217 protein-coding genes, 4 tRNA genes and 1 riboswitch (2 of these 222 running past the window's edge) are annotated in these 230,686 nt (G+C 40.6%); of the genes, 113 read left to right on the forward strand and 108 right to left on the reverse strand.

Annotation, left to right across the window (positions count from 1 at the left end; genetic code table 11):
* The 4 genes in view from ABTV71_RS09245 to ABTV71_RS09260 are tightly spaced (at most 31 nt apart) and all read right to left on the reverse strand, a layout consistent with a single transcriptional unit that may run on beyond the window.
* Window positions 1-1,087: the 5' portion of a serine hydrolase domain-containing protein gene (locus tag ABTV71_RS09245; protein WP_433903005.1), read on the reverse strand. The gene continues 356 nt to the left of window position 1, outside the view; 1,087 of the gene's 1,443 nt are visible here — the first part of the coding sequence; its start codon is at window positions 1,085-1,087; its stop codon lies off the left edge, out of view.
* Between the two features lie 31 nt (window positions 1,088-1,118).
* Window positions 1,119-1,859: a LytR/AlgR family response regulator transcription factor gene (locus ABTV71_RS09250; RefSeq protein ID WP_121121306.1), complete on the reverse strand. Its 741-nt coding sequence runs from the start codon at window positions 1,857-1,859 to the stop codon at window positions 1,119-1,121.
* The gene (locus tag ABTV71_RS09255) at window positions 1,852-2,898 is read right to left on the reverse strand and encodes a sensor histidine kinase (RefSeq protein ID WP_121121307.1); all 1,047 of its coding nucleotides are present in this window, start codon (window positions 2,896-2,898) and stop codon (window positions 1,852-1,854) included. The genes ABTV71_RS09250 and ABTV71_RS09255 overlap by 8 nt, the downstream gene beginning before the upstream one ends.
* A gap of 3 nt (window positions 2,899-2,901) precedes the next feature.
* Entirely contained in the window at window positions 2,902-3,783 is an 882-nt protein-coding gene (locus ABTV71_RS09260) for a LiaF transmembrane domain-containing protein (protein WP_121121309.1), read from the reverse strand.
* A 264-nt stretch (window positions 3,784-4,047) separates the two neighbouring features.
* Here ABTV71_RS09260 and ABTV71_RS09265 point away from each other — a divergent pair, with 264 nt between their 5' ends.
* Complete coding sequence (locus ABTV71_RS09265; RefSeq protein WP_077435530.1) at window positions 4,048-4,383, forward strand: DUF3276 family protein; 336 nt, start codon at window positions 4,048-4,050, stop codon at window positions 4,381-4,383.
* A 255-nt stretch (window positions 4,384-4,638) separates the two neighbouring features.
* On the opposite strand, the gene ABTV71_RS09270 is transcribed toward ABTV71_RS09265, so the two are convergent.
* Both ABTV71_RS09270 and ABTV71_RS09275 read right to left on the reverse strand, forming a co-directional pair.
* Window positions 4,639-5,991 (reverse strand): transposase, encoded by a 1,353-nt coding sequence (locus ABTV71_RS09270; RefSeq protein ID WP_433903006.1) that lies wholly within the window; start codon window positions 5,989-5,991, stop codon window positions 4,639-4,641.
* Between the two features lie 180 nt (window positions 5,992-6,171).
* Entirely contained in the window at window positions 6,172-6,999 is an 828-nt protein-coding gene (locus tag ABTV71_RS09275; RefSeq protein ID WP_433903007.1) for an alpha/beta fold hydrolase, read from the reverse strand.
* Between the two features lie 186 nt (window positions 7,000-7,185).
* Here ABTV71_RS09275 and ABTV71_RS09280 point away from each other — a divergent pair.
* From ABTV71_RS09280 to eno, 9 genes are all read left to right on the forward strand, one after another.
* Window positions 7,186-7,259 (forward strand) — tRNA-Arg (locus ABTV71_RS09280).
* A 31-nt stretch (window positions 7,260-7,290) separates the two neighbouring features.
* Window positions 7,291-7,364 (forward strand) — tRNA-Arg (locus tag ABTV71_RS09285).
* A 174-nt stretch (window positions 7,365-7,538) separates the two neighbouring features.
* Window positions 7,539-7,612, forward strand: a tRNA-Arg gene (locus ABTV71_RS09290).
* Window positions 7,613-7,686: 74 nt separating this feature from the next.
* The gene (locus ABTV71_RS09295) at window positions 7,687-8,256 is read left to right on the forward strand and encodes an adenylate kinase (RefSeq protein ID WP_121121313.1); all 570 of its coding nucleotides are present in this window, start codon (window positions 7,687-7,689) and stop codon (window positions 8,254-8,256) included.
* Between the two features lie 37 nt (window positions 8,257-8,293).
* The gene (obgE, locus tag ABTV71_RS09300) at window positions 8,294-9,292 is read left to right on the forward strand and encodes a GTPase ObgE (protein WP_121121315.1); all 999 of its coding nucleotides are present in this window, start codon (window positions 8,294-8,296) and stop codon (window positions 9,290-9,292) included.
* A gap of 324 nt (window positions 9,293-9,616) precedes the next feature.
* Window positions 9,617-9,970: a TM2 domain-containing protein gene (locus ABTV71_RS09305; RefSeq protein WP_433903008.1), complete on the forward strand. Its 354-nt coding sequence runs from the start codon at window positions 9,617-9,619 to the stop codon at window positions 9,968-9,970.
* Window positions 9,970-10,281 (forward strand): DUF2752 domain-containing protein, encoded by a 312-nt coding sequence (locus ABTV71_RS09310; RefSeq protein ID WP_121121319.1) that lies wholly within the window; start codon window positions 9,970-9,972, stop codon window positions 10,279-10,281. The genes ABTV71_RS09305 and ABTV71_RS09310 overlap by 1 nt, the downstream gene beginning before the upstream one ends.
* 229 nt (window positions 10,282-10,510) lie before the next feature.
* The gene (gene carA, locus ABTV71_RS09315) at window positions 10,511-11,611 is read left to right on the forward strand and encodes a glutamine-hydrolyzing carbamoyl-phosphate synthase small subunit (RefSeq protein ID WP_121121321.1); all 1,101 of its coding nucleotides are present in this window, start codon (window positions 10,511-10,513) and stop codon (window positions 11,609-11,611) included.
* A gap of 212 nt (window positions 11,612-11,823) precedes the next feature.
* Window positions 11,824-13,119, forward strand: coding sequence for a phosphopyruvate hydratase (eno, locus tag ABTV71_RS09320; protein WP_077435516.1), 1,296 nt, complete (start codon window positions 11,824-11,826; stop codon window positions 13,117-13,119).
* A 95-nt stretch (window positions 13,120-13,214) separates the two neighbouring features.
* Here eno and ABTV71_RS09325 read toward each other — a convergent pair whose 3' ends face one another.
* Genes ABTV71_RS09325 through ABTV71_RS09335 form a run of 3 tightly spaced genes read right to left on the reverse strand, consistent with a single transcriptional unit; the run spans window position 13,215 to window position 15,940 of the window.
* Window positions 13,215-14,102 carry a DUF72 domain-containing protein gene (locus ABTV71_RS09325; protein WP_121121323.1) on the reverse strand — a complete coding sequence of 296 codons (888 nt, stop codon included), beginning with the start codon at window positions 14,100-14,102 and terminating at the stop codon, window positions 13,215-13,217.
* Complete coding sequence (locus ABTV71_RS09330) at window positions 14,099-15,295, reverse strand: MFS transporter (RefSeq protein WP_121121325.1); 1,197 nt, start codon at window positions 15,293-15,295, stop codon at window positions 14,099-14,101. The genes ABTV71_RS09325 and ABTV71_RS09330 overlap by 4 nt, the downstream gene beginning before the upstream one ends.
* A 3-nt stretch (window positions 15,296-15,298) precedes the next feature.
* The gene (locus ABTV71_RS09335) at window positions 15,299-15,940 is read right to left on the reverse strand and encodes a YceH family protein (RefSeq protein ID WP_121121327.1); all 642 of its coding nucleotides are present in this window, start codon (window positions 15,938-15,940) and stop codon (window positions 15,299-15,301) included.
* Window positions 15,941-16,134: 194 nt separating this feature from the next.
* On the opposite strand from ABTV71_RS09335, the gene ABTV71_RS09340 reads away from it, so the two are divergent.
* Genes ABTV71_RS09340 through ABTV71_RS09350 form a run of 3 tightly spaced genes read left to right on the forward strand, consistent with a single transcriptional unit; the run spans window position 16,135 to window position 19,194 of the window.
* Window positions 16,135-17,040 carry a histone deacetylase family protein gene (locus tag ABTV71_RS09340; RefSeq protein ID WP_433903009.1) on the forward strand — a complete coding sequence of 302 codons (906 nt, stop codon included), beginning with the start codon at window positions 16,135-16,137 and terminating at the stop codon, window positions 17,038-17,040.
* Between the two features lie 9 nt (window positions 17,041-17,049).
* Window positions 17,050-18,108, forward strand: a complete 1,059-nt coding sequence (locus ABTV71_RS09345) for a nucleoid-associated protein (protein WP_433903010.1) — start codon at window positions 17,050-17,052, stop codon at window positions 18,106-18,108.
* Between the two features lie 6 nt (window positions 18,109-18,114).
* A complete protein-coding gene (locus tag ABTV71_RS09350; protein WP_433903011.1) occupies window positions 18,115-19,194 on the forward strand; it encodes a DUF3810 domain-containing protein in 1,080 nt (359 codons plus the stop codon).
* 85 nt (window positions 19,195-19,279) lie between these two features.
* Here ABTV71_RS09350 and ABTV71_RS09355 read toward each other — a convergent pair whose 3' ends face one another.
* Both ABTV71_RS09355 and lpxB read right to left on the reverse strand, forming a co-directional pair.
* Complete coding sequence (locus tag ABTV71_RS09355; RefSeq protein ID WP_121121332.1) at window positions 19,280-19,915, reverse strand: hypothetical protein; 636 nt, start codon at window positions 19,913-19,915, stop codon at window positions 19,280-19,282.
* A gap of 55 nt (window positions 19,916-19,970) precedes the next feature.
* On the reverse strand, window positions 19,971-21,086 hold the full coding sequence (gene lpxB / locus ABTV71_RS09360; protein ID WP_433903012.1) for a lipid-A-disaccharide synthase: 1,116 nt from the start codon (window positions 21,084-21,086) through the stop codon (window positions 19,971-19,973).
* A 279-nt stretch (window positions 21,087-21,365) separates the two neighbouring features.
* On the opposite strand from lpxB, the gene ABTV71_RS09365 reads away from it, so the two are divergent.
* Window positions 21,366-21,671, forward strand: a complete 306-nt coding sequence (locus ABTV71_RS09365) for an FtsB family cell division protein (RefSeq protein ID WP_121121336.1) — start codon at window positions 21,366-21,368, stop codon at window positions 21,669-21,671.
* Between the two features lie 118 nt (window positions 21,672-21,789).
* Here the strand turns inward: ABTV71_RS09365 and ABTV71_RS09370 are convergent, their stop codons facing one another.
* Window positions 21,790-22,503, reverse strand: a complete 714-nt coding sequence (locus tag ABTV71_RS09370; RefSeq protein ID WP_433903013.1) for a DUF4397 domain-containing protein — start codon at window positions 22,501-22,503, stop codon at window positions 21,790-21,792.
* A 458-nt stretch (window positions 22,504-22,961) separates the two neighbouring features.
* Between ABTV71_RS09370 and ABTV71_RS09375 the strand changes: the two genes are divergently transcribed.
* Window positions 22,962-23,333, forward strand: a complete 372-nt coding sequence (locus ABTV71_RS09375; RefSeq protein WP_121121342.1) for a YkvA family protein — start codon at window positions 22,962-22,964, stop codon at window positions 23,331-23,333.
* Between the two features lie 49 nt (window positions 23,334-23,382).
* Here ABTV71_RS09375 and purH read toward each other — a convergent pair whose 3' ends face one another.
* From purH to ABTV71_RS09405, 6 genes are all read right to left on the reverse strand, one after another.
* Complete coding sequence (purH, locus tag ABTV71_RS09380) at window positions 23,383-24,909, reverse strand: bifunctional phosphoribosylaminoimidazolecarboxamide formyltransferase/IMP cyclohydrolase (RefSeq protein ID WP_433903014.1); 1,527 nt, start codon at window positions 24,907-24,909, stop codon at window positions 23,383-23,385.
* 116 nt (window positions 24,910-25,025) lie between these two features.
* A complete protein-coding gene (locus ABTV71_RS09385; RefSeq protein ID WP_121121346.1) occupies window positions 25,026-25,664 on the reverse strand; it encodes a uridine kinase family protein in 639 nt (212 codons plus the stop codon).
* A 36-nt stretch (window positions 25,665-25,700) separates the two neighbouring features.
* Entirely contained in the window at window positions 25,701-26,618 is a 918-nt protein-coding gene (locus ABTV71_RS09390; RefSeq protein ID WP_433903015.1) for a LysM peptidoglycan-binding domain-containing protein, read from the reverse strand.
* An 11-nt stretch (window positions 26,619-26,629) separates the two neighbouring features.
* The gene (locus ABTV71_RS09395; protein ID WP_121121350.1) at window positions 26,630-27,385 is read right to left on the reverse strand and encodes a hypothetical protein; all 756 of its coding nucleotides are present in this window, start codon (window positions 27,383-27,385) and stop codon (window positions 26,630-26,632) included.
* A 113-nt stretch (window positions 27,386-27,498) separates the two neighbouring features.
* Window positions 27,499-29,097 (reverse strand): OmpP1/FadL family transporter, encoded by a 1,599-nt coding sequence (locus ABTV71_RS09400; RefSeq protein ID WP_121121352.1) that lies wholly within the window; start codon window positions 29,095-29,097, stop codon window positions 27,499-27,501.
* Window positions 29,098-29,170: 73 nt separating this feature from the next.
* Window positions 29,171-30,322, reverse strand: coding sequence for a hypothetical protein (locus ABTV71_RS09405; RefSeq protein ID WP_433903016.1), 1,152 nt, complete (start codon window positions 30,320-30,322; stop codon window positions 29,171-29,173).
* 178 nt (window positions 30,323-30,500) lie between these two features.
* Between ABTV71_RS09405 and proS the strand changes: the two genes are divergently transcribed.
* The 3 genes from proS (at window position 30,501) to agaR (ending at window position 33,770) form a co-directional block, all read left to right on the forward strand.
* Entirely contained in the window at window positions 30,501-31,973 is a 1,473-nt protein-coding gene (gene proS, locus ABTV71_RS09410; protein ID WP_433903017.1) for a proline--tRNA ligase, read from the forward strand.
* A gap of 12 nt (window positions 31,974-31,985) precedes the next feature.
* Window positions 31,986-32,774, forward strand: coding sequence for a GDP-L-fucose synthase (locus tag ABTV71_RS09415; RefSeq protein WP_433903018.1), 789 nt, complete (start codon window positions 31,986-31,988; stop codon window positions 32,772-32,774).
* Between the two features lie 234 nt (window positions 32,775-33,008).
* Window positions 33,009-33,770 carry a transcriptional repressor AgaR gene (gene agaR, locus ABTV71_RS09420; RefSeq protein ID WP_120258429.1) on the forward strand — a complete coding sequence of 254 codons (762 nt, stop codon included), beginning with the start codon at window positions 33,009-33,011 and terminating at the stop codon, window positions 33,768-33,770.
* A gap of 178 nt (window positions 33,771-33,948) precedes the next feature.
* On the opposite strand, the gene ABTV71_RS09425 is transcribed toward agaR, so the two are convergent.
* From ABTV71_RS09425 to rpoN, 3 genes are all read right to left on the reverse strand, one after another.
* Window positions 33,949-35,025 carry an agmatine deiminase family protein gene (locus ABTV71_RS09425; protein ID WP_433903019.1) on the reverse strand — a complete coding sequence of 359 codons (1,077 nt, stop codon included), beginning with the start codon at window positions 35,023-35,025 and terminating at the stop codon, window positions 33,949-33,951.
* A gap of 80 nt (window positions 35,026-35,105) precedes the next feature.
* Window positions 35,106-35,981, reverse strand: a complete 876-nt coding sequence (locus tag ABTV71_RS09430; protein ID WP_121121362.1) for a carbon-nitrogen hydrolase — start codon at window positions 35,979-35,981, stop codon at window positions 35,106-35,108.
* Window positions 35,982-36,064: 83 nt separating this feature from the next.
* Window positions 36,065-37,531 carry an RNA polymerase factor sigma-54 gene (gene rpoN, locus ABTV71_RS09435; RefSeq protein WP_121121364.1) on the reverse strand — a complete coding sequence of 489 codons (1,467 nt, stop codon included), beginning with the start codon at window positions 37,529-37,531 and terminating at the stop codon, window positions 36,065-36,067.
* A 378-nt stretch (window positions 37,532-37,909) separates the two neighbouring features.
* On the opposite strand from rpoN, the gene ABTV71_RS09440 reads away from it, so the two are divergent.
* Window positions 37,910-40,297 carry a penicillin-binding protein 1A gene (locus tag ABTV71_RS09440; protein WP_433903020.1) on the forward strand — a complete coding sequence of 796 codons (2,388 nt, stop codon included), beginning with the start codon at window positions 37,910-37,912 and terminating at the stop codon, window positions 40,295-40,297.
* 94 nt (window positions 40,298-40,391) lie between these two features.
* On the opposite strand, the gene ABTV71_RS09445 is transcribed toward ABTV71_RS09440, so the two are convergent.
* Window positions 40,392-40,715 carry a hypothetical protein gene (locus ABTV71_RS09445; protein ID WP_121121368.1) on the reverse strand — a complete coding sequence of 108 codons (324 nt, stop codon included), beginning with the start codon at window positions 40,713-40,715 and terminating at the stop codon, window positions 40,392-40,394.
* A gap of 101 nt (window positions 40,716-40,816) precedes the next feature.
* Between ABTV71_RS09445 and ABTV71_RS09450 the strand changes: the two genes are divergently transcribed.
* The 4 genes from ABTV71_RS09450 to infB all read left to right on the forward strand — a co-directional run bounded on the left by ABTV71_RS09450 (window position 40,817) and on the right by infB (window position 46,694).
* A complete protein-coding gene (locus ABTV71_RS09450) occupies window positions 40,817-41,593 on the forward strand; it encodes an XRE family transcriptional regulator (RefSeq protein WP_121121370.1) in 777 nt (258 codons plus the stop codon).
* Between the two features lie 139 nt (window positions 41,594-41,732).
* Window positions 41,733-42,197 carry a ribosome assembly cofactor RimP gene (gene rimP / locus ABTV71_RS09455; protein ID WP_121121372.1) on the forward strand — a complete coding sequence of 155 codons (465 nt, stop codon included), beginning with the start codon at window positions 41,733-41,735 and terminating at the stop codon, window positions 42,195-42,197.
* 5 nt (window positions 42,198-42,202) lie between these two features.
* Window positions 42,203-43,444 (forward strand): transcription termination factor NusA, encoded by a 1,242-nt coding sequence (gene nusA, locus ABTV71_RS09460; RefSeq protein ID WP_104382659.1) that lies wholly within the window; start codon window positions 42,203-42,205, stop codon window positions 43,442-43,444.
* Window positions 43,445-43,547: 103 nt separating this feature from the next.
* Entirely contained in the window at window positions 43,548-46,694 is a 3,147-nt protein-coding gene (gene infB / locus ABTV71_RS09465; RefSeq protein ID WP_121121374.1) for a translation initiation factor IF-2, read from the forward strand.
* 147 nt (window positions 46,695-46,841) lie between these two features.
* Here the strand turns inward: infB and gloA2 are convergent, their stop codons facing one another.
* The 4 genes from gloA2 to ABTV71_RS09485 all read right to left on the reverse strand — a co-directional run bounded on the left by gloA2 (window position 46,842) and on the right by ABTV71_RS09485 (window position 49,770).
* Entirely contained in the window at window positions 46,842-47,234 is a 393-nt protein-coding gene (gene gloA2, locus ABTV71_RS09470) for an SMU1112c/YaeR family gloxylase I-like metalloprotein (protein WP_121121376.1), read from the reverse strand.
* Window positions 47,231-48,292, reverse strand: a complete 1,062-nt coding sequence (locus ABTV71_RS09475) for an NADH:flavin oxidoreductase/NADH oxidase (protein ID WP_433903021.1) — start codon at window positions 48,290-48,292, stop codon at window positions 47,231-47,233. Before ABTV71_RS09475 ends, gloA2 begins: the two co-directional genes overlap by 4 nt.
* A 116-nt stretch (window positions 48,293-48,408) precedes the next feature.
* Window positions 48,409-49,125 (reverse strand): 3-ketoacyl-ACP reductase, encoded by a 717-nt coding sequence (locus tag ABTV71_RS09480; RefSeq protein ID WP_433903022.1) that lies wholly within the window; start codon window positions 49,123-49,125, stop codon window positions 48,409-48,411.
* Between the two features lie 57 nt (window positions 49,126-49,182).
* Window positions 49,183-49,770, reverse strand: a complete 588-nt coding sequence (locus tag ABTV71_RS09485) for an NUDIX domain-containing protein (RefSeq protein WP_245971241.1) — start codon at window positions 49,768-49,770, stop codon at window positions 49,183-49,185.
* A gap of 22 nt (window positions 49,771-49,792) precedes the next feature.
* On the opposite strand from ABTV71_RS09485, the gene pyrE reads away from it, so the two are divergent.
* The gene (gene pyrE, locus ABTV71_RS09490; RefSeq protein WP_077435452.1) at window positions 49,793-50,443 is read left to right on the forward strand and encodes an orotate phosphoribosyltransferase; all 651 of its coding nucleotides are present in this window, start codon (window positions 49,793-49,795) and stop codon (window positions 50,441-50,443) included.
* Between the two features lie 19 nt (window positions 50,444-50,462).
* On the forward strand, window positions 50,463-50,861 hold the full coding sequence (locus tag ABTV71_RS09495) for an SRPBCC family protein (RefSeq protein WP_121121385.1): 399 nt from the start codon (window positions 50,463-50,465) through the stop codon (window positions 50,859-50,861).
* Window positions 50,862-50,923: 62 nt separating this feature from the next.
* Here ABTV71_RS09495 and ABTV71_RS09500 read toward each other — a convergent pair whose 3' ends face one another.
* Complete coding sequence (locus tag ABTV71_RS09500; protein ID WP_121121387.1) at window positions 50,924-51,640, reverse strand: superoxide dismutase; 717 nt, start codon at window positions 51,638-51,640, stop codon at window positions 50,924-50,926.
* A gap of 177 nt (window positions 51,641-51,817) precedes the next feature.
* On the opposite strand from ABTV71_RS09500, the gene ABTV71_RS09505 reads away from it, so the two are divergent.
* Together ABTV71_RS09505 and ABTV71_RS09510 are read left to right on the forward strand one after the other, a co-directional pair.
* On the forward strand, window positions 51,818-52,864 hold the full coding sequence (locus ABTV71_RS09505) for a 2Fe-2S iron-sulfur cluster-binding protein (RefSeq protein ID WP_433903023.1): 1,047 nt from the start codon (window positions 51,818-51,820) through the stop codon (window positions 52,862-52,864).
* Between the two features lie 166 nt (window positions 52,865-53,030).
* Window positions 53,031-54,959: an acetoacetate--CoA ligase gene (locus ABTV71_RS09510; RefSeq protein ID WP_433903024.1), complete on the forward strand. Its 1,929-nt coding sequence runs from the start codon at window positions 53,031-53,033 to the stop codon at window positions 54,957-54,959.
* Window positions 54,960-55,067: 108 nt separating this feature from the next.
* Here ABTV71_RS09510 and ABTV71_RS09515 read toward each other — a convergent pair whose 3' ends face one another.
* A complete protein-coding gene (locus tag ABTV71_RS09515) occupies window positions 55,068-56,675 on the reverse strand; it encodes an acyl-CoA carboxylase subunit beta (protein ID WP_433903025.1) in 1,608 nt (535 codons plus the stop codon).
* A 152-nt stretch (window positions 56,676-56,827) separates the two neighbouring features.
* On the opposite strand from ABTV71_RS09515, the gene ABTV71_RS09520 reads away from it, so the two are divergent.
* From ABTV71_RS09520 to ABTV71_RS09530, 3 genes are read left to right on the forward strand one after another with little or no spacing between them, the layout of a single operon-like run.
* Window positions 56,828-57,973, forward strand: coding sequence for an acyl-CoA dehydrogenase family protein (locus ABTV71_RS09520; RefSeq protein WP_121121395.1), 1,146 nt, complete (start codon window positions 56,828-56,830; stop codon window positions 57,971-57,973).
* 9 nt (window positions 57,974-57,982) lie between these two features.
* Window positions 57,983-58,822 carry a hydroxymethylglutaryl-CoA lyase gene (locus tag ABTV71_RS09525; RefSeq protein WP_121121397.1) on the forward strand — a complete coding sequence of 280 codons (840 nt, stop codon included), beginning with the start codon at window positions 57,983-57,985 and terminating at the stop codon, window positions 58,820-58,822.
* A 7-nt stretch (window positions 58,823-58,829) separates the two neighbouring features.
* On the forward strand, window positions 58,830-59,606 hold the full coding sequence (locus tag ABTV71_RS09530) for an enoyl-CoA hydratase/isomerase family protein (RefSeq protein WP_433903026.1): 777 nt from the start codon (window positions 58,830-58,832) through the stop codon (window positions 59,604-59,606).
* Here ABTV71_RS09530 and ABTV71_RS09535 read toward each other — a convergent pair whose 3' ends face one another.
* Complete coding sequence (locus ABTV71_RS09535) at window positions 59,607-60,080, reverse strand: hypothetical protein (RefSeq protein ID WP_433903027.1); 474 nt, start codon at window positions 60,078-60,080, stop codon at window positions 59,607-59,609.
* Between the two features lie 725 nt (window positions 60,081-60,805).
* On the opposite strand from ABTV71_RS09535, the gene ABTV71_RS09540 reads away from it, so the two are divergent.
* Genes ABTV71_RS09540 through ABTV71_RS09555 form a run of 4 tightly spaced genes read left to right on the forward strand, consistent with a single transcriptional unit; the run spans window position 60,806 to window position 63,683 of the window.
* Window positions 60,806-61,657: an ABC transporter ATP-binding protein gene (locus ABTV71_RS09540; RefSeq protein WP_433903028.1), complete on the forward strand. Its 852-nt coding sequence runs from the start codon at window positions 60,806-60,808 to the stop codon at window positions 61,655-61,657.
* On the forward strand, window positions 61,641-62,456 hold the full coding sequence (locus ABTV71_RS09545) for a hypothetical protein (protein ID WP_433903029.1): 816 nt from the start codon (window positions 61,641-61,643) through the stop codon (window positions 62,454-62,456). The genes ABTV71_RS09540 and ABTV71_RS09545 overlap by 17 nt, the downstream gene beginning before the upstream one ends.
* Before the next feature lies 1 nt (window position 62,457).
* Window positions 62,458-62,841 (forward strand): GntR family transcriptional regulator, encoded by a 384-nt coding sequence (locus ABTV71_RS09550; RefSeq protein ID WP_121121407.1) that lies wholly within the window; start codon window positions 62,458-62,460, stop codon window positions 62,839-62,841.
* Window positions 62,838-63,683, forward strand: a complete 846-nt coding sequence (locus ABTV71_RS09555; RefSeq protein WP_433903030.1) for a hypothetical protein — start codon at window positions 62,838-62,840, stop codon at window positions 63,681-63,683. Before ABTV71_RS09550 ends, ABTV71_RS09555 begins: the two co-directional genes overlap by 4 nt.
* A gap of 79 nt (window positions 63,684-63,762) precedes the next feature.
* Here the strand turns inward: ABTV71_RS09555 and ABTV71_RS09560 are convergent, their stop codons facing one another.
* The 8 genes from ABTV71_RS09560 to ABTV71_RS09595 all read right to left on the reverse strand — a co-directional run bounded on the left by ABTV71_RS09560 (window position 63,763) and on the right by ABTV71_RS09595 (window position 71,955).
* Window positions 63,763-64,515, reverse strand: a complete 753-nt coding sequence (locus tag ABTV71_RS09560; RefSeq protein ID WP_121121411.1) for a 3-keto-disaccharide hydrolase — start codon at window positions 64,513-64,515, stop codon at window positions 63,763-63,765.
* Window positions 64,516-64,528: 13 nt separating this feature from the next.
* Window positions 64,529-65,839 (reverse strand): Gfo/Idh/MocA family protein, encoded by a 1,311-nt coding sequence (locus ABTV71_RS09565; RefSeq protein WP_433903031.1) that lies wholly within the window; start codon window positions 65,837-65,839, stop codon window positions 64,529-64,531.
* A gap of 94 nt (window positions 65,840-65,933) precedes the next feature.
* Entirely contained in the window at window positions 65,934-66,995 is a 1,062-nt protein-coding gene (locus ABTV71_RS09570) for a LacI family DNA-binding transcriptional regulator (protein WP_433903032.1), read from the reverse strand.
* Window positions 66,996-67,473: 478 nt separating this feature from the next.
* Entirely contained in the window at window positions 67,474-68,214 is a 741-nt protein-coding gene (locus ABTV71_RS09575; protein ID WP_433903033.1) for a DUF6683 family protein, read from the reverse strand.
* Window positions 68,215-68,279: 65 nt separating this feature from the next.
* Entirely contained in the window at window positions 68,280-69,251 is a 972-nt protein-coding gene (locus tag ABTV71_RS09580) for a TolB family protein (RefSeq protein WP_433903034.1), read from the reverse strand.
* A gap of 69 nt (window positions 69,252-69,320) precedes the next feature.
* On the reverse strand, window positions 69,321-70,301 hold the full coding sequence (locus ABTV71_RS09585) for a TolB family protein (RefSeq protein ID WP_433903035.1): 981 nt from the start codon (window positions 70,299-70,301) through the stop codon (window positions 69,321-69,323).
* A gap of 87 nt (window positions 70,302-70,388) precedes the next feature.
* On the reverse strand, window positions 70,389-71,048 hold the full coding sequence (locus ABTV71_RS09590) for a hypothetical protein (protein ID WP_433903036.1): 660 nt from the start codon (window positions 71,046-71,048) through the stop codon (window positions 70,389-70,391).
* Window positions 71,049-71,217: 169 nt separating this feature from the next.
* On the reverse strand, window positions 71,218-71,955 hold the full coding sequence (locus tag ABTV71_RS09595; protein WP_433903037.1) for a hypothetical protein: 738 nt from the start codon (window positions 71,953-71,955) through the stop codon (window positions 71,218-71,220).
* Between the two features lie 208 nt (window positions 71,956-72,163).
* On the opposite strand from ABTV71_RS09595, the gene ABTV71_RS09600 reads away from it, so the two are divergent.
* The 6 genes from ABTV71_RS09600 to ABTV71_RS09625 all read left to right on the forward strand — a co-directional run bounded on the left by ABTV71_RS09600 (window position 72,164) and on the right by ABTV71_RS09625 (window position 78,433).
* Window positions 72,164-74,095 (forward strand): sensor histidine kinase, encoded by a 1,932-nt coding sequence (locus tag ABTV71_RS09600; protein WP_433903038.1) that lies wholly within the window; start codon window positions 72,164-72,166, stop codon window positions 74,093-74,095.
* A complete protein-coding gene (locus ABTV71_RS09605) occupies window positions 74,085-74,732 on the forward strand; it encodes a response regulator (RefSeq protein WP_121121431.1) in 648 nt (215 codons plus the stop codon). The genes ABTV71_RS09600 and ABTV71_RS09605 overlap by 11 nt, the downstream gene beginning before the upstream one ends.
* 1,383 nt (window positions 74,733-76,115) lie before the next feature.
* The gene (locus tag ABTV71_RS09610; protein WP_121121441.1) at window positions 76,116-76,409 is read left to right on the forward strand and encodes a hypothetical protein; all 294 of its coding nucleotides are present in this window, start codon (window positions 76,116-76,118) and stop codon (window positions 76,407-76,409) included.
* Between the two features lie 52 nt (window positions 76,410-76,461).
* Entirely contained in the window at window positions 76,462-76,869 is a 408-nt protein-coding gene (locus ABTV71_RS09615; protein WP_433903039.1) for an immunity 22 family protein, read from the forward strand.
* A gap of 124 nt (window positions 76,870-76,993) precedes the next feature.
* Complete coding sequence (locus tag ABTV71_RS09620; RefSeq protein ID WP_433903040.1) at window positions 76,994-78,109, forward strand: hypothetical protein; 1,116 nt, start codon at window positions 76,994-76,996, stop codon at window positions 78,107-78,109.
* A gap of 96 nt (window positions 78,110-78,205) precedes the next feature.
* Window positions 78,206-78,433 (forward strand): DUF6965 family protein, encoded by a 228-nt coding sequence (locus ABTV71_RS09625; protein ID WP_121121447.1) that lies wholly within the window; start codon window positions 78,206-78,208, stop codon window positions 78,431-78,433.
* 24 nt (window positions 78,434-78,457) lie between these two features.
* Here ABTV71_RS09625 and ABTV71_RS09630 read toward each other — a convergent pair whose 3' ends face one another.
* The 3 genes from ABTV71_RS09630 to prmC form a co-directional block, all read right to left on the reverse strand.
* Window positions 78,458-78,838: a phage integrase SAM-like domain-containing protein gene (locus ABTV71_RS09630; RefSeq protein WP_433903041.1), complete on the reverse strand. Its 381-nt coding sequence runs from the start codon at window positions 78,836-78,838 to the stop codon at window positions 78,458-78,460.
* Window positions 78,839-78,915: 77 nt separating this feature from the next.
* Window positions 78,916-78,988 (reverse strand) — tRNA-Lys (locus tag ABTV71_RS09635).
* 117 nt (window positions 78,989-79,105) lie between these two features.
* Complete coding sequence (gene prmC, locus ABTV71_RS09640; protein ID WP_433903042.1) at window positions 79,106-79,966, reverse strand: peptide chain release factor N(5)-glutamine methyltransferase; 861 nt, start codon at window positions 79,964-79,966, stop codon at window positions 79,106-79,108.
* Between the two features lie 33 nt (window positions 79,967-79,999).
* Here prmC and ribD point away from each other — a divergent pair, with 33 nt between their 5' ends.
* Together ribD and ABTV71_RS09650 are read left to right on the forward strand one after the other, a co-directional pair.
* Window positions 80,000-81,043 carry a bifunctional diaminohydroxyphosphoribosylaminopyrimidine deaminase/5-amino-6-(5-phosphoribosylamino)uracil reductase RibD gene (gene ribD / locus ABTV71_RS09645; protein WP_433903043.1) on the forward strand — a complete coding sequence of 348 codons (1,044 nt, stop codon included), beginning with the start codon at window positions 80,000-80,002 and terminating at the stop codon, window positions 81,041-81,043.
* Between the two features lie 74 nt (window positions 81,044-81,117).
* Window positions 81,118-82,395, forward strand: a complete 1,278-nt coding sequence (locus tag ABTV71_RS09650) for a DUF2851 family protein (RefSeq protein ID WP_433903044.1) — start codon at window positions 81,118-81,120, stop codon at window positions 82,393-82,395.
* Here the strand turns inward: ABTV71_RS09650 and ABTV71_RS09655 are convergent.
* Window positions 82,392-83,060 carry an ankyrin repeat domain-containing protein gene (locus ABTV71_RS09655; RefSeq protein WP_245971243.1) on the reverse strand — a complete coding sequence of 223 codons (669 nt, stop codon included), beginning with the start codon at window positions 83,058-83,060 and terminating at the stop codon, window positions 82,392-82,394. The two genes, ABTV71_RS09650 and ABTV71_RS09655, sit on opposite strands and share 4 nt — an antisense overlap.
* A 329-nt stretch (window positions 83,061-83,389) precedes the next feature.
* On the opposite strand from ABTV71_RS09655, the gene ABTV71_RS09660 reads away from it, so the two are divergent.
* From ABTV71_RS09660 to ABTV71_RS09700, 9 genes are all read left to right on the forward strand, one after another.
* Window positions 83,390-83,959, forward strand: a complete 570-nt coding sequence (locus ABTV71_RS09660; protein ID WP_433903045.1) for a UbiX family flavin prenyltransferase — start codon at window positions 83,390-83,392, stop codon at window positions 83,957-83,959.
* Between the two features lie 215 nt (window positions 83,960-84,174).
* Window positions 84,175-85,443 (forward strand): dihydroorotase, encoded by a 1,269-nt coding sequence (locus tag ABTV71_RS09665; RefSeq protein ID WP_433903046.1) that lies wholly within the window; start codon window positions 84,175-84,177, stop codon window positions 85,441-85,443.
* Between the two features lie 3 nt (window positions 85,444-85,446).
* Window positions 85,447-86,121: a hypothetical protein gene (locus ABTV71_RS09670; protein WP_433903047.1), complete on the forward strand. Its 675-nt coding sequence runs from the start codon at window positions 85,447-85,449 to the stop codon at window positions 86,119-86,121.
* Between the two features lie 2 nt (window positions 86,122-86,123).
* Window positions 86,124-86,726 (forward strand): DUF4199 domain-containing protein, encoded by a 603-nt coding sequence (locus tag ABTV71_RS09675; RefSeq protein ID WP_121121462.1) that lies wholly within the window; start codon window positions 86,124-86,126, stop codon window positions 86,724-86,726.
* 99 nt (window positions 86,727-86,825) lie between these two features.
* Window positions 86,826-87,776, forward strand: coding sequence for a glycosyltransferase family 2 protein (locus ABTV71_RS09680; protein WP_121121559.1), 951 nt, complete (start codon window positions 86,826-86,828; stop codon window positions 87,774-87,776).
* A 5-nt stretch (window positions 87,777-87,781) separates the two neighbouring features.
* Window positions 87,782-88,909 carry a glycosyltransferase gene (locus tag ABTV71_RS09685; protein ID WP_121121464.1) on the forward strand — a complete coding sequence of 376 codons (1,128 nt, stop codon included), beginning with the start codon at window positions 87,782-87,784 and terminating at the stop codon, window positions 88,907-88,909.
* Between the two features lie 158 nt (window positions 88,910-89,067).
* Window positions 89,068-89,337, forward strand: coding sequence for a hypothetical protein (locus ABTV71_RS09690; RefSeq protein WP_245971244.1), 270 nt, complete (start codon window positions 89,068-89,070; stop codon window positions 89,335-89,337).
* Window positions 89,334-90,110, forward strand: coding sequence for an MBL fold metallo-hydrolase (locus ABTV71_RS09695; protein WP_121121468.1), 777 nt, complete (start codon window positions 89,334-89,336; stop codon window positions 90,108-90,110). Before ABTV71_RS09690 ends, ABTV71_RS09695 begins: the two co-directional genes overlap by 4 nt.
* Window positions 90,111-90,180: 70 nt before the next feature.
* Window positions 90,181-90,336, forward strand: coding sequence for a lmo0937 family membrane protein (locus tag ABTV71_RS09700; protein ID WP_104382583.1), 156 nt, complete (start codon window positions 90,181-90,183; stop codon window positions 90,334-90,336).
* Here ABTV71_RS09700 and ABTV71_RS09705 read toward each other — a convergent pair whose 3' ends face one another.
* On the reverse strand, window positions 90,337-91,029 hold the full coding sequence (locus ABTV71_RS09705; protein ID WP_433903048.1) for a 2-C-methyl-D-erythritol 4-phosphate cytidylyltransferase: 693 nt from the start codon (window positions 91,027-91,029) through the stop codon (window positions 90,337-90,339). It abuts the gene before it with no gap.
* A gap of 85 nt (window positions 91,030-91,114) precedes the next feature.
* On the reverse strand, window positions 91,115-92,164 hold the full coding sequence (gene queA / locus ABTV71_RS09710) for a tRNA preQ1(34) S-adenosylmethionine ribosyltransferase-isomerase QueA (RefSeq protein WP_121121472.1): 1,050 nt from the start codon (window positions 92,162-92,164) through the stop codon (window positions 91,115-91,117).
* Window positions 92,165-92,348: 184 nt separating this feature from the next.
* On the opposite strand from queA, the gene ABTV71_RS09715 reads away from it, so the two are divergent.
* Genes ABTV71_RS09715 through ABTV71_RS09725 form a run of 3 tightly spaced genes read left to right on the forward strand, consistent with a single transcriptional unit; the run spans window position 92,349 to window position 95,231 of the window.
* Window positions 92,349-93,593: an ABC transporter permease gene (locus ABTV71_RS09715; protein ID WP_183078594.1), complete on the forward strand. Its 1,245-nt coding sequence runs from the start codon at window positions 92,349-92,351 to the stop codon at window positions 93,591-93,593.
* A gap of 11 nt (window positions 93,594-93,604) precedes the next feature.
* Window positions 93,605-94,273, forward strand: coding sequence for a DUF2306 domain-containing protein (locus tag ABTV71_RS09720; protein ID WP_433903049.1), 669 nt, complete (start codon window positions 93,605-93,607; stop codon window positions 94,271-94,273).
* A 43-nt stretch (window positions 94,274-94,316) separates the two neighbouring features.
* On the forward strand, window positions 94,317-95,231 hold the full coding sequence (locus tag ABTV71_RS09725) for a YARHG domain-containing protein (RefSeq protein WP_433903050.1): 915 nt from the start codon (window positions 94,317-94,319) through the stop codon (window positions 95,229-95,231).
* Between the two features lie 91 nt (window positions 95,232-95,322).
* On the opposite strand, the gene hisD is transcribed toward ABTV71_RS09725, so the two are convergent.
* The gene (gene hisD / locus ABTV71_RS09730) at window positions 95,323-96,615 is read right to left on the reverse strand and encodes a histidinol dehydrogenase (RefSeq protein ID WP_433903051.1); all 1,293 of its coding nucleotides are present in this window, start codon (window positions 96,613-96,615) and stop codon (window positions 95,323-95,325) included.
* A gap of 21 nt (window positions 96,616-96,636) precedes the next feature.
* On the reverse strand, window positions 96,637-97,488 hold the full coding sequence (hisG, locus tag ABTV71_RS09735) for an ATP phosphoribosyltransferase (protein WP_121121481.1): 852 nt from the start codon (window positions 97,486-97,488) through the stop codon (window positions 96,637-96,639).
* A 468-nt stretch (window positions 97,489-97,956) separates the two neighbouring features.
* Between hisG and ABTV71_RS09740 the strand changes: the two genes are divergently transcribed.
* From ABTV71_RS09740 to ABTV71_RS09750, 3 genes are all read left to right on the forward strand, one after another.
* Entirely contained in the window at window positions 97,957-98,547 is a 591-nt protein-coding gene (locus ABTV71_RS09740; RefSeq protein ID WP_433903052.1) for a phosphatase PAP2 family protein, read from the forward strand.
* Window positions 98,548-98,575: 28 nt separating this feature from the next.
* Window positions 98,576-99,646 (forward strand): Gfo/Idh/MocA family protein, encoded by a 1,071-nt coding sequence (locus tag ABTV71_RS09745; protein WP_433903053.1) that lies wholly within the window; start codon window positions 98,576-98,578, stop codon window positions 99,644-99,646.
* A 142-nt stretch (window positions 99,647-99,788) separates the two neighbouring features.
* Entirely contained in the window at window positions 99,789-101,036 is a 1,248-nt protein-coding gene (locus tag ABTV71_RS09750; RefSeq protein WP_433903054.1) for a hypothetical protein, read from the forward strand.
* A gap of 104 nt (window positions 101,037-101,140) precedes the next feature.
* Here the strand turns inward: ABTV71_RS09750 and ABTV71_RS09755 are convergent, their stop codons facing one another.
* On the reverse strand, window positions 101,141-101,764 hold the full coding sequence (locus tag ABTV71_RS09755) for a 7-carboxy-7-deazaguanine synthase QueE (protein WP_121121488.1): 624 nt from the start codon (window positions 101,762-101,764) through the stop codon (window positions 101,141-101,143).
* Window positions 101,765-102,107: 343 nt separating this feature from the next.
* Here ABTV71_RS09755 and thrS point away from each other — a divergent pair, with 343 nt between their 5' ends.
* The 5 genes from thrS (at window position 102,108) to ABTV71_RS09780 (ending at window position 105,996) form a co-directional block, all read left to right on the forward strand.
* Entirely contained in the window at window positions 102,108-104,033 is a 1,926-nt protein-coding gene (gene thrS, locus ABTV71_RS09760; protein ID WP_121121490.1) for a threonine--tRNA ligase, read from the forward strand.
* An 11-nt stretch (window positions 104,034-104,044) separates the two neighbouring features.
* Window positions 104,045-104,605, forward strand: coding sequence for a translation initiation factor IF-3 (gene infC / locus ABTV71_RS09765; RefSeq protein ID WP_077435368.1), 561 nt, complete (start codon window positions 104,045-104,047; stop codon window positions 104,603-104,605).
* A 39-nt stretch (window positions 104,606-104,644) separates the two neighbouring features.
* On the forward strand, window positions 104,645-104,845 hold the full coding sequence (gene rpmI / locus ABTV71_RS09770; RefSeq protein WP_002993964.1) for a 50S ribosomal protein L35: 201 nt from the start codon (window positions 104,645-104,647) through the stop codon (window positions 104,843-104,845).
* A 99-nt stretch (window positions 104,846-104,944) separates the two neighbouring features.
* Entirely contained in the window at window positions 104,945-105,289 is a 345-nt protein-coding gene (gene rplT / locus ABTV71_RS09775; protein WP_046674462.1) for a 50S ribosomal protein L20, read from the forward strand.
* 257 nt (window positions 105,290-105,546) lie between these two features.
* Complete coding sequence (locus ABTV71_RS09780) at window positions 105,547-105,996, forward strand: DUF3060 domain-containing protein (protein ID WP_121121492.1); 450 nt, start codon at window positions 105,547-105,549, stop codon at window positions 105,994-105,996.
* A 17-nt stretch (window positions 105,997-106,013) separates the two neighbouring features.
* Here ABTV71_RS09780 and ABTV71_RS09785 read toward each other — a convergent pair whose 3' ends face one another.
* The 5 genes from ABTV71_RS09785 to ABTV71_RS09805 form a co-directional block, all read right to left on the reverse strand.
* Window positions 106,014-108,743 (reverse strand): DUF3857 domain-containing protein, encoded by a 2,730-nt coding sequence (locus ABTV71_RS09785; RefSeq protein ID WP_433903055.1) that lies wholly within the window; start codon window positions 108,741-108,743, stop codon window positions 106,014-106,016.
* 160 nt (window positions 108,744-108,903) lie between these two features.
* Window positions 108,904-109,839 (reverse strand): 30S ribosomal protein S6--L-glutamate ligase, encoded by a 936-nt coding sequence (rimK, locus tag ABTV71_RS09790; RefSeq protein ID WP_108632262.1) that lies wholly within the window; start codon window positions 109,837-109,839, stop codon window positions 108,904-108,906.
* Between the two features lie 59 nt (window positions 109,840-109,898).
* The gene (locus ABTV71_RS09795; protein WP_121121497.1) at window positions 109,899-110,336 is read right to left on the reverse strand and encodes an ATP-dependent zinc protease family protein; all 438 of its coding nucleotides are present in this window, start codon (window positions 110,334-110,336) and stop codon (window positions 109,899-109,901) included.
* 57 nt (window positions 110,337-110,393) lie between these two features.
* Entirely contained in the window at window positions 110,394-111,572 is a 1,179-nt protein-coding gene (locus tag ABTV71_RS09800) for an AIR synthase related protein (RefSeq protein ID WP_433903056.1), read from the reverse strand.
* Between the two features lie 53 nt (window positions 111,573-111,625).
* A complete protein-coding gene (locus ABTV71_RS09805; protein ID WP_121121501.1) occupies window positions 111,626-112,108 on the reverse strand; it encodes a DNA-deoxyinosine glycosylase in 483 nt (160 codons plus the stop codon).
* A 97-nt stretch (window positions 112,109-112,205) separates the two neighbouring features.
* On the opposite strand from ABTV71_RS09805, the gene ABTV71_RS09810 reads away from it, so the two are divergent.
* The 4 genes from ABTV71_RS09810 (at window position 112,206) to mgtE (ending at window position 115,540) form a co-directional block, all read left to right on the forward strand.
* Window positions 112,206-113,069 carry an SPFH domain-containing protein gene (locus ABTV71_RS09810; RefSeq protein WP_433903057.1) on the forward strand — a complete coding sequence of 288 codons (864 nt, stop codon included), beginning with the start codon at window positions 112,206-112,208 and terminating at the stop codon, window positions 113,067-113,069.
* Between the two features lie 10 nt (window positions 113,070-113,079).
* Window positions 113,080-113,256 (forward strand): ribbon-helix-helix domain-containing protein, encoded by a 177-nt coding sequence (locus ABTV71_RS09815; RefSeq protein ID WP_121121503.1) that lies wholly within the window; start codon window positions 113,080-113,082, stop codon window positions 113,254-113,256.
* An 86-nt stretch (window positions 113,257-113,342) separates the two neighbouring features.
* Window positions 113,343-114,053: a dipeptidase PepE gene (pepE, locus tag ABTV71_RS09820; RefSeq protein ID WP_121121505.1), complete on the forward strand. Its 711-nt coding sequence runs from the start codon at window positions 113,343-113,345 to the stop codon at window positions 114,051-114,053.
* 170 nt (window positions 114,054-114,223) lie between these two features.
* Window positions 114,224-115,540, forward strand: a complete 1,317-nt coding sequence (mgtE, locus tag ABTV71_RS09825; protein WP_121121507.1) for a magnesium transporter — start codon at window positions 114,224-114,226, stop codon at window positions 115,538-115,540.
* A gap of 69 nt (window positions 115,541-115,609) precedes the next feature.
* Here the strand turns inward: mgtE and ABTV71_RS09830 are convergent, their stop codons facing one another.
* The 6 genes from ABTV71_RS09830 to ubiE form a co-directional block, all read right to left on the reverse strand.
* Window positions 115,610-116,857 carry a chloride channel protein gene (locus ABTV71_RS09830; RefSeq protein ID WP_433903058.1) on the reverse strand — a complete coding sequence of 416 codons (1,248 nt, stop codon included), beginning with the start codon at window positions 116,855-116,857 and terminating at the stop codon, window positions 115,610-115,612.
* Window positions 116,858-116,890: 33 nt separating this feature from the next.
* Window positions 116,891-116,953: riboswitch (Fluoride riboswitch) on the reverse strand.
* A 7-nt stretch (window positions 116,954-116,960) separates the two neighbouring features.
* Window positions 116,961-117,335, reverse strand: coding sequence for a DUF423 domain-containing protein (locus tag ABTV71_RS09835; RefSeq protein ID WP_433903059.1), 375 nt, complete (start codon window positions 117,333-117,335; stop codon window positions 116,961-116,963).
* Window positions 117,336-117,344: 9 nt separating this feature from the next.
* Window positions 117,345-117,800: a GNAT family N-acetyltransferase gene (locus ABTV71_RS09840; RefSeq protein ID WP_433903060.1), complete on the reverse strand. Its 456-nt coding sequence runs from the start codon at window positions 117,798-117,800 to the stop codon at window positions 117,345-117,347.
* 97 nt (window positions 117,801-117,897) lie between these two features.
* Complete coding sequence (locus ABTV71_RS09845) at window positions 117,898-118,347, reverse strand: GatB/YqeY domain-containing protein (RefSeq protein ID WP_121121515.1); 450 nt, start codon at window positions 118,345-118,347, stop codon at window positions 117,898-117,900.
* 10 nt (window positions 118,348-118,357) lie between these two features.
* Entirely contained in the window at window positions 118,358-119,119 is a 762-nt protein-coding gene (locus ABTV71_RS09850) for an SDR family oxidoreductase (protein WP_121121517.1), read from the reverse strand.
* 80 nt (window positions 119,120-119,199) lie between these two features.
* On the reverse strand, window positions 119,200-119,940 hold the full coding sequence (gene ubiE / locus ABTV71_RS09855; protein ID WP_121121519.1) for a bifunctional demethylmenaquinone methyltransferase/2-methoxy-6-polyprenyl-1,4-benzoquinol methylase UbiE: 741 nt from the start codon (window positions 119,938-119,940) through the stop codon (window positions 119,200-119,202).
* A 414-nt stretch (window positions 119,941-120,354) separates the two neighbouring features.
* Here ubiE and dnaB point away from each other — a divergent pair, with 414 nt between their 5' ends.
* Window positions 120,355-121,968, forward strand: coding sequence for a replicative DNA helicase (gene dnaB, locus ABTV71_RS09860; RefSeq protein ID WP_121121563.1), 1,614 nt, complete (start codon window positions 120,355-120,357; stop codon window positions 121,966-121,968).
* Between the two features lie 117 nt (window positions 121,969-122,085).
* Here the strand turns inward: dnaB and ABTV71_RS09865 are convergent, their stop codons facing one another.
* Complete coding sequence (locus ABTV71_RS09865) at window positions 122,086-122,979, reverse strand: DUF3078 domain-containing protein (RefSeq protein WP_121121521.1); 894 nt, start codon at window positions 122,977-122,979, stop codon at window positions 122,086-122,088.
* 137 nt (window positions 122,980-123,116) lie between these two features.
* Here ABTV71_RS09865 and rlmH point away from each other — a divergent pair, with 137 nt between their 5' ends.
* Both rlmH and ABTV71_RS09875 read left to right on the forward strand, forming a co-directional pair.
* On the forward strand, window positions 123,117-123,590 hold the full coding sequence (rlmH, locus tag ABTV71_RS09870; RefSeq protein WP_121121523.1) for a 23S rRNA (pseudouridine(1915)-N(3))-methyltransferase RlmH: 474 nt from the start codon (window positions 123,117-123,119) through the stop codon (window positions 123,588-123,590).
* Between the two features lie 44 nt (window positions 123,591-123,634).
* Entirely contained in the window at window positions 123,635-123,763 is a 129-nt protein-coding gene (locus tag ABTV71_RS09875) for a hypothetical protein (protein ID WP_262507815.1), read from the forward strand.
* A 442-nt stretch (window positions 123,764-124,205) separates the two neighbouring features.
* Here the strand turns inward: ABTV71_RS09875 and ABTV71_RS09880 are convergent, their stop codons facing one another.
* The 4 genes from ABTV71_RS09880 to ABTV71_RS09895 all read right to left on the reverse strand — a co-directional run bounded on the left by ABTV71_RS09880 (window position 124,206) and on the right by ABTV71_RS09895 (window position 128,234).
* Window positions 124,206-125,459, reverse strand: a complete 1,254-nt coding sequence (locus tag ABTV71_RS09880) for a PQQ-dependent sugar dehydrogenase (RefSeq protein ID WP_433903061.1) — start codon at window positions 125,457-125,459, stop codon at window positions 124,206-124,208.
* A gap of 165 nt (window positions 125,460-125,624) precedes the next feature.
* Window positions 125,625-125,870 (reverse strand): hypothetical protein, encoded by a 246-nt coding sequence (locus tag ABTV71_RS09885; protein WP_121121526.1) that lies wholly within the window; start codon window positions 125,868-125,870, stop codon window positions 125,625-125,627.
* A 70-nt stretch (window positions 125,871-125,940) separates the two neighbouring features.
* Window positions 125,941-126,765 (reverse strand): glutamate racemase, encoded by an 825-nt coding sequence (gene murI / locus ABTV71_RS09890; protein ID WP_433903062.1) that lies wholly within the window; start codon window positions 126,763-126,765, stop codon window positions 125,941-125,943.
* A 53-nt stretch (window positions 126,766-126,818) separates the two neighbouring features.
* Entirely contained in the window at window positions 126,819-128,234 is a 1,416-nt protein-coding gene (locus tag ABTV71_RS09895) for a glycoside hydrolase family 125 protein (RefSeq protein WP_433903063.1), read from the reverse strand.
* 196 nt (window positions 128,235-128,430) lie between these two features.
* Here ABTV71_RS09895 and ABTV71_RS09900 point away from each other — a divergent pair, with 196 nt between their 5' ends.
* A complete protein-coding gene (locus tag ABTV71_RS09900; RefSeq protein WP_433903064.1) occupies window positions 128,431-130,104 on the forward strand; it encodes a gliding motility protein RemB in 1,674 nt (557 codons plus the stop codon).
* Window positions 130,105-130,296: 192 nt separating this feature from the next.
* Entirely contained in the window at window positions 130,297-130,716 is a 420-nt protein-coding gene (gene aroQ, locus ABTV71_RS09905; protein WP_121121532.1) for a type II 3-dehydroquinate dehydratase, read from the forward strand.
* Between the two features lie 178 nt (window positions 130,717-130,894).
* Here aroQ and ABTV71_RS09910 read toward each other — a convergent pair whose 3' ends face one another.
* From ABTV71_RS09910 to ABTV71_RS09930, 5 genes are read right to left on the reverse strand one after another with little or no spacing between them, the layout of a single operon-like run.
* Window positions 130,895-131,869 carry a bifunctional riboflavin kinase/FAD synthetase gene (locus tag ABTV71_RS09910; protein WP_121121534.1) on the reverse strand — a complete coding sequence of 325 codons (975 nt, stop codon included), beginning with the start codon at window positions 131,867-131,869 and terminating at the stop codon, window positions 130,895-130,897.
* A 55-nt stretch (window positions 131,870-131,924) separates the two neighbouring features.
* Complete coding sequence (truB, locus tag ABTV71_RS09915) at window positions 131,925-132,647, reverse strand: tRNA pseudouridine(55) synthase TruB (protein WP_433903065.1); 723 nt, start codon at window positions 132,645-132,647, stop codon at window positions 131,925-131,927.
* Between the two features lie 9 nt (window positions 132,648-132,656).
* Window positions 132,657-133,451 (reverse strand): undecaprenyl-diphosphate phosphatase, encoded by a 795-nt coding sequence (locus ABTV71_RS09920; RefSeq protein ID WP_433903066.1) that lies wholly within the window; start codon window positions 133,449-133,451, stop codon window positions 132,657-132,659.
* Window positions 133,452-133,466: 15 nt separating this feature from the next.
* Window positions 133,467-133,715 carry a DUF3098 domain-containing protein gene (locus ABTV71_RS09925; RefSeq protein WP_433903067.1) on the reverse strand — a complete coding sequence of 83 codons (249 nt, stop codon included), beginning with the start codon at window positions 133,713-133,715 and terminating at the stop codon, window positions 133,467-133,469.
* 2 nt (window positions 133,716-133,717) lie between these two features.
* Window positions 133,718-134,596, reverse strand: a complete 879-nt coding sequence (locus ABTV71_RS09930) for a cell division protein FtsX (protein ID WP_433903068.1) — start codon at window positions 134,594-134,596, stop codon at window positions 133,718-133,720.
* Window positions 134,597-134,814: 218 nt separating this feature from the next.
* On the opposite strand from ABTV71_RS09930, the gene leuS reads away from it, so the two are divergent.
* The gene (gene leuS / locus ABTV71_RS09935) at window positions 134,815-137,598 is read left to right on the forward strand and encodes a leucine--tRNA ligase (RefSeq protein WP_433903069.1); all 2,784 of its coding nucleotides are present in this window, start codon (window positions 134,815-134,817) and stop codon (window positions 137,596-137,598) included.
* A 54-nt stretch (window positions 137,599-137,652) separates the two neighbouring features.
* On the opposite strand, the gene ABTV71_RS09940 is transcribed toward leuS, so the two are convergent.
* On the reverse strand, window positions 137,653-137,934 hold the full coding sequence (locus ABTV71_RS09940) for a GNAT family N-acetyltransferase (RefSeq protein WP_120258347.1): 282 nt from the start codon (window positions 137,932-137,934) through the stop codon (window positions 137,653-137,655).
* A gap of 422 nt (window positions 137,935-138,356) precedes the next feature.
* Here ABTV71_RS09940 and ABTV71_RS09945 point away from each other — a divergent pair, with 422 nt between their 5' ends.
* Window positions 138,357-138,782, forward strand: a complete 426-nt coding sequence (locus ABTV71_RS09945; protein WP_108632237.1) for a cold-shock protein — start codon at window positions 138,357-138,359, stop codon at window positions 138,780-138,782.
* 125 nt (window positions 138,783-138,907) lie between these two features.
* Here the strand turns inward: ABTV71_RS09945 and ABTV71_RS09950 are convergent, their stop codons facing one another.
* The 3 genes from ABTV71_RS09950 to ABTV71_RS09960 form a co-directional block, all read right to left on the reverse strand.
* Window positions 138,908-139,228 (reverse strand): RNA polymerase alpha subunit C-terminal domain-containing protein, encoded by a 321-nt coding sequence (locus ABTV71_RS09950; RefSeq protein ID WP_433903070.1) that lies wholly within the window; start codon window positions 139,226-139,228, stop codon window positions 138,908-138,910.
* Between the two features lie 133 nt (window positions 139,229-139,361).
* On the reverse strand, window positions 139,362-139,808 hold the full coding sequence (locus ABTV71_RS09955; RefSeq protein ID WP_433903071.1) for a hypothetical protein: 447 nt from the start codon (window positions 139,806-139,808) through the stop codon (window positions 139,362-139,364).
* The gene (locus tag ABTV71_RS09960; protein WP_183078596.1) at window positions 139,763-139,951 is read right to left on the reverse strand and encodes a hypothetical protein; all 189 of its coding nucleotides are present in this window, start codon (window positions 139,949-139,951) and stop codon (window positions 139,763-139,765) included. Before ABTV71_RS09960 ends, ABTV71_RS09955 begins: the two co-directional genes overlap by 46 nt.
* A 58-nt stretch (window positions 139,952-140,009) precedes the next feature.
* On the opposite strand from ABTV71_RS09960, the gene ABTV71_RS09965 reads away from it, so the two are divergent.
* A complete protein-coding gene (locus tag ABTV71_RS09965) occupies window positions 140,010-140,591 on the forward strand; it encodes a TetR/AcrR family transcriptional regulator (RefSeq protein ID WP_433903072.1) in 582 nt (193 codons plus the stop codon).
* 48 nt (window positions 140,592-140,639) lie between these two features.
* Here the strand turns inward: ABTV71_RS09965 and ABTV71_RS09970 are convergent, their stop codons facing one another.
* Window positions 140,640-141,485, reverse strand: coding sequence for a metallophosphoesterase (locus ABTV71_RS09970; RefSeq protein WP_433903073.1), 846 nt, complete (start codon window positions 141,483-141,485; stop codon window positions 140,640-140,642).
* Window positions 141,482-141,991 (reverse strand): GNAT family N-acetyltransferase, encoded by a 510-nt coding sequence (locus ABTV71_RS09975; RefSeq protein ID WP_433903074.1) that lies wholly within the window; start codon window positions 141,989-141,991, stop codon window positions 141,482-141,484. The genes ABTV71_RS09970 and ABTV71_RS09975 overlap by 4 nt, the downstream gene beginning before the upstream one ends.
* A gap of 117 nt (window positions 141,992-142,108) precedes the next feature.
* On the opposite strand from ABTV71_RS09975, the gene ABTV71_RS09980 reads away from it, so the two are divergent.
* Complete coding sequence (locus ABTV71_RS09980) at window positions 142,109-142,588, forward strand: SRPBCC family protein (protein WP_433903075.1); 480 nt, start codon at window positions 142,109-142,111, stop codon at window positions 142,586-142,588.
* Between the two features lie 42 nt (window positions 142,589-142,630).
* Here ABTV71_RS09980 and ABTV71_RS09985 read toward each other — a convergent pair whose 3' ends face one another.
* Both ABTV71_RS09985 and ABTV71_RS09990 read right to left on the reverse strand, forming a co-directional pair.
* The gene (locus ABTV71_RS09985) at window positions 142,631-143,251 is read right to left on the reverse strand and encodes a hypothetical protein (RefSeq protein ID WP_433903076.1); all 621 of its coding nucleotides are present in this window, start codon (window positions 143,249-143,251) and stop codon (window positions 142,631-142,633) included.
* Window positions 143,252-143,259: 8 nt separating this feature from the next.
* Window positions 143,260-143,922: a hypothetical protein gene (locus ABTV71_RS09990; RefSeq protein ID WP_433903077.1), complete on the reverse strand. Its 663-nt coding sequence runs from the start codon at window positions 143,920-143,922 to the stop codon at window positions 143,260-143,262.
* Between the two features lie 675 nt (window positions 143,923-144,597).
* Here ABTV71_RS09990 and ABTV71_RS09995 point away from each other — a divergent pair.
* Window positions 144,598-144,825 (forward strand): hypothetical protein, encoded by a 228-nt coding sequence (locus ABTV71_RS09995; protein WP_433903078.1) that lies wholly within the window; start codon window positions 144,598-144,600, stop codon window positions 144,823-144,825.
* 623 nt (window positions 144,826-145,448) lie between these two features.
* Here the strand turns inward: ABTV71_RS09995 and ABTV71_RS10000 are convergent.
* From ABTV71_RS10000 to ABTV71_RS10010, 3 genes are all read right to left on the reverse strand, one after another.
* A complete protein-coding gene (locus ABTV71_RS10000; protein ID WP_259178104.1) occupies window positions 145,449-145,913 on the reverse strand; it encodes an RrF2 family transcriptional regulator in 465 nt (154 codons plus the stop codon).
* Window positions 145,914-146,001: 88 nt separating this feature from the next.
* Window positions 146,002-147,204, reverse strand: coding sequence for an NO-inducible flavohemoprotein (gene hmpA / locus ABTV71_RS10005; RefSeq protein ID WP_433903079.1), 1,203 nt, complete (start codon window positions 147,202-147,204; stop codon window positions 146,002-146,004).
* A gap of 258 nt (window positions 147,205-147,462) precedes the next feature.
* Window positions 147,463-148,299, reverse strand: a complete 837-nt coding sequence (locus ABTV71_RS10010) for a DUF4846 domain-containing protein (RefSeq protein ID WP_433903080.1) — start codon at window positions 148,297-148,299, stop codon at window positions 147,463-147,465.
* A gap of 162 nt (window positions 148,300-148,461) precedes the next feature.
* Between ABTV71_RS10010 and ABTV71_RS10015 the strand changes: the two genes are divergently transcribed.
* The 3 genes from ABTV71_RS10015 (at window position 148,462) to ABTV71_RS10025 (ending at window position 153,911) form a co-directional block, all read left to right on the forward strand.
* Window positions 148,462-151,884, forward strand: coding sequence for a glycosyltransferase (locus tag ABTV71_RS10015; protein ID WP_433903081.1), 3,423 nt, complete (start codon window positions 148,462-148,464; stop codon window positions 151,882-151,884).
* Window positions 151,885-151,986: 102 nt separating this feature from the next.
* Complete coding sequence (locus ABTV71_RS10020; RefSeq protein ID WP_433903082.1) at window positions 151,987-153,495, forward strand: NAD(P)H-hydrate dehydratase; 1,509 nt, start codon at window positions 151,987-151,989, stop codon at window positions 153,493-153,495.
* Window positions 153,492-153,911: a GNAT family N-acetyltransferase gene (locus tag ABTV71_RS10025; RefSeq protein WP_121121578.1), complete on the forward strand. Its 420-nt coding sequence runs from the start codon at window positions 153,492-153,494 to the stop codon at window positions 153,909-153,911. Before ABTV71_RS10020 ends, ABTV71_RS10025 begins: the two co-directional genes overlap by 4 nt.
* Window positions 153,912-154,152: 241 nt before the next feature.
* Here the strand turns inward: ABTV71_RS10025 and ABTV71_RS10030 are convergent, their stop codons facing one another.
* Complete coding sequence (locus ABTV71_RS10030; protein WP_121121580.1) at window positions 154,153-154,740, reverse strand: sugar O-acetyltransferase; 588 nt, start codon at window positions 154,738-154,740, stop codon at window positions 154,153-154,155.
* Window positions 154,741-154,958: 218 nt separating this feature from the next.
* Between ABTV71_RS10030 and ABTV71_RS10035 the strand changes: the two genes are divergently transcribed.
* Window positions 154,959-157,172 (forward strand): glycosyltransferase family 4 protein, encoded by a 2,214-nt coding sequence (locus ABTV71_RS10035; RefSeq protein ID WP_433903083.1) that lies wholly within the window; start codon window positions 154,959-154,961, stop codon window positions 157,170-157,172.
* Here ABTV71_RS10035 and ABTV71_RS10040 read toward each other — a convergent pair.
* Window positions 157,144-158,628 carry a glycoside hydrolase family 130 protein gene (locus ABTV71_RS10040; protein ID WP_433903084.1) on the reverse strand — a complete coding sequence of 495 codons (1,485 nt, stop codon included), beginning with the start codon at window positions 158,626-158,628 and terminating at the stop codon, window positions 157,144-157,146. The genes ABTV71_RS10035 and ABTV71_RS10040 overlap by 29 nt on opposite strands.
* Before the next feature lie 129 nt (window positions 158,629-158,757).
* On the opposite strand from ABTV71_RS10040, the gene ABTV71_RS10045 reads away from it, so the two are divergent.
* The 6 genes from ABTV71_RS10045 to ABTV71_RS10070 all read left to right on the forward strand — a co-directional run bounded on the left by ABTV71_RS10045 (window position 158,758) and on the right by ABTV71_RS10070 (window position 166,155).
* Window positions 158,758-160,224: an aminoacyl-histidine dipeptidase gene (locus ABTV71_RS10045; protein WP_433903085.1), complete on the forward strand. Its 1,467-nt coding sequence runs from the start codon at window positions 158,758-158,760 to the stop codon at window positions 160,222-160,224.
* Window positions 160,225-160,567: 343 nt separating this feature from the next.
* Window positions 160,568-161,896 (forward strand): gluconate:H+ symporter, encoded by a 1,329-nt coding sequence (locus ABTV71_RS10050; RefSeq protein WP_433903086.1) that lies wholly within the window; start codon window positions 160,568-160,570, stop codon window positions 161,894-161,896.
* A gap of 33 nt (window positions 161,897-161,929) precedes the next feature.
* Complete coding sequence (locus ABTV71_RS10055) at window positions 161,930-162,394, forward strand: RidA family protein (protein WP_108632217.1); 465 nt, start codon at window positions 161,930-161,932, stop codon at window positions 162,392-162,394.
* Between the two features lie 10 nt (window positions 162,395-162,404).
* Window positions 162,405-163,511 carry a D-TA family PLP-dependent enzyme gene (locus ABTV71_RS10060; protein WP_433903087.1) on the forward strand — a complete coding sequence of 369 codons (1,107 nt, stop codon included), beginning with the start codon at window positions 162,405-162,407 and terminating at the stop codon, window positions 163,509-163,511.
* A gap of 1 nt (window position 163,512) precedes the next feature.
* Window positions 163,513-164,604 carry a dipeptidase gene (locus tag ABTV71_RS10065; RefSeq protein ID WP_433903088.1) on the forward strand — a complete coding sequence of 364 codons (1,092 nt, stop codon included), beginning with the start codon at window positions 163,513-163,515 and terminating at the stop codon, window positions 164,602-164,604.
* Between the two features lie 306 nt (window positions 164,605-164,910).
* Window positions 164,911-166,155 (forward strand): MFS transporter, encoded by a 1,245-nt coding sequence (locus ABTV71_RS10070; RefSeq protein WP_433903089.1) that lies wholly within the window; start codon window positions 164,911-164,913, stop codon window positions 166,153-166,155.
* Window positions 166,156-166,283: 128 nt separating this feature from the next.
* On the opposite strand, the gene ABTV71_RS10075 is transcribed toward ABTV71_RS10070, so the two are convergent.
* Window positions 166,284-166,628, reverse strand: coding sequence for a hypothetical protein (locus ABTV71_RS10075; RefSeq protein ID WP_121121593.1), 345 nt, complete (start codon window positions 166,626-166,628; stop codon window positions 166,284-166,286).
* Window positions 166,629-166,761: 133 nt separating this feature from the next.
* Window positions 166,762-168,543 carry an ABC transporter ATP-binding protein gene (locus ABTV71_RS10080; protein WP_121121595.1) on the reverse strand — a complete coding sequence of 594 codons (1,782 nt, stop codon included), beginning with the start codon at window positions 168,541-168,543 and terminating at the stop codon, window positions 166,762-166,764.
* A 181-nt stretch (window positions 168,544-168,724) separates the two neighbouring features.
* Here ABTV71_RS10080 and ABTV71_RS10085 point away from each other — a divergent pair, with 181 nt between their 5' ends.
* From ABTV71_RS10085 to yajC, 4 genes are read left to right on the forward strand one after another with little or no spacing between them, the layout of a single operon-like run.
* The gene (locus ABTV71_RS10085) at window positions 168,725-169,804 is read left to right on the forward strand and encodes a Glu/Leu/Phe/Val family dehydrogenase (protein WP_121121597.1); all 1,080 of its coding nucleotides are present in this window, start codon (window positions 168,725-168,727) and stop codon (window positions 169,802-169,804) included.
* 60 nt (window positions 169,805-169,864) lie between these two features.
* Window positions 169,865-170,812 (forward strand): transcription antitermination factor NusB, encoded by a 948-nt coding sequence (gene nusB / locus ABTV71_RS10090; RefSeq protein ID WP_108632211.1) that lies wholly within the window; start codon window positions 169,865-169,867, stop codon window positions 170,810-170,812.
* Between the two features lie 14 nt (window positions 170,813-170,826).
* Window positions 170,827-171,288, forward strand: coding sequence for a DUF1573 domain-containing protein (locus tag ABTV71_RS10095; protein ID WP_433903090.1), 462 nt, complete (start codon window positions 170,827-170,829; stop codon window positions 171,286-171,288).
* Between the two features lie 26 nt (window positions 171,289-171,314).
* Window positions 171,315-171,635, forward strand: a complete 321-nt coding sequence (yajC, locus tag ABTV71_RS10100; RefSeq protein WP_121121602.1) for a preprotein translocase subunit YajC — start codon at window positions 171,315-171,317, stop codon at window positions 171,633-171,635.
* Between the two features lie 154 nt (window positions 171,636-171,789).
* Here the strand turns inward: yajC and ABTV71_RS10105 are convergent, their stop codons facing one another.
* On the reverse strand, window positions 171,790-172,425 hold the full coding sequence (locus ABTV71_RS10105; protein WP_433903091.1) for a hypothetical protein: 636 nt from the start codon (window positions 172,423-172,425) through the stop codon (window positions 171,790-171,792).
* A 496-nt stretch (window positions 172,426-172,921) separates the two neighbouring features.
* Between ABTV71_RS10105 and ABTV71_RS10110 the strand changes: the two genes are divergently transcribed.
* From ABTV71_RS10110 to ABTV71_RS10125, 4 genes are all read left to right on the forward strand, one after another.
* A complete protein-coding gene (locus ABTV71_RS10110; RefSeq protein WP_433903092.1) occupies window positions 172,922-173,926 on the forward strand; it encodes a BtrH N-terminal domain-containing protein in 1,005 nt (334 codons plus the stop codon).
* Between the two features lie 331 nt (window positions 173,927-174,257).
* Window positions 174,258-175,208: a CdaR family protein gene (locus tag ABTV71_RS10115; RefSeq protein ID WP_121121607.1), complete on the forward strand. Its 951-nt coding sequence runs from the start codon at window positions 174,258-174,260 to the stop codon at window positions 175,206-175,208.
* A 15-nt stretch (window positions 175,209-175,223) separates the two neighbouring features.
* Window positions 175,224-175,799 carry a dephospho-CoA kinase gene (coaE, locus tag ABTV71_RS10120; protein ID WP_433903093.1) on the forward strand — a complete coding sequence of 192 codons (576 nt, stop codon included), beginning with the start codon at window positions 175,224-175,226 and terminating at the stop codon, window positions 175,797-175,799.
* 4 nt (window positions 175,800-175,803) lie between these two features.
* Window positions 175,804-176,757, forward strand: a complete 954-nt coding sequence (locus ABTV71_RS10125) for an exonuclease (RefSeq protein ID WP_433903094.1) — start codon at window positions 175,804-175,806, stop codon at window positions 176,755-176,757.
* Window positions 176,758-176,778: 21 nt separating this feature from the next.
* Here ABTV71_RS10125 and ABTV71_RS10130 read toward each other — a convergent pair whose 3' ends face one another.
* Window positions 176,779-177,183, reverse strand: coding sequence for a hypothetical protein (locus ABTV71_RS10130; RefSeq protein ID WP_121121613.1), 405 nt, complete (start codon window positions 177,181-177,183; stop codon window positions 176,779-176,781).
* A gap of 328 nt (window positions 177,184-177,511) precedes the next feature.
* Here ABTV71_RS10130 and dinB point away from each other — a divergent pair, with 328 nt between their 5' ends.
* Window positions 177,512-178,609 (forward strand): DNA polymerase IV, encoded by a 1,098-nt coding sequence (gene dinB / locus ABTV71_RS10135; RefSeq protein WP_433903095.1) that lies wholly within the window; start codon window positions 177,512-177,514, stop codon window positions 178,607-178,609.
* Between the two features lie 137 nt (window positions 178,610-178,746).
* The gene (locus ABTV71_RS10140; protein ID WP_433903096.1) at window positions 178,747-180,873 is read left to right on the forward strand and encodes a DPP IV N-terminal domain-containing protein; all 2,127 of its coding nucleotides are present in this window, start codon (window positions 178,747-178,749) and stop codon (window positions 180,871-180,873) included.
* 99 nt (window positions 180,874-180,972) lie between these two features.
* Here the strand turns inward: ABTV71_RS10140 and ABTV71_RS10145 are convergent, their stop codons facing one another.
* The gene (locus ABTV71_RS10145; RefSeq protein WP_433903097.1) at window positions 180,973-181,725 is read right to left on the reverse strand and encodes a hypothetical protein; all 753 of its coding nucleotides are present in this window, start codon (window positions 181,723-181,725) and stop codon (window positions 180,973-180,975) included.
* Between the two features lie 429 nt (window positions 181,726-182,154).
* Between ABTV71_RS10145 and ABTV71_RS10150 the strand changes: the two genes are divergently transcribed.
* From ABTV71_RS10150 to ABTV71_RS10170, 5 genes are all read left to right on the forward strand, one after another.
* Window positions 182,155-182,961: a beta-carotene 15,15'-monooxygenase gene (locus ABTV71_RS10150; RefSeq protein WP_433903098.1), complete on the forward strand. Its 807-nt coding sequence runs from the start codon at window positions 182,155-182,157 to the stop codon at window positions 182,959-182,961.
* A gap of 15 nt (window positions 182,962-182,976) precedes the next feature.
* Window positions 182,977-184,134, forward strand: a complete 1,158-nt coding sequence (locus ABTV71_RS10155) for a 1-deoxy-D-xylulose-5-phosphate reductoisomerase (RefSeq protein WP_433903099.1) — start codon at window positions 182,977-182,979, stop codon at window positions 184,132-184,134.
* Between the two features lie 15 nt (window positions 184,135-184,149).
* Window positions 184,150-185,475, forward strand: coding sequence for an RIP metalloprotease RseP (gene rseP / locus ABTV71_RS10160; RefSeq protein ID WP_433903100.1), 1,326 nt, complete (start codon window positions 184,150-184,152; stop codon window positions 185,473-185,475).
* A 240-nt stretch (window positions 185,476-185,715) separates the two neighbouring features.
* On the forward strand, window positions 185,716-185,919 hold the full coding sequence (locus tag ABTV71_RS10165) for a YwbE family protein (RefSeq protein ID WP_121122101.1): 204 nt from the start codon (window positions 185,716-185,718) through the stop codon (window positions 185,917-185,919).
* A gap of 255 nt (window positions 185,920-186,174) precedes the next feature.
* Window positions 186,175-186,543 carry a response regulator gene (locus ABTV71_RS10170; RefSeq protein ID WP_121121626.1) on the forward strand — a complete coding sequence of 123 codons (369 nt, stop codon included), beginning with the start codon at window positions 186,175-186,177 and terminating at the stop codon, window positions 186,541-186,543.
* A 22-nt stretch (window positions 186,544-186,565) separates the two neighbouring features.
* Here the strand turns inward: ABTV71_RS10170 and ABTV71_RS10175 are convergent, their stop codons facing one another.
* The 8 genes from ABTV71_RS10175 to ABTV71_RS10210 form a co-directional block, all read right to left on the reverse strand.
* Entirely contained in the window at window positions 186,566-186,778 is a 213-nt protein-coding gene (locus ABTV71_RS10175; protein WP_121121628.1) for a DUF6965 family protein, read from the reverse strand.
* A 25-nt stretch (window positions 186,779-186,803) separates the two neighbouring features.
* Window positions 186,804-188,270, reverse strand: coding sequence for an efflux transporter outer membrane subunit (locus ABTV71_RS10180; RefSeq protein WP_433903101.1), 1,467 nt, complete (start codon window positions 188,268-188,270; stop codon window positions 186,804-186,806).
* On the reverse strand, window positions 188,267-191,422 hold the full coding sequence (locus tag ABTV71_RS10185) for an efflux RND transporter permease subunit (RefSeq protein WP_433903102.1): 3,156 nt from the start codon (window positions 191,420-191,422) through the stop codon (window positions 188,267-188,269). Before ABTV71_RS10185 ends, ABTV71_RS10180 begins: the two co-directional genes overlap by 4 nt.
* A gap of 73 nt (window positions 191,423-191,495) precedes the next feature.
* Entirely contained in the window at window positions 191,496-192,659 is a 1,164-nt protein-coding gene (locus tag ABTV71_RS10190; RefSeq protein WP_245971249.1) for an efflux RND transporter periplasmic adaptor subunit, read from the reverse strand.
* A gap of 498 nt (window positions 192,660-193,157) precedes the next feature.
* Window positions 193,158-193,982, reverse strand: coding sequence for an AMP nucleosidase (locus ABTV71_RS10195; protein ID WP_104382493.1), 825 nt, complete (start codon window positions 193,980-193,982; stop codon window positions 193,158-193,160).
* 221 nt (window positions 193,983-194,203) lie between these two features.
* Window positions 194,204-195,454 (reverse strand): ATP-dependent Clp protease ATP-binding subunit ClpX, encoded by a 1,251-nt coding sequence (clpX, locus tag ABTV71_RS10200; RefSeq protein ID WP_077435192.1) that lies wholly within the window; start codon window positions 195,452-195,454, stop codon window positions 194,204-194,206.
* A gap of 2 nt (window positions 195,455-195,456) precedes the next feature.
* Window positions 195,457-196,158 carry an ATP-dependent Clp endopeptidase proteolytic subunit ClpP gene (clpP, locus tag ABTV71_RS10205; RefSeq protein WP_121121635.1) on the reverse strand — a complete coding sequence of 234 codons (702 nt, stop codon included), beginning with the start codon at window positions 196,156-196,158 and terminating at the stop codon, window positions 195,457-195,459.
* 170 nt (window positions 196,159-196,328) lie between these two features.
* Window positions 196,329-196,790 carry a type I restriction enzyme HsdR N-terminal domain-containing protein gene (locus ABTV71_RS10210; protein ID WP_121121637.1) on the reverse strand — a complete coding sequence of 154 codons (462 nt, stop codon included), beginning with the start codon at window positions 196,788-196,790 and terminating at the stop codon, window positions 196,329-196,331.
* 188 nt (window positions 196,791-196,978) lie between these two features.
* Here ABTV71_RS10210 and holA point away from each other — a divergent pair, with 188 nt between their 5' ends.
* A complete protein-coding gene (gene holA, locus ABTV71_RS10215) occupies window positions 196,979-197,986 on the forward strand; it encodes a DNA polymerase III subunit delta (RefSeq protein ID WP_121121639.1) in 1,008 nt (335 codons plus the stop codon).
* A gap of 21 nt (window positions 197,987-198,007) precedes the next feature.
* Here holA and ABTV71_RS10220 read toward each other — a convergent pair whose 3' ends face one another.
* Window positions 198,008-199,066 carry a hypothetical protein gene (locus ABTV71_RS10220; RefSeq protein ID WP_433903103.1) on the reverse strand — a complete coding sequence of 353 codons (1,059 nt, stop codon included), beginning with the start codon at window positions 199,064-199,066 and terminating at the stop codon, window positions 198,008-198,010.
* Window positions 199,067-199,437: 371 nt separating this feature from the next.
* On the opposite strand from ABTV71_RS10220, the gene ABTV71_RS10225 reads away from it, so the two are divergent.
* The 6 genes from ABTV71_RS10225 (at window position 199,438) to ABTV71_RS10250 (ending at window position 206,216) form a co-directional block, all read left to right on the forward strand.
* Window positions 199,438-199,824, forward strand: coding sequence for a DoxX family protein (locus tag ABTV71_RS10225; protein ID WP_433903104.1), 387 nt, complete (start codon window positions 199,438-199,440; stop codon window positions 199,822-199,824).
* 326 nt (window positions 199,825-200,150) lie between these two features.
* Entirely contained in the window at window positions 200,151-200,768 is a 618-nt protein-coding gene (locus tag ABTV71_RS10230) for a TetR/AcrR family transcriptional regulator (protein ID WP_121121645.1), read from the forward strand.
* Window positions 200,758-202,068 (forward strand): TolC family protein, encoded by a 1,311-nt coding sequence (locus ABTV71_RS10235; RefSeq protein ID WP_121121647.1) that lies wholly within the window; start codon window positions 200,758-200,760, stop codon window positions 202,066-202,068. Before ABTV71_RS10230 ends, ABTV71_RS10235 begins: the two co-directional genes overlap by 11 nt.
* Before the next feature lie 14 nt (window positions 202,069-202,082).
* Entirely contained in the window at window positions 202,083-203,186 is a 1,104-nt protein-coding gene (locus tag ABTV71_RS10240) for an HlyD family secretion protein (RefSeq protein WP_165306376.1), read from the forward strand.
* A gap of 2 nt (window positions 203,187-203,188) precedes the next feature.
* Window positions 203,189-204,772, forward strand: a complete 1,584-nt coding sequence (locus tag ABTV71_RS10245) for an MDR family MFS transporter (protein WP_121121651.1) — start codon at window positions 203,189-203,191, stop codon at window positions 204,770-204,772.
* 214 nt (window positions 204,773-204,986) lie between these two features.
* Window positions 204,987-206,216 carry a sterol desaturase family protein gene (locus ABTV71_RS10250; RefSeq protein ID WP_165306378.1) on the forward strand — a complete coding sequence of 410 codons (1,230 nt, stop codon included), beginning with the start codon at window positions 204,987-204,989 and terminating at the stop codon, window positions 206,214-206,216.
* A 13-nt stretch (window positions 206,217-206,229) separates the two neighbouring features.
* Here ABTV71_RS10250 and ABTV71_RS10255 read toward each other — a convergent pair whose 3' ends face one another.
* From ABTV71_RS10255 to ABTV71_RS10265, 3 genes are read right to left on the reverse strand one after another with little or no spacing between them, the layout of a single operon-like run.
* On the reverse strand, window positions 206,230-207,423 hold the full coding sequence (locus tag ABTV71_RS10255; RefSeq protein ID WP_433903105.1) for a glycosyltransferase family 4 protein: 1,194 nt from the start codon (window positions 207,421-207,423) through the stop codon (window positions 206,230-206,232).
* A complete protein-coding gene (locus tag ABTV71_RS10260; RefSeq protein ID WP_433903106.1) occupies window positions 207,410-208,360 on the reverse strand; it encodes a lysylphosphatidylglycerol synthase transmembrane domain-containing protein in 951 nt (316 codons plus the stop codon). Before ABTV71_RS10260 ends, ABTV71_RS10255 begins: the two co-directional genes overlap by 14 nt.
* Window positions 208,361-208,395: 35 nt before the next feature.
* Entirely contained in the window at window positions 208,396-209,571 is a 1,176-nt protein-coding gene (locus ABTV71_RS10265; RefSeq protein ID WP_121121659.1) for a glycosyltransferase family 4 protein, read from the reverse strand.
* Window positions 209,572-209,774: 203 nt separating this feature from the next.
* Here ABTV71_RS10265 and ABTV71_RS10270 point away from each other — a divergent pair, with 203 nt between their 5' ends.
* The gene (locus ABTV71_RS10270; protein ID WP_433903107.1) at window positions 209,775-210,758 is read left to right on the forward strand and encodes an endonuclease/exonuclease/phosphatase family protein; all 984 of its coding nucleotides are present in this window, start codon (window positions 209,775-209,777) and stop codon (window positions 210,756-210,758) included.
* 156 nt (window positions 210,759-210,914) lie between these two features.
* Here ABTV71_RS10270 and ABTV71_RS10275 read toward each other — a convergent pair whose 3' ends face one another.
* On the reverse strand, window positions 210,915-212,540 hold the full coding sequence (locus ABTV71_RS10275) for an ABC-F family ATP-binding cassette domain-containing protein (protein ID WP_121121663.1): 1,626 nt from the start codon (window positions 212,538-212,540) through the stop codon (window positions 210,915-210,917).
* Window positions 212,541-212,808: 268 nt separating this feature from the next.
* Here ABTV71_RS10275 and ABTV71_RS10280 point away from each other — a divergent pair, with 268 nt between their 5' ends.
* The 3 genes from ABTV71_RS10280 (at window position 212,809) to ABTV71_RS10290 (ending at window position 216,958) form a co-directional block, all read left to right on the forward strand.
* Window positions 212,809-213,789, forward strand: a complete 981-nt coding sequence (locus ABTV71_RS10280) for a hypothetical protein (protein WP_433903108.1) — start codon at window positions 212,809-212,811, stop codon at window positions 213,787-213,789.
* A 619-nt stretch (window positions 213,790-214,408) separates the two neighbouring features.
* The gene (gene nhaA, locus ABTV71_RS10285; RefSeq protein ID WP_433903109.1) at window positions 214,409-215,602 is read left to right on the forward strand and encodes a Na+/H+ antiporter NhaA; all 1,194 of its coding nucleotides are present in this window, start codon (window positions 214,409-214,411) and stop codon (window positions 215,600-215,602) included.
* A 126-nt stretch (window positions 215,603-215,728) separates the two neighbouring features.
* Entirely contained in the window at window positions 215,729-216,958 is a 1,230-nt protein-coding gene (locus tag ABTV71_RS10290; protein WP_433903110.1) for a DEAD/DEAH box helicase, read from the forward strand.
* 46 nt (window positions 216,959-217,004) lie between these two features.
* Here ABTV71_RS10290 and ABTV71_RS10295 read toward each other — a convergent pair whose 3' ends face one another.
* The 7 genes from ABTV71_RS10295 to ABTV71_RS10325 all read right to left on the reverse strand — a co-directional run bounded on the left by ABTV71_RS10295 (window position 217,005) and on the right by ABTV71_RS10325 (window position 226,581).
* Window positions 217,005-217,409, reverse strand: coding sequence for a VOC family protein (locus ABTV71_RS10295; protein WP_245971251.1), 405 nt, complete (start codon window positions 217,407-217,409; stop codon window positions 217,005-217,007).
* A gap of 142 nt (window positions 217,410-217,551) precedes the next feature.
* The gene (locus ABTV71_RS10300) at window positions 217,552-218,418 is read right to left on the reverse strand and encodes a DMT family transporter (protein ID WP_433903111.1); all 867 of its coding nucleotides are present in this window, start codon (window positions 218,416-218,418) and stop codon (window positions 217,552-217,554) included.
* A 344-nt stretch (window positions 218,419-218,762) separates the two neighbouring features.
* Window positions 218,763-220,190 (reverse strand): efflux transporter outer membrane subunit, encoded by a 1,428-nt coding sequence (locus ABTV71_RS10305; RefSeq protein WP_433903112.1) that lies wholly within the window; start codon window positions 220,188-220,190, stop codon window positions 218,763-218,765.
* Between the two features lies 1 nt (window position 220,191).
* Complete coding sequence (locus tag ABTV71_RS10310; RefSeq protein ID WP_433903113.1) at window positions 220,192-223,341, reverse strand: efflux RND transporter permease subunit; 3,150 nt, start codon at window positions 223,339-223,341, stop codon at window positions 220,192-220,194.
* A gap of 35 nt (window positions 223,342-223,376) precedes the next feature.
* On the reverse strand, window positions 223,377-224,486 hold the full coding sequence (locus tag ABTV71_RS10315) for an efflux RND transporter periplasmic adaptor subunit (protein WP_433903114.1): 1,110 nt from the start codon (window positions 224,484-224,486) through the stop codon (window positions 223,377-223,379).
* Between the two features lie 230 nt (window positions 224,487-224,716).
* Window positions 224,717-225,478, reverse strand: a complete 762-nt coding sequence (locus ABTV71_RS10320) for a LytR/AlgR family response regulator transcription factor (protein ID WP_433903115.1) — start codon at window positions 225,476-225,478, stop codon at window positions 224,717-224,719.
* The gene (locus ABTV71_RS10325) at window positions 225,475-226,581 is read right to left on the reverse strand and encodes a sensor histidine kinase (RefSeq protein WP_120258270.1); all 1,107 of its coding nucleotides are present in this window, start codon (window positions 226,579-226,581) and stop codon (window positions 225,475-225,477) included. Before ABTV71_RS10325 ends, ABTV71_RS10320 begins: the two co-directional genes overlap by 4 nt.
* Before the next feature lie 256 nt (window positions 226,582-226,837).
* Here ABTV71_RS10325 and ABTV71_RS10330 point away from each other — a divergent pair, with 256 nt between their 5' ends.
* A complete protein-coding gene (locus tag ABTV71_RS10330; RefSeq protein WP_433903116.1) occupies window positions 226,838-227,596 on the forward strand; it encodes an MBL fold metallo-hydrolase in 759 nt (252 codons plus the stop codon).
* Between the two features lie 119 nt (window positions 227,597-227,715).
* On the opposite strand, the gene ABTV71_RS10335 is transcribed toward ABTV71_RS10330, so the two are convergent.
* The 3 genes from ABTV71_RS10335 to ABTV71_RS10345 form a co-directional block, all read right to left on the reverse strand.
* Complete coding sequence (locus ABTV71_RS10335; RefSeq protein ID WP_433903117.1) at window positions 227,716-228,198, reverse strand: DUF4822 domain-containing protein; 483 nt, start codon at window positions 228,196-228,198, stop codon at window positions 227,716-227,718.
* Window positions 228,199-228,525: 327 nt separating this feature from the next.
* On the reverse strand, window positions 228,526-229,953 hold the full coding sequence (locus ABTV71_RS10340; RefSeq protein WP_433903118.1) for an efflux transporter outer membrane subunit: 1,428 nt from the start codon (window positions 229,951-229,953) through the stop codon (window positions 228,526-228,528).
* 24 nt (window positions 229,954-229,977) lie between these two features.
* A protein-coding gene (locus ABTV71_RS10345) for an efflux RND transporter permease subunit (protein WP_433903119.1) crosses the window boundary here: on the reverse strand, window positions 229,978-230,686 show its 3' end. It continues 2,480 nt past the right edge of the window; the window shows 709 of its 3,189 coding nt (coding positions 2,481-3,189); its start codon lies beyond the right edge, outside the window; its stop codon occupies window positions 229,978-229,980.

The following is a 230,686-nucleotide window of genomic DNA, read 5'->3' on the forward strand; positions in this document are numbered from 1 at the left end:
CTGTTACTTCCTGCCCATTCTTATCGTATACTTTAAAAGTATCTTTTCTTTTTGGATCTAATACCTGAAAGGTATTATTCATTTCTAATGGTTTACAGATTATTTCTCGGACAATTTGATCATACGATTTTTTGTAGATGCTAGAGATGATATCCCCAAGTACAGCGTAGCCCAGATTGCTGTATTCGTATTCCTGCCCCGGTGTCTTTTGATTTTTGAAATCGGATAAATAGTTATAGAGTGCTTTTCTATCGTATGCCTTGTAAGGGTCATTTCCGCTGTATCCTTTTACTTTTTCAAAGTTGTCTGGCAGCCTCGGAAATCCAGATGTGTGATTGGCTAGCATCTGAAACGTTATTTTAGTCAGATCTTCGTTCTTTTGGAGTGTATCAGGAAGGAATAAGGATATGGGTTGATCTAACGTTATTGTGCCCTCTTCAACGAGATTGGATAATAAGATGGCTGTAAAGACTTTACTGAGCGAGCCGATTTCGTAAAGTGAGGTTGTTGTCGGTAATGTTTGATTGCCTTTTGCTGTCTCGCCGTAGAAATAGGTTTTAGACTGCCCGTTTCTAATAATGCCTATGGCAAGCGACTGCGCATTTTGTTGCTTTAGATAAGAATTTGCAACCGAGTCGATGAAAAAGTCATCTTTGTCCACGGTTTTTGGGGGAGTGACTGTCTCTAACGTTTTTTCCGGGCTGTTTTTATCTGAAGCAGGTTGATTCAGCTGGCGAAAGTGTAAGGTGTTAAACTTAAGTGTTGAATCTGTGGCAAATAATAACTCGTAAGACTGCCTGTCAAAATCCAGACGGTAGGTTGCCGCTCCTTTTTCAAAACTAGTGATTTCAGAACTTTTTACCCTACCCAAAGGGTAGATCTGCCGCAGCATCTGTGTGAATTTCGGAAGACTGTATTGCTGTTTATAGGAGTCGCTCGCTAGATTATAGGCAGAGTCTGTCATCTGGGAATTGATAAAAAATTCCAATTTGTTATAAACTCCTTTGTTGACCTGTTCCGCTTGATTTGTCTGGGCAAAGGAGTAAGAAGTGATGCCCAACAATATTGCTGTATAAAAATGTTTCATAACCATTGTTAGGCACAAATCTACGGAATGTTTAAATTCCAATCAATTGTTTTAATCGGGCATAGCCTGATTTACTGATATTGAGCTTCTCACCGGAGATCAATGCAGCGATATAAGAGTCCTTTTCGTAAGGCTCCAATTTAGCCAGCTGATCGACCTTAATGATAAACGAACGATGGATACGTACAAACTGATTTGGGTCGAGGGATTTTTCAAAAAATGCCATGGTTTTATTCTTGAGGTACATGCCATCTTTGGTGTGAATCTTAACGTAGTCATCGTAAGACTCCAAGTATTTGACTGTATCAATAGGGATTATTTTGATCTGTGTGCCTGTTTTGACAACAATACGGTCGATCTTTGTTTCGTCTTGTGCAGCGAGAACCTCGTAGTTGGGTTGAACCTTTTTCTCAGGAGCGGAATAGCTGGACCTAAATTTTTCCAACGCTTTTTTGAAACGCATAGGGGACACTGGTTTTAGCAGATAATCCAGGGCATTCTTTTCAAAAGCTTTTAACGCGTACTCATCAAATGCAGTTGTAAAAATAATGGCTGGAGGGTTGTCGACTAGTTCGAGCATTTCAAAACCGGTCAATTTTGGCATCTGTACATCCAAAAAAACCAGGTCCGGTTCATGTGTCTGGATCGCTTTAACGCCTTCAAAACCATCTCCACACTCAGCCAAAACGCTCACATCAGCTTCATTTTTTAAGTAGCCCGCAATAATGGAGCGTGCTAGGGGTTCATCATCAATGATAACGACTTTAATCATATTGAGGTATTTTTAGGGTGCTAGTAAATATATTGTCCTGAATCTGAGTTTCCAGAAGATCATTTCTGCCATATAGCAGATACAATCTACGTTGAATACTGGAAAGCCCAAATCCGGTTCCTTTTTTCGGTTTTGATTGTTCTTCTGCATCAAAAGGGTTGGTAATTTGGATGCGAAGCTGGCCCTCTTGTGAGGTGCATTTTATTTGTATGTCGACTTGATCGGTAATATTGTATAATCCATGCTTTATGGCATTTTCTACTAAAGGCTGGATGATCATTGCGGGCAATTTATTCGTAAATATTTCCTCAGAGGAGGAAATGGAAGTGTTCAGACGATGACCAAAGCGTACTTTTTCAATGTCAAGGTAGAGTTGCAGATGGTCTAGCTCTTCTTCCAGTGTAATAATCTGATTGTTTTCCTTTCTCATCGTACCCCGTAAAAAATCGGACAGTTGAAATGTCATATTACGGGCTTCATCCGGATTGGCACCAATAAGGGCAATGATCGAATTCAAGCTGTTAAATAAAAAGTGTGGCTGCAGCTGTTGCCGCAAATTATAAAGTTCTGCTTCGCGAAGCAGGTTTTCGGATTCTTGTTTCCGTTTGATATTATTAATATTATCTTCCTGAATATTCCAGACGATATTAATAATAGCGACCGAAGTGAGGATAAGGAAGTTAACTATACCGCGAAAAGGTAGCGTCAAATCCAAAAGTGTGATAAAATTTGGCTGGATAAAATAATTCATTAAAAAGCGACTCAATCCAGTACTAATGGCGGCCATAATTAAGCCTATGATCAATACCTTCCATATCTCCCGCGGTTGTGGTGTGTAGAAGTTTAGCGCAGAGGACATGCCGTAGCAGCAAAACATCATCACGGCACTATTGATCAATGAATCTTTAAACGCCAGTTGAGAATCAAATCCTGAGCGTAGCATCAGTAAATATTGTAATGCAAGATATCCGATAAATACGGATATACAAATAATGCCTATTAAACGACTTTTGATACTGAGCGTCAGCTTATTTTTCATCGATTAAGCATTTTTTATTGTTAAGTTACCCAAAATACAAGTGCCGGTGATGTAGATTTTTTTATCCGTATCCGGGTTGTAGATCGTCTGGAACCTTCGGTCATCGACAGATCCTAAGATAGAAGCCACATTGCTGAATACCGTCCAATGTGGGGGGATAATAATACGCGCACTGCCAAATAATTGAAAGGTGTCAATGACGATCGCCTGCTGGATGTCTGCTTTTGTCAAATCCAGTTCAATACTGCCAAAGACATTGGTCAAATTGCCACCTCTAAAATGTTTGGAATAGATGACTTTCTTTTGGCCTGCAAAAATCGTGTTCAGATTAAGGCTGTCTTCGAAAGACTGATGAAATGAACTGTTCTCTTTGTCGCCAAAAGCCTGCGCGTTGGGCGAGGCTTGTTGGCTTGATCCGTATTGTTCGTTAAAAGGTTTTGCTTCAGCATCCGGGGCCGTTGTGTCAGCGGGATTATCCGTGGGTATATTGACCCGTTTATCCCAATCATATGGATTTTGTGGCGGATTGGGGAAGGTAGGCGGCACCATCGGAGGTTTCCGTTTACTCATAATAAAATAAATCCCAAGCGAAATGATGATGATAGGGACGGTGACGGAACCAAAGTCAGTACGCATCATCCTTGAAATAAGGCTGGCTCCGCCGATAATTAATAGGATGATTGCCGATTTTTTCTGAAATTGGGAATTGACGCCGATAACAAGGCCGATGATGATCAATATCGTTGGCCAGCTAAATAACCAGCTCGGAAACCAGTTTCCTAGATTGAGGTTATTCAATAATAAGAATATACCTACAATGATCACAATGGCCCCCACGATATTGCGGCTGTTATTGCTGTTTGGTATGATAGGTTCTTTTTCCATAATGTTTTTACTATTTATGACTCAAAGATAGAGGCACAAATAAACTATACATATTCGCTTTAGGTAATACAACTTATATTTTCGGTAAATGTACTGATTTCGTCGGTAAAAAATATTGTTGTTTGATTTTTATCAGATGTCGGTTGAACGAATATATCATTTTTGCGGGTTATTGTCTTTTTTTTTAATATTATTTGGTGTATTAAAATGAATTATTATATATTTATCAAAGATTAAGATTACTTTAAACTTAAATAACAACCAATGGGAGATTTTGAAAACAAAGAGCGTGAAGAGGTTTTTTCAAAAAAGGTGAGAGCAGGTAAGCGAACTTATTTTTTTGATGTAAAAGCAACTCGATCGAACGATTACTACATTACTATCACAGAAAGCAAGAAGCGCTTTGAGGATGGCCAGTTTATTAAGCATAAGATTTTCTTATACAAAGAAGATTTTGAAAAATTTGCGGAAGGTTTGACGGATGTTGTAAATTACATTAAGTCTAATCAGGAAGTAATCGAAAAACGATATGAGCCTAACTTTGACGATGCATATGCCGAGGAAGCTGATGGTCGTTCAAAAGATGATTTTTCATTCTAACGTGTTATAGAATGAAATCTCAATGAAAAAAGAAATAAAGCCACTCGCGTGGCTTTTTTTATGGGGATATTCAGTAAATGTTATAAAAAATGGTGATGAGAATAATTTCGGTCACCATTTTTTGTTCTGTTATCCGGATCTTTGTAAGATTTTCCGCTGTTTTAAGCACCCCATTGCCAAAAAGCTGCTTTTTCGTTTTTTTTGGGCATAGCTGTCCCCTGAACACCCGTTCTTCCACCTATTTTCTGTGATCTTTTAAGCCGCTTTTTCCTGCTGGCCCTGCATCTTGGGGATCATCCGCACCGCATTTGCTGTATGGATGCCAAAGAATATCCACAGGATTTCCGTTTTCTTGGTCCTGGCCCGGATACGGCTGAGCGAATAATACCGTTTTTCTGTGCCAAAGCTACCTTCAAGCCGCGTAGAGCGCTCCCTGTTCAGCACGGAGCGGAGCCTGCCGCGCTCTTTTTCATCAGCTGCAGGCTTACCCTTGCGCACAAAGCTGGTGAATATGCCCCTGCTGCGGCACCAGCTCCGGTTGGCGTTGGTAGCGTAAAGCGCATCGGCAGCTACATGGCTGACACGTTTTCTCAGCAGTGACTGCTGTAGGTCTATACATTGTGGAAGCCGGTTCCCTTCATGGAAAGCATCAAAGCTCAGGTGCTCGATAAAGTTGATGCCGTCAATCTGGATGCTGTTCACTTTGGCGCCGAACTCAACCCCTTTACTTTCTTTGCCACGGACGATCGGGCGGATATAATCTTTGTCGATACTAACGATCAGACCCTTCACTTCCCGCCCGGCAAAACGTTCCCGTTGCTGATGGAGTACTTTTTTGATGATGGACAGCCGTCTGTGAAAGCGGCCAGGAAGATTGGCTGTACCAAGGGCCATGATATCCCCGCACTGACCGATGAGCTTGCCAACCAGGTGGAGCAGGCTGCGTTTCAGCACGCGCGTCTCCGATTTCCCACGCTTGCGCTTTTTGCTATAGATACGGTAACGCAGGCGCTGCTTGTCAAATTTGTTGAGCGGCATCCGCAGACCCGACAGCTTTGCCATGCTCCGCAATTGCCCCTGCAGCCATTCCGCACATTCCCATAACAGTTTGATATCCGTGGGAAAGCGAACATCACTCTCATAACAGGTCGCATCGCTCATCAATACATGGCTGTCCTTAAACCAGGCCTTCCAGTAACCGGCAAGCACCCGCTGAAGGGTGCCGATATCAAGTTTTCTGGCAAGTTCGCAGCGGATCTCGCTGACGATCTTAAAATTATCGAGCGGCTTTAACGGATTGATCCGAACACCGCAGAAAAGCTGATAATGGAGGTTGGAATTAAGCTGGGCGACCAGGTCACGGTCGGAAAGCCCCGTATAGGATTTCAGCACCATCAGCGCCACTTTCCCCGCCCCGCTAAAATAGGACCGGCGGCCAACTCGGCTTTCCCGTTGCCCCAGGCTCGCTGCCAGCTCGGAAAATGGAATACTCCGATAAAGCCGCCCTAGTTCACTCAGGTGAAAACTTGATTCGTACTGTTTGAAAATATCGTATTCGCTGAAGGCTAAAGTTGGCTGAAGTTCGCTAAGTTTTTGTATCTTTCGCATATCTTTTTGATGACCGTTACCCCGATTTTGGCCGCTAACCTTATTATTCGGGGGAATACACGAAGATAATAAAACCCCAACTATTTATTTATCAAATAGTTGGGGTTTTTCTGAATATCCCTTTATGGGCCAAGGCAGTGTGCGCTTGACTTGGATATATTCTATTGGTCCGAATGTATGTTAAAAGATGGCTAAAAAATCGTTCAACACCCTGTTGAATTTTTCGGGCTCTTCGAGATTTGGTAAATGTCCTGATTCTTCAAATTCCACGAATCTAACATCGGGAATGTTTTCAATAAGAATATTTGTCTGCTCCTCACTCATCAATTTATCATGTTTACCTTTGACCACTAGGGTCGGGATAATAATTGTTTTCAGGGAATGTGTTGTATCTGTACGGGAAGCAAGTGCGAGTTGAGTTGCACAGATACTAGCAAGTTCATTTCTACGAATGCAACTTTTGATAAGTTCGACAGCCTCCGGATTCCCCCGAATAGTTTTTTCGTAAAATACATTTTCCGTAAAACCGATCGCAAATGGTCTCCGCCCATATTTAAGTAATGCCTGTATGGAATCAAATCTTTTTTGTTTGGCCTTATTGTCGTCCGCAAGGGAGTTGGTGTCACATAAAATCAATCCGGCTAATTGCTGGCCGATCAGCTCATAGGTGCGCAGGGCAATATAGCCCCCCATGGAGATACCGCAGAGCACAACATAGTTGAGGTCGAGTTTGCGAATAAATTCAACAAGATCTTTGGCAAACACATCAACCGAAAAGAAACCATGTCCATTTGTGCTGAGGCCGTGCCCCCTGACATCGATGGCAATTCCGGTGTATTCTTCGTCAAGATCCAGCAATTGCTGTTTCCAGGTGTTCTTGTTGAAAGGGAAGCCATGGATAAATAGAACTGTTTTAGGAGCAGGGTATGATTTGCTGGGGCGGATATAATACGAGATGCTGATGTCTCCAATGCGGACTTTGCTGAGTTTTAATTCTCTTTTGCTCATGAATAATAACATTTGTCAGTGTCAGAAAAAAAAAGTTGATATTTTAAATATAATATTATCAACGAGATAAACGAAATGTTGTTTCATAAAGTTAAAAAAAGCGAGAAAATGTTTGTTAAATCCATAAATATGTCGATATTTGCATCACCAAAACGAAAAAGAATACAGATTTGTTTTGGTTGCCTAGCGCTCCTAGCTCAATTGGATAGAGCATCTGACTACGGATCAGAAGGTTAGGGGTTCGACTCCCTTGGCGCGCACTATATACAGGTTCTGTATACTAAAAAAGAGGCATTCCTAGCTCAATTGGATAGAGCGTCTGACTACGGATCAGAAGGTTAGGGGTTCGACTCCCTTGGAGTGCACAAAAAGCCAACCTTTCGGGTTGGCTTTTTTACTACAAAGAAGTTACTGTGTGTATTGATAGTTGGGGGTATGGAAACTTCTTTTTGAAAAAAAAGTTTGTAAAAAAAATGAATTCTGACTATATTTGCGTCACCAAAACAAATGGGACAGAGTTCTAAACGTAATGGTTTACTGCGCTCCTAGCTCAATTGGATAGAGCATCTGACTACGGATCAGAAGGTTAGGGGTTCGACTCCCTTGGAGCGCACGACTGAAAAGCCTAGTCATCATCTGTGATTAGGCTTTTATTTTTTAACTCGTTTTAATTTCTTAAATAAAACTATGCTAAACCTTGTAATATTTGGCCCTCCGGGTGCAGGTAAGGGAACTCAATCTGCAAAGCTTATTGAAAAATATCAATTGATTCATATTTCAACTGGTGATATTTTTAGAGCACATATTAAAGGTCAAACGCCACTTGGTCAACAAGTAAGCCAGATTATTGCTGAGGGAAATTTAGTGCCAGATTCGATTACGATAGCAATGCTGGAAGAAGAAGTGAAAAAAAATCCTGATGCAAAAGGATTTATCTTTGACGGATTCCCACGTACTGTTGCTCAAGCAGAGGCATTGGATGCTTTTTTGGAAGGTATCAATACTTCAATCTCAGTTGTAATCGCACTGGATGTAAACGAAGAAGAATTGAAAGCGCGCATTGCAAAACGTAAAGAGATTTCTGGCCGTTCGGATGATGATGCTGATAAATTGGTGAAACGCATCGATGAGTATTTTACAAAAACTGTTCATGTGTTGCCATATTATGAAGCGCAAGGTAAATTATCCAAAGTGGATGGTATTGGAGAGATTGATACAATCTTCAAAAGCCTAACGGATATTATCGATAATTATTAATTGAAATAAATACTTTTTTAGACTGTAATACATTGTAATGGCGCAAGGATCGAATTTTGTTGATTATGTGAAAGTGTGTTGTCGTTCGGGACATGGTGGGGCAGGTTCGGCTCATTTGCATCGTGACAAGCATACCGCTACAGGAGGGCCGGATGGTGGTGACGGTGGCCGAGGAGGACATATCATACTAAAAGGAACGACGAATATTTGGACATTGCTCCATCTGAAGTACCGCAAACACATCATTGCTTCTAATGGGGAGTCCGGTGGCAGTTCTTTGCGAACAGGCGCTACCGGTCGGGATGAAGTATTGGAAGTACCATTGGGTACCATTGCCAAGGATGCGGAGACCGGAGAGGTGTTGTTTGACATTACCGAAGATGGGGAGACGAAGATCTTGGTCCCGGGGGGAAAAGGTGGTTTAGGTAACTGGCATTTTAAGTCGCCTACACAACAAACACCCCGATTTGCACAACCCGGAATGCCGGGCAAAGAGCAATGGATGATTCTCGAACTAAAAGTACTGGCAGATGTCGGTTTGGTAGGTTTTCCGAATGCTGGCAAATCAACCTTATTGTCTGTCGTTTCGGCTGCAAAACCTGAAATTGCCAATTACCCATTTACCACTTTGGTACCCAATCTCGGTATGGTGAGTTACCGCGATAACCGCTCGTTTGTGATGGCGGATATTCCGGGGATCATCGAGGGGGCTTCGGAAGGCAAAGGACTCGGCTATCGTTTCTTAAGACATATTGAGCGGAATTCAGTGTTATTATTTATGGTGCCAGCTGATACCGATCGGACAATAGCCGAGGAGTATGGTATTTTGCTGAATGAGCTGACAGCTTATAATCCCGAATTGGCGGATAAACCCAAGTTGTTGGCAATCACAAAATCGGATATGCTTGATGATGAGCTTGAAAGTGAAATGGAAAGGGAACTTCCTGAAGGGCTTCCCCATATTTTCATTTCGTCTGTTGCCGGTAAAAATATTTTGCCATTGAAAGATATGATCTGGAAAGCAATCAATTCCTGATCGTAAAGAAATAGTTAAAAAAAACGCTTCATTTATGAAGCGTTTTTTTTGAAATCGCTTTTTTATTGCTCCCGTTTTTGGTCGTAGGATCGCTATCTGGTTTAAAACAATCAGACGGTTCTGAAGAAAATAAAATGCCCAGTGACGGTCGTTGTACTCACGATGGGATCCACGTCCTTTTTTAGGAAGATGGAAATATCGGTTATTCTTGCTCAGGTTAGGTTCACGAAGCTGTAAAATGGTTTCAGTACGAATGGTTATATCGCGACAAAAAGTGCGTTTTTTCAGAGATTTTTATTAATTTCATTGACAAATTAATCTAAAATGAAAGCAGAAGACGAAAAATATTGTGTGGAATGTGGCCAGGTAATTAATGTCAAAGCCGAGGTTTGTCCTCTTTGTGGCGCGAAACAGCCTATATTCTACGCGAACCAACCTTTCCAACAGGCCCGTAGCATTCAGGATGATCGCTGGCTGCCCACTTTGTTATTTTGTTTGTTTCTAGGGCCTTTCGGAGGACATCGCTTCTACCTGGGGCAGATCGGAACAGCTATTCTGCAGTTGATTACATTGGGTGGATGTGGAATCTGGTCGCTTATAGATCTGATAATGATCATTGTTGGGAAATACAAGGATAAAGATGGTCAATACATCAAAAGTCCGGTAAACAATAATTAATGGCTTGGCTTGTGCTGAAATACCTGCGATTGCATTGGATTTACACCATTGTCATAGGGTATTTTGGCACCGCTATCGCATTGTACATGCTGTCGGATATTCATATCCTCATTCCTTGTCTCTGGAGGGCAATTACCGGATATGAATGTCCCGGTTGCGGACTGACAACCGCATTTATAGCACTGTTGCGAATGCAATGGGCCTACGCCTGGTCTGCAAATCCGATGATTTTTGTACTCGTTCCTGCATTCATATCGTTGATTTTAAAAGACTTTTGGCGATTTAAAAATGTACAAACAGATCTCAGATAAAATAATTGAAAAATGTTTTTCACTTTTAATTGATATGTCGTAACTTTGTCTCCCGTGAAAATTAAAGTAGAGTCTTTATTGGTAGGTGCCTTAGGAAACGGTTTGTCAATCGTGGTAATGCATTGTTAATTCATATTTTAGCCCATTTGAGGGCTTTTTTTATATCCAATAGGGAAGGCTTTAGGATTCAGAACAGAAGAGATACACATTTTATAATATTACATCGATAATGACCAACTACAGCAAATTGCCTGCAATTTTAGTTTTAGAAGATGGTACAGTTTATCACGGTAAAGCCGCTGGTAAAATTGGTACGACTACTGGTGAAATCTGTTTTAATACAGGAACAACCGGTTATCAAGAGATTTTTACAGATCCATCTTATTTTGGACAAATCATGGTAACAACCAATGCACATATTGGTAACTATGGTATTGATGAGGATGATACCGAATCAAATCAAATTCAGATTGCGGGCTTGGTTTGTAAAAACTACAACATCAACTATAGCCGTAAAATGGCTGATGAGTCTATTCAAAGCTATTTTGAAGAAGGAAATTTGGTGGGTATTTCCGATGTGGATACACGTTCATTGGTAAGACATATCCGTGATAAAGGCGCCATGAATGCAATCATTTCTTCGGAAACGCTAGACGTTGAAGAATTAAAGAGCCAGTTGGCAAAAGTTCCTTCGATGGATGGTCTTGAGCTATCTTCGAAGGTAACGACTACTGAACCTTATTTCTTTGGAAATGAAAATGCATCTTTACGTGTTGCAGTATTGGATTTGGGTATCAAGAAAAATATCCTGCGCAATTTTGAGGCACGTGACGTTTATACAAAAGTTTTCCCAGCTAAGACAACATTTGAGGAAATGGAAAAATGGAATCCTGACGGTTACTTTATTTCAAATGGTCCCGGTGATCCTGCACCGATGGATTATGCTATTGAAACCGTAAAATCTATTTTGAATGCAAACAAGCCAATGTTTGGGATCTGTTTAGGTCATCAGATTTTAGCCTTAGCTAATGGTATCCGCACAAGCAAATTGCATAACGGACACCGTGGTATCAATCACCCGGTCAAAAATATTATCGCCAACCGTTGCGAAATTACTTCGCAAAACCATGGTTTTGGTGTTGTCGCTGAAGACATTGAAAATTCGGAAAATGTTGAGATCACGCACGTTAATTTGAACGACCAATCTATAGAAGGTATTCGCATCAAAGGGCAAAAAGCGTTCTCGGTTCAATATCACCCTGAATCATCCCCAGGTCCACACGATTCACGTTACCTGTTTGATGATTTCGTTGCAATGATCAAAAACTAAGCAAATATAGTATAGCATAAAAACCCTCCCTATCGCGGAGGGTTTTTTATGCTATATTGTGGCACCAATTATTCAGATTGGTCATATTTTATTCACAATTAATGACGGATTAAATACATTTTTTGTTATATTTGGTTGTGAAAAATGTCTGTAGATAAGAGTGTGTCTTATTTACACTAAGTAATGAAAATAAATTATAGTCTAATAAAGAGATGAGTTTAATTATCGATGTTCATGCGCGTCAAATTTTGGATTCGCGCGGTAACCCTACAATTGAAGTAGATGTTACTACACAAAATGGTTTTGTTGGTCGTGCAGCTGTTCCTTCAGGTGCTTCAACAGGTGTTCACGAAGCAGTAGAATTGCGTGATGGCGACAAGTCAAAATACTTGGGTAAAGGTGTTTTGAAAGCTGTTGAAAATGTAAATACCAAAATAGCGAAAGCTTTGGAAGGCGTAGATGTTTTCGAGCAAAATGCCATCGATAAAATCATGATTGATTTAGACGGTAGTGAAAACAAAGGTAATTTAGGTGCAAACGCTATCCTTGGTGTTTCTTTGGCGGTAGCAAAAGCAGCTGCACAGGAGTCACGTCAACCTTTGTACCGTTATATTGGCGGTGTTAATGCGAATACGTTGCCTATTCCAATGATGAACATCATCAATGGCGGATCTCACTCCGATGCGCCTATCGCATTCCAGGAGTTCATGATTATGCCAGTAGGTGCTCCTTCTTTTTCTGAAGCATTGCGTTGGGGCACAGAAGTATTCCATACATTAAAGAAAATCTTACACGATAGAGGTCTTTCTACAGCAGTAGGAGATGAAGGTGGATTTGCACCAACATTTGAGGGAACAGAAGATGCAATCGAAACCGTATTGAAAGCGATTGAAATCGCAGGTTACAAACCAGGTCAAGACATCTGTTTGGCATTGGATTGTGCTTCTTCTGAATTCTACAAAGATGGTAAATATGACTATGCTAAATTTGAAGGTGATAAAGGTGCGGTACGCTCTAGCGAAGAACAAGCAAGCTATTTAGCGGAATTAACAGCGAAATACCCAATTATCTCTATCGAAGATGGTATGGCTGAAGATGACTGGGCTGGTTGGAAAACATTGACTGACAAAATTGGCGATCACGTTCAATTGGTAGGTGATGATCTTTTCGTAACAAATACAAAACGTCTTCAACAAGGTATCGATACCCATACTGCAAACTCTATTTTGGTCAAAGTAAACCAAATCGGTTCATTGACTGAAACGATCAACGCGGTGACTTTAGCGCAGAATTCTGGTTACACTTCAGTAATGTCTCACCGCTCAGGTGAAACTGAGGATGCAACGATTGCCGACTTGGCAGTTGCGTTGAACTGTGGTCAAATCAAAACTGGTTCAGCTTCTCGTTCTGACCGTATGGCTAAATACAATCAGTTGTTGCGTATCGAAGAAGAATTGGGTGGTAATGCTCGCTTCATCGGCAAAAACTTTAAATATGCAAAAAAATAGGTTTACCCTATCCTGCTAATCAAATAAGGCCTAATCTGTAGATTAGGCCTTATTTTTTTGGAATAGTTTTATTCTAGAAAGAAGGAGGATACCCGTTAAAATAAGGTATTACCAGTTGCTTTATTTGGATACTTAAGATTCAAATCAAATGTTTCGTTCATTTTCTTAATAAAGTGGGTGGCCAGCAGGGGTGACTCAATTTCAACATTCTGATGGATAAAGAAATACAGTTTCTGCAATCCATTATCCCGCCAGCATTTTATTATTTCTATCCACTTGTCCAGACGCGCATAATCCGAAGCATGGTTAGCACCGACATAACGGATAAAGGCGACAGGCGTAGTCAGGCGCATATGCAACATATCTCTTCTGCCGGCCGTATCGACCAATACATTGGTCACTCCGGTCTCCTCCAATAACGTATAGAGTTCTTTTGTTACTTCAGGTTTAGAAAACCAGTCTTTATTTCGGACTTCCAATGCTAATGGGACATCCTTCGGCCAGTCATGTAAGAATAGTTTTAAGCGGGCCATGTCTTTTGGATTGTAGTTGTCATGCATCTGCAGAAATACCATGCCTAACTTTTCGTCAAATTGGACAACGGCATCCGTAAATAGTTTTACCTTATCCGTCGCATTCAGCAATCGGCTGAAATGACTGATGGACTGTGGGACTTTTGGGAAGAACTTAAAGTCTGCAGGTGTTTTCTGTTTCCAGGTTTCCACCTGTTCTCGGCTGGGTGAGTTGTAAAATGTCGCGTTCAGTTCGATACTGTTAAACTGATTTGCATAGTAGACAAGTTCGTCTTTTGTCCCCTTTGGATAAAAGCCCTTTAAATCTTGTTTGTTCCATTTTGCGCAGCCAACATACACTTCAAATGGTTCGTCGTTTTTGAAATGCTGCAAAAGGGTTAAGGTCTCTTTTGGAGTAGGTGGTAGGGTGAAATCTACCTCTTCGGGATGATCTACTTGGCCAAATTTCATATTGGTTTTTTTCTTAATTTGTGATCAAATAATACATGTGCTAGCAAAGCCGATAGCGTATACAGGGTTCCGACGGTTATTACACCGGGCCATTGGAAATGTTGCCATGCCTGTGCTGCAAAAAAGGTGCCTGTTGAACCGCCAATAAAATAGCTGACCATATATACAGTGTTAAGGCGGTTGTTGGCGCCGAGATTCAGGGCGTAAAAATCACTCTGGTTTAGGATATGCATGGATTGCAGTCCAAGATCAATAAGAATAACCCCAATGATTAACCCCCAATAGTAATTTCCGAATAACGCAAAGAGCAGCCAGCTAAATACCATTAATAAGATGGCATATAGGATAATTTTAGCGGTACCTATGAATACGGTCGCCCGATTGACAAAAGCTGCAGCAAGAGCGCCACAGGCGCCGACGAGGCCAAATGCTCCAGCAGTAGCCGGTCCGTCAAAAAAAGGGGGACCTTCGATGTGGAAAACCAAAGTCGTAAAGAAGGCTGAAAATGCGCCAAATCCCATGGCACCGCGAAATGCCGCCAGTTGTAGTACCGGTTGATTTCTGGCGAAGTTCCATACGGAAACCATCAATTCTTTATAGGTACCCCTAAAGTTCGGAGCTACCTCAGGTAGCTTTATGGCGATAGCCAATGCCGTGACTACCATGACCACCGTAGCGATCCAGTACATTTCGCGCCACCCAAAGTAAGAACCGACAAAGCCACTTACCACACGCGATAATAAAATGCCGATCAACAGTCCGGACATCACCATGCCGATCGCAGCTCCCTGTTTCTCTTTGGAGGCAAGCTCTGCTGCCATAGGTACAAAAACTTGTGGTATTACCGATGTGAAACCGATCAAAAAGCTGAAGATTAGGATAGAAACAATGGAATGGGAGAGGGCCATTCCGGCCAAAGAAAGAATAATAAAAATAAAATCAATCAAGATCATTTTCTTTCTTTTGAACATATCCCCCAACGGGACAATCAGCAATAGGCCGCAGGCATAGCCGATTTGTGTCAGCATGGCCGAATTACTTACGGTAGCTTCACCAACACCCAGATCCTTTGCAATCAGTCCCAATAAGGGCTGATTGTAATAGTTATTGGCAACAACCAGGCCAGTGGCGATTGTCATCAGCCATAAGGTGGCCTGGGATAATGCTGTTTTGGAGTCAGTACTTGGGGTCATCAGTTAATGTAATTCGTCCCACAAATCCTGAAATTTTTGCTTTAAGGCAGCGACTTCCTGTTCGAGTTGTCCTATACGTTCCAAAAGCGCCTGATCTGCGACAGCGGTATGTGAGCTGCTGGCATGTTCAAAAGCTTCCACATTTACCTCGCCAAGTAGGTGAATATACCGTACCTCTTTATGACCAGCTTGTTTTGGCAGTGATTTTAGGTAGCCTTCTTGCGACAGCTTTTCCAATTGTTCAGTAATTTCACGCAATGATTCGAATTCGTAGAGCCTGCCGGCACTTGAATTAATTTCACCTGCAGTTAGTGGTCCGCGGAGCAGCAATAGGCAAATAATAGCCAGTTCGGATGGTACTAGCGGAAATTGTATGGCAAAGTTGTGTTTATACTTGGTTACCCTGGACCCACCACCGATAACGGTTGAAATCAATCCTCTCTTTTTCAGGATGTCCAGTGTATTGACGATGTCTTCTTCGCTATATTGCACGACAGGCTTGCGAGAAGTTTTTTGATTGCAAGCAGCCTGTAAGCTGTTGATCGTCATGGGATAATATTCAGGGGTCACCTTTGATTTTTCAATCAAGGAGCCTAGGACACGCTGTTCCATTGCAGACAATTGAGGCAAATTAGTCGTTTCCATGTTATTTTTAATGTATCTATTATAATCGAATATAAGTTAAATGTCAAACGGCGCCCGACATCAACTTGAAGATTTGTTCTTATCCAAAGATGCCCTTTTTCCCATAGAACTCCAAAATATCCGATTGATATTGTTGGAGAAAATGGGATTGCTTTAGTTTTTCTTATCTTCGCATCAATAAAATAAGATTTAAAGTGCTTAAGATAGCTTTTCATCCCGAATTTATCCATCCGGTCAAAGAAGGACATCGTTTTCCGATGTTAAAGTACGAGTTGATCCCGCTGCAGTTAAAGCATGAAGGATTGGTCAATGAAACTAATTTTTTCAGACCTGAGCTGGCAAGTTTTGAGACCTGTTGTCTGGTACATGATCCAGCCTATGTGGCAAAACTGTTTGATTTGAGCCTGGATCCAAAAATGGTGCGCAGGATTGGATTCCCCTTAAGTAAGCGTTTGGTAGACCGCGAACGCTATATTCTGGACGGAACAGTTCAGGCTGCAGGATATGCCTTGAAATATGGGGTGGCTTTTACCATTGCAGGTGGAACCCACCATGCTGGCTATGATTTTGGTGAAGGCTTTTGCCTGATGAACGATCAAGCCACCGCCGCAGGTTATCTACTAAAATATAAGCGGGCAAATCGAATCCTTATTATTGATCTGGATGTGCATCAGGGGAATGGGACAGCGCATATCTTTGAGGGGCATCAACAGGTGTTTACCTTTTCAATGCATGGCGAGAAGAACTATCCCTTTATCAAGCAGCCTTCTCACTTGGATATCGGACTCGCTGAAAATATAACAGATAGAGAATATTTGGAGATCCTGAATGAGCATCTGCAGGAATTATTTGAGCGTATCCGGCCTGATTTTGTTTTTTATCAGGCAGGTGTAGATATACTGGGGACCGATAAACTAGGAAAATTGAATTTAAGTCCAGCTACCTGTGCACGAAGGGATGAACTCGTACTGGGCTTATGTCATCAGTTGCATATCCCTGTTCAGGTAAGTATGGGCGGGGGATATTCGCACCAGATCAAAGATATTGTCAATGCACATTGCCAAACATTTAAAATAGCAATAGATTTATATCATTTATAAAATAAGAATATGTTTTTTCATCAAGACGCAACTTTTGAAGCACTATCCATACACCGTGTGGGAAACAAAGCACAAGACGAATTTTATATCCTGTCAGACGAACCAGTGTCCCTTGAAGGCGATGAAGTATTGCCCGGACTTTTGATGCAGTATTTTATGAGTCCCTTTGCTAAAGTGAACGAAGTATATCGTCTTTATCATCCCAATGAAGAACTGGATCTGAACGAGGTGTTCTATTTTGTTCGCCAGTACTTTAAAGAGCAGTTACCCTTTCACGATTTTTCGCAGCAGATTTCGAAACACCTGTATGAGGTGTCCAACCACCCCAAGATTAAAGCAGGGGAGGTGTATGTGGTAGCGTTAAAAAATGTACAGATTGAAGGCGAGGAACACAATGCTATTGGTATATTTAAATCGGAAAACAAAGAGACTTACCTAAAGGTATATCCCGAACAAGGGGCTTTTACCTTGGAATATGAGCAGGAGGCAATCAACATCAATAAGTTGGACAAAGGATGCATTATCATCAATGTTGAGGAAGAGGAAGGTTATAAAGTTCTTGTATTGGATCAAACCAACAGACAGCAGGAAGCGGTATATTGGAAGGACGAATTCCTGAAACTGCGTGTGCGTAATGACAATTTCAATCAGACAGGTAACTACCTAAAAGTCTATAAGAATTTTGTTCAGGAGAAACTCGATGAAACGTTTGAACTGGAGAAGGCCGATAAGATTGATCTGATGAATAAATCAATGAACTACTTTAAGGAAAAGGAGACTTTTGTTCAGGAGGAATTTGAAGAGGAAGTATTGGGAAATCCCCAGGCGATAGCCCTGTTTCAGGATTATAAAGCTGGTTTTGAAGATGAGTTCGATTCGCCCTTCCAGTCGAGTTTTGAAATAGCGGACAAGGCGGTTAAAAAAATGGAATCTTCTTACAAATCGGTGCTCAAATTAGATAAGAACTTTCATATTTATGTGCACGGAAAACGGGAATACCTTGAAAAAGGATTTGATGAAGATAAAGGGATGAACTATTATAAGGTCTATTTCGAAAACGAAAGCTAATACCCCATGATGAAGCGTGATAAAATAGCTGTTTTTATTTTTGGATCATTCATCAGTCTGCTATGCGTTTTATCGTTGATCGAAAGCCGTAGTTTATGGATCGAGGAATTTTATGCACGGGGATTTTATCGGTTTTATGGTCATATCCCAAAGTTTATTTTTGGCTATATTCCCTTTAGCATAGGGGATATTTTTTATGCCTTCACGGTTATTGTTCTGCTCTATTGGCTGGTTAAACTTATACGCAAGCTATGGTGTAAAAAATGGTCGGATGCTTGCCGTGCCTTTTTATTTATCGTAAACCTATTTCTTGGGCTCTATATTTTCTTTTATATCTCCTGGGGGTTGAATTATTATCGGAAGCCAATCAGTGTGAATGCAAAACTGCAAGTTGACAGCCTGAGGCTCGCGGACTATCTCATGGTACTCGATGAATACCTGGATAGTACAAATGCTTTGCGGGAACAGGTAGATCCAGCACAGTGGGGCCAAAGAAAAGATCATATGCGGAAAGATCTGGCGACCTGGGTGAAAAAAGATACCACATTTTCTTCTTTTTTGTCAAGTAGTCAGATCAACGCCAAATCTCCCTTAAATAGTGTGGTTGTTTCATATTTTGGTGTTTCAGGTTATTTCAATCCGTTTACACACGAAGCACAGGTCAACTATGCCATGCCAGCCTTATCTTTTCCGTTTACTTATGTACATGAGCTCGCCCACCAACAGGGGGTAGGTTTTGAAGATGAAGCAAATTTTATTGCTTTTGTTCGACTGCAGCATCATCCACAGTCTTTTTATCGTTATTCAGCCTATTTGCAGACAAGCCTTTATATGCTCGGAGAATTACGGGGCATGTATCCAGATCTTTCGAAGGAATATCAAACAAGACTGAATAAGCTGGTGTTGGCGGATGTGGCAGCGGAGCGCCTATTTTGGAGTGATTATACGGGCTGGATTAACGACCTGATGGGTTTGTTTTACAATCAATACCTGACACATAACAATCAAAAAGAGGGAATTGCAAGATATGATCGCATGACAAGGTTGGTGTTAGCCTATGAACTAAAAAAGAGAGGTTGTCATTGAAGTTTACCAAAAAAAGAATAGTTATAAAAAAAACAGCATCAATCTTAAGGTTGATGCTGTTTTTATATAGTCCCTTTCGCCTGTCCTATTGAGTCGAAATCAGTTCAAAGGAACCTTCCGTGCCTGCACTACCGGAATAAATTTGTCCCTGTGGCAATCCTCTGAGACCAGTTGGTGCCGTTTTGATCCGGTCATAAATGTTTCTCAAGTCTGTGTTTGCATTGACAGCCCTACCCCCCGCTACCACATCGGCATAGATATAATTTGGCGACTTTTTATCTGTTGCCTGTGGTTTTATACTTCCTGTTGCCAAGGTGACTTTCACTTTGCCTCCATTACCATTGGGGAATGTTTTGGTTCCATTAAATGCATCATCGCCTTTGGCAATAATATACAGTGAACCCAATTTTTGAAAATTGACATGAATATCAAAATTAGCGCCGTTATTCTTACCATCGGTCCCATAGAAAGTTGCTTTGTTTCCGATCTCCGCATAACCAATGGTGATTTTGACATTTTTCTTTCCGTAAAAAGAGAGGGTGGAATTATCTTTCATGACCAATGTATCAATATGGATAACTGCGGTGGAATCTTTGCTGTCAATATTTTTCTTGGCTTTTTTTCCAATTTCAAGTTTGGAGAAATGCTGTGTTTCCTGCGCTTTACCAATAAAGGTCAATGCGAAGCAAAAAAGAAAGCCCAAAATAAGTTTCGATTTCATACGCTTTAATTATGTATAACTAATTAATAGTTTGACAATTGAAAGCCAAAAGAGTTTAATTTTTACCGAGATATTTTACAATTAATTTAGCTGTTTTCTCCGAGGCGCCGGGTGAACCAAGTTTCTCGGCCAAGATCTCGTAATTTTCCATCACGCTAGCCCGATGCGCTTTGTTGTTTATGAGTTCGCCAACTTCATAAGAGATATCATAGGCTGTACAATCATCCTGGATAAGTTCGCGTACGGACAGAAAATTATTGATCAGATTGACCAGGGAGATGAACTTTATTTTTACCACAAGCTTCGCTATCCAGACAGATATCGGATTAGCTTTGTAAACCACAACCTGCGGAACTTTCAATATACCTGTTTCCAGGGTTGCTGTGCCACTAGTGACTACGGCAGCTTCCGCATTATTGAGAATATCATAAGTTTGATTGAAAATAACCGGTATATCAATACCCTTTAAAAATTGTTTGTAGTAAGCTTCGTTAAAATTTGGAGCACCAGCAATGACAAACTGATGAACAGGAAAAAAATAGGGGAGTTCGGCCATAATGGGCAAAAGTTTGATGATCTCCATCTCGCGGCTGCCCGGTAATAAGGCAATAAGCGGTTTGTCCGTAAAGCCATTTTCTTCCCTGAATCTCGGATTAAATGGGTAGGTTGAAATTGCATCTAACAAGGGATTACCTACGTAATCGACCGGCATACGCCATTTTTTATAGAAATCCACTTCAAAAGGAAGAATACAGAACATGTGATCAACAATTTTTTTGATCTTTTTGACGCGGCCCTGATTCCATGCCCATACTTTTGGTGAAATATAGTAACATGTTTTGATCCCATGTTTTTTTGCAAATTCAGCGATTTTTAGATTGAAGCCTGGGAAATCGATGAGGATGACGGTATCAGGCTTTTTCTCCAGAAGGTCACTTTTGACGGCTTTCAAATTTTTGGATATCTTGCCCAGATTTTTCAAAACTTCCACAAAACCCATAAAAGCCATTGCCGAGGTATGTATCAATGCTTTTTCTCCCGCCGCTTCCTGCATTAAATCTCCGCCTATAATGTTGAAGGTCGCGTCGGGATCTTCATTTTTAAGCGCTTTGATCAGATTGGCACCATGTAGGTCGCCTGATGTTTCACCAGCAATAAGATAGTATTTCATAGAAAAGTGATTATGTATTGGCACCGTTTTCATCGGTAAAAATGAATCCATTGCGCCCAGTTTGTTATTTAATGCTCATACGGAGGAAACAGTCTATCTTTTATCTGTATTTCGCCTTCCATTTGGGCTATTTAATAGCATGTCGTTTTGACTTGTTAAAGATAATATTATTCTAAAGATATGATGAATTTGAGGGCATTATTCCATATCTTTAATTAACGAAGTTTAACTTCGGAAGAAAATATCGGTAGTCTGAAAGCTAAATAGTATTTTTGTCCTATGCAACGATTATGGTCTTTAATAAGAAATAAGTATTTATTAGCCACTTTGGCTTTTTTGGTGTGGATGTTGTTTTTCGATAGAAATGATTTTGCTACGCAATATAGCTATCAAAAACAAAAGGCTAATTTGGAAACTGAACGCTCCTTTTACCTGAAAGAGAACGCAGCCATTATAAAGACGATTAACGATATCCGGTCCAATCCACAGGAGGTACAGCGTATCGCTCGGGAGAAGTATAAAATGAAGAAGGAGAATGAAGATATCTATGTCGTCTCTAAAATTACGCCCAAGGAAAACCCATAAGAGTTATTTTTAGGTTGAGAAAATTAACCAAGTTTAGTCATCCATCTTTTTACAAAATAAAGAAAGACCATCATAGAAATACGATGGTCTTTTTTCAGTATATAGAAATGGGGTATTTTTAATTTGCCGCTTGGGCTACTAGACCAAGGTATAGTGGCTTTTTCTCGTCATTGGCTTTACCGATCAATATCAATGAATAATAGTAATTTTCTACCAGTTTGATATCCTTGCGCGTTGCTATCGTTTTTCCGGCTTTATCTTTGGCAATAACAGTATAGGTGCCACTTTTTTGTGCGATAAAACCTTGATGGGCAGTCGCTGAATTTTGGGTTTCTTTTGCCCGATTCGTCCATTCTGTTGGAGAGGTCTCACTGCCGATTTGCAGGGTTACCTGATCTGTTCCCTCCGCAAGATTAAAGAAACGTAAACCGGATTCCGTGTTTTTGATTTCTTTGTTGATTTTGTCAGTTGTAATCACCTGGACTGGCTTCTCTTTGTTGCCATAAACAAATGAGGTGTATATGGTGCTGTCTTTGATCGTAACTGTTGTATCAACAAGGACATTGTTATATTCTGCTGAAACGGCTATTTTTCTAGCTCCAGTGAATAGGCCAACTATTGGGCTATAGCTTTTAAATTCCAAAGGGTAATTTAGATTTTGTAAAGGCCCCCCATCGGCGTAATAGATGACCGCATTAGCGTCACTGTAGCCATTGACCATTGTAAAGAGAGCCGCTGGAATTCGTTGGTCATCGTCATCTTTCAAACAACTGGATAGCAAGAATGTCGCTACTGCGATGGCAATAAAATTAAATAATCTATAGTTTTTCATAACCGTGTAATATTAAAATCTATTTTTTTGTATATAACACATTGCGCTTGTGTTGTCTATTATACGGTGATGACATACACTTTGCTACAGTTGGCTGTAAAAATAATAAAATTGTGGTTTATTATTAATAGCATGGCGATCTCAGGCAATACTTTTCTTCTCCAGGAGGAGAGAGTAGGGCTGGAAAAGTTGGATATTGTCTTTGCAGTCTGTTTAACACATTCGGAAATTCTTTGGCAATCTTTCGGAGGTTCTTCGGGACTGATTTGACTTGGCGCTGATTGTTACAGGGCTGTTATTTGTTTCGTTGTCGGAGCTATGGCGAAGAATAGGTGAACCATTCCCGAAGCGCTGTCGAACATTGTTTGTGCTTGAGAGGACTTTGACCCGCGTTTAGTTCTTTTCTTGTAAAAAAGGCACAGGCTTTGTTAAATAAAAAATATTGATAATTTTGGGTTATGAACAGTAGAATCAAAAAGATTGCAACAGGTATGTTTGAGCGCTTTAGACATCGTAAAATTACGGAAGCAGAGTTGTCTCAGGCGGAATCTAAGGCAAAAAATTTAGGAAGCTATGTTGGCGATTTTAAATTACTGATCGCGATGTGCAAGGATGCAATTGTAGGTAAATTTAAAATGAACAGCTGGAATCTATCCATTATTATCGGGACGATTATTTATGTAGTTTCCCCAGTAGATGCTATTCCGGATTTTATTGCTGTAGGTGGCTGGTTGGATGATGTTGCTATTGTTGCCTATGCCATCCGAAAACTTTCAGAAGAAATAGAACGGTATAAAATAGAGCGGTTGGGCTGGCAGGTTAACAAATAAAAAAGCTACTTTTAAAAGTAGCTTTTTTTATGAAACGGTTAGATCGTTATTAATGCTTGAAATGTCTTACACCAGTAGTGACCATTGCAATGCCTTTTTCATTGGCCATATCAATGGACAATTGATCTTTGATAGAACCACCTGGTTGCAATACGGCAGCAATACCTGCGTTTGATGCGATCTCTACACAGTCCGGGAAAGGGAAGAAAGCATCTGATGCCATTGCACAGCCGTTTAAGTCAAAACCAAATGAAGCTGCTTTTTCAATTGCTTGCTTTAAGGCATCAACACGTGATGTTTGTCCAACACCTGATGCGAACAAGGTGTCATTTTTGGCAAAAACAATGGTATTTGATTTTGTATGTTTTACAATTTTATTGGCAAAATATAAATCTTCCAATTGCTGAGCAGTAGGTTTCACTGTTGTTACAGTGACCATTTGTTCAGGTCCTTCAATAGTATTGTCCTTATCTTGAAGAATGACACCATTCAATAAAGTTTTGAATTGTTGAGCAGGTAATTTTACATCTTTACGGGCTAAGATAATTCTATTTTTCTTCGCCGTAAGGATGGCAATTGCTTCTTCAGAATAAGCAGGTGCGATTAAGACCTCGAAGAACAGGTTATTGATCTCTGTTGCTGTTGCGCCATCTACTTCACCGTTAGTAATCAAAACCCCGCCAAAGGCTGAAACAGGATCACAAGCCAAAGCATCGATCCATGCTTGCTTGATTGTTGGGCGAGAGGCCACACCACAAGCGTTTGTATGTTTTAGGATGGCAAATGTAGGTTCCTTAAACTCGTCAATTAAAGCAACAGCAGCATCCACATCAACAAGATTGTTGTAGGAAAGCTCTTTTCCATTTAATTTGTCGAACATATTATCCAAATCGCCAAAGAAAACACCTTTTTGATGCGGGTTTTCACCGTATCTCAATACCTGAGCTTTCTGCTCGGATTGTTTAAAAACTTCAATTGGATTCTCTTGATTGAAATAATTGAAGATTGCTGTATCATAATGGGATGATGTATTGAAGGCACGTTTTGCAAATTCTTTTCGTTGCTCCAAAGATGTATTACCTTCTTGGTTGGCTAGGATCTCTTCAAGCGCTTTATAATCATTTTTGGAAGAAATGATCACAACATCATTAAAGTTTTTCGCTGCTGCACGAATCAATGAGATTCCACCGATATCGATTTTTTCGATGATATCTTGCTCGGGAGCTCCGGAAGCAACAGTTTCTTCAAATGGATACAAATCTACGATAACCAAATCGATCTCTGGTATTTCATACTGAGCAAGTTGCTGTTGGTCCGATTCAAGCGGACGGCGTGCTAAAATTCCACCAAACACCTTTGGGTGTAAGGTCTTAACACGGCCTCCTAAAATCGAAGGGTAGCTGGTCAGGTCTTCAACGGGAACGACAGCTATACCTAAATCTTTTATAAATGTTTCTGTCCCTCCAGTGGAATAGAATGTAACACCGTATTTGTTTAATAATTCAACTAAAGGAGCTAGGCCGTCTTTATAATAGACTGAAACCAAAGCATTTTTAATCTTTACAGGATGGTTCATTATGATGGATTTGTTTCGTGGCGCAAAGATAAGAATTTAAAGTCTTGATGTCAATAAATCAAGCACTTTTAAATAAAGACGGGCGTACGTCCTCATAAGCCCGTCTTTATTGTATATTATACTAAATTGAGTTTGGCCTTCAATTCTTCAGAAATCTGATTGGTAATTTCCCAAATCGGTTCAGGTTCGTCAGTATTGTTAAATATAACCTGATCACAAGAATCCTGAAATGGTAATAAATACTCATTGTATGAAGGAAGAACATGGTTTACCCATTTGTACATGACGTCGTCTTCAAAATAGCCACGTTCGACTAAATCACGATGTAGCCTTCTACGGAGTGCAATATCCTGATCTGCACTCAGGAAGATCTTGTGGTTAATAAGCGCGTTGATTTCTGTATAATAGAAAATGAATAACCCTTCGATAATCAGTATGGGGGCTGGCTTGATCTCTAATATTTTTGGAGTTAGTGAAGGATTATTAAAAGTATACTCCTCTTTATAAATCGTTTCCCCATTAAAGAGTGCTTTGATATCGGTATAGAAAGCTTCTCTGTCTATGGACGTTGGGATATCAAAATTATAGAGTCTATTTTCCTCTTGTGTCTTTGTATTGGCAGGGATATAATAGTCATCTTGAGAAATCAAGGTGGCTTCATCGGTTTTAAAATGTTTCAAAAAACTATTCAAAAAAAATGTTTTTCCAGAACCACTACTTCCGGCAATCCCTATGACATACGGTTTGTTATTCATTCTTGTTTCGCGCTGCAGGAGCTATTTTTATTTTAATTAATTTTCTAAAGGTAATCCGTAGGCGATTTCTACCTGAAAACGTTTATCCAGTGCACCGATACTTGCCGCTGCGGACTTTGATAACACGACAATGGCATTTTGGTTTTCAGCATTATCATTAAATTTTCCAACGACTTTCGCATAGGTGACGCTTTTTGTCATGGGGTTGGTGATTTTCAAGATCGTTCCGACGGGCGCACTCTTGTGAAGTGCGAGGTTACTTGTTCCTTGGGTAGACAAACCATCAATCCATACGCCAATCCCCCGCTCGGATTTTTCGCGTATCCCGTAACGGTTTGTTGAAATTTGATTTTCTTCTTTATTGTCATCGTTTGTGGAATCGGGTGCAATAATTTCGATTCCTTTAGGTTCAACCAATTTTGGTCTTTCTGGCGGCAGTGGCTGATTCGGAATCATTAATTTCATTCCACCGCTTATGATGTTGTTTTTGAGATTATTGGCTTTTTTGATATCCTCAACAGTAATACTAAACCTCTTGGATATAGCATATAACGTTTCTTTTTCACCAACAATATATTCTGTGAAACCCTGTTGTGGATTACGCGGATTCTGCTGTGCAGTGTTACCTGAGGGTTTATTTACCAGAGGAGCAGGTTTTCGTCCAGTGGGTACTTTAACAATCTGTCCGAGGCTTAATGTGCCATTACCATTTATCTGCGTGAGCTGACCTACCGTTGTTTTGTACTTCTTGCTGAGCTGATAATAATTGTCTCCTTTTTCGATCTTGAAAAGGACAAATTCTTCGCCATTGATTATCTCGGTACCTACGGAGTCAGGAACCGCATTTACATGTAATGAAGTGAGGTTTCTCGCTTCAACTTGTTGGATAGATAGCATTGAAATCGATAAGATGACTACCTTTTTATATGTATTTAATTCGAATAATAGTTTCATATATTTTGCAATTATACTAAATACGAAACAAACTCCCGTTTATTGTCTGTCAAAAGGAATATTTGTTTGTTAACAAGAAAATAGATGTTGAAAAACTTTAATGGTAACTGATCGACTGCAATTACAGTGTCAATTAACCGCTCTTTCGTTGATCGCACTATCCGGATTTGATAGTGATTAGCTGTGTTTTTTTCATAGAAAGCCCAAATAAAATAGTCATCCAATGCACTTATCCAAATTTCGCCATCGACGGTGAAATCTGTCAAAAATTGGGGAATTTGACCATTGTAAATTACTGGGTAGACTATTTGGCTGTTAAAAGGTTTAAATGATTTCTCTTTTTTGTTTTCAATGGAAATTGTTTTTAAATCTAAAAACAACTGCATTCCTTGTTCGATCATTTTGGGACGAAGCAGTATTCCTCCATTGACCATTTCAACAAAAAGATAATTAAACCAGGTTTCTTGTTGATTTGGCTGATAACAGTCAATGATCTGTACACCTGCATCAATGGGTGAATTACTGGAAATCTTTTTTAAAATAAGCTTCTGACATTGAATTCCTGTAAGCACCCATTCTTTGCTTATCGCCTGGAAGTCTTGAAGTACATAGTTTCCTTCGAAAGTAACGACATTGAAATAGGGGAGTGTGTCTGATGGATTCCTGGTCTCCACAGCGATCAACCTACTTTCAGCATCGATTTCGATCCGCCAGATGGGATAGGTAAATACGGCATTGAATGCTTTTGATATTGTCTGATCTGTCATGTGATTTTCAACCAAGAGGACAAATTTACTAAAAGCTTTTAAATTATGGTTGCCGGGATTGTAATAAATAAAAAACGTCCAGGCTAGCCTGGACGTTTTTAGAGAAGAATCTCCTAGAATTTGGAACCTATTGTCAAGACAACATTGGTCCGTTGATTTTTTATATCGGCTACTGGACTTGTGTTTCCAAAGTACTGTTCATCAATAAGGTAAGGGCTTTCTTTATAATTAACGGCATTATAGGCTCCGGTCAGATCAATATACATACCGCGGCCGAGTTTTGCACCGATACCCAAAGATGCAGTATAATTTGTATAATCTGCATTTTTGTACGGATTGCCACTATAATTGAAACCGGCTCTACCACTAAAAACATTATCAAATAAAACTTCACCACCGATGCGCGCATTAAAAGCTCCTTGATAGTTGTTTTTGATGTTTTGGTTCATTTCCTGTTCCAAAGCTTTATTATATGCGCCGGGATCTTTAAATCGGATGGCACCAAAATCAACCCATTCTACATCCGCAGTAATTAATCCTCTGGAGAATACCTGACTGGCACCTAAGGAGAGCTTGTACGGTGTGTTCATATTGTACTCTAGATAGCTATGCCCTGCATCATCACTGGTACGGTATTCTTTAAAGGACTTATCTTCATTCGGTTTAAAATAACGGAATTCGGAATTGCTATAAGACTCATCTCGAATGCTCATGAATGTCGGAGACTTCGCTGTAAAGCCCATACTAAAGGTCGGTGTGAATTTATAGATTACACCTAACTTGAAATCCACTCCTGTACCATCTGTCACTTGTGCATAATCATCATACAATTCATAGTCCTTGTCCAGCATCTCACGTTTTTTAGCATATGCTGCCTCTGGTTTTAAATATTCAGAGTCTTTATTGATTTTTGTCAGTTGGTCAGCAGTCATCGTTTGGCCGTATTCCGTAAACCAGCTTGAGTTGTCGTAACTAAAAGCAGTAAAACCTAATGCAGCTCCCAAGTATAATTTGTTGCTATAGTTGGCACCAAAAGATAATACAGATTCTGATTTACTTCCCTTTTCTAAGATGGAATTGATTTGATTAAAACCACCTTTTCCATCATAGTTTCCGCCAACGGTAAGGGGTATGTATGCTCCGGCGTTCTTGGGGTCAACGTCAAATAGTAAGGAGTTATTATAGACCTCCTGTCCCCAGCCTTTCATTCCGCCAGGCGACGATAATCTATCCGAATAGGCATCAGTAATTGAACTTGTATTATTGATCCCTCTATACTCTAACAGGTTGTTATAAACATAATTTCGGTTATAGGCTATACCAACATTGAAATTCAGCCAGCCTTGCTCCAGGTTTCCGCCATTTCGGTAAGTAGGTAAATGAAAGACGATACCGGCATTGTCCAAGTTGAAATTATTTTTGCTGCTATTGGAGTTTTGTCCGAAATAATCTGTTTTATTTTTATTGTTAAGGTATCTGCCTGTTACGGAGATATCGGATTGATTGAAGTAACCTAAGCCAGCCGGGTTTCCGGTAATTGAGCTAATATCACCACCTAATGCGGTAGATGCGTTTCCCATTGCTTTGAAGCGAGCAGTACCGCCATTGTCCCCTTGGGAAAACAAAAGTACATCTTTCGTATATTGTGCTTGGGCAGTTCCCGCTGCACCTAGTAAAAATGCAGTTCCAAAAAGTAATTTTTTGATTGTCATAAGCTAAAATATCGTCTATAATAAGCAGTAGCACACATGATTATGTATGCTACTGTAATTTGTTTTTTTATTGCTAGCGTGTACGTCCACCGCTGGATCTTGAGCTTCCGCCACCACCAGAGAAGCCGCCGCCGGATCTTGAACTTCCTCCGGAGAAGCCGCCACTTGAGCGTGATGAACCGCTATCATAACTTCTTGTTGGTGGAGTATAGGATGGTCTGGAAGTTGAACTCGGATTGTTTGAGCGTGTTTCCATCGAACGGCTCATTGGACGGGAAACTTCACCTGAGTTTGTACGTGTTCTGGAAGTTCCACTGGAACTTCGCATGCTTGGGTATGTTCCATTTGTTCTGTCTGAGCTCCGTGTTCTGCCTCCATCGGGATAGCCACTTCTCGTAGAGATGCCATCTGAAGTTCTTGTTCTGCCGCCTGTTCTATCATAAGAAGAACTACGTGAGATAGAACCGTCAGAATTCCTTGTCCTACCGCCGCTTGTTCGGCCATTAGAAACTGCCGTAATACGTCCCCTGGAATCCCGAGCTACGCCAGTACGATCATAAGTTCCTGAAGTTCTGGTACGGGAAGATGAAGTACGCACATTGTAATTGTCTCTATAGGATGATCGCGAAGAAGCATAACGTGGTCTTGAGTTACCCCAATAGCCACCGCCCCAATAACCATTGCCATACCAGCCAGAACCCCAGTATCCGCCGCCATACCAGCCACCCCAAGGGTAATAGCCGCCATACCAAGGAGATCCCCAGCCCCAGCCAGATCCCCAGCCCCAGCCTAAACCGATAGACCACGAAGAACCCCAGCCGGAACCCCAGCCCCAACCTAAACCGAAGGAAGGACCATATCCATACATCCCGCCGAATCCATAACCATACCATGGATCGAAGAATGGATCAAAATAGGTCATCCCTGGAGAGGCATAATAGAACCTGTTTATCCGATTGGCATATTCAAGATCTTCATAGGAGTCATTGTTGTAATCCTGGTCTGAATATTCGTCATCATAATAACCGCCCTGAGCTTGTCCTCCTTGTTGAACCTGATCTGCATCTGTGTAATAGTAATCCGGACTTTGATAGACTTTTTGTCTAGCCTGTCCATTATTGCCATAGACATCGTCGCTATAGATTTGCCTACTCGTACCGCAGGAACCTAACATAAATGCTCCTGTCATGGCAAGTGCTCCGATAAATAATCTATTTTTTTTCATAATATCCTAAATCGTTATTTTCGATTATACAGCCTTATTTACTATCTTAGACGCAAATTTCTCGACGGGGTTTAATCGAAGTAATCAAAAATACAAATATTTTTTATTGAACGCTTTTTGTATTGGAAATACAGACGAGATTTAACGTAATAATGTTACAATAATTTATCAATTTCATATGAGTAAAGGAATAACAAGTCGTGCAGAAGATTATTCGCAATGGTACAATGAACTTGTGATCAAAGCTGATCTGGCTGAAAATTCAGCTGTACGAGGCTGTATGGTGATTAAACCATACGGGTATGCTATCTGGGAAAGAATGCAAGCAATCTTAGACAAGAGATTTAAAGAAACAGGCCATAGCAATGCTTACTTCCCTTTATTCATTCCCAAGTCGTTTTTTTCTAAGGAAGCTGCCCATGTGGAAGGTTTTGCCACTGAATGTGCTGTGGTCACTCACTATAGATTAAAAAACGATGGTACAGGTAAGATTGTGGTTGATGAGGATGCAAAGCTGGAAGAAGAGCTGATTGTACGTCCGACTTCTGAAACGATTATATGGAATACCTACCGTGGCTGGATCGAATCGTATAGGGATCTGCCAATTTTGGTTAACCAATGGGCAAACGTGGTCCGTTGGGAAATGCGTACGCGTCTGTTCTTGCGTACGGCCGAGTTTTTATGGCAAGAAGGGCATACTGCGCATGCAACCAGCGAAGAGGCTATTGCCGAAACAGAACGTATGCTCGATGTCTATGCAGAATTTGCTGAAAATATTCTTGCTGTACCGGTTGTACGTGGCCGCAAAACCGAAAACGAACGCTTTGCCGGTGCTTTGGATACCTATTGTATCGAGGCTTTAATGCAAGATGGTAAGGCTTTACAGGCGGGGACATCGCATTTCCTTGGACAGAATTTTGCCAAAGCTTTTGATGTAAAATTCACGTCCAAAGAGGGGAAATTGGAACATGTATGGGCAACATCATGGGGCGTTTCTACCCGTTTGATGGGAGCCTTGATTATGGCGCACTCAGACGATCAAGGCTTGGTATTGCCTCCGAAATTGGCGCCAATTCAGGTTGTTATTGTTCCCATTTTCAAAACTGAAGAAGAAAAAGCGCAGATTGATGCATTCGTAAATCAGTTAACAAATGAACTGAAGGTAAAGGATATCTCCGTGAAATACGATGATCGCGATACGCAGCGCCCGGGCTTTAAATTTGCGGAATGGGAATTGAAAGGTGTGCCGGTGCGTGTTGCCGTTGGCGCAAGAGATATGCAAAATGGAACTGTAGAACTGGCCCGTCGTGACACGCAAACAAAAGAAACGGTAGCGCAAGAAGGATTGGCGGGAAATATCGAACAGCTGTTGCAGGCAATACAGGAAAATATTTACCAAAAAGCATTGGATTTTAGAGCGTCCCATTTTACCGAGGTAAATTCTTATGATGAGTTTAAAGAAGTGCTGGAAGGTAAAGGTGGATTTATCTCTTGTCATTGGGATGGAACCATAGAAACAGAAAAACGTGTGAAAGAGGAAACAAAGGCGACAATCCGTTGTATTCCTTTGGATGCCAAAGAGGAGCAAGGTGTTTGTATCTTTACGGGCAAGCCTTCTAGCAGACGCGTTTTATTTGCAAAAGCTTATTAATCTTTTGATCATATGCGGATACTTATTTTAGGATGCGGCTGGCTGGCAGAATCGTTTGCCATGGATATGAAACATCAAGGACATGAGGTCTGGGCAAGTACCACACAATATGAAAAATACCATCGGCTTAAAACTGATGGTATTTTTTCGTTTATTGCTGACTTTGATAAGGGTAGTGTGTTGCCTGATGTATTTCTTCCGGACCAGTTCGACTTTGTTTTAAATAGTATTCCCGCCAGCAAAAAAAATAGTCTTTCTGGTTTAGGAACTCGTTTTTCGAATGTTAAAGGATTTCTTGAAGATATCCAATGGACCAAACAGGTGTTTTTAAGTTCCGTTGGAATTTATCCGGATAAAGATGTTGTCTATAGTGAATTGGATTCAGCTGGAATAGAATTTTCCGAAAAACTTCTTTTGGCTGAACAGCTGATGTTACAACTGCCTAACACTTATGTATATCGACTTGGAGGCCTATTTGGTAAAAATCGCATTTTTGCTAAATACTTTGCCAATCGTATCTGCACAACAGGTGAACAGCCGGCCAATTTTGTTCATCTCGATGATGTTGTGCAGTTGATTATGTTGGCTTCTATTAAGGACCTAAATCATCGTGTTTACAATGTTGTTGCACCGATGCACCCCAAGAAAAAAGATGTGATCCTAGCCTCTGCACAAAAGTATGGTTTCGATCTGCCATTGCAATTTGACCAAGGGGATCATTTTCAAAAAATAGTCTGTGGAAGCCTGCTTCAAAAGGAACTGGATTACCATTTTATTTGGCCCAATCCCTTGGAATTTTGAATTTGTCGAAATCAAAAACTTTATCTTTTTAGAATAAAGTATAATTTGCTTTATAGAGAGTATAAATAATTAAATAATTTCATTATTTTAACGTCAGTTCTGCTAGGGAAATTTGTATAGCATATCTGACCGCTAAAATCAAGCATTGGTTTTAGTTGATATGTTGTATTTTCTAATGTATCTGTATGGATAAACAACTGGTAGATTTAATATTTTAGCGCATATAAAAGAACCATGACAAACGTAGAGCGACATCAATATATTTTAAAACAATTAAAAGAGGTAGGTATAGTCCAGGTGATTGACCTTTGTGAGGAACTGGGCGTATCTTCTGTTACCATCCGAAAGGATCTTACACTTTTGGAGGAAAGTGGTCTGCTTTTTCGGACCCATGGCGGAGCAACACAATACAATCCTTATACAACGGACCGGACAGTATTTGAAAAAGAGAAACTTCGCTCGGATGACAAAAGCAGAATCGGTAAGAAGGCTGCTGAGATGATTGAGGAAAATGATTCGATTATTATTGCGTCCGGAACAACCATGCAATCGTTGGCCAGGCAGATTGTGCCTAAGGGAAACATCACCGTGGTCACTTCAGCGCTGAATGTTGCCATGGAGCTAATTAAATACCCATCAGTAGAAATTATGCAGATGGGAGGTACATTACGCAAAACTTCTACTTCAGTCACTGGAAAATATGCTGAAAATTTACTGCATGATTTTTATTGTAGTAAATTGTTTTTAGGGGTGGACGGAATAGACCTGGAGTATGGTGTGTCAACATCCAGTGCGCAAGAAGCTCAATTGAACCGTATCATGATCGATACAGCTCAAAAGGTCGTTGTGCTCGCTGATTCGTCCAAATTTGGAAGACGTAGTTTTGGGCGAATTTGTGGCTTCGAAAAAATCGATATTTTGATTACAGATGATAAAGTGAGTGCCGGATTTGTGGAATCGTTAGAGAAGTCCGGTGTGCATGTCGTGGTTGTTTAGTTTCCTGTTTTGGTCGCTTCGGGTCGTTGCGATAAGTTAATGTGGAGCGGTTGTCGCGAGTAAACAGCCAACCTTGTTATAGAAATATCTAATTTGATAGTGCTTGTGAGCAGATACTATAAACAGAAAGGCTTCTTAACCGATTAAGAAGCCTTTCTGTTTATAGTATAATTTACCTTTAGCAGAGCGCGGGTTCTTGCTGACTCAAGCAATGAAAACTACCCAGTCCCCAGATAATGTCTACTGAATTAATTCCGATAACTTTCCGTGTCGGAAAGCACTCCTGAATAATATCCAATGCTCTTTGGTCATTAGGATCGTTGAAAATTGGAACAACGACAACATCATTTGCAATATAAAAATTTGCGTATGATGCCGGAAGTCTGGTGTCCTCATAAATCACGGCTGCTGGCATCGGTAGTTCAACAATATTAAGTGATTCTCCGTTTAATAATCTGAAGGAACGAAGTGTTTCTAGATTTTCCTGGAGGATGGCATAATTTTCATCTTCCGGATTTTCTTCCACAACAGTTAAAACAGTGTTTTCATTCACAAAACGTGTAATGTCGTCAATATGGCCATCTGTATCATCTCCAATGATTCCGTCGCCTAGCCATAATACCTGATCTTGTCCATAGAATTCTTTGAGGTAAGTCTCAATCTGCTCTTTCGTATAATCAGGGTTTCTGTTTTCATTGAGCAGACATGCTGTTGTTGTCATCACTGTTCCGGCTCCGTTGAATTCGACAGAACCACCCTCCATGACGATATTCGGTGTGAATAAAGGAAGGCCAAACTCTTTAGCTATCCGTGTAGGAACGACATCATCCAGATCGAAAGGTGGATACTTGCCACCCCAGGCGTTATAGCCCCAGTCAACAACTGCTTTTGTGCCTGAATTTTGATTGATCAGGAAAGCGGGACCATGATCTCTACACCAAGCGTCATTGGTCGGGTTGAAATAAAATTCAATATTGCTAAAATCGGCCGTTACTTTTTTCAATTCTGCGATGGCGAATGCCTTCATATCTTCGTCAGCAACATTGATTCTAACTTTCTGTCCAGCAGCAACAGCTTTAATAAACTCGCAATAGGGCTGGTATATGGTATCAATTTTTCCGGGCCAAGATTCCTCTTTATGAGGCCAGCTCAACCACAAAGCTTCTTGTTTTGCCCATTCTGCGGGAAACGAAAAACCTTGTTTTTTTGGGGAATTATCAAAATATGCCTGTGCGAAAGTGCTTTCTTGTTCCATGCTTTAAAATGTAAAAAGCCATTTTAATCTGCTCTTCTTTTTATGAATTACAAAATTAAAATGGCCAATATGATTTGCTATTAGTCTTCGTCAATAAAACGTTTGGTGATCGGGGAATAGGTTTCTATTCTGCGGTCACGTAGAAAAGGCCAGTGTTTTCTAAAATAATCAGATTCACTCAGGTCCAGTTCAACGACTTCAATTTCTTCTTTATCGTGAGAAGCGAGGTATAACAGTTTACCTTGTCCATTTGCCACAAAGCTACCGCCCCAGAATTTCATGGCGCCATCCTGCTCAAATCCGACACGGTTGACAGATACCACTGGTACACCATTTGCTACTGCATGAGAGCGTTGAATGGTTTGCCAAGCATTGTATTGATCTTTGTTGGTTTCTTCGTCCTGATCTGTTGCCCAGCCGATTGCCGTTGGGTAAAATAAAATTTCGGCACCCATTAATGCGGTGATCCTTGATGCTTCTGGATACCATTGGTCCCAACAGATTAATATACCTATTTTACCAAATTTTGTTTTGAATACTTTATAACCTAGATCACCGGGTGTGAAATAGAATTTTTCATAAAATGCAGGATCATCCGGGATATGCATTTTACGGTATTTGCCTAAATAGGAGCCATCAGCATCTAATACGGCAGTGGTATTATGATAAAGACCTTCCGCTCTTTTTTCAAATAATGATGCGATAATAACGACCCCTGCTTCTTTCGCAACAGCAGACAGGGCATCTGTAGATGGGCCTGGGATAGATTCGGCCAGTGCGAAATTGTCATAATCTTCTACATCGCAGAAATATAAAGAGGTAAAGAGTTCTTGCAGACACACAATTTGCGCACCTTTTGCAGCGGCTTCTTTTACTTTAGCGATAGCTTTTTCGAGATTCTCTTGTTTGCTTGCGGTACAGCTCATCTGTACAACTCCAACTTTTACTTTGCTCATTCCTTCATGCTTATTTAATTCGAGCACAAAGATACTATTCTTAATTTAGATTTGATTGTCACCCGAAAAACAAAAAAGAGCTCTTAGAGCTCTTTTCGTAATCTTGCGACAGGTATGTTTAATGCTTCCCGGTATTTTGCCACGGTCCGGCGTGCGATATTGTAACCCTTCTCTTTAAGAATTTCGGTTAATTTCTCATCGGCCAATGGTTTGCGCTTATTCTCTTTGGCAATACACTCTTCCAGTATTTTTTTGACTTCTTTATTCGAAACTTCCTCACCGGAATCAGTTTGGATTGCCTCCGAGAAAAACGATTTTAACAAGAATGTTCCAAATTCAGTTTGTACATATTTTGAATTTGCCACACGGGAGACGGTAGAGATATCCATGTCGATTTTATCGGCGATATCCTTTAGTATCATCGGTTTCAATTTGCGGTCATCACCGCTAAGAAAATAGTCGTATTGATATTCCATGATGGCATTCATGGTTTTTAGCAAGGTTTGTTGGCGTTGTTTGATTGCATCAATGAACCATTTGGCCGAATCAAGTTTTTGTTTGACAAACTGTACCGCTTCCTTCATTTTTTTGTCTTTTTGATCGGATTTTTCGTAATGCTCAAACATGTGCTGATAGTCACGACTTATGCGGAGTTCGGGGGCATTACGTCCATTCAGAGTCAAATGAAGGATGCCATCGTTGTTGCTGATATGAAAATCGGGAATGATATGAAGTTGTTTGCCTGCCACTGCTCCTGAATCACCCGGTTTCGGGTTAAGCTTTAGAATTTCATTCACCACATTTTTCAAGTCTTCAGACGAGACTCCCAGTGACTTTTCGAGCTTATCATAATGTTTTTTTGTGAATTCATCCAAATAATTGGCAACGACTTTAATTGCCAGTTTTATTGTAGGGTTGCTGATGTCTTTTTTTTGCAGCTGAATCAAAAGACATTCCTGGAGATCTCTGGCACCAATCCCTGCAGGTTCAAAATCCTGGATTACTTTTAGCATATCCAATACCTCATGCTCTTCGGTCATTACATTTTGACCAAAAGCCAGGTCATCTACTAAATTTATGATCGGACGTCGTAGGTAACCATCGTCGTCCAGACTTCCGATAATTTGTTGGCCGATTAGAAAATGCTTATCGTCCAAAGCCAGAAGGTCTAGCTGTTGTTGCAGTTGTTCGTAGAAAGAGTGCTGGATGGCAACTGGCATTTCTTTTCTGTCTTCGTCGTCATCACCGTAGTCATACCCATTTCCATAATCTTTGTAATCATCCTCTTGTATATAGTCCTCCAAACTGAAATCATCTGAATCGAAACCTTCTTCGTTATCAAAACTGTCATCAGGATCTTTATCCGGATATTCTTCGATTGGATCGGTCATGTTAGTCAAGCTACCATCTTCTAATGCAGGATTTTCTTCTAATTCTTCTTTTATTCTGGCATCTAATGAAACTGTTGGTACCTGCAACAATTTAATAAATTGAATTTGTTGTGGCGACAGTTTTTGTAATAGCTTTTGTTGTAATGTCTGTTTTAACATGCTAATAGTTGACTAGTTTACATCTAAATTTAAGCAAATATCATTATTATTTTAAAATAAAATAGATAATATGTTAAAAGTAGGTATAATATTTGCGGACATGTCAGCTAACTTATTGATCTCAACAAAGTCCTTCCTCAACTTTTTTTACATTTTTAATTCTCCATAATGAGCAAAACAAGGCTGGTGAAATGTATTTTTGCCTATTGACCTTGTTTGAATAAATGCTTATTTTTTATTGTTAAAAAATGTAAATAGTTAATTAGGGAGATGTATTTAGTTGTATATTTAGCCCCTGAAACACGTATAGGCGCATATTGAGCAAGGGTAAAACCTTTTGCTGATTCAATATGTTGAATATAAGATAAATTTCCATTTATGTTTAGACGTATAAAGAATCGGGTTCTTCGTTATCTCGTTATTGCAATATATTTCGTTATTGTTTTGGTCTGTGCCATACAACTTAATTTTTTGTGGCTGTTTGGCTATTCCCCCACAAAAAAAGATATCATTATGCCCAGCCTCAATATTTCTACTGAGCTGTACACCGCTGATAGCGTATTGATCGGTCGGTATTTCGATGAAGATAGGAATCCGGTTCCTTTTGACAGTATTCCTAAAACTGTTATTAATGCATTGATCGCAACAGAGGATGTACGTTTTTATTCGCACAATGGTGTTGACTTTTTGGGGCTCGGTTCAGGTATTGTCTCTACTTTAAAAGGAGATAAGCGCGGTGCAAGTACGATTACACAGCAGCTGGCCAAGAATCTTTACCGCACGCGTTACAATAAAGCCGGAGGGCTGTTGACACGTTTGCCTGTTGCCGGACTGGTCATTACCAAATTTAAGGAGTGGATGACGGCTTATAAGCTTGAGCAGCGGTATAGTAAAAACCAGATATTGGAAATGTATCTGAATACTGTTTCTTTTAGTAATAATGCCTATGGTATAGAAACGGCCGCAAAACGTTATTTTTCAAAAGGAGCCAATCAGCTGAATCAAAATGAAGCAGCGGTGTTGATCGGTATGCTGAAGGGGACAACCCTGTATAATCCGATCAGAAATCCTGAGAAGGCATTTGATCGAAAAAATACCGTATTGAGTCAAATGCATAAGAGTGGCTTTCTGACGAAAGCAGCTTATGATGCATTAGTTAAAGAGAAGATTGTTTTGAATGCGAATAATAAGGACGTGAATGCTGGTGGGGATTCTTATTTGCGTACCGCTGTGGCCAAATGGCTGGAAAAATGGTCCGAGGAAAATAATTACGATATCTATACGGATGGTTTAAAAATATATACAACGATCAATTCAAAACTTCAGAAACATGCTGAGGAAGCTGTGGCTAAACAGATGGCTGAGTTGCAGCAGCGCTTAAATAATACCTGGGATGGTCAGGAGCCCTGGCGTGATCTTTCTGGGAAAGTAATCCCGAACTTTTTGGAGAATTTGGCAAAGAAGACTCCTTATTATGCATTTCTGAGTAAGAAATATGCCAATAGTCCGGACAGCATTAATTACTTTCTGAATAAAAAGAAAAAAATGGAAGTCTATAACTGGAGGGATAATGGTAAGATTGAAAAAGAGATGTCCACGATGGATTCTTTAAAATATTATGCCATGATGTTGAATGCCGGGATGATGTCAATGGATCCCTATTCGGGTGAAATTAAGGCCTGGGTAGGTGGTATAGACCATCAATATTTTAAATATGATCATGTGATGCAGGCGAAACGACAAGCAGGTTCCACATTTAAACCTTTTGTTTATCTGGCTGCCCTGGAGTCTGGGATGTCACCTTGTGACAAGATTACCGATAAGCCTGTTACCATAAAGATTGACAAGGGGGATTCTATAGAAGTGTGGGAACCGAAAAATGCAGATTGGAATTTTTCATATCGTGAAATGTCGTTGCGTCATGCGATGGCCAGGTCTATTAACTCGGTTACAGTTCAGCTGACCGATATGGTTACTCCGGCGAAAGTTGTGGATGCGGCGCAGCGTTGTGGTATCGTGAGCAAGCTCAATCCGGTAGCATCTGTTGGACTGGGGCCTAATGATGTATCGGTCTTTGAAATGGTTAACGGTTACTCGACGATGATGAATCATGGCGAGCGTGTCACACCGGTACTGGTTTCTAAAATTGAAGACCATGACGGGAATGTTATCGCTACCTTTCAGGCAGAACGCAAACAAGTTGTCGATAAGCAAGATGCCTGGTTGATGACTTATATGTTGCGTGGGGGGATGGAAGAGCCCAGAGGTACGTCGCAGGGATTGTGGGAGTGGGATCTTTTTGATAAAGAGAATCAAATTGGTGGTAAGACCGGGACATCTTCCGAATATGTTGACGGCTGGTATATGGGGGTGACGAAGGATCTGGTTACCGGAATCTGGGTTGGATGTGATGAAAGAAGCATACACTTCAAGAATTCGCATACTGGAGAAGGTTCCCGAACGGCTTTGCCGATATTCGGTGTGTTTTTGGAATCCGTCTATAAAGATAAGCAATTGGGGTATACACAAGGGAAATTCCCTGAACCTACGGTCGAAATCACAAAGTCGTATAAATGTGAGACACCGCGTTATAGTGATCCGGAGCCTGAGCAAAGTGATTCAACAAGTGTTGACGAGCAGACAGATGAAGGATTTATTGGGCCTGAAGAAGAGTCTACGGAGGGTGCTACCGAGCAAAATAACAATGGTGGTAGTGTCGGTGAAAACACAGGGGCGTTGGAGAATACCTCATCAACCTCAATTTAGTAAAAGCGTTTATCCTCTTTTGGATCTATAACAGCATAACAAATAACAAGCTGCCTAATGAAAATTGGGCGGCTTTTTTTTCTATTATCTATTGTTAGGCCGCGTAATTACTGTTTCTCTTGGTGTAAGCCTGCTGTTGCTGTGGGAAGAGGTTGTTCCAGTTTGGGTTATTCTTGCGAATAATTCTCTCGATTTGTAGGTGTGTGAAATTTTGCAACTCGTTCATTCTCTTTTTAGCGCATGCCAGTTTTGAAAAAGCTTCGGAATAGATGATTCTGTTTAAGCTGCTCCCCTGTTGAAAGGTGAAACTATTAGCTTGCTGGAGCTCTACGACAGTGCTGAGCATATTGGAAGTAAAGTCGATTTCAAAGTATCTTCTGTTGTTGTCAGTTAATATATATACAATAAAATTGCTCATAATGCTAAATTATTTGGATGTTTAAATTTTATTTACTAATTTTATTGGCACAATATTACTAATAAATTTAGTTTTTGCAAAATATTTTTTGAAAAAATAATATGTCAAATATTTCATCCAACTTGAAATTCCTTCGAAAAGGAAAGAAAATTACGCAGCAGCAATTTGCTGATATCATGGAGATTAAAAGAGCTTCTGTCGGTGCTTATGAAGAAGATCGGGCAGAGCCCAAATATGAATTGCTAAAAAAAATTGCCGAGTTTTATGGGTTAACCATGGATGAATTGGCGAATGATGTGATTGATGAGAAGTGGAAGCCGGTGCCCAAAAGCAATGCTTCTAATCTCAGGGTATTGAGTGTAACTGTTGATGGCAGTGATCGCGAAAACATTGAGCTTGTGCCGGTTAAGGCGAGCGCGGGCTATTTAAATGGGTATGGCGATCCTGAGTATGTGGCTGAGCTTCCGAAGTTTTCGCTTCCGATGTTCGGACAGGGGACTTTTCGGGCATTTGAGATCAAAGGAGATTCGATGCTGCCTCTGCCATCGGGATCCATTATTGTCGCTGAATATGTCGAAAATTGGCATGATATAAAGCCCGGTCATACCTATGTGGTCGTATCGCGCGAGGAGGGGGTCGTTTATAAGCGTATCGCTTTTAAATTTAAGGAGGATAAAGGCTTAAAGCTTGTTTCCGATAATAAAACATATGAACCTTACTGGGTGGAGACTCCTGATATTCTTGAAGTTTGGAAAGCGAAGGCTTTTATTAGCACACAACTGCCGGAGCCAACACCTGAGCCGACGATGGAAACATTGACCAGTATGATGGCGCAGATGCAAAAAACAATTAATGCAGTTGTTGACAATTCGAAATAATAGAAAAAATACTTTCGCAGTTGTTTGGGGATTTGTTTTTTATTTTATAAAATACTATATTTGCATATCTGAAAGGAAGGGGGCTCGTATTGCCCCCTTTTTTTAATACAATTAATTTAGCATTCTAGGCAGTAGAACAATGCAAGATGTAGAAAAAAGAGTCATTGAACTCATAGAAGAAAAAATAGCAGATCGCGAGGATTTGTTTATTGTTAGTGTAAAGATGCGCCCAAATAAGATCTTGGAAATTCTCCTGGATGGGGATAACGGGGTTAATATTGATGACTGTGCACAGGTGAGCCGTCATGTTGGTTTTCATTTAGAGGAAGAAAATGTCATCGATAATGCTTATCGTCTGGAGGTTTCGTCACCGGGCATAGATTCTAATTTTGTCAATAACCGGCAATACCAAAAAAATATAGGCCGTACCGTGCAGATTAAACTGGACGATAACACCAAAATTGAAGGAACATTGTTGACTGTTGATGAGACCAAGATCAGCATTCTTCAAAAAGTAAAAGAAAAAGGTAAAAAAGCGCAAGAGGTGGAAAAAGAACTTCCTTTTGATCAAATAAAAGCAACAAAAGTGGTAATTTCATTTTAAAAATAATGAGTAACAGCAACATCAATCTAATAGACTCTTTTCAGGAGTTTAAAGAGTTTAAGAATATCGACAGACCTACGGTCATTACAGTATTGGAAGAGGTTTTTCGTAGCATGATCCGTCGTCGTTTCGGTACGGATGAAAATGTGGATGTTATCGTAAATCCAGATAACGGAGATTTGGAGATTTGGAGAACGCGTGTCGTTGTTGAAGATGAATTTTCTGAGGATGATGATCTTGAAATCGAGTTGGCGGAAGCAAGAAAACACGATGAGGACCTGGAAGTAGGCGATGATTTTATCGAGCAGATCACTTTGGAAAGCTTTGGACGCCGTGCTATTTTGGCAGCCCGCCAAACGCTTGTTTCTAAAGTATTGGAACTTGAGAAGGATGAAGTATTCAAGAAATATAAAGATAGAGAAGGGGAGTTGGTTATTGGTGAGGTTTATCAGATCTGGAAAAAAGAGATTTTGGTATTGGATGAGGATGGTAATGAATTGATCTTACCGAAGTCGGAACAGATCCCTGCTGATTATTTCAAAAAAGGTGATGGTATTCGTGCAGTAGTCCATAAAGTGGATATGATGAACAACAATCCGAAAATCATTATCTCACGTACGGCACCTGCGTTTCTACAACGTTTATTTGAACTTGAGGTTCCGGAGATCTTTGATGGTCTGATTACCATCAAGAAAATTGTCCGTGAACCGGGGGAACGTGCTAAAGTGGCTGTAGAGTCTTACGATGATCGTATTGATCCAGTTGGAGCATGTGTGGGTATGAAAGGATCACGTATTCATGGTATCGTTCGCGAATTGCGTAATGAGAACATTGATGTGATTAATTTCACGACAAACCATTCCTTATATATCGCCCGTGCACTGAGCCCTGCCCGGATCAGCTCGATTAAGATCGACGAGGAAAATAAAACTGCTGCTGTATACTTAAAATCGGATCAGGTATCCCTGGCAATCGGACGTGGTGGACACAACATTAAACTGGCTGGTAAGCTGACCGGTTACGAGATTGATGTTTACCGTGAGAATGATGAATTTGATGAGGATGTGGATATCGAGGAATTCAGCGACGAAATTGAGAGCTGGGTTATCGATGAGTTGAAACGTGTTGGTTTAGACTCTGCAAAATCTGTTTTATCACTTAGTGAAGAAGAGTTGGTTAGACGTACCGACCTGGAAGAAGATACCATTCGTGATATCGTACGTATATTGCAGGCTGAATTTGAATAAAATTCAGCTTGTTAAATTTTTTCCATCTAACATTCGGAATAAATTGTTTATGGATGGAAAAAAACATATTTTTGTAATTATATTAAAATAGTTTATATTATAGATGACTGAAGGAAAAGGAACAAACTTGCTTAAAGCAGCAAAGGAACTCAACATCGGGATACATACTGCCGTCGAATGTTTAGTGAAAAAAGGATATGATGTAGAAGCAAAGCCTAACACTAAATTGAGCGGAGAGATGTATGGTGTGCTGTTAAAAGAGTTTCAGGGAGACAAATCACTGAAAGATGAAGCTAAACAAATTGTTATTGGCAAAATTCGTCGTGAGGAGTCGCCGTCCGCTTCTCCTAAAGATTCATCTAAAAATGAGGATTTTGAAGAACATGAAGAGCCGAAAGAGATTTTGGTTAAGAATACCATAGAAATCCCATCTGCCAAAGAAGCCGCTCCTGCCAAACCGGAGGAACCTGTTCATCAAGGGGGTATGAAAGTGGTCGGCAAAATAGATCTTGATGCCCTAAATAGAGGGGGAAACAAGATAAAAAAAGAAGAACCTTCCAAACAGGAACCTAAAGTGACGAATGAGGCACCAACAGAGACTAAGGTTGCGGAGAAAGCCGTAGAGCAGAAAGAAGCTGAAGTCAAAGAGCCTGTTATCGAAGCAAAAAAAGAAGAACCAAAGGTTGTTGAGCAAAAAACCGAAGTCGTTGCACCTAAGGTAGAAACTCCCAAACCTGAAGTAGATAAAACTGAAGTAAAAGCAACTCCGGTTGTAGAGACAAAAACCGAACCTGTGAAGGTAGAAGAAAAGAAAAAAGACGAAACAGCACCTAAAGCTGCTGTACCAGTAACTCCAAAAGTGGAGCCTGTGAAAAAAGAAGGCGATGATATTATTTCTGCGCGTGCAGAAAGGTTGACTGGTCCAAAAGTAATTGGTAAGATTGAATTACCATCTGCTAGACCTTCCCACAAGCCTGTGGCATCCTCTTCAAATGCTGGAAACAACAATGAGAAACGTAAGCGTAAGCGCACGAATCCAAACGGTCCAGTAAATCCGAATGCGGGACAAGGTCAGGGGCATAACAATCAGAACCGTGGTCCTCGCGATGGAAACAACAACCACAATCGTGACCAACAAGGTAACCGAGCTGGTAATCAAGGGAACAACAATAATCCGAACAATCGTCCGGGACAAAACAATCAGCATCCAGGTAGACCGGGGCAGGGTGGGAACAACCAGCACCAAGGTAGACCGGGACAAGGTGGCGCAAGACCACAACATGGTCGTTTTGACAATAGAGGAAAAGGAAGACCTGTTGAAAATAAGGAGGAACCTTCTGAAAAGGAAATCCAAGATCAAATCAAAGCTACACTTGCCCGTTTAAGCGGTGCGGGTAAATCTGGTAAATTTGCGCAACGTGCGAAATTAAGACGCCAGAAACGTGATGATGTTGCACAACATGCAGAAGAAGCTGCAATGGAGCAGGAATTGATGGCGAAGGTATTGCGCGTTACCGAATTTGTTACGGCGAATGAGCTGGCGAATTTAATGGACGTTCAGGTCACGCAGATCATTGCTACTTGTATGAGTTTAGGCATGTTTGTGTCGATCAACCAACGTCTGGATGCAGAGACTTTGACTATTGTGGCGGATGAATTTGGCTATCAGGTTGAATTTATTAAACCTGAAGATGAGGAAACTGCGGAATTGGAAGAACCGGATACTGAGGCGAATCTGGTGCCTAGAGCTCCGATCGTAACGGTAATGGGACACGTTGACCACGGTAAGACTTCTTTGCTGGATTATATCCGTAAAGCAAACGTGACTTCGGGTGAGGCCGGTGGTATCACACAACATATCGGTGCTTATGCGGTGAAGTTAGATGATAATCGTAAGATCACATTTTTGGATACACCGGGTCACGAAGCCTTTACGGCAATGCGTGCACGTGGTGCGAAAGTAACAGATATCGTTATTATCGTTATTGCGGCGGACGACGCAGTCATGCCGCAAACAAAAGAGGCGATCAATCACGCGCAAGCAGCTGGAGTACCGATTGTATTTGCATTTACAAAAGTAGACAAACCGGGAGCGAATCCGGACCGTATCCGTGAGCAGCTTTCTGCAATGAATATCTTGGTTGAAGATTGGGGAGGTAAATTCCAAGCGCAAGAGATCTCCGCAAAAACCGGAGAAAATGTTGATCTTCTTTTGGAAAAAGTTCTTTTGGAAGCTGAAATGTTGGATTTGAAAGCTGATCCGAAAAAACGTGCAGTCGGTTCGGTGATCGAAGCAGCTTTGGACAAAGGCCGTGGTATCGTGACTACAGTATTGATCCAAGGAGGTACCCTTCGCGTCGGAGATCCGATTTTGGCGGGTTCACACTCTGGTAAGGTCAAAGCCTTAACCAATGAAAGAGGTGAACGTGTTAAAGAAGCAGGTCCTTCAGTGCCGGTACAGATATTAGGTATGGCCGGAGCGCCTACAGCTGGGGATAAGCTTTATGTTCTTGAAAGTGAATCCGAGGCTAGAACGGTAGCAAACAAACGTCTTCAGTTACAACGTGAGCAAGGTATGCGTGCAACGAAACATATTACCTTGGATGAGATCGGTCGTCGTTTGGCTATCGGTAACTTTAAGGAACTTAATATTATTGTTAAAGGTGACGTGGACGGTTCGATTGAAGCATTATCGGATTCATTATTGAAATTATCAACGGATGAAATTCAGGTAAATATTATCCATAAATCGGTGGGTGCGATCTCCGAATCAGATGTATTGTTGGCATCTGCTTCTGATGCGATCATTATCGGTTTCCAAGTACGTCCAACACAAAATGCACGTAAATTAGCTGAGAATGAGCAAATCGACGTTCGTTTGTACTCTATCATCTATGATGCAATCGAAGAGATCAAATCTGCGATGGAAGGTATGTTGGCACCGAAATTTGAAGAGAAAATTGTTGCTGAGGTTGAAATCAGAGAAACATTTAAAATCTCTAAAGTGGGTACCATTGCCGGATGTATGGTTAGAGAAGGTAAGATCAATAGAAATAATGATATCCGCATAATCAGAGACGGTGTCGTTATCCATACAGGTCGATTGGCATCCCTGAAACGTTTTAAAGACGATGTGAAAGAGGTTGCACAAGGTTACGAGTGTGGTCTGAACATTGACCGTTTCAACGACATCCAAGTGGGTGATATCGTAGAGGCTTACGAACAAGTAGAAGTAAAACGTAAATTGTAATTTTCGATTTACGACATAATAAAAAAAGCGTTGATGAAAATCAACGCTTTTTTATTTTAAAGTGTTTCTGTTTTTCCGGTGGTCGGAAAGAGCCTTCAGTTGATTTTCATAGCTCTTGGTACTTATAAAAATATGAAGGTTTTGTTTCTAACGCTCGTATAGCTCTATCGGAAGCTGATCGGGGTCGGCAAAAAAAGTGAACCTTTTTTGTGTTAGTTCGTCGATCCTTATCCCTTCATGTAGGATACCTGCCTGTTCTAATTTATGTATTTCCGTATCCAGATTATCGACTTCAAAAGCGAGATGCCTTAAACCTGCAGCTTCAGGAAAACTCGGTCTAGTAGGGGGAGAGGGAAAGGAAAATAGTTCAATGATGTATGTTTCGTTGAGTTTTAAATCTAATTTGTATGAATCCCGCTCTACCCGATAATGTTCCTGCCAGATTTCAAGGCCGAGGACCTCAGTATAGAATTTTTTCGACCGCTGATAATCGCTACATATGATCGCAATATGGTGTATTTTGTTTAAGCTTAATTTCATTTTGCTCTTTCGTATTGTTTTGGCCAGGGGATGTCCACGGATAATTCTTTTGCAAAGTGTAAAGGAAGATGTGGATCATCTAAAAAACTCCGAGCAATCATAATTAAATCCGCCTGATCTTTCTCAATAATATCGGCGGCCTGAGTCGCTGTTTTAATAATGCCGACAGTAGCAGTTTTGCTTCCGGTTTTTTCTTTGATCGCTACAGCAAAAGGAAGTTGATAAGCGGGGCCGACATCAATTTTTTGATGTGAAACAGCTCCACCACTTGATACGTCGATGATATCTATACCCTGTTCTACCAAGAGCTTTGACAGCGCAATGGATTGATCAAGGTCCCAACCGTTCGGGGCCCAGTCTGTCGCTGAAATACGTACCCATAAACTTTGTGTTGTTATTTCTTGTTTTACCCTTTTGATGATCTCCAGCAAGAAACGGATTCTATTTTCAAATGTACCACCAAATTGGTCTATTCGTAAGTTGCACAAAGGAGAGAGAAATTGATGGATGAGGTAACCGTGTGCTGCGTGGAGCTCGATGATTTCGTAACCAGCTTGAATAGCTCTTTTGGTAGCTTGTCCAAACTGTTCGATGATTTCTTCGATCTCATTTGTTTTAAGCTCTTTGGGGGCGTAATCTGTCGGATAGAAAGCCAGTGCCGATGGAGCGACGGTCTGCCATCCTAGGGCTTCTGAGGGGGCAAATTGACCACGGCCAAGCCAAGGCTTGTTACTGCTGGCTTTTCGGCCAGCATGCGCGATTTGAATACCGGGGAGAGCACCGTTTGCTTTGATAAAGGCAGTTATTTCTTTCAATTTGTCAATATGCCGGTCATCCCATATCCCGAGGTCTCCATAGCTGATTCTACCTTCGGGTGCGACGGCTGTTGCTTCCTGTATGACTGCTGCTGCACCTCCAATGGCAAATTGACCGAGGTGGACAAGATGCCAGTTGTTTGCAAAACCATCTTCAGCAGAATATTGGCACATAGGGGAAACGACTAAGCGATTTTTCAGGTTTAAGGAACCGATGTTTATCGATGAAAATAGTTTACTCATAATTTCTTGTTTATATTAAACGGGTGTAGTGAGCTCCTGTCTGAGAATGGTGTTGATAGATCATAAATAATTCTATTGCGGGCCTTAAGCGTTGTTAAAGGCTCGCAATAGTGGTTTTATGGATTTGTAGACCATAAAGAGGCTGATTTTAACATCGCTCTTCTAGGCAATTTTAAATTTGCGATAATTAGTTCCGCGAAATCTTCCGGTTGCAATACCTTTTCAGGGTCCCCGTCCGTGAGGCCAAGATCCTTCGACATATCTGAAGCGATGGTACTCGGCATCAGGGTGCATACCCGGATGTTGTTTTTACGTACTTCACGCATCAAGGAATCAGCAAATCCGATAACGCCAAATTTTGAAGCGCTATAGGCCGATGTGGTAGCCGCGCCATTCAGTCCAGCCGTAGAAGATACCATGACAATGTCACCCTGATTTTTTTCAATAAGTTGTGGCAGGATAGCCTTTGTAACAAAATAGGTCCCCAGCAGGTTAACGTTGACAATCGCTGTCCAGTCATTAACGTCCATGTCCATCACTGAAGAAAAGGAAGATATACCCGCATTGTTAATTAAAATATCAAAATAGCCAAAGGTTTCATTGAGATTTTTAACTTCCTGTTGCACGGCAGTGTTGTCAGCCACGTCAAATACTGCGTAGGTAACCTCCGTCCCTAATTCAGCCAGTTCGGCAACGGTCTGTTTCAATGCAGTTTCGTTTCTGCCCGTAATCGCTACGTGGACGCCTTCTTTAGCCAATGCTACAGCAATGGCCTTGCCCAATCCTTTGGCCCCACCTGTAACTAAAGCCCTTTTTCCTGTTATATTTTCCATACGATAAAAATAAGAATGATCTCCCGGATTACTGTCAGATGAACCTCAAAAGACAGTCTATTTAAGCTTTTTGATGAGGTTTTCTATAATGGGATAGGTATTTGCCCGTACTTCATCAAATTGGTCCACGTGACGCCATTCTGCTTTTGTAATATCTTCGGCTGTTTGCGGGATCAATTTCGGAACCTTATTAACGCCCATTTCATACCAGTTTGTTGCCTTTAATACAAACTCGCCGTTGCGTAAATAGTAGGTATGGTATGATGTGGTAATCTTCTTGCCTAAATAATTTATTTTAATACCACATTCTTCTTCTACTTCACGTACGGCGGCTTCTTTCATCTTTTCATTATCTTCAACCTTACCTTTGGGGAGATCCCATTTGCCCAAGCGGTAAATAAAAAGATAATCTCCATCACCATTTTTGACCAGCCCGCCAGCTGCTTTGATGATTTTAAGCTTGCTTTTTAAATTTTGAAATACGGTCTCGAAATCCTTGTTGACGTAGAGATAGGTCTTTGGAACTTTATCAATTTCAGATTGTTTGAAAAGTTTTTGAAGTTCAATGTCTTGAATACTAATTGTTTGCGTGTTTTCGGTTTTCGAAGGAACAAAATCTGCTAAAATTAGCACGGTTTCGTTCATATAAATTTTATAAATTTGCGCCATGAATAATTTAAATGAGGTTGAACAAAAAGTTGCTGAATCCTTATTGCAAATTAAAGCAATAAAATTGCAACCTAAAAGTCCTTTTACTTGGGCGTCGGGTTGGAAGTCTCCAATTTACTGTGATAACCGTATCACTTTATCTCATCCAGCAATACGTACGTATATTCGTCAGAAGCTTTCTAAGCTTATTCAAGAAGAGTTTGGATCAGTAGATATGATTTCTGGAGTTGCTACGGCAGGTATTCCACAAGGGGTGCTGGTAGCGCAGGATTTAGGCCTGCCGTTTTCTTATGTTAGAAGCTCAGCGAAAGATCACGGCCGTCAAAATATGATTGAAGGCGAGGTCGTTAGTGGTCAACGTGTCGTTGTGGTTGAAGATTTAATTTCAACAGGTAAAAGTAGCCTGATCGCTGTTAAAGCATTGCGCGAAGCAGGTTGCAATGTTGTTGGATTGGTTTCCATATTTACGTATGGATTGCAACAGGCGACAGATAATTTTGCAGATGCAAAATGTCCTTATTTCAGTCTATGTAACTACGACGCGCTAATTCAGGTTGCAGCCGAAAATAGCTACGTATTGGAAGAGGATGTTGAAATTTTGAAAAAGTGGCGATTGAATCCTGCGGGATGGGGTGAAAACTTTCAATAAAGATCAATAATTTACCGTTATGACTACCATTCAGAATACCACAGAAATCAACAGGAATGTAGGCGAAGTATTTGCTTTTTTGACTGATCTTAACAATCACGAACAGTTAATGCCTGAAAATATTTATAATTGGTCTTCAACAACAGACGAAGCCCGATTTACCATTCAAAATATGGCGAAATTGGCGTTAAAGGTTGAAGAGCGGATAGTCAATCAATTGATTAAGCTCGTTCCATCCGAAAAGGCACCATTTGAGGTTACCTTACGCTGGGAACTGCAGGCCGTATCGGATACGGTGACGAAAGCGAGCTTTGTGATTGATGCCGATTTAAATATGATGATGAAAATGATCGCTACAGGTCCGCTTCAAAAGCTGATCGATTTTCAGGTAAACAAACTGAAAGCAGTGCTGGGATAGTAGGTGTTGTGACGGATTATAACATAAAAAAAGCTCGATCGTTAGATCGAGCTTTTTTTATGTTATGCTATTCGCTCATTTACTTTTTTCCAGTTGACAACGTTCCACCAATTTTTGATATAGTCTGCCCTTTTGTTTTGGTAATGTAAGTAATAAGCATGCTCCCAAACGTCGAGACCCAAAACGGGGATACCTTTTACTTCCGCGACATCCATTAATGGATTATCCTGATTTGGCGTAGACGTTATTTTCAGGTTTCCTGAATCGTCGAGGATCAGCCAAGCCCATCCCGATCCAAAACGGGTGGTTGCCGCAGCGGCAAATTGCTCTTTGAATTTGTCAATTGAACCGAAAGTCTTATTGATCATCGCCAGCAGTTTTTCCGAAGGCTGGCTTGCTTTGTCGGACAGGCTTTCCCAAAAGAAATTGTGATTCCAGGCACCTCCCGCATTATTTCTGGCTTTTGCGGAATATTTGGATATGTTAGCTAAAAGTTGCTCTTCTGAAGTTTCTTTGATGGATTCAGCAACAATGGCCTCGTTGACGGCGTTGATATAGGCCATATGGTGCTTTGTATAATGGATTTCCATCGTCAGGGCATCAATATTGGGCTCCAAAGCGGCATAACTGAAAGGTAACTTGACTTGAGAAAACTTTAAAGCAGCGGCATTTAATTCAGTTTCTTTCGCGGAAGCAATATCTTGTAATATTGATCCAGATACAGCAATACCTAATGTGGCTTTTGCTGCATTTTGAAGGAAGTTTCTGCGTGTTTGCATATAATCTTAATATGATAAGTTTTAATATAAATATAACGTGAAATTCTACAATTATTGTACGAGAATTGTCTGTCAATTGTAATACAACAAAATTGTTATATAGCGCATCCCTAAAAAGCCGCTTTCGAATCCTTTTTTTCATTTGTGTAAGCCAAAATTCGACAGTATATTTGGCTTATGTACGCATTACGAATAGCAAAGATAATTCCTCAGCCCAATAATAATATTACTTTTCAGCTGGAATCTACTGACGGTGGCTATCCTCCTTATAAAGCTGGTCAATTTATTACGCTTTCTTTTATGTTTGGTGATCGGGAAGTGCGTCGTTCTTATTCTTTTAATAGTTCCCCAGATTATAATGAGCCGCTAAGCATCACCGTAAAACGTGTGGAGAATGGCGAAATTTCGAGGTTACTTCATCACACGATAAGCGAAGGGGATATTGTTCAAGCCATGGAGCCACAGGGATTATTTATCTATGAGCCCGAACAATATAAAGTAAGGACTTTATTTCTATTTGCCGCCGGTATTGGTATAACGCCTTTGTATTCGATTCTTAAAACGGCACTTCTTGTTGAAGAGAAATCTAAGGTCGTTTTGGTATATAGCAATCGATCTGCTGATCAGGCACCCTTTCGGGAGGAATTGGAGGAATGGGCCAAGCGATTCCCAGATCGTTTAACGATCGTCTGGATTTATTCCAACAGTAAATATCTGATGAAGGCCCGTCTGAACAGGGATTATATTCTTTCCATTGTCAAGGATCATCTCGTTGGGCCAAAAGAGGATGCATTATGCTATACCTGCGGGCCGGTTATTTATATGGATTTATGCCGTTTCACACTTTTGGGAATGGGCTTTGATACTAATCAGATAAAAAGAGAAACGTTTTTATTACCTGAAAATGAAGAAGATGATGACGACGAAACTGAAAAGGTAATCGATACGACGTCTTATCAGATCAAGTTACATTTTCAGGACGAAACCTATGCGCTTGAGATTCCTTACAATAAGTCCATTTTGGACGTAGGACTTGAGCATAAGATCAAACTGCCTTATTCCTGCAGGTCTGGTATGTGCAGCACTTGTATTGCTCAATGTTCCAAAGGAAAAGTGAGAATGGATTACAATGAAGTGCTAACAGACCGAGAAATGGAGAATGGACGTATCTTGCTGTGTACCGGTCACCCGCTGGAGGACGGAACCGAGATCGAGGTGCTTTAAAGGAGGATGTTTGCCTCGTTTATTTGATGAACTACGGATATTTCAGAATAATATTTCAATAAAGTAATTGATGTTGTTTATTTGTTCTGTTTGAGTCCCAATAAAAATTGCATTTCAGAGCAAATTTAGTTAAGTTTGGATATAACCGTTTTTATATCCAACTATTATGGGAAAATTACTCTGGAGCCCGACAGAAGAGCAGCAATCTCAATCGGAGATCAATAGATTCAAACAGTATGTCGAACAGCGATATCAATTATCCTTTGCGTCTTATCACGAGCTCTGGAAATGGTCAACTGCGCATATTGCTGACTTTTGGGAGAGTGTTGCAACTTATTTTAAGATAGAATTTCGTTCAGATTTTACGCATATATTAACTTATCCCGCGGACAGAGCTAGTTTTATCGGGACGAAATGGTTCAGTGGAGCGACGTTAAGCTACGCGGAGCATGTGTTTCGCCGTGCCACAGATACCCGGCCCGCTCTTGTTTTCCAGTCGGAACAAGATTCTCGACGTGAAGTCTCCTGGGAAGAGTTGAGGGGAATGGTGCTCAGATTACAGGTGTATTTAAAAAATCAGGGGGTCTCGAAAGGGGATCGCGTGGCAGGCGTGCTGGTTAACGGGGTTGAAGCTATAGCTTTATTTTTGGCTACGAATTCAATTGGAGCAATCTGGTCCTGTTGTTCCCCTGACTTTGGTGAGGCAAGTATTCAAGATCGTTTTGAGCAAATCGAGCCAAAGGTGCTTTTTGCAAATGCGGAGTACACTTATAATGGACGGGTCTTTGAGAAAGAAGAAAGTGTAAGAAAGCTCGCGGAACGTTTGCCCTCTCTGAAGACCTGTGTTTTTATTCATGATAAAAACTGGCAAATGATCATGAATTCTACCATCCCCCAGGGTGAACTTCAGTTTACAGCCGTGGCTTTTGAAGATCCCATATGGATCTTGTATTCTTCGGGAACGACAGGAAAACCTAAAGCGATCACACATGGCGCCGGAGGGATGCTGTTAGAACACATGAAAGCCTTAGGGTTGCATCAGAATGTGCAGGAGGGAGAGCGGTTTATGTGGTATACGACAACAGGCTGGATGATGTGGAATTATGCACTTTCGGCACTATTAATGGGCAATACCTTGTGTATATATGACGGAGCAACCAACTTCCCGGATAAACTGAGCCTGTGGAGGTTTGCAAAAGAAACAGGCGTTGATCATTTTGGTGTGGGCGCTGCTTATTTAATTTCTTGTCAGGATCAGGATCTAAAAGCATTGGAGTATATGCCGAAAACAATTGGATCGACCGGTTCTCCATTACCACCAGCTATTTTTGAATGGATTCATCAGCAATTTCCGGAAACTCAGATTATTTCGTTGAGTGGTGGTACGGATGTCTGCAGTGCTTTTCTTTCAGGATGCACCTTGCTTGATGTGCATGCCGGTGAAATACAGTGCCGTACCTTAGGATCCAAAATAGAAGCTTTTAACGCAGATGGAATCGCTGTCTATGAAGAGGTGGGGGAGCTGGTTATTTTAGAGCCGATGCCTTGTATGCCGATTTACTTCTGGAATGATGCGGGCAATCAAAAATATTATGATAGTTACTTCGATAAGTATGCCGGTATCTGGAGCCATGGTGACTGGATTCAGATAACGAAGAATGACGGAATAATTATGTATGGTCGCTCTGATGCTACCCTTAATCGTGGCGGCGTACGTATCGGGACTGCTGAAATCTATAATGTATTGAATGCAACAGATGAGGTGCAGGATAGTTTGGTCATTTGTGTCGATCACGAAAATGGCTCTTCTGATATGTTACTTTTTGTTCAGCTAAAAAGCGGGACCTTAACGGATGAACTGAAGGATAAAATCAAAAAATCTCTTCGAAGGGAATACAGTCCCAGGCATGTGCCCGATCAAATTTTTCAGGTTTCCGACGTCCCCTATACCTGGAGCGGGAAAAAGCTGGAACTGCCAATAAAAAAGATTTTCTCAGGTATTCCTACCGAGCGGGCAGTTTCAAAAGATGTCATGCGTAATCCTGAGGCTGTGAATGGATTTGAAATAATTAGCAAAACATGGAATACGTTGTAATGAATAAAAGATTGGCCATACATCTTTTCACCCCTCCGCGGTCACCGATCGTGGAGGGGGTTGTGTTGTTGGGATAAACCTTTTAGGGAGTCTATTGGTCGAATATTCCTAAACCTGAATTACACCAACGTTGTACCGCTCGATTATAGGTTTTTCATTGGCGGCCTCTATACCCATGCTGATTACCTTTCGGGTTTCCTGCGGGGCGATAATGCCATCCACCCAGAGCCTGGCAGCGGCGTAATAGGGACTTAATTGTTCGTTATATCGGTCTTCAATGGATTTGAGAAGGATATTTTTTTCCTCTTCATTGATTTCTTTCCCTTTGGCTTTTAATGCTGATTCTTGAATTTGAAATAATGTTTTACCAGCCGCATTGCCACTCATGACGGCCATTTGGGCCGTTGGCCAGGCATAGATCAAGCGTGGGTCATAGGCCTTTCCGCACATAGCGTAATTTCCTGCACCATAGCTATTGCCTACTATAAAAGTAAATTTTGGCACAACGGAATTTGCCATCGCGTTAACCATTTTAGCGCCATCTTTAATAATTCCACCTTGTTCGGATCGGCTACCCACCATAAATCCAGTGACATCCTGAAAGAAAACAAGGGGTATATTTTGCTGGTTGCAATTCATAATAAAGCGTGCAGCTTTGTCTGCTGAGTCACTATAAATAACACCGCCCATTTGCATTTCCATCGCATTACCGGGTTTCTTCGCTTTGATAATCTCCCGTTGGTTGGCGACAATACCTACTGCCCAGCCGTCTATACGTGCAAGCGCACATACAATTGTTTTCCCATAATCGGGTTTATACTCCTCCAGTGTATCCGCATCAACAATTGCTTCGAGAATATCTTGCATCCGATAGGGTTTGGTACGGTCTTCCGGAAGAATTTCAATTATTTTTTCCGGATCTGTTTTTGGCGGATGGCTTTCTTTCCGATTGAAGTTTGCTTTTGCATGACCACCGATTTTATCGATCACATTTTTAATGGCCGTTAGGCAACTTTTGTCGTCAGGGAACTTATTGTCTGTAACACCCGATATTTCGGAATGCGTAGAAGCTCCTCCAAGTGTTTCCGCATCTACGGTCTCACCAATAGCCGATTTAACCAGATAAGGGCCAGCTAAGAAGACGGATCCTGTGCCTTCGACGATAAATGCGTAGTCTGACATGATGGGTAAATAGGCCCCTCCAGCTACACAGCTTCCCATAATCGCGGCGATCTGGGGGATGCCCATGGCCGACATACGTGCATTATTGCGGAATATACGGCCAAAGTGTTCTTTATCGGGAAAAATCTCATCTTGCATCGGGAGGAAGACACCTGCAGAATCCACCAGATAGATAATCGGAAGATTATTTTCCATAGCGATTTCCTGTGCGCGAAGATTTTTCTTGGCTGAGATGGGAAACCAAGCTCCGGCTTTGACGGTCGCATCGTTTGAGACGATAACACAAAGTTTGGATTTAACGTAGCCTATCACGGCAGCACAGCCAGCATTGGTACATCCCCCATGCTCAACATACATGCCTTCTCCGGCAAACATGCCAATCTCTAGATACTCACGGTCAGCATCCAGCAAGTAAGTTATTCTTTCCCAAGCCGACAGTTTACCTTTTTCTTTTAGTTTTTTGATTTTATCGATGCCACCACCGAGCTTTAGATTTTCTCTTTTTTGGTGAAGTAATGCGAGCAGCTCCTTCATAGTTTATAATTCTGGTTTAAAAGCGATGTAATTAAGAATTTCTTATTTTTAGATAAATTTAAAATAAAATTTTAGAATATTTGCAATTTTATTCCTAATTATTTTGATATATTTGAATTGTATTACCGATTGTAAATTTAATATTCATGCTTATGTTTATTGAAAATAAACAACAAATGGATATGATCAGACAAAGTGCACGTGATTTTGCACAGCATCATATCAAACCTTATGTGATGGAATGGGACGAAGCCCAAATATTTCCAATAGAAGTTTTTAAAAAATTAGGTGAACATGGTTTCATGGGTGTTATTGTTCCCGAGGAATACGGAGGTTCGGGCTTGGGGTACCAGGAGTATATTACTGTGCTGGATGAAATCTCCAAGGTTTGTGGATCGATCGGACTTTCGGTTGCGGCACATAACTCCTTGTGTACCAATCATATTTTGAGCTTTGCCAATGAAGAACAGAAGCGACGTTATCTTCCAAAGCTGGCCACAGCAGAATGGATCGGTGCCTGGGGACTTACAGAAACGGGGTCCGGCTCGGATGCCGGTGGTATGACCACCTTTGCTGAGCGGGATGGGGATTATTACCTGTTGAATGGTTCAAAGAATTTTATTACGCACGCCATTAGCTCGAGTGTTGCCGTTGTGATTGCACGTACGGGGGAAAAGGGCGATAAAAAGGGGATGTCTGCATTTATCGTTGAAAAAGATACTCCTGGCTTTACAGCAGGAAAAAAGGAGAATAAATTAGGGATGCGTGCTTCAGAAACGGCATGTCTGTTTTTTGACAACTGTAGAATACACCGTGATCAGCTGATTGGTGAGGAGGGACAAGGATTTGTACAGGCATTGAAACTTTTAGACGGCGGTAGAATTTCTATTGCGGCGCTTTCTCTGGGTATTGCCCGGGGGGCCTATGAATGTGCATTAAAATATGCACATGAAAGAGAGCAGTTTGGAAAGAAGATTTACGATTTTCAGGCCGTTTCATTTGCCTTGGCGGATATGGCTACCCAGGTGGAGGCCAGTGAACTACTGACACGCCAGGCTGGTTATCTCAAAGATCATGGCGAGCGTGTGTCTAAGATCGGTGCAATGGCCAAATTATATGCTTCAGAGGCTGCAGTAAGCGTTTCCAATGAATCTGTGCAGATTTTTGGCGGGTATGGTTTTACGAAAGATTATCCCGCAGAGAAGTTCTTTCGCGATGCCAAACTGTGTACAATAGGAGAGGGGACTTCCAGCATTCAAAAGATGGTGATTGCCCGGGAAATTGAAAAAGACAGCTAATTATTCAGTATGGAAGATCAGGTAGTATTGGTTGATTGTCCGCGGGATGCTATACAGGGGCTGCATCATTTTATTGCAACGGATAAAAAAGTTAAACATATCAATAGGTTGATAGAAAGCGGCTTATTTGATGTGATTGATTTTGGTTCGTTTGTTTCTCCGAAGGCAGTACCGCAGTTGGCTGACACGAAAGATGTGCTGGCGGGTGTCGTAAAAGATGATCGCGTAAAGTTATTGGCAATAGTCGCCAACCTGAGGGGTGTCCAGGATGCCGTTCAGGAGGAAAAAATAGATTTGATAGGTTACCCGTTTTCGATATCAGAAACCTTTCAGTTGCGGAATACGAATAGAGGTCTGGAAGAATCTTATCGGCAATTGAAGGAAATGAAGGCATTGGCTGATGCCTATGGCAAGGTTCTGGTCGTCTACATCAGTATGGCGTTTGGCAATCCGTATAATGATCCCTGGTCTGCGGTACTGGTTGAGGAATGGATTGATAAGCTCATGCAGCTTGGCATCACGGAATTCTCCTTGGCGGATACAACTTCTGAGGCGAATGCGGCACAGATTACCGATCTCTTTGGTCTTGTTCGGACACGATATCCGCAGTTAGCCGTTGGTGCACATTTTCACGCAAAACGGGAAGACAGTCTTGCGAAGGTTCGTGCTGCTTATGATGCCGGTTGCCGTAAGTTTGAAGGAGCCTTATTAGGGTATGGCGGATGCCCTTTTGCCAAAGACGACCTGGTTGGAAATATCCCTTCTGAAATTTTACTGGATCTTTTCGGTCGAGGTAGCTTGACCGAAAGGGCGCGCTTAGAAGACAGTTTCAGACAAATGATCTTGTAGAAAAATCATGAAAAAATTAAATTTCATAAAGATACGTCGCGAACAGCATGTATTTATATTGATCCTTGCCCGACCAGAGAAAAGGAATGCCTTTAGTCCAACAATGGTCAGTGAGATTGCCTACGCCCTGGAAATCGCTAACAGTGATCCGGAGGTTCGTTTGATACAGGTCGAAGCTGAGGGACCGGTATTTTGCGCAGGGATGGACTTAAAAGCTTTCGAAGATCCGACGGTTGATATTGGAAATCCCGGTATTCCAAAAGTAGAAAAGTCGCTGGCCGAATTGTTTGCACAGCTAAATAAACCATCCGTATGTGTGGTTCGGGGTGACGTTATTGCAGGCGGATTTTTGATAGCACTTTCCTGTACGTATTTGTTTGCTACGTCAGATGTACGGTTTGCACTGCCTGAAGTGAAGATTGGGCTTTTTCCATTTCAGGTGCTGGCTTTGCTGCTAGAATATATGCCCGAAAGGAGAGCAATGGATCTTTGTATCCGTGGAGGATCTTTCTCCGCCGCGGAAGCCCTGGAAAAGGAGCTGCTGTATGCCGTTTTACAACCGGGGGAAACTGAATTGGAAGCATTGAAAGACGCTATTATAGCGAATGCCCCCTTAGCTATTTCAAGGGGTTTTGAGGCGCTTCGTTACTTGAAAAAAAATCCGCAGGCGGATAATTATGCCTTTCTGCTGGATGAGCTCGCCAAGCTTCGCGAGACAGCCGATTTCCAGGAAGGGATGGTAGCAATGCGCGATAAACGAAAAGGGCATTGGAAGAATCGCTAATCAAAACGAACGAAAGCTCGGTCTGCTGGTCAACGGGGAAAATTCCCAGGGAATAGAACTCAGGGCAATCAGTAAAGCAAGGCCAAACCAGATTAATAGTATTTTAAAACGTCGATCATCCGTATCGGCGTTTTTGCTTTTTAGACTACCGATGAGTAGAAATATGCCAGCGAGAATCATCATACTGCTATGCTCCATTCCAAAAAAACGAATCTGTCGTAAGTGTACGGCTGTGTTAAAATGAGTCAGAAAATACTGTGTGATCGGACTTAATATGTAGAGTATGATACCCAATAATGCCTGTGTATAAAATGTGAAAATAACCGCATTTTTCAGGAAGTTATCAGTAGGGGTGAAGCTATGCTTATTCTTTTTTTTATAAGCAAATCGTAGTAAACTGCTTATAAAAATTATCAAAATAATCCATCGCCAGGTGGAATGCAGTGCCAAAATGAAGGGGTAAATCGAAGTCATCACATGACAAAGATGCGTATAAAATAAAAAAATCACATCAGTAGTGTGAATTTAGACGCGGTAAAAGACCGATCTGAAGGAATAAAGTGGGTGTCAGGCGTTAACATTGGTCGAAGAAATAGGGGGTATGTTTGATAAATATATGGTGATTTTTATGTTTATATAATTTTTTTATCGTTTTGATTTTTAGTTTGTTAAATTTATAATATCTCACCTGTTAACTTAAGGTTAATGCCATTTTTAAGCTGATAAATGTGTTTTTTGTATTTGCAAATTGAACTGTTCGACTACAAATTTCTATTGAGGAGTTCAAATTGAAATTAGGGAGACAAGGTTGAGGTGCTCGTGGCTGTTTTAAGTGTTTTTTAAGCGTTTTACGCTATTTTTATTATATATATGGGTATTTTGTCGAAAAAAGTACGAAGGCTTCCTACGGGGCTAATATGAGTTTTTTTTCGATTGAATGCACTTTAGGTTGGAAGCCGAATCAGGTGCCTTTACATTTTTTTCATTATGAATTTCGCAATGTTAATGTTTAATGTGTTATTATTCAAAATTTTAAATTGTTTTATGTGAAGTGTTTGTTTTTTTTTTAGTGAAGTTGAGGGTATAGGGAATACGTCATTGATCATTTAAATCTGGACAGTCGTTATTTTTTTTAATAATTTTTGGAAATATGGAAAACAAGTATCTATATTAGTGTATTAATTAAATAATACAGTAGTATGATTACTATCCAAAATCTAAATTTCAGTTATAGTAAATCCAGACCACTCTTTCTCCATATGGACCTCACATTGGAGCAGGGGCATATTTACGGATTACTTGGAAAGAATGGGGCGGGCAAGTCTACTTTGCTTAAGAACATGGCCGGTCTGGTGTTTCCTGTTTCTGGGCATGTCGAGGTCTTGGGGCATAACCCAAATCGACGCGAACCTTCGCTGTTGCGGGAGGTCAGTTTTATTCCCGAGGAGTTTTATTTACCCGCGGTAAAGTCGGAGCAATTTTTAAAAGCCAATGCAGGTTTTTATCCAAATTTTGACCGAGAATATTTTTATCGCCTGATCAATGAGTTTGAAATTCCGGTGGAGCAAAAATTGGCGGAGATGAGCTATGGCCAGAAGAAAAAATACATTATTTCCTTCGGTTTGGCTTCCAATACGAAAATCATTATCATGGATGAGCCTACAAATGGTCTGGATATTCCCTCTAAAGCGCAATTTCGTAAAATTATGGCTTCGGCTATTACAGACGACCGTTGTGTAATTATCTCGACCCATCAGGTGCGTGATCTGGATAATTTGATTGATGCGGTCATTTTGCTTGATGAGCATAAGGTTGCGTTGAATGCACCTATTAACCTGATTACCGATAAGCTCTGTTTCAAAAAGATGAAAGAGCTGTCTTTTGATGTGCTCCATGCGGAAGAAGCGCTTGGAGGTTTCAATGCGATTCTTCCAAATACACTGGGGGGGGATTCCAAACTGGATCTTGAGTTGCTGTTCAATGCCGTATTGTTGCAGAAGGAAAAAATTACAAATCTTATTAAAGTCGATGAATATGTCAAACCTATTTAATACAGCCCGTTTTTTTGCGCTGATCCGCAGGCAATGGATCGGTTTTGGACGAATTTATCTGATGTCAATAGGAGTGATAGCAGGTATTATATTTTGTTTTTATGCGTTCAATATCGGTTCAAATTATAGTGATATAAAAAATGAATCTGTCCAAGTTTATTCGGTGTTGAACTTTAGATCACCGTTGTTTTGTGTTTTAGGGATATTTTTTGCGACTGTAATTTCGAGTAGCTATTTTGCCGATCTCGGAAGTAAGACAAAAGCAATTTTTGAATTGATGATACCGGCCTCCCGACTGGAAAAATTTCTGGTGGGGATTTTCTATACGGTGGTCGTTAGCATCAGTTCTTACTTATTGATCTATTACCTGATCGATTTGGCCTTTGTCTCTTATTTACGTGGCTTTGGCCCTGCCATAAGAACCGAGGTAAATTCCCTTGGTGAGCAGGTCACAGTGGAATTTTGGCCATATTATTTTAGTGTGGATTACCCAAGAGGAGTTTTTTATTTATGTTTTTTACCATTCTTGTTGAATGCGGTATTTTTACTGGGGGGTATTGTCTTTAAGAGTTATCAATATATCAAAACGGCAATTTCACTTGTTGTTTACTGTGTGATCTGGATGTCTTTCTTTGTGTACCTGATGAAAAAGCAAACGGAGCACACTGTGCCGCATATGGATGATAGCTATTGGTCAGATGTTTATCACATTTTTGGTTTAATCACAGTTGCGGGAATAGTGCTCACATTGATATTCTGGGGGCTTGCCTTTTTAAGGCTAAAAGAGAAGGAGATTTAATATGGAATTTAGTGCCAACAAAGCAATTTATCTACAAATTGCAGAATATGTATGTGATCATATTTTAATGGAGACCTGGAAAACGAATGGTAAAGTACCATCTGTGCGGGAATTAGCCGTTCAGCTGGAAGTCAATCCTAATACGGTTATGCGGACATATGATCTACTGCAGCAGCAGGAGATTATCGCAAATAAACGCGGGATCGGTTTCTTCCTGACCGAAGATTCTGTCAAAAAGGTTAAATCCTACCGGAAGACCATTTTTTTGGAAGAGGATCTTCCGCCTTTCTTTCGGAATATCTATTTATTGGAAATTGGTCTAAGTGAATTGGAGCAACGTTACAGACAGTTTGTTGAACAGAATTTTAATCAAAATGAATCATGAAATTAAGTACTAAATTATTGATAGGACTCGCAATAATCCTTTTTGCCGTTCCAACATTGGTAGCCTCTTATATTGTTCAAACCAATCGGGTAGATGAAAATGTTTATCATGCGGAGATGGACAAAGAAGTGTCAAATGCAGCTGCAAAGGATGTTTATTTTCGATCCTTTCCGGTGGGGAAATTCGACAAGCTTCAGCTACTCGGTTCGGATGCGAGGGGGATAAATCTGTATCTGGTAAAAAGCGATAAGTTTTTGATAAAGATCAATAAGAGCCAAGCTGATTTTGTAAAGTCAAAGGTGGATGGAGACGGTTTCCTTACCCTGGATTTTTTGGAAGGCGGTGATCGATATTACAAATCTGTTTATGTTTTTGCGCCGGATCTGAGCTTATTAAAATTGAAAAATGCCGGTGTGAATGAATTCTCGGCGAAGCTGGATAAAATTACCATTGTCGGTGATAGCATTGAAAGTCTTTCATTAAGTGGCGGAGCGGCTATAAATACACTTAATTTGATTTTGACAAACTCGCATATAGAAGATTTTGGATACCGCGACGACAAAAATACGGCGCCTGTCAATCATTTGTTTGTGGATGCGACGAATACGATGTTGGGATTGCCGCGTGTTGATTACAAGACAGCTCATATTCTTGCTAAGAATTCGGAGATCTATTTCAATAGAAAGGGGGACAAATCCAAAGTTGATGTGTTGGATATCAAGACGGAAGGGGCATCTTCTGTTCGGCTGGATAGCTTGCAGTGGAATACATTGCAAGGAAATCTATCAAACGACACGAAAATAGATTTGCCCGTACATGCGCTACGGGGTCTGATCAAATAGCAAGATTTTCTAATTTTGTTATGGGTAAAAAAAGGTCAACATCGCAGCATAGGCTATGTTGACCTTTTTTTATTAATGATTATGGGGTGATGCCCGGTACAACCTGCTGATCACTTGTGACACCGGGGGGCAGTTCGATGAGTTTGAAATTACGGAAGTGAATCTCTGATCCTTCAGATTCAAGACAGAGGTAGCCCTTTTTTATACTTGAATTACGTAGGCCATTGACGAATTTTCCATTGACCGCCAATTTGATGGTGCCATCAATACATACGATGGTGTATTTGTTCCATTCGCCTTTGCCCTTAGCTCTATTTTCAATGGACTTGCTGCGCGTTCCTCTGGGATTGTCCGGAACAGTTGTGACACCGCCTACACCAAAAAGCTCGCCGTGTACATAGGCGATCGGTGCCTGTTTTCCATCCATAAGGTTTTGATTTACCCAGTCTAATTCGAGCATTTGTACTTCGACGCCTCCGGGAAGTCTACCCGACGGGTCGGGGTTGGCGTCTGACCAGACAAAAATTCCTGAGTTGCCGCCCGCATACTGATGGTTCCATTCAACCTCAATCATAAAATTTTCATACTGCTTTGTGGAGCGTACAATACCTATTGGTTTTCCTTTGCAGATGAGCAGATTTTTCTTGATAAGCCAAGTGTCCCGATCCGTATTGACATTGATCCAATGTATTGTTTTTGAGTTTTTCTTATTTGCTATCCAATCTTCCCAGTGGATTTCCTGACCAAAATCGAATAAGGTTTTGGTTTGCGCTATGAGGCTACTATTATTAAGCAATAACGTGCTGAAAATAGTATAAATGAGTCTTTTCATCAGGTTTTAACACTTAACTAAATTTCGTCTTGCCCGGTATGGCAATTGGCGGACCATCGACATCGAGTTCCCAATTATAGGAAGCTAATTCAGGGCCAAGGTTTTCTTTTGAATTCATGACTTGGTCAAATGTCAAATTTTGACCTGTATAGCCGGCCATTCGGGCCCATATCGCCAAGAGGGTGCTATTGCTCATCCATTCGCCATCATTGATTGGTTTGTTACTTCGTATTGACGCAAACAGCTCATCATGTTGTGTCTGGTACATGTTGTTTTTTGTGCCGGTGTAGTCCCAGTCTATTTTTCCGGATATGGTATGCTTTCCGCCGATCACGACTTCAGCGATTCCCTCGGTTCCGAGCATACTTACCGAGTTTCTTGGAGTGGTTCCAGCTTGTTGTCGACAGAAGTGCGTTCCGATTGCCCCATTTGCATATTTAAATTCAATGGCAAAATGATCATAGATATTTCCATACTTTGGATCTATGCGGACTTGCCGGCCTCCTGTACCCATTGCAGAGATGGGCATGACATCGCCCATGGCCCAAGACATCATGTCTAGACTATGTACCGCCTGCTCGACAATAAAATCACCCGAAAGCCAGTTGTAATAAAACCAATTTCTCATTTGCTGCGTCATTTTATTCCATTCCGGGTGAGGCTCGATATAAGTTGCTTCACCGCCGTACCGAAATGTGCTGACTGATTTTACCTGGCCTATCGCTCCCTCCACTACTTTGGTAAATGTAGCCCGGTTCGGGAGGTCGTAACGGAAGCAAAAACCAGAGACAAGCGATAAGTTTAATTCTTTAGCTTTTTTTACCGACTGTTGTACGCTGTGTAATCCGGGGATATCGACCGCCATCGGTTTTTCACAGAAGATATGTTTTTTTGCTTGAACGGCAGCTTTTAAATGAAGTGGTCTAAATGCCGGGGGCGAGGTTAGCAGTACGACATCCACATCACTATTGATGACTTTTTCATATGCGTCAAATCCCAGAAATTTGTTTCCTTTGTCTATTTTTACTTGTTTCGGACGGACTTCCATTAAAGCGGCGTAAGATTCATCCATGCGATCCTGAAAAACATCTGCCATTGCAGTAATCTGGCAGTTCGGGTCGGCCTGTAAAGCTTGTATGGCTGCACCGGTACCCCTGCCGCCGCAACCTATTAATCCTACTTTAATAACCTGATCTTTGGATTGATCCGTAAAAGATAACAGGGTAGAGGTCGGTAGTGAAGTTCCGAGCGCAATAATACCGGATTTTTTCAGGAAGGACCTTCGTGAATTGTATTCTGGGTGGTTATCTGAATGAAGTGACATTTTTATATTTTATGGTTATGATAAATATAATTATAATAAGATAAAGTGTTTGTCACAAGACTGTTTTATGCTATCGGTGTAAAAACTTTGTTATTTATTCCCGGGATGCAGAGGTTGATTTTCGGTGTTCTATTTGACAGTCCAAAAAATAAGTCTCAAACTCAAAATAATTTTTTTTGTTTTTCTTCTTTAGCATTTCCAATAAAAGTTCTACTGATTTATCGGCCATGAGACGAGTGGGCTGAGTAATCGTTGTCAAAGAAGGGTTTAGGCTATTCGCAAAGGGCGTGTTGCTGAATCCGATTAAATTCATATTTTCAGGAATCTTTACCTTAAGCTTATTTAAAATATGTAAGACCTTCAACGATAGCGTGTCGGTGGTGGATAGAAGTGCGTCTGGAGGGAATGGGCTGCTTAATAAAGCGCTTATTTTTCGTTCGAGTTCCTCATCAATATTATCTTTAGGGCTTGAATAAGATATTTCAACAATATTATCTTCGTTGTAGGGAATCGAGCTGTTAAAAAGGGCATCTTTGTAGCCTTTAATTCGAGTGGCATTTCCGCCGATATCTTTACAGAGTAACAGAATAATGTTTTTGCGACCGTTTTTTATCATTTCCGCCGTAGCCTGATAAATCACTTTGTTGTTCTGTATACCGATCTTAAAGGTATCAAGCTGGTGATTTATTCGGTCAAATATAATGATCGGACATATTTGGTCCATGATGTACATTAACAACGATAGGCTGGAATCATTTTTTACAGGTGAAATAATGATGCCGTCAATATTATTCTGCACGCAGAGTTCCAATGCTTCTTTTTCCTTTTTCTCGTCGTTGAAGGTCTGTAATAAAATTAATTGGTAATTTGTTTGCGATAAGATAAGTGAGATTTCTTCATAAAAATCAAAGAAGAATGAGCTGGAAATAAAAGGGACAATAATAGCCAAGGTATTCGAACGTCCTGTTTTCAGGCTTTTGGCAGAAAAGTTTGGTATATAGTTAATCTTTTTGGTGTAAGTTAGAATCATTTTTTTTGTTTCCGCACTGATTTCATGACTATCGTTAAGCGCCTTGGAAATGGTGCCCGGTGAAAGGTTTAATTGCTTTCCAATCTCTTTTAAGGTGACTCTTTTCATGTTCTCTTTCCTCTCCATTTCTTATAATCGTTCCCGCTCCATTCACAAGGGAATAGAGATCGAAGTGTTTTTATACATGCTGCTTAGCAGGTTTAATTGTATTCAGATGATGAATTATTAAACTATAAAGATAAGATAAAAAAATATTTGTAGGGTAATTCAAATCCGGGGAATAAAAAAATTAGTTACAAATTCGTTGCTCACAATAATTAGGAATCTCAAAGAATTGGTAAAACAAGACTTCCATACCACTGAAGTAATGACCGGATACAAATATTCGGCATCCAGCCACAAAAATTAGCTATATAATTGGATCGAGATTTGAAAAAAGTACTTAAAAAAAATTTTGGTTGGAAATCTCCAAAGGAATTAGTTCATTTGGAGATTTATTTGTTATAAAGCGTTCATAGAAGCAATATTGGGCAAGGAAGTCAAGCTTGGAAAACGCCCGATTCTGCTAACGGCCTTTTTGAGGTCCAATTAGAGAAATAGTAAACTATTTTTCTATAAGCCCATTATTGTTGAAGGTATATTTCGTAAGATCTATACCTGATACCCTGATCACAGCCTGCCTGATATTTTGCCGCGTTGCGGTTAAAGAAGCTGTATCTCCGTTTTTCAATTGCTCCTGGCATGCGTATGTAAAAAATATAGCCATATAAGAAAGTATCTCTGATATCTCCTGTTTTTGGTCATTGCTGAATTTTGCCAAATTGCTATTACTACCCATAGCGCTATGTATCTGCTTTCTTAAAAGCTCAATTCCTTGGCGGTAATTTCCGATCTCCTTACCACTGGTTGCCTGCCAGGAAAGTAAAATGAAGGCGGTGAATACGTCTGGTACATTGTACCTGTTGAATCCAAATGGCCTGAGAATGCTTTCAAACTGCGCCATAAAATTTGCATTCCGTATTGTTTCGGCGGCAGACTTTGCTTTAATCTTATTGCCATTTGCGGCAATTGTTCCGATCAGTTCCAGCACTTGATCATGGACCTTTGCTGAGGACACAAAATTCAGATCTGAACTGGCAGTTCTGGAGGGCCTGCTCTTACCTGAATTTTCCCCGCTGCCGGATTTCATTCCGCGCTCAATGGCGCTTTTTGTTGTCAGGAACATAGCGTTATTAAAAGCGCCCTGGTACATTAATCCGGGATTGCCTATCTGTCCCCATGCTTTATTTCCGGCAAACAGGCCAAAAATAAGCGCCATAATTATAGCTTTACTTATATTTTTCATATCAAATCTAAAATAAACTTTACTTCAAAATTACTTCTGTGCAAGCGGAAGATGCCAAAAGCTGCTTAGCGCCATAGCATCGTTCCGTTACAGATCTCATTACGGTCCACTCCCTGCAGCCTGAGCTGGATAACATGATCGTCAACCCCTTGGTCTACATTATATTGCTGGCCGTCTGCCGGTATAATTGCCATTGCCCAGACGCCATCACTGAACACGCCGCTACCGGGCGAGCCGGTTGATTCAATAAAGCGGGTGCCTATCAACAGATATTTTCCATCCGGCGAAAAAACTGGATAGGTTTCTTCATCTGTACTCGTTGTCACCTGCTTTTTATTGCTGCCATCGGCATTCATCATCCAGATATGATTGCCGCTGGCATATGCAATCCGGGTACCATCCGGGCTGGGCTGCGGAGCTCCCCATTTGGACAGGTTGATATCTGCGATAACACTGGCGTTTGTATAAGCCGTATTGGTCCGGCAGAGTTTGTTGCCCACCATGAAAAGGAGTGTATTGTCCGGCATCCAGGCCATAATATTCTGCCGTATTTTTTCTCCACCATAGCTCAGCAAATGGTTTTCGACGCGGCCTTCAAGGTTCATGATCACGATGCCATCATGATATGTCGGCACTACTGCGATCTTAGATCTATTCGGCGAAAATTTAGGCGAGGCATAATCTCCCTCTGTGGGATAGTACCTGAATTGTCCCGTTACCTGTCCGTCACTTATATTGCTTATCGTAATAAGATTGGCGTCCCAATCGGTATCACCGGTATTGGCAGAGGTAATCGTCTTTTGCCCGTCCATACTCACGTCCCAGTCATGACGGTCATAGTCCTCGGGTAAAAGCAGTCCCTTTGTTTTTGTCGCCAGGTCAATATAACGCACCCCTTCTGTTGGTGAGCTATAGTAAATGCGTCCCTTACCCCAAGAGCTATTACCTCTGTCAGGTCCGGAACTGTCATCCTTCTTGCAGCCGGCAAGCAGAACTGTTAGCAGGAAGAAATAACTAAAAAAAGATAGCTTTTTCATAGTTTATAGTTTTAAACGTCATTATTATATTGTTACCATACCGCATCATGCTTAAAGTATTGCTATTATCTATCGCCAGACAAAATCGCCGACAATGGTGATCCCAAGCCCTCTTGAATCCGGAGCTCCTTTGACGGCAGGGTGTATCACGCGGTTATCTTCACCTGGCCCTACTTTGTAAACCTGACCATCGGCGGGGATGGCACATAGATGAAAGGCAGTAGTACCGCTGCCAGGCGCCCCGGCCCTTGAATTGGCCTTCATCGCTATATACTTGCTGTCTGGGGAAAAGCAGGGAGACTCCTCTCTTTGATTACTTTCGGAAACCTGGTGGAAATCGCTGCCATCGGCATTCATCAGCCAGATATGGTTACCGGCAGGTAAGACGATTTTCTTGCCATCCGGACTTGCTGTTGCATGACCTCTCCAATCGTCAAACGGAATGTCCCGCACCTTCGTGGCCCGGTTAAAATCTGCTGAGGTGCGCCATAGGCCACCGTCCTTTTTAAATAGAATCGTTCCGCCGGGTTCCCAGTAGATAGGGTCAAGGTATTCAAATTCATGGGTACTTCCGTATCCGGAAATATTGTGCAGGACATTGCCGTTCATGTCCAGGATTACCAGACCATCCCGCAATGTAGGCCTTAATGCTAACAGATTTCCATCAGGAGAGATATGAGGTAAGCCACCATTGTTATCATTTGGTTCGTAAAATATCTCCTTGATTGTTGATCCATTACTGGCATTAAAGATAATATACCTAGTATCAAATGTCGCAGCCTTAACCTGTTTGACACCTTTGGTTCCATCCCAGCTGATGTCCCAGCCGGAACCGTTGGACCAGTTCCCGATAACACCCGATAGGACACCGGTGCCCATATCAAGGCGGGTAATGCCTTCTGTTCCCTGTTTAATGAAAATAGCTCCTATACCATAATTACGGTCGTTGCCGTTATTGCCACCGTCCGGGCCAGGACCATCACTTTTACTGCAGGAAATAAACCCACATAATGCAGAAATTGCAAGTATTATTAAGCTAACCTTTTTCATATTGCTTATTTATCGTTGATAAATTTTGTGAATAATAAGTGCCGGTACTTTCTTATTAACTGGATCAGACGAAATTACCGAGATGGTTTACTGTAGACTGGCTATCTTAAAATGGTTAACTTCAACAATGGAGAAACGGTTGGCATAAAGCCCGGCTCTGTTAATCGTAGCTATACCTGTTGCAGCCATGCTATACACTTCCTGGTCATTGACATGAAAATACACTTTGCCATCTTTGAGCAGTACTTTTAAGGTATTATACCCACTTATGTTTATATTAGCACCAGCTGACCAATCAACAATTTCTTCCCAAGGATCGGAACTTTTTGAATTGTATCTGGTAATCTTCCACTCTCCACTCTGGGATATAACCAGAGCATAGAACGATAGATCTGTACCGTCCTTTCGGAAATTCCATATTAATCCCCCATGTCCATATCGGTTGTCCGAAAAATAAGTAGGCTTCACGCTTACCTCAACATACATGGAGCCACTGCTGGGAGCGAAATCTTCCGATACCCTACTGGTAATAGCCATTGTCGCAGAACCTTTAAGAACATATACGCCATTTTCATAACCATAATAGGTGTCCCCGGCCGAGTAACCGACACCCCATTTCTCATCGTTTTTACTGAAATCGGTTTCATACAGTACCGTTTCTCCTAGCCTGACATCATCTTTCTTACATGATACCAGGATAAATAGCAGAAGTGCCGGGCTTGTTATTAAATTATATGTCTTTGTCATAGTCAGATTTGTAATAAGTAATTATCAACTATTGGTCCTTCAGTATTTAAGACTTGTAATTATAGTGAATGATATCTTTACACCTGTTTTAACTCACAAGCAGGAAATGAATAACAGCTTGGACAATCGATGGAAACTCTGTGCCTTCTCAAGCGCAGTTAGTTTATCATTATAGCTTTTTTGTTAAACCGTTTTTTGAGAGGGTCATACTGCGCAAATCCAGCTGATTTTTTCGGAGGAAACGGTTGTGAACCATATCCGAGTACGCACGCGCTTCTTTGATCATCCCTTCTTTTTTTGCTGAATTATAGGACTCGTTTGCGAGAATAAGATCGTAGATCATATATTCGGCAGCTTCCTGTTTTTGTTCGTTGCTCCATCCGGCGACGTCCAGGGTTAAGGTCACCTGTTCGCGTACTGCCTGTATCTTATCTGCACCGGGATCGGCAGCCTTGTTGGCAATGCGCCACATCCCCAGGATATAAGCCGCAAAAGCATCCGCATAATTATGCTGCACATCCAGCCCTAAACTTTTGAGGTATGTTACATACCGGGGAAATGGTTTATCCAGCTTAAAGGCCTTTTCAAGGCTGCTTCCAACCTGATGATTTTTCTGTTTGATAGTATTGATGATGTCCTGCTGTACGGTCTGTGATGTTGTTACCGAAGGGCCGAACAAAAACGCAGCATTATTTACAGACGACTTTGCTTTGGTACCCGCTTTTTTTGTCCTACTTCCTGCTTTGCCATACGCTATATCGTTCATGATATTCTGATTGACAAAGGACTGGATTGTGTTATTGTACATCAGGTTATTCTGCGCGATCATCATGGTAGCGCCCGGATCATACTGAGCAAATGCGGGTCCGGAAAGAAAGATAATAAGCAGTTGAAGTATCTGTTTCATAGCATAAAAAATTTTATGACCGTTGTAACCGCGTAAGTGTCAGGTTTTGAAAGCATATGTTAAGAGCTACCATAAACTATTGGGAACTTAACGCTATCCAAAATTATTCTCCTTTTTTCCTTGAGGCAATACTCCCAAAGGAGTATTTTTATCTGCCCGGCAATTATTCCGGGCAATTATTGTTATTATTACTTTAAATTATTAGGCGATGAAAGGTTTACTGTTGATCTGTATGGCGGGTTTGCTTTGCATATGCAATGTTCTGGCACAGCCTTATCAGCATCGGGCCGACAGCCTGAAAAAGCTGCTGGAAGCTGCTATGTCTGATACAGCCCGCAGCGACCTTATGGGAAGCATTGCCATAGCATATGCGCGGATGGGCAAATTCGATACCGCCCATGAATTTGCAGGTAAAGCGCTGGCGTTTGCGAGAAAACAATCTTATCCCTATTATGAGGCACAGGCCCGCTATAGTCTCGGGAATATATATATGCTGTCGTTTTCTATGGATAACGCTATCATTCAGTACGATCTGGCCAGAAATTTACTCGGGCATGACGGGAACGCTGCATCCAGGGCACTTTACCTTCGTACCACTATTAACCTGGCCCAGGCATGGTTCAATAAAAGCTACCATGAAAAAGGAGCCTCATTGCTGATTGAGATTTTACCGGAGCTTGAAAAAGGAGCCGATAAAGAAGCATACGCAGCCAGCCTGCATAATCTCTCCGCTGCATTTATTACCCTTCGGCAATATCCTCAAGCTTACCCTTACCAGCTTAAAGATATTGAACTTGCTGAACAGACCGATGCAGGGGCTGGCAGCAAAGCAGAATCTTATCTCAATGCAGCGCTGCTGATGTATTATATGGACAGCCTAAGCAGTCTCAGTAATTACCTCCGTAAAGCGGATCAGCAATTAAGAATTTTGGGAAAAGACCGCCTATGGACAAGGTTTTACAGTTACGAGGCTTTGTCTTATCTTCTGCAGAAGCAACAAGGGAAGGCAAGCAAGGCTATTGAGCGGGCTTTCAGTAATCTTACTGCTTTCCCGGACCGGGAAACTGAATATGACGCATATGAATCCAGGAAAACAGTTGAAGCGGCACAGGGCAATTACAAAGCTGCACTGGTATCCGCACAGGTAATTGAAAAAATGGCAAGGGAAGATGAGCTGCCTGAATATTCACTTCCTGCTTTAAAGGATATAGCGACTTATGCCAATCTGGCCGGTAACACTGAATTGGCTTATATTTATTTAAATAAATATACCTTGTTTAAGGACAGCATAGATAAGCAACAAACCGCGTTTAAAATAAATGAGCTCGAGCTCAGATACCAGACTGCACAGAAGGAGCGTCATATTGCCGACCTGCAGGCAAAATCTGAAATGCAAAAACTTCTGTTATGCTTCCTTGCAGCGTTATCTTTACTATCGCTGTTGTTTTTCCTGTACCGCTCCCGGCAAAAAAAGAAGCTGGCACGGCAACAACTGCAGACATTACAGCAACAGAGGCATGTGGAGGTGGCGCAAGCCCTGATTGCTGGCGAAGAACGCGAACGCGGCCGGTTGGCACGGGATCTTCATGATGGCCTTGGTGGCATGCTGGCTGCTATCAAGCTTAACCTTTCACAGCTTGTTTCAAAAAAACGGCAATTGGAAAAGGGCGATCTGGACCACACTATTGACCGGCTGGGACATTCTGTAAATGAATTAAGGCGCATCTCGAGGAATATGATGCCGGAGTCCCTGTTACAATCGGGGCTTGCAGTAGCATTGAAAGATCTTTGTGATGAAGCTATGCTTCCGGGACTTAAGATCATTTTTAAAGCTTTTGATCTTGAAGAAAATTTCTCTGCTCAGGTTAAGGTTATGATTTACCGTATCGTTCAGGAGCTTGTTTACAATGCCGTAAAACATGCCGATGCCTCAAAAATTATGGTGCAGTGCAGCCAGTCGGACCAATATTTCTTTATTACTGTGGAGGATAACGGCCAGGGTTTTTCGATTGATAGTATCCCCAAACACAGCCGTGGGTTGAAAAATGTTCAAAGCCGTGTGGATCTGTTGAACGGAAAAATAGAAATAGACAGCTCAGGTGGAGGTACTAATATTAATATAGAATTATATGTGGGATAATAGCAGAAAGGTCCGGGTGATCATCGTTGATGACCATCCGCTGGTTATCGAAGGAATTAAAAATGTCATTCAGGGAAATGATGGGCTGGAATTGGTGGGGCAGTTTGGTTCTGCAAAGGCGCTATCGGATTCTTTGGAGATGGGCGGGGTTGATCTAGTATTACTGGATATTACACTACCCGACGGAAACGGAATAAGTATTTGTAAGGAACTAAAGAAATCTTATCCGGACCTTGTCATAATTGCTCTCAGTAACCTGAGTGAACGGAGCATCATCAAGCAAATGCTGCAAAGTGGTGCCAGCGGTTATCTGCTAAAGACAGCAGATCCATGCGATATATTAAACTGTATGCAGGATGCGCTGGATGGAAAGATTGTCCTGAGCAGTGAGTTGAAAGTGAATTTTGATATGGTAGTGCTTAACGAGCCGGAGGAAATTCCGGAGCTCACCATAAGGGAGAAACAGATACTTCAATTATTGGCAGCAGGTAGGACATCTGCAGAAATAGCAACGGAGTTGTTTATCAGCCCGCTCACAGTCAAAACCCACCGGGCCACACTATTGCACAAGTTTGAAACAGGAAATATTCTTACTGCTGTTAATAAAGCAAGAGAAAGCGGTATACTACCGAAGTAATTTTACTGGAACTATATTATCGCCATGCGTATCTCGTTTATCGGTTAAGTATTCGAATTCTCCATTCATTCTTTTAAGATCAAAAGCAACGGATATACGCTGATCATTAGTATAAATGATATCAAAAACAAGTTATCCTTGAGGATATTTGGTCAAATGCCAAGGACGATTGATCAAATGCCAAGGACGATTGATCAAATGCTAAGGACGATTGATCAAATGCTGAGGACGATTGATCAAATGCTGAGGACGATTGATCAAATGCTGAGGACGATTGATCAAATGCTGAGGACGATTGATCAAATGCTAAGGACGATCGCTCGAATGCTGAGGATGATTGATCAAATGCTAAGGACGATCGCTCGAATGCTGAGGACGATCGATCAAATGCCAAGGACGTTTGGTGAAATGTTGAGGACGTTTGGTGAAATGCTGAGGACGTTTGGTGAAATGCTGAGGACATTTGGTGAAATGTTGAGGAGAGATGAACAAATGCTAAGGACGTTTTGTTCATCTCTCCTTAGCAACGGTAAGTGTTTGCTTACCATTAAAATAGCCTTTTAATTGGGTGTAGGCCTAGATTTTCTTCTGATTTTGGTTATTAGGTGTCAAAATCGGCAACAAAAAGTACCGTTCTGCCCAAAAGTTGGCCGAATATACCCCCATGTTTATAAATCTCATTTTGTAGATTTGAGCCCGTTTAAACAAGAAAAGCCAATCTTGCAATTAGCTTTTCCTCTGTGATCCTGTTGAGATTAGCTCTGTCCCACAGTTCCTGTGCACATCCCTTAATAAGGGCATTAAGACTTTAAATGAACCGTGCATCTGCATAAAAAATAAACCACAAATATCGGATCATTTTATATCCAATACACAGCTTTTGTACATGATCCACCGAATCCTGAACCCTTTAAATAAGAAAAGCTAATCTTGCGATTAGCTTTTTCTCTGTGATCCCGCTGGGACTCGAACCCATAAGGGTAATGCGTTAATTTATAATATCTTGTATAAAGTCTATCAAATGAGGGGTCCTGAAAGGGGTACCATTTTTTTTGACCTGATTTGTACTGATTTAAAGAACTTATTTGTGCAAAAAAATCAAAATCCGCAAAAATCTTCATCATGCTTAATTTATTTATGTAATATTATATAAAATCGAGCATTGATTTTATTTGGACACTCAGCGTAAAAGACCGAATTTATGCCTTCTGTGAAGTTTTAATCTTTTTAATAACTTCAAAATTCATTAGATTTACCCTGATGTTATGGTAGACACAATTATAAACTTTATTAAAAAAAAGTCTCATGAACCAGTGGAAAAGGGTATCTTTTTTGTCCGTTATTATAACATGTCTGCAGTCGTGCAACTCATCCAGGACTGACATGAAAAAAATAGATTATTTATGGAATAAAATTACCACTGCTACCAACTCTGAGGATGAGCTTATCGAAGTGGAAAAACTATTCGATATGCTCACTGACAAGCATATCTCTTTTGAGATATCCGGAACGGATTCCTCCGGAAGGGTCATTGATCTCCAAGCAGCTGATGATATTAAAATAGAAACCTCCAGGCCGGTTATAATGAAGTTTTACATAACTGAAGATTCTGTAATGGTCAAGAATAACTGGATTCCCAAACGCTGGAATAACGTTTATTATTTTTATAATGAATAGTTTATACGAGAAAAAATGAATAACTAAACAAATAAAAAGGTCTATGTCTAGAATGTCAAAAGCCCATATATGGGTTGGGTTTACGAGAAAAAAACAAAGCGAGTTTGACAAATATTTTGATCAGTCAAAGGCTTTTCTTTTCGATTCGACTGGCAAAGAAAAAAATCCTTCCGAAGTAGAGCTAAGCCAGTTTAGTAAAGATTTGAAAAAGGAGTACAGTTTCAATGAAGATTTTCTTTTCATTTATTATGCAGGCGAAGCACCGCTGGAAATTGGCGAATTATTGGCGGAAATGGAAGACATTAGCTCACCGGAAATCGTTAAAGAAGCATGTATTGCAACAGGAATTACGGAAGCTAATGCCTTTTTTTTCTATACAGATACCAATATGAAGGTAAACGAACCTGAAAAGAAATTCAATGATCTTACCTACATTGGTTTTTTTGATACAACTTTCTGATGCCCCATTTAATCAAATATTATATTGGAACGCATGAGAATATCCGATCCGAATTTTGAAAAGTCACCAGCGGGAATCTGGCCTCTTTTGCAAAATCCATAAGCGCTTAGAAAAATAACCACAAATGCAGATAGTAAATACAATAGATCTGAAGCGTAAAATTTCAAAATCTTTAATCAACGCAAGTGGCAGTACAGCCCTTGTGTTATTTGATAACTCTCGTGAATTTGCAATTATTAATATTGTAGACGACCAATTAATTCTATCTTACTACCAGCAATTTGATTTTGTTATTTTGGATGCCTGTTTTTCTACAGAAGACTACGTTTGGTTTGCTTTAAATGGTACAAGGAATATTGAATGGAATATTAATACGAAAACTGTTTCACGAACATGCGGGGACGTGGCACAAAACAATTTGGCGCCACACTTAAGAGGCTACTCTTGCATCAAGGCTATTGCTTCAAAAAACCTTTTGATCGCGGCAAACGCTGGCTCATCCCAAATTGAATTTTATCATCTGAATTCTCTAGTCAGGCTGGATAATACCGATGCTTTATGTGAGGTGTATACGAAGAACATAGTTGTTCATCCGAGTGAGCAAATAATTGCAGCACAAATAACAGAATCAGAAGATACCGGAAGTATACGTTTTTTCGAAATTAAGGATAACTCCGTAAAGCTTTACCGGAAATATATAGCCACATTATTTGCTCCAAGCGCATGTAGTTTTTCTGAGAGTGGCGAGGAATTTGTCACGACGGGCGGTTTTCCACCTTTTAGTTACCAGGTTAATAAATTCCCTTCGCTGGATTTTATTAGCGAATTTACGGACGATGAAGGCTTAAATATTCCTGAACCCTGGGGTAATACCAGGGGTATAACTTATAATAATGATTTTTTGATATCGTCATCCACACTGATCGTACCGTATTATAATGGCTATATAAATTGTATTGATCAGAGAACAGGAAAAATTATTGAATCGATCAAATGCTGCGGTTCACTTTGTAACTCATTAACAAGATCGCAGGATGCTAACCTATTATTATGTTCGGCAATAGGGGGAGAGATTGTTTTACTTAGAAATAGCAATTTGAAATTTAATATTGTTTCGAGTGAGACAGCATTTGAAGAAGCTGACACTACAACAAATTTGCAATTACCGTTGGTTGAGATGGAAGATCGTACTTCTCCTTTGAACGATCCATTACCAATAACAGAAGGCATAGCTCGATAAGAATCTTTCATAAGTATTTCTGAATTAGCAAATGACACTTGGCGTGCTTTTTCTCTGAGATATGGGTTAATAAGTGATCTAATCAAAATTAATTTTATGACTTTACAAGAATGGAAAAGTGAAGTTTCACGACTCGAAACCTTCTTTAAAGAACCGCCTATTTTAATAAAGGAATATCAAAACGGATATTCTGTAATTCATGACATCCCCAGGTTTATAGAATTCCATCTTGCTTCTGCAGGAGCCAATGCCGGCAATCTCTGGTTTGAGCGGTATATTAAGCGACTGCAAGAATTGGAAGAGGCCATCAGAAATCAAATTTAATTCCTCGGGCTATCTGTTGCTTTTCTAATATAAGATAAGTACATTGTTTTTTACACCCCTTACTTCTCCCAATCGATTTAATGAGATTTTTTTTCTTTGTATAGCATTAATCTGGTCAAATTCGAGAGGCTCTATTTCCTTTTCATTGCCATAGCATACAAAGGCTTTTATTGGGTTGTTTGTGATATAATTGTGATTTGCACAATTCTCAAGTATCTGCTTTAGTTTTTTTACATACCCTTTTGCAGTGACATCGCTGATTGGCTTTTCCAATTCAAGAGTCATGTAATCGAAGAATTTTTCAGCGAAGGAATACTTGATATTCTCCAGAGCAAAGTCTTCAGTTTTATATTGGAATTTGAGAAAGGCTTTTATCTTTTTTTCAGCTGAGCGCCAATGTTTCAAGGTTTCATAGGATTATTTGTAGAAACCATTGATTTTCAGGGTGAAAAGAAAAAAGGCGCTAAAATTAACGCCTTTTGTGATCCCGCTGGGATTCGAACCCAGGACCCATACATTAAAAGTGTATTGCTCTACCAGCTGAGCTACGGAATCCTTTCTGTTTTTGAAAGTGATGCAAAGGTAGAATTTCTTTCGATATGCTCCAAATAATTGGTTCTAAAATTTGGTTAACCGATGTTAACTGTCTAGTAAATAAAAAGATTATTTTTTCTAGATACTTTTCTTTGCATGGATTATCCGGTTGGCACCATTGATATCGTTGATGAGCTGTACTTGCCGGAAGCCCTTTTTCTCGATGAGATCCTTGGTTTCCGGTCCCAAATATTGATTAATTTCAAAATAAAGGTCTCCGTTTGGTGTCAAATGTTTTAAGGCAAAGGATGAAATGACATCATAAAAGATCAGCGGTGCACTCTCCTCAACGAATAAAGCGAGTTCTGGTTCATACGCCAATACATTTTGCTGCATTTGCTGTTTTTCATTTGGTGTGATGTAAGGCGGGTTCGAAACGATAATATCGTATTGCTGATCTGAAAAAACGTAATCCCATTCTAAAATATCAGCATTGATGAAATGAACGGGTTCTCCCAAACTTTGCGCATTTTTTCTGGCGATATGGATCGCTTCTTTAGAGATGTCTACCGTGGTTACCTGCGCCTGATTTAAGTATTTTGACAAAATAATTGGGATGCAACCTGAACCGGTGCCGACATCAATAACCTTTAGATGAGATGAGGTCGCATGTGTTTTTATAATAAGATCAACGAGTTCCTCCGTCTCCTGTCTCGGGATCAGGACCGATTCATTCACCTCGAAAAGCTCGCCGTAAAAATCTGCTTTATTTAAAATATATTGGATTGGTCTGCTTTTTTTGAGATCCTGAAGAATTCTCCGGAAACGAAGAGCATCGTTTTCACAGACGATATCATCCTTTTTAAAAGGATATGTTATTCTTTTTATACCCAATAATTCTTCGACTACAAGTAGAAATATGGATTTTATTTCGTCACTGCCATATATGGACTTTAATTCATGTTGAAACGATAATTCGAAATCTTGAAGTATTCTCATGCTTCAAAGGTACGATTTTCATAGATTTGCATTATGAATATGCACAGGCAATATATGCAACGCTGCTTGGATCTCGCTCAGCTAGGAGCAGGGTCTGTAAGTCCAAACCCCATGGTGGGTGCAGTTATCGTTCATGATGACAAAATTATAGGAGAGGGGTACACTTCTCCTTACGGAGGTCCCCATGCTGAAGTTAATGCTGTAAGTCAGGTGCTGGAGCGGTATGGTGATACGGCAAAGGAATTACTGGCTGCAAGTACATTTTATGTGAGTCTTGAGCCTTGTGCACACTATGGTAAAACACCTCCCTGCGCCAATATGATCGCCGATTTAAAACCATCGAAGGTTTTTGTCGCTTGTCTGGATCCCTATGCGAAAGTCAATGGTAAAGGTGTTGAAATATTGAGAGCGGCAGGTATTGAGATTGAAATTGGGCTTTTGGAGAAGGAAGCAATCTGGCTCAATCGCCGTTTTTTTACACGAATCGGCCAACACCGACCGTATGTTATTTTAAAATGGGCACAATCTAAAGATGGATTGATAGGTCAGCAGGATAAGCAGGTGTGGATCAGTAATACCGCAAGCCGGCAACTGGCCCATCGTTGGCGCGCCGAAGAGGATGCAATTTTAGTCGGAACCCATACTGCTCAACTGGATAATCCGAGTTTGACTGTTAGGCATTGGAAAGGTAAAAATCCAATCCGTGTGTTGATAGATCGGGATCTGACCATTTCTCCTGAAAATAATATTTTTGATGAAAAAGCCGATACCATTGTGTTTAACGCAAAAAAAACAGATTGGCAAGGACATATTAAATATATTGAACTTGAAAATTATGGTCTGTATTTACCACAAAGTATCCTTTATCAATTGTACCTGATGGATGTGCAGTCCATTATCATTGAAGGGGGAGCGAAGACCTTGCAAACATTTATTGATGCTGGTCTTTGGGATGAAGCGCGCGTGTTTCAATCGGAGAGAGAATTGCATAGCGGTGTTTCCGCCCCAAAGTTGAATGGACGGATTTCGGAAAAACGGATGATCTCCAATGACTTGCTGATGGTTTATGTGAAATAGCAGATAAAATTGTATATTTAAGAAATTACAGATCATAGCCGGTTAGTTTAATTTCTTAGTATACACTTATGGTGATGACAGAAAACTTAATGCAGTTTATCTGGAAACTACGGCTATTCAATACAATAGGATTGCGGTCCACGGACGGAGAGCCGTTGATTTTGATGAACTTTGGTCAGCATAACCTGAATGCAGGACCAGATTTTTTAATGTCTCATATCTTACTTGGAGACAAAGAATGGTATGGAAATATTGAACTCCATGTTCGTTCATCGGATTGGGATAGGCACCATCATCGGGATGATGCAGCTTATAATAATGTTATACTTCATGTTGTCTGGGTAAATGATAAAGTCATATACCGGTGTGATGGGAGTGTTATCCCAACAATGTTGCTTTCGGTGTACGTCAATCAGCATTTGCTTGATAAGTATTCGACAATGATGAATACGACAAACTGGATTCCTTGTCAGTCGCAGCTAAGTTCAGTTGATGTACTAAAAAAGACAATGTGGTTGGGCGCTTTATCTTATGAGCGGCTGGAGATGAAAGTTCAAACGATCTTTAGTCTATTGGCTGATAATGACAATGATTGGGAAAAGGTATTTTGGATCTGGATATGTAGGTGTATGGGATTGAAAGTGAATGCAGAGGCATTTCATGAACTCGGAGAAAAACTACCTATATCGTTATTGAAAAAGTATCGTTCGGATACCTTGAAGATCGAAGCAATTTTTTTTGGAGTAGCTGGTTTCTTGTCCGGTAATGCGCATGATGAACATGTTAAGTTGCTCTATAATGAGTTTGTTTATCAACAGGTTGCTCATGGAATGGAGGTCATGAGCGCTGTGTGGAAAAAGTTGCGGATGCGACCTTATAATTTTCCTGAACTTCGGATAGCACAGTTGGTCGCCTTATTTACGGATAAGTCATTAAGTTTTTCAATGATCTTAGATCTGGAAAATTTAGAGGATGCACGTTCATTGTTTCGTATTGAACAGTTAAGTGAGTACTGGAAATCTCGTGTTTTACCGAAAGGTAAGGGGTGCACAGCGCATTCTGGAAGAATAGGGGCAGATACCATTGATATTCTCATTGTTAATGTTGTGGTGTTATTTCTTTTCGCTTATGGCAAATATTATGGGATAGAGCGGTATATTGACAAGGCCATTGATTTTTTGGAAACGCTTCCTGTTGAGAAAAACGCGATCATAAAGCGGTTTGGAGAATTTGACTGGCATGCCGAAAATGCGGCCCAAAGCCAGGCGATATTGCAATTGAAGAAAATGTACTGCGATAAGAGACAGTGCCTTCATTGTCGGATTGGTGCCGAAATTTTGCGAAGTGGTTAATTCGCGAGTATTTCGGCGATTTCCTTATATCCTTTTTCCAAAGCGAAGTCCGCTGGGCTGAATCCTGCGAGGTTGAAAATTTTTGTATCGGCACCAAATTCGAGCAAGGTAACAATGAAGTCAATATTCCCGTGTTGCGCAGCAAAATGTAAAGCAGTCTCACCTGTAGCCTGAATCGCATTGACATCGGCATCGGCTTCAATGAGCATTTTGCCGATTTCCTCATTATTATTTGAAGCTGCAATATGCAGGGGGTAGCAGAGTTGTTCGTTTCTGCTGGCTATATTAGGATTTACCTTTTTGGACAACAATAGACGGACAATGTCAACTCTGTTGAAATAAGTTGCCAGTAACAAAGGTGTAAAACCATGGGAAGACCACTCATTGACGACCGATGGAGCCTGTTGGATAATCGCCTCCACATAGGCTGTTAATCCCGCTGCACAGGCCTCATGGATGGTCATTGTTTTGGTATGTTGAAGAAGTATCCGGATAATTTGCGGTTTATTGTAGTAACATGCCAATAACAACGGTGAAATTCCATGACTGGTCGTCTCTTGTAATAATTCAGGGTTTCCAATCAATAGCAGATCAATGTCGTGACTTTTGCCTTCTTCAATATATTGTTCTAAAACAGAAAGGTTCATTTTCAAATGTAATTGCATAACTCTCCTACTAAAATAGGTTTTATTAATGAAAATAACTGTTTGAGTAACGAATTTATTTGCGAAATCAAGCTGTCATAAAATCCTTAAAAATTGTAAGGGATATAAATCGGGGCAATAATTTGGATGGGATCAGGGCTAAAAGAGGTGTTTTTTTAAAATTTATATACACAAATGTGTAGTAATTCATTTAATATTTTTGAAAATTAAAAAGTAGATGTACTTTTGTTAAGCCCCTCCCAAGGGCATGTTTTTCATAGGTAGATGTAGGGTCGAGTGTTTCTCACTTCGACCCTTTTTTTATAGCTTTGTTTTTATATTTAAAAGAAATGTCCAAAAGAAAGATTGTTGTTGCTATTACAGGAGCGAGCGGCTCTATATATGCGAAGTTACTGCTGGAAAAACTGAATTCGCTAAAATCTCAGCTAGCTGAGGTGGGTATTGTGATGTCAAATAATGCGAAGGATGTATGGCGGGCTGAATTGGGGGATGAGAGTTACCAGGACGTGCCTTTCAAATTCTACGATAAAAATGATTTTTTTGCCCCTTTTGCATCGGGTTCAGCGCGTTTTGATACCATGATTGTCTGTCCTTGTTCTATGGGGACCTTGTCCAGAATAGCCTATGGGATTTCTTCAGATCTTACTACCCGTGCGGCGGATGTTATGTTAAAGGAAAGAAGGAAGCTTATTTTAGTTACACGTGAGACACCATTAAGTATTATTCATATTCAGAATATGAAACTGGTTACCGAAGCAGGCGGAATCATTTGTCCGGCTTCTCCGTCTTTCTATAGCTTACCAAAAACTTTGGAGGGGTTGGCGGAGACAGTGGTCGATCGGATTTTGAGTTTAGCCGGATTTGATTTTAAGCATTATCAATGGGGAGAAAATTCCTAATGAATGTTCACTGAAATCTATTTTTAGTGTTCTATAATAAAATTGTATTTTGTAACTTTGTTTCTCGAAATGAAGCAATCAAAAGCATCACGCGAAAAATCTGTTTATGGCTATACAATTTATAGTGATAAATTCGTTTTTTGTTTGTTGCTAAAGAACACGCTACAAGCTTCAACATACAATTTGCATCCTATTAATTTCAATCACATTCATATATGAAAAGCTTATTGATTACTTCTGTTAAAGTAATTTTACCGGGTAACGAATATCATCAGCAGACTGTTGATGTACTTATCGAAAAAGGAAAGATTGCACAGATTGGAAACACCATCAAAGTAGCTGATAAAACCGTAGAGACCATCGATGGAACGGGTAAGATTTTATCGCCTGGATTTTTCGATTTACATGCCAATTTTGGGGAACCGGGTTTAGAGACCAAAGAAGATATCCGGACGGGAACGGCTGCTGCTGCTGCCGGCGGTTTCACTGCCGTGGCCGTAATGCCCAATACCGAGCCTGCCATCCAAAGCCGGTCCGAGGTGGCACTTGTGGTCAATGCTGCAAAAGGAAATATTGTGGATATACATCCCATTGGCGCAATTAGTAAGAAGCGGGAAGGTAAGGAAATGGCCGAACTCTATGATATGAAACAGAATGGTGCTGTTGCTTTCAGTGATGGAAATAGGGGGGTGCAACAAGCTGGGCTGATGAGTAGGGCTTTGTTGTATGCAAAAGGATTTGAAGGACTGATTTTTTCGCATGCCGAAGATGAGTCCATGGCGGGTGGCAATAAAATGAATGAGGGTACAATGAGCACTTATTTGGGAATGAAAGGAATTCCCAATCTTGCAGAATCCTTGATGGTTTCCCGTGATCTATATCTCGCGGAATATACGGAAGCCCCGATCCACTTTGCGTCGATCAGTACGCCCGAAGCCGTAGATCTAATTAAAAAAGCGAAAGCGAAAGGCCTTCGGGTTACTTGTGACGTGGCAGCACATCAATTGGTATTTACAGATGAGGATATTATCAGTTTTGACAGTAACTATAAAGTGAGCCCGCCATTAAGAACCAAAGCCGATGCGAAAGCGCTGATAAAAGGTTTAAAGGATGGTGTCATAGACGCAGTGGTTTCACAGCATACCCCACAGGAAATAGAATTTAAAAATGTGGAATTTCATATTGCAAAAAATGGTATTATAGGATTGCAAACTGTATTACCTTTGTTAATTCGTGCCGGATTAAACGAGGAGCAAATTGTACATAGCCTAGCGGTTAGACCAAGACAAATTCTGGGCCTGGCTGTCCCGCAAATTAAAGCAGGAGCTATGGCGAACCTAGTGTTATTTGACCCTGCAAAATCCTGGAATTTCGATGAAAAGACAAATAAATCCAAATCAAAAAATTCCCCATTATTCGGACAGACACTAAAAGGGGCTGTCGAATTGGTCATCAATAATAATCAAATCATTAAAAACGATTAAACCATGGAAGCAAACATAAAAGCTGCTGTTGAAGCAGGTATTTTAAATTATGGAAAAGTTGACGGGATTGAAACGGCCCCAGAATTTCTGACGAAAGTCATTCAAGTATTCAATACTGAAGCTACCTATCTGGAGAAATTGGAACTTCTGGATCAGTCTTTTGACGATTATCCGTTGTTTGATGAACTTCGTGAAGTCTATGTTGACTTACTATTGATGAATTTCTTTTCTAATGATGTGCTCAAGCTGGAAGATGACTACCTGGATTCTGAAGAATGGGAAGCTATTGAAGACGAGACCATAGATCGTGGAACTGAATTATTGAATATTTTTCTATATTTAGGTGAGTGTAAAGATGACGAGATTGAACCCGAACTGGATGATTTCTTAAAAGAGTTTTTATTGGTTGATGAAGATGAGTTTCAGGATGAACATGAAATCTATGAGGATATCATTGCGAATCAGATTCTAGTGGATAGCCCGTATGCAGAAATTGCCAAAGTCGCTAAGGGAGTTAATCCTCGAAGCGAAGTATATGAATTGTTTTATCCGGTAATGAGTTTCTTTAGTGAGTTGAAACCAAGTGATCAACAGTTTGAAGAATACGCTGCGGTATCAAACAATAAAGCATTTGATTTGGCTCTTTATAAGGTTCTTAGTACTTATTATAATAACTAATTATGACAGATTCAATTAACCCCAGTAATGCCGGATTTGACGCGGTAATTGACAAGAAAAAGAGTATTATCTATGGCGTCATTCTGGGCGTTATTTCTTTTGTTCTTGGTCTGATCGTCTTGTTCGTTGTTAAGGATCTGACTTCCTTCTGGGGAGTTATGTCTATGTCATTTATTGTCAATACGGGTATATTTGTTATTATATCTGCATTGTTTTCCTTTTCTCTTAGAAAAGCCAATGGAGGTTATTGGAGTTTTTCCATCGCACTTAAATCCATTTTTATGATGTTGGCTATTTCGACAATTATTTCAACAATCGGAACACAGGTTTATGTTAATTTTGTCAATCCTACACTGCAGGAACAGGTTGTGACGCACACCATTAATGTGACCATTGAGTATATGGAAAAGAATAATGTTCCTGATGAAGTCATTGATTCGAAAATTGCCGAATTGGAAAAGCAGGTGGACGAGATCGGAAAGATAACCTTGGGTCAGATCTTTAAAGGTTTGGCCATTACATTGTTGTTTCAATTTGTGTTTGCATTGCTATTGTCTGCGCTTTCAAAAAAAGAAAAACCAGTATTCGCTCAGCCTGTCAAGTAGATTTTTATAAAATAAAATATAGTGCATAAGGTATTGCTGAGAAAAGTAATACCTTTGTTTGTATTAAAATAGTACATTTTTAGCATGATTAACATTCACATGGATATTTCTGTTGTTGTCCCATTATTTAATGAAGAAGAATCTTTGCCCGAATTGACGGCCTGGATCGACCGGGTTATGACGGCTAATCACTTCTCTTACGAAATAATTTTGGTCGATGATGGGAGCAAGGATAATTCTTGGAAGATCATTGAAGAATTGAAAGCACAAAATGGCAATATTTCAGCCATTAAATTCAGACGTAACTATGGTAAATCCGCTGCTTTAAATGTTGGATTTGCAGCAGCCCAGGGCGATGTGGTCATCACTATGGATGCAGATTTGCAGGATAGCCCCGATGAAATTCCGGAGTTATACGACCGAATTATGAATAAGGGTGCCGATCTGGTCTCGGGTTGGAAACAAAAGCGTTACGATCCATTGACAAAGACAATTCCGACCAAACTATTCAATGGGGTGACCAGATCCATGTCAGGTATTCATAATCTACATGATTTTAACTGCGGTCTCAAAGCTTATAAGAAGGAAGTGATTAAGAATATCGAAGTCTACGGAGAAATGCACCGCTATATTCCCGTTATTGCAAAATGGGCCGGATTTACGAATATTCAGGAACAAATTGTTCAACATTATCCACGTAAATACGGTACAACAAAATTTGGACCGGGACGCTTTGTTAAAGGATTTTTAGACTTGCTGTCAATATTCTTTGTCGGAAAATTTTCCAAACGGCCGATGCATTTTTTTGGCGTTATGGGGGTTATAAGTTTCCTTGCAGGTTTATTTATTTCAATCTATTTGATCTGCCACAAATTGATGAGTATAGCTAATGGAACACCCTTTAGGGATATAACCGATCAGCCATTATTTTTCTTTGCGCTGACGGCGATTATTTTAGGTACCCAATTGTTTTTGACAGGATTTTTGGCCGAGCTGGTTTCGAGAAGTAGTTCGGACCGGAACGAGTATCAAATCGAAAAAGTCATTTAATTTCTATGCGCATTGTGATTCTGGGGTCCGCATACCCTTTAAGGGGAGGAGGGATCGCATCTTTTAACGAACGACTGGCATCTCACTTTCAAGAATTGGGGCATGAGGTGGATATTTACTCATTCACGTTACAATATCCCAATTTTCTGTTTCCGGGCAAATCCCAATTCTCCGATGAACCGGCGCCACCCGGTCTGAATATTAAAACGAAAGTTAATTCGATCAACCCTTTGAACTGGTTTAGGATAGGAAGGGAACTGCGGGAGGCTCGATATGATCTACTTATCGTCCGTTTTTGGATGCCGTTTTTTGGTCCCTGCTTAGGTACAATTCAACGGCAGGTGCGAAAAAATAAATACACCAAGATCGTCTGTATTGCGGATAACATTATTCCGCATGAGCAGCGTTTTGGAGATAAATTTTTGATCCGCTATTTTTTGAAATCTGTGGATGCCTGTGTCACCATGAGCAAAAGTGTACTGGCTGACTTAAAGATGTTGAGTCCGCGGATGCCAGCTGTTTATACACCTCATCCTTTATATGATAATTATGGTCTTCACATGAGTAAAGCTGAATCCCGCAAGTTGCTCAATATTCAACAGGGGGACCGTGTTATTCTATTTTTTGGGTTTATTCGACAATATAAGGGTCTGGATCTATTACTGGAAGCCTTAGCGGATGCCCGGGTCCGGGAACTAAATATCAAATTGTTATTGGCAGGGGAGTTTTACGGAGACCCGACACCTTATTTGGCACTTATCAAAAAATATCATTTGAAGGATGTGATTTACATGCATACTGATTTTATTCCCAATCAGGAGGTTGGTCGGTATTTCTCGGCTGCTGACTGTGTTGTGTTGCCTTATCGAACTGCAACACAAAGTGGAATTACGCAGGTTGCCTATCACTTTGATTTACCCATGATTGTAAGCAATGTAGGCGGTTTGCCTGAACTGGTACAGGACGGCAGCGTAGGTTATGTAGTTGAGCCCAATGTGAGCAGTATCGTCAATGGAATCGTATCTTTCTATCACTACGATAAGGAAGCTCAATTCCGGACAAACATATTAGACGAAAAGAAAAAATATAGCTGGGACACCTTTGGGAACGAGCTTCTTAAACTAGTTGATTGATACCTGAAAATAACGAAAATATCCCCTGCTATAGCGGTTTTTGAAATCACATTTCAAACACCTGACAAATGTGTGTAAGTGAATTTATTTGTATATAAAGGCAAATTTATCTAAGTTTGGAATACTGAGAAAAAAACTAAAAAGAAGGAGAGATTTTGTTGCCGTTTACACAGAGTAGTTTAACAAAGATAGAGGAGTTTTTTAAAGAGCAGGGCTTTAAAGTAAGGTATGAAAAAGGTTCATTCCGCACTGGTGCCTGCATGTTGCAGGCGACAAAGGTTGTAGTCGTGAATAAGTTTTCTAATCTGGAGATAAAAATCCAGTCCTTATGGAATATTTTATTGGAGGTGGAAATTGATTCAGAGGTTATTTCTGAAAAACTTTCCCCGATTTATGAAGAGGTATTGAAATCAAAGACAATAGTTTGAGAATTACATTTTTAGGAACCGGAACATCACAAGGGGTACCCGTTATTGCGTGCCAATGTCAGGTCTGTCAATCTCAGGACAAATATGATAAGCGATTACGTTCTTCTATTCTTATTGAATATAATGATCATACGCTTGTGGTCGATACCGGCCCTGATTTTCGTTATCAGATGTTGCGTGAAAAAGTACTGCATCTGGATGCCGTATTGATGACACACCCGCACAAAGATCATATAGCTGGGCTGGATGATGTACGGGCGTTTAATTATCAGCAGCATTCTTCTATTGCTATTTATGGGACAGAAGCTCTTCATGAAGCCCTAAAACGTGAATTTTACTACGCCTTTACTGAAATTAAATATCCCGGAGCACCGCGATTGGATTTGGAAGAAATAAAAGCAGGGGAGCCATTATTTCTATTTGGAAAAGAGATTATGCCTTTCGAGGTATTGCATTATAAAATGCCTGTGCTTGGATTTAGGATAGATGATTTTGCCTACATTACCGATGCGAAATTTATCTCTGAAGAAACCAGGAAGCTACTGAAAGGTGTGAAAATTCTGGTCGTTAATGCACTGCAAAAGGAATCCCATATTTCCCATCTAACCCTGCAGGAGGCGATAACATTTGCAGAGGATATTAATGCCGATAAGACCTATTTTACACATATTGGGCATCGAATGGGCTTACATAAGGAGGTGTCGGAAGAACTACCACCCAATATATACCTCGCTTACGATCGTTTGCAGATCAATCTTGACGAATCCATTTAATATAAAACTTTAGTGCATTTCTTATTGTTATACCTATATAAAACAGAATAAGGTATTAAATTATAAAGAAATGGGAAACTTACTGTACATCATCGCCGTTATTTTAGTGATCATCTGGGCGATTAGTTTTTTTGGAGGTTATGCAGCCGGAAATAACATTATCCACATCCTTTTGGTCATTGCAATTATTGTCGTGCTGTTGCGCGTCATTCGGGGTAACGCATAATCAATTCACTTTAATCAGGTTCAAATAAAATTGGGCAATTTGTAGATCTTGTGGATAGGTGATTTTAATATTTTTAGCATCGCCCTCAACAATAGCAATGCGATTGCCCAGTTTTTCAACCACTGAGGCATCATCCGTAAATAAAGGATCCTCTTTTTGGCAGTAAGCTCGTGTTAGCAATTCAGCCTGGAATACCTGAGGGGTCTGTACCAGCCAAACCTGATTTCGATCAACAGCATTATTTGATGTGCTGTTGCCGGCCCGGACTGATTCAATACTTTTTTGCGCTAAGACAATGGCTTGATGTTCGTATGCCCCCCGGAATGCCCGGGCAATTAAAGAGCTGGAGACAATGGGACGGGCACCATCATGAACGGCAATATAATCATTTGCTGCTAATTCGAAATTTTTCTGGATATATCCAAGGCCATTTTTTACACTCGCGAAACGGGTATCACCGCCGAAAGCCAAATGAACTGGCGTACGATAATGCTGTTTTAGACATAAATCTGTCCAGAATTGCTCCATTTCTTTGCTGATGACCAAGATAATCTCCGAAATCACTGGTGACTGATGAAAATGGTCGATGGTATGCATAATCACCGGTACACCGTTTAAATCTAGAAACTGTTTCGGCAAGTCGCTGTTCATACGACTCCCGGTTCCGGCGGCAACGATAATGACAAAATTCATAGACAGATATTGCGTGTTTTTATTTAAAAAAACGTGGATAGTTTACAAGCTACCCACGTTTCAAGATATTTTTTAATCTACTTGATTAGATGATCAACATCGCATCGCCGTAGCTGTAGAATCTGTATTTTTCTTTTACAGCAACCTCATAGGCATTCATTACGTTCTCATATCCCGCGAATGCTGCGATCATTACCAATAACGTAGATTCCGGTGTATGGAAATTGGTAATCATTGAATTTGCAATGCTGAAATCGTAAGGAGGATAGATAAACTTACTTGTCCAATCTGAAGCAGCCTTTAAGTGATGATCTGCGGACACAGAGGATTCAATCGCACGCATGGATGTCGTTCCAACAGCACATACGCGACGTTTATTGTCAATTGCTCTGTTCACTACTTTTGCAGCTTCATCCGTAATAATAAATTGCTCCGAATCCATTTTATGTTTAGTCAAATCTTCCACTTCAACAGTACGGAATGTGCCAAGACCCACATGTAATGTGACTTCGGCGAAATCCACACCTTTAAGTTCCAAACGCTTCATTAATTCACGGGAAAAGTGAAGACCGGCTGTAGGTGCTGCAACGGCGCCTTCATTTTTGGCATAAATAGTTTGGTAACGGAATTTGTCCTCTGGAGTTGCTTTACGCTTGATATATTTAGGAAGTGGCGTTTCACCCAAAATTTCGATGTTGCGACGGAATTCTTCGTCGGTGCCCTCGAATAGGAATCTGATTGTACGTCCGCGTGAAGTCGTATTGTCAACAACCTCGGCGACCAATAAGTCATCCTCGCCGAAATACAATTTGTTGCCGACACGGATTTTACGTGCGGGATCAACCAATACATCCCAAAGACGAAGCTCGTTGTTCAATTCGCGTAACAAGAAAACTTCAATCGTAGCTCCAGTTTTTTCTTTATTACCATATAGGCGCGCTGGAAAAACTTTTGTATTGTTTAATATCATGACGTCTTTATCGTCAAAATAGTCCAATACATCTTTGAAAATTTTGTGTTCAATTTTACCAGTATCCCGATGTAAGACCATCAAACGCGATTCGTCACGATTTTCAGAAGGTTCAGAAGCAAGTAATGATTCTGGTAAGTTGAATTTAAATTGAGATAACTTCATCTTTAATGATATATATATTAATGTCTGCCTTTCAGTGCATTACAGTGCACTAAATACTAGGTTGCAAAAAGCATACAAAGTTATAACTTTTTTGGGGATCAAAAGGCCTTATTTCTAATTTATGCATATATTTTTATTGATTTTGACATTAAATCAAAACTATATTGTATTTTAGAATACAATTATGTTATTCCTTCGATTGATATTGGAAAGTTGTCAGTTTGCGTTTTCGGCATTAAAGGACAACCGTACACGTACCTTGCTTTCCTTGCTGGGCGTGACTATCGGTATTTTTACCATTATAGGTGTGTTTTCAGCGGTAGATACCTTACGAAATAATATTGAGGAATCTGTCAAGAAGATCGGCAGTAAGACGCTTTATATCGAAAAATGGCCCTGGGATGGAGGTCCCAATTATCCCTGGTGGAAATATTTGAATAGGCCCGAACCTACCTATAATAATTACCAAGATTTAAGAAGTCGTATGACAACAGCCGAGTATATGGCATATATGATCAATATCGGTAATACGACGATTAAATATAAGAACAATTCGGCCCAAGGTTCTTCTGTCAATGCTGCTACCTATGAAAATCTATATATCCAGAACTTAAATATTGTTGACGGTCGATACTTTGCCGAAAGTGAATCCAGAAGTGGAGCCCTTGTTACGGTATTAGGAGCCAACATCGCGGAGGGCCTTTTTCCAAATCAGGAGCCCGTAGGGAAGTATATCAGTATGTTGGGCAGGAAGATTCAGGTTATCGGCGTGTTAAAAAAAGAAGGTAATGGTGTATTAATCAATACATCGCCTGATGATACGGCTTTTATTCCTTTTGAATTGGCCCGTAATCTTGTCAATTATGATAATTTCTCGCCGAGTATAGCCATGGTGATCAAGTCGAATTATACCTTGGCGGAGGCGGAAAGTGAGGCAAAAACATTGATGCGTTCGATCCGTCGCATTGCCCCGCAACGTGAAGAAAACTTTTCCATTAACCAGACAACGATGATTACGGGCGCTTTGGATCAGCTTTTTGGTATCATCAATCTTGCTGGGTTTTCCATTGGTATTTTTTCTATTTTAGTTGGTGGTTTTGGTATCGCGAATATCATGTTTGTCAGCGTTAAGGAACGAACACATATTATTGGAATCCAAAAAGCATTGGGAGCTAAAAACTTCTTCATCTTATCGCAGTTTCTCATTGAGTCTATCGTGCTTTGTTTACTAGGGGGCGGGATTGGTCTTGTCGTTGTCTATTTTCTGGCTTTTATCGTTCAATTGGCTACTGGTGTGGCCATTGTCGTCAGCTTAAAGATGGTGATTCTTACGGTTTCTCTTTCGACGTTTATTGGCCTAATATCAGGGATAGTTCCGGCTTTAATGGCCTCCCGGTTGGATCCTGTCGAAGCAATTCGAAGTAAATAAATAAACTCGTCATGAAAAAAAAAGCCCAAATTTCGATATTGAATGGATTTTGGATTTTGATTTTTGCTTACAGCTGTACGTTGATGGCGGAAATTACTTGGCGCTACCACAGTTTTGCATTAGATGCAAATTTTCTAATGATCAAACAAACTGAAATTGAGGAGCTTTGGTGGTATAAGTATGCTTTTTATACCCATGTCTGTACAGCAATCCTTGCTTTGCCCGCTGGTTTTACTCAATTTAATTTAGGCTTACTGAAGAAGCGCCCCCGATTACATCGGACGATCGGCTATATGTATGTCGTCAGTATTTTGGGATTTGCAGCACCTTCTGGTGCCTTGATTGGCTCTGTCGCCAACGGTGGGGTATTTGCAATCATTTCATTTGAGTTGCTCGCACTGGGATGGTTCTATTTTACATGGCAGGCAGTGCGCCTGGCAGTTCAGAGGAAAATTAATCTTCACCATGATTTTATGCTGCGGAGCTTTGCCCTGACCTGTTCAGCAATTACATTGCGCTTTTGGAAGGTGATTCTGGTCTATCTCTTTCATCCAAATCCGATGGATCTTTATCAGATTATTGCCTGGTTGGGCTGGGTTCCTAATTTATTACTTGTAGAGTTTATTATTTATCGAAAAAATCATAATTTACGAAACCATTATGGTCTACAAGGCTTATAAATGGCATGAACTCATTTTTTTTAATAAAACAAATTATAACAAAATGAAAAGGAATATTTATTTATTGTTAGCGCTTTCTGCCCTGATCGGTTGTAAGGATAGAACAAATAAGAAGGCCGTTGAGCCCAAAGCAAAAGATTCCGTTTTTATCGAGCGTGAAGCGCATCAGGAGCTTTATGGCAATTGGGTGGGCGATTTTGTGATTGATGAAAATTTACTTGAAGATGGAGCGGGCCTTCCAAATACAGATTATAATCCAAAAATAAACTTGACCATAAAAAAAATTACAGATAAAGGGAATGTTTTTGGGCAGAATGTGGTCAAAGGGAATCTACGTTCGTTGACAGGGAAACTTGAGGGCGAGGGGAATGCCATTCAGCTACTGTTAGATGAACCCGGGGACAAAAAATCAGATGGTCGTTTTGAAATAAAACTGAGAGATGATACATTGATCGGTAGCTGGGTGGCCTATGATCAGAGCGTGAAGATTAAAAAAAGAAATTTCAAGTTATTAAAGAAACAATTTGCCTATAATCCCAATCTGATGTTAAATAATCAAGATGAAGAATATGGAACTTTGGTCGATTGGATCAATTCGAAAAAGAAAGAAGCGACAGATCAAGACGGTGATTCGACTTATACCTATGTGATGGAATATTATCGTTCTGCATCCCCGGCAGTATTCAGTATAAATGCCTCTAAACAAAAATTGGCTGAGAAAGACTTGAAAAATTTAAAAAAATTAGATCTGGAGATTATCCGAAATACGATTTTTGCCCGGCATGGTTATGCTTTTACTAAACCTTCTATTCGTCAGTTCTTTGATCCGGTAGATTGGTACGTGCCGGTTTCGAAAGATGTCAGCGCGGATCTGAGTCCGTTGGAAAAAGATAATATTGCTCTTCTCATGAGATTTGAGAAGTATGCGACAGATAATTATGACACATTCGGAAGGTAATTTTTCGCTGGATTTTGTCTTGGATTGAGGCACATAAAAAAGGGGCTGTACTTGTGTACAGCCCTTTTTTATGTGCTTTCAGTTTCGCTAATTATACCTGTTTGTTCCGAATGGAAATGGCATTTTTATGTGCTTGTAATCCTTCGAGCTCGGCAAGTATTTCGACCGTAGATCCGATTTGTTGAAGTCCGGTCTCATTGATGTGCTGAAATGTTATTTTTTTAACAAAAGAATCCACGGAAACTCCAGAATAGGATCGGGCATATCCAGAAGTTGGCAACGTATGGTTTGTGCCTGATGCGTAATCACCGGCGCTTTCTGGGGTAAGGTGTCCTAAGAAGACCGAACCTGCATTGCTGATATGACGTGTCAGGGATTCCCATTGATCCGTTTCAAGGATAAGGTGCTCCGGAGCATATTCATTTGAAAACTGAATGGCCTCCTGGAGGTTACCAACTGTGACAGCATAGGAATTTTCGATTGCTCTTGAGGCAAGTTCCTTGCGGGGCAATACAGTTAATTGTATCTCGAGTTGCGTATTGACGGCATCTACTATAGCCGTGGAAGTCGCAACTAATACGGCCTGACTGTCTGCTCCGTGCTCTGCTTGCGCGAGAAGATCCGCCGCTACAAATGCAGGGTTGGCAGATTCGTCAGCGATGACAAGCACCTCAGATGGACCGGCAGGCATATCTATGCTAACATTCGTTAATCCTTGTATGATTGACTTTGCCTTGGTGACAAATTGATTGCCCGGACCAAAGATTTTGTCGACTTTCGGAATAGATTGCGTACCGAACGCCATGGCTGCTACCGCCTGTGCGCCACCAACAAGGTAGATCCGCTTAATATTGAGCAACTTCAAACAATAAGCGACAAATCCATTAATCTTTCCATTGGATTGTGGCGGTGAACAAACCACGATTTCCTTACATCCCGCGATGCGGGCCGGGATACCCAGCATCAATAATGTGCTCGGCAATACTGCGGAACCCCCGGGGATATACAGGCCTACTTTTTCAATCGGACGTATTTCCCGCCAGCATTTTACGCCCGGCATTGTCTCGACGGTGCGTTCTCTTTTAAGCTGCGTGCTATGGAACCGGTGGATATTCTGGAATGCGATTTCCAAAGCGCGCTGTTGGTCGCGCTGTATTGTTGCCGCTAGGTCATCTATGTCATCTGCATCCAAAAAGAGTTTGTTAAGCTGTACTTTGTCAAATTTTTCGGCATACTCACGGAGTACAGTGTCACCTTGTATGCGTACCTGCTGAATAATATCCTGGACGACATCCTGAATTGCGTTGTTCGGGTCTGTATTCCGGGTAGCCAGCTGTTGCCGTTCCTCTTCTTTTAAAGAGTGGTAATCATATTTTTTTAACATGGTCGTCAGAATCGTTCAAGTTTAAAGAATGATTTTTTCGATCGGCATCACAACGATACCCTGTGCACCTTCAGCTTTTAATTTGTTGATCTTATCCCAAAAATCATCCTCCGTAATAACGGTGTGCACGGCTACCCAGCCTTCTTCAGCCAATGGAACTACGGTTGGACTTTTTACACCATGTAGTAGTGAAGTGATTGCGGGAAGGTTTTTCTTCTCTACATTCAATACCACATATTTGGTTTCCTTGGCAAGCAGAACTGATTCAATGCGTTGAACTAGTTCGGCCAGGATTTCGTTTCCTTCGAGTCCTTTTCGTCCCACTAAAATTGCTTCCGAATTTTTGACATCTGCAAAAGGTTTTAAACCATTACTTTTCAATGTTCCGCCTGTGGAAACAATATCACATATTGCGTCGCTAAGCCCCAGACCGGGTGAAATTTCAACAGATCCGGATATCAATCGTATATCTGCGTTGATTTTGTAATCGTCAAGAAAATTTTTGAGAATATTGGGATAAGAGGTGGCGATTGCTTTGCCGTTAAGGTCTTTGATGTCCTGAATGGAACTATCTTTCGGTATCGCTAGTTTTAAGGTGCATTTTCCGAAGCCAAGGCGTTTAATATATTCTACTTTTGATTCGGTTTCATCAATGATATTTTCACCTACAATACCAAGGTCAGCTATTCCTTGTTCGACATAACCCGGAATATCATCATCTCTGAGAAATAATATTTCCAGGGGGAAGTTGCCCACAGTAGTAATTAAGGAACTTTTGTAGTTTTCGAAATCTAAACCACAGTTTTTCAGTAATTGAACAGATTTTTCGTTTAACCTACCCGATTTTTGGATAGCAATTTTAAGATTTTTCAACGCTTTATAAATGTTAGCAGTAAATTATTAATAATAAGAAATCAAACAAGAGGGAAGGTATTCTACGTAAGAACACATTAAATTAACATATCGCCGCTATGGCGATGATGCAAATGAAAATGATGTACGTAGGTATAGACCATGTTTGTATTAATAACTGATAGCAAATTTATAGTAAATTAATGGGAAATACAAAAATATCATTTTAAAAAGTTTAAAGATCCGGGCTGTGACGGTTTAAATCGCTAAAATTTATGCCTGTTTTCTATAAAGTTTGAAACATAGACTGATAACTCTTAGAAAATTCCTTATTTTTAACAAATGAAGTCTTTTTAAGTTTCCATTGCCTATCGGCCGATCTGGGTAAGGGAGCGTAAGCATCCGCGGTATGACGACTTCAATAGTTATAGTGCCATGCATAGTTTTATTGTGTTAAATGAAGTAAAGTATAATAAAGAATCTGTATAGATGAAAAGAATAGCATTTATTTTAGTAAGCTGGATGACCTGTCTGTCCGGTTTTATCCTGGCTCAGGAAAAGCCAGCTTCTACATTAGATATCCGTATTTTGGAGTCTATTGCCGAAACAAGGACCGAGCCTCAGACACAGACTTTTAAAGTGCTTTCTGATATCAATAACTATGTGCAGGTGGCTGTACCCGTAGGCTTATTAGTTGCAGGAGCTGTTAATAACGACAAAGCCATGCGTCAAAACGCACTTTACGTAGCGAGTAGTACCGCTGTAACGGCATTAGTTAATGTGGGAATAAAACATTTGATCAAACGGAGCCGACCATTTAAAAAATATCCAAACTTTATATCTGTTCGCACAGCCAGTGGCTATTCTTTCCCTTCCGGGCACACGTCATCAGCATTTGCGACAGCTTCCGCATTATCCCGCGCCTATTCAAAATGGTATGTTGTAGCTCCTTCATTACTCTGGGCTTCTAGTGTTGGCTATTCCAGAATGTATTTGGGGGTACATTATCCTACGGATGTGCTGGCTGGTGCGGTGCTGGGTGCAGGCTCTGCTTATGCATTGGATGGATTAAGAAAATAAAATAGAAATTTGTTTAAACGAATAATTGATGCAAGTTATTAGAATATTGGTGGTGGGCTGTGGTAATATGGGGGCTTCTCATGCCAAAGCTTATCATGATCTAGAAGGGTTTGAAATCGTTGGTCTGGTTGCTAGAGGAGATAGCAAAAGTAAACTTAATGCGGAATTAGATTCCGAATATCCGTTGTTTGAATCCTACGAGTCCGCATTGGAACAAACAAAACCCGATGCTGTCTGTATTGCGACTTATCCGGATACCCATAGGGACTACGCGATTAAGGCTTTCGAATCAGGCGCTCATGTTTTCATTGAGAAGCCCTTGGCGGAGGATGTAACCTCAGCTGAAGAAGTCGTGAATGCTGCCATAAAATATGGTAAAAAACTGGTGGTGGGATATATTCTGCGTTACCACCCTTCGTGGATTAAGTTTATAGAGGTCGCAAAGACTTTGGGAAAACCTTTGGTCATGCGGATGAACCTCAATCAACAAAGCCATGGTTACATGTGGAATGTTCATCGCAATCTGATGTCAAGTCTGAGTCCAATTGTTGACTGTGGTGTTCACTACATTGATGTGATGTGTCAGATGGCGGGTGTTAAACCGGTACGTGTTTCGGCGATAGGTGCCCGACTTACTGACGATATTCCGGCGTGGAACTATAATTATGGTCAGCTCCAGTTGCATTTTGAGGACGGCTCTGTCGGTTGGTATGAAGCGGGATGGGGCCCTATGGTGAGCCAAAATGCATTTTTTGTAAAAGACGTTTTCGGCCCAAGGGGATCGGTGTCTATTGTTGCAGACAAAGCTAGTGACGAAGGCAAATCGGATTCGGTCGCAGCGCATACACAAACAGAGCGTTTGAGAGTTCATTATGCGGATTTAGATGCGGATAATGAATTTACCAAAGAAGATGAATGGATAAACTTGTCTGATGAACCCGATCATCAGGAATTGTGTAACAGGGAGCAACGCTTCTTTCGGCAGGCGATCATAGCGGATCTTGACCTGTCTTCTTCCATGGAAGACGCGATCAATAGTTTACGCATCGCGCTCGCTTGCGATGAAGCTGTGAAAACCAGGCAAACGGTATTATTATAGTTTTCATTTCATCAAGGTGTATTTCTTTTTTATCCCCTTTTGCAAAAAATAGCGGAATAAAAAACAAATAAATAAAAAATATATAGGAAGGATAGGCTTTTTGGTCTATCTTTTGTTATTTAGCTACATATTTATCATTCTTATGCAGAATTTATTCAAAGTAGCGTTGTTGTTTGGCTTATCCATCCCTATAGTACATGGGCAGGATAAGCAATGGCAGATGGAGTTGGTGTTTAAAGGGGAGATTTCTCCTGAAAAATTTGAAAATGAGATTCCTGAATTTGCGAAAGAGTTTTATGAGCCTTTTTTAAAAGGAAAGATGGCTTATAAGAATGTTGAGATCTTAGCCGACGCCGATTATTCTTCTGCTGTGATTAATCAAAAGGAACATGCTATTTTGAATAGAAAATTGGCAAAGACATATTCTTTTTCGGCAGGTGACGATATTGTCACGGCGGAATCTTATCACCCACCCTATAAAGTTGTGAGCAATAGATTGAAAGAATCCGAAGGTCCTTATGTATGGATGCAAGATCTAGGTGAGATTGAAAATGTAGCTGGAGTGACCTGTAAAAAAGCAAAATTATTCATCAAAAATCAAGCAGATTCGGCTGAAGCCATCGTTTGGTATTCGGAAGCGGTACCAACCTATTATATGACCGCTTTTTCGTTTGTCAATGATCTTCCGGGGGCTGTGCTAAAATTGTCGTTAGGTGCAAATGCTGATCTAGGTTTCGAGACAACTAAAGTGGCTAACGTGTCCGGTACAAAAAATTTCCGATTGCCTCAGGATGTTAAAGTTGTTGATATTTCTGGTGATGGCCCTTTAGAGGGAGACGGAGATGTAAGTTTATTTGAAGATACTTTTCCATTGGACAAGTCGCTTAAATGGATCATGGTGAAAGATAAGGAAACGAACGATGAATATTATGGGATAAAGAGCACAGCGGGGCAGGAAGTGCTGCCATGTTCGCTTTTTTCCCTGGCTTATTTTAATGATCAGACCGCCATCGTTTCAGATAAGGATAACTACTTTTGGTTGCTGGATAAAAAGGGTAACAAAGTAAATAAAGACGGGTTCGATTGGCTCACTCCGGCGACGGAAAGATTGGCTATTTTTCAGAAAGATGGAAATTTTGGACTCGTTACGCAAGAAGGAAAGGTTTTACTGGATAAAAAGGAGAACATAAGCAAGTTTTTAAATAATTATTTGATGTTCTCGGAAGATGGGAAAATAGGTTTGTTGGATGAGAATGGGAAAATTATTATTAATCCTAGTTTATTATTCTTAGATGTAGATAGTACCGGTAATGTTTTGGTGAGGGATAAAGAAGGGGAGGAGACCAAAACACTTGAACTTGATACGTTTATAAAGGAATATGTAAAGTGATTTAGATTTTGTTGAATAGAATACTAAGTATAAGTTAACATAAAAAAAGCATTCAACCGAAGTAGATTGAGTGCTTTTTTGCTTTGATTATTTTTATATTCTGGTTACGGAATATTTAGAAATTTGTGTGTCTGTAGGGAGATATCCCATTTTGGATTTTCCTTGACATAGTCAATAATGGACGGGGTCATTTCTTTGGATTTGGACCATTCCGGCTGAAGGTATAATCTGCAATTTGGTCCAACTAATTGAGCATATTCTTCTCCCCAGGCAAAATCACTTTTATTGAAAACGATCACTTTGAGCTCACCTGCAGCATCGAGCACATCTTTTCTTGGGGCCTTGAATTTTTTTGGAGACAGGCAGATCCAATCCCATTCTCCACTTAGCGGATATGCTCCGGATGTTTCGATAAAAGTTTTTATTCCGGCAGCATGCAGACCCTTAGTGAGGTAATCCAAATTATAGATCAGCGGCTCTCCACCTGTAATAACAACTGTTTTAGCGGGATATTTCTTGGCATTTTCAATAATTGAATCTGCCGCTGTAAGCGGATGGATAGATGCATCCCAGCTTTCTTTTACATCGCACCAATGGCAGCCCACATCACAACCACCCAATCTGATGAAATAAGCAGCAGTCCCGGTGTGGTAACCTTCCCCTTGGATGGTGTAGAACTCTTCCATCAAAGGTAATCGTGTTCCGTCTTCTGGTACTTGATTCGACATAGTTAAAATTTGAGTCTGCAAAAGTAGTAAATATTAATGACATGCTCAATTTAAACTGTTGTTTTCAGTGGAATTCATGTCATTTTTATAGGGTTGAAAATTGAGCGGTGATTTTGGTGTATTTTGTGGAAGCGCTGCTTTTTGTTTTCTTTTCTGAGTCCGGTGTTACCAGACGGAGGATTGCTGAAAAATGGACAAGAGATCATAAAAAAACTGTTTATTACCAGAAATTTTGCTAAATTTGTTTCACAATTTATTTATTGAAAACATAAGTGTAATAACATAATTGTACATGTTGTTTTGTGTTTTCTATTTTTTAACAATATAAAGATCATAGTTGTAAATGATTAAAATTACACTACCTGATGGTTCCGTTAGGGAATATCAAAAAGGAATCACTGCAGCAGAAATTGCTTTGTCAATTTCTGAAGGGCTAGCGAGAAATGTTCTTGCTGCTGAGGTGAACGGTGAAGTATGGGATTCTGCCCGTGCTATTGAAGAAGATGCTAGCGTGAAGTTGTTGACCTGGAATGATACAAAAGGAAAATCTACTTTTTGGCATTCTTCGGCTCACTTACTAGCTGAGGCGCTGGAAACATTGTATCCGGGAATTAAATTCGGTATTGGACCGGCAATCGAAACGGGTTTTTACTACGATGTTGATTTTGGTGATCGCGAATTTTCTTCGGATGACTTTAAGGCTATCGAGGACAAAATGTTAGAACTCGCCAAACGCAAAGAAACCTTTGAACGTAAAGCCGTTTCTAAATCGGATGCTTTAGCCTATTTTACCGAAAAAGGGGATGAGTATAAGCTGGATCTGATTAAGGATCTGGAAGATGGAAAGATTACTTTTTATACCCAAGGTGAGTTTACTGATTTATGTCGTGGACCACATATTCCGAATACTGGATTTATCAAAGCCATAAAACTGACCAATGTTGCCGGTGCATATTGGCGGGGTGATGAATCCCGGAAACAGTTAACACGTATTTATGGTGTAACTTTTCCGAAAGCATCGGAGCTTGCCGAATATTTAAAATTCATTGAAGAAGCAAAGAAACGCGACCACCGCAAATTAGGTAAAGAGCTGGAGCTTTTTGCATTTTCTGAAAAGGTGGGTGCTGGATTGCCTTTATGGTTGCCAAAAGGAGCTGCATTACGTCAAAAACTGATTGATTTCTTGCAAAAAGCACAGTTGAAATCGGGGTATGAGCCTGTCGTAACGCCACATATCGGACATAAACAACTGTATGTGACTTCTGGTCACTATGAGAAATATGGTGCGGATTCCTTTCAGCCGATCAAAACACCTATCGAAGGTGAAGAGTTTTTGTTGAAACCGATGAACTGTCCACATCACTGTGAGATCTATAAGGTAAAGCCGCGTTCGTATAAAGATTTACCGGTTCGTTTTGCCGAATTTGGTACAGTATATCGTTATGAGCAATCGGGTGAGTTGCATGGGTTAACACGTGTACGTGGATTTACACAAGATGATGCGCACTTGTTTTGCCGCCCGGATCAGGTAAAAGATGAGTTTAAGAAAGTAATCGATCTGGTTCTTTATGTATTTGGTGCTTTAGGATTTAATGACTACACTGCACAGGTGTCGTTGCGTGATCCTGAAAACCGTACTAAATATATCGGTACCGATGAAAATTGGGCTTTAGCTGAATCTGCGATTATTGAGGCTGCCGAAGAAAAAGGCTTACCAACTGTCGTTGAATATGGTGAAGCTGCTTTCTATGGTCCGAAACTTGATTTCATGGTGAAAGATGCGTTGGGACGTAAATGGCAGTTAGGTACTATTCAGGTGGACTATAACTTACCGGAACGTTTTGAATTAGAGTATACTGGCAGTGATAATATGAAACATCGCCCAGTAATGATTCACCGTGCCCCATTTGGATCGTTGGAACGTTTTGTAGCCGTATTGATCGAACACTGTGCGGGACAATTTCCGTTATGGCTTGCGCCTGAGCAATTTATCGTCTTGCCAGTGTCAGAAAAATACGAAGAATATGCGCAAAATGTTTTGAATTCGCTAAATAATTCCGATATTCGCGGACTGATAGACTTACGTGACGAGAAGGTGGGCAGAAAAATCAGAGACGCCGAGGTGAAAAAGCTTCCTTATATGTTGATTGTAGGGGAAAAAGAGGTGGAAAATGGCACAGTTTCTGTACGTAAACATGGCTCAGTAGAATTAGGAACTATGACTGCTGACGAATTTAGAGATATATTAATTAAGGAAATAACCGTTTAATTTTTAAACATTTGGCATTAAAAAGACCCGGTGGTCCAAGACCACCAATGAGAAAGAAAGAACCAGATCACCGCATTAATGAGCTAATCAAGGTACCTGAAGTACGTTTGGTAGGAGATAATGTGGAACAAGGAGTTTACCCTACACGCAAAGCGTTAGAGTTGGCTGATGAGTTGGAACTTGATTTAGTGGAGATTTCGCCAAATGCTGTACCGCCGGTTTGTAAGATTATCGACTACAGTAAGTTTGTTTACGAACAGAAGAAGAAACAAAAGGAAATCAAAGCTAATGCGAAACAGACTGTTATCAAAGAAATTCGTTTCGGACCTAACTCTGGTGAACATGATTTTGATTTCAAATTGAAACATGCGATTAAGTTTCTTGAAAGTGGTGAAAAAGTACGTGCGTACGTACACTTCAAAGGCCGTGCTATCGTACACAAAGATCAAGGTGAGATCTTGTTGTTACGCTTCGCTCAGGCACTGGAAGATTACGGTAAAGTAGAGCTTTTACCAAAATTAGAAGGGAAACGTATGTTTTTAACAGTAGCTCCAAAGGCTCCTAAAAAATAATAAGAATTCTAACAGATTGATATAAAATTTATAAGTATTATGCCAAAAGTTAAAACCAATTCCAGCGCAAAGAAACGTTTCAAATTGACTGGAACAGGTAAAATTGCAAGAAAAAACGCTTTCAAAAGCCATATCTTGACAAAAAAGAGCACAAAACGTAAACGTAACTTAACACAAACAAGTTATGTATCTGATGGCGATATGGGCAACGTTAAACGTATGCTTGCTATCGGTAAATAAGTTTTATTCGATTTTATTTAATAATAATTTTTTAACCGGGTACAGGGTCGTAAGTTCATTGAAATACATGGCACCTTTTACCAAACTAATTTTAAAAATATGCCACGTTCGGTTAACGCAGTAGCTTCAAGAAGAAGACGCAAAAAAATCCTAGGCCTTGCAAAAGGTTACTTTGGATCACGTAGCAAAGTTTATACTATTGCTAAAAATACAGTAGAAAAAGGTTTACAATACGCTTACCGCGATCGTAAAACCAAAAAACGCGAGTTTAGAGCTTTATGGATTCAACGTATCAACGCTGGAGCTCGTCAACACGGAATTTCTTATTCCCAATTGATCGGTAAATTAAACGCTAAAAACATTGGTTTGAACCGTAAGGTTTTAGCTGATTTAGCTTTAAATAACCCAGAAGCTTTCAAAGCAGTTGTAGACGCAGTAAAATAGAGTTTTTAATCCGCTGTCAATTTGTTAGAGATATTAAAGGAGCCCAAAAGGCTCCTTTTTTTGTTGTCAGCCGTTTGGACGCTGTCTGTTTTTTGGGACGATATCCGCCAGTCTATATAAAGCAATTGCCCGGATTCTATGCTTGAAAGACATCGTCTATCTCGTTGTCAGCTGAAATGATTAAACGTTAGCTCCTAATTGGCTTTTTTTGTTTGATTAGGTTTGATTTTTGCACAGTGATTTATAAACATACAATTATGAAAATAAGAACGATCGCATTTGGATTTTCACTCCTTTTATTGGGCGGGATGGTAATGGCTAAAGGGCCTGGATCTCGCACTTCGTTAAACACTGTTTTCGATCAACAAGGAAAAGTTATTTCAATTGAGGGGGTAGGGAATACCCGTACCATCGAGGCTAAAGGTGGTGAGACAATTCAAATTGAAGGTGCTGATAACAAGGTAGTGATACATGGGAATGTCGGCAAATTAATTATTGAAGGCAAAGGGAATACTGTGACAGGTCATGATGTATCAACGGTGACAATAGAGGGTGCGGACAATATGGTTAATATTGGCTCTCTCGAAACCGTTCAAATTGAAGGTATCAAAAATCACGTTCACTACAAGTCAACTAAGAACAAATCCGGAAAAGCAAAAGTCTCTACTGAAGGTGCTGACAATATGGTTATGAAGGTGGAAAAATAGTATAGCTATGTGTTGTCTTAATGGTCTTCGGGATGTGCAGGATCTATTTTGTTATCCGGAGAATTAAATTCCGCTGCTGTATCGTCCGAATTTTGTTTCGATATAGGATACGGCTTTAGAAAATCTTGATCAAAGGGATGTGTTGTCGCAGCCCTTTGAATACTGTCATCATTCTGATATGTCCGAAGACAGGTACCTTTGATGCGATCAGAGTTATACACATAGCTTCCCCAAATGCAAAAAAAGAAAATCGCTTTTATAGTATCTTTGTAGTGTACGAGGGGACCATCTGTTTTATCTAAATAACTTTTAAACATAAAATAGGATGCAATTCCATCAATAGTACAGAATATGGCCATAAATAGTGCAACCATAAAGAAAGTCTGTGCGAAAATGTCCCTTTTCTTGATCAGTAAGATACAGCTATAAATCAAACCAGCCAGTATCAATACATTACCGATTATTTCCGATAGCAACAGAATTTTGTATAAAATGGGCGAAACACCTTCTAACTGATCTGCCGCTTGCCAAGTATTTAAATTAAAAAAGGACTGTTGAAAGAAAAATATGCCTGATAGGGTCAATATATTTATAAATAGTACGATAAGCAGTACGATCATCCACCCACCGATTTGATCGTGATAAATTTCATCATAGGGTTTGATGAAAAAAGGTTTGCTCTTATTGTACTTTTTAACAATATACCAGATGATGACTGGCACCAGGACAATGAATAGGATCAGGGTGAACCAATTTATCTCCTTTGCTGATGTCGGTGTACCCAGGTTAGTTATCCCATCTGTTACATATCCGTCCGCGTCCAGATAAAAACCATTGAAAAAGATATTCTCACGATCGGCAAAATCTGTATAATACTGTTGCAGGTCTTTTTGTTCAACATAAGGTTCGTGAAAACCTAAGGTATAAGCAATCTTGATACTATCTGGCTTTATTTCCAATGTCTTTCCGAATACATAGGCGTTACGGTCAAAATAGCTATTGTCTTTATGACTGCCAAATGTATTCTTTCCTTTGTTAACGACACCGATCTCATATTCGATATCCATAGGGAACGGAAGGCCTAGTGGGGCAATACGATCCTCCATAATTTCGGGTAGCTTGTCGTTTATATTCGTGCCCAGCAAGGAAATATACTTTTTGGAAGATCCGTTTTCTGCTTTTCCGATGTTTTTAATTTTGTATTTTTCGGTGATCTCCACGCGATTGTTCTCAATATCATCTTTGAATTGTATATGGCCAATTTTATTGATTTTGGGATAGGTTTTCGCATAATACTCCAAGTATTGCTTCTGTATATCGTTTTTGGCACTACCTTGAAAATAAGTACGCATATTGTCCGCCTCATTTCCGAAATAGACTGTTTTAACATCAAGGGTAGCTTCGAATTTGCCTTCCAGCGTCAACGTTTCCTTGACTTTAATATTTCCCACAATATGCTGCGGTACATCGGCAAGCTTTCCGTTTCCCAGGGTCGAGAGCACTTTTCCATAAGCGGGGAAATATCTGTTTTTGATATCTCCGCCCTGATTGGTTATGGTCGGATCAATATATTGGTAACGTCCTCCGATATTAACTTCAACAACCATGTGGTTGAAAGCATAAGGCGAGGGGAGCTCTTCCTGCAGTCCTCGGTCTTTATAAGTATTGGCTAATACCAGTCCTGCGTCGATGTTCTTATTTTTGAGTATTGTTGCCAGCAGCATGGATTTATCCTTACAATCGCCATAGCGCTGCGAAAATACTTTTTCCGGAACATTCGCCCGGTGTGAATATTCTCCCATCTCAATACCCATATAACGTATTTCGTTTTGTACAAAGTCACAGGCCTTTTTTAGGTAGTTATAGGGCTGCCCATTTGACTCTTTCCATAGTTGATTGACGAAAGTTTGAAGTGTACTTGAAGGGACTATCTGTGGTATGGGATTAATCCTCCGGTTCCATTGGTCAACGTCCTGCCAGGTATTGAATTCTGAACATTGGATATATTTTAAGGGGCTGTACCAGGCCGGACTATAGTTTTCGAATTGAACTGTTTTGTTCTCAGTGAGCTCCCAAAAGAAATTTGTTGCATTTCCCAGGGATTGTTGCTGTACTTCAGGTGCACCGTTAAAACTTTTGAATTGAAGTTTGCGACCGTTTGGTACAATGTAATTGAGATGGACCAAACCAGTAGGTTCATATCCCTGTAAGTAATAGGTGTCGAAAAATTTATGTTCAAATACGGGATTTGTACCTATAATTGAATAGGCAAATACGATCTTATCGTCTTTACGCAAATCTTCCAGGACATAATGGGCCATCTGGCTTCCATTGTAGATAGACCTCGAAAGCTCTGTTTCGGATGCAAGGAGATTGAATTTTGCCTGTGGCAGCAAGTCAATATTTTTCCCGTTACGAATGATCTTCAATTCATGTAATTGAAGTTTTTGGAAATGCGGATCAAAGGTTACCTGAACCTGTCCCAGGTTTTCGATCCCACTTTGATCAAACAATACTTTTATGTCCCTATAATATTTTGTTTGTGCAGCTAAGTTTATTTGATTTTCGATTAACTCATAGTAATATCCATCGCTAATATCATCCAGATTTGGCTTTATGGCTTTTTTTGTAATGGGTCGGAGCCAAGTTGGCGACGCTGTTTTTTGAATGGGCGTTTGACTAAAAGACCAGGAAAATGCAGCCAGTACGAGTACGAAAGCTAATAGAAGATGGCTAAATCTTTTCATTAATTCATAATTTAGCCTAAGATAAGTAAAATTTGGACTCAACGGTAGCTGAATTTAGGAAGTATTGGGAAATATTTATTTCATTGAATCTAGCGTCTTTAAAAATTAAAAGGGTTGTCAATAGCCATTGACAACCCTTTTAATTTTTTGTTCGGTAATTTTATAATTTGCTCTCTCTCTTTTTCTTCTTCTTTACCACTTTCGGCATTTGTGCTTGTTTCAATTCATATTGTCTTTCGATGTATTGGATGATTTCAGAAGCAATATCCTTTTTTGTGGCCTTTTCTATGCCTTCCAATCCGGGGGAAGAATTTACTTCGAGAACTAACGGGCCCCGGTCCGAGGGAATCATATCCACGCCACATACAGTAAGTCCCAATTGTGCGGCGGCAGCAATAGCGGTTTCTCTTTCTGCCTTGCTTAGGCGTATTACCTGCGCTGTTCCACCCCGGTGTATGTTTGACCGAAATTCACCTTCTTTAGCCGTACGTTTCATCGCCCCGACAACTTTGCCGTCGACTACAAAAGCTCTGATGTCGGAACCTTTCGACTCTTTGATAAACTCTTGGATCAAAATATTGTTTCCGAGGCCGTAGAAAGCCTCTATAACAGATGATGCCGCTTTCTTAGTTTCTGCCAAAACAACACCAATCCCTTGTGTACCTTCCAATAGTTTAATCACCAAAGGGGCTCCACCTACCATACTGATCAGATCGTCAACATCGGACGCCGTACGTGCAAAGCCCGTAATCGGAAGGCCGATACCAGCACCTGACAAGATCTGCAGACATCTCAATTTATCTCTGGACCTGGTAATGGCTTGACTTGGATTTGCAGAAATTACATCCATCACCTCAAATTGTCTGACAATAGCCGAACCATAAAAGGTGACGGAAGCGCCTATTCGGGGAATAATCGCGTCAATACCACTGAGATCCTGTCCTTTGTAATGAATACTGGGTTTATCTTGTTGAATGCCAACGTAACACTTACTATGGTCTATGACAACACATTCGTGCCCCCTTTGTTGTGCAGCTTCTACGAGACGACGAGTTGAGTATAAACTCTTTACTGTCGATAATACGGCAATTTTCACGGTTTGTATATTGAATATATTTTTGTGCTAAGATAACAAAATAGCTTTGCTATTTGTTTTTATTTTGACGGGGACTTCAAGGAGAGGTTTTCTTTGGAAACATCAACCAAAAATCTTCGGTAGAGAAAATTCTTTCCTAAAAGCATTGGGTAAGTCATTTTGGAGCGATTTCGAAATGAAATCTTGATACTGAAAACCTGGTCGTAAAGTTTTGCTGTAGTTCGGATATAATAACGCTTTTCCTCCTGACCAAATGAACTCTTGACCAGTTTTGATTTGTAAAGCTTTAATTTTAAAACGTTGGTTTCTTCTGTTTCGAAATTGGTAATGAGTTCGCAATGGATCCAGTCCTGACCATCTTCATTGACGATTTTATAGGAGTTACAGTGCAAAACGGAGGAAGCTGCGCCGGTATCGACTTTTGCTTCTATGCCAAATATTCCTAATTCAGGTAAATCCAGGGTCTCTTTCCAGCCCACGAGAAGTTTTTCTTTCATTGATACCAAAAGGAATAATGCACCAATCTTTATCAAATAGACTGGTGCATACTTGTTTTATTCGTAAATAAATTCTCCAAAAGGAGATGTAATCGTTACTTTTTTAGAAGCGGCATCTTCTACACGGCCGATAATTTGTGCCGGAATTCCGAATGATTCCGAAATGGCAATGATATCCGCGGCAATAGCTTCAGGTACATACAATTCCATCCGGTGCCCCATATTGAATACTTTGTACATTTCCTTCCAGTCAGTATTGGATTCTTTCTGTATCAATTCAAAGAGCGGTGGAATTGGGAAAAGATTGTCTTTAATGACGTGTACATTGTCCACAAAGTGCAACACTTTAGTCTGCGCTCCACCTGAACAATGCACCATTCCGTCAATCTGAGAACGGTACTTATCTAAAATATTTTTGATGACAGGAGCGTAGGTACGTGTGGGTGAAAGGACGAGTTTCCCCGCGGTAACTGTTTCGCCTGTTTCCACTGTGATGCCATTGGTTAAATCCTGACTCCCCGCAAAAACAAGGTCGTAAGGGACAGCCGGATCGTAAGCCTCCGGATATTTTTCCGCTACTTTTTTGTTAAAGACGTCATGACGTGCTGAGGTTAAGCCATTGGAGCCCATACCGCCATTATAGGCTTTTTCATAACTTGCTTTTCCATTGGACGCCAAGCCTACGATTACGTTACCCCCTTTAATCCGGTGATTTGAAATCACATCCTCCCGTTTCATCCGGCATGTAACTGTACTATCGACTATAATTGTGCGTACCAGATCACCAACGTCAGCAGTTTCGCCCCCGGTAGAATAAATACCGATACCCAAATCACGAAGTTCAGCCAATATTTCTTCTGTACCATTGATGATTTCTGCAATAACTTCTCCGGGAATAAGATTTTTGTTTCTTCCGATTGTCGAAGAAAGTAGAATATTATCGATCGCTCCAACACAGAGTAAATCGTCTATATTCATAATGATAGCGTCTTGTGCAATACCTTTCCAAACCGAAATATCTCCAGTTTCTTTCCAATAGACATAGGCTAGAGAAGACTTGGTACCGGCACCATCAGCATGCATGATATTGCACCAGTCCTGATCTCCACCCAAAATATCGGGAATGATTTTACAGAATGCTTTGGGAAACAGACCCTTGTCGATATTTTTTATCGCATTGTGCACATCCTCTTTTCCAGCGGATACACCTCGTTGATTGTATTTTAAATCTGACATCTTAGCGCAAAAATAAGCAATAGCGCTGAATTAACGAACCTTATTTATGTAATTTAATCACTTATGATCGTACGCCAATGCGTGACGAGTTGTTCGAAGTTTGTTTTTGCATTTGCGGGACTGGTACTGGGGAGGCATAGGTAGCGGATGTTCTCTTTTTCGTCAAAATACTTCGTATATAATTTATACGCTTTTTGCCCATTAAAGACTACGAGTTTGATCCCCGGATTTGCCTCCAGGAGTGCGATAATTGGATTGGGGCTTTCATCTTTGATGGCTAAATCCATACTGCCCGGACGGGATGCTTCCGCACATACATCCCATAAACCAATACCATTGTCAAGTAGTAGGTTCACTCTGTCAACATAACTCGTCGTATCGGGATTGTTATATAAATGTCTAATCACTTTCCAGAAACGATTTTGTGGATGTGCATAATATTCATTTTGCTCCAATGATCTGTCACCCGGTAAAGATCCGAGGATAAGCGTTTTGGTATTGGCATTCACAAGTGGTAAAAAGGACCTTTTGAGCATAATCAAAAATAGTAATAAAAATTTTGGCTTTGGAATAAGAATTATTTTTTGCTATATTTATGATATTAAAATGATATCAAATATATATTAACAAATTATGGAGAAATTGATTAAACCTATGTCGGGCTATTTAGCCTTATTAATTGCGGTAGCTTCTTTTATAGCTGCTATATTTTCATTTGCCAACGTTGATGAAAGTTCGCTTTATGTTGTACTTGGCGTCATCCTGATGATCGGAACATTTTTTATCCTAAAGGGATTAATGATTATTAATCCAAATCATTCACGTGTTTTAAATTTCTTTGGTCGATATGTGGGTACTGTAAAAGAGAACGGGTTGTTTTTTGTCAATCCGCTGTATTCTACAATCAAGATCAGTTTACGTTCGGATAATCTCCAGGGGCAGACATTAAAGGTAAACGATAAGATGGGAAATCCGATTGAGATCGGAGCTGTTATCGTATGGCAGGTAGGGGATACCTATAAAGCTGCTTATGATGTCAGTAATTATATGTCCTATGTGCGTACGCAGAGTGAAGCAGCGGTACGGCATCTGGCGGGAAGTTTTCCTTATGATAACCTGGAGGATGAGGGAGCGGAGATCACTTTGCGTGAAGGCGGGGATACGGTGAATCATATCCTTGAGCAGGAACTCGCCGATCGTCTTGCACCTGCAGGGGTGATTATTAAAGAGGCGAGAATCAGCCATCTGGCTTATGCATCCGAAATTGCCGGTGCGATGCTACAACGACAACAAGCTGCTGCCATTGTTGCTGCGCGTTCAAAGATCGTGGATGGTGCTGTAGGTATGGTTGAAATGGCACTAAAGAAACTGTCCGAAAAAGATATTGTTGAACTGGACAACGAGAAAAAAGCGGCTATGGTGAGCAATCTAATGGTGGTACTTTGTGGAGAAAAAGCCGCGACACCAATTGTAAATACCGGTACTTTGTACCAATAAACTGAATGAAATGGCAGATAAAAAGAACTTTATGTTGCGGCTTGATGATCAAATGTATAAAGCATTGGAAAAATGGGCTGCAGATGAGTTTAGGAGTGTTAACGGGCAGATCGAATATCTTTTACATAAAGCGCTGCAAGAAAATAGAAGATTGAGTTCGGAGAAAAAGTCTGCTGATAAAAAATAAAGAATCAGAAAGTAAAAATGTACCTTTGGCTTCGCTTCAAACGAAGTAAAAGGTACATTTTTTTATATAATTTTAAGAAGTAACATATGGTGATCAATCCAATCTATAAATTATTGGTCGTAAGCACAAGTACTGTCCATGGCAGCGGATTTCTCGATTACATTAAAGAAGATTTTGTGAAATTTATCGCTTCCGATGAGTTGCTGTTTATTCCCTTTGCCAGACCATCCGGAATATCTTTTGATGCGTATACGGCCAAAGTTCAGGATGCTTTGGATGATCAAAATATAAAAGTTACCGGATTGCATGAGTTTCAGAACAAGAAAAAGGCCATTCAGGAAGCAAAAGCAATCTTTGTCGGTGGCGGTAATACATTCTTGTTATTGAAGACATTGTATGATTTGGATCTTGTACATCAATTGCGCGTACAGGTAAGCAAAGGAACTCCTTATGTAGGTACTTCCGCCGGATCTAATTTGACCGGATTGACCATTGGTACAACAAACGATATGCCTATTGTTTATCCGCCGAGTTTTGACGCGTTGGGATTTCTACCTTTTAATATTAATCCACATTTTCTGGATCCGGACATGAATTCGACCCATAAAGGAGAAACACGGGAAACCCGTATCCAGGAATTTCATCAATTTAATTCACAACCCGTAATCGGACTTCGGGAAGGTAGTTGGTTAAAAGTAAATCAAGGAGAAATAAAATTGGAAGGGTCGTTGACAGCCCGATTATTCAGACCGGAAAGGGAAGCTGTGGAACTTGCTCCCGGATTAATAAATTTTTAAGATTTTGTAAAATCTGCACGGTTTTCGTAGCCTAACATTAAATCCAAAGCGGTCAGCAGCCTATTTTAGATAGAATGGTACCTTTCCGTCTTAAAAAATACTTTTGTAGATGATTGGATATCATACAAAATAAGCTACTTTTGCGCTAAATCCATTAAAATATTCTTCCAATGGAACAAAATTCAGCATTGCACCCAGCCGATATTGCGGAAGAAATATCGCGTCTAATTAAAGGTGAGCAACACCAACATTTTATGGACTATCCTTTAGAGGATAGATTGGAAATCTTTTCATTTTTGGAAGTAGATGTCCAATACACATTGATTAAATCAATGACCGAGCAGGAATTGTCCGAATTGTTGAATAACCTGAAGCCGGATACACGAAACGAGTTGCTTTCTGAGCTACCTGATGATCTGATCAAATATTTAATCAATCTCTTAAACGAACGTGAAAAGCAGATGGCACTGGAGCTGATCGGATATAAAGAGGATAGTATCGCCCGATTAATGACACCAATGTACGTGCAGGTACGCCCTTATTATACGGTGGATGATGTTTTTCGGCATATTAAAGTTTTTGGAAGAAAAGCCGAGACGCTGAATTTCATCTATGTTGTTGACGAAAAAAATGTCTTAATTGATGATTTGAAGATTGGCCAATTACTACTGTCTGATGGTTCCACAAAGATTTCGGATCTCATTGACTATAATTTTGCAGCAATTAAAGCCTCAACTCCCATGGAGGAGGCCTTCGAAATCTTCCAGAAATACGACCGAAGTGCCTTACCTATTGTTACTGAAGCCGGGGTATTGGTTGGGATTGTGACATTTGATGATGTGCTGGACCGGATCGAAGACCGTGATACAGAAGATATCCAACGATTTGGAGGGATGGAAGAGCTGGATCTGGCTTATACAAAGACGCCATTACTTCAGTTAGTACAAAAACGGGCCGGATGGCTTATTATATTATTTTTCAGTGAGATGCTTACCGCTTCTGCCATGGGTTTCTTTGAAGGGGAGTTGGAGAAGGCGGTTGTATTGGCGCTGTTTGTTCCCTTGATTATTTCCAGTGGTGGAAATTCGGGCTCGCAGGCTGCGTCACTTATTATTCGTGCCATGGCCTTGGGTGAATTGAAACTCAAGGATTGGTGGTATGTCATGAAAAGAGAAGTTTCTTCGGGATTGATTTTGGGCAGTATATTAGGTGCCATTGGTTTTCTTAGGATATTGGCCTGGCATTTTCTTGGTTTATATGACTATGGTCCTTATTGGATTGCCATAGGTCTTACAGTAGCAGTGTCTTTGGTGTTTATCGTGTTGTGGGGAACGCTGTCTGGTTCATTTATTCCATTTATCTTGCGTCGATTTGGATTGGATCCAGCCACGGCATCAGCGCCCTTCGTAGCAACGTTAGTGGACGTTTCGGGATTGATTATTTATTTTACCGTTGCAGCATTCTTCTTGCAAGGTAAATTGTTGTAAGCCTTTCAAAAAAATATAGAAAAAAGCATAAAGCCACAGCTTGGTTTTATGCTTTTTTTATGGACTGAATTACAAATTCAATTTTCGATACAATTTTTCTTTAATTCCACCTTTCTGGGCAACATAAATTCCTTTTTTTCCGGAGAATATAAATGCGGCTATACAAGCAATTGCTATAAAAACAACAGGCTGGAAGCCGAAAAGTTCATAGCCCATAATAATGCAAGCTAAGGGTGTATTTGTAGCGCCAGAGAATACGGCAACAAAGCCCATCGCAGCCAATAATCCAAGCGGGAGTGGGATAAAGCCGCTGAGTGCACTGCCAAGAGTAGCCCCAATAAAAAATAATGGGGTCACTTCCCCGCCTTTAAAACCGGCAGAAAGGGTAAAAGTGGTTAAGACCAATTTGATTAAGAAATCATAATAATCCGAGGGATTATTGAAAGCCTCCTGAATCATTGGAATACCCAAGCCGATATATTTTGTGCTTTTTAGCAATACCACCGTAATCACGATGATGATACCGCCGATAATAGGTCTGAGTAGAGGAGATTTGATCTTTTTAAATTGAGCACTGAAGAAGTCTCCGGTAAGGGTGAACAACCAGGCTGCCAAGCCAAATAAAATTCCAGCAATCAAACTAAACCCAATATTGCTTAAAGAAAGCGCAGGGATCATTTCATGTATTGGGTAATGTGTGTGCGGTACATGCCATAATTGACAGCTAAAATTTGCGATATAGGCTGTGAGAAAGCAGGGGAGCAACCCAAAATATCTTTTTTTGCCAATAAGCAGGACTTCAAGGCCAAATACGGCTCCGGCAAGCGGGGTGCCAAAGACGGCCGCAAAACCTGCTGTAATACCGAGAGATATCAGGATACGACGTTCGGTTTTGTCGAAATTAAACCAACGGTTGAGTTGGTCGGCTATTGCTCCGCCAATCTGGACCGCCGTTCCCTCACGTCCGGCTGATCCCCCAAACAGATGGGTGAGCAAAGTTCCGAATAGCACAAGAGGTGCCATAACGAGCGGTATCCGGCGCTGCGGATAAAGGTATTCTTCAATCAGCAGGTTGTTCCCTTTACCAGAGGGATTACCCCAGCGCTGATAGGATAAGGCAATGATCAGCCCCGCAAGAGGTAATCCGTAGATGATCCAGGAATTGTTTTCTCTATATGCGGTAACCCAATTCAGCGAAAAAAGAAAGAATGCGCAGATTGAACCAACGCAAAAGCCTACCATACAGCAGGTAATCAGCCATTTGGAAATAAAATGAAACTTGTTACGCGGTGTTTGATTTGAAATTTTTATAGCCATAAGCCTACTTATATAAAATTTGTTGTTTTTATACTAAAAGTAGACGTCATCAGCTTATTAAGGCGGTTCAAGGCAGACATCATTGCCACTATGTGTTGCAAAGTTATACAAAACGAATGATAATTGCAATCCAGCCCATTATCATGAGTAATCCTCCTAAAGGAGTGATAGGACCAAGAAACTTCAGATTTTTTTTCCAATACTCTGCAAAGGAAAGAAAATAAATACTTCCTGAAAACAATAATGTACCCGAGGTAATAAGGTAATAGGCTACCCGTTCGGACTGATAGTCAAAGGATAGGTTTAGTCCGAGAACCAATAGGGTGATGGCTGCATACATTTGATATCTAACACCTACCTCGAACGAATCCAGCTTTTCAGCCGATAGAATTTTTTTGAATGCATGTGCGCCAAATGCACCTAATATAATGGCCAAAGTGCCCAATAATGCAGCGGTAATGATTACAATGTGATTCATAAATATAATTTATTTAAGAACTGATTTAGTCATGTCTATGTGGAGAATCCCGTAGTCAGGATAAGGTTCGGAATTTTGTTCAAACCCTAATTTCTCATAGAATGACTTTAAGTGAAATTGGGCACCGATTTGAATATCCTGCGGTCCGAACGCTTCTAGAGTAGCCTCGATGGATTTACGCATCAGCAGTTGGCTTAAGCCTGTTCCTCGCGCCTCTTTCACAACAATTACACGCCCTATGGAAGCTTGTGGGTATGAAATTCCAGGCGGAACCAAACGGGTATATGCGACAATTTCCCCATCCTTTTCCGCCCAAAGATGTAGGCAGACATAATCTTTATCATCCAGTTCGGGATATAAACACGCTTGTTCCAGTACAAAAACCTCCGTACGCATTTTCAAAAGGCGGTACAATTCCCGGTTCGTCAGTTCGTCAAAATTCTTAAGTTTCCAATTATAATCCATGATGGTTAATGAAGAGGGGCAAGTCAAGTTACCGACCCTATCAATAGCAGCGACTGGTGGGGTCGGTAACCCGATTGATGTTATCTTAATGGGGTGATTATGCCAATAGGCTTTTTACGACCTCAGAGATTGTCTTCCCGTCGGCTTGCCCGGCTAATTTTTGATTGGCAGCACCCATTACTTTTCCCATTTCCTTAATGGATGACGCGCCGGTCTCTGCGATGATTGCTTTGATAACAGATTCTACTTCCTCTTTGCTCATTTGTTTAGGAAGGTAAGCTTCGATCACTTTTTCTTCTTCCACCTCAATTTGATAAAGATCTTCACGGTTTTGATTCTTATAGATTTCAGCTGATTCACGGCGTTGTTTTACCAGTTTTTGTAAAACTTTGATTTCAGCTTCCTGATTTAGCTCTTCAGTATGGCCTTTTTCAGTTTTAGCAAGAAGAATAGCCGCTTTAATGGCACGTAATCCACGCAATGTTGCTGTGTCTTTTGCGATCATTGCCGCTTTAATGTCTTGATTTATTTGTGTTTCTAATGACATGATGTTTTAATTATTTTCGATTGACAATCGTGCCCGTAGCCTGAGCCGTGGGCATTATTAATAGATCGTTGATATTCACATGCGCTGGTCTGGTGATGACAAAAAGTATTGTTTCAGCGATGTCGGTTCCGGTCAGGGGCTGCACGCCTGCATAGACATTTTTTGCCCGTTCCTTGTCGCCATGAAAACGCACTTCGGAGAACTCTGTCTCGACCATACCGGGATCAATGGAACTCACTTTTATGCCCTTGGAAAGCAGGTCGATACGCATTGCTTTTGTTAATGCGTCGACGGCATGTTTTGTCGCGCAGTATACATTCCCATTCGGATAAACCTCTTTTCCGGCTATAGATCCTAAATTGACAATATGTGCCCCATTTTCAGTATCCATTAGTGGGATAGCTGCTTTGCTCACATAAAGCAAGCCCTTGACGTTGGTATCGATCATTCTGTCCCAGTCACCGATATCGCCGTCCTGAATAGGATCCAGTCCTTGACTAAGTCCGGCATTATTAATCAACACATGGATTTTTTTCCATTCATAGGGCAAACCATCTATTTGATTCTGGACCTGTTCTGAATCTCTGACGTCTAATTCAAAGGTATGAATTTTGATATCGGGATAGGTTGAGCTCAGTTTTTCCTTCAATTCATCCAAACGATTTAGTCTGCGGGCACAAAGTAAAAGATTGTAGCCTTCCTTCGCCAATACTTCAGCACAGGCCTGGCCAATACCTGAACTTGCTCCTGTGATGAAAACTGTCTTTCTCATATATGTTACTGGTTGAAATATTAAAACTCGATATTAACCGTCTTTTAATGCTAAATTGTAGCCGAGGAATCGTTACTGACTTATTTTGTAGCGATATAAATTGTACAGATACCGAACGTCTGGGGTTTTACAATCGTTTGGTCAAAGCCAGCCTTTTTATTTATAGCAACAAATTTCTGTCCATCGGGAAACTGAGCAACAGATTCCGGTAAATATTCGTAAGCACTGGCATCTTTTGAAAAGAATTTTCCAATAGTCGGTGTTACATATTTGAAGTAAAAATTATAGAGTTGTTTTATTGGGAATTTTTTTGGATTTGAAAACTCCAAAATAACGGCTTTACCGCCCGGTTTCAATACTCGGTAGATATCAGACAGTCCTTTTTCTAAGTTCTCAAAATTACGGACACCAAATGCAACGGTTACGGCGTCAAAAGTATTGTCATCAAATTTAAGCCTCTCCGAATCACCTAATTGTACTTCAAATTGATTTTCCAACCCTTTGTTTGCGATTTTCTTTTTAGCGACATCAAGCATACCCTGCGAGATATCAACCCCAATGATTTTTTTTGGATTCAATATTTTAATGGACTCCAATGCAAAATCCCCTGTTCCGGTTGCAACATCCAGCATCAGTTGAGGTTTGATGGATTTTAGGGCATTGATGGCTTTCTTGCGCCATATGATATCAATCCCCAGAGACATGAAGTGGTTTAAGAAATCGTAGGAATGGGAAATATTGTTGAACATATCCGCGACCTGTTTTTTCTTGCCATCGTTGGCGTCTTTATAGGGCTTTAATGTTGAAGAGTCGTGCGTCATTTTACAAATATACAATATAAGTATATTTTTAATGCTTAAAATGGGATTTGTTTTTCGATTTAAAGCGGAGATTTTTCCTGTCTGGTCAAGGAGATGTTATGACAGTCTTTAACGGGAAATAAATGCTATCATCTTGAATTTAGGGAATTTTGGTTATTCACGATGGTTTAAGTTATCAACATTTTTTAATGTATTGATTTTGAAGGTGTGTTTTTTATTTTCAACATGTTTTCCACAGGTTGTGTTAATAAGTGGAGTGGTAAAACTGTGTCCTTCAAAGCGTTTTGACAGTTGATGGCTGAACAACTAAATCTGCTGTTTGTAATTCATCATCGTGGTGAATTTTATTTTTTATACATTTGTTATCCCATCTTAAATTTAAGAGCTGGGAAGCTATATTTCGGATATAATATCATGATGAACGAGAGCAATTTTGAGGCGAATAATACGGATAATAACAAAAGAGGTAATTATGGTGAGCGCCGTACCAAATTAAACAACATGGTAAGCGGCTTAGGGAAGCTACCGCCACAGGCAGTAGATCTTGAAGAAGCTGTTTTGGGCGCATTGATGCTTGAGAAAAATGCACTGAGCGAGATTATTGATATTTTAAAACCTGAGTCTTTCTATAAGGAATCGCATCAGAAGATTTTTGAAGCGATATTTGGTTTGTTCCAAAAGACCTCGCCGATTGATATTTTGACGGTTACATCCGAGTTACGGAGAATGGGCGCGCTGGAAATGGTTGGCGGAGCTTATTATATTACGCAACTGACCGACAGGGTAGTTTCAGCAGCTAATATTGAATACCATGCACGGATTATTTCTCAAAAATATATTCAAAGGGAACTGATCAAAGTTTCGACTGAAATTATCAATAGCTCTTACGACGAGACCTCCGATATTTTCGATCTCCTGGACCATGCCGAAAAGAGCTTGTTTGATATTGCACAAAATAACTTGAGAAGAGATTCCCGCAAGATGGACGATATTATGCGTGAAGCCATTTCGAATCTTGAGATGTTACGTGATCGCACGGACGGTCTGACCGGTGTGCCGTCAGGTCTAACCGCGCTTGATCGTATGACTTCTGGCTGGCAGCCTTCGGATCTGGTGATTATTGCTGCACGTCCAGCGATGGGTAAAACGGCATTTGTATTGTCTGTCGCACGAAATGCGGCGGTAGAACACGGTAAAGCTGTTGCGGTATTTTCGCTGGAGATGTCATCGGTTCAGTTGGTTAATCGTCTGATCGCTGGGGAAACTGAAATTGAACAGGAAAAACTAAAAAAAGGTAACCTGGCAGATCACGAATGGCAGCAATTGCACTCTCGTATCGGGCGACTGACAGACGCTCCGATTATCATTGATGATACGCCTGCGCTGAACGTATTTGAATTTAGGGCAAAATGCCGTCGTCTAAAAGCACAATATGATATTCAAATGGTAATTGTCGATTATTTGCAATTGATGCACGGTAAAGCAGAAGGCAAAGGCGGAGGAAACCGGGAACAAGAAATCGGTAGTATTTCCCGTGCGCTGAAATCTGTCGCAAAAGAGTTGAATATTCCAGTTTTGGCCTTGTCGCAATTGAGTCGTGCAGTGGAATCCAGACCTGGAAATAGTAAACGGCCAATGTTATCCGATTTGCGTGAGTCGGGGTCTATTGAGCAGGATGCCGATATGGTACTTTTCTTATACAGGCCAGAATATTATGGTTTGACAGAAGATGAGGAAGGACGTCCGACGGCAGGTGTGGGTGAAGTTATTATTGCCAAGCACCGTAATGGTGAAACAGGGATCGTGCCGCTTCGTTTCGTTGGTAAATTTGTTAAATTTGTCGATCTTGAAGATGAGTTTTCCGGAATGGGTGGGGGAGATGGTTTTGGTGATGCGCCAGACACATTCTCTGTATCTGCATTGAATCCTTCTCCAAATTTTGGTGATGACTTTGGTGGAGCGGGCTTTAGTGGTGGCATTACCATGCCTTCACGGATGAACGATATGCCTGACGATGCACCATTTTAATAGGTAATTTTACACGAGTATCCATAAATGAGAAAGCCGAAATAGTACATTTCGGCTTTTTTTAGTTCTATTCAATGCATTTTTGTTCTTTTTTCGATGTGGAATTGATTATTGCAACTAAAATTTATAGGTTACTCCAGCTCCAACAATTTGTCTGATCTGCAATGCCGAGTTTCTTTTTCCGACTTCTTTTCCTTCTTCAATAATCGGAATGGCGGTGTTGTCGTCATAGATCATTTGTACGCCGGCGTTTACGGTAATAAACTTATTGACCTTCATGAATAGATTTGCGGTGTAGTCTATGTCAACATTCTGCGGCTTGTCCAGGTAATTTGAATAGAGTTTTAAAATATTTTCAAAGGAAACATTCTCCATCAGGTTTACTTTGTAGTATGCGTCAAAAGAGGCACCGAACTCGGTTCTCACTTTTTTACCCGGATCCAGACCATATCGTGTCGAAAGAAGCGTGTCGCTGACGAACACGAATCTTACTGCTGCTGGGGACAGATTGAACCTCAGGTTATCGGATTTTTTGTAGGCAAAACCGGGTCCAAAGCTTAAATATGCCGGTGCCAGAAATCTTGATATACGTTCTTTCGGAGTTTTTGTATAATCAAATCCATCGGCAAACTGCGTATTAAAATTCAAGAAAAAAGTATATAACCAATGTTGCGAGGCTTGATGGCCCAGTAAGCTGTTCAATACCAATCTATCATCATTTTTACGCCAATCCGATTCTTTTTGAAAAGTTAGTCCGTAGGCCGCTAAAACTTTATTATCCCAAGACCATTTATCTTTTTTATAATTGAAATCATAATTTAGGGTGAGATTTCCGGAAAATGAATTGACACCACCTGCAGCCCAATTGGAGAATGAACTCTGGTTAATCAAAAAGGTATTTTCACCTTTGATCGTCCATATTTTACTGGTGTCTGGAAGAGCTTGCTGACTATAACTTCGAAAGCCAAATAAACATACTGCAATAAGAAAGATCGATTTAATTTTTTTCATACTAAAAAGTTGGGTTTTGTGCATTATTGCGAAAATAATTGTTCTATAACTAAACGAATAATATTGTTTATTGTTTTATAGCTTTTTGTTTACGAATATTTTAAATAAAATTGGAACTTTGGAACTTATTAGATACTATGAAAATAACCTTGCTTTGTATTGGAAAAACGGATGATAAATACTTGATCGAAGGAATCGACAAATACATCAAAAGACTAAAGTTCTATGTAAACTTTACTATCACGGTAATACCGGATATTAAAAATAGCAAAAGTCTCTCTGAGGAGCAGCAAAAGGACAAGGAAGCTGGATTGATTTTAAAACAATTGCAGCCGCAGGATATGGTCATTTTACTGGATGAATTTGGCAAGGAGTTCCGTTCCTTGGATTTTTCCGCATATTTGGAGAAAATGATGGTCAATAGTGTACAGCATATGGTGTTTATTATCGGTGGTCCTTATGGTTTTGATCAAAAAATCTATGATCGTGCAAATTCCAAAATGTCTTTGTCAAAGATGACTTTTTCGCATCAAATGATCCGTTTGTTCTTTACGGAACAGCTTTATCGGGCTTTTTCTATTATGAAAGGCGAACCTTATCATCATGAATAATATGGAAAAAAGTCCGTAACTTCATCATTAATAAAAACAGACTTATGAATTTGCCGAACAAACGTGATTATCACTATAAAAGTGATGAAGGAGAGAAAAATAGCCAATTGAATAAATACATTATGATAGCATGTATCGTTATTGTTATTTTATTGGCAATTTACTTTGCATAATTTGATATCCTCTAATTACGGTAGGAGTAAAAGAATAAATCTCTTACTTAATATCCGTATGGAGGATATCAGCAGATGATTTTAATAAATTTGATTGAAATGTTTAGAGAAGAACGCCTAATTTTTTGGAGAAGGTTGGCCAGTTTTGCGCGTTCTTTTTGGTTCGGTGTTGTTTACAAAACCCCAGTTGGTCACATAGAACGATAAGGGGTTAATTTCTAATAATTTTTTCATTTTTTCTTTTTTTACCATATAATATTTTATTGTTTCGACTAAATATTGTCAATAATCACGCCAAACTTTAGCTTTATGCCAAATTGCCTTTCGTGATCTGATCAGCTGATATCGATATCTGATAAAATAAAATTGGAAGAATAGGAGAGGAGAGGGCGCAAAAGCTTAATAAGTAGCCCCACATTGGGACTACTTATCTTTATTAAATTTACTTTTTGTCTATTTTATATAATCTGCCGAGATCAGTAATGGCATATAATGCACCATCCTTTCCTTGCGTAATATCTCTGAATCGTTGCCCTTCACTGCCGAGCAAGCGCTCTTCGCCAACCACTTTATTGTCTTTTAAGATAATCCGGGCGATATGGGTACTGCTCAGACCGCAAATAAAAAGATTATTCTTCCATTCGGGGATGTTCTGTCCGGTATAAAATGTAATTCCGCTTGGGGAGAGGACAGGGTCCCAATAATAAACAGGTTGCTCAAGCCCATTTTTTTGCTGTATACCTGCGCCAACTTTATCGCCCTTATATTCTATTCCATAGGTAATGGTAGGCCAACCATAATTTTTACCAGCTTGTATCTTATTGAGTTCATCTCCGCCGCGAGGGCCAAATTCAGTTTCCCATAAATCGCCGGTTTCAGGATGAAACGCAAGTCCCTGCGGATTACGGTGTCCATAGCTGTATATCTCTGGCCGTGCATTTGCTTTTCCTATAAATGGATTGCCAGGTGCGGGTTGTCCATCTTTTGTAATGCGTAAAATCTTACCCAAAGCCGTATTCAAATCCTGAGCAAGTGGTCTGGTGACCAGATCAGAACGTTCGCCCGTACTAAAAATAATGTTTCCTTCTTTATCAAATACGATCCGTCCACCATAGTGCAGGTTGCCTTTATGTGCTGGAGTTGCCTGATAGATAACCTTCGCGTCCTCGAATGATTTCTCGTCAGCAGAAAGCTTACCTTTGGCAACAGCCGTTAATGTTCCTGCAGGCGTATTGTCCGAAAATACCCAATATACCATTCGGTTTGTCGTAAAATCCGGATCGAGTCCCAATCCGAGCAATCCGCCCTGGCCGCTGCTATTCACCGCAGGAAGACCTTTAATTGGCTCGCTTAATTTCCCGTCGGCGGCTGCGATACGCATATCACCTTCTTTTTCTGTGATCAATAATCTACCATCCGGTAGCGCTGCAATGCCCCAGGGGGACTTTAATCCTTCGGCAATAACTTTGCCTTCAAAGGCGGAGGTTGTTTTAGCTCCTGCGATTCTGGTTTGCCCGGCAAAAGCAGGTTTGTAATCCGTATTTGCTTTTTGCGTTTCTACTGGAGGATAGCTTGTTGTATCCGTACCCGGATTTGATGTGCTATCTGAACCGGAATTTGAATTTGCATGATTGGAATTACAGGCAGTCAGGCCTAGTGATATCGTTAAAAGGCTTATTGTCAGTTTGGTTTTCATTGTTGATGACTTATTTTTTTGTCTTATTGTTCAGTTGAAGATATTAAAAATTAATGAAATGCTTTCTGATATCATGTAATAAATTTATCGACATTTATCACAATATCATTAAAAATGAGAAAGATAAAAACTTCGCCCGTTCCGTTAACTGTGTCGGTGTCTAGCCTAAGGCATATTCAAACAGTGTGTCAATATCTTTTGCAGCTCATTTTCTTTGTTGACAAAATAATCGCTCACTTCTAATGTTGCACTGGTGCTTAAATTGTAGATGCATACAGGAACATAGTTTGGCTGAGCAGAAGTCTCAAAAGTTTTAAAATAGTCCGCGCTTTCCTGGAAAGTTGAAAACTCTTTGGATTCACAATGTTGTGTTTCCTGATTATATGCGATGGTTATAAAATTCTTTTTCATTGTACGCTACTTTATCAGGAATAACGAAAAGTAAACGGCAATAGTTTTAAAAATTCATCGCTTTTTATTTTTAAACGCTGATATGGCTTGCATCCACCTCTTTCCCAAAAAATATTTTTGCTTTGGTTTCAAAATCCCTGGGGTCATCCGTAGTGTAGAAGGCCAATTGACTGTTTTTGGAACAGCACGCCTCTATTTCGACATGTCGGTGCAGATAATCCTGTAGGCTGTTGGCAACAATCGGCCCTTGGGAAATAATATTGACATTTTTTGGGACATATTTCTCGATGACAGGCAATAGTAGTGGATAATGTGTACATGCTAAAACAATGGTGTCAATTTGATCACATTGCTGCAATAGCTCATGGATATCCTTTTGAACAAAATAGTGTGCTCCTTCCGTGTTAATTTCGTTGTTTTCAACCAAAGGAACCCAAAAAGGACAGTCGTGTTGAAATACTTCAATTTCCGGATTGAACTTATGGATCTCTATTTTATAGGATTCTGATTTTACAGTTCCTGTTGTGGCAAGGATACCGATTTTATTTGTCTTCGTATAATTATGGATGATTTCTGTTGTTGGCCTGATGACGCCAAGAACTTTTTTCCCCGGTGGAAGATCGTTTTGCTGGATTGTTCGTAACGCCTTCGCCGAAGCAGTATTACAGGCTAAAATAACGAGATTGCAGCCTAGATCAAATAGTTTAAATACACATTGTTTGGTGTAGGTATATACGGTCTCAAACGAGCGCGTACCGTAGGGGACACGTGCATTGTCGCCTAAATAAATATAGTCATATTGGGGCAAAAGCTGTTGAATTTCCTTGAATACCGACAAGCCGCCATAGCCGGAGTCGAAAATTCCAATAGGACCAGAAGTCAGAGTATTATCCATAACGCAATGCTATAAGTACATCCACTTATAACATTGCGTTATAAGATTCAGTTTTACTGAAGCAAAGATGGTTTCTCTTTATATATTTTCCAAATTAATTCGCCAAATAATGTATTGGTCCAGGCAAACCAATGTCTGGTGAATTTTTTTGGATCGTTTTTATGGAAGGATTCATGCATAAATCCTGTTCCGCCGTGTGTACTCACCAACGTTTTGATACAGTTGCGGATCTCCTCATCATTTGTTGACGTCTGTGCGCGCATAATAATGGACATCGGCCAAATCATGTCACGCCCAATGTGCGGGCCACCAATGCCTTCGGCTGCGGTACCTTTAAAGAAGAAGGGGTTCTTTTCAGACAGCACAAAATTACGTGTGCGCTGATAGACTTCATCATGGATGTCGACGGCGCCTAAATAAGGCAGAGCCAATAAACTGGGGATATTGGCATCATCCATCATTAAGTGACTTGAATAACCGTCTACTTCAAAAGCATAGATCTTTCCCAGTGTCGGGTGATCGATAATTCCATATTTATTTACGGCTGCTTCTACTTCCTTGGCGAGCGCTTCCATTTTTGATGCAAGTGACTGCTCGTTTTTAACCTTTTTAAGAATTTCAGCAGCTTGTCTCAAGCTAACAATAGCAAATAAGTTGGAAGGAATCAAAAACGAGAAAATAGTTGAATCATCCGAAGGTCTAAAGCTTGAACAGATCAAACCCACGGGGTTGACGGGATATCCATAGCCATCAACCTGTAAGGTGTCAGATCCTCTGGATGTTGTCCGTTCAAATTTATAAGGGCCTAAATTATCTTTACGTTGCTGTTCAACAAAAGTCTGATAAATTTTATGTTGTGCTTCCAACCATTCTTCGTTAAATGGGCTGCTGTCATTTGTTTCTTTCCAATAATGATAAGCCAGTCGAATCGGATAACATAGCGAGTCGATTTCCCACTTCCTTTCATGGATTCCGGGTTTCATGCTGGTATGGTCACTAAACCATTCTCCCTTTTTAGTTGGATCATTGTAAAAAGCATTGGCATAGGGATCGATGTTAATGCATTTACTCTGTTTTTGAATTAAACCAACGATTAGATCCTGTAATTTTTTATCTTTTTTCATGAAAGGAAGATAGGGCCACACCTGAGCACTGCTGTCACGAAGCCACATGGCGTCAATATCCCCTGTGATGACATAGGTATAGTTTCTTCCATTCTGAACATAAGGGAATACTGTGGTGTCCAATGTATTCGGAAAGCAATTATTAAATAACCAAGCTAACTCCTTATTTTTTGTATTTTTTTGAAATTCTGCGATTGCATCTTCGACTACTTTGCTGGAAAAAAGTCGTTTTTCTTTAGGCGTACGCACGGTAGGAAAAGAATGTTCCTGAGCAAAAGAAAATTTGCTTGCAAATGCGCCTGCTGTCAATAAGGTTGCGTTTTGGATAAATGTTCTGCGTTTCATGCTTATTAGGGCTGATTTTTTGTTATACAAGGTTATTTACTAAGATGCAAGATATAAATATTTTTGAATATAACGAACAGCAAATACGATTTAGCATTATAATATTGACTTCAAATGTGAATAAAGTCATTTTTATTCGGTTAATTTGCAGTTAGGAATGCATTTTGCTAGAAGAAATAATCTTTGAAATAATTTTATGGGGCTTAATATATCAAAAAAAAGTAATTTACTTCGAATTGTGCTGGCTGGCATCGGGGTAAGTGCCTCCTTCGCAGGGTTTGGGCAAATTAAAAGTCAGCCTTATTCGTATCATTTCTATCAGAAAATGAACGATGTTGTGTATTCTACAGAGACGAGAATGCACACAACAGCTAAACCATTTGTCATCAAAGATTCTTTGTTACTGGCCAAATTTGACTCGATACAATCCAATAAACCGGTTTCTTCGTCAAATTGGTTCATGCGGAAAATCTTTAATGAACATCTGGTTCAAGTAGAAAAAGACGATTATACGTTCTATGCCGACTTTTTGCCAGATATGTATATCGGAAAAGATATGCAGGGTGACAAACGTCGGACATGGATGAACGGAAGGGGATTTCAGGTAGGACTGAATGTGGGAAGTAAATTCACATTTAACTCATCTGCATTTGAAAGCCAAGCGGTTTTTCCAAAATATCTGGACGATTATATCGTGGCTAATAAAGTAATTCCCGGTCAGGGAAATACCAAATTTCAGTCGAAAAATAAAATGGACTGGATGTATGCGACCGCAAGCATGACCTACGATGCCCACAAATATATCCAAGCGACCATCGCTTACGACAAGAATTTTATTGGAGACGGATATCGTTCGATGTTGCTTTCTGACTTTTCATCTAATTATGCGCATCTGAAACTGACCGGTACGATCGGGAATGTACAGTATACTTCCATCTGGGCTTATATGAATGATCCAACGCATCCGAGACAGGATTTAACTGGAACATTCCCCATGGAGGGGCAAAATAACACACGTCTTGGAGATGGAAAAAAATGGGGAGCTTTTCAATATTTGGACTGGAATGTGACCAATAAATTATCCGTTGGTTTCTTTCAGTCTGTCGTTTGGGCAGCACAAGATGAGGGCGGAAAAAGAGGATTTGATTTCAGTTATTTGAGTCCGATTATTTTTATACGTCCTGTCGAGAGCAATAACCGCTCATCGCCAGATAAAATGTTTTTAGGGGCTACTTCAAAATATAAATTGCCTTATAACCTGACTGTTTATGGTCAGTTTCTATTGGGTGAATTTACGGCAAAGGAATTTTTTGCGGGCAACGGCTATGCACATAACAAATGGGGAGCGCAGTTGGGGCTAAGAGGCTACGACATGTTTGGAGTCAAAAACCTAAACTTCCTTGCGGAGTACAATACCGCTAGGCCGTATACCTATGCACACTTTAAATCTTATTCCAATTATAGCAACAACGCAGAACCATTGGCACACCCTAAAGGAGCAAACTTTAGAGAGCTTGTTGGTTTGGTAAACTATGCCTGGGACAGATGGGACTTTTCTTTACAAGGAATGTATACACAAAATGGATTGGATCTGCCTGACGGAACTAATATGGGCGGAGATATCTTTCAGTCCTACCGGACTATTCCAAATATGTATGGAAACCATATCGCGCAAGGGATCAAGAATAATATCTATTATGCGGATGCGAAAGCAGCGTATGTACTCAATCCTAAGTATAATCTTCGTTTAGAACTGGGGTATATGCAACGCTACGCGAAAGCACAATATGAAACACCTGTCGTGAATAAATCGGGCGTGGTAACATTTGGACTTCGTTCGAGCTTTAGAGCAATTTATAATGATTTATAGGAAGTTTTTATATATTTGAAGCACATTAAGCTTATGAAAACATCATGATTATTCAAGCCTTATATGGAATGTATAATTATGATGTTTCTTGTTTAATAGAACTGTTTTATAGCCTTTGAAGTCTCTGCTACATCTACCAAAGGTAGCCGGCATGGACCGAATCGCTAATATTGTCTAAATTATTAAATACGGATGAAAAAAATCCTTGTGTTAAATGGCCCAAATTTAAATCTATTGGGTGTTAGGGAAAAGTCAATCTATGGAAGTCAGGATTTCCTGAGTTATTTCGAGGAATTGAAAAAACGCTTTTCAACGATTCAACTGGAATATTTTCAGAGCAATTCCGAAGGGATATTAATTGATAAAATTCATGAGGTTGGCTTTGAGTACGATGGAATCGTAATGAATGCTGGCGCATATACGCATACCTCTGTTGCTATTGGTGATGCTATTGCTGCCGTTCAGACACCGGTCATTGAAGTTCACATCAGTAATGTACATCAACGGGAGGAATTTCGTCATCACTCTTTCTTGGCTAAAAATTGTAGGGGAGTGATTTGTGGTTTCGGATTGGATAGTTACCGGCTTGGCATCGAAGCCCTGTTAATTTAAAAACTTATTGATAAAGCTTAGTTTAGTTCTCGTCAGCAATGCTGTAGGTATCATGAAACGCGTTGAAAATTAGCTTGGCTACTTCTGAAAAAAAGTATTTTAGTACAATCAGAATGTGACGGGTAATTAATAAAAAAAGAAAAGCGGGAATTCCCGCTTTTCTTTTTTTAAAGGTATATTATGCAATAAGATTTCTTATTTCTATTTCATCTGCTTTGATTTGCGCTTTCATTTCCTCCAGTGAGTCAAAACGTTCATCGTGGCGGATAAAGTGAAGGAATTTGACGCGTAGTGTTTTGCCATAAATATCCTGATCAAAATCAAATAGACTGATTTCAATCGCACGATTCATTCCGTCAACCGTAGGCCTTGTGCCAATATATCCCATACCTTTAGCAATTGAAACAGGATTCTCTTCTTTATACTCCCCTGTAGTGATGTTTTGGATATGATTGTATATATAGACCTCAACGGCATAAATACCGTAGGCAGGGATGAGTTTATGAGGTTCGTGCACCTGTAGATTGGCTGTCGGAAATCCAATGGTACGCCCGATTTGATCCCCTCGGATCACAGTTCCTGTCAATTCAAAAGGATAACCTAAATATAGGTTGGCCGTTTTGATATCACCTTTAATGAGTGCTTCACGCACTCGGGTGGAAGAGACGGCAATATCATTGATATCCTGTTCTGGGATTTCGTCCACACTATAATCAAATATCGAAGCAAATTGTTCCAAATCGCCTAGTGAGCCTTTGCGATCTTTTCCAAAATGATGGTCATATCCGATAACAATCTTTTTAGTACCCAATTTTCCTACAAGCACATTGCTGATATATTCTTCAGGAGTCTGGTTGGAAAAATCACGGGAGAAAGGGATAATGATCAGGTGGTCAATACCAACTTTGCTCAATTGACTTACTTTCTCTTCAATATCATTTATTAAACGTAAGCTGTCATCATCCGGATTAATAATCAATCGGGGATGGGGGAAAAAAGTGAGCAATATGGTTTCGCCGTTAATTTTTTGTGCCGCCTCTTTTAAGTGGACCAATATTTTTTGATGCCCAATATGGACACCGTCAAAAGTACCAATGGTAACTACTGCATTTTCAACGGGGGAGAAATCTTCTAAACTTCTGTAGATTTTCATTTATAGGATTTTTTGCAAAAATAAGATAAAGAATCAATAAAAAGTGCCGATAGGGTTATTTAATGATTTCTTTATGACGTTTTATTTCGGCGATAAGCTGTTCGAGGTTCCAGGCATTTTCGACACGATAATCACCACTTTTGGTTCGTCTTAATGAACTTAAATGTGATCCACTCTGTAATACTTTTCCAAAGTCGTACGCCAATGATCGGATATATGTACCTTTTGAACAGGAAATACGAAAATATACGTTGGGAAGTTCAATCTTCTCAATTTCAAAGCTATTGATCCGTACCTGCCGGGATTTTATTTCAACATCTTCACCGCGGCGTGCTTTTTCATAAACACGTTCCCCATTGATCTTTATGGCAGAGTGTGCTGGAGGAAATTGTTGGATATCACCCACAAATGATTTTGCAGCATCTAATATCATTTGTTCGTTAATATGTGTGATCGGGAATGTCTCGTCAATTTCGGTTTCCAGGTCGTAGGAAGGGGTAGTACCTCCCAGTGTAATTGTGCCTGTATATTCTTTGTCTTCAGCCTGATAGATGTCGATCTTTTTTGTCAATTTACCCGTGCAGACAATCAATAATCCTGTTGCCAAAGGATCCAGTGTGCCCGCATGGCCAACTTTTAATTTTAATGGTTTTAAAGAGTTTCTGACTTTACCCACAACGTCGAAACTTGTCCATGTCAAAGGTTTATCAATCAACAACATTTCGCCTTCAGCAAAATTAAACTCTGCTGAGTTTTCACCAACCTCTCTGTTTTCCATGAAAAAATTTTAGATAATTTGTAAACTATGCCCCGAAAGCAATAATACCAGTATAATAACGCCAATCACTATTCTGTACCATCCAAAGGCCTTAAATCCATGCTTTGTTAAAAATCCAATAAATGATTTGATGGCAATAATTGCCACAACAAAGCCGATGAGGTTACCAACAATAAGCAGGTTGAGTTCTTCACCTGTAAATGTATTCCCTTCTTTGAAAAACTTCAGGAGTTTAACAGCTGAAGCGCCAAACATCATCGGCAAAGCCAGAAAGAATGAAAATTCTGCTGCAGCCTTACGTGTCAATTTTTCGGCCATACCACCGATGATGGTACTCGCGGACCGGGATGTGCCGGGAATCAGAGCCAGACATTGGTATACACCGATCATAAAGGCCTGCTTGTAAGTGACGTTGTCCGAATCTTCAACAGTAGGTTTATTAAACCATTTGTCAACAAAAAGTAGGACAACTCCGCCGATTACCAGCATAATAGCAACCATCAGCGGGCTTTCCAAAAGTGAATCGATGAAATCATTGAAGAGTAATCCCAGCACCGAGGCTGGAATAGCCGCAATCACCAATTTGTAGTAAAATGAAAGTGATTTGAAAAATCGTTTATAATATAGCACAAGAACCGATAATATCGTTCCCAGCTGAATGACAATAGTAAATAATTTAACAAATGCTGAGGGTTGAATACCCATAAGAGCGGTTGCAATAATCATATGACCTGTGGAGGAGACAGGCAAAAACTCCGTTAATCCTTCGATGATAGCAAGGATGATAGCTTCAATAATAGACATCTGTTTTTAATAAGATTATTCTTCTTCAGTTTTCGTTGTTTTGGGGCGATAAAGGATCGCGACAAAGCCTAAGGCAAAGCCAAGGACAACAACAATAGGGGCTAATGTAATTTTGGTAAAACTATAAATATCAGTTTCACCTGACATTAGCGCGAAGCCAATGACTACTATAACCAGACTAGCTATAAAAAGCTGATAATTTATTTTGGAAAATACGAAAGAACCTTTGTTTACAGATTCTGTAGATTTCTTAATTTGAGCCATTTTTATCTATATAAATCGTTAGATTGAGCTTTTAAATATTTCGTCACAGCAAAGTAGGTGCTGAGGCCTGAGATTAAAATTCCGATGAAGATAACCCCTAAAAAGATGATTGCAAACTCAAACCAGTTGCGCAGAAATACCAATTCAGGTATCTGTTGTTGCGCAAATTTGAGCGTCAATATCAACAATAAAATCGCGATCAGTGAACCAAGTAGTCCATGAATAATACCATAAGTGATAAAAGGTTTGCGAATAAAGTTCTTGGTCGCACCGATTAACTGCATGCTTTTAATTAAGAAACGCTGCGAGTAAATGGCTAGTCGTATTGTATTGTTGATTAAGGCAACGGCAATAATTAAGAGAATAACAGCAAAGGCTAACACAATCATACCGATGATACGTACATTTTTATTGACCATATCAATTAACGATTCTTGATAAACCACCTCCTTTATTCTATTATTTTTAGAGATTTTTTCAATGAATGTCTTGATGCTATCCGTATTGGCGTAATTTTCCTTCATATAAACATCCAATGACGGCAATAATGGATTATGTCCGAGGTACTGCACAAAATCTTCACCGAGATCTTCTTTCAGGTTTTTGGCAGCGATTTCTTTGCTGATGTATACTGAACGAAGTACATAAGGATCTTTTTCAAGATCTTTTTGTAAGGAGAGCACGTCACCCTCACTGGTGCCATCGTTTACAATGACATTCAGGACAATGTTTTCTTTAACGTACTTTGAAAGATTTTTAGCGTGCACCAATAATAAGCCCAACATACCTGTCACCAAGAGCACCAGCGCGATGCTGATCACTGTGGAAACATAGACAGACTTTGTTTTTCTTTTTTGTGTGCTTAATTCGTATTCTGACATAATAAGCAAAAATTTATTTGCGAAAGTAACTATTTGAGCGGAAGATTTCGAATTTATCTTGTAATTACTTTGATAAAAATCAATTCGAATTTTGTTTTCTACCTATGTTTAAATAACTTTTCAATACTAGAATTTATTGTTCAAACTACAAAACTTTTATCACATTTCAGTATTAAAATCGTAATTTCGCAAGTCATAAAAATTCCTTACGAACAAAAATGGAGTATAATCACAAATCATTAGAGAAAAAGTGGCAAAAGTTTTGGGCGGATCATCAAACCTATAAAACATCAGATGCACACCAGAAGCCAAAATACTATGTATTGGATATGTTTCCTTATCCATCTGGGGCGGGACTACATGTTGGTCATCCTCTGGGATACATTGCTTCGGACATCTTTTCAAGATATAAACGATTAAAGGGCTTCAATGTACTACATCCAATGGGGTATGATTCCTTTGGACTTCCTGCAGAACAATATGCGATTCAAACGGGTCAACACCCTGCTGTTACTACCGAAGCAAATATCAATCGTTACCGCGAGCAGATGGACAATATCGGTTTCTCTTATGACTGGAGTAGAGAAGTCCGTACTTCTGAACCTGAATATTATAAATGGACGCAGTGGATTTTTATGAAATCATTCGATTCTTGGTATAATAAAGAAACGGATAAAGCGGAATCCATTGATACATTGATCGCGAAATTTTCTACAAGCGGTTCTACAACTGTTCAGGCAGTCTCTGACGAAGATGTATTAGCATTCACTGCGGAGGAATGGAAATCTTTTGATGAAGAAACACAACAGCGTGAGTTGTTAAAGTATCGCATTGCTTATCTGCGTGAGAGCACAGTCAACTGGTGCGCTGCTTTAGGGACAGTATTGGCTAATGATGAGGTGATTAACGGCGTGTCCGAGCGCGGCGGATATCCTGTAGAGCAAAAGAAGATGATGCAATGGTCAATGCGTATCACCGCCTATGCCGATCGTCTGTTAAAAGGTTTGGACAGCATTGATTGGCCAGAGCCGTTGGTAGAAATGCAACGTAACTGGATCGGGAAATCTGTCGGTGCCTCGGTCAAATTCCCAGTTCCACAGTTGGACACCGCAATTGAAGTCTTTACAACTCGTGTGGATACTATTTTCGGTGTTTCATTTGTCGTTTTGGCACCTGAACATGAATTGGTCGCAGCGTTGACGACAGCCGAACAAAAAGCTGAAGTTGAAGCTTATATTGAGAAGACATCAAAAAAATCTGAACTAGATCGTATGGCCGATACCAAGACAGTATCGGGAGCCTTTACAGGTTCATTTGCAAAACACCCTATTTCAGGCCGCGATGTGCAGATCTGGATTGCAGATTATGTTTTGGCAGGATATGGCACAGGGGCGGTTATGGCCGTACCTAGTGGCGATCAACGTGATTATGTTTTTGCCAAGCATTTTAATTTAGAGATTATTCCGATTTCGGATACACAGCAGATTGAAGAAGAGGCTGATCCGAATAAGGATGGAAAATACATCAATTCTGATTTTATCAACGGCATGACCTACCAGGAGGCTGTGCCTGCGCTGATTGCAAAGCTGGAAGAATTGAAATTAGGTAAAGCAAAGATCAACTTCCGCATGCGCGACGCAATTTTTGGTCGTCAACGTTATTGGGGTGAACCTGTACCGGTCTACTTTAAAAATGGTCTTCCGTACCTTATTAAGGAAGAAGAACTACCTCTTTTATTACCTGAGGTCGATAAGTACTTGCCGACAGAGTCCGGAGAACCTCCCTTAGGACGTGCGAAGAACTGGAAATATGAGGATCAATATGAATATGAGTTGAGTACAATGCCGGGATGGGCAGGTTCTTCATGGTACTGGTTCAGATATATGGATCCAAAAAATGAGGGCAACTTTGCTTCCAAAGAAGCCGTTGACTACTGGAAAGCCGTTGATTTATACATCGGTGGTTCTGAACATGCCACAGGGCACTTGTTATATTCACGTTTTTGGAATAAGTTTTTAAAAGATCTTGGCTATCATAATGAGGAAGAACCATTCCGAAAATTGATCAATCAGGGTATGATTCAGGGACGTTCAAATTTTGTCTACCGTGTACTTGACGAAGAGGGCAGAGGAACCAATCAATTTGTTTCCTATGGCTTGAGAAATGAGTACAATACAATTCCTTTGCACGTAGATGTCAATATCGTGTCGAATGACGTATTGGATCTCGAAAAATTCAAAAACTTCAGACCTGATTTTGCGAATGCTGAATTTGTCTTGGAAAACGGTAAATACATTTGTGGTAGCGAGGTGGAGAAAATGTCTAAGTCGAAATTCAATGTCGTTAATCCGGATGATATCATTGAGACTTATGGTGCTGATACGCTACGTCTTTACGAAATGTTTCTGGGGCCGTTGGAGCAAGCCAAACCATGGAATACCAATGGTATCGAAGGTGTCTACAAGTTTCTTAAGAAAGTATGGCGTCTGTTTCACGATGCCGAAGGTAATTTTAATGTATCAGATGAAGAACCTTCAAAATCTGAGTTCAAAGCTTTACATAAGATTATTAAGAAAGTGGAAGATGATATCGAGCGTTTCTCGTTCAACACGTCTGTTTCCGCCTTTATGATCTGTGTAAATGAACTAACCGATTTGAAATGCAATAAGCGCGAGATATTGGAACAACTTGTTATTGTTCTCCAGTCTTATGCACCGCATATTACGGAGGAATTGTGGAACTTATTGGGGCATGAGGCAGGTACACTTTCTCAGGCAACTTATCCTACGTTCAAACCGGAATATCTAGTCGAGTCTGAATTTGCATATCCGGTCTCTTTCAATGGTAAGATGAAGTTCAATCTATCACTTGCATTGGATTTGGATCAACAAACCGTTGAAGAAACGATCAAGGCACATGCGGATGTGCAAAGGCATCTGGACGGCAAGCCCATTAAAAAGATTATTTTTGTAAAAGGAAAAATAATCAATATTGTAGTTTAGTCATACCGCTATCAAGCATAAAAGCCATTTTGTCCCAGTGATAAAATGGCTTTTTTAGGCTAATACGTCCTGAAAGGCAATTGTTTTATCAAAAATTGATTTAGCGTACGGGCAATTCGGGACAATCTTGGCATCGTTTTTCCGGGCATAATCTACTGCTTCAAGTACGAGTTTTTTACCGACACTCATTCCTTTATATTCGTCATAGACCTCGGTATGGTCTATGGAAAACTCGTACTCACTCTGCCAGGTATATTCCAAAATCCCAGCCTCATTATTTTCCACTTCGGCGATGAAATTACCTCTGTCGTCTCTTTCGATATTTTTTACTTCCATAGTGTTTTTTTTCAAAATAACGTCCAAAAGATATTTTTGTTTTATCAAAGTTTTCAATTTTTACTTTGCCAGGTATACAATATGTGACTATCTACGAGCCTTGTCATTTTTTGAAATTCAGTGAGACGGCGACCGGATGCTGTGTGCGGCCTGTTGTTTTGTTACTAAACGGTGTTGCTACATTTAAGCATAAAAGAATGGTGTCTGTATGCTGGCCTCTACTGAATGTATTAAAAGGAATAAAAATGAATATCTTTTCCTTCGTGAATCTTAGAAGAATTAGGCGATCGACTATCTGATTTCTCCTATTTTTTTGTACCTTTGCAATTATCTCCTTAGAACACCTCGCATTTTTATCTTTTTCAACAAAGCTCTAAAGGTCCGAAACCTCCTCGGGAACATTTTATTTTAATCCATATTGAATGAGCAAAAGCCAAATTACATTTAACAAAAAAGAACGAGAAAAAAAGAAACTACTCAAAAAACAGCAAAAAATTGAGAAAAAAGAATTCAATAAAACAAACAACGACAAAGGAAAATCTTTGGAAGAATTGTTTGCTTATGTTGATGAACACGGGAACATCTCAGACAGACCTGCGATAAAATTGAAAGAAGGAGAGAGTCCAAGCATGACTTCAAACCATCATGATGAGTACTCTTTCGGAAAAGTTGTCCATTACAATGCAGAGTCCAATTATGGATTCATTAGAGACAATGATACCCAGCAATCTATCTATTTCAATGACCGTCTTGTCGGACAGAAATTGAACCTGAATCAGAAAGTGAAGTTTAAATTCAAAAGTGCTAAACAAGGCGCTCAGGTCACTGAAGTTTTGATCGAGTACTAGTAAAGGAAGATTCCGCTTGTGTTAAAAGCGTTGAATAATAAAGCCCTCAAGTACTTCTAAGTAGCGAGAAACTATATGGAAGCCAATCGAGGGCTTATTTTTTTGTTATCAACTGACAGCATAGCCTACTCCTTAAATTTTAATCCCTTTTCCATTAAAGCCTGACTTAACAGGGGCAAAGATGCCTTTCCAAGGCCATGGAGCTTCAGTAGGTCTTTCACTGAGTACTGAGCTAGCTTTTCAAGTTGATCTACACCATGGTTTGACAGTGCATTTCTAGCAGGGCTACTCAAAAGAGCTAGAAAACCATCTTCAGGTTTCTTTTCCTTTTCGCATATTGGACATGTTGGGCAATCTGTACTCTTATAGAAGCTGTGCCCTTTACTACATGTTCTTTTGGTTTTGATTCTTGTCATGTGGCCTACATCTGCTAAATTAATCATCATATCAACACTATTATTCAATTATAGTTTTATTGAAAGTCTGTTTACCAATAAGATCTTCTAGGGGACTTTGGGCGTGAGCTTTTCTGAGCGTATATTTTATATTCTTCCAGAACGTGTTTTTATTAGCTGTGGTTTAATTTTGTTTGCAAATCACATGATTGGTTCCATCGGAACTTTTTTTTATATAACGTGGCTGATGGAATAAAAAGTAAAATAGTCCTCCCATAAAATAGGCAATGACGTCATAGGGATCCCCCGTATTGTAGTCTGTGTAGCTAGGCATCAGGTACTCAAACAAGAGTGATACGATAGCCGATATCAACCAGATCTGGTATAATGGGTATCCATGCGGTTTTCCTTTATTGAATAGAAAGCTTCCCGTAATAGATGCGACATGGACAATAATAGGGACAAAGACAAGGTCCGTAAGCCAGTTGTTTAAAAATGGAATAGGAAAATGCTGTAGCCGTGTAAATCGAATAAAGAACCAGCATAACCAATAGAAAATAAATATACCGTCAAAAAGATTCTTTACTAATGCGCAAAGGAAATGGCGATCAACATAGCTATTGCTCCGCATACCATCAACGTTAAAAACATAAAAAAAGCTGTCTGTTTGCCGAATTTTTTCCAGGGGCTATCATTTGGATGGGTCGGAATAAGCGTCTGTTTTAGATCTAGATATTGATTTTTTAGCCAACTTTCTTTCTTTTCGTCTTTCATATTATCTTAATTTATCATTCATGACACAAAATTAGAGCAATTGTTCTAATTTTGTGTCATGAATACGAAAGAAAAAATTGTAGCGGCAGCGCTAGGGGTATATAATCGGGATGGGATACGTACTGTTACGACACGGCAGATTGCGCAGGAAATGGGTATTAGTGCTGGCAATCTCCATTATCACTTCAAACATACAGAAGATATTATCTTTACTATTTTTGAGGAGCTGCAACGCGACTATGACGAAATGGTGGTTTTATTTGATCAGAAAGATGCCACATTTCAGGAGTTATTGCAGGAATTTACGGAGGGCTCTTATCTGTTGATCAATAAGTATAAGTTTATTTTTGCCAATTTCGTCGAGATCTGTACTTGGATACCTGCTATTGGGGATGCCTACCGGACTCTTGTTGCACGACGTGAGGAGCAGTTCATTTCCCTCTTTGAGCACTACTCCAAATTGGGAATGTTTAGACAGGATATACCAATAGCCATTCTGAAGGGCTTTGTACGTCAGATTTTTATTATATCAGATTTCTGGTATTCGAGTTTTGCGGTATTGGGCGGTCGATTTGAATCGGATGCCTTGGAAGACTATCGACAAACGATAGAAGTGGCATTCTATCCATACCTTATTTAATTCCATATGCTGTTTATTGAAGCATTAAACATGACCGTATCTCCGATTTTAGTCCTTTGTTAAAGTGAAAATGGTTATTTCAGGTCGTGCATTAAAGCGGACGGGGATACTATGACCGAGGCCTCTGTTGATGTAGAGGGTTCGGTTTTCAGGAAGTTTTTTAATACCCTGATCGTAGTTTTTGTTCGAGACGGGGATAATGGGTGAACCCCAGAATGGGATCCGCACTTGCCCGGCATGTGTATGGCCTGATAAAATCCAGCCTTCATAGCCATTCCATACATCCAGATCAGCAACATCGGGGTTGTGGCAGAGGACAAGGCTCGCTTGGTTACGGTTGTAGTTCTGCATAGTTTTTACAGGGTCAAAGTTTGTTCCCCAATAGTCGTCCATACCATAGAGCTGTAGGCCATTTATATTCACACTTTCGTTTCTTAAAACAGTAATATGATACTTTTTTAGCAGTGTAGTGATTGAATCCGCTGCAGTACTGTCTTTAAAGGCTCTTCCATAATCATGATTTCCCAAGATGGCCAATGTCTGTAGTTTTCCTTTTGGGGCTAATTGCATGACTTCGTCGAGATCAGCGAGTGGGAGGGCATTGTGGACCAATCGGACAAAATCGCCTGTGTAAACAATAATGTCCGGATGTGTTATACCAACTTTCGCGAAATTTTTTTTGATAAAATCTTTACTGACATAGTCACCGATGTGGATATCCGAAATCTGAACGAGCGTTTTCCCTTCAAGATTGCCGGGAAGGTTTTTTATGGGGAGTTTTAGCTGATCAAATTTGACCCAGTGTGGTTCGATCTGCCAGGCATAATAACCGAGCAGAGCAGCGATCAAGGTTAGCGTAATAAAGGCTCTTTTAAAAAAACGTTTCTTCTTCATTGTGTTTTGGCTAGCCAGTTCGATTTGGTGATTTGCATATTCAGGCCCTTCCAGGTTTCGTTGCCGATTGACGTTTCAGTTGTGGCGCCTTCATTGATCTGAAACCCTACACCCTCATAACATCTTATTGCACTCGTGTTCCAGTCATAAACGTTTAAATCCGCTTGATCGTAAGTGTTATCAACAAAGAGCAGTTTCAGCATTGCATTGATGGTTTTCTTGCCATAGCCCTTATTGCGTTCGGTATTGTCAGCAATCAATATGCGGGATAATCGTGGTATACTTCTTTCAAAGTTCAATTCACAATGCCCGATAACGTTGTTTGTTTCTGTACTCACAATTTTATAGGGACGGCGTTTGGGATCGTCAATATACTTTTTTAATTGTTCGTCAGTCACTGGAAATGAAAAATATGGACCTGCGAACTGCAGGAGTTCTTCTGGAGATCTGATCCAGGATTTGAAGCGGTCAAAGTCAGCTTCTTCAAATGGAAGCAATGTGATCATAGCCTTCTTGTTATTGATATTCGATTGGAGGGTTAAATTAGATAATTGTTATGCTCTTTCCTAAGAAATTCGTGTTTTTTACGAAATTTGTTCCGAATTCACCGATAGCAAGATTTTATGCCAACACTTGTATTAGACACCACTGTAAATGCACCAATAGAGATAGTTTTTGATCTGGCCCGCAGTATAGACTTACATATGTATTCCACTGGGAAGACAAACGAGAAGGCGATCGCTGGTGTGACCAGTGGATTGATCGAAGCCGGACAGACCGTTCAGTGGCGGGCAAAACATCTGGGTGTATATCAAACGTTGACAGTGCGGATCACAAAAATGGAAAAACCCTATTTTTTTGAAGATAAAATGATACAGGGGGCATTTCAGTCGATGGATCATCAGCATCTTTTCGAAGAGCAGGCTGATGGTACGGTGCTGATGCGGGATGTGTTTAATTTTAAGGCGCCCCTGGGTACTTTGGGGCGGTTTGCCGAATGGTCTTTCCTTACAAGTTATATGAGACGATTTCTTGAAGAGCGGAACCATATCATCAAGCTGGTTGCTGAATCAGGAGATTATAGCCGTTATCTCGAAGGGTAGGGTGGAGGATTGCTTTTTACATGTAGCTTGTGTGTGAGGTGTTTAACGGTTTCTCGCAATGATGCTGAGGTTCGGGTTTTCTTCTAAAAGCTGTTCCTGTAGAAAATCGAATGCACCTCTTTGGTTCATTGTCACCTGATGAATCTTGGAGAATTCATTGTAAAAATAGATGCGAAAACTATTCGGGCCACGGTGGTTCTGTATAATCTTGGTCTCTATACGGTGAATCTGACTGATCGAAATTTTTTTACTTCCAAAAAAAGGAAAAAATATAAGTTCATGCTCCTGAAAAAGGTACGGCGCAATAGTTGCATAGATGCGGACAAGTCTTCGGGTGTACCGCTGATAAATATCAAGGTCACGGCTATTGAGACCTCGTAGGGCAATAATAAATTTCTGATTTTTGGCGTAAACGAACCAACTGAGTCCGCCGAATAGTCCGCCGAAATAGACGAACAATGTACTCAAGAGCGGGAGCGACTTGTAAAAAAATGTCAGTTTATCTGAAGCAGCTGTCCACTTATCCAAAAAAATATAGAAGAAGAAGCCATAGCAAAGAAGAAACATCGCTATAAATAGTCCGATACCTGCATTGCGGACTTTGCAGATTTTCCTTATCTCCGTTTGTAAAAATGAACTGTTGGTGGACGAATAACTTTCCATATAATAAATTAATAGTGTGTATGCTTGTCTTTTGTTCTCAAATATGAGGGTATCTGGTTCCGTGCGATGATCGTTAGATTTGGATTTTCCTCCAGCAGCTGTTTCTGTAGAAAATCGAACGCAGCTATCTGGTGCATTGTTGTCTGATAGATTTTTGTAGCATCGTTATAAAAATAGACGTGGTAGCTGTATGTGTCGCGATAATTATGAACACATTTTGTTTCTATGCGTTTGATCTGATTGACTGGAATCTTTTTACATCCAAAAAGAGGAAAGAATATAAGTTCATTTTTACAGAAAATGTAGGGCGCAATGGCTGCATATCGCTGAGCAAGTATGCTTGTGTACTTTCGGTAGATGCCTAAGTCGTGGCTGTCGAGATGCTGTAGCACGCTAATATATTTCTGGTTTTTGATAGACAAGGCCCAACTTAATCCAATAAATAGTAGGGTAGGGAATAGAAATATTGTGTAAAGAGATATGGTGGGGCTATGGTAAACAGTCTGCTTGTCTGTGCTAGCCAGCCACCTGTCCGAAAAAACATATAACCAGACAGCAAAGCAGACAAGAAAAAGTACCATAAAAACTGCGATAGCATTGTTGCGGGCCTTTCTTATTTTTTTGATCTCGATCTGTATAAATAAACTGTCTTCAGCAGAATAATTATGCATATAATGAATTATGTAGTACAGCAAAGATAACAAGAAGTAAGATTGTTTGAATGTTTCTGTGTTTAAAGTTTCTGCTGTAGTTTTCACTTTTGTTTGGACTTTACGATTTGGATTGTATTTTGTAGATGTGATTTTTTTGTTTATTTAGATGGTGTTATTTTGTTGAAGGATAGTTTGTTTTGTCTTTTTAATTATTTCCTGGCTGTTTTTTCATGTGGTAAATCTAGTGGTGCTGCACATGAAGCGCTTGTGCTACTTATAAAATATCGTTAGCGTAATGGAGGTAACGCAAGCTGGTGGGGAGCTGCTGATGATCGTTTGCTCCGTGCTAGATGGATTATGCCCATTTTTTAAGGTTTTTAAGATATCTTTTGGTTTGAGCTATGTCTTGCTGCTCTTGCTGTCTGTAAATGGCTCATGTCGCTTAAAAATGTGGTTAAATAAAGGGCGGCTTTGATGCATGCTGACGGATAGCTGCTAATGAACGTTTGCTCTGTGCTAGCTGATTGGAGTATACCCGTTTTTTAAGGTTTTTAAGACATCTTTTAGCTTGAGCCATGTCTGGCTGCTCTTGTTGCCTGCAAAGGGCTTGTATCGCTTAAAAATGTGGTTAAATAAAGGGTGGCTGTGACGCATGCTGGCTGATAGCTGCTAGTGATCGTTTATTCCCTTCGTTTGGAAGTTGGAAAGGTGTTTTGTCTGAAGCAAGCAAGCAAGCAAGCAAGCAAGCAAGCAAGCAAGCAAGCAAGCAAGCAAGCAAGCAAGCAAGCAAGCAAGCAAGCAAGCAAGCAAGCAAGCAAGCAAGCAGAGTGTAACAGAAATATACAGCATTTGAAGAATGATATTTTTAGATTGAATGGATGCAGGGAAGGCTGTTGTATTGAAGAAAAAAGGTGTGGATAGAATTTTATCCACACCTTTTTTAGTTGAAAACCCTAGTTTTTTCTGTGTTTTCTATATTATTTTTTTATTTATGTGAATTTTGTAAAGTATTCTATTTTAAATAATAATATAATTTATTTTGATAAATTTGGTGGCAAGGAGTGAAAACTCTGGTAGAAGACAATTTTGACCAATAATGCGCATGGCCTATGTGGTTTTAACCCATAAGAAATGTGCTTTTAAACCCTGCTATTTTAGCATTTTTTCGCAAAAAGACCTACTCATCCACGGACTTATTCTTGATTAATGTATCGTTTACAGCTATTTAATGCAGACGGTATTGGGGTAGGTAATGGTGTGAAGGAATTCTTTATAGCTGTTCTTTTTCGGGAGAGACGGCATCAGTACCTGCTGTTATAGCTACAAGAGATAGGGTACTGGTTTATTGGTGTTTTTATTTTGTTTAAGTTGTTTTATTTCAATATAATTATGAGGTTTATTTGTTTTTTTTGTTCATAATAGAAAATCTCAATAGAGATAGCAATTGAAAGACTGCAGCAACAATTGGAATCCTGGGAAGGCATCCATAATAGGGCGAAAAATATGTTATTTTGGACCTATATCGTCCACTTTTGAGTGGCGCTTTAGTTGTCCTGGTCTGGCGTAATTTTGGATTTTGTCAGCAGTATTTTTCCTTTAATGAGGTCATCGTTGAATTGGCCGACAGTCGTTTTTTGAAGCATCTCCGATAGGCTATTGCGAATACTTTTAAACTCATGATGTAGCGGACAGGGATATTGTTCGGAGCAGAACTCCAGCCCCATTCCGCAACCCACAAAAAGGTTCTCCCCATCAATTGCTTTAACCACATCTGATAAAGGGGTAGACATATCGGATGCATCCAGATAGAACCCGCCACCAGGCCCTTTCATGGAACGAATAATACCGGCGCGGCTTAAATTTTGCAAGATTTTTCCGAGAAAGGCCTCAGGAGAATGGATATTTTCGGCGATTTCCTTTATGCCGACACGTTTGTTTTCTTGTGAACTCTGTGCGATAAAAAAAACTGCCCGAAGACCATATTCACATGTTTTGGAAAAAATACCCATAATCTATTCTTGCTTTTTCACAAAGGTACAAAATCAAGAATAGCCATCCGCAATCCATGGAAAATTTACGGATGGCTATCACTGCTGCCTAGTTGAGCTGTAGGGAGGCTGGTCCAAACTCTTCAAAATGAATATGCTCGGTTTGGATACCTTGGTCAGTCAGATATTGAAAGTGTTTTTCTATAAAACCCGAGGGGCCGCACAAGTAGTAATTGGCATTTTGTGGCAGATGATCTGGATGGATTTTAGCCAGATCTACCCAGCCCGGGAGATTACCACTGTTGCTTTCCTGGAGTTCATCGTAAAACGAGAAGCATCTGATATGCTCATGTTGTACCTCAAGTGTCCTGAGTCTGTCTTTAAATGCGTGTAAATCGCTATTTCTACAGCCATGAATCCATGTCACTGGATTTTGTCCCTTTGTCTTGATAAGCTGTTCCAGCATGGCCATCAACGGAGTCTGGCCGACTCCGCCACTGATAAACACATGCGGATGCCCGTTCTCAATCAGGTTGAAGGAGCCCGTAGGTGCTGTCAATTCCAGCTGTTTTCCCTCCTGAAAGTATTGGTGTAAGTAGTTGCTGACCATGCCTTCGGGTTTTCCCATGGGAGTTTCTTTTTTAACAGAGATACGAAGGTACTCACCATTACTGGCGTCAGATAGGCTGTATTGCCGCGGCTGGTAGAGGTGAAGCTCAGGTAGATACACACGTACACTTACATATTGGCCGGCAGTATGTTTTGGAAGTTGACCGCCATCAGTCGGTGCTAAATAAATCGATTGGATTTCTTCGGTCTCCGAAACGATTTTAACGATGTTAAAAGGTTTCCAACCTGTCCAGCCACCTTCGTTTTGGATCATTTGGTCGTACATCTCCTTTTCGATACCGATCATCAGGTCGGCCAATTGAAAGTAGGCAACTTTCCATGCCTCAATAAGCTCATCTGTAGCAGCATCGCCCAATACCTCCTGGATGGAAGCCAATAGGTGCTTGCCAACAATCTGATAATGTTCAGGACGAATATTGAGACTACTGTGTTTTTGTCCGATGTGTTTGACAGCGGGTAATAGTACACTGGGATTATCAATATGCTCCGCATACGCCAATACAGCGGTGGCCAATGCCGTTTGCTGTTTTGCATTTTGCTGATTCCCCATATTGAATATATGCCTGAGCTCAGGATTGTGTGTAAACATGCGTTTGTAAAAATGACTGGTTAACGCAACACCGTGCTCCTTCAAAACAGGTATAGTGCCTTTGATTAAATCTTTCTGTGTTTCGGTAATCATAATAAAATATTTAAATACCTTTTTGTCTTTTATTTTGATAAAAAAAAGGAATGAAATGTGATTTTACCTCTTTTAGAGGCTGTTAATACTCCTTGATAGGGTACATTTGCAAATGACTATCGTAAGCAAAAATAGTAAAATTAAATAAAAGACAAAAATATCTTTTATTTAATTTACCCAAAAAATCATATAACTACGTAGACTGTAATTCGGTTATATTGTTCAAGAATTGCCGAAAGTATTTTCAGGATGATGACACTATTTCCAGGTTTTCAGGTTACGGGCATAAAAAGTCCATTCTGGGGTATTGATCACATTTTTGTCAATATCGTACCAAGGGCTTAACGCTGCATTGTTCCAATTGTTCAATAGCTGTATTTCCTGCGCAGGCATATAGCTTTGGGCGAGTAGTACAATTGTTTTGCCTTCCTTATTTTTAGCAAGGTCAACGACGATAATCGCATGGCCAATGGGGGAGCCTTTCTGTACGAAAGTGTCACCGATTTTGACAGTTGTGGACGATTTTACATTAGGAAGCTCATCGTGCAAGGAAGCCGTGTTGGCATAGGCAAAAATATACTCCATATACTTCCAATATTTTGGATACGAATAGTCTCCTTTGGCATAATCTGTATAGGTGCGTGGTTTGCCATCGGAGAGAAAATTGAAGCTAATGTCCTGATATCTCTTTTGCTGGTAGAGGTAATCTGCCCGTAATCGCATGACCGCGTCGGCGCATTGGTGCAGATCGCGTTTGCCGATATCGAGTTTTATAACGCTATTATAGATATTGTTTCGGGGCTTAATTTTTCCGTTATAATAACGTACCTCATGATCAATGGGGTATAATGGAAGGTTTTCGAGAAAACTACCGAAATCTTTTGACGTGTAGCTGAGTCTTTCAAAACCTGCAGGCAATAAGATTCTTGATTTGACAGTCATTCCCTTTGGATCAATAAATTGTCTCCCGTCAGGATTGCTGGTCTCCACAGTTAGGTCTTTGGATTTCGGTTGGGATACTGCTGAATTAGACTGTCCGCAGCCGATAAGAGCTTGTAAGGAAAGGATGGATAATAGCAGGTATGTTGTTGTCATATCAGAGTTTTTAAGTCAGTGTTACCGATCTTACTAAGATAGTCAAAATTCGGCAGAGTGTCCAGGTTGAGGAGTCTTGTGAAATTAAGGAATTTTTAAGCTGAGGATGAATGTTTTGGATCATTTTCTGATGTAGCTTAGCCAAATTAATCGCAATATTTTATGTCAGAAAAACAGATTTTTCAGACGTCGAGCAAAAAGCGTTGGTACGCTTTTTCATGGATGAGCAGGGCACTAGTCATTGGAATGATCGTAGCCATCATATGTGTTGTCTATACCCTGGGCAAGATCCAGGTACCTCCATTTCCAACAATCAATACAAATGCACCTTTGACGGCAAAGTCTACCGCAAAGTTGAAAAACTCGAAACAGTTTAAGGAGTTTACAGTCGTCAGATCGGAACTTGAAAAGATCAAACGCGACCGGGAGCTGAAACATATGAAGCATCTTGGCAATAAAAATAGGATTAACATCGGCTTTTATGTGAGTTCCTGGTCCAATGAGGTTCGTCAGCAATCTTTGTCAGACCTCAGGCGAAACATAGGACATCTAGATATGGTGGCCATAGAGTCCTTTTTTACGGTGCCCGGTCAGGATACCATTGTCGATAAAGCCGATACCGCTGCCCTGAATGCGATCCATCAATATAAACGGAAAGCAATTGCCCAAATTTCCAATTTCAGCGGCAATGACTTTGACGGACAGACTGTACGGACAATACTGTCAGATCCAGCAAAACAGCAACGCTTTATTGATGATATTTTAATCAAAATAAAGCGGAATGGTTTTTCAGGCATCAATATCGACTTTGAAAACCTTCAACTGGATGACCGTAAACCTTTAAACGATTTTATGGCGCGAATCTATCAGGTTTTTCATAGCGAAGGTTTGCTAGTGTCACAGGATATTTCACCCGAAAATAATGATTATGACCCTATTTCGCTTCAAAAATACAATGATTACATCATTTTAATGGCCTATGATCAGCATACTATCGAGAGCAATGCCGGCGCGATTTCCCACCAGGCTTGGGTCGAAAAGAACCTGGATGAGCTGTGCAGTAAGGTGGATGCAGATAAAGTGATTTTGGCGTTGGCCTGTTATGGATACGATTGGCCAGCTGGAAAAGTGGGCAAGACGCTGACCTATGACAATGCGGTTATCCTGGCACATAATTACAATGCGAACATTCGGTTCGATCGGGAGTCAGCGAATCTTAATTTTAGTTACAGGGATGGCAACGGCATGCGCCATGATGTCTATTTCACAGATGCTGCAACCTACTTTAATTTGATCCGTAAAGCTGACGATTGGGGATTGGCTGGTATAGCACTTTGGCGGTTGGGAAGTGAAGATGCCCGTTTATGGTCCTTTATCTCGAGATCTTTGGATCATGATCATTTGGCCAGGGAGCCTTTTGATTTTGAAAAAATAAGCAAAATCAAGGTCGGGGGGATACAATATATCGGTGATGGTGAGATTCTGGATTTGGTGAATAGCCCCGAGCCCGGATTGGTAAAATTTGCATACAATCCGGCTAATGGTTTGATTGAGGATCAACAGTATGTTAAGACGCCGAGTAATTATGTGATTAAGCGTTTTGGCGAAAGGGACAACACCGTCGTATTAACTTTTGATGATGGCCCCGATCCTACATATACTCCCGAGGTTTTGGATATTTTAAAAAGAGAGCATGTTCCGGCAGCATTTTTTCTTGTGGGGGTTATGGCCGAAAAAAATATGGATCTGGTACGTAAAGAGTATCAGCAGGGGCATGAGCTTGGGAACCATACTTTTTTCCATCCCGATATGTCAACAATAGGTCCCAATCGGGTCAAATTTGAGTTAAATGCAACCCGGAAGATCATAGAATGTATTACCGGGCATAGCACGATTCTGTTCCGTGCACCGTTTAATGCTGATGCCGAACCGCAGACTGTCGCTGAAATTCTTCCGGTCGCCCAGAGCCGAAAGGAAAACTATATTAATGTTGGTGAGTATATTGATCCCAATGACTGGCTTCCCGGTCGTACTGCGGATGAAATTTATAATGAAGTTGTAAAACAACGTGACAATGGTAATATTATCCTGCTGCATGATGCTGGCGGTAATCGGGAGGCTACTATTGAGGCACTACCCCGTATTATTCATTATTTCAAAGCGCATGGTTATAAATTTGCGACGATCGGAGACCTTATGGGCAAGAAACGCGATGAGTTAATGCCGCCCGTGCAAAATGCATCGGATTCGGGGTTCAGCGGATCATCCAATCGGCTTTTTTTAGGCACACTGTTTTACGGAAATATCTTTCTTAACCTGATTTTCTCAATAGCGATTGTATTGGCAATCTTTCGTACAGTCATGATAGCCTATCTGGCTATACGACAAAAAAGAAAAAATAGGAGGGAACAATCGGAATTGATATCGGATTCCCAGGAAAAGGTCAGTATTATTATCCCTGCCTATAACGAGGAGGTGACCGTTTTGGCGACAATCAAAAGCCTGCTTCATCTCGATTACCCAGCCTATGAACTGATTTTTGTCGATGACGGATCCAAAGATAAAACCTTCGAAATTGTGAGTAAGGTCTATGGCGACCACCCAAAGGTCAGGTTGTTTACAAAACTCAACGGCGGTAAAGCCTCGGCGCTCAATTATGGTATCCAACAGTCCGATGCGGCTTTTGTAATCTGTATAGATGCAGATACGCAGTTGAAGACTGACGCTTTGCGGATGTTGATGAAGTATTTCAATAAAGATCAGGTTGCTGCGGTTGCCGGTAGTGTGAAAGTTGGTAATGTACACAATATGCTGACCCATTGGCAATCTATCGAATATATTACTTCCCAGAATATGGATAGAAGGGCTTTTGATCTGCTCAATATGATTTCGGTCGTTCCCGGCGCAATCGGTGCTTTTCGGCGGTCCGTCATTTTGGAAGTCGGTGGGTTTACAACAGATACATTGGCCGAAGATTGTGATCTGACCATGCGTATACTGAAGGCTGGTTATACCGTACGCAACTCCGCAGAGGCTGTTGCATTCACCGAAGCACCCGATACGGTAAAAATGCTTTTCAAGCAACGCTTCCGTTGGAGTTTCGGCGTGCTGCAGAGCTTCTGGAAAAATAAAGATACCTTGTTAAATCCCAAATACGGCTATTTCGGTATGGTCGGTATGCCCAATATCTTGATTTTTCAGATTATCCTGCCCTTATTTGCGCCATTGGCAGATTTATTTATGCTGTTTTCTTTGGTTAGCGGCTTGTTTTCGCTGAGCGAAGTCAATGGAATCAGCTGGACAGGGTTAGCCGGTTTGCTCTCCCTGCATAATGGTTTTGGTCAGGTCATGTTTTATTATTTTTTATTTGTATTCGTGGATATTTTCTTTGCTGGGATTGCTTTTCGGATGGAAGGTGAGAGAATGAAAAATTTGATCTACCTGTTTCCGCAGCGTTTTTTCTGGCGACAACTGATGTATTTTGTGCTATTCAAATCGGTCAGAAAAGCCATTAAAGGTGAGTTGAATACCTGGGGTACATTGAAGCGAACTGGGGGAGTGCGGGAGGTAACGGTTAGCCAATAGCGGCTATATCTTGGTGGTAACCCATTTTCTAAGTAATTTAGATCAGAGAATCTGTTTTTATCGTCAGGCAGGTCATGATTCGTTAAAAAAAGGAAAATAAGAATGAAAATACTTTCGGCATCCCAGATGAGCTGGGTAGATAAACAAACAATGCATGATAAGGGGATCAGTAGCCTTGACTTGATGGAGCAGGCAGCGACCGCTGTTTTTGAAGCAATCAAGCAGCAGTATCCAAGATTGGAACAGCATTCCTTTTGTATTTTTTGTGGTAAAGGCAATAATGGTGGCGATGGATTGGTACTGGCCAGGCTTCTGGATCAACAGCAAGCTGAGGTCCGCGTCTATTTAATTGATACGCCGGATTATTCGGCAGATAACTTAGCAAACCAAAATCGCTTGCCTGCTCATCTTATCCGAAAAATTAGTACCAAAACTCAGATTCATATTCCTGGAGAGGCAATTGTGTTAGATTGTCTATTTGGTTACGGATTGAAATACCCGTTGAATGAAGACTGGCGGAATCTCATCGCAGCCATTAATGGCTTTAGTGGACCTGTTTATGCAATAGATATACCTTCAGGTCTTTTAAGTGACGAAACTACACCCAAAGATTCACCCGTGGTGGAGGCAGATCTGGTGTATACGTTTCAGTCCCCTAAATTGGCTCTGTTAATGCCTGAGAATAGATTTCGGGTCAAAGCGTTTCATGTATTGGATATTGGGCTGAGCCCAACGGCCTTTGATCAGGTTGATACTGCTTTTCACTATGTCGATTCAGCTTTGCTCAGGTCGTTCTATCGGAAACGAAATAAATTTGATCACAAAGGAACCTTCGGACATAGTCTGATCGTCGGTGGGAGTAGGGGCAAGATGGGCGCTGTACAATTGGCCTTAAAGGCTGCTTTGCGCGCGGGCTGTGGTTTAGCTTCTGCTTATATACCATCCTGTGGCTATACAAGTATCCAGACCGCCGTCCCCGAAACTATGGTAATTACTGATCCCGACGACGATCTGATTACACAGTTTCCCGATGTGCATAGTTTTCAATCCATCGGTATCGGCATTGGTATGGGGACAGCCCAATCTACGATTGATGCTTTTAAGATGTTTATCGCGCAGGGTCTTGATACCCCCTTGGTATTAGATGCTGACGCATTGAATATCTTGGCGCAACAACCCGAACTATGGCAGTTCGTTCCGAAACAAAGTATATTGACTCCACATCCTAAAGAATTAAGTCGATTACTGGGGGCTTGGCAGAATGACTTTCAAAAGATGGATAAGGTGAAGGCTTTTGCAGCACAATACCAGTTGTACGTTTTGATCAAAGGGGCCAACAGTGCGCTGGTAACACCTGAGGGAGTAATTTATTTCAATAGTACCGGCAATGTCGGAATGGCTACGGGTGGCAGCGGAGATATCTTGACTGGGATATTGACGGCTTTGATCGGTCAGGGCTATTCTTCCCGGGAAGCACTGATTATGGGAGTATACCTTCATGGAAGGGCAGCCGATATTGCGGTACCGTCAATTGGCGTTTATTCCTTATTGCCTTCAGACATTATTAGTTATCTTCCAGCAGCTTTTTTAGAACTCGAAATACAGCGATGACAGATTGGTATATCGAACAGGTATTTGCGGCCCGCACCTGGAAGCTCCGAAAGGAAGTATTCAGTGCCAAAGGGCAACTGTCAGAGGTCATGCTTGACGGAGATTTTGAAGCCTCGCATTTTGCGGCTTACAATGGCGATGAAGTTGTGGGGGTACTTACTTTGCAGCGCTCGGAAGAGGACTATGAAATTCTTTATTTTGCCGTTCACCCCGATTTTAGAAAACAGGGAGCAGGTAGTGCGTTACTTCGTTATGCGCTACAATTTGTTAAAATAGTTGAAGGTCGTAGTCTCTTTGTTCGGACGACTTCGCAGCAGCAGCATTTTTGGATACAAAATGCATTTGTTCTAATGAAAGAATCAGGTATGCCAGACCGGTTCATATACAATATAAAAGAGGATATTATATCTCCGTGAGATGCATGAATGGGGAATTCCTGTCACGATTGGGCTAGTTCTTGAACTCTCCTTCGTGTTGAATAATAGACTGAGTGGGCATAAAACCAGATTTTTTGAATTGCCTTAGGTTTTTATTGTTTGCGGTGGCATGAGACAATAAGGCAAGTCATGTCTGTTGCGTATGGCGAAGTATGTAAAAACAACGTTCATCAGGTACATGATGCCCTTGTTTTGATAGTAAATGACATCTTTATGCTGTCTAAATGCTTGCATAATCAATACGGTCTGCGGCTGTAATCGGCCGGATGACGCGACATGGATTTCCTGCCGCAATGACATCAGCAGGGATATCTTTTGTAACCACAGAACCTGAGCCAATCACCGAATTTCTTCCGATACGTACTCCGGGGTTAACAACGACCTGCCCGCCGATCCATACATTATCTTCAATGACAATGGGGGCCGAAAATTCCCAGCCCTGATTTCTTGTTTCAAAATAAATCGGATGACCTGCGGTAAAAAGACTGACGTTTGGCCCGAACAGTACATTTGCACCAATTGTCACGGGTGCACCGTCCAAAATGGTGCAGTTGTAATTGCTGTAAAAGTTCTCACCAATGGAGATGTTATAGCCATAATCGCAACGGAATGGTGGTTCCAGAAAGAAACGGCTACCTGTTGTTTTAAATAGCTTTTGAATGATCTGCTTTCTGAATTTGATCTGTTTGGGTTCGGAGTCATTGAAACGTTTGAGCTCTTCTTTTGCAAATTGCCTTTCTTTAAATAGTTGTCCATCCGTATCGATATAGGGTATGCCCGCAATCATTTTCTCCTTGGGTGATTTCATTCAGTCAATATTTTTGATCTGGCGCAAATATACGGGAAGTTTTTTAGGCACTACATGGACAGTTAAAATTAAACTGTCGTTTATGGGCTGAATTTATTCTTTCTGGATGAAATAATATATTCTTTACAAACAATTTGCTGCTGAGAAGCATTTAGATAATGGAACACACAGAATGCTATTGCCTTCACGGAAGGCTTTTATTCAAAACAATCATTTCAATGAAAATCGCTTATATCAGTACCTATTTACCCAAAGAATGCGGTATCGCAACCTTCACTTCGGATCTGCTGCATGCAGTGGCCCTACACAATCAGGATCTGACCCAGCACGTTATTGCCGTTGCTGATCGAGATTATCTTTATCCAAGTGAAGTGGTTTTTACTATTGACCAGTACCATCAGCTTTCCTACATCGAAGCTGCCAACTACATCAACGACAATGGTTACGACTGCGTCGTACTTGAACACGAATATGGTATTTTCGGAGGAAATAGCGGTATGTATATTCTTTCGCTCATTAATGCGCTTCATATTCCGCTGTTGGTAAATTTTCATACCATTCTGGAGAAACCGAATGTTGACGAGAAAGCGATTTTGATAGAATTGGTTAAACGTGCTTCCATCGTTGTTGTCATGAGCAATTACGCGATTACATTGTTGAAATCCGTCTATCGTGTCAATACCGCGAAAGTGAGGCTCATCCACCATGGGGTACCCGAATTTTGCCTTAGTCAGGAAGAAGCTAAAGCGCAGATAGGGCTTTCAGGCAAAAAGATTTTATTGACTTTCGGATTCATAGGACGGAATAAGGGAATTGAAACCGTGATTGAGTCTCTTGCCGAGGTGGTTAAAGACGAACCTGATCTTTTGTATTTGATCGTTGGGAAGACGCACCCCAATGTACTGGCCCATTCCGGAGAAGAATACCGTGATTATCTCAAGAGCTTGATAGACACATATAAGTTGGGAGAACATGTGCAATTTGTCAATTCTTTTGTCAGCCAGTCGGACCTTGTTACCTACCTGTCGGCCTGTGATGTGTATGTGACTCCTTATGTCAACGAAGCGCAAATCACAAGCGGAACACTATCCTATGCCATAGGGGCGGGGGCTGCAGTGGTGTCTACGCCCTATTGGCATGCCAAAGAGCTGTTGGCTGATGGCCGTGGCGTACTGGTAGAGTTTAAAAATCCTGCCCAGATGGCGAGGACTTTGACAGCATTATTTAGCAATCAGGAATACCGTATGACCCTGCGCGACAACGCCCGAAACTTTGGTAAGGAGATGACCTGGCGAAATATCGGGCTTCGCTATACCCGGCTTTTGGATAAAGTGGTGCCTTCACAGGATGGTTTCAAAGAAAATGTCACATTTTCTAAAGATGAAATGCCTAAGTTCAGCTGGAAACATATTGATCGCTTGACCAATCAGGTCGGTATTTTGCAGCATGCGACCTATTCATTGCCTAATTATAAAGAGGGGTATTGCTTGGATGATAATGCGCGTGCACTACTGGTTACTTTATTGGCACAGCGTGACTTTTCAGACAAAAAACTAGACCGTCGTATCTCCACTTATCTGAGTTACATCTACTATCATCAGCGACAAGACGGGCTGTTTCATAATTTCATGAGCTTTCAGCATAATTTTCTCGATGAAGTCGGATCAGAGGATTCTTTTGGCCGAACGATCTGGGCTTTAGGTGTACTGCTCCGGGAAACAAAGCTGACAAGCTATTATCAGTTGGGGCATGAACTGTTTTTTAGATCCGTGCCAAATTTTCGTCAGCTGCGGTCCAATCGTGCCATTGCCTATACCATACTCGGTATCGCCGAGTATTTGCATCATCAGTCGAATGACGAAGTCATGATCGAATTGATGCGAGAACTGGTCAGTAAGTTGATACGGGAATATGAGGCAAGTTCGGATGACAATTGGCAATGGTTTGAGGCGGTACTGGCCTATGATAATGCTATTTTGCCTTATGCTTTACTGACAGCCTATCCATTTCTTAACGATGAGGCCGTTAAACAATTGGGCTTATCGACCCTGACATTTCTGGAGAGCATTACCGTTCAGAATGGCGCTCTTTCGCTGGTCGGAAATCAGGACTGGGCAAAACAGGGGAAACACATCAGCAAATTCGGTCAGCAGCCGCTTGATGTCACGGCAATGGTGTTTATGTACCGCGAAGCATTTCGTCTGACCAACAAAAAGGTCTATTTTGCCCGTATGATCGCTTCGTTCCGCTGGTTTTTAGGCGAGAATGACTTAAAACTCGGACTTTACGATGAAGAAACCAAAGGCTGCTGCGATGGCCTTGAATCTTATGGAATCAATAGAAACCAGGGCGCCGAAAGCATCCTCTGTTTCTATCTTGCCTATATTATCGTTTACGGTGCTTTTATTGATAGCGCTCAGGATTCAAAATAGCAAGCAGCAAGTCCTCCAGATTGATCGTCGCATAGGTGGATGCATAGTCAGACATCGCGTAGGGCAAAATCAGCTGTTCATTGTGAACCAGTGCACCACAGGAATAAATGACATTAGGGACGTAGCCTTCACGCTCCTCGTCATTGGGAGTCATCAAAGGACTGTGAAGACGGCCTATTTCCACATGCGGGTTGTCCAGGTCCAGTAAGGCTGCGCCGAGGACATACTCGCGCATCGGGCCGACCGCATGTGTCAGGATCAGCCAGCCGTACTTGGTCTCTATCGGTGATCCGCAATTGCCTATCTGCACATATTCGTAGGCATATTCAGGTTGCTGGATCCTAATCGCCGTTTCCTGCCAGATATTGATGTTATTGGAATAGGCGATATAGTTGTTTTCACCATCAATACGGCACAGCATCGCATACCTGCCGTTGATTTTTCGGGGGAAGAGTGCCGCCCCTTTATTGGCAATCTCCCCATAGATCGGTTTTACCTTGAAATGGTAGAAATCTTTGGTGGTCAAAAGCTTGGGGAGTATGCTGAATCCGTCGTACGCTGTGTAGGTCGCATAGTAGATGCTTTCTCCTTTTTCATCCTTAAACTGTACAAAACGGGCGTCCTCGATGCCTCTTTTCTCTGTATCCGCAATCGGGAAGATGACCCGTTCAGAAATGGAGGTGTCCAGTGAAAATGTCATTTCATAATGGGATGAGGCCAGCCATAGTGCCTGTTGTAAAAAGGTGATGTTTTCGAGATTTTCTTCGCTATCCCGTCTGACCTCATCAATATAGCGTTTGAGTTCTTCATAGGTAAAGGTAGGGGTTAATTTTTGCTCAAGTTTCGTTTTCACCTCTGTGGGTTCAGCATGGAGCTCATTCATCTTTTTTAAGAATGATTCCTTATGGTAACGATGGTTTTTGACCTGAATTGGTTTGTCCAACAAATTACCGATATAATCTATATGGATATTATTGTCCAGGTCAAGGGTGCCGGCACGAAAAACAATCGAAGATACATGGCCTTCACCTGTGGCCCTAAAGCTCAGTATCACACGTTTTTCACCTTTAAAGAGTTCGGTCTGATCTGGGTGCTCTACGATGGAGGGATTAAAAAGAGCTGCCGATTCAATGGAGTACTCCATCGTAAAATATGAACCGATCAAAAGCTTGTCCAATTGGCTGAGTTTATCTTTCGGAAAAGAAACTTTCTCCAGTAAATGGCTGACACGTTCAAAATTACGTTCAAAAATGTTGATAATGCTACGATGTCTTTTTGTGTAGCTCCGGAGAACCTGACCAAAAACCTCTTTGCGCTCGGATTCGCTCAGCTCTAGCGTGCGTTTAATGATTTTGATCGTACGTTCATCGCCCAGGAAAAAGAATCTTGCCAGTACTCTTTTCTTGTCCGGTTTGAAATAAATGTTTTTTCGCTCTACTTTTACGGGTTTGTACATGTCGGTGTTTTTGATGTTTTACACTGTTGTAAGAACTATCAACAAATGGTTTTTGTTTTTATAAGCATCGGTTAAAGCGAGCATATATTGTAAAAATGGAGTAACTTTGCCCGATACAAATTTTTAGATATGGCTGAAAATAGTTTAGATACATTAGAACCAAAAGCAATTTGGCAAAATTTTGCTGCCCTGAACACTGTTCCGCGGGCCTCGAAAAAAGAGGAACGTGTCATTTCGTTCATGGTAGATTTTGGAAAATCACTGGGATTGGCGACCAGCGTGGACGAAATAGGGAATGTGCTGATCAAGAAACCTGCAAGTGCGGGAATGGAAGATCGCAAAACTGTGGTGTTGCAATCGCACTTGGATATGGTCCACCAAAAGAATAACGATACCATTTTTGACTTTGACAATGAGGGTATTAAAATGTATGTCGATGGTGACTGGGTAAAAGCCGAAGGAACTACTTTGGGAGCGGATAATGGGCTGGGGGTGGCTACGATCATGTCTATTTTAGAGTCTACAACAATTGTTCATCCAGCGATTGAAGCTTTGTTTACCATTGATGAAGAGACTGGAATGACTGGGGCTTTGGGATTAAAAGGTGGTGTGTTGTCAGGCGAGATCCTATTGAACCTTGATACTGAAAATGACAATGAGATCGACATTGGTTGTGCTGGCGGTATTGATGTTACGGCAACACAATCCTATATCGCAGAAGCCTGTCCTTCAGACGCCATATCTTTTGAACTTACGGTAAAAGGATTGCATGGCGGACATTCAGGTATGGATATCCATAAGGGCTTTGCGAATGCCAATAAAGTGATGAACCGTCTTTTGTTTAAGGCCAATGAACGCTATGGATTACGTATTGCATCGTTATTGGGCGGCAGCCTTCGCAATGCGATCCCAAGAGAAAGCGTGGCCAAAGTTGTCATAAATAAAGACAAATCGCCGGCATTCATTGCAGAACTGACACAATTGGCGCAGGACATCAAATTTGAATTTGCAACGACCGAACCCCTAATGGAAATCATAGTGCAGCCAAGTGATGCAGTTCATACGACAGTTGTTCCTGTTCGCGTACAGGAGAATTTAATCAATTGCGTATATGCGGCATTGAATGGTGTCTATCGGGTGAGTGCAGATTTTGAGGATCTTGTTGAAACTTCCAACAATATAGCTAAAGTTGAGGTGGGGGATGGGCAGATGGCTATTAAATGTTTGACCCGTTCTTCGGTTGAAACGTCCAAGTTTGATCTAGCCTATTCATTGCAGGCAGCCTTTGAATTAGGAGGCTTTGATGTGGCATTCTCCGGAAATTATCCGGGATGGGCACCCAATCCAAATTCTGAAATTTTAGAGGTGCTTAAATCCATTTATACAAAACAACACGGGGAGGCTCCAGAAGTTGTGGCCTGTCACGCTGGATTGGAATGTGGTATATTGGGAACCAATTATCCCGGTATGGATATGATTTCTTTTGGTCCAACGATATTGGGGGCGCACTCACCGGCAGAACGCGCTTCCATATCTTCTGTTCAGAAATATTGGAGCTTTGTGCTCGAAATATTAAGAGAGATTCCACGTAAGTAAGCCGCTGCTCTACTTCGCAGCAAGAGCAGCGTATACTAACAATATACCAGCCCCCAAAGTTTAGCCAATTTTGGGGGTATTTTTATGCTGTTTATTTCCCATTCGCTTTTAGGTTGCTTATTTCATTATCCGAAAAAGGTTAATAACAACAGGATGTACGCATCTAAAAGAATCAAACAAACTTACCACGTATATTATCGTCATATATCGTGGGATTTTCAATTATTTTTCACTTTCCTTGTAGAAAACGAAAAATAATTGTATTTTCAGGATGAAAAAATGATTTACTAGACCAAAATTTTATTAAACCTCTCTATTGAGGGGTGGACCTAATATTGATATAATGACCATAATCCTCATTGTAATCAGCATTTGTTTGCTCATTCTATGCATTACTTATTTTAAGATTAATGCGTTTCTTTCGTTTTTATTGGTTTCTATTCTCAGCGGACTGTGTTTGGGTATTGCACCGGATCAGCTGGTAGGTACTGTTGAAAAAGGAATCGCGGGCGTTATGGGGAGCCTGACCTTGATTATCGTGCTGGGCGCCATGTTGGGCAAGATCGTCGCCGAAAGTGGCGCTGCTGAAATCATCGCTGTGCAGATGGTTCGGCTGATGGGGGAGAAGTACTTGCAGTGGGGCCTAATGCTGACCGGTTTTGTTGTTGGGATTCCGTTGTTTTACGGGGTTGGTTTCGTGCTGCTGGTACCGCTGATTTTTTCGATTTCTTATCGATACAAGCTTCCGGCCGTATATATTGGGCTGCCCATGCTGGCCGCATTATCGGTTACCCATGGATTTATTCCTCCCCATCCATCACCAGTTGCGCTGGTCGCACTTTTTCATGCGGATATGGGGCTGACATTGATTTATGGTCTTTTGATCACTTTTCCGGCGATTGTATTAGGAGGACCTATTTTCGGCCGACGCCTGCGGAATATGCTCCCGAGTCAAGAATCAATCTTCCAGCAGGAAAAAACAGTCGATCAACAGGTGTACAAGCAGCCTGCGGTTGGTACCAGTTTGGTCGTTGCCTTGCTACCCGTTCTATTGATTATCTTATTTACCCTTATACCTTATATATACCATACCGATGATGCCAACGTACAGCGCTGGTTGAAATTTATCGGCAGCACAACAGTGGTCATGGTCATTGCAATCGCTTTGGCCACCTACTTACTGGGATCGAAACTTGGCCGTTCCATGGTCAAAGTCATGTCGATCTATGAGTCAGCAGTCAAGGATATTGCGATGATCTTATTGATTATTGCCGGATCTGGAGTTTTCAAACAGGTCATGGAGGATAGTGGTGTGAGCCTTTTGTTGGCCAATACCTTACAGCAACTTCCTATTTCACCCTTGCTATTAGCATGGTTAATTACTGCTGTCATCAGAGGTTGTGTGGGGTCAGCAACAGTTGCCGCACTGACAGCTGCTGGAGTTTTATTACCCATTGTTACAGCAGGCAAGGTTGACCCCAATCTGATGGTATTGGCAATCGGGGCTGGAAGTCTCATGTTTTCCCATGTCAATGATGCGGGCTTCTGGCTGTTTAAGGAGTATTTTGGCCTGAGCGTCAAGGACACTTTATTCTCCTGGTCGATTATGGAAGCCATTGTTTCCATCGTCGGACTGGTTGCTGTTTTGCTATTGCAAATAATTTTATATTAGCTATTATATTTTTAAACTTTAAAATCATTCACGATGTACAACGCAGATGAACAATTTGAGAAATTAGGTTTGACATTACCTCCGGCACCAGCACCTAAAGGTGTATATAAACCCTACGTTATCGATGGCAAGTATCTTTATCTTTCTGGACATGGGCCGGTACAGGATGACGCTTCGCTGATTATCGGACGGATTGGTAGCGATATCAGCCCCGAGGATGGAAAACTTGCGGCTAGACAAGTGGGATTGACCATGTTATCGACAATCAAAACTAATTTGGGCTCGTTGAATAAAATTAAGCGAGTTATTAAGGTATTGGGTATGGTCAACTGTACCTCCGATTTTCTGTATCATCCCGGGGTAATCAATGGCTGTAGTGAGTTGTTTGCTGCGGTATGGGGCGAGGAAAATGGAATCGGTACACGTAGTGCGGTCGGATTTGGCTCCCTACCAGATAATATTCCTGTTGAGATAGAAGCACTATTTGAGTTATATTAACCGGTGGATCATGGAAAATTGGTATCGGGTACAAAATGTGGATCAGATAGATTCCCCGGCACTGCTGGTATATCCTGATCGTATTGTTCGGAATATAGAAAGGGCACTGAAATTTGTTAATGTGGATGCTGGCCGTTTACGGCCACACATCAAAACCAACAAATGTAGGGAGGTCTGTCAGTTATTGTTGGACAGCGGGATCAGCAAATTCAAATGTGCGACTATCGCTGAAGCCGAACTTCTTGGTATGGTCGGAGCGAAGGACGTTTTATTGGCTTATCAGCCAGTGGGACCAAAGATTGACCGTTTGCTGCATTTGATCGAAGCATTTCCCAATACAGATTATGCCTGTCTGGTAGACAATGCCGATTCAGCGCATGAGCTATCAGCGCGAGGACTGCAAAATGGCAGGCCTCTTGCAATTTACATCGATGTTAATGTTGGTATGGGGCGTACCGGGGCTTCTATCGCCCAAATGGAGCGTCTTGTGCTTGATATTCAGTTACTGGATGGCATTCATTTGATGGGGGTACATGGCTATGATGGACATATTCATGATAAGGATCACCAAGTTCGTGAACAACAAAGTCAGCAGGCATATCGTGTACTCGAAATGGCTTATCTGATGGCGCAGGGTTCTACTTCTACACCGTTGACAAAGGTGATCGGTGGATCACCCAGTTTTCCGTTCCATGCCGAACGTGACGATGTGGAATGCAGTCCCGGCACCTTTGTGTTCTGGGATTTTGGTTATGCCGAAAATTATGCCGAACAGGACTTTCTGGTAGCTGCTGTATTGCTGACACGTGTTGTTTCCATCGTGGATCATAAGCATCTGTGTCTGGATCTGGGTTACAAGTCTGTGGCAAGTGAATCGCCGCAGCCCCGTGTCAAATTTTTTGATCAGCGGATCGGAACGATCAAAATGCAGAGTGAGGAGCACCTTGTTGTTGAGGTGCGGGACAGTACCGATTTTAAGATTGGCGATGAGCTGTATTGTGTGCCACGGCACATCTGTCCGACAGTCGCTTGTTATGACGAAGTGCAGGTAATTGATAAAGGAACCGCTGATCAGGTCTGGAAGGTGCTTGCACGAGGTAAAAAGATAAATTATTGATATGTACGAATTTGAAATGCCTTTTGTGGTTGATGCTCACTTAGACTTGAGCATGAATGCCATGGAGTGGAATAGAGATCTCCGGCTACCCATTCAGGAATTGAACCGAAGGGAGCAAGGGATGGAAGATAAGCCCGACCGGGCAAAAGCTACGGTTACTTTTGAAGAGCTACGCAAAGGAAATATCGGTATCGTTGTAGCCACGCAGATTGCACGGTTTGTCCGTCCGGACAGCACTTTGCCGGGGTGGTACTCAGCAGAGCAGGCCTGGGCGCAGACACAGGGGCAATTGGCTTGGTACAAGACCATGGAGGCTGACGGACACATGAAAATGATCAAAACAAAGAGCGATTTGGAGCAGCATCGTGCTGTGTGGTCCAAGGTAACTGATCATTCAATTAAACCCATCGGTTATCTGCTGAGCCTAGAGGGTGCCGATTCTTTGGTGGATATCAGTCATGTGGAAGTTGCCTACAATTATGGTTTGCGGGCGATCGGCCCGGCACATTATGGGCCAGGGAGATATGCCAATGGAACCGATTCCTCCGGTAAACTGAATGCGAAAGGTGTACAGTTATTGCAGGAAATGGAACGATTGGGGATGATCTTGGATGCAACACATCTTAATGACGATGCTTTTTGGGATGCGATGGGACGATACAATGGCGCAATCTGGGCCAGCCACAACAATTGTCGGAAGTTTGTGGATCACAACCGACAGTTTAGCGATGAGATGATCAAGATTCTGGTGGAGAAGGGAGCCGTTATCGGCGTTGCTTTAGATGCCTGGATGATGGTGCCCAACTGGGTACGTGGTATATCTGATCCCAAATCTACCAATTGTTCGATGGAAATCATGGCCGATAATATCGACCATATCTGTCAATTGGCGGGCAATGTCAATCATGTCGGGGTAGGGAGTGATTTGGATGGAGCCTTTGGTCGGGAACAGTGTCCTTACGATCTGGAGACCATTGCTGATATCCAAAAGGTTTTTGGAATATTGAAACGACGCGGCTACGGCAACGCTGATCTTGAAAAAATCGCCAGCCAGAACTGGTTGAATTTTATGCGGGATGCCTTACCGGAATAACGGAAAGTCTTATCAGAATAGCAGAAAATCCTCCTTGGGTAATAGCAGTTCATGATATCAATGGTTTTGTTGAGATGCTTAGCATACTATAGTTATCTTCAATGACGATTAAGGTCATGATCGTTAAAAACTCAGATTTAGACCTTTAGGGGGTAGTAGTCTTCTGGAAAGTCACTTCAAGGTTAGGCCTATAGGGCAGATAAAATCAGATTACAGTAAGCAGATCGTTACAAAAGGGCCCGCTTACCCAATAGATATGTCTTCGAAATAAATGATATATTCGTACAGAAACAATTCTAAACCGTTATGACGCTTACCTTACGCCTCCAGTTATCCCTGATGATGTTTTTGGAATATTTTATCAAAGGAGCCTGGTTTGTTACTTTAGGTACCTACCTGATCAAGTCGCTAAATGCATCAGGAATGGAGGTAGCCAATATATTTTCTACGCAGTCCCTAGGTGCGGTATTTGCTCCTTTTTTTGTTGGTTTTGTCGCAGACCGTTATTTTAATGCAGAACGTGTGCTCTCAGCTTTACATCTGCTGGGTGCGGCGTTGCTCTATGGGTTGTCTCAGGCGCCAGATGCCAGCCGTTTTTATCCCTACGTCTTTGTTTATTTTATGGCCTATATGTCGTCACTTTCCCTTTCCAACGGTATTGCTTTTCGACATATCGCGGATGCTAAAAAGTATTTTCCGGGAGTCCGGGTATGGGGAACAATCGGCTGGATCTGTTCAGGTCTTGTGATCAGCTATCTATTCCGCTGGGATAGTCCCGGGGCAATAAGCCGGGGAGCATTGCACAATACCTTTATTATGGGCGCTGTCTGTTCTGTGCTTTTGGCGCTATTCAGCTTGTTCCTTCCTAAAACTCCACCACAGATAAGGGTAAAAGATGAAAAATTTGATTTTGGAAAAGCTATCGGGCTGGATGCACTGGGGCTGTTAAAACAAAAGAGTTTCTTAATCTTTTTTGTTACGGCCATCGTGATCTGTATTCCAATTTCGTTTTATTACCAAAATGCCAACCCCTTTTTGGTCAATGTCGGTATGGCAAATCCAACCGCAAAAATGGCATTGGGGCAGTTTTCAGAAGCGATCTGTTTGCTGTTGATTCCATTTTTCTTTAGACGTTTGGGCTATAAGAAAATGATTTTATTGGGCATTGCCGCATGGGCATTGCGGTATCTGTTCTTTGCTTTTGGGGATGGACAGGAAAAAGCCTTTTTGCTTATCCTAGGTATTGTTTTGCATGGAATATGTTATGATTTTATGTTTGTCGTCGGACAGATCTATACCGATCGGATTGCTGGTGAAAAATATAAAGCTTCGGCACAGGGGCTGATCACGATTGCCATGTATGGAGTAGGGATGCTGATCGGGTTCTGGGTTGCCGGTGGAGTTTCAGATTATCTCAAAGTGGCTTATGCCGAACAATTCTGGGAATACCTATGGTTTATACCGGCTGGAATTTCATTTTTCTGTCTGCTCCTGTTCGCTGTTTTTTTCAAAGAAGAAAAAATGGTACAGACAGCAGGAGATATAAAGTGATCTGGCAAAGTAATAAAAAGGCTGCTCAAAAGTTTAATTGGCCTTCAAAAGTATTTATCTTGCTTTTGAAGTTCATTCCAGTTTTTTGAACAGCCTTTTTTCTGAAATAGGGGCTAAATAAGATCTGATTAAACCATATCAAACCATTGCTGATATTTTTCGCCAATAAGAGGAAGGGCTTTTTTCTCGCCCGAGAATGCCGCAATTAAACCCAATATAAGAGCGATAAGCAAGATTATACCGACAACATTCATCATTATTCCACCGATACCTGGGATAAAGCGCAATAGACCTAATGCCATTCCTGTAACGGTAATACCGATACTCTGTCTGATGTGGAACTGACCTAAAGAAGTCTTTTCCTTATTGTTCATGATGATGGCTGCAATCAGACCGATGAGGGTTAAATAGGAAATAATAGCAACTGTTTTGCCTTCGTTTGATGATGTGCTCTGCACTGAGTTTCTCTCCATGATACTTATACGATAAAGTGTGATGTAAATGTATAAGGCAAATGTAAAAGAGAAAATCCCTGTTTTCTTTAGCTGAATTCAGGGATATTTAATTTTGTGCAGTATTTACTGTCATTATTTAGGGCAGTTGTGACTATCCTTCGACGCTTTCCAGCAATTGTTTTTCGTGAAGTTCAAAATATTCACCTCTTTTCTCCATTAATTCAAGGTGAGTGCCCTGCTCGACAATCTGACCTTGATCCATGACAAGAATATGGTCCGCATTTTTGATGGTCGAAATCCGGTGGGCAATGAAAATACAGGTTTTACCCTTCATGATACGGCTTAATGAGCGTAATATGGTTTCTTCGGTTTTGGTATCAACAGCAGATAAGCAATCGTCAAAGATCAATATATTGGGTTCTTTTACCAACGCTCTGGCAATGGATACACGTTGTTTTTGACCACCCGATAGGGTGATACCGCGTTCTCCAACAGCAGTTTCAAAACCATCTTCGAAAGCGATAATATTATCATAGACAGCAGCGTCTTTAGCGGCTTGTTCGATCTGTTCCTGCGTGAAATGATCCAGACCGAAACCAATGTTATTGGCAATTGTATCTGAAAATAAGAATACATCCTGAGGGACAAAGCCAATTTGCTGACGTAGATTTTTGAAGTTGAGATCCTTTAATGCAATACCATCGTATTGGATATTACCTTTGTCTATATCATACATGCGTAGCAGTAGGTTGGCCAGCGTAGATTTTCCGGAACCAGTTTTTCCGATGATAGCCAGTGTTTTTCCGATAGGTACCTGAAATGATATATTTTTAATGGCCTGAATGCCTGTTTCGGGATAGGTGAACGAGATATTTTCTACCTTGATTTCACCTACGATTTCTTTATCTATTTTCCCATTGGCAATTGGCGATTGGGTTTCAAGGAACTCATTGATCCGTTTTTGTGATGCCGCGGCACGTTGTACCAGTGAGGTCACCCACGCTAAAGACATGGCCGGAAAGGTCAATTGATTGACATAGATAATAAATTCAGCAATGTTTCCGGCTGTGACCGTTCCCTTGGCAACTTCAATCCCGCCGATATAGATGGTGATGACAGTACTGAGACCGATCAGCAATAAGATAAGCGGAAAGAAAACTGCCTGTACCTTAACCAGATCCAGCGCTGTGTTGCGGTAGACTGTACTTTCCTTTTCAAAGGCCTGCATTTTGTTCTGCTCCCGGGTATAAGTCTTGATGACACGGATACCGGCAAAGGTTTCCTGAACAAAAGAAGAGAGGTTTGCCAGCTGTTTTTGTATTTTTAAGCTGCGCTTATTGATAATTTTATTGACAAAGAGAATGATGACTGATAACACAGGTATCGGTGCCAATGCATAAGTAGCCAATCTTCCATTAACGCTATACATGGCATAAATAACCATAATAGACAGGACCACGGTATTAATGGCATACATAATGGCCGGTCCTAGATAGTTCCGCACCTGATTGACATCCTCTGTCGCGCGGCTCATTAGATCACCGGTATTATTTTTACGGAAAAATCCGAAATTCAGCTCCTGATAATGATTGTATATTTCATTTTTAAGATCATATTCGATATAACGGGAAGTCAGAATAATGGTCTGCCGCATAAAGAATAGGAAAATGCCCCTTAGCAGAGAAAGCAGCAGGACAACAAATCCAAAGAATAGCAGGCTCGTGCCAAATACTTTGTAAATAAGTTCCTGCCTGTCAAAACCATCGAACAGCCGGTAGAGGTAAATATTTTCTTGTACCAAGTCAAACGCTTCACGAATCACTTTAGCGGGGAGCACCCCAAAGTAATTGGAAATGATGACAAAAATCACCCCTGGAACCAGTTTCCAGCGGTATTTATAAAAGTACTTATTTAAGTAGGCGAGATCCTTCATATTATGGATACAAAAATAGGACTAATTCGTCAACTCTGCTTTATATTTCGATGAAATTACTGTCATTGGGAAATCAAATGTTAAGTCTTGGATAAAAAAAGATATTATGCACAACGAATAATTTTCCTACTTTTGCATCAAGTACCTTAAAAAATTAAAACAAATTAGAGTAGTACATTTTATGTCAACATCTCAAAATTCTATTTTTGAATTGATGAGCCAGTCTGGCCATCAAAACTTATTTTTCTGTAATGATGAATTAGTGGGCTTAAAAGCTATTGTTGCGATCCATGATACCACATTGGGTCCGGCAATAGGAGGGGTTCGTATGTTGCCATACGAAACGACAGAAGAAGCTATTGAGGATGCTTTACGTTTATCTAAGGCCATTACCTATAAATCCGCGATCACCGGATTGAACTTAGGTGGTGGAAGTGCTGTTATTATCGGTAATAGCCGTTTGGACAAATCTGAGGTTTTATTGCGCCGTTTGGGCCAATTTATTGAGGGATTGAACGGTAATTTCATTGCTTCTTTGGATGTGGGTACAACACAGCGTGATTTAGAATATATTTATACAGAAACAGAACATGTTGCCGGTTTGCCAAAAGCGATTCACGGCAGTGGGGTTGGAGATACATCAATTTTTGCAGCTCAAGGTGTTTATTTCGGTATTAAAGCCTGTTTGAAAGAATTGTATGGATCGGAGAATGTGGCAGGCAAAAAAGTTATTGTACACGGGGTAGGTAGTGTCGGAGAGCGATTGATCGCGATGTTACGTGAGGAAAATGCACGAGTGTATGTGAGCGACATTACAGAGGAGAAAATGCTTAAGGTGGCGGCGAAATACAAAGCCGAACCGATCCCATACAACGAAGTCTTCGATCATGAGTTTGATGTCTATTCACCTTGTGCATTGGGCGGTACGGTAAATCCGGAATCGGCGCAAAAAATGCAATGTAAAATAATTGCCGGTTCGGCAAATAATCAGCTGAAAGATGAGGTAACCACAAGTACAATTCTTCATGAGCGCGGTATCTTGTATGCACCGGACTATTTAATCAATGCAGGTGCGTTGATCAGCTGTTATTCAGAAATTCAGAATTATGGGGTGGATCACACGGAATTTGTGATCAAAAACATATATAATGCGACTAGGGACGTGTTGAAAAAATCGAAAGAGGAGAATATCTCTACTTTTGAAGCGGCCAATCGCATTGCGGAGAAGCGTATCCAAGATATTAAAAAAATCAAGAGATAGTCTTCTTCCCAAAATCGTTCTTATTTATTAGTTTATAAAAAATCGTTCTTTAAAATTACTATGTTAAACAGGAGACACCTGAGGGTAAAAGTAGTGCAAACGCTTTATGCGTACAGTCTTACAGAAGACAAAGACATCAAAACATTTGAAAAAGCACTATTAAAAAATGTGGATGAGGTCTACGAGATGTATATCTGGACACTAAATCTATTGGATGAGGTATCCGATTATGTATTGATAGACGCAGAAGGCAGAGCCAACAAGTTTTTGCCGACTGAAAAAGACTTGTCCTTAACGACCAAGTTGAGTACAAATACTTTTATTGAGTCATTGAGACAAAATCCGCAATATGCCGAGGGAGTCAAAAAATATAAGATTTCATGGAGCTTTGACCCGGAGATCGTGCGTACGGTATTTTTGCAGTTAAAGGATTCTGAGGCTTATTTGGAATATTTGCAGCAGGAGGACCGTTCGATCGGTACGGAAAAAGATATCATTAAGCATATCTTTAAAAAGATCATTTTGAAATCACCGGTTATCGAGCAGGTTTTTGAGGAGAAATTTATCAACTGGCCTGTCGATAAAGAAGTGTTGCAAGCATTGATCGCGAAAACTTTTAAGAACTTCAGTTCGGAGGATCCACGTAAAAACAAGCTTGCTGAAATCACCCAAAACTGGAACGATGACAGCGATTATGTGATTGCCTTGTTGGGTAAGACAATCCGCAATACAAATGAGTATCAGAAACTGATCTCTGATAAGACAAAGAATTGGGAATCAGATCGTATTGCGCTGATGGATACCTTATTGATGCGCATGGCAATATGCGAATTGGTGAATTTTCCATCTATTCCTGTGAAAGTGACAATAAATGAGTATATTGAAATTTCAAAGGTATTCAGTACTTTGAAAAGTAATACATTTATTAATGGTATCTTAGATAAAATATTAAGCGACTTGAACCAACAGGGAAGAATCCAGAAGGCAGGTCGTGGTTTAAGGGATTAAAGATCAATCAACAAATGAAAAACTTTAGTAAATATTCAGTCTTAGCTTTGGCATCGGCCCTTTTCTTTTCTTGTGGAAATGCACAAAAAGGACAAGCAGAAACGGCTAACACAGGAACTGAGGCGGTAGCCACAGACAGTCTTTCTAAAGCTGCTGCGCAATTGGGTAAAGTAGAATTTGCTGAATCGGCTTTCGATTTTGGCCAGATCAAAGAAGGTGCAGAAGTAAAGCACACGTTCGTATTGAAGAATACGGGTGATGCGCCGGTTATTTTGTCCAAAGTGACGGCTTCATGTGGCTGTACACAACCTGAGTTTTCAAAAAGTCCTATTTTACCGGGAGGAACATCGGATATCCAGGTGACTTTCAAGAGTGAGGGACAGGTGGGTAAGCAGCAAAAGATTATCACGGTCCAATCGAATGCTTCCAATAGTATGACGACCGTCCAGTTAAAGGGTGAAGTATTAGCGAAATAACACATTATTAAACGATATAATAACAGATGAATACAGTATTATTACAAGCAGCAGGTGGCAGTAACATGATGAGTTTTTTACCAATGGTTTTGATCATTGTGGTATTTTATTTCTTCATGATCAGACCACAGATGAAGAAGCAAAAAGACCATAAGAAATATATTGAAGAATTGGGCGTAAACGCTAAAGTTGTTACTACTGCGGGCATCCACGGACGCATCGTAGAGGTATCTGACACTACTTTCTTGGTCGATGTAGGTTCAGGCGTAAGAATCCGTTTTGACAAGTCTGCCATTGCTTTAGATGCTTCAAAAGCTGCGAACGCAACTGAAAAAAGCGCTTCTTAAGCGTCTTTATCGAAAAAATAGCAAAGCCAGTCTCCAAAAGGGTCTGGCTTTATTTATTTAAAGGATTTTTTCCGATTGCAGCTTTTCGATTCCACCGTTGTACGGGAGCCTCTATGCTATCCTTCGTTTGTCGTGAGCCTTTAGACTGTCTACTTTATATAACTCCACAGTAAGTGGAATTTGAAAAGCCGCCATTCAGCGTATCCCATATGCAGACGTAAACGTGATAGTCACAGCTTTTTGTACTTATTTCATCAAATTGTAATGAACAGCTACCCTGATTTACCTCTGCAATGGAAGTTTTCAAATGAGATTCACCATATAAACCAATCAATGCCAGATTGATTTTGTAGAAGCTACCCTCATATTGCGCATCAGGTGTCCATTTGAGAGCGATTACACTACCGTGAAGGCTAACCTGACAGTTTGATAATGGCCTAAGCTGTCCTGCAAATACAACTAGCTTTTCAGGGTTAATGAAAGGATCATTCTCCGAATCCAGTTCCATGGCTTCCTTAAAAATATGGCGTTGGGCCAATTGGAACGCTCCTATGCGGCTTCCTTTTTCTGCCAAAAACTTGTAACCAAAGTCTAGTATCGGCCGATTGTCTCCGGCAAATCGTCCGGCAACTTTCTGTTTTTTTCTATTCAGGAGTTCTGACTCGCTTGGAGGGGAAGTGCGTTTTCTTTTCGGCCCGCGGACCACATTTTGACCATTTAACATATAAGCACTGACAGAGCCAAATTTTCCGGTAATTGGACCATTAGGCCCATTTTGTAAGATTGCCATAGTCTTTGTTTTTATTGTTTATAATTGCTGGTATCTAGCTTATTACCAAATTAATACCAAATTCGAAATTAAAAGTGAAGTAACACGATTTTTACAGTGTATTAATAAGGGGTTAATAGGGATCTATCCCTGTAATACCCCTGTTAACCCCCTGTAAACCCCCTGTATAAACCCTATTAATGGCGAATTTGGTAATAAGCAAATATTATCTTTGTACCTAGCATAATGAAGAGCATTACCATAGATACTATGACGTTAAAAACTGATTTCAGCTTTAGAATTTATCAACCGAGGTAAAATTGAAAGCGTTACTAGTGATAATAATTTTTTTGTAACTTAAAGGCTCGTGTCATCAATTATGAAAATAAATATTGACAGTCGGAATGAGGGGCTGAAAATATTGACGGTCCTTGTTGTATTGATGGTGTTTTCAAATCTATAACTACTGACATAGTGATGTCAATTCAGACAGTTAATTTTAAGCAAAAGAAACATCATGAACAATCTAAAACTGTTTGACGGACAACATTGTGAAACTACAGCTACTGGAACTTTACTGCGGCAGCTTGGAATTGAACTTTCTGAACCCATGCTTTTTGGACTCGGGGAGGGGCTTAGTTTTATCTATTGGAATATGAAAACAATGGATTTCCCTTTTTTGGGTGGACGTATCAAGACTGATCTGTTGACAAAGAATCTCTGTAAAAACCTCAATCTCGAGCTTTCTGTAAGGGAAACCACCTCAAAAACAAAGGCCTGGCAGCAGGTCAAACAGCTTTTGGATGAGGGGCAAATCGTTGGGCTCAAACTTGATGCCTACTACCTTGAGTATTTCTCTAATCCGTTCCATTTCGCTGGGCACTATGTTGCGATTTACGACTATGACGATCAAAGCGCTTTTTTGGTCGATACCAGGCAACAGGGGGGGAAGGTCAAAACCTCACTCGAAAGTCTGGCTTTGGCGAGAGCTGAGAAGGGGCCAATGGCATCGAATAACTTATACTATACAATACAGCGAATGAGTGAAAACTTTGACTTAAAAAAAGCTGTCATTACCGCTATTATCAACAATGCAAACGAATACCTGAATCCGCCCATCACAAATATTTCTTACAAGGGGATTTTGAAAACGGGTCAGGAGCTTATAAAATGGTTTAATAGAAGTAGGGATGTAGCCACGGAATTTAAAATGGCTGCCAATCTGATGGAAAAAGCCGGCACAGGCGGTGCACTGTTCCGAAATTTGTATCGCGATTTTCTAAAAGAAAGTTATGACCTGCTCCAGATTGAGCAACTCCATGAAGTACATCAAGAATTTATGGAAATCGCTTTGTTATGGAAATCCGTTTCAGACTTATTTCATCAAATCAGTGAGACAGCTCGGATTGAATACATACAGCAAGCTTCGGAAATACTCAAAATTCTAGCTGATAAAGAGAAAAAGGCGATGGAGCGGTTGGGGACCTTATATGAATGCCCAAATAATCATGTGTTTTCGTAAAGAAATAGTTTTTAACGAAGTTTAATACGATGTATAGTAGCAAAGAAAATGCCTCGCGGTCTTTTAGTGAATCTGAGATCGCTTTGTTGAAAGAAGGCCTTAGCCGTACATATTAAGAACAATTTGAAATGGCTACGCGCCTTTACAAAATTCAGCAAACGCTTAAAAAGGCTAAAATTTTACATAAACCCTTTCTTCAAAAATAGTCTATGGATTTGTCTGATGAAGAGATATTGAACTTTTTAAAGTTACTTAAGGGAAAGGTTGCTTCCAATCCAAGTTTTTATCCCACCAAGAACTGATTTTTACGCAAATTGATTAAGTTTGTAACATGGCAAACGCAGTTCGATTAAATAAGACCCAACGACGCAAGATCAACATCTTTGTGCGTTGTGTTGCAATTTCGTTGCTGGCTTGGTTGTTGTTTTCAATTTCCAACCAATATACGGTATCTGTCAAGGCTGCGATAGAATATGTCAATCTGCCCGAAAAACGAGCTTTTCACCCCCAACAATCGGATACGGTTAAAGTAAAGCTCGAGATGACGGGATGGCAATTCCTGTTTTCGAAAGCGGCACTGAAAACACCCAAAGTGCAGGTGGACCTCAGCTCGCTGAAAACAAAAGATTGGATCGTATTCTCTAATCAGCTGGGATTTATCAACCGCCAGTTTCCACATGAACAACGTGTGGTGTCGGTGAGCCCTGATACCTTGTTTTTCGATTTCTCAAAACAAACACAGCGCAAGGTTCCTGTAAAGCCATTGTCCAATATCTTATTTAAAAAGGGCTATGGTGTTATCGCTGATACTAAGGTCACCCCTGCATACGTGACCATAACAGGGCCATACGAAGATGTTTCTACCATTGAATATTGGGATACAGATACTGTTCGTGGGAAAGAAGTGGAAACTGATGTGCGCACAGTGGCCAATCTCGCACGCAATCAAAAGGGAAATATCAATGTTTATCCCACATCCGTGGAGGTACTGATGCCCGTAGGGGAGCTGACGGAGAAGGTTATCGAACTGCCTGTAAAGGTTGAAAATGGACAGCGTTATAGTTCCGTAAGGCCCAATCCCAGTAAAGTGGTGATCACGGTACTGATGTCGGTCAAGGATTATAACAATTATACATCCCGTGATTTTGAGGCGGTGGTGGATCTGGCAGACTGGGAAAAGAATGAGGTGCAATACCTGCCAATCCTGCTGACCAAGGTGCCGGATTACTGTAAGATTATCAGTGTCGTGCCGCAAAATGTGGACTTCTTTGTACGAAAATAGGGAATAAAAATGGGGATGAAAATAGGAATAACAGGCGGAATAGGTTCCGGAAAGACTTTTATCTGCAAGCTCTTTGAAGCTTTGGGGATACCAGTTTATAACGCGGATGAGGAAGCCAAAAGGTTGATGAATACCGATATACGGATCAAGGAAAAACTTATTGCGCAGTTTGGTGAGGCAACTTACAAGGATGGGCTGCTGGACCGGGCATTCCTGGCCGATATGGTCTTTTCGGATAAGGATAAACTGGAACTGTTAAATAGCATTGTACACCCGATTGTCATCCAGGAAGCGAAAGACTGGGCCGAGCGGCAGACTACACGTTATTCACTCAAAGAAGCTGCGCTCCTTTTTGAAAGTGGCTCATACAAAGAACTGGATTATACCATATTGGTTACTGCGCCAATGGATATTCGCATACAGCGTGTCATCGAGCGGGATGGCGCAACGGAACAACAGGTACGCGAACGTATTAACAAACAATTGTCTGACGAGGAAAAACTGCAGCTTGCGGACTTCGTCATCGTTAACGATGGAATCACTCCACTACTACCGCAAGTGTGGACATTGCATCAAAAATTTCTAAAATAAATATATGTCTATCATATTGTCTGACTTTCTGGTCAGAAAACCGGAAGGGTATTATTGCCGTTATGGCGACTTTTTTATCGATGCGGGTAGCCCCGTAACACATAATGTGGTATCTCATGCCCATGGCGACCACGCCAGTTCAGGACATGATTATGTCTATTGTACTAATGGAACGGCATTGTTTATGAGCTATCGTTATAAGCAGAACCGTAAGGATTCCTATCAGGTCAAATTGTTCAACGGCACTTTTAAAATCGGTCCGGTGGAAATTACCTTTTTAGCAGCTGGCCATATATTAGGATCGGCGCAAATCTTAATGGAATATCAGGGGGTACGCTATTTGTATACCGGCGACTACAAATTGCAGGCTGATGAGACCTGTGAACCTATCGAAGTGCAGCAGGCTGATGTATTGATTACCGAAAGTACTTTCGCAAATCCTGAAGTTATCCATCCGGATCCCATTCAGGAGATCAAGAAACTGGAGGGGCATGCGAGCAATATTCTATTGGGAACTTACGTGCTTGGTAAAGCGCAACGGGTGACGGATCTAATCAATAGGTACTGCCCAGAAAGAAGGGTATTGGTCCACAGTGGAATATTGCCTTATCATCGCCTATATGATGAGCATGGGTTTAAAAAAATGATCTATGAGCCTTATAACCGCAGAGAAATGAAACAGGGTGAACAGAATAAGGTTTATCTGGTGCCACCCATGACCTTCAACAGCTATTTTAGGGCTACAAAAGTATTGCGTGCCTTCGCCTCTGGATGGAAGCGGCTACAGGCACAGAATGATATCGAATTGTATATATCGGATCATGTGGACTGGAACGATATCTTGCATTATATTAAGCTTGTGGCTCCACGGGAGGTGTGGACATTGCATGGTGATGGCACGATACTCAAAAGCTATTTTGGCGAACAGTTAATTGTAAGAGATGTGCACTCAGCATAAAGGAGGGTATACCCTCCTTTATTATTTCATATTGATAATCTTGTCAACAACGTATACCGTATTGCCACGCCAGGGCAATACCCCATGATATTCTTTGTATTGAAGATCGAAATATTTACCGCTATTGAGCTCAAGCTGGCGAAATATAGAATCATCTTCAATAGAAAATTCGAATTGGTTGCTGGCAATTCCGCCAGTCTTGACACTACCAAATCCTTCCTGAATCAGCTTTCCCTCATAGGTCTTAAATATATTGCCTTTTTTGACAGCAAAATTTAGATAACCTGATTTTACGCCTTCACCAAAGACGTAATAGTATTTCCAGTAACCATAAGACCCAAAGCCTACTAACAAAAAGAGCAACAGAATAAATAGAAATTTCTTAAATCCTGATTTAGTCTTTTTTTGTTCCGGTAAATTTTCCATAATTTTTTACGCTAGTTTTTACTGTATTATTTTCTTTTCATTTTATTCAAATATGTTTTGGCGCAAAGCTGCCCATGTCCATCATACACAAGAACTCGGCCAATTATAGCGGGTTGAAAAGTATCATTGCTAATGAGAGCAGGGGCAGCATGAGGAGTGGTCAGCGCGGAGCGCATGATCTGCCTCTAAAGGGTGAAAAAGTACCGGCAATAATACCAGTGGGTCTGATTCAGAAATTAACTGCCTGAGAATTGGTTTGATGAACTAATTATGTTAGTATTTTGTCGTGGTTTATAGTGATTCTTGCTAATTTTTGTAAATTTGGATAATGGATTCACCCCAAACATACCGCAAAATTATCCATCTGGATATGGATGCTTTTTATGCATCTGTGGATCAGCGGGATTTTCCGGAATACCGGGGGAAGGCTATCGCGGTAGGTGGTTCGCCTGATGGGCGGGGGGTAGTGGCTACGGCCAGCTATGAAGCACGGAAATTTGGTGTCAAATCAGCCATGAGCTCCCGCAAAGCACTGCAGCTCTGTCCGGAGATCATATTTACACGGCCACGATTTGATGTGTATAAACAGGTTTCCTATCAGATCAGGGAAATCTTTCAGCGGTATACTGACTTGATTGAACCCTTGTCGCTGGATGAGGCCTTTCTGGATGTAACGATGGACAAACAGGGCATTGGTTCAGCCATTGACATCGCCAAAGCGATCAAATCTGCAATCAAAGAAGAGCTTAATCTGACTGTCTCCGCCGGGGTTTCGGTCAATAAATTTGTCGCCAAGATTGCCTCCGATATGGATAAACCCAATGGCTTGACATTTATAGGGCCTTCAAAGATTCTGAAATTTATGGAATCCTTACCGGTAGAGAAATTCTTTGGTGTAGGTAAGGTGACCGCCAAGAAAATGCACGAGCTGGGTTTATTTACAGGGATGGATCTCAAAAAACAGCGCGAAGACGATCTGGTGCGTTGGTTTGGTAAGACCGGGCATTTTTTTTACCGTATTGTTCGTGGCATAGACGACCGGCCGGTCACACCCAATCGGAGCAGTAAATCGGTCGGAATAGAGGATACATTCGACGCAGATATTGAAACTTTTGAGGAACTGAATGCCATTCTTCAGAGACTGAGTAAACAGCTTTGGGAGCGCATCGGAAAAAAGGAAATATCAGGCAGGACATTAACCCTGAAACTTAAGTATGCTGATTTCGTACAGTTGACACGAAGCCTTACACTGGATACAAGTTTTGATTCCGAAGAGAAAATCTATGCGACAGCTCATAGTCTGTTGAGTAAGATTGCTTTAGCCAATAAGGTGAGGCTGCTTGGAGTTTCAATTTCTAATTTCGTCGAAGAGACCGATTTTCCAAAAGAAGGTGTGCAGCTTGCTCTTTTTGAAAATTGTCGGTAGGCTGTAAAATCCTCCCCATTTCAAGAATGGTCATCTGATAGGTATCGGGTGAATAAGCTTGTTACAGGTAAAATCGTTGTTATTTATCGCAATTCTTTATCTTAGCTGAAATAATTAATAAACATATCCAAGAATTAATGAATACAGTATCAAGAGTGCTCTTAGGTGCATCTATTGTGTTTTTTGTGCATGATCTGACTTTTGCGCAGAAAAAATTGGATTTTGCGCAATCCTGGGGACAGAAACAATCTTTAACCGTGCGCACAAATCAATATCCAGGCTGGGCGGATGGGGCTGCTTATCTCGAAAATGACGTCAACGATAGCCGGCTCTATCAGGTCGATGTCAAATCGGGAAAGAGAAGTATCTATACTATTCCAGCAAAAGAGGGAACTGTGGTCTATGTTGAGAATAATGATATTTTTATCAGAAATGGCTCTGGAACAGCGAAAAAACTGACCAATTCACCCGAGATTGCCGAACAGAATCCAACCTTATCGCCAGATGGTCAATATGTGGCCTTCACACGCAGAAGTAACTTGTATAGTGTGGAAGTAAATACTGGAAAAGAAACACAATATACCAACGATGGTACTGATGTCATCTACAACGGCTGGTCTTCATGGGTTTACTACGAGGAAATTTTGGGTCGTTCGACAAATTATAAAGCTTTTTGGTGGTCTCCGGATAGCAAAAAAATCGCTTTTATGCGTTTTGATGATACCAAAGTACCCATGTTTCCGATATATTCATCCAAAGGACAGCATGGTTATCTCGAAGAGACCCGTTATCCGAAAGCGGGTGATCCGAATCCTGAAGTCAAAGTGGGTATCGTGCAGCTGAACGGTGGTAAGGTAACTTGGGCGGATTTCAATGAAAAGGATGATCAGTATTTCGGGCAGCCATATTGGGCTTTTGATAGTAAAAATATCATGGTGCAATGGATGAACAGGGATCAGAACAACCTGAAATTCTATCAGGTGGATCCAAATACTGGTTCGAAAAAAGAGATTTATGATGAACGTCAAGCTTCTTGGATCAACCTGGATCATGACGAGCGTATTACTTACCTTGCCGACAACAGATATTACATTTTAAAATCGGATAAAACGGGCTGGGCACATTATTACCTGTATAAGTTGGATGGCACTTTAGTAAATCCGATTACATCCGGCGATTGGCAGGTGACTGAAATCAAACGAGTAGACGAGAAAAATAAGGTGCTTTATTTTACTGCACGTAAAGAAAATTCAGCCCGTTTTGATCTGTACCGTGTAGATTACTCCGGTAAAAATCTCAAACGTTTGACCTTTGGTGAATATTCACATGATGTCAATGTATCGCCTGATGGCAAGTATTTTATCACCCGATATTCTAACGTGAGCACACCGGACCGTTTTGCTTTAGTGGACAATCAGGGTAAAGTGGTCCGTCAATTGGCAGATAGCAAAGCTGCGGACTTTAGTTCGTACACTTACGGTAAAACGGAGTATTTACATATTAAGTCGGATGACGGTCTATTTGATTTACCACTGACGATCACTTATCCTACGGATTTTGACAAATCGAAAACTTACCCTGTTGTTTTCAGTATCTATGGTGGTCCGGATGCGGGTACTGTGAAGGATACCTGGAAAGGCACGGGCAATCAGTATTGGGCGAATGAAGGTGTTATCCAGGTTTCGGCGGATCACAGGGCTTCTGGTCACTTCGGTAAACAGGGCGTAGCTTACATGCACCGTAATCTGGGACATTGGGAAATTATTGATTATTCTACTATCGTAAAATGGTTGAAATCTCAGTCTTGGGTAGCTAAAAACAAAGTATTGATCACAGGCCATAGCTACGGTGGTTATATGACCTGTCTGGCGATGACTAAAGCTGCTGATGTATTTGACTTTGGTATTGCTGGTGCTCCGGTAACGTCTTGGGAGTTGTACGATACCCATTATACCGAGCGTTGGATGGATACACCTCAAGATAATCCTGAAGGTTATAAAGCTGGGTCGGTCTTGACTTATGCAAACAATTACAAAGGCGTACTGCGTATCATGCATGGCGATATGGATGATAATGTCCATCTGCAGAATACAACGCAACTGGTTGATAAATTAACAGATAGAAGTGTACCTTTTGAATTGATGATCTATCCGGGCAGCCGTCATGGATTTGACCGTACAAAAAGTAAATATGACTTTAATGAGCGTGCACGTTTCTACTATCAATATCTATTGGAGAAACCTCTTCCAAAAGAGTTTAAGTAGATTGCTGGGTTCCGGTATTTGAGCCCGGAAAGTCTCAGGATATCTATGTGATTACAGAAAAACACGCGGTTCAGCTAAATCGCGTGTTTTTTTGTTTAGTTAGTTGATTCTGTTAAATAAGTGTTCCGGGATCTCCCATTTGATGGGGTTTACCTCTTTGACCGGATCGTAACTCAAAATCTCAGGGTATTCATTTCGCTCGAGCCTATCAACAATATTTTCCAAAATGGCCCTTATTTCCGGCCAATCTTCAGCATATAATGCCAAGGTCGAGTACCTTTCAAGCAGCCAATAAACCATAAGCGCAATTGCTTTGTCACAATATTTATGTCCGATTACACATTGATATACGTCGAATTCGCGATGTTTTAATAAGGCTGCAATGTTGTACAATTCAACAGTGCTGTCACTCCGGATGATCTGATTGATCAGATGTTCTCCAAACCAGCTATGTACTTCCTTTTCTTCTAAATAAACATAAGGTTCCTCTCCGTGACTTGCTTGCAAAACAACATTCGGTATTTTAGGAGCTTGTGCAATTTTTTCAGCGGGATCGTAGCTGATAGCTGTTTTGAGATAAAACTCTTTCTCAAAATTATTTATAACCGTTTTTATAATGCCAAAGTTTTCGTCAGTTCCTTTCCTTGTTTTCCAGCTTCGACGAATAGCTTCAAAAGGATAGTTATTCCAGAAGATCATAAGGGCGGTGGCCTCACTACAAAATGGGCTCTCAACGATCCATTGTTGGATGTAGAAAAAACATTGTGTCGCTAATTTATGAAGTTCATAGGGGGTGGATAACAACTGGAATTCTTCAAATTCCATGTGGCGATAAGGATCTTCTGTTTCCATTCTTGTTGGGTGTATCTTATAGTGATTTTGCTTTAACTTATTTTCGGCTGTTTGCTTGTTTCGGGCAACAGCATGATTTGGTAGATCACATCATCTCGCTGAAGCGATAAATGATTTTGTCAGGATCTTCTAAAATAGGAAAAAATCCTGGATATTAATTGAGAGCTCGGGCAGCCTAGAGTTTTTGTGAATAAGGGGGATGATGGCAATGGGAACGCAGGGACAGGCAATTAACATATGGTAGCTTTTATTGCCCTTATTAGGGAGAGATTTTACAGGGATGGAAAATAACTGAGCATACGAAGGCCAGTAAAAATACTTGGGTTGAATAGGATGTTAAAAAACTTAAAAAATGTCAATTTTATGGGGGTGTAAATTGTTGAAAATTAAAAATAATGGCATCTTTGTAAAAGTTTATTCAAAGAAAAAATGATTCAATTCCTAAAGGAAAGTACTTTTGCCGTAAATGAAGTTTTTAATAGGTCGTTGGAGCTCCTGAAAAAGCATTACTTTTCGGTTGCTGGCTTGTGTTTTTTACTGTTTGTAACCTCTGGTTTATCTAATTTTTTGGCCACGACGATCAGTGATTTTAATGTGGTGCTGAGTGGTTTTATGGCCTTCTTTTTTATGGTAATGTATTTTGGACTGAATCTTACTTTGTTTAAATATATCCTTAATCTCATAGATGGTAACGAGGATAAAAAATTGATCCATTGCATACCAAGTTCAAAAGAATTAGCTTATTTTTTCGGCGCAATGCTGAGTATCATGGTGATGTCTATTGCGTTATTGATGCTATTGGGGGCAGTGTCGCTTCCATTTTTATATTTATTTGAAAATGGTGAAAATCGCGCAGAAATCATGGGTAAATTCACCGTCTATGTGGTTTTTGTAGCTGCAATATTGACTTTTATTTTGATTATTCGTGTTGCATTTTACCCTTTCTTTATCATTGATAAACATGCGGGCACCTTTAAGTCACTACGCTTTAGTTTTGCGTTGACCAAAGGAAATGTATTCAAATTATTATTGATCCTGGCGGTATTTGCTTTTTTTCAATTATTGCAGATGTATTTTAATTATTTAGAATATTACATAATTTTTATTATTTTGAACATTGTGAGCTCATTCTTAGTGGTACCTTTGGCCTGTATTGTTGTCTCGGTTGCTTACCGGGAAATGATGTCGGACTACCACGGTGGAGAGGATCCGAAGATTTTGAATAATATATTTTAATAAAGAGAGAAGGTTTTGAGTAAAAAAGGAATTGCCATTTTAGGGGCAACGGGTAGTGTCGGTACACAAGCCTTGGATGTTATTAGAGCCTTTTCGGATAAGTTTGAGGCAGTTGTTCTGACTTGCGGCAGCAATGGCGAATTATTGATCAAACAAGCCTTAGAGTTTAAACCAAAATCGGTCGTTGTGACCGATCCGATCCAATACAAAAAAGTTAAAGAAGCCTTAGCATCTCAGGAGACAGCTGTATTATACGGTGAAGAGGGCCTGATCGAAGCGGTACAATATGCCGAAATCGCTATTGTTTTAAATGCGATTGTTGGTTCTGCAGGATTAAAACCTACGGTAACGGCCATCCGATCTGGGAAAGATATTGCCCTGGCCAATAAGGAGACCCTTGTGGTCGCAGGGGAGCTGATCATGGCCCTGGTCAAAGAATATGGTGTCCATATGTTGCCTGTAGATTCCGAACATTCGGCAATCTTTCAATGTCTGGTCGGTGAGGAGCAAAACCCCATTGAAAAAATTTATGTGACGGCATCTGGTGGTCCTTTTCGTGGAAGAAATCGGGACGAGCTGCTGCAGGTAACGAAAGCACAGGCCTTAAAACATCCCAATTGGTCTATGGGAGCAAAAATTACGATAGATTCCGCTTCATTGATGAATAAGGGATTGGAAGTAATCGAAGCAAAATGGCTTTTCGATCTTGCCATTGATCAGGTGGATGTTATCGTACATCCTCAGTCAATCGTGCACTCCCTGGTCCAATTCAAAGATGGTTCCATGAAAGCACAAATGGGGGTACCGGATATGAAGTTGCCTATTCAATACGCATTGACTTATCCTGCCCGATTTGAAAATAATTTCGAACGGTTCAATTTTATGGACTATCCAACGCTTCATTTTGAAAAAGCGGACATGGAAACGTTTCGTAACTTGGCACTGGCTTACGCAACTCTTCGTGCCGGCGGAAATAAATCCTGTATACTGAACGCCGCTAATGAGGTCGTTGTAGGCGCTTTTTTAGACGATAAAATTGGTTTTCTGGAAATGAGCGATGTAATCGAACGTACCTTGGATAAAGTGGAATTTATAGCCAATCCGACACTTGAAGACTATTTGGAAACTGATCGGTTGGCGCGGTTAATAACAAAAGAAATAATCAAAGATTAAATATAGAAAGCATACATGGGTGTTTTAATTATGGTCGGACAAGTGATTTTAGGCTTGTCAATTTTAATCGTTCTACATGAGTTAGGACATTTTTTAGCAGCACGTGCATTTGGCATTAAAGTGGAGAAATTCTATTTGTTCTTTGATGCATGGGGAGTGAAGTTGTTCAAATTCAATTATAAAGGCTGTGAGTATGGTATAGGCTGGTTGCCTTTGGGTGGCTATGTAAAAATTGCCGGTATGATTGACGAGTCAATGGATACAGAACAATTGAAGGGCGAGCCACAACCTTGGGAATTCCGCTCCAAACCGGCATGGCAACGTCTGATTGTGATGTTGGGCGGTATTATTGTCAATATTGTTGTAGGTGTTCTTGTCTTTTGGATGTTGACCTTCAAAATGGGCAATACAGATGTCAAAATGGATCAATTGGTAAATGGTATCGTACCGGGATCTATCGGTGAATCTATCGGTCTGAAGGCCGGTGATAAGGTAGTCGCAATAGATGGGCAACGCGTTGAAAATTACTCCGAGTTAATCAGTTCGAAAGTATTGATGGGGGGGGTGGCTCTCACGGTAGAACGTGATGGCGCGACAACAGAAATCAAGGTTCCGGCAGACCTATTGAATACCTTGTCCGATAAAAAGGGGGAAAAGTTTATTGAGCCTCGTTTTAAAACAACAAGTGTCGCACAGGTGGCTCCGGGATCGGTGGCAAGCAAAATGGGCTTCATTAAAGGAGATAGTATTGTTGCCCTAAATGAGACTCCGGTACCTTTCTTTGATCAATTTAGAACGTTAGTTAAAGCAAATATCAATAAGTCTGTTGTCATTAAAGTAATCCGTTCAGGAGCGGAGGTTTCTCTACAAGGAAATGTACCTGCGGATGCCATGTTAGGTATCAGTGTCAACCATGACAATTCGATTAAGTCGTTTACAACGCATTATACCCTTATGGAGGCTTTTCCGATCGGTGCTAAGAAAGCATTTACAGTGATTACAGATAATGCCAAAGGATTCGGTAAAATTTTCAAAGGCGAAGTCCGTGCTGATAAAGCACTGTCCGGGCCTATCGGTATTGCCACATTGTTTGGTACCGAAGTGGACTGGATCCGTTTCTGGTCTTTGGTCGGGATGCTTTCAATGGCTCTTGCATTTATGAATTTATTGCCTATTCCGGCATTGGATGGTGGTCACGTGCTGTTTTTACTGATCGAAATGATACAGGGGAAACCACTGAGTGAAAAATTTCTTGAAAAAGCACAAATGGTCGGATTCTTTATTCTTTTGGGCCTGATGGTGTTCATTTTCGGAAATGATATTTTTAAGTTGTTCAAATAGATTAAAAGACGTGTAGCTGTGATGGAACACCATCATTAAGATGGTATTCCGAGCGATTTCGTTGTAATAAGCCAAGATACATTAGTCGCTGACGTATATTGCTGAAAATAAAAAATATAGGCCATGATGATCACTTCGAGGCCCCCCGGCTTATATAGGGGAGGAAAAAAAATAAATAATTCAACAAAAATAGGGGAGTTTTCTTTTGGAAAACTCCTTTTTTATTTCTTACATTTGACCATGGACGGAAGAAATAGAGCGGACGTAAAACCAGGAATGCTGGTCAATATTATTTTGAAAAAAGACCAACGCAGCGGCAATCTCACAGAAGGCATTGTAAAGGATTTACTGACATCCTCATCTTATCATTCAAGAGGGATAAAAGTAAGACTGACGGACGGCCAGGTGGGGCGAGTGGCTGAAATTATAGCGGATGACTTTTAATGGTATCATGTTGTCGTGAAATTAAATCTTCGACTAATCCAAATGAGTTAGACTTATTGTCTAATCAACATTTTACTACCTAATGATGTTCTTATTATTCGAGCTAATTGAATTTAATGGAAGAGCTGTTGTGCACTTTTTTTATAAGATTTGCATATTAACATAATTTTTACTAACTTCTTACCAAATTTTTTATTTTTATCACATATTTATAGAATTTTATTATATTAATTAGTTGAATGACATCTTTTTCGAATGGATACCAAAAGCAAATGTAAGATTGTCTACGCAGATGATGCGATGATCCATCATGTCATGATGAAGGCAATGGCCCAATCCCATTCATTGGAAATAATTTATTGCGCTGCTAATGGTAGAGATCTGATCGAGTATTTGACTGAACATAAAAACGCGCTCCCTGAGGTATGTATATTGGATCTGCACATGCCCATCTTAAATGGAATTGAAACTGCGAAGATAGTCAGGGAAAAGTTCCCCACCATTCGTATTTTTGGCCTTACTTCGAGCAGTGATGAGAGTGAACGCCTTGAAATGCTGGCGGGGGGAGCGGAGCAGATCTTTTCGAAGGAGGAGATGTCCGTATTGTTGAAGCAACTTAGCTAAAAAATAAAAAGCCTAACATTCGTTAGGCTTTTTCGCTATTTTCCAGTGCTTCTTTAAACTTTAAGAGCCTGACCCATGAAGGGCATTTGCTCAGGTCTTTTTTCCATAATCCAACATGGATAAAACTTGTGCTGATAAATCGCTCCACATCAAATACTTGCATATCTTGTTGTATTTCCAGTGATTTGGGCAAGTCCCGCGACCGAAAATATTCTTGTAATTCCTCTGGTGTCATGAGACAAAAATAGAGTTTTAAATCATTATCTCCAACCACCACCTAAAGATCGGTAAAGATCTAAGAATCCATCCAGATGTTGCTGGCGCAATTCGACGAGATCTAAGTCGCTATCCAGGGCATTGCTTTGGGCGGTGATGACTTCCAGGTACGTTGCATATCCGCTTTTGAAGAGTAAGTTTGCATTTTTTACAGCAAGATGTGCATTGTCCACTCTTTTTCTTGCTAGTTCAAGCTGTTCCCGTTGCTTGTCTACTGTTACTACAGCATTGGAGACTTCGGCAACGGCTTCAACCACTTTCTGTTGGAACTGGATTTCGGCCTTATCCCGTTCCAGTTTCGCAACTTCATATTGTGTTTTTAATGTTTTGTTCTTGAATATAGGTGTGGTCAGATTGCCGGTGATACCACCTAATAAGGCTCCGGGAATATTGAACCAGTTTCGGGGAAGCATCGCATTTACACCGAATACACCGCCTATATTGAACGAAGGATAGCGCATAGCCTGCTGAATATTGGCGTTCGCATTGGCGGCCATCAGCTGAAACTCGGAGGAGCGGATATCCGGTCGATTTCGTATGATTTCGACAGGTGAACCTAAGGATATCTCTTTGCTTTCCGCAAAGAGATGTTCGTATGAAGTCCCGCGCTTGATGCTGTCGGGTAGTTTTCCCGTTAATGTCTGAAGGGCATTCTCCTGAATAACAATCTGCTTTTCCAATTCTGGTACCAGTGAGGCTGCTAGCAGACGCTGGGACTCTGTTTGCTGGATAGCAAGTGCAGTGATCTCTCCAGCGGTGTATTGGAGCTTGATCATGCGCAATGTGCTGTCGTTCAGCTGAACATTACGTTTGGCTACTTCGATCTTAGCATCTAACATCAGCAGGTTGAAATAGCCTTTGGCGACAGACGTAATGATATTGGTCTGAATCGCATTTTTGGCTTCTTGTGTGTCCAGATACTCAGCTAAAAGCTGCTCTTGTTTGCTGCTGATCTTTTTCCAGATATCTATTTCCCAGCTGAAATTGATGTCAGAGCCAAACTGGGATTGGTAGACAAACCTATTTTCGGGCGCTTTTTCACCTTTGCGGTCATAATACTTTGTCAAGGGGCCACTTCCAAAATCTTTCGATCGCCAGGTACGGCTTCCATTGGCTATGGTGGCACCTACACTTGGTAAATAATTTGATTTATTCTGTGCTAGAAGGTTGTTGGAGATCTGCAGATTCAGCAGTGCTGTTTTCATCTCAAAATTGTTAGCAAGCGCTGAATCGATCAGCATCTTGAGTGTGGGATCATGGAAAAAGGATTTCCAATGGATCAGCCCCATACTTGAGATATCTCCAAAAAAATCCAATGTATCGCCACGGAAGGTACTGGGTAGTTGTAATTTGGGCTGAACATAATCTTTACCGATTTTACAGGCATTCATCGAAATTAGTAGCCCCGTAGCTAGACATAGCGCTGAAATGTATTTTTTTATGTTCTTCATTCTTCTTCTTCTTTAGCGAGTTTATTCTGTAATTTTTCATCCAGACCTTTGAAAACCACAAATAGTACCGGAATAATAAAGATGCCGAAGGCAACACCAAATAACATTCCCCCTGCAGCACTGAAGCTAATGGAGTGATTACCAATGGCCGATGGGCCAACCGTCCACATCAGCGGAACCAGACCCGCTACAAATGCGAGACTGGTCATCAGGATCGGTCTCAACCGCAGTTTCGACCCACTGATCGCTGCTTCCACGATACTTTTTCCATTTTTGCGTTCCTGAACGGCAAATTCTACAATGAGGATTGCGTTTTTAGCCAGCAGACCGATCAGCATGATCAAACCAACCTGTACATAGATGTTATTCTGTAAGCCGACAAGATTGATCACTGAATAAACACCGATCAGGCCAACAGGTATGGACAGCAAAACCGCCCAGGGCAGGATATAGCTTTCATACTGTGCCGAAAGCAAAAAGTAAACAAATAAGATACTCAAAACAAAGATCAGAATGGTCTGAGAGCCGGATTGGCTCTCTTCGTAACTCATTCCCGTCCATTCAAAGCCATAATTTCCGGGTAACTTTTCGTCCGCCAGCTTTTGGATGGCCTGCATGGCATCGTCGGTACTAAAGCCTTCGGCCGGTGTGATATTGACCGCAATGGCGTTGTATAAATTGTAACGGGTAATAGTTTCAGGACCGACGGTTTTTTCTAATGTCAAAATGGTATTGATGGGTACCATCTCGCCCTTATTGTTCCGTACGAAAATTGAATTGAAAGACTCCGGATCTTTCCGGAAATCAAAATCGGACTGTACGTATACGCGGTATTGCCGGCCAAAGCGATTGAAGTCACTGGCCTGTACACGCGCAAAGTATGAACGGATCGTAGACATCAGATCTTTGATCTCAACACCGAGTGATTTCGCTTTTACGGCATCAATGTTTACCTCATATTGTGGGAAATTGGATTTGAAACTGGTGTAGGCACTACGGATTTCAGGACGCGTATTCAGCTGACTGATAAAGGTATCGGCAATGGTGTTAAAATCTCTGACGTCTCCTCCCATACGGTCTTGAAGAACCATTTCAATACCCGCAAAATCACCAAATCCCTGTACTGTTGGTCTCGGGAATACTGTAAATGTAGCCTCATTTATCTGTGCCAAGTCGTTTCTTATGGTATCCATAAAAGCATTGATATCTTTAATGTGCTTACGTTTGGCATGCGGTTTAAGGATAATGTAACCTGCGGCAAAGGCAGGGCTTGAACTACCGTCCAGTGCATTGAAGCCAGATACAGTGGTCATGCCTTCGATATCTTTTCTCTTTTTCAATATACTGTCAGCACGACGGAGTACTTCTGTCGTACGGCTTAACGAAGCCCCGGGAGGCAGGGCGATGTTATAGGTGATAAAACCGTCATCTTCGGTCGGAATAAAACTCTTCGGTGTTCTGATCATCAAAGTTACACCGATCGCAGTAACCAATATCAGGCCTATCCAAGCTATTTTTTTATGATTGATCAACAACTGTACAATGGTTACGTATCGGGCCGTCAGACGATCAAAAGACGTATTGAATGCTTTAAAGAAACGATCTTTGAACTGGTTGATTCTTGACTTGTGCTCGTCTTCTTGTTGATGCTTTGGTACCTTTAGTAATAGCGCGCATAGGGCAGGACTCAATGTCAGTGCATTCAGCGCCGAAATCAAGATCGCTGTTGCCAGCGTGTACGCAAATTGTCGGTAAAAGATACCCGCAGGTCCTTCCATAAAACCGACCGGTAAAAATACTGCCGCCATGACCATAGTAATTGAGAGGATTGCGCCCGTAATTTCTGACATGGTCGACAATGTTGCAGCTTTGGGTTTTAGTCCCGTACTGTGCATCTTTTCATGGATAGCTTCAACAACAACGATTGCATCATCCACGACAATACCGATAGCCAGCACCAAGGCAAACATCGTCAATACATTGAGCGAGAAACCAAAGAGCTGTAGGAAAAAGAAAGTACCGATCAAAGAGACAGGTATGGCAATCGCCGGAATTAAGGTGGATCTAAAATCTTGTAAAAATATAAAAACAATGATAAAAACCAGGATAAAGGCTTCGAAGAGAGTATGTTCAACCTGATTGATGGATTCATCAATCTGGTCACGCACGGAATAAGTCACCTCATAATGTAATCCTTTTGGGAATGTCTTGGCTTGTTCTTCGAGCACTTTTCGAACGGCTATGTCGATATCGTGGGCATTGGAACCACTGGTTTGCGTCAGATTAAGGGTTAATCCAGGGTGACCGTTGACCTTATTGTCGCTACTGAGATTGGTGGCGCCAAATTCTACCCGCGCTACATCCTTGAGGTAGAGGACCGACCCGTCGTTGTTTGTCTTGATGACGATACTTTGAAATTCTTCGGGTGTCGTAAAACGTCCTTTATGCCGAATGACGGTTTCAAATGCCTCGTCGGAAGTCTCCCCAAATTTACCGGGAGCAATCTCAAAGTTTTGATCTTTGATGGCATCCATAATGTCCTGGGGAACCAGGTTATATAGGGCCAGCTTCTCCGGGTTCAGCCAGAGCCGCATGGCATAATCCCTTGCACCGAGCCGGGATACCTGTGCGACACCGTCTACACGTAATAGGGGCCGCATCAGATTGATCTGCGCGTAGGCCTGCAGAAAGGTCTCGTCATAGGCTTTATCCTGATGATCTGAATAGAGGTTGATGGTCATGATGACACCCGTCTGACGAGGCATAACGGTAATCCCAGCCTCGTTTACTTCAGCAGGAATGGAACTGATGGCTTTGGAGATACGGGTCTGCACATTGACAGAGGCAATATCCGGATTGGTTCCGGTCTTAAAATAGACAGAAACGCTTCCCGAACCGGAATTGGAGGCGGACGACTTAATATAGGTCATATCTTCGACGCCATTAATAGCCTCTTCAATGGGAAGCAGTACACTTTTCGCCACGGTCTCCGCATTGGCACCTGGATAACTCAGTGATACGAGGACACTCGGCGGTGCGATTTCGGGAAATCGGGAGACAGGGAGCAATTTTAATCCCACCAAGCCCAATATGACTAAAATAATAGAAATGACTGTCGCTAAGACAGGTCTATTTATAAAGGTTTTTAACATATATAAGAATTTTAGACATACCTCAGGCAGACCTGAAAAAGGATTGCCGTAAATACGTAAAAACGTGCGCTAATTATTTTTGTGGAATAGGGGCTACGGTTGAGCCATCTGTTAGTTTATCAAATCCGCTGGTAATAACACGGTCGTTTTCCTTGAGACCGGAGTACACAATGTAATTGCCCTTACTTTTACCGGAAAGCTGGATATTGCGGCGTTGCGCTTTATTATTTTGATCCAATATGTAAACAAAGGTTTTATCCTGCAATTCATTGATCGCAATCTGCGGAATCTGGAGTACATCTTTTTTTACTTCGGCAATTTTTAATGTACCGCTGCTTCCCGAACGTAGGATGTTATCCCGGTTCTGAAAAGTCGCACGTAAAGAGATCGCCCCTGTAGTTCTGTTGATCTGTCCATTGACAGCGTCAACAACTCCTTTGATAGGATATTCTTCGCCATCAGCGAGAACGAGTGTAACCTGGGGAAATACCAGTTTTTGGTTTTGGTTGTATTTCTTACCTTCAATGCTGTCTTTTTTTGCCTGTGCCTTTGAAAAGTAAAGGAAGTCGGATTCATTCATGGAGAAATAAACATAGACTTCCTGGATATCGGAAAGGTAGGTGAGGGGTTCCTTGTCACCTTTGGAAACCAAATTACCGATACGTTTTGGAATACGTCCGATATAACCGCTTACAGGAGCGGTGATAATGGTGAAGTCTTTGCTGATCTGTGCCGAACGTACAGCAGCAATGGCCTGATCTAGGGTGGCCTTGGCGACCTGATAGTCAGATTTTGCGGAGGCCAGCTTTACCTCTGAAATGACATCATTTTGAACCAATGGTTTCAAACGGTCCACTTCGAGTTGTGCATTTTTAAGTTTGGCCCGTGCAACCTGCTCCGTTGCGACCATATTGTTTAGGTTTTCTTGATAAGTAGAAGGGTCTACTTTGAATAGTTTTTGTCCTTTTTGCACAAAAGAACCTTCGTCAACATAGATTTCCTGCAGTAAACCTTCAACCTGGGGTCTCACTTCAACATTCACTTTTCCTTCAATGGTACCTAAATAATCCTTGATTGTGGTAGCATCTGACTTGACAACAGTATAAACTGGTAGTGCTACAGGCTTTTCTCTGTTATTATTTTCTTTAGAAGAACTTGAAGAACAACTTACCTGGGTGGTTAAGACCGAACAAATCAATAAGGAGACGCTGAAAATAGATAATGTTTTTTTCTTCACAATGCTTGATTAAATTTATGATATATGTGCTATTTGTAATATTACTATTACAAGTTATAACGCCAAATAGTTTAATTATTGTGCAAATTAACATTTGTTAACGTTTCAATTTATAGTTAATAACAGGTCAGTTAATAATCAAATATGCTGTTTATTAGTTTTAAGTTGCTGTTTTTCAGAGAGTATTGGTTAGCGGTATAACTAATATATTGCGAACGGTAAATTGATCTTGCTACTGATCATTCAACATTTACGGAAGGGATTCGGATGATTGGCTATTAAAAGAAATGGTAGATTTTTAATGAATACAAACATGCTTCGGAGGCGATTAATCTGGCTGTGTGAAGCCCATATTGAAAATAATGAGCCCGATATCGAGCTCATTATTTTTAATCATCAATTTTTATTCTTTTCCGATTTTCAGGATGTTTTTGGAGACCGAACTCCTTATCCTTTGGGAGAATCTATTTGAAGTCAATTTTCTTTCTATTGAAACGCTTAAAATTTAAGGTGTTTCACAGTCAGTCCGTTATTAATAAGCTGTTTCAGGGCATCAATACCTATACTGATATGTGCCTCGACATACTTAGCTGTAACCGTGACGTCGCTGACAGAAGTTTTGACTCCTTCCGGAACCATCGGCTGGTCAGAAACCAACAGTAAAGCGCCTGTTGGAATTTTGTTGGCAAAACCGACGCTAAATATTGTTGCTGTTTCCATATCGACACACATGGCGCGGATAGATTTGAGGTATTTTTTGAACGCTTTGTCATGCTCCCAGACTCTTCTATTGGTGGTGTATACGGTTCCTGTCCAATAGTCGCGTTGATGATCACGGATTGTTGTGGATATCGCTTTCTGCATGGCGAAGGCCGGTAGCGAGGGCACTTCGGGTGGAAAGTAATCGTTCGATGTTCCTTCACCACGGATAGCCGCAATCGGGAGGATCAGTTCGCCTACTGGGATTTTCTTTTTGATACCGCCGGTTTTGCCTAAAAATAGAACGGCCTTAGGGGCAATGGCGGATAACAGATCCATGATCGTTGCGGCCATTGGGCTGCCCATCCCGAAGTTGATAATGGTGATGCCGCCAGCAGTGACAGATTGCATGGGTTTGTCCTCGCCATAGATCGGAGCGTTGTCATGCATTTCCGAAAACAGGTGGATATATTTTGAAAAATTTGTCAATAGGATATATTCTCCAAACTCTTCCAGCGGTCTTCCGGTATAACGCGGAAGCCAGTTGTTTACGATTTCTTCTTTGGTTTTTAAACCTGGGGTTATCGGGCTATTTACCGTATTTTTTGTACTTTTCTTTGTCATAGTCATCAAATTTTTATTTCACGAATCTCTTATCTGTCTGTCAACATTCCGTTATGGCTATGTTATTATTGTAATATAAGATTTTTAATTCTTTTTTTATTATGCTTTAGCTTGTTTAAGCGCTTTTTATTCACGGATTTCAATATGGATAGGGGCGTTATTAAATTCAGTGACGAGGTTAAATAGTAAAAAAAAAATCCCGTTCAGCGAACGGGATTTTTTTAAGCGACTTTAAGCTTTTTCAGATCGGATTTTTCGAATTTTTTCTTCGCATAGTCCAAGGTGATCTCCAAACTTTTCTGTCCCGTTTGTTCTTTCGTTGACGGCATTTCAAACATGGCATCCAGCATGATCGCTTCGCAGATACTTCGCAGCCCCCGGGCCCCAAGTTTAAATTCATCCGCTTTATCTACAATAAAAGTATATACTTCGGGATCAAATTTCAGTTCAACACCTTCGTACTCAAATAACTTTTTGTATTGTTTGACCAATGCATTTTTTGGTTCTGTCAAAATACTTAACAAGGTTTCCTTATCCAATGGGTTTAAGTAGGTCAGAACTGGAAGACGGCCGATTAACTCTGGAATCAATCCAAAGTTTTTGAGATCCTGAGGCGTGATATACTTGTATAGATTGTTCAAGTCGATTTCCTCTTCATCTTCATTCATCTTATAACCCACCGTTTGTGTGCGCAGACGGTTTGCAATTTTCTTTTGGATTCCGTCGAATGCACCACCACAGATAAATAGAATGTTACTGGTATTTACAGCGATCATTTTTTGATCTGGATGTTTGCGGCCACCTTGAGGTGGTACATTGACCACCGTACCTTCTAAAATCTTTAATAACGCCTGTTGAACGCCTTCACCTGAGACATCTCTTGTGATGGAAGGGTTGTCGCTCTTACGTGCGATTTTATCAATTTCATCGATATAGATGATACCACGTTCTGCTGATGCAACATCATAATCGGCCGCCTGAAGCAAGCGCGTTAAAATACTTTCCACGTCTTCTCCTACGTATCCAGCTTCAGTTAGTACAGTGGCATCAACAATACAGAAAGGTACGTTCAATATTTTGGCAACGGTCTTTGCCAATAATGTTTTACCTGTACCCGTTTCACCAACGATAATCAAATTGGATTTTTCGATTTCTATTTCATCTTTATCCACTTTTTGATTCAAACGCTTATAGTGATTATAAACAGCTACTGAAATTACTTTCTTTGCGTCATCTTGACCGATTACATACTGATCCAGGTGAGTTTTGATCTCTTGGGGACGTATTAATTTTAATGCGGTCTGTAATGTTTTGCTTTTACGTTGTTTTAATTCTTCTGCCAAAATCTCTCCTGCCTGTTGGATACATCTGTCACAGATGTGTGCTCCATTTCCAGCAATGAGCATCTGAGCTTCATTTTTGCTTATCCCACAAAACGAACAATGAATGTCTCTATCGTTATTCTTCGCCATCGTTATTTAATAATCTCCTTCTTAGGAAGTAAAATCTCATCAATCATACCAAATTCTTTGGCCTCGTTGGCTCTCATCCAGTAGTCACGATCAGAAGATTTTTCCACCCACTCATAGGTTTGTCCGGAGTGTTCTGAAATAATGGTATATAATTCTTCTTTTAATTTTAACATTTCACGTAAATTGATCTCCATATCTGCAGCAACCCCCTGCGCACCGCCAGATGGTTGGTGAATCATTACACGTGAGTGACGTAAAGCTGCGCGTTTTCCTTTTGCTCCTGCTACAAGTAGGACAGCGCCCATAGATGCTGCAATACCAGTACAGATTGTCGCCACGTCCGGGGTGATGTACTGCATGGTATCGTAGATACCCAGACCTGCGTAAACACTTCCTCCGGGTGAATTGATGTAGATCTGGATGTCACGCTGTGCGTCAGTAGACTGTAAAAACAACAATTGTGCCTGGATAATATTTGCAACCTGGTCATCTATACCGCTTCCCAAAAATATAATACGATCCATCATCAAACGTGAAAACACATCCATCTGCGCAACGTTCAGTTGACGCTCCTCAACGATGTACGGCGTAAGATTGGTCGGAATGCTAGCTTCTGTGCGGGCAATAAAACTGTCAACATGTTGACTTCCAATTCGGTGATGCTTTACTGCATATTTTCTGAATTCGTTTTTATCTATATTCATCTTTTTATTTTTTCTATTCTGTAGGACTAATATAAAACTATATTTTAAAAATCAAATAAAGTGAAAAGATGTTTTACATCTACTTTACATTTTTTTGATACGGCCTCTTTCAGCAAAGAAAGGCATTTTATTAATAGGGCTTATGCTTTATCCATTTCACTTAGAAGTCCTTAGCCGATTTCAGCATAATCTGGAAGCTCTTCTATAAATTGATACGACTCGTTATCAAAGTCAACTTTGCAATAATAATGATTTATGCCATTGCTCACCAGTAAGTATGGGATACGATGCACCGAATTATAATTGGCGATCTGTGCGAATACTTTTTGTGTGATCTTGATATGTGGTGCTTTGAATTCGGCCAAAACCACCTTATGTCCTTTACTGTTATAAATCAATAAATCACTCCGTCGCCGAAGACTGTTTAGTTTTAACCCGCCCTCAATATTCATCAGTGACTTGGGATAATTTTTGATCAATGCCAAATAATTTATCCAATGTTGCCTGACCCATTCCTCCGGCGTCAATACCAGCTCTTTTTTTCGCAACTCATCAAAAATATAAACCGCATTATTCTTTTTGGATATCTTAGCTTTGAATGGTGGCAAATTGAGCGGTGTCGGTGAAAACATACACAAATATACTAAAATTTTAGCAAAAAAAGGGAAATCATAAGATCCCCCAAGCGTTTTTTTTGTCTTTATAATTGCTTCTTCTAATCAATTGGTTAGGTCTCTTTTACCGAATTAGCTCAAATGCCGGATGAATTCTGGCCGGTTTACTGCTGCAGATTTGGCGGTAAAATCGTAATTTCGCTTATATGAACATAAATCCGATCTTATCCGATATCAAGAACAGATCTTTTAAGCCGGTCTATCTGCTACAGGGGGAGGAAAGTTATTTTATTGATACCATCGCAGATACACTGGAATCGACAGTGCTGAATGAGGCACAAAAAGGCTTTGATCAATCTGTTTTTTACGGCAAGGATATCGATATTTCCACAGTGGTTAATGCCGCCAAACGATATCCTATGATGAGCGATTATCAGGTGATCATTGTAAAGGAAGCCCAGGAACTCAAATGGAAATCGGATACAGAGGAGCTGTTGACTAAATATCTGGAACATCTGACACCAACAACTATCTTGGTATTTTGCTATAAGCATGGCAAATTTGACAAGCGAAAAAAAATATACAAGGTGTTTGAGAAGGCTGGATTGGTGATCGATGCCGCTAAATTATACGATGATAAAGTTGCGCCTTGGATCGGCGGATATCTTAAAGATGCCGGCTGGCGAATACATCCACAGGCAGCGGGTTTAATCGCGGATTATCTCGGGAATGATCTGGCCAAGGTATCCAATGAATTGGATAAACTGATGCTGAATGTTCCGAAAAGTCAGGAGATCAGCGTAGATGATGTGGAACGTAACATTGGTATTTCGAAAGACTTCAATGTATTTGAGCTCAACACCGCGCTCGCAAAGCGCAACGCCTTGAAGGCTTATCAGATTGTGGATTATTTTGTGGCAAACCCAAAGAATAACCCGCTGGTGATGGTGGTCGGGCAGGTGGCTACTTATTTCACCAAAATACTAAAATACCATTACCTCATTGATAAATCCATTGCCGCGAAGGAATTGGGGGTGCATCCATTTTTCTTGAAAGAGTATGAACTGGCTGCCCGAAATTATAACCGCCGGAAAACTTTTGATGTACTGAATGTCCTCAAAGAGACTGACCTGAAATCAAAGGGCGTCAATGTGCCTAGCAATTTCAATAGTGAGGAGATTCTCAAAGAAATGGTTTATAGGATCTTAAGTTAGGGGATGGCAAGTTCTTCAAGACTAATGTGTGCTCAGAAATTTGACGACCCGTTGTGGAATTTTTGCCTGCAGACCACGTTTATTCATCAGTGCAACGTAGGTGCGGTAATCCTTGACAGCTTGCTTGAAAGAAGATTGCCCTCTTTTGAAAAACACATCACCACGGTTTAAATAGGCAACCTCACGCTCAGGAAAACGCTCAATTACTTTATCTAAAAAAATTTGTGCCGCGTCCAGCTGATTCGCCTGCTCCAGAAAATAACCGATCTCATTGGCCGAAAGGACATTTTTACCATGAATCGGGTTTGTATTGTCAGGCTGGTCCTCGTCCAAGCCGTTTTCCATAAAATACTTTGCTGTATGCTCGTTAAAAACTCTAGGTAGCAGAAATAGGCTATTTTTAGGTATTTCTTTTAACGAGCGAAGGAGAGCAGCATAGTCTCCGGGCTTGTAGCTCAGACCAATCCGTTGATTGCTTACTACTGTGGAATCATAAGATAAGGACTCAGCATTGTAGTCGTCTAGATACACCTTGATGTTTTTAGAATAGGTCATATATTCTCTGCTGCATGTACCTTCGTCATCCGATCCGGAATTATCTCGTTCAGCCAGTTGCCAGCGTTTAGTTGCTGGTCTATAGACAAAACAATAACCCTCATTTTGACCATGCGCGTTCGGCCCCCATGAAATTGAGATGCTTACCGTATCGCGGCTGGTATTTACATCATAATAACTCATATTATTGCACGATGCACAAAAGAAAGCATTGTCATTTTTGAAGGACAGCTGATAGTCATTTCCTTTTCTCGCGTAAAATGCCAATCCGACCCTAATGTAATCTTCAGCTCCAAAGCTCTTATAAAATTCATGCTTGAAATTAAGTGTATCAGCTTTTCTGTAAGCAACAAAAACTCCTGCAGGTGTTTTGCTCGTGTTTAGCTGGCTTAACTGTACCGTGTCTGTATTGAAGTACGCAGCGAAATTGTCCGCTGAAACTGCGCCTATTAGCCTCACATGCCGGGGTTGTGCTGCTGAAAGCAGCGTTAGGCTCACAAATAGTGTAAAAAGATAAATTTTCAATCGAATACTGTTTTATGTTGAATACTGGTAGTGCTCTATGTGATTGGCATTTCAATCCGCTGTATGCTTATAAAACACTTGGGAATAGAAATTACTCGAATTTACATTAATCTGGGAAAAAAAATAAAAAATATTTCGTAGTCAAATAACTACATGTATATTTGTAGTCAAATAGCTACATGTAGTCTTGATATTTATGGATTGACGGCCTGGGGTTTAATTTCGTGATATGCAGCATAACAAGCGGCTAGTGGAGCAGTGTTATTCGCAAAATTATTGGACGTAGAATCCGATGTGAATAGTCCATATCATATTGGGGTCAAAGTCGACCACCAGGATATTGGTTTGGCCAATTTTAAATAATATATATAATGATGAAAAAGAGAGATAAAATAATTTATTGGGTCGCAACGGCATGGTTGTCTTTGGGATTGACGTCTACCAATATCATACAGGTCTTTAGCATCCAAACTGAGGGAGCTGGTGGCGGACAAAATGTAGATCATTTGGGCTATCCACACTATATACTACCGCTGCTTGGTCTCTGGAAGATTTTGGCTGTCATAGCGCTACTGTCACCAAAGAGACCGCTGTTGAAGGAATGGGCTTATGCTGGTATTTTCTTTACGGCAACTGGAGCATTGTATTCCCATCTTATGGTAGGGGATACTTTTGGTTTAATGGCTCCAGCATTGCTTTACCTGGTTCTAATTGCGGTATCCTGGTATTTTAGGCCTGCCGAAAAAAAACTTAGATAGCCTTTAGCCTGATCTGTCGTCCGTTTTGTTTGATGGATGCGTTGGGCGACCAGTTAATCGGATTTTTTGTGCTGTAACGGGGCAAAAACCATTTAAAGACCCTTTAAATGGTTTTTTTTGTATACGGTATATCTTTTTGTAATCAATTTATTATAATTTTTTAGCTTTTTGTGCAACATATACTGCTGTATTTTTTGACATAAATTTAATAATTAAACACTTGTTTAAATTAAACGTTTGTTTAACTTTGTCCCGCATTTAACAAAAGACAATTTTACCTGTTGGATAAACAGGTAGAATTAGCTATAAAAAGTTAAGGGTTTTACATGGAATTTAACGATAAACAAATAGATATCCTCCTTGCAGCTGAGCGACTTTTTGCGACAAAAGGTTTTGATGGAACGTCCGTGCGCGATATCGCACATGAAGCAAATGTTAATGTGGCTATGATCAACTATTATTTTGGGTCGAAAGATAAGTTGCTGGATACCTTTTTTGAATGGCGCGTTCCAGATTTCATGATCAACGTGGATGAACTCTCAGTAGTCGGCAACGCGCTTGACAAAATTGACGTGATGGTCGACAGGTATGTTAAATCGATGAGCTCTCATCGGAAACTCTATCGTGTTATTGCAATTGAAAGTACCTTAAAACAGCGGATGCTGATTTCGGATGCTTTCAAAAAATTAAAAATTCACAATTTGGAGGTCATTGCATCCATTATTAATGGAGGTATAGCGGACGGGGTATTCAAAGCGGGCAATGACCCTATTTTGATTCATTCGATGATGATGGGGACGTTTATGAACTTTCAGATGAATCAGGTCTTTTTACAGGATCAATTAGGAATAGCCGATGACGAAGGTTATGGCCACTATATAGAAACAACGTTAACAGAATTCATACAGAAAACAATTAAAGCTTTATTGACATATGAAAAATAAGTTGGCCAATTTAAGTGCTTTATTGCTTTTAAGTCCTTTGGGTTTGCTTGCACAAGACAACAAGCACCTGACTTTGGAAGAAATAATTCACATGGCTGCAAACCAAAGTGTGGAAGCGAAAACTGCCGATACCAAAATATTGGGAAGACAGCTCGAGGTCGAAAGTGCCAAATCGAAACAGCTTCCTGATGCAAAATTGAGTGGGCAATATATGGCGATGACCACGCCGAATGTTAATCTAAAGTTGGCACTGGGTGACGGAGGCTCTGCACCGGATATCGCTGCAAATCAATTGTGGTTGGGACAGGCTTCTGTGAGTATGCCAATCTATACAGGTGGACGGATCAAAGGGGGAATTGATATTGCAAAAGATGTGTTAAAAGCCGAGGAATGGAACGCCGTTGCTAGTAAAGAACAATTGGCTATGCGCGCTGTGAATCTCTATCTGAGTTTATATAAGGCGCAGCAAACCAATTTGTTGATTGCTGAAAATATCAAGCAGTCTGAGCAACGGGTTTCAGATTTCAAAGCGATGTTGGACAATGGTTTGATCGCGCGAAACGACCTGCTAAAGGCGGAATTGCAGCTATCAAACTATCAGGTATCGCTTCAGGAAGCGCAGAAAAATATTAAGGTGCTCAATTATCAACTGGCTAATTTTCTGAAAATTGACGAAGATACACAGTTGGATCAGATCAATTTAGGTGAAGTGAACGGGCTAGATTTAGGTTTGAAGGCCTCTTATGAAACTGCCAAGACCGTACGTTCTGATGTGAAGTCCATGGAGTCTCAGCGCTTGGTTGCGGAGGATCAGTTGAAAGTGACAAAAGCGGCTACATTGCCAACAGTTTCGGCAACCGCTGGTTATAATGCTTTTGGTTTACAGAAAGTCGTTACGGTAACGAACGCTGCCATGGTAGGTGTTGGAATATCTTATGATATAGGTTCTTTATATAAGAATAAGAGAGAGGTGAATGTCGTTAAGAACCGGATCAAGCAAATTGATGAGAACCTAGAACTGCTCAATGACCGGGTAAAAGTTCAGGTGCAACAGGCGAATGAAAGCTATATGCTGGCACAAAAACAAGATGTGGTGTACCGTCAGGCCTTAGATCAGGCCGTTGAAAATTACCGTATCACAAAAGATAAGTATGATAACGGAATTGCGGATACGGATGATTTATTGACGGCTGATGTTCAACAGCTTCAGAGCAAAATAAATCTGGCAATCAGCAAAGCAAATACAATTGAAAAATACTATGACTTACTGTTGGCAAATGGGTCATTAAATATTAAATAGCAATTAATCTAGACATGGAAAATACAGTAGAAAACGCACCTGAAAAAAAAGGTACAAATAAAAAATTCACAATTATTTTGGCCGCTTTGGTCATCTTCGGTGGGGCTTACGGCGGTTATAAATATTTGCACGGTCAAGCGCATGAGACCACTGACGACGCGCAGGTTGAGAAGAATATGAGTCCTATTATCCCGCGTGTGGGGGGATTTATTTCCAAGGTTTACGTCAAGGACAATGATTTGGTGAAAAAAGGGGATACTTTGTTTACGATTGAGAGCCAAGATTATCAGGTTCGTGTAGACGAAGCAGAAGCTGCATTGGCTGCTGCGGAAAGTAGCTTTGATGTATCAAAGGCGGATGTTTCGGCATCTTCTGCTAATGTAGCGATCTCAGACGCAACGATTCAATCAAATTTAGGAAGCATTGAGGCAGCACGTATCCGTGCGAAACAAGCGAACAACGACTATATCCGTTACCAAAATCTATATAATAATCAGTCTATCACGAAACAGCAATATGAGCAGGCTTTAACGACTAAATTAGAAGCGGATAAACAAGTGGAAATCTTACAACAACAACGCAATGCAAGCGCTTCACAACGGAATGCCATCGTAAGTAAGACTACCGTAGCTTCTAAACAGACGTCTGTTGCTGAGGCGAATATAAAAAGGGCGAAGGCGCAATTAGAGGCTGCAAAATTAAATCTGTCTTATACTGCTGTGCTAGCCTCTGTTGATGGTCAGGTATCGAATATCAAGGTGCAGCCCGGTCAGATGATCAACCCGGGGCAATCTTTATTTTATATTGTTGATAATATTGAAACTTGGGTGGTTGCGAATTTCAAAGAGACACAATTGCAAAAAATGAAACCCGGTCAAAAAGTAGGTATTAAGGTAGATGCTTATCCAAATATTGAATTTGAAGGTGAGGTCAATTCCTTTTCTCCGGCGACTGGGTCACGTTTCTCATTATTACCTCCGGACAATGCAACTGGTAACTTTGTAAAAACAGTACAACGCCTACCGGTAAAAATCAAATTGACAAAAGATAATAAAGCTGAAAATGTTGCTTTGCTCAGACCGGGCATGAATGCTGACGTAGATGTGCATGTTCAATAACTATGGAAAATTTAAATCAACAAGATAGTCTGGTTGAATATGGTTTTAGACGCGTAGTCATCACGATTACAGCCGTGCTCTGTGCCTTGCTGGAAATCGTGGACACCACGATCGTGAATGTAGCCTTAAATGATATGAAAGGATCGTTGGGGGCAACATTGACAGACGTGGCCTGGGTTATTACGGCTTATGCCATTGCTAACGTAATTGTTATTCCGATGACGAGTTGGTTGTCCCAACAGTTTGGTCGACGTAATTACTTTGCGGCGTCAATTATCATATTTACAGTATCTTCATTTTTGTGTGGTAACGCGACCAATATCTGGGAGCTTGTCGCATTTCGCTTTCTGCAAGGAATGGGCGGTGGAGCCTTGTTGGTGACTGCTCAGACCATCATCACAGAAAGCTATCCCAAAGAAAAACGTAGTATGGCACAGGCGATCTACGGTATGGGGGTGATCATTGGACCGACATTAGGTCCGCCTCTGGGGGGGTATATCATAGATAACTTCTCCTGGCCTTATATTTTTTACATCAATGTACCATTGGGAATTATAGCTACTTTGCTGACCTTGTCCTTTGTGCGTAGTCCGAAATATAGCCAAAAGCAATCGGCAAAAGAGGTGGATTGGTTTGGTGTGATCTTTTTAATTATGTTTATTGGTTCACTTCAGTTCGTACTGGAACATGGTCAACAGGATGATTGGTTTGATGACCCATTAATCTTAGGTCTGTCCATATTATCTGTATTCGGACTATTGTTCTTTATCTGGCGGGAGCTGGTATATGACAAACCTATTGTTAACCTGAGGGTATTGCGTGATAAGAATTTACAGGTAGGGGTGGTAATGAGTTTTATCCTTGGTTTCGGCTTATTTGGATCGACCTTTATTATCCCGATTTATACGCAATCGATATTGGGTTGGACGGCAACGGATGCAGGTCTATTGCTATTGCCAAGTTCGATTATGACTGGGATCATGATGCCATTTATTGGTAAAATGATCCAGAATGGTGTTCCGCAGAAGTATATGGTTGCTGTTGGATTGAGCATCTTCTTTGGGTTTTGTTTTTGGATGTATAGTCTAATGACAAACGATACAGGATCTGAACATATGTTTTGGCCGCTTATCCTTCGTGGGGTAGGTTTGGGGTTGCTATTTGTTCCTGTAATGACTTTATCCCTGTCTACCCTTCATGGTAAATCCATCGGTGAGGGAGCGGCATTTACGGGTATGATGCGTCAGCTGGGTGGTTCATTTGGTATTGCACTGATCACAACTTTTATCGCGCGTGACTCTCAAAAGCACCGTGTTGACTTAGTTTCCAATCTGGATCCGAGTAAGTTTGAGGTACAACAACGTGTACAGCAGCTGCAGATGAGCTTTCAGGCGAAAGGCTTTGCTTCAAATGAGGCATTGGCCAAAGCGCATCAAATACTGGACATGAATGTCATGAAGCAGGCAACTGTACTGTCTTACATGGATGTATTCCTCTATTTGGGGGTTGTATTTTTGATCTGTGTACCTTTTGTACTGATGATCAAACAGGGCAAGACGCAGATCGATATGTCCAGTGTGCACTAACCGCTGTGTGGACCAGAAACCATCGACGCAAAATTTTATATCGTTTTATTGGCCCTCAAAAGGAATTTCACTTTTTGGGGGCTTTTTTATTTCCAGAAAGGCATAAAATAAAAACCTGATTTGAAATTGATTGTTAAATAATAAAATATTTTTTAAGATTATACGTCTATAAACTAGTCGTTACAAAGAAGTTATTAGTTCAAAAGAAGGCCGCATGTATACAGGAAGACTTAATTTTTTAGCTTTTATTATCCCTTTGTTTTTAGTGCTGATGTTATGTGAATATTGGTATAGTCTGAAGAAACAAAAGCGATATTATACATTTGATGAATCAATCTCTAATCTAAACGTTGGCATTGTTGAGCGTATGTGCGATATGTTTTCTGTTAGCCTGTTCTATTTTTTTTTCGCGTGGGTCTACCAGAACTTTGCGATTTTCCATATCGAAGCCAACCTTTGGACTTGGATCATACTTTTTCTATTTACGGATTTTTTGTGGTATTGGTATCATCGATATAGTCATGAGATCAACCTGCTGTGGGCGGCGCATGTGGTCCACCATCAAAGCGAAGATTATAATTTTACTGTTGCTGCAAGGATTACCATATTTCAGGCGGTATTTCGCTCCTTGTTCTGGGCTTTTATTCCGCTTTTGGGTTTTCCGCCTTTTATGATGACCACAATCCTATTGGTGCATGGAGTATATCCGTTTTTCTCCCATACCCAAACGGTGGGTAATCTGGGGATTTTTGAAAAAATACTTGTCACTCCATCACATCACCGTGTACATCATAGCAGTAACGAGATTTATCTGGACAAGAACTATGGTGATATTTTGATCATCTGGGATAAAATGTTCGGAACTTTTATTGCTGAACAAAGAGCGGAGCCTTGCGTCTATGGATTGACCAAACCAATTCATCGGTATACTTTTCTTTGGCAGCATTTTCACTATCTCTTTGAAATAGGGCTGTCGTTTAAGCGTGCGGTGGGATTTAAAAACAAAATGCGTACGATATTTGGTCGCCCTGATGATATACAACCTGAAATTCGGGAGGAACTGGAGCAGAAGATCTTTGCGGGAACCAAGACTCGGGTTCATGGAAAAAATCTGAGCCGATATATTTTCTTCCAATCCATATCCACGATGGGACTTCTGTTTTTCTTTTTGCTTTACGGCAACTACCAAAATAGTGTACAGCTGTTGGTGGGCGGTCTCTTTATCCTGTGTAGTGTCATTTGTGTTGGTGGCTTGCTGGAGCATGAAAAATGGGTTTTTCCTCTCGAAATGCTGCGGTTATTTCTGGTTTTGCTATTTATAACAATTACTTTTTTTTCGTTTCCGGCACTCCTTGTTCTCTTTACAATTGCGATGATGCAGCTCATCTTTTATAGACCGGTAAAATATCATTACGAACGAATTCTTCATTTGTCGAAGCACTAAACCTATTCTTTTTTTAAAGGGTTTGGCACAGTTCGACGAAGGTCTGACCGTAATTTCTGGCCATGATGTCCCAGCTGAACTCTTTGCTCGTATTGCATTTGAATTTCTGCCCCAGTTTTTCATAATGATCTGGATGGTCTAAAATGGACTGTAACTGCGTTATCCATGCATGAGCGTCCCGGCTAGCAAGCAGAAGTCCATTGTGATTATGTGTAATGGCGCTAGTAATCCCTTCCAGTTCGGCGGCGACAACGATGGTGCCTGCAGCAGATGCTTCCAGACAGACCAATCCGAAACCTTCCATATCCCCCGGTACCTGGATATTGGGCATCAGAAAAGCTTGGGCTCCTGCGAGCAGCTGCTTTAATTGAGCAATGGAAACTTTTCCCAGATGCTGGATTTGTTCCGGATATGCCTTCAATAATTTGCGCATATTCTGTTGATCTGTTGGATATCCAAGAAATAGGGTAAACAGATGATAAAGTTTGTTGGGCAATAAGTTGAGTAAACGTTCCGTCGGCGTAGGGTTATGATCAAACGGCCCTATCATAACAAGTTTAAAATTACCCTGAACTGCAGGAATGACATGTTCCATAAGCCACGAAAACCCTTTGCGTCTTACAGGCCTTCCTAAGGTGATAAAATAAGGCAGAGGCGTAGCATTTCCGCTTAAGTTACGATACTCAGTTCCGATAAAATCCAGGCCATTTTCCGGTGTTACAGCAGTGCTGGGAAGGGCCGGATCCACACCGTTTGGGATGACCAAGATTCTGGAGGCATCAATTCCACGTGATTGAGCGGCTTGGGCAGTTGCCTGACTCACTGTTATAATCCGGTCAAATACATTGAAGCGGGGGATTATCCGACGTTGAAAATAAGGAAATGGAAAAACGACATCAAGGCCATGAAGGGTGACGACTCTTTTGAGATGGCCATATCCCTTATGAAAAGATGCCAAAGCAGCAATTAATCCGTCATTAAAATGAATGAGCTTAATGCGGGGGTTGTCGCTGATTTTCGATACGATACGTCGGTTCAAATGAAAGAAAAAAGTCAGAATGGATTCTTTATTATCATAAACGATTGTATGTACTTTTAGATAGAGTGCCACATTATTAATGAGCTCAAAGCTCTGTTTTTCCATTCCGCCGACCGCGGGCGGATATTTGTGGCTAACAAATAAGATTTCTATTTCAGACGGTAGCATGTAGATTTTTTCTTTTGATACAGAGATAAAATATTACTCCAATTGCGGTCCAGAGTAGCTGACGGCCACGGCGCAGGAGGGAAACACTTAGCCAGATGCTTCCACCTGAAATTCCGATCATGCTAAGTAGTATTTTGTTTGAGATTTCTTCAACGCCAAGTTGCCCCGGAATAAATGCACCTGCACTTTTAAATATAATTACACTCATATCCAGGATTAACCCATGGATTAGTTTGACATCAACAGTCATAAATTTTAAGATCAGGTAGAATTCAAGGCTTCCAATTAACCAATGTAATGCAAACAGCAAATAGGAATACCAAAATACCTTATTTTGCTGCTGGTAGAAGTCTTTTGTGCTCCAAAGTAACTTCTGGATCTGATTTTTCGCTTTCAATAGAAGTGATGTATCGACTACTTGTGCTGGTGGTGCTTTGCTGGATATGAGCCAATAGAATATAAAAATGACAAACAATATTAGTATCGCACAGACGGCATAGACCGCAGGTCCTGTAGATCGGATAACTTCTTTTTTTAGCGGAGAAAACATCAACCAGATCATTGCAAGTAAGAAAAGGTTTAATTGTGATAGTATGGCCGTGATACGGGAGATGGTGACAGCATTTAGCCCTTGCTGTAATGGGATATCATAACGGGTTAGCAATTGGGCTTTAAGCAGATCTCCGCCGATGATGCTGGTGGGATTGAAGAGTCCGACTGTTTCACCGATTTGACGCACTGCAAAAAGCTCGATCAGGTTGATCTTTTTTTTCGAGGCTCCCAGACAAACCCACCAAGCCAGTGTTCCGAAGAAGTAGGCTACAAAAGTTGTCAATACGATAATGATAAAGCGATAACCAATAGTTGACAGTTCTCTTTTCAAGGCGGAAAGATCGCTGGGGGTTAGGAAAATTACCATGGAAATTAGGATCAACATGAGAAAGACGGCTTTGATTAACCGAGGGAATGTTGTTAATTTGCCCATGCGAGGTCTGTGTCCTGTGTTTTATCGGCCAGTAATTCGATGTCGTCAAAGTATTGTTGGGATAGCCGTGACCAGTCTAATTGGCCGACATAAGAAAGTCCCGCTGTAATCAAGCTTCTTCTTAGCGCTGCGTCAGACAGGATTTTCTTTACATAGTATACATATCCGGCCGCATTTTCGGGCTGGCATTTAAATCCACTTACACCATGCTGAATCAGCGATGCTGAACCACCGCCATCTGCTATCACACAAGGCAGACCCGAAGCCAATGCTTCGACAACAACGTTGCCGTAAGTTTCTGAAACCGAAGGAAAGACAAAGACATCTGCTGATGCGTACAGTATGGCAAGTTCCTGATGTGTCTTTTTTCCCAGAAAAATAGCATCGGGCATTTCCTGCATTGCAGTTGACTTTGCGGTTCCTTCGCCGACTACAATAAAATTATAGTCCAGTTTTTGAGCTTGTATTTGCTGGTAAATGTCAATCAGGGTTTTGATATTTTTCTCCCAAACGATCCGGCTTACAAATAGCACGGTTGGTTTTCCATTTTTGGTCAGTTGTTGGATGTAACTCATATTCTTTTTCGTAGGTGTAAATAGCTGCGTATCAATGCCTCTTTGCCAGAGCTTCAATCCGTCCTGTTGAAGGCCGATCTGCTGGAGTTCAGCTAAGATAGATTTTGTCGGAACATAGATGATGTCACATTTGTTGTAGAAATTATTCATTGCACGTTTCATCCATTGTTCTGTGGGCTTGACCAGAGGCAATATATTTTTGAAATAATATGCGATGTAGGAGATGAAATGTGTGTGGTATATGGTTAATACGGGTATATTTCTACGTTTGGCATAATTCAATGCAAAGAAGCCCAGCAGCGAGGGGGTTGCGATATGAATGATGTCCGGTGCAAATTCATCCAATGCCAGTTCGAGCTTTTTTTTGATGAGCTGCGGAATAGCCAGACAATAATCATCATTGACAGGTATTTTAAATGTGGGAACTTTGTAAGAAAGAAAGTCCCGGAATTGTGTGGGACCGCCACCGTAAATAAAGAAATAACTGAAATTTTGTTGGTCAATACGATTTATGAGCTGAAACATTGTGCGAGATGCACCGTCGAAATCTTCAACGAGTATTTCTGTAAAAAAGGCTACCTTTCTCATTTTATTTTAATTAGGGGTTTCATAAAAATATTTGAAAAGCGTAACTCAAAAGCTATTTAGATATTAATCTTTTATCATTAAAGTGTTTGTAAATTGTTAATTATTAATAATTTGTCAATAATTTTTATAAATAAAATTAATTTTAGAGTATAGTTGACCTAATGTTGCAATGGTATTTTTGGGACGAACAAATTATTCAGTCCATGTTATTAGATTTATTGTTCGAAAGGAAAACTAGACTCAAAGGTCTCCGAAAGGTTCTGATTTTAGCTGTTTGTGCTTCGGCGGGCGTCATGTTGGGCTTCAAATTGAAGCCTAAGGAAGTGAGGCCCATGAATTTCGTTTATGTCGATATGCCAAACGCACGGGAAGGACGGCTTAGTTTATTGACCTATAACATCGCTGGTCTTCCAGAATTGATTTCAAGTGCCGAGACCGAAAGGGCTTCGAGCATTACCTCGATCGGTGAATTAATAAATTCTTTTGATATTGTCAATGTGCAGGAGGATTTTAATTATAATAAGTTTTTGTACAGTAGAAACAGGCATAGCTATCGAACTGAAAATATGGGCGGTGTACCTTTCGGCGATGGATTGAGCACACTGTCAAAATATCCTATACAGGATTTTGAACGGGTGAGCTGGAAGGACTGTAATGGATCGGATTGTTTGACTCCTAAAGGATTTTCGTATGCAAGAATCCAGCTGGCGAAAGAGGTTTTTATTGATGTTTACAATGTGCATGCGACAGCTCAAGATGATCCCGATGCAACGGTGGCCCGCCAGAAGAATTTGAATCAACTGAAAAATTATATTCGAAAGCATTCCGCAGGGCAAGCTTTGTTGATCATGGGCGATTTTAATGCTCATTATGCGTACACCTTGGATAATATTGTTTCTTTTCAGAGTGAGTTAGCGCTGGTGGACGCTTGGGTAAATTTGAAAAATAACGGTGAAATACCCTCGCATAAACAAGACTTTACAGCTCGGGCTGCATTGGATTTAACGGATGATTGTGAAGGAATTGATAAGATCTATTACCGTAATAATAACCGTATTGTTTTTGAAGCAAAGGACTATCAAGTTCAAAAGCATCTTTTTCAAAACAAGGCGGGACAAGATTTATCTGACCATTGTGCCGTATCGTTACAGTTGGGATGGCGCATGATTATCCCCTTCGATCAGTAGACTTTCTCAATTCTTTCATATCAATCGCGATTAGCACTGAGCCCCTTCAGTGCTTTTTTGTGTTTGGGTATTTTCGACGGTCCAAACAGGGCTATCTATAAATAAAAAGCCCCATAAATAAGTTATGGAGCCTTTATAAAATTGGGATAAATTATCTTATTTATACATCTCTTCGCGTTGTGCTTTTACCACATCGCTGTTGATGTATTCATCGTAAGTCATTAATTTGTCGATAATTCCTTTCGGAGTCAATTCAATGATCCTGTTTGCCACAGTTTCAGTCAATTCGTGGTCACGGGAGGTGAACAGCATTGACCCTTTAAAGTCTGACATTCCATTGTTCAATGCGGTGATTGACTCTAAGTCCAAGTGGTTGGTCGGCTCATCAAAAATTAAGAAGTTGGCTCCCTGTAGCATCATTCTTGAGAACATACAACGCATTTTTTCACCCCCGGAAAGTACTGAAACTTTCTTCATCACCTCTTCACCAGAGAATAACATTTTCCCCAAGAATCCACGTAGAAACTGTTCATCCGCTTCAGGGTTGGTTGTATAGTCTCTTAACCAATCGACCAAATTTTCATTTTTACCTTCGAAAAAAGCTGCATTTTCAATTGGCATATCCGCTGGAGTGATGGTAACCCCCCATTTAAATTCGCCACCGAAATCAGTATCTCTACCGGTGATAATATCGTAAAATGCTGTAGTGACTAAAGAGTTGGGACCTAATACCGCAATTTTATCACCTTTATTGATCATAAATGTGATATCCTTGAAGAATACTTCACCATTAACGGTTTTGCTCAAACCTTCTACCTGTAATGTTTGGTCTCCCGGTTCGCGGTTCATGGTATTGAACATGATTGCCGGATATTTACGGTTGGAAGGTTTGATCTCATCAATATTGATCTTATCCAACGCTTTTTTACGTGATGTAGCTTGTTTTGATTTGGATGCATTGGCTGAGAAACGACGGATAAATTCCTGTAGTTCTTTAACCTTGTCTTCCATCTTTTTATTTTGGTCTGCACGCTGTTTTAATGCCAGTTGAGAAGATTCGTACCAGAATGAGTAGTTACCTGTATAAATAGTCATTTTACCAAAGTCTATATCTACGGTATGCGTACATACAGCATCCAGGAAGTGACGGTCGTGGGACACTACAAGTACAATTGCTTCATAAGAAGCTAAAAAGTCTTCTAACCATGCAATTGTATTGATGTCCAAGTCATTGGTAGGCTCATCGAGAATCAAGATATCTGGATTACCGAATAATGCCTGTGCCAATAAGACACGTACTTTTTGATTACCATCAATTTCAGAGACTAACTTATAGTGAAGCTCTTCTTTAATGCCCAAGCTGCTCAATAAGGTAGCTGCATTGGATTCTGCATTCCAGCCATCCATTTCTGCGAAAAGACTTTCAAGTTCGCCTGCACGTTCGCCATCTGCATCAGAAAAGTCTTCTTTCATATAAATGGCATCTTTTTCTTTCATGATTTTGTAAAGATCTTGATTACCCATCATGACAGTTTCTAATACCGTATATTCGTCGAAAGCATAGTGATCCTGACTCAATACAGACATGCGTTCGCCGGGAGTAAATGCCACCGAGCCCGTAGAAGGGTCAACTTCGCCAGAAATAATTTTTAAGAAAGTAGATTTACCAGCTCCGTTGGCACCAATAATACCGTAACAGTTGCCAGGTGTGAATTTTAAATTGACATCTTCGAATAGTACACGTTTACCATAACGAAGGGAGAGATTTGACACATTAATCATGCGGCAAAGATACGTTTTAATCTTGTATTTTTTAACTATTTCCAAACATCAGTTCCTGATATAATCGCCTCGGTTTTAGCTTTTGTAAAAGCTGGATTTTCATGTGAATAGCGTCTAACTGTCGAAAATGCAAAATGCAGACATTGGACCTACGGTAGAGTAGAGAACATGGTTAAAAAAATGTGCCAGATTAATAAATTATGAATTCGGTGCTATACCTATAAATTGGCTTCTTTTTTGTTGCTCTAGCGTTGAAATGAAATCAATTATGAAAAGAAATAGCATTCCGTATGCTTTAGTAGTCGTTTTTGCCTTTTTGCTGAATTTGCAGGGAGCCCATGCACAGTTTGGTGGACTGCTTGATAAGGCGAGCAAGGCCGTAGCTTCCAAAGGGAGCAAAATGTTGGGATTGGACAAGCTTTTAAAGGAACCTGATGCGATAAGCACAAGTTTTGAAGATGTGAATCGAAAAGGTGAACAGATGCCCGATTTTCAAAATACAGCCGCCTATAAACCCTTGGAAAATTTAACCAAAAATGGTCAGGACGGCTATCTACTCGAAGCAGGTCATTTTGAAATGACCAACAAAAGTTACTGTCTGAAGGCGGGTACCTATGCCCCGTCCAAGGGTGATGGCTATATGTACGCCCCTACGCTTGGGAAAAAAAGGGAGGTTGTTATCGCGATCTTAAAAAGTGCGGAAAGACATCCTGAAGTTTCACAATCGTCGATACAGATGTTATTGTGGACTATTATTGCCAAGGCCAAATTTATAGACTATGCTGGTGAGGTCAAGGAGACAGCATTGAAGTTATTGAGCCCAGAACAGTTGTTGTTATTGGAAGGCGGGGCACTAGGTATATTACCGTTTGATGTTGTGCAAAAAGCGAAAGATCAGATGCCACCTGCTGTGCAAACTATATTTGAAGCAGAGAATAATATCAGGCAGCTGGTTTCTTCTGGCAACTATTCTTATGCCGAATTTGAAAAGTATGCGATTATGGCCGGTATGGCCGAACCTCGTACTGATGTCCCTAGTGGTATCTGGACACTTCATCCCGATGGTTATTACGTCCGATATTTTCCTAGCGGTTACTCCATGACCAAAGTACAGATATATGTACCGGAGGAACTGATCACAAAATTGAAAGGCAAAAAGTTGATTTACGACGCGACAGATGATATTGCTTGCCCTGCGAATACAGGATCACAACGTTTAGCGCAAACTAATGAGCCGATTAAACACTAGGTATGATGTGGGTAAAAGAGAAAATGGATGTATTTAGATAGAAACAATAAGGGAGATCAAACGATCTCCCTTATTCATTAAATTTCCTCTTTTGCCTCCTATATAATATAAAAATGATGACAATAATAGCTACGATCCCTAAAATAATATAATGGGAGCCTGATTGTTGTTGATGTTGGGTTGTATCCTCTGTCGTCTGCGCATATATAAAATTTGCTACGAAAAGAAGCACCATGAAAATCCACTTCTTGCACATAATAAACGGTTTATTAACTATAGTAGCAAGCTAACTATTTTTTGCAATAAAGACAAATAAATTTTACAAAAATGACAATATCAAAAGGTAGTTTGCGGTGGCTGTGTATAATGTACTGATTTTTATGGAGATGTCGGGTTTTAAGGCTATGTTTAAAGTTAAAATATCTCCATTATTGGAAGAGATTGTGTCGAAATGCCCTGTTTGGTAATGAACGATTAAAAAATATTCTTTTTTTTGTGTTATAATGGGACAGATTCATGTAATCTGGCTCTTAGGTGGAAATACTAAGGCCAGAGGTCGGATTAATGGGCGTAAAGTTGTATATTGTGAACCTTTTGAGCATTTAAAGATATTAATGTCATGTCAAAACTTATTAATTTAACTGTCTTCAGAGAATTTTTGAAATCTAGCTTTGCTGGTGGGATTATTCTTTTTTCCTGTGTAATCTTGGCGTTGATCGTGGCCAATACGTCGGTATATGGATCGGTTATGGACTTTCTGCTTCGAGAAGTAGGATTTGAAACCGACGGTATCCAGCTGAAATATTCCTGGTTGTTGTGGCTCAACGATGGACTAATGGCTATTTTCTTTTTATTGGTGGGATTGGAGATAAAAAGAGAAATTGTAGAGGGGGAGTTATCTTCTCCTAGTAAAGCTGTTCTTCCTATTTTAGCTGCCGTGGGTGGGGCGTTATTGCCTGCGGTAATCTATTTTATCATCAATAAAGATGCTGCCGACACGGCGCACGGTTGGGGAATTCCCATGGCGACGGACATTGCGTTTGCGCTTGCCGTAATCACACTTCTGGGAAATAAAGCTCCGGCTAGCCTCAAGATTTTTCTGGCGGCTTTAGCCATTGTGGACGACTTGCTTGCGATCTTAGTTATCGCTTTGTTCTATAGCAACGGGATTCATGCAACATATCTATTTATTGCGCTGGGCATATTTGTTTTTTTAGTTGTCCTCAATAAACTTGGGGTAAAAGCGCTGTGGGCTTATCTCATTCCGGGGCTTTTTATTTGGTATTTTATTCATCATTCTGGCATACATGCGACTATTGCGGGGGTGTTGGTAGCAATGACTTTACCCACTACGCCTGATGAAAAAGAGTCTCCGCTGGAAAAGCTTGAGCATTTATTGACTAAACCCGTGAATTTTATTATTATCCCTTTGTTTGCGTTTGCAAATACATTAATTCCAATTCATGCAGAGATGATTGGCGGTTTAACTTCAAAATTGGGACTGGGTATTATTGTGGGATTGATTGCCGGAAAATCAGTTGGTATATTTTTAATTTGTTTTATCGCAAAAAAATTGAAAATAGCACAGCTTCCGGATGGTGCAAGCTGGGTACAGATTTTCGGTGTAGGTTTATTGGGTGGAATTGGTTTTACCATGTCTATCTTCATATCTATCTTATCATTTGATGACGCCTTCTTGATCGAAGAAGCAAAATTCGCGGTGCTTATTGCTTCGCTTTGCGCCGGAATATTAGGATATACGATATTGAGATTAGCGGGTAATTTCAAAAACAATCGGGATAGTGTAGGCTAAAAATGGCATGGATTTAACATGCTGTCAGCAGGTTTATTGTCGGTATAGTTCTTAGGCGAGTAAAAGCTGACCTCATATATAGATTAGTTTTAGTAACTTAGCACATATTTAACAAAATAATAAAAATTGAGATTTACTGAATTTGGTTTTGTTCCGGAATTGGAAGAGGGCTTAGAAAGCATGATGTTTGAAGAGGCTACGCCTATTCAAGAGCAGACAATTCCCGTCATAAAGGAAGGAAGCGATATGATTGCCTGTGCACAGACGGGCACAGGGAAAACGGCGGCATATATGTTACCAATTTTAGATGCAGTCGCCAGAGATGCTAAAGAATACATACGTGCGATTATACTTGTTCCGACAAGGGAACTGGCATTGCAAATAGATCAACAGATCATGGGTATGTCCTATTATACCGGGGCAACTTCCATCTCGATCTACGGAGGCGGTGACGGTATGGGCTACGAGCAGCAGAAACGTGCTATCCGGGAGGGGGTTAATATTATTGTCGCTACCCCTGGTCGACTAATTAGTCACCTTACCTCAATGAAAGTCGATTTAACTCATCTGACGCATTTTGTGCTGGATGAAGCGGACAGTATGCTGGATATGGGGTTTCAGGATGATATATTACGTATTGTCAGCTATTTGCCAAAGAAAAAGCAAATGTTGCTTTTTTCCGCGACGATGCCCCTCAAAATCCGAAATTTTGCGAGAAAGATTCTTTTTAAACCCGTTGAGGTCAATATCGCCATTTCAAAACCTTCGGAAGGTATAGATCAGCGTGCTTATCTTGTATATGATAAACAAAAGATGGATCTATTGAAAATTATCTTACAGGATGTTAATTATGTCTCTGTCATCATTTTTGCCTCACAAAAAACTACAGTTAAATTATTGGCGCAAGAATTGCAAAAACAGGGAATAGACGCAGAAGGCTTCCATTCTGATCTCGAACAGGCGAAGCGTGAAGATATCATGAGCAGATTTAGATCACGGCAGGTGAGGGTGCTCGTTGGGACGGATGTGATTTCGCGCGGTATCGATATCGTAGGTATCAGCCTGGTTGTAAACTATGATGTTCCGCCGGATCCTGAGGATTATGTACACCGTATCGGCCGTACAGCGAGGGCTGCAACAACAGGGACTGCCATAACTTTTGTAAATGACAAAGATCAGCAACGTTTTTCTCAGATTGAAAATCTGATTGGTTATCCTGTCGAACAGATCGCTTTACCGGAGGGCTTTGAGGCTGGACCTGAATATAATCCTACTAAGAAAAGCGGCAATTCGCAAAATAGAAGACGTTCCAATAAGAACAGAAATAAAAATTATCAGAAACAAAAAAGGGCTTAATTTATTAAGCCCCTTGTATTTTATGCTATTCGATTGTCTGATCGATTTATTCTGTCGCCCATACAGCCAGCTCATAGCCGTCGGGGTCTTTAAATTGAAATCTTTTGCCACCGGGAAAGCTAAAGATATCTTTGACAATTACACCCCCGGCCTGGGTGACTTTGTCACGCGTAGCGACCAAATCATTCGAGTAAAGAACGACTAAAATACTGCCGTTTATCGGTTTCCCAACTGTAAAACCTCCATCCACATATTTTCCGTCAAAGGCTGTATACTCAGGACCGTAATCTGTAAAGCTCCAGCCAAAACTTGCTGAATAGAATTTTTTAGCTCTTTCAAGATCGCTCGATATAAATTCGAGATATTGAATTTGCTCATGGATAAGTTTGTTATCTGAAGAAGAATTGCTCATAATATTGTCTAAGTGATGTTCATTTTTTTGAAAGCTCACCTGACTTTCTTATTTCAAGTGAGCTTTCGATATAATGTAAATATAAGACTTTGCCTGAACAAATTTTTGGGCATATCTCATGAATCTGTTGTTAATTAGTAGTAGACTGCCTCATATTCTTTGTGTTATATCGAAATATAGATTATTCTTTTTTTCTGCCGAGGAGTGCCTGGGTGAACACAGAGAGCATAACCAATGAAAGCCCGAGGTAGAATGATAGATTGAGTTCTTTGGATTCATGAAAGAAAAAAAATGCAATTAAGATAGCATATACAGGTTCGAGGTTAAGGCTTAAATTGAGCGTAAACGCAGAAATTCTCTTTAAAATTTCTGTGAAAGCGATGTATACGGCAACGGTACAAAATAGGGACAAAACGAGGAGGTATAACATATCCGTTGAACTCGGGATAAAAGAGGACATGGGATAATAATAAAGATAGCCTGGAAGGAGCAGGCCCAGACCGACAGTCCCGCCGATCATTTGATAATAATTGATAATAATGCTATTGTATCGTTTGACCAAACGTTCATTATAAACCGCATAAATCGAAGCGAATGCTGGTGAAATGATTCCCAAGATAATACCCAATTGATGCGTTGTATCGAAATGGAATATCAATACTATACCAAAAAGTGTAAATCCACTCAGGAGAAACTCCGAACGTTTAAAACTTGTTCTGTTTATCATTGGGCCGAAGATTGCGGTAAAGAAACTAGCCATGCAGTAACAGACTACGCCAATGGAAATATTGGAATATTTGATACTTGCATAAAAAAGTAACCAGGAGGCTGTAATTAAAAGTCCATTTTTTGCGATAGTGAATTTTTCAGCTATGCTGATCTGATGTGGAATTTTAAACCATTTTAAAATTAAAAATAGAAAAATAGCAGAGAAAAATACCCGATACCAGGTTAGCATACCTTCATTGAGACTGATGACCTTGCCCAATACGCCCGATATACCTAAACATACCACAGCAAGATGTAGTATGAAATATGAATGTTTCATAAGATGTTGTCTTCCAGATCCATCTTAAAAAAGACAGATGCGATTGTTATAAAATGTGATTGTGAATTTAAGGCATGAGCAATTAGCCGATTATTCGGTGCCATGCTTTAATAATATTTTAGCAAATATTAAACGATTGGAGGAGGAAGACAGCTTGTTCTGTTCATAACATTCTATTTCTTATCCGAAGATAAGAAAATTTAATGGTTTAATTTCGATGATTGTAAAATAACAAGGATCCATTCGGGTGATTGTATTTGTAGTGACGGTATCAGCCAAAAACGGGGGCTAATTTTCATTAGCCCCCGTTGATTAAACTTTCTGAAGAAAACCTTATGCTTGACCTAATACTGTTCGGTATCGTTAACTCCTCCCAATGCGCGGTAAAGATCCACCACTGCGTTGAGTTTTTCCCGCTTTATGCTAATCTGTTCTAGATCATTTTGTAAAGCATTGTTTTGTGCGGTTATGACTTCCAGATAATTTGCCATGCCACTTTTGTAGAGTAGGGCAGCGTCTGAAGTCGCCTTGGCTAATGAATTGGATTTAGCTTCAATCAGCTGAAGTCTCTGATCGCTATGCTTTATTTTTGCTAAAGCATCCGATACCTCCGAAACTGCTAGCATAACAGACTGTTTAAACTGTACCGCCAATTTTTCACGTTCGATTATCGAAATCTCATAGTTTGTCTTCAGCGCACCTTTTTGAAAGATCGGTTGGGTGATGTTTCCTGCTATTGTTTTCACAATGGACCCCGGCAGATCAAACCAGCGATTGAATTGAAATGAGTTTGTTCCGATCGAAGGGGTCAAACTGATTGAAGGATACATCGCTGCTTTGGCCAGCCCTATTCTACTGTTCGCTGCAACTACGGCATACTCGGCCGCTTTGACATCGGGTCTTCGGCTAAGCAGTTCGGCTGGAACTCCCGTTACCAATGTCCCATCGACAATAGTTGCGTCAAGACCTTTGGAACGCAGAATTTTATCGGGAAAATCACCGCATAGTATACTTATGGCATTTTCTTCAATAGCGATATTCTGGTCAGCTAGTGGAATCAGCAATTCTGCCGTTTTCTTTTGTGCTTCGGCCTGTTCTACCGCTAGAGAACTCACCAGTGAGGAATTGTATTGTAGACGGATCATACTCAATGTACTGTCACTAAGTTGTACATTTTTCTGGGCAATCTTTAACTGTTCGTCCAACGCGATCAGGTTGTAATAAGATTGGATAACCTGAACAATAATGCGCGTCTTTAACGCTGATAAATTTTCCTTTTGTCCAAAGAAATTTGCTAATGCTTCTTCTTTCTGCATCTTTGCCTTTCCCCAGATGTCTGCTTCCCAAGAAAGTCGGAGTGTAGCGTTGTAATCATCCATATAAGGGGTTCCAATAAATTGATCGCTAAGGGAACCGTTAAGGGAATTAGTGGATAACCAGGTCCTATTCGCGCCCAAGTTTAGATCAAGTGTTGGTAAAAGGCCCTTTTTTGATTGTTTATAAGCCAGTTCCAGCTGTTGCATACTCAAAAGTGCGACACTAACATCCGTGTTTTTGATGAGCGCTTTTTCAATGAGTGCAGTTAAATTGGGATCTTTCACAAACTTCCGCCACGATAATGCCAATGTATCCGAGGTCAGGACAATTTCGTTATTTCTGAAATTTTCAGGTAGGTCCAAATCTTGACGTGTATATTTTTTGCCGACACTGCACGAAGCGAGCAGTAGGGAAGTACCTGCTAAAAAAATAATATAGTGATGAAATTTTTTCATTTTAATCGTTTGTCTTTTTCACGAGTTTTTTACTTGAGACCTTCTCCTGTAAATATTGAAATACCAGATACAATAACGGTATAACGATCACACCGAGGATGACCCCGCTTAACATACCCATTGCTGCTCCCGTACTAATGGAGTGGTTACCTGTCGCTGTTCCCCCAGTAGCAAACATCAAAGGAACCATACCTGCGATAAAGGCTAATGAGGTCATTAAAATTGGGCGAAGGCGTGCTTTGGCCCCCTCCAAAGCAGAATCAATGAGTGAAGAACCAGCCCGTCTACGCTGCAACGCAAACTCAACAATCAGAATCGCATTCTTGGCCAAAAGACCAATGAGCATAATCAATCCGACTTGAACGTATATATTATTGTCCAGAGCGATAGCACGTGTTCCTAAGAACGACCCGATGATCCCGGTCGGAATCGATAACAGGACTGCCAACGGCAATAGATAGCTTTCATACTGTGCGGAAAGTAAGAAATAGACGAACAATAAGCTCAATGTCAAAATGATCATTGTCTGATTACCAGAAGATTTTTCTTCCAAACTAAGCCCTGTCCATTCGAAACTATAGTCTCCAGGTAATTTGTTCAGCACATTTTTCTCCAGGGTTTCCATAATAGCGCCATTACTGATACCTGGGTTACTGACAACGTTAATGGTAAGCGAGTTGTACAAGTTGTAACGTGTCACAGATTCCGGTCCGTAGACTTTGCGAAGTGTAACCAATGTATTTACCGGTAGCATTTCCCCTTTATTATTCTTGACAAATATTTCATTGAACGCGTCCTTATCCGTTCTAAAAATTCCGTCTGCTTTTACAGCGATACGATAAAATTTACCAAAACGATTGAAATTCAGGGATTGGTCGCCGGCAAAATAGGTCTGAACAGACGAAAGCATTTCACTGACATCTACACCAAGCTGAGCCGCTTTATCTTCGTCAACTTCCAATTCCATTTGTGGATAATCTGCTCTGAACATGGTGTAGGCAAATTGTACACCTGGTTGTTGCATAATCTTTGCAATAACAGAATCGGACATTGCTTTAAGCTCTACCGGAGACTTTCCAGCTCGGTCTTGTAGTACAAGTTCAGCACCGTTCATCATACCATAACCATCGACAGGAGGGGAGCGGAAAGCCATTGCATTACCTTCTTTAACAGTAGTTAGCTTTTGAGAAATCACCTGATGAATCTGATCAATATCATTCATTTCGCCACGTTTCTTCTTATCCTTTAGACGGATGAATCCTGTTGCATAAGCCGCACTGGAGTTGTTGCCAATCATATTGAAACCAGTGATACTCGTGTGGCTTTCAATAGAAGGTAAGTCAGCCAATAGTTTTTCTATTTTTTCTACAGCTTTTGTTGTTCGATCGAGACCGGTACCTGGAGGCATTTCCAAACTGTACACGACAAAGTTATCATCTTCCATAGGAACGAAGCTTCTTGACGTACTGGTCATGAGATATCCCGCAGCAGCTATTGTAGCGATAATTAATACGGCCGCTAGCCATTTTTTCTTAACAAGATATTTCAGAGAGCCGACGTATCTATTAGTCATGTTTTCAAAACCAGCATTAAAGGCTTTGAAAAACCGTTGTGAGAATCCTGTTTTTAGAACTTGCCCATCATGATTTTCAGCATGTGTATTTTTCAGCAACAAGGCACAAAGAGCTGGCGTCAACGTCAATGCATTTATTGCTGAAATTACAATGGCGATAACCAGTGTATAAGCGAATTGTTTGTAAAACATTCCCGATGAACCGGTCATAAAGCCGATCGGAATAAATACGGCACACATAACCAGGGTAATCGAGATAACCGCACCGGTTATTTCACTCATGGCACTGTGTGTGGCCTCGTTACCGGTCATGGTCGATGTTTCCATCTTGCCATGGACGGCTTCGACGACGACAATGGCGTCATCGACCACAATACCGATGGCCAATACCAAGGCAAAAAGGGTCAATATATTGATCGTAAACCCAAACACCAGTAGGAAAAAGAATGTCCCTACGATGGCCACTGGTACTGCGATCGCCGGAATAATGGTCGATCGGATATCCTGCAAGAATAAGAAAACAACCAAAAAGACCAAAATGAACGCTTCAATTAATGTCGAACGCACCTGCGCGGTACTTTCATCCAGACGCTCCTTGGTACTGATCAGCTTAAAAATCTTGATGCCGGGAGGAAATGAGCGTTGCGCTATTTCGATCTGTTTATCGATACCTATTTCAATTTCGTTGGCATTGGAACCAGAAGTCTGGAAAATACCAATTGTAACTGTGTTCAATCCATTATTTTGCGAATTACCGCTATAGCTGATCGAACCAAATTCGATTCGGGCAACATCTTTCAGCCTGACGATCTGAACATCATTATTTTTAACAATAATGTTTTCATACTGTTCCGGAAGATTCTTTTTCCCTTTATATCGAATCACATATTCCAATGGTGCCTTTGATTCTTCACCTAGTTTTCCGGGTGCGGACTCCAGACTTTGCTTGGAAATGGCAGCGATGACTTCTTGGGGTACAAGCCCATAACTTGCCATTTTCTGAGGATTCAGCCAAACGCGCATGGAGTAGTCCTTGGAGCCAAATACCATGGCCTGGCCCACACCGGGAACACGTTTGATCTGTGGGATCAGGTTAATGTTGACATAGTTCTGCAGGAAAAGTTCATCATATTTTTTGTTATCTTCCGTATAGATATTAAAAATCATGATCATACTATTCTGTTGTTTGGAAGTCGTCAATCCCATCCGTACAACTTCTTGTGGAAGGATCGGTGTTGCCTGTTGCACCCTGTTCTGTACGTTTACAGCTGCTTGATCCGGATTTACACCAGCCTTAAAAACAATACGTACGGAGAATGTACCATCGTTACTTGCTGTTGAGGTAATGTATTCCATGTCCTCAACGCCATTGATCTGCTCTTCCAGTGGTGTGACAACTGACCGTAATACGGTCTCACTATTACCACCGGGGTAACTTCCCGTAACCTGAACCGTAGGGGGAGCGATATCGGGAAACCGTGTCTGCGGTAGTCTCAAAAGACCAATGATCCCGAGTATGACAAATATGATAGATATAACAGTAGCCAAAACTGGCCTGTCAATAAATTTCTTCAGCATTTTATTTTAATTTTAGATAAATCTAATACAGGCTTTTATTTTTTAGTAGGTTGAACCTGCATTCCGTCATTAAGCATATCAATTCGATTCATTACGATTTTTTCGCCCGCTGTCAGGCCTGATTTGAGTAGATACTCATTGGCCGTATTTCCGGCAATTTCGATCTGCTTCATGGCAATTTTGTTTTTGTCTCCGATGACATAAACAAAATAGCGGTCCTGGATATCTTTAACAGCCGCCATGGGAACTAACAATACATTGTCATGAACCTTTTTTAGGACAACTTTGGCTGAACCGCCAGAACGAAGTATCTTGTCTGGGTTGGCGAAAACGGCCTTTAGTGTCATACTACCAGTCGTTCTATCGATATTACCACTGGCCATTTCTACTTTTCCAGGGTGATTATAGGCTGTGCCGTCGGCTAGAATCAATGTTGCTTGTTGATTGCTTGATTTCGTATTATGATCCTTCATAAAGCTGATAAAATCAGCCTCGCTCAACGAAAAATAAACGTTCACGGTATTGATTTCAGACAATGTTGTTAATGGCATTGCGTCTGCAGCCGTAATCAGGTTTCCGATACGATTTGGGATCCGCCCGATATATCCGCTTACTGGAGCATTTATTAAGGTAAATCGTGCATTGATTTGCGAGGAGCCTAAGGCCGCTTGTGCCTGTGCAACCTGAGCTTTTGCAGCAGCGTAATTCGCTTCTGCAGTTTTAAGCTGAAGGTCGGTATACACTTTACCTTCTACGAGTGGTTTGATTTTTTCAATTTCCAGTTTCGCATTTTGTTCTGCGGACAGCGCTGCCTGATAAGCTGCCCTGCTGTTATTAACTTGTTCATTATATACATCTGCTTTTATTTTGAAAAGGGCTTGGCCTTTTGTGACGTAATCCCCCTCCTTCACATAGATCTGCTCCAGATAACCTGTTACTTGAGCTTTTACGTCAACATTGACCGTACCCTCTAACGTGCCGGGATATTTTTTTTCTGTTTCCGCCTGTGCGGGGGATAATTCGATAAAGTCAACAGTAACTGCCTGCTCTTGCGGTTGTTCTTGGCTGCCTCCACAGGACGATAATAGTGTAGCTGCTGTAATAAATGTAAGGATAGGTTTTAAAGTCATCGTTCTTAGTGCCATTTTATCATTTTATTTAAAGCAAAAGAAAGAATTCTTTTAAGGGATATAATAAGGAAATCTACCGAGACGTAACAATTGCTTACTGAAACGTAGCTATAATGCGCTGAATTTTGATATTATTTAATCAAAACAGGTCTTTTTTGTCGTTTTCCTTAGAAAGACGCTATCTAAACACCTGACGGCACTTCGTTGATTGTACCCAGAAATTTCGAGATAAGAACTACTTTATACTAATAGTCCAACCAGTTTTTTAGGAGCTGGGCTTTTTCCCGACTGACAAGGATTTCGACATCTTCGCTATGTTTGATTTCGATTTTAAGTTTGCCATTAAAATGATTATGTAATCTCTTTATTGCATCTATATGCACTATAAATTGTCTATTGGCACGGAAAAAAACTTTGGGATTTAATTGTTGCTCCAGTTCTTCTAAGGTTTGTGGTACAATTTCGACCGTGCCACATTTCAGCTTGGCATGTGTTAATTTAAACTCTGAATAAAAATACTGAATGTCTTCTACCAGTATTGTTTTATAACCATCCTTGTAGGGTAGGAGAAATCTGGTTCTGAAATCTTTTGGATAAATAAAATCCAATAGGCCTTGGATCGGATCCTGACTCATCTGTTGAAGTTGAAGACTGTCTAATTTGACCAATGCGTTTTCTAATTCTTTTTTTTCTACAGGTTTTAGGAGATAGTCTATACTGTTGAATTTAAAGGCTCTGACGGCATATTCATCAAAGGCTGTCGTAAAGATAATGGGGCAGTCAATTTTAATGCTTTCCAGGATCTCGAAACTTAGACCATCAGAAAGACGGATATCCATCATGACCAAATCCGGAGACTCATTACTTTGAAACCAAGTGATGCTGTCGGCAATATTATCCAAGACATCGAGTATCTGTATTGATGGCTTTATTTCCTTCAATAGTCGTTTTAGACGATCAGCATTCAATTTTTCATCTTCAATAATCAATACGTTGGTTATACTCATGAGTTTTGTTCTATAAGTGGTAGATTAACTTTGAATGTCTTTCCATTGTTCAAGATCTCTGGTTGCAGATTTGACAATAGATCATATCTTTTAATGATATTCGAAATACCTATTCCCGATGACTCTGATACATTTTCTATTGGTATCAAAATATTTTCGACAACTAACTGGTTATGTGCATTGGTGTATACCTTAATTTTTAACGAACGTTTTTTATTGGTTTGATTGTGCTTTAGTGCATTTTCGACCAAAAGCTGTAAGGTGAGTGGCGGTAGTTGATAATTGGATTTTGCAGGATCTACATTTATTTCAAAATGAACTCCTTCTCCAAATCTATTTTTTATTAAGAAAATATAGGAATCTAAGAAATTGAGTTCCTCTTCAAGAGAAATAACATCTTTTTTTGAATTCACCAATAGGTAACGGTATATTTTGGAGAAATTTTCAGCATATTCATAACCAAGTTGCTGATCCTCTAAAATTATTTCGGATAATACGCTCAAATTGTTGAAAACGAAATGCGGATCAATCTGTAGCTTCAGTGATTGAAGTTCTGTTTCGAGAATAACTTGCCCGAGTTTGGCGGCACGTATAGATTCATTCTTCCAGTTGTTGATCAGATGGATACCAATGTTAATCCCCATAATCATTAAAGCGATCATAACACTGATGGAGATATTTTGTATGGCGCCTCTTTTTTCTTCTAAGGATGTTGCAATGGTGAGGTTTTGCAGCTCATAATAATAACGGGAAATAATGTAAACTAGTAATAAATTGATAAGAAGAACCACGATGAGGTTAATGACGGTTTCAATCAGAAGCCTTTCTGTTGGATTGTCTTTCCATGTTAAGATACGATCCAATTTATTATGGACAATAATACTGAACTCTGAAATAAGGAAACTGTAAATAATGGTAAAGGTCCATTCTCCCAATATTTCAAACATATTTCGCTGAAAATAGCCATTCCAGCAACTAGAAAATGGATCTATAATATAGGCAACAAGATAGATGAGAAAAAAAGACAGTAGGGTAAATAATAACCTTTTCTTGTTTGTACTGATTAGATTTTTCTCATTTTTATAGATAGTCTTATCCTGCATTCGTTTTACTTGTATATAGCTATTAAATCACCACAAATTTCGCAATTCGTTTAAGGATTGAATCACAAATTTATTCTGAAACGTACAAAGAGCAAGCTGAAATATCACTTTGGTATACCCCAGCCGTATATTTTATAAATCATCGTATCCCGCTCACGTTATATTAATATACTAAATTCGATTTGTTTTTACAATCAGATAATAATATTTAACCTGGTAATTTATTAAATTGTTCGGTGTAAAATTAATGTATATTATGGTTGAGTTATTTCACTTAAATTGTGTTCGGATTGTTTCGCAGGTGAACGACAATGTGTGCGGGCATTGCCTGTTAATTAAGGATGGAGACAGATTGGTTTTAATTGATACGGGTATTGGCTTGTTGGATACCCGTTATCCGATGGAACGGATAGGTAAAGAACTTGTGGAAATGGTTGGTTACCGTTTTAATGAGGAGCTGACAGCTATCCGTCAGATTGAAAAATTAGGATTTGATCCATCTTCTGTCACCGATTGTGTGATATCCCATTTAGATAATGATCATATAGGAGGACTGGCTGATTTTCCAAATGCCACTGTTCACGTTGGAAAAGAAGAGTATGAAAGCTATCTGGCCGGTAACCCGCGTTATTTGGAAATACCATTGTCGCATCAGCCGATAATCAAAACTTATGCAAAAGATGATCTTCAATGGTGTGGTCTTGAAGTTAGAAAACTGGCGATTGATGTTCAGGTTCCACTGTATCTGGTACCTCTCTTTGGTCATACATTAGGGCACTGTGGAGTTGCTATAGGATCTGAAGTCAAATTGCTCTATGTCGCTGATGCGTATTACATGAAAGTAGAACTTACTGACCAAACGCATCCTGTGAATATTTTGGCCGAAAGTAGAGCCGAAGATAATCATCAGCGCTTAGAATCGCTGGACAAAATCCGTCGCTTTATAGCCCTAAATCCTGGCGTTAAAGTATTCGGTTATCATGATATTACCGAGTTCGACGATTTCACCGAGTGATATAGTAATAAGTTGGAAGGTGGAGAGCTGTCCGCTTGAAAAAAAGGATTGACAATGTTTCTTTTGTCAATCCTTATGGTTTAAGTGGAGTTACGTCTCCATGTAATCAAAAAAGCTGATTATTTTGGTTCTTTGTGGGTTGTCGGTGTATGGACAATATCGAAATAAACGGCTTTATTGTCGTTGTTCGGATAGATGCGGTACGTAAATTCCTGTTTTGTCAATACCGTAATATCAACCACACGTGTGAAAAGTGTTTCTCCCGCAGCATTTTTAGCAACGATAGTCCGTGTTTTCCCATCTGCTGAAACAGACCAGTCTCCATGCATTTTGGGAGAGTCATCCAGATTGAACATGGTAAAGGTACCATTGGATTTGAAGTAGGCAAAACCTACGAAATTTGAGACATTGGCATCTGTCAATACCACATTTTCACCTTTGTTATTTTTGGCGTTTGTTGTCTCCCAAGCGGTACTAGCTAATACCTCGCTTGGTGTAAGCTGAGGCTCTAGTGTAACTTCATCATCCTTACTACAGCTGGCTATCAGTAAAGTACAAATGGCAATATAACATACCAATGCAATCTTTTTTAAATCTTTCATAATCATTAAATTTATTGTTTCACAAAAGTAATTGCATGGTTGTGATTGCATTTGTCCCTTTTATTCCAAGGTTTGAAGGATTTATAACAACTACAGAGACAGCCAAGATTTTCTAAAAAGGAGGCTATTGTATTGTTTTGATGCTTAAGGGGAGCTTAGTAAGAGTAAGAGTAAGAGTAAGAGTAGGAGTAGGAGTAGAAAAGTCTGAACTTTGAGGAAGCCGGAATAGGTCAAAGATGTTGCTACCAAAAATAAGGCAGGAGACCCTCGCGGTCCCCTGCCTCCCAGATATGTGATATAAAATTAGAAAAATTGCACCTTCGAAAATTAGTTATTGTTCCAGCCTCCACCTAAAGAGCGATAGAGATCTACTACAGCTGAAAGTTCGGCTTTTTTGACTTGCGCGAGCTCTAGTTCACTCTGCAATATATTGCTTTGTGCGGTGATTACTTCCAAGTAAGTAGCCATACCCGTCTCAAACAGTAGGTTCGCATGTTTTGTAGCCTCTTTCAAACGGTTGGTTCGATCCAAAGTAATCTGTTGTTTTTCTTTTAGTTTTTGAATCGAGATTAAAGCATCGGAAACTTCGCCAGCCGCAGCAATGACCTTTTGTTTGAAAATCATAACATTTTTTTCTTGTTCTATACGAGCAAGTTCATATTGTGTTTTCAACTCTCTACGCTGAAAAATAGGCTGTGTAATACTTCCTGTAATAGCACCAAATAACGAGCCTGGCAAATTAAACCAGTTACTGGCTTTGAAAGCATTGACTCCAGCCTCAGCACTTATGACCAAGGATGGGTACATTCTCGCTTTAGCGGATTTTTGATAGGCCTGAGAAGCTGTGACAGCAAGTTCAGCCTGCTTAACATCCGGACGGTGGCTTAGTAAGTCTGCCGGTATTCCTGTTGCCAAATCTTCTGGAAAACGAACATTGACCAATTGTTCCTGTGTTTTGATTTCTGCAGGGAGTTTACCACTAAGGATCTGAATTGCATTCTCCTGGAGGCGAATCTGCTGCTCGAAATCAGGGATAAGCGCGGCTGCAGACAAACGTTGTGCGTCAACTTGTTCTAAGGCAAGTAATGTAATATCACCAACTTCGTATTGTTGTTTAACGATGCGGAGGGTCGTGTCGCTTAACTGTAAATTTTGCTGTGCGATATCCCGCAATTGGTAAAGCATCAAAAGTTGATAATAGCCTTGCGCTACTTGGGCAATCAATTGTGTTTGTATGACTTTTTTCGCCTCTTCCGTCTGCAAGTACGATGCTAAGGCAGCGGCGTTCTGGTTTTTGATTTTTCCCCATAGGTCAGCCTCCCAAGATACACCCACTGAAGCCGTATAGTCTTCAACATGGTGCTGTTTTAGAAATTGGCCCAAACTTAATCCGTTCATACTGTTATTGGAGGGGTTGGTGCTGTTTCCCCTGATCTGCAACTGTGCTGAAGGAAGATAATTTGCTTTTGCCTGCCTTAAGCTCAGTTGAGATGCCTCTATATTTTTAAGAGCCAATTGCATATCCAGGTTATGTTGGATAGCACTGTCGATCAAGCTTTGTAAAATCCGATCTTTAAAAAAGTCGCGCCAAGGAATAGAACCAATATTGTTTTCTTGTGGCGCTTTCCCCTGATCACGATATTGCTCGGGCAGATTTGGCGCAAGGTTTTTATTGCTGACCAATTTATCTGTTTTACAAGACCACGCTGCAAAAGATAAGATGAAAACCGTCAATAGCTTTGCTTTTCTATTCATATATTTCGATGTTGTCATTGTTCACTAATTATTTGTATGTACAGGAATTTCCAAAGAAATGGATTCATTTTCTCGTTGTTTTTCCCTTGGTGTGCTACTTACTTTCTCCTGTATAAATTGAAAAACAATAAAGAGGATAGGAATAATAAACAGTCCTAATACAACGCCACTGAGCATTCCACCGGCAGCTGCGATACTGATTGAGTGGTTACCCTGCGCAGAGGGGCCTACTGCGGTCATCATAGGAATCATACCCACAATAAACGCTAGGGAGGTCATGATAATAGGACGCAGACGTAGGCGTGCTGCTTTAAGCGCCGCGCTAGGTATTGAGAGTCCCTGTTTCCGCCCCTGGATAGCGAATTCGACAATTAAAATTGCATTCTTTGCCAACAAACCAATTAACATGACCAAAGCTACCTGAACGTAAATATTATTTGCCGTATCGGTGAAACTAATTGCTGCAAAGACACCGAATATCCCTGTTGGAATAGAGAGTATAACCGCTAATGGGATAATATAACTTTCATATTGTGCCGCAAGCAGGAAGTAAACAAAGATCAAACAAAGAATAAAAATAAGGGTCGACTGACCTCCCGAAACAATTTCTTCTTTGGTCATACCCGAAAATTCATAGGTAAATCCAGTAGGCAAATGCTGTTTCGCAACTTCTTCGACCGCACGGATCGCATCCCCTGAACTATAGCCGGGTTTTGGGATCGCATTGATTCCG

Origin of the sequence: Sphingobacterium puteale (assembly GCF_050986225.1) — a bacterium.
Classification (GTDB): Bacteria; Bacteroidota; Bacteroidia; order Sphingobacteriales; family Sphingobacteriaceae; genus Sphingobacterium; species Sphingobacterium puteale.

Excerpts from the sequence above, each read along its gene's own strand:
- ABTV71_RS09550 (WP_121121407.1), top strand. The coding sequence starts at position 62,458 with ATGGAATTTAGTGCCAACAAAGCAATTTATCTACAAATTGCAGAATAT.
- ABTV71_RS09900 (WP_433903064.1), top strand. The coding sequence starts at position 128,431 with ATGGGGCTTAATATATCAAAAAAAAGTAATTTACTTCGAATTGTGCTG.
- ABTV71_RS09310 (WP_121121319.1), top strand. The coding sequence starts at position 9,970 with ATGGCTTGGCTTGTGCTGAAATACCTGCGATTGCATTGGATTTACACC.
- ABTV71_RS09835 (WP_433903059.1), bottom strand. The coding sequence starts at position 117,335 with ATGAATCACATTGTAATCATTACCGCTGCATTATTGGGCACTTTGGCC.
- ABTV71_RS09720 (WP_433903049.1), top strand. The coding sequence starts at position 93,605 with ATGAAAAAAAAAGCCCAAATTTCGATATTGAATGGATTTTGGATTTTG.
- ABTV71_RS10030 (WP_121121580.1), bottom strand. The coding sequence starts at position 154,740 with ATGAAATCACCCAAGGAGAAAATGATTGCGGGCATACCCTATATCGAT.
- ABTV71_RS10340 (WP_433903118.1), bottom strand. The coding sequence starts at position 229,953 with ATGAATAGAAAAGCAAAGCTATTGACGGTTTTCATCTTATCTTTTGCA.
- ABTV71_RS09390 (WP_433903015.1), bottom strand. The coding sequence starts at position 26,618 with ATGAAACTATTATTCGAATTAAATACATATAAAAAGGTAGTCATCTTA.
- ABTV71_RS10130 (WP_121121613.1), bottom strand. The coding sequence starts at position 177,183 with ATGGAAAATTTACCGGAACAAAAAAAGACTAAATCAGGATTTAAGAAA.
- ABTV71_RS10060 (WP_433903087.1), top strand. The coding sequence starts at position 162,405 with ATGGAAAATTGGTATCGGGTACAAAATGTGGATCAGATAGATTCCCCG.
- ABTV71_RS09940 (WP_120258347.1), bottom strand. The coding sequence starts at position 137,934 with ATGGAAGTAAAAAATATCGAAAGAGACGACAGAGGTAATTTCATCGCC.
- ABTV71_RS10280 (WP_433903108.1), top strand. The coding sequence starts at position 212,809 with ATGAAAAGAAATAGCATTCCGTATGCTTTAGTAGTCGTTTTTGCCTTT.
- infB (WP_121121374.1), top strand. The coding sequence starts at position 43,548 with ATGACTGAAGGAAAAGGAACAAACTTGCTTAAAGCAGCAAAGGAACTC.
- pepE (WP_121121505.1), top strand. The coding sequence starts at position 113,343 with ATGGTGATCAATCCAATCTATAAATTATTGGTCGTAAGCACAAGTACT.
- ABTV71_RS09430 (WP_121121362.1), bottom strand. The coding sequence starts at position 35,981 with ATGAGCAAAGTAAAAGTTGGAGTTGTACAGATGAGCTGTACCGCAAGC.
- ABTV71_RS09985 (WP_433903076.1), bottom strand. The coding sequence starts at position 143,251 with ATGGAAAGTTATTCGTCCACCAACAGTTCATTTTTACAAACGGAGATA.
- ABTV71_RS09755 (WP_121121488.1), bottom strand. The coding sequence starts at position 101,764 with ATGTCGAATCAAGTACCAGAAGACGGAACACGATTACCTTTGATGGAA.
- ABTV71_RS09540 (WP_433903028.1), top strand. The coding sequence starts at position 60,806 with ATGATTACTATCCAAAATCTAAATTTCAGTTATAGTAAATCCAGACCA.
- ubiE (WP_121121519.1), bottom strand. The coding sequence starts at position 119,940 with ATGACGCACGACTCTTCAACATTAAAGCCCTATAAAGACGCCAACGAT.
- ABTV71_RS09930 (WP_433903068.1), bottom strand. The coding sequence starts at position 134,596 with ATGTCAGAATACGAATTAAGCACACAAAAAAGAAAAACAAAGTCTGTC.
- ABTV71_RS09475 (WP_433903021.1), bottom strand. The coding sequence starts at position 48,292 with ATGAGTAAACTATTTTCATCGATAAACATCGGTTCCTTAAACCTGAAA.
- ABTV71_RS10095 (WP_433903090.1), top strand. The coding sequence starts at position 170,827 with ATGAAAAACTTTAGTAAATATTCAGTCTTAGCTTTGGCATCGGCCCTT.
- ABTV71_RS10000 (WP_259178104.1), bottom strand. The coding sequence starts at position 145,913 with ATGGGTATTTTTTCCAAAACATGTGAATATGGTCTTCGGGCAGTTTTT.
- ABTV71_RS09260 (WP_121121309.1), bottom strand. The coding sequence starts at position 3,783 with ATGGAAAAAGAACCTATCATACCAAACAGCAATAACAGCCGCAATATC.
- ABTV71_RS09510 (WP_433903024.1), top strand. The coding sequence starts at position 53,031 with ATGGGAAAATTACTCTGGAGCCCGACAGAAGAGCAGCAATCTCAATCG.
- ABTV71_RS09335 (WP_121121327.1), bottom strand. The coding sequence starts at position 15,940 with ATGGAAACGACTAATTTGCCTCAATTGTCTGCAATGGAACAGCGTGTC.
- ABTV71_RS10010 (WP_433903080.1), bottom strand. The coding sequence starts at position 148,299 with ATGACAACAACATACCTGCTATTATCCATCCTTTCCTTACAAGCTCTT.
- ABTV71_RS10070 (WP_433903089.1), top strand. The coding sequence starts at position 164,911 with ATGACGCTTACCTTACGCCTCCAGTTATCCCTGATGATGTTTTTGGAA.
- ABTV71_RS10020 (WP_433903082.1), top strand. The coding sequence starts at position 151,987 with ATGAAAATACTTTCGGCATCCCAGATGAGCTGGGTAGATAAACAAACA.
- ABTV71_RS09500 (WP_121121387.1), bottom strand. The coding sequence starts at position 51,640 with ATGCAAACACGCAGAAACTTCCTTCAAAATGCAGCAAAAGCCACATTA.
- eno (WP_077435516.1), top strand. The coding sequence starts at position 11,824 with ATGAGTTTAATTATCGATGTTCATGCGCGTCAAATTTTGGATTCGCGC.
- ABTV71_RS09450 (WP_121121370.1), top strand. The coding sequence starts at position 40,817 with ATGTCAAATATTTCATCCAACTTGAAATTCCTTCGAAAAGGAAAGAAA.
- nusA (WP_104382659.1), top strand. The coding sequence starts at position 42,203 with ATGAGTAACAGCAACATCAATCTAATAGACTCTTTTCAGGAGTTTAAA.
- ABTV71_RS09920 (WP_433903066.1), bottom strand. The coding sequence starts at position 133,451 with ATGTCTATTATTGAAGCTATCATCCTTGCTATCATCGAAGGATTAACG.
- ABTV71_RS09880 (WP_433903061.1), bottom strand. The coding sequence starts at position 125,459 with ATGAAAACCAAACTGACAATAAGCCTTTTAACGATATCACTAGGCCTG.
- ABTV71_RS09795 (WP_121121497.1), bottom strand. The coding sequence starts at position 110,336 with ATGAAAGAAAAACTTCTCGTGGGCTGGAAAGAGACCCTGGATTTACCT.
- ABTV71_RS09865 (WP_121121521.1), bottom strand. The coding sequence starts at position 122,979 with ATGAAAAAAATTAAATCGATCTTTCTTATTGCAGTATGTTTATTTGGC.
- rpmI (WP_002993964.1), top strand. The coding sequence starts at position 104,645 with ATGCCAAAAGTTAAAACCAATTCCAGCGCAAAGAAACGTTTCAAATTG.
- ABTV71_RS10175 (WP_121121628.1), bottom strand. The coding sequence starts at position 186,778 with ATGACACCAGAGGAATTACAAGAATATTTTCGGTCGCGGGACTTGCCC.
- ABTV71_RS09655 (WP_245971243.1), bottom strand. The coding sequence starts at position 83,060 with ATGCAATTACATTTGAAAATGAACCTTTCTGTTTTAGAACAATATATT.
- ABTV71_RS09545 (WP_433903029.1), top strand. The coding sequence starts at position 61,641 with ATGTCAAACCTATTTAATACAGCCCGTTTTTTTGCGCTGATCCGCAGG.
- ABTV71_RS09350 (WP_433903011.1), top strand. The coding sequence starts at position 18,115 with ATGATGAAGCGTGATAAAATAGCTGTTTTTATTTTTGGATCATTCATC.
- ABTV71_RS10265 (WP_121121659.1), bottom strand. The coding sequence starts at position 209,571 with ATGAGAAAGGTAGCCTTTTTTACAGAAATACTCGTTGAAGATTTCGAC.
- yajC (WP_121121602.1), top strand. The coding sequence starts at position 171,315 with ATGAATACAGTATTATTACAAGCAGCAGGTGGCAGTAACATGATGAGT.
- coaE (WP_433903093.1), top strand. The coding sequence starts at position 175,224 with ATGAAAATAGGAATAACAGGCGGAATAGGTTCCGGAAAGACTTTTATC.
- ABTV71_RS09975 (WP_433903074.1), bottom strand. The coding sequence starts at position 141,991 with ATGATCACATTGCTTCCATTTGAAGAAGCTGACTTTGACCGCTTCAAA.
- ABTV71_RS10230 (WP_121121645.1), top strand. The coding sequence starts at position 200,151 with ATGGAATTTAACGATAAACAAATAGATATCCTCCTTGCAGCTGAGCGA.
- ABTV71_RS09295 (WP_121121313.1), top strand. The coding sequence starts at position 7,687 with ATGCTAAACCTTGTAATATTTGGCCCTCCGGGTGCAGGTAAGGGAACT.
- ABTV71_RS09445 (WP_121121368.1), bottom strand. The coding sequence starts at position 40,715 with ATGAGCAATTTTATTGTATATATATTAACTGACAACAACAGAAGATAC.
- ABTV71_RS09660 (WP_433903045.1), top strand. The coding sequence starts at position 83,390 with ATGTCCAAAAGAAAGATTGTTGTTGCTATTACAGGAGCGAGCGGCTCT.
- ABTV71_RS09960 (WP_183078596.1), bottom strand. The coding sequence starts at position 139,951 with ATGAAAGACGAAAAGAAAGAAAGTTGGCTAAAAAATCAATATCTAGAT.
- ABTV71_RS09780 (WP_121121492.1), top strand. The coding sequence starts at position 105,547 with ATGAAAATAAGAACGATCGCATTTGGATTTTCACTCCTTTTATTGGGC.
- ABTV71_RS09425 (WP_433903019.1), bottom strand. The coding sequence starts at position 35,025 with ATGGAACAAGAAAGCACTTTCGCACAGGCATATTTTGATAATTCCCCA.
- ABTV71_RS10105 (WP_433903091.1), bottom strand. The coding sequence starts at position 172,425 with ATGGCAATCTTACAAAATGGGCCTAATGGTCCAATTACCGGAAAATTT.
- ABTV71_RS09800 (WP_433903056.1), bottom strand. The coding sequence starts at position 111,572 with ATGTCAGATTTAAAATACAATCAACGAGGTGTATCCGCTGGAAAAGAG.
- obgE (WP_121121315.1), top strand. The coding sequence starts at position 8,294 with ATGGCGCAAGGATCGAATTTTGTTGATTATGTGAAAGTGTGTTGTCGT.
- ABTV71_RS10150 (WP_433903098.1), top strand. The coding sequence starts at position 182,155 with ATGATTCAATTCCTAAAGGAAAGTACTTTTGCCGTAAATGAAGTTTTT.
- ABTV71_RS09875 (WP_262507815.1), top strand. The coding sequence starts at position 123,635 with ATGAATTTGCCGAACAAACGTGATTATCACTATAAAAGTGATGAAGGA.
- ABTV71_RS09330 (WP_121121325.1), bottom strand. The coding sequence starts at position 15,295 with ATGACCCCAAGTACTGACTCCAAAACAGCATTATCCCAGGCCACCTTA.
- ABTV71_RS09750 (WP_433903054.1), top strand. The coding sequence starts at position 99,789 with ATGCAGAATTTATTCAAAGTAGCGTTGTTGTTTGGCTTATCCATCCCT.
- ABTV71_RS09480 (WP_433903022.1), bottom strand. The coding sequence starts at position 49,125 with ATGGAAAATATAACAGGAAAAAGGGCTTTAGTTACAGGTGGGGCCAAA.
- ABTV71_RS09595 (WP_433903037.1), bottom strand. The coding sequence starts at position 71,955 with ATGAAACAGATACTTCAACTGCTTATTATCTTTCTTTCCGGACCCGCA.
- ABTV71_RS10245 (WP_121121651.1), top strand. The coding sequence starts at position 203,189 with ATGGAAAATTTAAATCAACAAGATAGTCTGGTTGAATATGGTTTTAGA.
- ABTV71_RS10050 (WP_433903086.1), top strand. The coding sequence starts at position 160,568 with ATGACCATAATCCTCATTGTAATCAGCATTTGTTTGCTCATTCTATGC.
- ABTV71_RS09740 (WP_433903052.1), top strand. The coding sequence starts at position 97,957 with ATGAAAAGAATAGCATTTATTTTAGTAAGCTGGATGACCTGTCTGTCC.
- ABTV71_RS09955 (WP_433903071.1), bottom strand. The coding sequence starts at position 139,808 with ATGCGGAGCAATAGCTATGTTGATCGCCATTTCCTTTGCGCATTAGTA.
- ABTV71_RS09515 (WP_433903025.1), bottom strand. The coding sequence starts at position 56,675 with ATGAAGGAGCTGCTCGCATTACTTCACCAAAAAAGAGAAAATCTAAAG.
- ABTV71_RS09405 (WP_433903016.1), bottom strand. The coding sequence starts at position 30,322 with ATGAAAAAAAATAGATTATTTATCGGAGCACTTGCCATGACAGGAGCA.
- ABTV71_RS10115 (WP_121121607.1), top strand. The coding sequence starts at position 174,258 with ATGGCAAACGCAGTTCGATTAAATAAGACCCAACGACGCAAGATCAAC.
- ABTV71_RS09970 (WP_433903073.1), bottom strand. The coding sequence starts at position 141,485 with ATGAAGAAGAAACGTTTTTTTAAAAGAGCCTTTATTACGCTAACCTTG.
- ABTV71_RS09925 (WP_433903067.1), bottom strand. The coding sequence starts at position 133,715 with ATGGCTCAAATTAAGAAATCTACAGAATCTGTAAACAAAGGTTCTTTC.
- ABTV71_RS10250 (WP_165306378.1), top strand. The coding sequence starts at position 204,987 with ATGTATACAGGAAGACTTAATTTTTTAGCTTTTATTATCCCTTTGTTT.
- ABTV71_RS09520 (WP_121121395.1), top strand. The coding sequence starts at position 56,828 with ATGTTTATTGAAAATAAACAACAAATGGATATGATCAGACAAAGTGCA.
- ABTV71_RS09965 (WP_433903072.1), top strand. The coding sequence starts at position 140,010 with ATGAATACGAAAGAAAAAATTGTAGCGGCAGCGCTAGGGGTATATAAT.
- rimP (WP_121121372.1), top strand. The coding sequence starts at position 41,733 with ATGCAAGATGTAGAAAAAAGAGTCATTGAACTCATAGAAGAAAAAATA.
- ABTV71_RS09580 (WP_433903034.1), bottom strand. The coding sequence starts at position 69,251 with ATGAAAAAGCTATCTTTTTTTAGTTATTTCTTCCTGCTAACAGTTCTG.
- ABTV71_RS09700 (WP_104382583.1), top strand. The coding sequence starts at position 90,181 with ATGGGAAACTTACTGTACATCATCGCCGTTATTTTAGTGATCATCTGG.
- ABTV71_RS10330 (WP_433903116.1), top strand. The coding sequence starts at position 226,838 with ATGGTTGAGTTATTTCACTTAAATTGTGTTCGGATTGTTTCGCAGGTG.
- thrS (WP_121121490.1), top strand. The coding sequence starts at position 102,108 with ATGATTAAAATTACACTACCTGATGGTTCCGTTAGGGAATATCAAAAA.
- ABTV71_RS09590 (WP_433903036.1), bottom strand. The coding sequence starts at position 71,048 with ATGACAAAGACATATAATTTAATAACAAGCCCGGCACTTCTGCTATTT.
- ABTV71_RS10275 (WP_121121663.1), bottom strand. The coding sequence starts at position 212,540 with ATGATTAATGTGTCAAATCTCTCCCTTCGTTATGGTAAACGTGTACTA.
- ABTV71_RS09370 (WP_433903013.1), bottom strand. The coding sequence starts at position 22,503 with ATGAAAAACTATAGATTATTTAATTTTATTGCCATCGCAGTAGCGACA.
- agaR (WP_120258429.1), top strand. The coding sequence starts at position 33,009 with ATGACAAACGTAGAGCGACATCAATATATTTTAAAACAATTAAAAGAG.
- ABTV71_RS09885 (WP_121121526.1), bottom strand. The coding sequence starts at position 125,870 with ATGAAAAAGAATTTTATAACCATCGCATATAATCAGGAAACACAACAT.
- ABTV71_RS09345 (WP_433903010.1), top strand. The coding sequence starts at position 17,050 with ATGTTTTTTCATCAAGACGCAACTTTTGAAGCACTATCCATACACCGT.
- ABTV71_RS09895 (WP_433903063.1), bottom strand. The coding sequence starts at position 128,234 with ATGAAACGCAGAACATTTATCCAAAACGCAACCTTATTGACAGCAGGC.
- ABTV71_RS09265 (WP_077435530.1), top strand. The coding sequence starts at position 4,048 with ATGGGAGATTTTGAAAACAAAGAGCGTGAAGAGGTTTTTTCAAAAAAG.
- leuS (WP_433903069.1), top strand. The coding sequence starts at position 134,815 with ATGGAGTATAATCACAAATCATTAGAGAAAAAGTGGCAAAAGTTTTGG.
- ABTV71_RS09615 (WP_433903039.1), top strand. The coding sequence starts at position 76,462 with ATGTCAAAAGCCCATATATGGGTTGGGTTTACGAGAAAAAAACAAAGC.
- ABTV71_RS09785 (WP_433903055.1), bottom strand. The coding sequence starts at position 108,743 with ATGAAAAGATTTAGCCATCTTCTATTAGCTTTCGTACTCGTACTGGCT.
- ABTV71_RS10195 (WP_104382493.1), bottom strand. The coding sequence starts at position 193,982 with ATGACAAAGAAAAGTACAAAAAATACGGTAAATAGCCCGATAACCCCA.
- purH (WP_433903014.1), bottom strand. The coding sequence starts at position 24,909 with ATGAACCATCCTGTAAAGATTAAAAATGCTTTGGTTTCAGTCTATTAT.
- hmpA (WP_433903079.1), bottom strand. The coding sequence starts at position 147,204 with ATGATTACCGAAACACAGAAAGATTTAATCAAAGGCACTATACCTGTT.
- ABTV71_RS09255 (WP_121121307.1), bottom strand. The coding sequence starts at position 2,898 with ATGAAAAATAAGCTGACGCTCAGTATCAAAAGTCGTTTAATAGGCATT.
- ABTV71_RS09575 (WP_433903033.1), bottom strand. The coding sequence starts at position 68,214 with ATGAAAAATATAAGTAAAGCTATAATTATGGCGCTTATTTTTGGCCTG.
- clpX (WP_077435192.1), bottom strand. The coding sequence starts at position 195,454 with ATGGCGAAGAATAACGATAGAGACATTCATTGTTCGTTTTGTGGGATA.
- ABTV71_RS09840 (WP_433903060.1), bottom strand. The coding sequence starts at position 117,800 with ATGGATTATAATTGGAAACTTAAGAATTTTGACGAACTGACGAACCGG.
- ABTV71_RS10315 (WP_433903114.1), bottom strand. The coding sequence starts at position 224,486 with ATGGCACTAAGAACGATGACTTTAAAACCTATCCTTACATTTATTACA.
- ABTV71_RS09620 (WP_433903040.1), top strand. The coding sequence starts at position 76,994 with ATGCAGATAGTAAATACAATAGATCTGAAGCGTAAAATTTCAAAATCT.
- ABTV71_RS10145 (WP_433903097.1), bottom strand. The coding sequence starts at position 181,725 with ATGGAAACAGAAGATCCTTATCGCCACATGGAATTTGAAGAATTCCAG.
- ABTV71_RS10040 (WP_433903084.1), bottom strand. The coding sequence starts at position 158,628 with ATGTACAAACCCGTAAAAGTAGAGCGAAAAAACATTTATTTCAAACCG.
- ABTV71_RS10325 (WP_120258270.1), bottom strand. The coding sequence starts at position 226,581 with ATGCAGGATAAGACTATCTATAAAAATGAGAAAAATCTAATCAGTACA.
- lpxB (WP_433903012.1), bottom strand. The coding sequence starts at position 21,086 with ATGAAATACTATCTTATTGCTGGTGAAACATCAGGCGACCTACATGGT.
- hisD (WP_433903051.1), bottom strand. The coding sequence starts at position 96,615 with ATGTTAAAAAAATATGATTACCACTCTTTAAAAGAAGAGGAACGGCAA.
- ABTV71_RS09485 (WP_245971241.1), bottom strand. The coding sequence starts at position 49,770 with ATGAACGAAACCGTGCTAATTTTAGCAGATTTTGTTCCTTCGAAAACC.
- mgtE (WP_121121507.1), top strand. The coding sequence starts at position 114,224 with ATGGAACAAAATTCAGCATTGCACCCAGCCGATATTGCGGAAGAAATA.
- ABTV71_RS09555 (WP_433903030.1), top strand. The coding sequence starts at position 62,838 with ATGAAATTAAGTACTAAATTATTGATAGGACTCGCAATAATCCTTTTT.
- ABTV71_RS09395 (WP_121121350.1), bottom strand. The coding sequence starts at position 27,385 with ATGACAGATCAGACAATATCAAAAGCATTCAATGCCGTATTTACCTAT.
- ABTV71_RS09570 (WP_433903032.1), bottom strand. The coding sequence starts at position 66,995 with ATGGAGAGGAAAGAGAACATGAAAAGAGTCACCTTAAAAGAGATTGGA.
- ABTV71_RS09355 (WP_121121332.1), bottom strand. The coding sequence starts at position 19,915 with ATGAAATCGAAACTTATTTTGGGCTTTCTTTTTTGCTTCGCATTGACC.
- rpoN (WP_121121364.1), bottom strand. The coding sequence starts at position 37,531 with ATGTTAAAACAGACATTACAACAAAAGCTATTACAAAAACTGTCGCCA.
- ABTV71_RS09605 (WP_121121431.1), top strand. The coding sequence starts at position 74,085 with ATGTGGGATAATAGCAGAAAGGTCCGGGTGATCATCGTTGATGACCAT.
- ABTV71_RS09850 (WP_121121517.1), bottom strand. The coding sequence starts at position 119,119 with ATGAGAAAGACAGTTTTCATCACAGGAGCAAGTTCAGGTATTGGCCAG.
- ABTV71_RS09325 (WP_121121323.1), bottom strand. The coding sequence starts at position 14,102 with ATGAAATTTGGCCAAGTAGATCATCCCGAAGAGGTAGATTTCACCCTA.
- ABTV71_RS09830 (WP_433903058.1), bottom strand. The coding sequence starts at position 116,857 with ATGGCTATAAAAATTTCAAATCAAACACCGCGTAACAAGTTTCATTTT.
- ABTV71_RS09910 (WP_121121534.1), bottom strand. The coding sequence starts at position 131,869 with ATGAAAATCTACAGAAGTTTAGAAGATTTCTCCCCCGTTGAAAATGCA.
- ABTV71_RS10225 (WP_433903104.1), top strand. The coding sequence starts at position 199,438 with ATGATGAAAAAGAGAGATAAAATAATTTATTGGGTCGCAACGGCATGG.
- rseP (WP_433903100.1), top strand. The coding sequence starts at position 184,150 with ATGGGTGTTTTAATTATGGTCGGACAAGTGATTTTAGGCTTGTCAATT.
- ABTV71_RS10310 (WP_433903113.1), bottom strand. The coding sequence starts at position 223,341 with ATGCTGAAGAAATTTATTGACAGGCCAGTTTTGGCTACTGTTATATCT.
- ABTV71_RS10025 (WP_121121578.1), top strand. The coding sequence starts at position 153,492 with ATGACAGATTGGTATATCGAACAGGTATTTGCGGCCCGCACCTGGAAG.
- holA (WP_121121639.1), top strand. The coding sequence starts at position 196,979 with ATGAACATAAATCCGATCTTATCCGATATCAAGAACAGATCTTTTAAG.
- proS (WP_433903017.1), top strand. The coding sequence starts at position 30,501 with ATGAGTAAAGGAATAACAAGTCGTGCAGAAGATTATTCGCAATGGTAC.
- ABTV71_RS09375 (WP_121121342.1), top strand. The coding sequence starts at position 22,962 with ATGAACAGTAGAATCAAAAAGATTGCAACAGGTATGTTTGAGCGCTTT.
- ABTV71_RS10300 (WP_433903111.1), bottom strand. The coding sequence starts at position 218,418 with ATGAAACATTCATATTTCATACTACATCTTGCTGTGGTATGTTTAGGT.
- ABTV71_RS10080 (WP_121121595.1), bottom strand. The coding sequence starts at position 168,543 with ATGAAGGATCTCGCCTACTTAAATAAGTACTTTTATAAATACCGCTGG.
- ABTV71_RS09815 (WP_121121503.1), top strand. The coding sequence starts at position 113,080 with ATGGCAGATAAAAAGAACTTTATGTTGCGGCTTGATGATCAAATGTAT.
- ABTV71_RS09535 (WP_433903027.1), bottom strand. The coding sequence starts at position 60,080 with ATGACTTCGATTTACCCCTTCATTTTGGCACTGCATTCCACCTGGCGA.
- ABTV71_RS09275 (WP_433903007.1), bottom strand. The coding sequence starts at position 6,999 with ATGAGCAAAAGAGAATTAAAACTCAGCAAAGTCCGCATTGGAGACATC.
- ABTV71_RS09250 (WP_121121306.1), bottom strand. The coding sequence starts at position 1,859 with ATGATTAAAGTCGTTATCATTGATGATGAACCCCTAGCACGCTCCATT.
- nusB (WP_108632211.1), top strand. The coding sequence starts at position 169,865 with ATGTTAAACAGGAGACACCTGAGGGTAAAAGTAGTGCAAACGCTTTAT.
- ABTV71_RS09980 (WP_433903075.1), top strand. The coding sequence starts at position 142,109 with ATGCCAACACTTGTATTAGACACCACTGTAAATGCACCAATAGAGATA.
- ABTV71_RS09715 (WP_183078594.1), top strand. The coding sequence starts at position 92,349 with ATGTTATTCCTTCGATTGATATTGGAAAGTTGTCAGTTTGCGTTTTCG.
- rlmH (WP_121121523.1), top strand. The coding sequence starts at position 123,117 with ATGAAAATAACCTTGCTTTGTATTGGAAAAACGGATGATAAATACTTG.
- ABTV71_RS10035 (WP_433903083.1), top strand. The coding sequence starts at position 154,959 with ATGAAAATCGCTTATATCAGTACCTATTTACCCAAAGAATGCGGTATC.
- ABTV71_RS10045 (WP_433903085.1), top strand. The coding sequence starts at position 158,758 with ATGGCTGAAAATAGTTTAGATACATTAGAACCAAAAGCAATTTGGCAA.
- ABTV71_RS10110 (WP_433903092.1), top strand. The coding sequence starts at position 172,922 with ATGAACAATCTAAAACTGTTTGACGGACAACATTGTGAAACTACAGCT.
- ABTV71_RS10255 (WP_433903105.1), bottom strand. The coding sequence starts at position 207,423 with ATGCTACCGTCTGAAATAGAAATCTTATTTGTTAGCCACAAATATCCG.
- ABTV71_RS09400 (WP_121121352.1), bottom strand. The coding sequence starts at position 29,097 with ATGACAATCAAAAAATTACTTTTTGGAACTGCATTTTTACTAGGTGCA.
- ABTV71_RS10270 (WP_433903107.1), top strand. The coding sequence starts at position 209,775 with ATGTTATTAGATTTATTGTTCGAAAGGAAAACTAGACTCAAAGGTCTC.
- ABTV71_RS10015 (WP_433903081.1), top strand. The coding sequence starts at position 148,462 with ATGTCAGAAAAACAGATTTTTCAGACGTCGAGCAAAAAGCGTTGGTAC.
- ABTV71_RS09680 (WP_121121559.1), top strand. The coding sequence starts at position 86,826 with ATGGATATTTCTGTTGTTGTCCCATTATTTAATGAAGAAGAATCTTTG.
- ABTV71_RS10065 (WP_433903088.1), top strand. The coding sequence starts at position 163,513 with ATGTACGAATTTGAAATGCCTTTTGTGGTTGATGCTCACTTAGACTTG.
- ABTV71_RS09625 (WP_121121447.1), top strand. The coding sequence starts at position 78,206 with ATGACTTTACAAGAATGGAAAAGTGAAGTTTCACGACTCGAAACCTTC.
- ABTV71_RS09665 (WP_433903046.1), top strand. The coding sequence starts at position 84,175 with ATGAAAAGCTTATTGATTACTTCTGTTAAAGTAATTTTACCGGGTAAC.
- ABTV71_RS10210 (WP_121121637.1), bottom strand. The coding sequence starts at position 196,790 with ATGTTTTCACCGACACCGCTCAATTTGCCACCATTCAAAGCTAAGATA.
- ABTV71_RS09705 (WP_433903048.1), bottom strand. The coding sequence starts at position 91,029 with ATGAATTTTGTCATTATCGTTGCCGCCGGAACCGGGAGTCGTATGAAC.
- murI (WP_433903062.1), bottom strand. The coding sequence starts at position 126,765 with ATGGATAATACTCTGACTTCTGGTCCTATTGGAATTTTCGACTCCGGC.
- rplT (WP_046674462.1), top strand. The coding sequence starts at position 104,945 with ATGCCACGTTCGGTTAACGCAGTAGCTTCAAGAAGAAGACGCAAAAAA.
- ABTV71_RS09525 (WP_121121397.1), top strand. The coding sequence starts at position 57,983 with ATGGAAGATCAGGTAGTATTGGTTGATTGTCCGCGGGATGCTATACAG.
- ABTV71_RS10305 (WP_433903112.1), bottom strand. The coding sequence starts at position 220,190 with ATGAAAAAATTTCATCACTATATTATTTTTTTAGCAGGTACTTCCCTA.
- ABTV71_RS10180 (WP_433903101.1), bottom strand. The coding sequence starts at position 188,270 with ATGAAGAACATAAAAAAATACATTTCAGCGCTATGTCTAGCTACGGGG.
- truB (WP_433903065.1), bottom strand. The coding sequence starts at position 132,647 with ATGGAAAACAGAGAGGTTGGTGAAAACTCAGCAGAGTTTAATTTTGCT.
- queA (WP_121121472.1), bottom strand. The coding sequence starts at position 92,164 with ATGAAGTTATCTCAATTTAAATTCAACTTACCAGAATCATTACTTGCT.
- gloA2 (WP_121121376.1), bottom strand. The coding sequence starts at position 47,234 with ATGAAATTAAGCTTAAACAAAATACACCATATTGCGATCATATGTAGC.
- ABTV71_RS09560 (WP_121121411.1), bottom strand. The coding sequence starts at position 64,515 with ATGAAAAGACTCATTTATACTATTTTCAGCACGTTATTGCTTAATAAT.
- ABTV71_RS09565 (WP_433903031.1), bottom strand. The coding sequence starts at position 65,839 with ATGTCACTTCATTCAGATAACCACCCAGAATACAATTCACGAAGGTCC.
- ABTV71_RS09385 (WP_121121346.1), bottom strand. The coding sequence starts at position 25,664 with ATGAATAACAAACCGTATGTCATAGGGATTGCCGGAAGTAGTGGTTCT.
- ABTV71_RS09610 (WP_121121441.1), top strand. The coding sequence starts at position 76,116 with ATGAAAAAAATAGATTATTTATGGAATAAAATTACCACTGCTACCAAC.
- ribD (WP_433903043.1), top strand. The coding sequence starts at position 80,000 with ATGAATATGCACAGGCAATATATGCAACGCTGCTTGGATCTCGCTCAG.
- carA (WP_121121321.1), top strand. The coding sequence starts at position 10,511 with ATGACCAACTACAGCAAATTGCCTGCAATTTTAGTTTTAGAAGATGGT.
- ABTV71_RS09670 (WP_433903047.1), top strand. The coding sequence starts at position 85,447 with ATGGAAGCAAACATAAAAGCTGCTGTTGAAGCAGGTATTTTAAATTAT.
- ABTV71_RS09805 (WP_121121501.1), bottom strand. The coding sequence starts at position 112,108 with ATGCTCAAAAGGTCCTTTTTACCACTTGTGAATGCCAATACCAAAACG.
- ABTV71_RS10335 (WP_433903117.1), bottom strand. The coding sequence starts at position 228,198 with ATGAAAGATTTAAAAAAGATTGCATTGGTATGTTATATTGCCATTTGT.
- pyrE (WP_077435452.1), top strand. The coding sequence starts at position 49,793 with ATGAATAATTTAAATGAGGTTGAACAAAAAGTTGCTGAATCCTTATTG.
- ABTV71_RS09810 (WP_433903057.1), top strand. The coding sequence starts at position 112,206 with ATGGAGAAATTGATTAAACCTATGTCGGGCTATTTAGCCTTATTAATT.
- ABTV71_RS09530 (WP_433903026.1), top strand. The coding sequence starts at position 58,830 with ATGAAAAAATTAAATTTCATAAAGATACGTCGCGAACAGCATGTATTT.
- ABTV71_RS10235 (WP_121121647.1), top strand. The coding sequence starts at position 200,758 with ATGAAAAATAAGTTGGCCAATTTAAGTGCTTTATTGCTTTTAAGTCCT.
- ABTV71_RS10055 (WP_108632217.1), top strand. The coding sequence starts at position 161,930 with ATGTACAACGCAGATGAACAATTTGAGAAATTAGGTTTGACATTACCT.
- ABTV71_RS10170 (WP_121121626.1), top strand. The coding sequence starts at position 186,175 with ATGGATACCAAAAGCAAATGTAAGATTGTCTACGCAGATGATGCGATG.
- ABTV71_RS09270 (WP_433903006.1), bottom strand. The coding sequence starts at position 5,991 with ATGCGAAAGATACAAAAACTTAGCGAACTTCAGCCAACTTTAGCCTTC.
- ABTV71_RS09845 (WP_121121515.1), bottom strand. The coding sequence starts at position 118,347 with ATGTCATTAGAAACACAAATAAATCAAGACATTAAAGCGGCAATGATC.
- nhaA (WP_433903109.1), top strand. The coding sequence starts at position 214,409 with ATGTCAAAACTTATTAATTTAACTGTCTTCAGAGAATTTTTGAAATCT.
- aroQ (WP_121121532.1), top strand. The coding sequence starts at position 130,297 with ATGAAAAAAATCCTTGTGTTAAATGGCCCAAATTTAAATCTATTGGGT.
- ABTV71_RS09725 (WP_433903050.1), top strand. The coding sequence starts at position 94,317 with ATGAAAAGGAATATTTATTTATTGTTAGCGCTTTCTGCCCTGATCGGT.
- ABTV71_RS09415 (WP_433903018.1), top strand. The coding sequence starts at position 31,986 with ATGCGGATACTTATTTTAGGATGCGGCTGGCTGGCAGAATCGTTTGCC.
- ABTV71_RS09440 (WP_433903020.1), top strand. The coding sequence starts at position 37,910 with ATGTTTAGACGTATAAAGAATCGGGTTCTTCGTTATCTCGTTATTGCA.
- ABTV71_RS10125 (WP_433903094.1), top strand. The coding sequence starts at position 175,804 with ATGTCTATCATATTGTCTGACTTTCTGGTCAGAAAACCGGAAGGGTAT.
- dinB (WP_433903095.1), top strand. The coding sequence starts at position 177,512 with ATGGATTCACCCCAAACATACCGCAAAATTATCCATCTGGATATGGAT.
- ABTV71_RS09675 (WP_121121462.1), top strand. The coding sequence starts at position 86,124 with ATGACAGATTCAATTAACCCCAGTAATGCCGGATTTGACGCGGTAATT.
- ABTV71_RS10240 (WP_165306376.1), top strand. The coding sequence starts at position 202,083 with ATGGAAAATACAGTAGAAAACGCACCTGAAAAAAAAGGTACAAATAAA.
- ABTV71_RS09365 (WP_121121336.1), top strand. The coding sequence starts at position 21,366 with ATGCAACGATTATGGTCTTTAATAAGAAATAAGTATTTATTAGCCACT.
- ABTV71_RS09990 (WP_433903077.1), bottom strand. The coding sequence starts at position 143,922 with ATGCATAATTATTCTGCTGAAGACAGTTTATTTATACAGATCGAGATC.
- prmC (WP_433903042.1), bottom strand. The coding sequence starts at position 79,966 with ATGAGAATACTTCAAGATTTCGAATTATCGTTTCAACATGAATTAAAG.
- ABTV71_RS09650 (WP_433903044.1), top strand. The coding sequence starts at position 81,118 with ATGACAGAAAACTTAATGCAGTTTATCTGGAAACTACGGCTATTCAAT.
- ABTV71_RS10140 (WP_433903096.1), top strand. The coding sequence starts at position 178,747 with ATGAATACAGTATCAAGAGTGCTCTTAGGTGCATCTATTGTGTTTTTT.
- ABTV71_RS09745 (WP_433903053.1), top strand. The coding sequence starts at position 98,576 with ATGCAAGTTATTAGAATATTGGTGGTGGGCTGTGGTAATATGGGGGCT.
- ABTV71_RS09505 (WP_433903023.1), top strand. The coding sequence starts at position 51,818 with ATGTACGCATTACGAATAGCAAAGATAATTCCTCAGCCCAATAATAAT.
- ABTV71_RS09945 (WP_108632237.1), top strand. The coding sequence starts at position 138,357 with ATGAGCAAAAGCCAAATTACATTTAACAAAAAAGAACGAGAAAAAAAG.
- ABTV71_RS09950 (WP_433903070.1), bottom strand. The coding sequence starts at position 139,228 with ATGATGATTAATTTAGCAGATGTAGGCCACATGACAAGAATCAAAACC.
- clpP (WP_121121635.1), bottom strand. The coding sequence starts at position 196,158 with ATGAATATAGATAAAAACGAATTCAGAAAATATGCAGTAAAGCATCAC.
- dnaB (WP_121121563.1), top strand. The coding sequence starts at position 120,355 with ATGATGAACGAGAGCAATTTTGAGGCGAATAATACGGATAATAACAAA.
- ABTV71_RS10320 (WP_433903115.1), bottom strand. The coding sequence starts at position 225,478 with ATGAGTATAACCAACGTATTGATTATTGAAGATGAAAAATTGAATGCT.
- ABTV71_RS09305 (WP_433903008.1), top strand. The coding sequence starts at position 9,617 with ATGAAAGCAGAAGACGAAAAATATTGTGTGGAATGTGGCCAGGTAATT.
- ABTV71_RS10085 (WP_121121597.1), top strand. The coding sequence starts at position 168,725 with ATGTCAACATCTCAAAATTCTATTTTTGAATTGATGAGCCAGTCTGGC.
- ABTV71_RS09495 (WP_121121385.1), top strand. The coding sequence starts at position 50,463 with ATGACTACCATTCAGAATACCACAGAAATCAACAGGAATGTAGGCGAA.
- ABTV71_RS10185 (WP_433903102.1), bottom strand. The coding sequence starts at position 191,422 with ATGTTAAAAACCTTTATAAATAGACCTGTCTTAGCGACAGTCATTTCT.
- ABTV71_RS10165 (WP_121122101.1), top strand. The coding sequence starts at position 185,716 with ATGGACGGAAGAAATAGAGCGGACGTAAAACCAGGAATGCTGGTCAAT.
- ABTV71_RS10260 (WP_433903106.1), bottom strand. The coding sequence starts at position 208,360 with ATGTTGATCCTAATTTCCATGGTAATTTTCCTAACCCCCAGCGATCTT.
- ABTV71_RS09600 (WP_433903038.1), top strand. The coding sequence starts at position 72,164 with ATGAAAGGTTTACTGTTGATCTGTATGGCGGGTTTGCTTTGCATATGC.
- ABTV71_RS09685 (WP_121121464.1), top strand. The coding sequence starts at position 87,782 with ATGCGCATTGTGATTCTGGGGTCCGCATACCCTTTAAGGGGAGGAGGG.
- ABTV71_RS09585 (WP_433903035.1), bottom strand. The coding sequence starts at position 70,301 with ATGAAAAAGGTTAGCTTAATAATACTTGCAATTTCTGCATTATGTGGG.
- ABTV71_RS10075 (WP_121121593.1), bottom strand. The coding sequence starts at position 166,628 with ATGGAGAGAAACTCAGTGCAGAGCACATCATCAAACGAAGGCAAAACA.